We start from the raw sequence: 229,407 nt of genomic DNA, 5'->3' as shown, positions 1-229,407 counted from the left end.
GGCAGCGCGGGCGGCGGCGGTCGGCGCCCTGTCGCACTGGCGGCCCTGCACCCGTCCCCGGCGGCGGCCGGCCCGGCGGAACCGGAGAGCGCGTGCGCGGCGGGCACCGGCCCCTACCAGCGGGAGCTGGAGGGCCACCTGGGCCGGCCGGTCGACGGGGTGCAGTCCGCGGCGGACTGCACCGCGGTCCGGGCCTTCCAGCGCGCGAACGGAGTCGACCCCGCGGACGGTTACGCGGGCCTCGCCACCTACCGCACGATGCTCGTCGTGACCGCCCGCCCGGACCCCAACGCCGCGGGCGACTGCCCCGTCCGCGAACACCGGGTGACCTGCGTGGACATGGACCGCCAGCTGCTGTGGGTGCAGCGGGGCACCCGCGTCGTCTTCCCACCGGTGCCCATCCGCACCGGCCGCGACTCCGAGGAGACCCGGCCGGGCTGGCACGAGGTGTACTGGCGCAGCAAGGACCACGTCTCCACGCTGTACGACGCACCCATGCCCTACGCGCAGTTCTTCGACGGCGGCCAGGCCCTGTACGGTACGCCCGACTCCCTTTACGGCAGCAGCGGTTCGGCCGGCTGCGTCAACCTCACCGAACCGGACGCGGCGCGCCTCTGGGACCTGCTCACCGAGGGCGACGCGGTCTACGTGTGGGGCACCAAGCCGGGCACCGAGGACTGACCTGCCTCCCTCCCGCCCCTCCCGCCGACCGTCCCCGACGGCCGATCCGGCCGCTGATCAGCATGTTGGGACGGAACGGTGACAAGACCGTGGCTCATCGTGATCTGCCCATGTGATTTCCTGTCGACAAGCGCGCGACTGTCCGCGCGCGGGGGACATGGGGAGAACAAGAGTGAACCTGCAGCCGATACGCGGCCGCGCCCGCACCGGCCTGCCGGCCCTTCTGCTGGGGGCGGCCCTGCTGTTCACCACCGCGTGCAGCGGTGGTGGCGGGAGTGACAGCAGCGGCGGCGGCGACAACGCCGGGGGTGGCGCCAAGAACGGGACCGAGGCCTCGAAGGCCGTCGTCAGCGTCAAGCCCGACGACGGGGCCAAGGAGGTCGCCACGAGCGGCGTCCTGAAGATCTCCAGCAGCGGGGGCAAGCTCACCACGGTGACCGTCGCGGACACCAAGGGCAACGCGGTCGAGGGCAAGCTCGCCGACGACGGTTCGAGCTGGGAGCCGGCCCGCCACCTGGCCTCCGCCACCGAGTACAAGGTGCACGCGGTCGCGAAGGACGAGGCCGGCCGGGAGTCCGCCAAGGACACCACCTTCACCACCCTGACGCCGACGAACACCTTCGTCGGCCACTACACGCCGGAGGACGGCGCGGAGGTCGGCGTGGGCATGCCGGTCTCGATCAACTTCTCCCGTGGGATCACCAACCCCGAGGCCGTCGAGAAGGCCATCACCGTGACCGCCGAGCCGGCCGTGCCGGTCGAGGGCCACTGGTTCGGCAACGACCGCCTGGACTTCCGCCCCGAGAAGTACTGGGCCGCGGGCACCAAGGTCACCGTGAAGCTCGCCCTCGACGGCGTCGAGGGCCGCCCGGGCGTCTACGGCAAGCAGACCCGTACGGTCACCTTCAAGATCGGCCGCTCCCAGATCTCCACGGTCGACGCGAGCGAAAAGCACATGGAGGTCGTCCGCGACGGCCAGGTCATCAAGAAACTCCCGATCACCGCGGGCGCCCCGTCGACCACCACCTACAACGGGCAGATGGTCATCAGCGAGAAGTACAAGGTCACCCGGATGAACGGCGCGACCGTGGGCTTCGGCGGCGAGTACGACATCTCCGACGTCCCGCACGCGATGCGCCTGTCGAACTCGGGCACCTTCGTGCACGGCAACTACTGGGCCTCCTCCGGCACGTTCGGCTCGGAGAACGTCAGCCACGGCTGCGTCGGCCTCAAGGACGTCCGCGGCGCCGGCGACGGCAACCAGCCCGCCGCCTGGTTCTTCAACGAGTCCCTGATCGGCGACGTGGTCATCGTGAAGAACTCCAAGGACAAGCAGATCGCCCCGGACAACGGCCTCAACGGCTGGAACATGGACTGGGCGGAGTGGATCAAGTAGGCGGGCCCCCGACCCCCTGAGGCCGGCCCGGTGCTGTGACACACAGCACCGGGCCGGCTCGCGTTAACCGCGGCTAACCTGGCCCGTATGACCATCTCTCTCGAAGTCTCCGAAGGCGTCGGCACCATCCGCCTGGACCGGCCGCCCATGAACGCCCTGGACATCGCCACCCAGGACCGGCTGCGCGAGCTCGCGGTGGAGGCGACCGACCGGGCCGACGTCCGCGCCGTCGTCATCTACGGCGGCGAGAAGGTGTTCGCGGCGGGCGCGGACATCAAGGAGATGCAGACGATGGACCACGCGGCGATGGTCGCCCGGTCCCGTGCGCTCCAGGACGCCTTCACCGCCGTCGCCCGCATCCCCAAGCCGGTCGTCGCGGCCGTCACCGGCTATGCGCTGGGCGGCGGTTGCGAGCTCGCGCTGTGCGCCGACTACCGGATCGCCGCCGACAACGCCAAGCTCGGCCAGCCCGAGATCCTGCTCGGCCTGATCCCCGGCGCGGGCGGCACCCAGCGGCTGTCGCGGCTGGTCGGCCCGTCGAAGGCCAAGGACCTCATCTTCACCGGACGCATGGTCAAGGCCGACGAGGCGCTCACCCTGGGCCTGGTCGACCGGGTCGTGCCCGCCGCCGAGGTGTACGAGCAGGCGCACGCGTGGGCCGCCCGGCTGGCGCAGGGTCCGGCGATGGCGCTGCGCGCCGCCAAGGAGTGCGTGGACGCCGGCCTGGAGGCCGACATCGATACCGGTCTGACCATCGAACGCAACTGGTTCGCGGGCCTGTTCGCCACCGAGGACCGGGAGCGCGGCATGCGCAGCTTCGTCGAAGAGGGCCCGGGCAAGGCCAAGTTCGTCTGATCGCTGCGGCGGTCTCCTCCCTGTGGGTGGATTAGCCAGGCCTTAAGGCAGCCTTAAGCGGAAACGGTGATCCACTCACGGTGATCGATTCCCTGCGGTGTGTCACCGCAGGTCAAACCGGGTATTGAAGCATCTTTGTTGCCTCCCGCATATGACGGGGCACCCCCTTGGTTTCGTTGAATCCGGGGGGTGTTTTCCCCTGGAACCGCCCGGAGGGGCAGCTCGGCCGTCCATGATGGGTGCATGGCGGGCCTGGAGGGTGTGGAACAGCCGCGGCAGCGCGGCAGCGCTTCGGCGGTACGGCTCACGGCGGCTCTTGAGGACGAACAGGGCCTCAAGGCGCTGGAGTTGTACGGGAATCCGGCCGAGGCGGAAGTGACGCTGCCGTCCATGCCGGAGTCGGCGAGCACGGCGCGCCGGCTCACCCAGTGCGTGGTGATCCGCCTCTGGGGACTCTCGCCGCAGATCGCCGAACACGCCGTCCTGCTGGTCTCGGAGCTCGTCGGCAACGCGGTGCGGCACACCGGGGCCCGCTCCTTCGGCTTACGCATGCTGCGGCGGCGCGGCTGGATCCGGGTGGAGGTGCGCGACCCCTCGCGCGGACTGCCCTGCCTGATGCCGGTGCACGAGCTCGACACCACGGGCCGGGGCCTCTTCCTCGTCGACAAGCTGTCCGACCGCTGGGGCGCCGACCTGCTGCCGCGCGGGAAGATCACCTGGTTCGAGATGCGGGTCGCCGACCGCCAGAACGCCTGAGCGCCGGAGAAATGCCTGAAGCCCCCGGCTCGCCGTGGTGGGGCGGTGTGGGGGCTTCATGGGTGCGCCGAGGATCGAAGGGGGTGTGATCCTCGGCGTGGCGACTTCGCTCGGGTCAATGGGGAAGCCGTGGTTCCGACTATGGCAGACGAGGGTCCAAACGCCAAAAGTCCCTACTTGGACATAAGTGTGCAAATCATAAGACTTTCTAGCTAAATCCTAGGTGAGGTGGGCCACTCACCTCGCAATCTATGAATAACTATCGGAACCTCTGAGTGAATCGTTGATCACATAGAGGATCGACCACTCGTTCAGCCCCTTCCGGTGGACGTCCCGAATTGGGTCAATCATTACCTTCCGGGTCATCCAGCCCTTAAATGGGCAGGTGCTCTCACAACCAGGCCGCCGCGCGGCCCTGCGCGGGGCCCTGCGTGCGGCCGGTCTCGGAGCGGCCGCGACCGCGACGGCCGGCCTCACCGCCGCCTGCGGACCGGGCCGCCCCGCCCCCGTCTCCTCCGCGCCGCCCCCCGGACCGGCCAGACCCGACCGCCCCGCCAAGGCGGCCGCCGCCGCCCCGCGCCGGTTCCCCGGGCAGCCCGTGGAGATCGCCCACGGCCCGCGCGACCGCCCCCGCGTCGCCCTCACCTTCCACGGCAACGGGGACCCCGCCCTCGCCCGGGCGGTCCTGACCGAGGCCGAACGCGGGGGCGCGCGCGTCACCGTCCTGGCGATCGGAACCTGGCTCGACGCCCACCCGGACATGGCCCGCCGCATCCTCGACGGCGGTCACGAACTCGGCAACCACACCCAGCGCCACCTCGCGGTCAACGACCTGCCCGAGGCGGAGGCCTACGCCGAGATCACCGGCTGCGCCCAGCGGCTCAAACGACTCACCGGCTCCATCGGCACCTGGTTCCGGCCCTCCCAGACCCAGTACGCGACCCCGCTCGTCCGGAAACTGGCCCAGCGGGCCGGCTACCCGCACGTCCTCTCGTACGACGTGGACTCCCTCGACTTCACCTCGCCCGGCGCCGCGGCCGTCATCCGCACCGTCACCGGGACGATCCAAGGCGGATCGGTGGTGAGCCTGCACTTCGGCTACGCGGACACGGTCGACGCGATGCCTCCCCTCCTCGAAGAACTCGCGCGCCGCAAGCTGCGCGCGGTGACCACCACGGAGCTGCTGACCCAATGACCACCACCCGCCTTCCCCGGAAGGTCACCGTGCTGCTGGCCGGTCTGGTCCTCGCCGCCCTGGCCGGCTGCGGCGCAGCCGAAAAGGGGCCCGCCGAGGCGCTCGGCACCAAGGGCCCCGCCAAGCCCGTCAAGGCCGTGCCGGCCCTCCCGCCCGGCCTGCCCGGCATGCCGCCGCTCCTCGATCCCCACGACGTCTACGCGGCGGACCGGCCGAACAAGCTCTCCCCGGTGGTCAAGGACTTCCCGTCCCGCGTCTACGTGCCGAACACCAACTCCAACACGGTGTCCGTCATCGACCCGGTGACCTACCAGGTCATCGACACCATCCCGGTCGGCGTCCAGCCCCAGCACGTGGTGCCCTCCTGGGACATGAAGACCCTGTGGGTCAACAACAACCGCGGCCACACGCTCACCCCGATCAACCCGGCCACCGGCGAGGCCGGAAAGCCCGTCGAGGTGCACGACCCGTACAACCTGTACTTCACGCCGAACGGCAAGTACGCCATCGTCATGGCCTCGATGGACAAGGAGCTGGTCTTCCGCGATCCGCACACCATGGACCGCGTCAAGACGGTCCCGGTGACCTGCTACGGCGTCAACCACGCGGACTTCTCCGCCGACGGCCGGTACTTCATCGTGAGCTGCGAGTTCTCCGGCGAACTGCTCAAGGTCGACACCGAACGGATGGAGGTCATCGGCCAGCAGAAACTGCCGTTCGAGGGCGCCATGCCGCAGGACGTCAAGGTCTCCCCGGACGGGAAGACCTTCTACGTCGCGGACATGATGGCGCACGGCATGTGGGTGCTCGGCGGGGACAAGTTCGAGACCCCCAAGCTGCTGCCCACGGGCAAGGGCTGCCACGGCCTGTACGTGAGCCGCGACTCCAAGGAGATGTACGTCTCCAACCGCGGCGAGGGCACCATCTCCGTCTACAGCTTCCCCGAGAACAAGCTCACCAAGAAGTGGACCCTGCCGGACGGCGGCAGCCCCGACATGGGCGGGGTCTCGGCCGACGGCAAGGTGCTGTGGCTGTCGGGCCGCTACAACTCCGAGGTGTACGCGATCGACACCGTGACCGGCAAGCAGCTCGCCCGGATCCCGGTCGGCGGCGGACCGCACGGGCTCGCCGTGTACCCGCAGCCCGGCCGCTACTCGCTCGGCCACACCGGGATCTTCCGGTAGCCGAAGGCACGCCGACCGAAGGATGTGACGACGGCGCCCCGGGAGCTCGCACGACTCCCGGGACACCGCCGTCGGCCCGTCGGGCCACGGACTACCAGGCGACCGGAAGCCTCTCCGGAAGCCGCTTGATGAAGCCCGTGCGCCAGACGAGGTTCTCGGCGGGCACCGCGAGGCGCAGCCCGGGCAGCCGCTCGACCAGCACCTCCAGCGCGATCTCGGCGTGTGCCCGGCCCAGCGCGGAGGCCGGGCAGAAGTGCCGCCCGGCGCCGAAGGCGAGATGGGGGTTCGGGCTTTCGCGCTCCAGGTCCAGCTCGTCCGGGTTCTCGAAGGCCGCCGGGTCGAAGTTGGCTCCCTCCAGCAGGACGAGGACGAGCTCGCCCTCCTGCACCAGCACGTCACCGACCCGGACGTCCGCGAGGGCGATGCGCGGCAGGCCGTCGCCGACGGAGAGGTTCCAGCGCAGCAGCTCGTCGACCGCCCCGCCCATGCGCTCGGGGTGCTCGCGCAGGTAGCCGATCAGCTCGGGCCGCTGGAGCAGCGCGAGGACCGCGAGGGTCAGGAACGCCGACGTGGAGACGGCGCCCGCGCCGAAGAGCGAGACGGCGACCGTCGCGAACATGTCGTCGCTCAGGTGCGCCGACTCCGGGTCCGCCTCCTTCAGCCCGGCGAACCTGCCGAGGAGCCCCGTACGCTCCTCGGGGGCCAGCGCCAGCTGGGCGCCCAGCCGCTCGGCGAAGTAGCCGACGTCCTTGTACCAGTTGAGGGCCGAGTCGGCGAAGGGCTCGCGCGCGGTCATGAAGGCGACGTCCAGCCCCGACATCAGCCGGCGCCAGTCCTCGAAGGGCACCCCGAGCACCTGGCAGTGCAGGGCCGCCGAGAAGGGGTCGGCGAACCCGGCCCGGAGGTCGGCCGGGCCGCCCTCGGCGACGATCTGGTCGATGAGCTCGCCGGCCTTGGCGCGCAGCAGGTCCCGGAGCCCCTTCCGGCGCGGGTTGAGCGCCTTCATCACCGCGTCGCGCAGGCCGGCGCTGTTGATGTTGCCCATGTTGTCGACGACCTCGGGCGGGATCGTCAGCGCGTACTGGCGCGGGACGCCGGCGTTCGCCGTGTCCTTGAGGCTGAAGCGCTCGTCCTCCAGCACCTGCCGGGCCAGCGCGTAGCTGCTCACCAGCCAGGCGGGGTCCCCGGTGAGGGTGCGGACCCGGGCGACGGGGGCCTTCTCGCGCAGCCAATCGCACTCCTGCGGGAGCACGTCACCGCGCCGCGACAGCGGGAAGTCGAGGAGCGGCTGCGGCTCCCGGCTCTCCCGGCCCTCAAGCTGCTCGACGCTCATCGGCGGTCCCTTCGGTCGGTGCGTGGTCCGTGGCGCTTTCGGGTGCGGGCGCCGGAGGCGCGGGGGCCTGGGGCGCGCCGGCCCGCGCCGTGGCCTCGGCGGGCTCGGGCCGTACGACGGCGTACGCCTGGTTGCGGGTCGCGCGCAGGCCCCCGCCGCGCGCGAAGAGGACATCGGTCAGCGGCATCCTGACGTGGTACGCCGCCACCGAGGACGGCACGTCGAGAATGCTCGGGGTGTCCACGAAGAACGGCAGCTCGGCTGCCATGTAATCGAAACAGACCTGCAACTGGACGTCTGTGATCGATTCACCTTCCGGCAACTTGGAACCGACAAAGTGCAGGGCCATCTCCTCGCAGCCCTTGCGGAATGCGTCGTCGGTTTCCAGGAAATGCAGGATGCGGCGGTGGAGCAGTTGGTAAACGGGGTTCGACTGAAACTCCGACAGGGCTCGCACGCGAATATCGGCCCGTCCGGGCCCGGACTCCTCCACACCCTTGAGGATCCGCCGCCGGACCGCCTTGATTTCCTTCGTGGCGCGCCTTTCCGCGTGCTCGCGGGTGTAGCCGAAGGCGGCGAACATCCGGTCCACGTGGAGGTCGGCGTAGACGAAGTCGACTTGGGCGAAGCGGGTCGTGGCCCACCGGGCGAGGCCGGCGATGCGCTCGGAACTGAAGTAGCTGTTTCCGGGACTCACCCCGATGAGCACATGGTCGCCGTCTTCCCAGATATGGCGGCAGGTGCGGGTGAAGGGCAGAACTTCGAATGATGCGTCGGCTGTGATCGTCACCTGTGTGATCGCCCTTGTCGCCGCTTGTCCCTGGGAGCCCTGCGCTCCTGGTGTGGCGGCAATGCCGTTACGTTATGCCGTGGCCCCGGAGCGTGACAAGTGGAAGCCGGATCTGTTGTCAGGAATTATCACTTCCGCATGGTGGAAGGTTAATTGAATTCTTTTCTGCCGCCCGAACGGGACCCGCGGCGGGGGCCGGCCGCAGGGACCGCTACCCTGAGCCGGTCAACAGGCATCAAGAAGGAGTGCACCCAGTGGCGGACATCGAGAGCGCACGGACGACGTTCGGCAAGTTCGACGTGAACGGTGACGGCTTCGTCACGGCCGAGGAGTTCAAGGCGGCCATGGCGGCCATGGGCGACCCGTTCGTCACTGCCGCCGTCGCGGACGCCGTGATCGCCGCCAAGGACGAGAACGGCGACGGCCTGCTCAGCTTCGACGAGTTCTGGGCCTCCCTGAACAAGTAGTCCCTCCGCCGCTCCCGCCCCGCACCCCCGGCTCGCCGCCGGGCCGGGGCGGGAGCGCGCGTGCGTCCGCGTCAGGCCTCCGGCCCGGACGACATGTCCTCGACCTCGGCGAGGGCCTCCTCCAGCCACTGCAGCCAGAACGTCTCCAGGGCGATCCCCCCGTGCAGGACGAGCCGGCGCAGCCGGTCCTCCACGGCGTCGCGTCCCGGCGGGAAGTCCTTCTCCTCGATGGCCTCGTACTGCGCCAGCTGGCGCCGGTGGAGGTCCAGATGGCGCCGCAGCTCAGGGCCGAGCCCCTGCGGCCCCACCACGCCCGCCGCGCGGATCCGCAGCAGCAGCGGGTCGCGCATCGGTTTGGGGTCCTGGCTCTCGCCGACCCAGCGCGCCAGCTCCGCGCTGCCGCCGGGCAGTACCTCGTACTCCTTCTTCTGCCCCCGCACGGGCGCCTCGCTGGGCAGCGCCCGGATCAGCCCGGCCTCCTCCAGCCGTCCGAGCTCGCGGTAGATCTGCTGGTGCGTCGCCGACCAGAAGTACCCGATCGACTTGTCGAACCGCCGGGTCAGCTCCAGCCCGGACGAGGGCTTCTCGAGCAGGGCGGTGAGGATGGCGTGCGGGAGGGACATGGCGCCATCCTAGGTTCGCGGCCGCCGCGTCAGTGCGCCCCCGTTCGGCCGCCCCCGGCTGGTGACCGGGCCCGGCGGTGAACAGGCTGGAGGAGTGCCCGCCCACTTCGACTTCCCCGACCCCGAACACCGCTGAACCCTGTCCCGTCCTCGCCGACCAGGCCGGAGGAAGCCGTGGAGCAACTGCTGAGAGTCCAGAACTTCACCGTCTCGCGCGACGGGTTCGGCGCCGGTGAGCGCCAGAGCCTGGAGCGGCCGTTCGGCGACGCCGACCCCGGGGAGATGTTCGCCTGGGCCGGGGCCACCGCGAGCTGGCCCCACCGCACCGACCCCGGAGGCAGCCGGGGCCTCGACGACTACTTCACCCGGGACTTCGCGCACGGCATCGGCGCCGAGATCATGGGCCGCAACAAGTTCGGGCCCCAGCGCGGGCCTTGGCCCGACCACGAATGGCGCGGCTGGTGGGGCGACGAGCCCCCCTTCCACACCCCGGTGTTCGTCATGACCCACCACGAGCGTCCGTCGTTCACGCTCTCCGACACCACCTTCCACTTCGTCGACGCCGACCCGGCCACGGCCCTCGGCATGGCGCGGGAGGCGGCGCGGGGCCAGGACGTCCGGCTCGGCGGCGGGGCCACCACCATCCGGGAGTTCCTCGAGGCCGACCTCGTCGACACCCTGCACGTGGCGGTCTCGCCGGTGGAGATCGGATCCGGGGCACGGCTCTGGGACTCGCCCGAGGAGCTCCTCGACCGGTTCCACCTCGACGTCGTGCCCAGCCCGAGCGGCGTGACGCACCACCTCTTCTGGCGCCGCTGACCGCCGCCGGGCAGGCCTGCGCCCGTCACCGGGTGACGTGCGAGATGTCCACGACGAAGCGCTCCGGGGAGTGCAGGGTGTAGGCGCGGTAGTACGGCACGGTGTCGAAGGCGGCGCCGAGGGTCACGTACCCCTCGTAGTCGCCGGTCAGGGCGATGCCCTTGAGCTTGCTCAGGTAGATCTTCTGGAGCCTGGGTCCCTGGTAGACGTTCCGGCCCGCGTCGTCGTGCGCGGCGGCGGGGTGGAAGCGGATCTCCAGGAAGTGCTTCCCGGCCAGCGGCACGGGCTTGCCGGACCCGTCGTGGACCAGCTGCGGGACGGGGGTGACGGTCACCTCGGGGACGTACCCCTGCAGGTCGACGACGATCCGGTCGTACGTGGCGTGCCCGCCCCAGCGGGCGTTGACGACGAGCGGGGTCTGGCTCTGGGCGGCGGTGGAAGTGGTGGCGGCCGAGGCAGGTGCGGCGAAGGAGAGGCAGGCGGCGAGCAGAGCGCCGGATGTCAGGGCCACGATCTGCCGGAGACGTGCGTGGATCATGACGTCCCCTCGATTCCTGAGAGACGGGGACTGATGGCACGGCTTAGGACGCCGTTCAGGCATCCCGCGGTTCCCCTCCTGGTTCGGTCAATCCACCACTCGACAACTGCCATGGGTGGCAGGGTGGTTGGCAGGCAATCGGCCCGTCCCGACAGGAGAGAACCGGATGCGTCCTCACCGCTTGTCCCGTCACGCAACGGTCGCCGTGGCCCTCGTCCTGGCGGCCACCGCCTGCGGTGGTGACGCGGAGGGCGAGGTCTCGCAGGAGGGGAAGGGCGGCTACCGCTGGGTGGCCACGGACGAGATCTGCAACGCGCTCCCGTACGGCAAGCTCGCCGACCCGCTCGGGGCCCGCGAGGAGGCCGCGGACCGGGACAAGCGGTCCGGCACGGGCGCCCCGGGCGTCAAGTGCGTCCAGCCGCTCGTCGAGTCCGGCCCGGCGGAGTACGGGAACGTCAAGGTGGAGCTGGACCTCGCGTACACGGAGAGCGTCGACTTCTCCAAGGACGTCTTCGCCAGGGCCCGCGCGGACACGGCGAAGGACATGCCGGACAGCGGCTTCACCGACGTGAAGGGCGTCGGCAAGGAGGCCTACCGGTTCGCCTTCAACAAGCCGACCGAGCTGCGGCAGGTCCACGCGCTGCGGCTGCGCGACAGCAACATGCTGATCGACGTGACGGTCACGGCCGAGGCGCGCACACCGCCCACCGCTGACAGCCTGAAGGCGTACGACGCGGCGGTGGACGATTTCGCCCGGGGCGTCCTCAAGGCGCTGCGCCGCGGATAGCGCCCGAAAGCAGACGGGAAGGGGCCCGGTGCGCACGCGCGCGCCGGGCCCCTCGCGTCACCTGCCGTGGATCAGCACTCGATGACGTTGACCGCGAGACCGCCGCGGGCCGTCTCCTTGTACTTGACCTTCATGTCGGCGCCCGTCTCCTTCATGGTCTTGATGACCTTGTCGAGGGAGACCTTGTGGGTGCCGTCGCCGCGCATCGCCATCCTGGCGGCGGTGACGGCCTTGACCGCGGCCATGCCGTTGCGCTCGATGCAGGGGATCTGGACCAGGCCGCCGACCGGGTCGCAGGTCAGGCCCAGGTTGTGCTCCATCCCGATCTCGGCCGCGTTCTCGACCTGCTCCGGGGTGCCGCCGAGGACCTCGGCCAGGGCGCCGGCCGCCATCGAGCAGGCCGAGCCCACCTCGCCCTGGCAGCCGACCTCGGCGCCCGAGATCGACGCGTTCTCCTTGAAGAGCAGGCCGATCGCGCCCGCCGCCAGCAGGAAGCGGACCACGCCCTCCTCGTCGGCGCCGGGCACGAAGTTCACGTAGTAGTGCAGGACCGCCGGGATGATGCCCGCGGCGCCGTTCGTCGGGGCGGTGACCACCCGGCCGCCGGCGGCGTTCTCCTCGTTCACGGCCATCGCGTAGAGGGTGATCCACTCCATCGACAGCGCCAGCGGGTCGCCCTCGGAGCGGAGCTTGCGGGCGGTGTTCGCCGCCCGGCGCCGGACCTTCAGGCCGCCCGGCAGGATGCCCTCGCGGGACATGCCGCGCGAGACGCAGGACTGCATGACGCGCCAGATCTCCAGGAGGCCCTCGCGGATCTCCTCCTCCGTGCGCCAGGCCTTCTCGTTCTCCAGCATCATCGCGGAGATCGACAGGCCGCTCTCCCGGGCCATGCGCAGCATTTCGTCGCCGGAGCGGAAGGGGTACTTCAGCACGGTGTCGTCGAGCTTGATCCGGTCCTCGCCGACCGCGTCCTCGTCCACGACGAAGCCGCCGCCGACCGAGTAGTAGGTCTTCTCCAGCAGCGGGGTGCCGGCGGCGTCGTACGCGAAGAGGGTCATCCCGTTCGCGTGGTACGGCAGGGAGCGCCGGCGGTGGAGGATCAGCTGGTTCGGCTCGTCGAAGTCGATCTCGTGGACGTCGCCTATCTCCGCGCCCATCAGCCGCAGCCGGCCGCTCTTGCGGATGCGCTCGACCTCGTCGTCCGCCGTCTCGACGTTCACCGTGCGGGGGGAGTGCCCCTCCAGGCCCAGCAGCACCGCCTTGGGGGTGCCGTGTCCGTGGCCGGTCGCGCCGAGGGAGCCGAAGAGCTCGGCCCGCACCGCGGCGGTCTGGGCGAGCACGCCGTCCTTCTTCAGCCGCGTCACGAACATGCGGGCGGCCCGCATCGGGCCGACGGTGTGCGAGCTGGACGGACCGATGCCGATCGAGAAGAGATCGAAAACGGAAATGGCCACGTTGGCGGTCTCCCGGGTCATCCCCGCGGTGGCGGGGAACGGACCGTCCAGTCGCACTCGCAGCGTAGCGAGGCGGCCGACGGAGGGGCGGACTTTGCAGGGATTGCGGGCAAAGATCACCTCGTGGGCGCCCTTGCCCGGTTCATCAGCGTACGTCAGTTCGTGCGGGGCCCGGTTACGCCGACCTGTACGGCGGCTTTCGCGGCCCCGACGTCGAGGGCCGCACTCCGGACCACGGGAAAGGCCCGGCCCTGTGCGAGACGAGGCCGGGCCTTCCCAAGCCGTTGCCTAGAGCGACGGGTACAGCGGGAACTTCGCGGCGAGCGCGGAGACGCGCGCCTTGAGGGAGTCGGCGTCGTAGGTCGGCTTCAGGGCCTGCGCGATGATCTCGGCGACCTCGGTGAAGGCCTCGGCGTCGAAACCGCGGGTGGCCAGCGCCGGCGTACCGATCCGCAGACCCGAGGTGACCATCGGCGGCCGCGGGTCGTTCGGGATGGCGTTGCGGTTGACCGTGATGCCGACCTCGTGGAGGCGGTCCTCGGCCTGCTGGCCGTCCAGTTCGGAGTTGCGCAGGTCGACCAGGACCAGGTGCACGTCGGTGCCACCGGTGAGGACGTCCACGCCCACGGCCTTGACGTCGTCCTGGACCAGGCGGGCGGCGAGGATCTTCGCGCCCTCCAGGGTGCGCTCCTGGCGCTCCTTGAACTCCGGCGAGGCCGCGACCTTGAAGGAGACGGCCTTGGCCGCGATCACGTGCTCCAGCGGGCCGCCCTGCTGACCGGGGAAGACCGCGGAGTTGATCTTCTTGGCCAGCTCCTGCGTCGACAGGATGACACCGCCGCGCGGACCGCCGAGGGTCTTGTGCGTGGTGGTGGTGACCACGTGGGCGTGCGGCACCGGGTTCGGGTGCAGACCCGCGGCGACCAGGCCGGCGAAGTGCGCCATGTCGACCATCAGGTACGCGCCGACCTCGTCCGCGATGCGGCGGAAGGCGGCGAAGTCGAGCTGGCGCGGGTACGCGGACCAGCCGGCGACGATCAGCTGCGGCTTGGACTCCTTGGCGAGGCGCTCGACCTCGGCCATGTCCACCTCGCCGGTCTCGTCGACGTGGTACGGGACCACGTTGTAGAGCTTGCCGGAGAAGTTGATCTTCATGCCGTGGGTCAGGTGACCACCGTGGGCCAGGTTCAGGCCCATGATCGTGTCGCCCGGCTTCAGCAGCGCGAACATCGCGGCGGCGTTCGCCTGCGCACCCGAGTGCGGCTGGACGTTCGCGGCCTCGGCGCCGAACAGCGCCTTGATGCGGTCGATCGCGATCTGCTCGACCACGTCGACGTGCTCGCAGCCGCCGTAGTAACGGCGGCCCGGGTAGCCCTCGGCGTACTTGTTGGTCAGGACCGAACCCTGGGCCTCCATGACGGCGACCGGAGCGAAGTTCTCCGAGGCGATCATTTCCAGGGTGGACTGCTGGCGCACGAGCTCGGCGTCGACGGCGGCGGCGACGTCCGGGTCGAGCTCGTGGAGAGGGGTGTTCAGTACAGACATCAGGGTCCCCTGGGGTCAGTTACCGGCGGTGAGCTGGGTGTACTCCTCGAAGGACAGGGTGTCCTTCGGCTCCTCCGAGAGGCGCACCTTGAAGAGCCAGCCACCCTCGAACGGGGCGGTGTTCACGAGCGCCGGGTCGTCCACGACGTCCTGGTTGGCCTCGACGACCTCGCCGGAGACGGGGGAGTACAGGTCGCTGACCGACTTCGTCGACTCCAGCTCGCCGCAGGTGTCGCCTTCGGTCACGCTCTCGCCGACCTCGGGGAGCTGGGCGTAGACGACGTCACCGAGCGCGTTGGCCGCGAACTCCGTGATGCCGACCGTCGCGACGCCGTCCACGGCGTCCGACAGCCACTCGTGCTCCTTGGTGTAACGCAGCTTCTCGGGGTTGCTCATGACCTGATTCTCCTGGATGCGGGGGAGTGGATACGAACGGTGGTCTCGGGTACTGAGACGCTGCCGGACGGGGTTCCCGTACGGCTCGTGCACGGCTGGACCGTGTGCGGAACTACTTCTGCCGCTTGTAGAACGGCAGCGCCACGACCTCGTACGGCTCATGCGTACCGCGAATGTCGACGCCGACGCCGGAGGTGCCGGGCGCGGCGTGCGCCGCGTCCACGTACGCCATCGCGATCGGCTTGCCCAGCGTCGGGGACGGGGCGCCCGAGGTGACCTCGCCGATGACCTGACCGTCGGCGACGACCGGGAATCCGGCGCGCGGGACACGGCGGCCCTCGGCGACCAGGCCGACCAGCTTGCGCGGCGGGTTCGTGGCGGCGCGCTCGGCGGCGGCCTCCAGCGCGGCGCGGCCGACGAAGTCGCCCTCCTTCTCGAACTTCACGACCCGGCCCAGCCCCGCGTCGAACGGGGTGAGGGAGGTGGTCAGCTCGTGCCCGTACAGCGGCATGCCCGCTTCCAGGCGCAGGGTGTCGCGGCAGGACAGGCCGGCCGGGACCAGGCCGACGCCCTCGCCGGCCTTGGTCAGCGCCTGCCACAGCTCCACGGCGTGCTCGGGGGCGACGAACAGCTCGAAGCCGTCCTCGCCGGTGTAGCCCGTACGCGCGATCAGCGCGGGGACGCCCGCGACGGTGCCCGGCAGTCCGGCGTAGTACTTGAGGCCGTCCAGGTCGGCGTCCGTCAGGGAGGCCAGGATGCCGGGGGACTCCGGGCCCTGCACCGCGAGCAGCGCGTACGCGTCGCGGTCGTCGCGGACCTCGGTGTCGAAGCCGGCGGCACGCTCGGTCAGGGCGTCGAGGACGACCTGGGCGTTGGAGGCGTTGGCGACGACCATGAACTCGGTCTCGCCGAGGCGGTAGACGATCAGGTCGTCGACGATCCCGCCGTCCTCCTGGCAGATGTGCGTGTAACGGGCGCGGCCGACGCCGACGGTGGAGATGTTGCCGACGAGCGCGTAGTCCAGCGCCTTGACGGCCTCCGGGCCGGTCAGCGTGATCTCGCCCATGTGGGACAGGTCGAAGAGACCGGCCCTGGTGCGTACGGCGTTGTGCTCGTCGCGCTCGCTGGCGTACCGCAGCGGCATGTCCCAGCCCGCGAAGTCGGTCATGGTCGCACCGAGCGAGCGGTGCAGCGCATCGAGGGCGGTCAGACGGGGGGCAGTGCTCATGGGTGTGGCTCCCGAGTCCCAGGGCATGACATGACGAGGAGGGTCCTCCCCATCTGTCATCGGAACCTGAGAGGTTCGCCGAGAGTTCCTCGGCTTGCACCTTGGGTGGAGCTGTCGAACAGCTCGCTTTTCAGATCTGCCTCATCCACGCGGTACGGGGCCTGAGAGATTCAAGGGAGGATCTTGCTCCTTCGGCGCCCGCGCACGGCCTTGCGGCGTGCCGGGACTCTCCCGCGCGGATTCAAGCGGCCGGTATGCAGTTGGTCCAGATGGCGCACATCATTGCACGCCATGCCCGTGATCGGGCGGAGGGGTCCGAAAGTTCGTACGGTACCCCGAGCGGCCGGACCGGAACCGGGGACGCCGGATTACCGTCTCTTTACACTCAGTGGGCAAGGGTCCCGGTGACCCGATTCGGGGGAGGCGAACACTGTGCGGAGATTCGGAGTGGTGACGACGACGGGGACCGTGGAAGCGGTGCCGGCGCAGCGCGGACCGCGCGGCCGGGACCGCGAGCGCGAGCGGGCGGCGGACGCCGGCATCGGCTCCGTGCGCGACCTGCGCGGCCCCCGGGCCCGCGGCCCGCAGCGGCTCGCCTTCGCGGACGGGGACATCGTCGTGGTGTCCGGCCTGCCCGGCGGCGGCAAGAGCACCCTGATCAAGCGGGCGGCGGCCGACGGCGGCGCCGTCGACTCCCAGGACACCCGTGAGCGCTGGGAACGGCGCATGCCGCCGGCCCTGCCGTACGCCGCGTACCGGCCGCTGGTGCGCGCCGCGCACTACTGGGGGCTCTGGCGGCTCCTGCGCTCCGGAGCCTCCGTCGTCGTCCACGACTGCGGCACGCAGAGCTGGGTGCGCGGGCTGCTCGGGGCGGCCGCGCGGCGCCGGGGGCGGGCGCTGCACCTGCTCCTCCTCGACAGCAGCCCCGCGGAGGCCCTCTCCGGGCAGGCCGCGCGGGGGCGGCGGGTCTCCGCCTACGCCTTCGCCCGCCACCGGGGCGCGGTGGGCCGCCTGCTGCGCGAAGCCGAGGCGGGCCGCCCCCCGCGGGGCTGCGCCTCGGTCACCCTGCTCGACCGCTCCTCCGCCGCGACCGTGACCCGCATCGCGTTCCACGCCTGACCCGCGGGGCCCCGCACCAGCCCCTCGGCGCGGGACGCGCAGCGGGCCGGGCCCCCGCACCGGCGACGCGGCCGTGCCGGTACCCTGCGGGGCGACACGCGGCGGGATCACGGAGGCACGGGACATGCAGGGCAGCGGCTGGCCGGGGAATGAGCTGGAGCACGTGCTCGGGGCGGCGCTCGGGCAGCCGGACGCCGGCGGGCGCATCCTGGAGGTGCTCGGGCGCAGCCAGATATGGGTTCCCCTGCCCGGCGGAGGCGGCCCGGACTCGGCCGACCTCTCCCTGCCCACGATGGACATCGACGGCGCGGCCTACGTCCCCGTCTACAGCTCCGAGGCCCAGTTCCTCGCCTGCGTCGGCCCCGGTACGGACTTCGCCGTCGCCCCGGCCGTGGAGTTCGCCCGCGGCCTGCCCCCGCAGCTCGGCATCGCGGTCAATCCCGAGGGCGCCGTCGGCGTCCCGCTCCCCCCGCCCGCCGTCGCGGAGCTCTGCCGAACCGGTCGGACCCCGCTCGACGGACCCTCCACCGGCGGTCGAGTCCGGCTCTACGAGCCCGACTGGCAGGAGGACCCGGTGGACTTCCTGGCCGCAGCGGCCGAGGAGTTCCGGGCCACCGCGGTGGTCGCGGCCGCGCACCGCTGCCTGGCCAGCATCGAGGGCGGGGCGCCGGAGCTGTTCATCGGTGTCCGCCTGCTGGGATGGGAGCCCGAGATGCGAGAGGCCCCGATGGCGGCCCTCGGACGGGCGCTGACGCGTGTCCCGCCGCCGTGGCCCGTGCAGTTGATCCTGTTGGACGCGGCCCAGGACCCGGTCACGGACTGGATTCGTGAGCGCGTACGCCCCTTCTACCTCCCGTAGGGCCGCTTAAGCTGAGGGGCACGCGTGGACGACGGGCGGACGAAGAGGGGTACCGGGTGAGTGCGTCAGGCACGGCCGCGGCCGGGCAGGTCGAGCACATGATGCGCCAGGTGACCCCCGGGCGCTATGAGAGTTACGAGTCGCTTCTGCACGCCCTGTCCGAGGGGCGGCTCTGGATGCTGCTCTGGCAGGGGCAGCCGGGCTCCCCGGACGCCCAGTACGGCGGCATGGAGGTCGACGGCCTCGGGTACGCGCCCTGCGTCACCTCCCCGCAGGAGCTGGCCGCCAGCGGCTGGAACCGGGGCTACGAGGTGGTCACCGGGCGGGACATCGCCCGCGCGCTCTACCCGGACCGCTGGGGCCTGTGGCTCAACCCGCACGCCCCGGGCGGCGGCCTCGGCGTGCCCTGGGCCGACCTGCGCCGCATCGCGACAGGCCTGGACCGGATGCCGGCCGGCCCGCTGCGGCTCTCCGAGCCCGCGATCGAGCTCCCGCAGTTCTACGGGCTGCTGACCCAGCACGCCCACCGCACGCCCGCCGTCCGGTCGCTGCGCCGCGCCTGGGTGCAGCCCGCGCTCGGTTCCCCGTACCTCGCGGTCGGCCTCGACCTGTACGACGCCTCCGCGCCCGCGCTGGAATCCGTACGGGAGATGATGCGCCAGTCCGTCGGGGTGGTCCCCGAGGGCGTCCCGGTGTGCACGGTCGCGCTGGCGGACGAACACGACCCGGTGGCGATGTGGCTGCGCGCGCAGACCCGCCCCTTCTACGACCGCGAGGGCCAGGCGCCGGCGTACTGATCCGCCCCTCCGCATATCGAGACATCTCCCTCGAAGGCCGCACCGGACCCATCGGTGCGGCCTTCGGCATATCCGCTGAATACACCCAAGATCCATGTCCGAAAGGGCAGTTGAGACGGATGTCCGTTCCGCGCCGAACATGAGGTCTTGAACCGCTGAGGCGGGTGCGCCGTTCGGATAACGGAAGTCGACTCGTCACATCACGGTTGCGCATCACATCCCCGTCGGGTCTGGCGGGTGATCGAGAGACCGTTGAAGACTCCCCCCACTGAGAGGGCCCAACCAGCGGGAGCCCACTCTTCATCCGCATTTCGCGAGCAGTTCCCTAGCGACGAACCGCCGGCAACCAGCGACAACCGCGCCACGATGTGAACCAAGCCGTCACAGCGGCTGGCAGGGGCCGGCCACCAGCCGGCCGAGAGGGGTCCCCACCACGATGACGGCACCTACCGAGACCAGCGGGCCCGCGGGGCTCCAGCCCGGCGCCAGCCCGGACGGGGCGAAGCAAGGGGCGATTGAGGGTCGTTCGCTCGGCCGGATCGCCTGGACCCGCCTCAAGCGGGACAAGGTCGCGATGGCCGGCGGGATCGTCGTCCTCTTCCTGGTCGTGCTGGCCGTTCTCTCGCAGCCGATCCAGGCGATCTTCGGCCTCGACCCCGACGCCCTCCACCAGGACCTGATCGACCCGTCGCTCGCGACCCCCATCGGCTCCTTCGGCGGCATCAGCTGGTCCCACCCGCTGGGCGTCGAGCCGAAGTTCGGCCGTGACATCGCCACCCGCATCCTGGAGGGCTCCTGGGTGTCGCTGCTCGTGGCCTTCGGTTCGACCCTGCTGTCCGTGGTCATCGGCTCGGTGCTGGGCGTCGTCGCCGGCTACTACGGCGGCTGGGCCGACACCGTCATCAGCCGGATGATGGACACCTTCCTGGCCTTCCCGCTGCTGCTGTTCGCGATCTCTATCTCGGCCGCGCTGCAGGGCGGTGCCTTCGGACTGGAGGGGCTGCCGCTCCACATCAGCGTGCTGGTGTTCGTGATCGGCTTCTTCGGCTGGCCGTACATCGGACGCATCGTGCGCGGCCAGACGCTGTCGCTGCGCGAACGGGAGTTCGTCGACGCGGCCCGCTCCCTGGGAGCGCGCGGCCCGTTCATCGTCTTCAGGGAGCTGCTCCCGAACCTGGTGGCGCCGATCCTGGTCTACGCGACCCTGCTGATCCCCACCAACATCCTTTTCGAGGCGTCCCTGAGCTTCCTGGGCGTCGGTATCCAGCCCCCGCAGGCTTCCTGGGGCGGAATGCTGAGCGAGGCCGTCAGGTACTACAAGGTCGACCCGATGTACATGGTCGTGCCGGGCCTGGCGATCTTCATCACCGTGCTCGCCTTCAACCTGCTCGGCGACGGTCTGCGGGACGCCCTGGACCCCAAGAGCCGCCGCTGAACCGTTTCCTCGGGCGCGGCCGGGCCACCGCCCACCCCATCACCACTCCACTCTGAATCAGGGGGCTTAACTCCACCATGAAAAGCAGGTCGAGATCAGCTGCGGTGCTCGTGGCCGCCATCAGCATCGCCATGGGCGCCTCCGCGTGCAGCGGCGGGGACAAGACGGGTGAGGGCGACGGCAAGGGTGCTGCCGCCAACGCCGCCGTCACGGGTGTCGTCAACGCCTCGGACAAGAAGGGCGGGACGCTCGTCTACGAGGCGTCCGACACCCCCGACTCGTTCGACCCGGGCAACACGTACTACGGCTTCGTCTTCAACTTCAGCCGCCTGTACGCGCGTCCGCTGACCACCTTCGCGCCCGCCCCGGGCGCCGAGGGCAACAAGGTCGTGCCGGACCTCGCCGAGTCCCTGGGCGTGGCGAGCGACGGCGGCGCCACCTGGACGTACAAGCTCCGCAAGGGCGTGAAGTACAGCGACGGCACCGAGGTCACCTCGAAGGACGTCAAGTACGGCGTCGAGCGGAGCAACTTCGCCCGTGACGTCCACTCCAACGGCCCGAGCTACCTGGCCCAGTACCTCAAGGACAACGAGCCGAAGTACGAAGGCCCGTACAAGGACAAGAGCGACGAGGGTCTGAAGTCCATCGAGACCCCGGACGACCACACCATCGTCTTCAAGCTCAAGCAGCCCTTCGCGGAGTTCGACTACCTCCTGGCCAACCCGCAGTCGGCCCCGGTGCCGAAGGCCAAGGACGACGGCGCGGACTACGTCAAGCACATCGTCTCCTCCGGCTCGTACATGTTCGAGAGCTACGAGCAGGACAAGCAGGCCGTCCTGGTCCGCAACCCCAACTGGGACGCCGGCAACGACCCGCTCCGCAAGCAGCTGCCGGACAAGATCATCGTCAAGCTGAAGGTCAACCAGGAGACGATCGACTCCAACCTGAAGGCCGGCAACTCCCACATCGACATCGTGGGCAACGGCGTCGCCCAGCAGACCCAGTCGGAGCTGCTGAGCTCGAAGGACCCGAACACCGACAACGCGCAGGGCGGTCGCCTGGTCTACATGGCGATCAACACCAAGGTGGCGCCCTTCGACAAGCCGGAGTGCCGCAAGGCCGTCCAGTACGCGGTCGACAAGGTCTCGGTGCAGACCGCCTTCGGCGGACCGGTCCGCGGCGCCATCGCCAGCACGGTGCTGCCGACCGACATCCCGGGCCACGTGGACTTCGACACCTACAAGACCCCGGACAACAAGGGCGACGAGGCGAAGTCCAAGGAGCTGCTGACCGCCTGCGGCCAGCCGAACGGCTTCGAGACCACCATCACGGCCCGCAACGACCGTGCCGGTGAGGTCGACATGGCCACCGCGATCCAGGCCTCGCTGAAGAAGGTCGGGATCACCGTCAAGATCCAGCAGTACCCGGCCGGCAAGTACTTCAGTGACTACGCGGGTGTCCCGAAGTTCACCGAGGACAACAAGATCGGCCTCATGATGATGCAGTGGGGTGCCGACTGGCCGACCGGCTTCGGTTTCCTCCAGCAGGTGGTCCACGGTGACGCGATCGGCAAGACGGGCAACACCAACCTGTCGCAGCTGAACAACCCCGAGATCAACAAGATGCTCAACGACAACATCGCCAACACCGACCCCGCCGCGCGGGAGAAGGTCTACGGCGACATCGACAAGAAGGTCATGGACGAGGCGGTCATCGTGCCGCTGACCTACTTCAAGGTGCTGCACTACCGCTCGCCGAAGATCACCAACGCGGTGTCGAACCCGGCCTGGAGCGGCCAGTACGACTACCTCAACGTCGGCCTGAAGTAAGTCCGAACCCCGTAAGGCCCGACCTTTCAGCCCGATCTGCCAGAACCGTGGAAGGCAGGTGAAGGCAGCAGTGCACGCCGGCTCGTGCGGCTCCCCCGACTGGGGGGCCGTACGGGCCGGCGGACGCCGAAGCCGACCCTCGTGTTTGTGTACATCGTCCGGCGGATGATCGCCGCGGTGGCCCTGCTGCTCGTCGTCAGCGCGATCACCTTTGCGATTTTCTTCCTGCTGCCCAGGCTGGCCGGCGGAACCGTCGACTCGCTCGCCACCCAGTACATCGGCAAGAACCCCTCGCCCGAGTCGATCGCCGCGGTCAAGCAGAACCTCGGCCTCGACCAGCCCCTGCACCACCAGTTCTGGGAGTTCCTGAAGGGGATATTCGTCGGCCGCGAGTTCAACTTCGGCCCGCAGCCCTCCCAGTGCCACGCGCCCTGCCTCGGCTACTCCTTCAAGGACCACGTCGAGGTCTGGCCCCAGATGCTGGAGCGCCTGCCGGTCACGGCCTCCCTCGCCTTCGGCGCGGCCGTCGTCTGGCTGGTCACCGGCGTGACCACCGGCGTCATCTCCGCCCTGCGCCCCGGGTCGCTCTTCGACCGCGTGGCCATGGGCGTGGCGCTCGCCGGCGTCTCGCTGCCCATGTTCTTCACCGGCGTCCTGTCGCTGGCGCTGTTCGTCTTCAACTGGCCGATCTTCACCAACGTGTACGTCGACTTCTCCGACGACCCGGCCGGCTGGTTCCAGGCGCTCGTCCTGCCCTGGTGCACCCTCGCCTTCCTCTACTCGGCGCTCTACGCCCGCCTCACCCGGGCCGGGATGCTGGAGACGATGAGCGAGGACTACATCCGGACCGCCCGTGCCAAGGGCCTGCGGGAGCGCGTGGTGGTGACCCGGCACGGACTCAGGTCCGCCCTGACGCCGATCATCACCATCTTCGGCATGGACTTCGGGCTCCTCCTCGGCGGCGCCATCGTCACCGAGACCGTCTTCTCGTACCACGGGGTCGGCGAGTACGCCTACCAGGCGATCGCGGTCAACGACCTTCCGAAGATCCTCGGCGTGACCCTGTTCGCCGCGTTCTTCATCGTGTTGTGCAACCTGCTGGTCGACCTCGTCTACGCCATCATCGACCCGAGGGTGAGGCTGTCGTGACCGACCCGACGAAGCCCGTCAGCGGTGCCGGCAAGGGCACCGAAACCAGCACCGAAACCAGCACCGTGGCCGGCACCGACACCGGTACCGCGACCGCGACGGCACCCGGCGCGCCCGGGGCCTTCCTCGACGTCCGCGACCTGCGGGTCCACTTCCCCACGGACGACGGCCTGGTGAAGTCGGTCGACGGACTCTCCTTCCAGCTGGAGAAGGGCAAGACCCTCGGCATCGTGGGCGAGTCGGGCTCCGGCAAGTCCGTCACCTCGCTGGCCCTCATGGGCCTGCACCGCGTCGGCAACGGCGGCCGGTCCAGCGCCTCCCTCTCGGGCGAGGTCTGGCTGGACGGCAAGGAGCTGCTCGCCGCCGACCCGGAGGAGGTGCGCAAGCTGCGCGGCCGGGAGATGGCGATGATCTTCCAGGACCCGCTCAGCGCGATGCACCCCTACTACACGATCGGCTCCCAGATCGTGGAGGCCTACCGGGTCCACCACGACGTGAGCAAGAAGGTCGCGCGCGCCCGGGCCGTCGAGATGCTGGACCGCGTCGGCATCCCCGAGCCCGACAAGCGGGTGGACAACTACCCGCACGAGTTCTCGGGCGGCATGCGCCAGCGCGCCATGATCGCGATGGCGCTGGTGAACAACCCCGAGCTGCTCATCGCGGACGAGCCGACGACCGCCCTCGACGTCACCGTCCAGGCGCAGATCCTCGACCTCATCCGGGACCTCCAGAAGGAGTTCGGCTCCGCGGTCATCATGATCACCCACGACCTCGGCGTGGTCGCGGAGATGGCCGACGACATCCTCGTGATGTACGGCGGGCGGTGCGTGGAGCGCGGTTCCGCCGAGAAGGTCTTCTACGAACCCCGCCACCCGTACACCTGGGGCCTGCTCGGTTCGATGCCCCGCATCGACCGCGACCAGACCGAGCGGCTCATTCCGGTCAAGGGCTCGCCGCCCAGCCTGATCAACATCCCCAGCGGCTGTGCCTTCAATCCGCGCTGCCCCTACGCCGACGTGCCCAAGGACGGGATCACCCGCACCCAGCGGCCCGAGCTGACCGAGGACGGGCACAAGCACTGGTCCGCCTGCCACATGCCGACGGAACAGCGGACCCGGATCTGGACCGAAGAGATTGCGCCGAAGCTGTGACCGAGGACAAGAAGAAGACGGACGCCCCCGGTGTCCCCGCGCAGCGGGCGGAGGAGCCCGGCCCGCTGCTCAAGGTGTCCGGGCTGACCAAGCACTTCCCCATCCACAAGGGGCTGTTGCGCCGGCAGTCCGGCGCGGTCCAGGCCGTCGACGGCCTCGACTTCGAGGTGCGGCGCGGTGAGACCCTCGGGGTGGTGGGCGAGTCCGGTTGCGGCAAGTCCACGATGGGCCGGCTGATCACCCGGCTCCTGGAGCCCACGGGCGGGACCATCGAGTTCGAGGGCAAGGACATCACCCACCTCGGGGCCTCGGCCATGCGGCCGCTGCGCCGCGACATCCAGATGATCTTCCAGGACCCGTACGGCTCGCTGAACCCGCGGCACACGGTCGGCACGATCGTCAGCGCCCCCTTCAAGCTGCAGGGCGTGCAGCCGGAGGGCGGGCTCAAGGCGGAGGTCCAGCGGCTGCTGTCGCTGGTGGGCCTCAACCCGGAGCACTACAACCGCTACCCGCACGAGTTCTCCGGCGGCCAGCGCCAGCGCATCGGCATCGCCCGCGCCCTGGCCCTGAACCCGAAGCTGGTCGTCGCGGACGAGCCGGTCTCGGCGCTGGACGTGTCGATCCAGGCCCAGGTGGTCAACCTGCTGGACGACCTCCAGGAGGAGCTCGGCCTCACCTACGTGATCATCGCGCACGACCTGTCGGTGATCCGGCACGTGTCCGACCGCATCGCCGTGATGTACCTCGGCAAGCTCGTGGAACTGGCCGACCGGACCGCGCTCTACGAGAGCCCGATGCACCCGTACACCAAGGCGCTGCTGTCGGCCGTGCCCGTGCCGGACCCGCGCCGCCGGGGCGCGAAGAGCGGGCGCATCCTGCTCAAGGGCGACGTGCCCTCGCCGATCTCGCCGCCGAGCGGGTGCCGCTTCCACACGCGGTGCTGGAAGGCCACGCAGGTCTGCACGACGCAGGAACCGCCGCTGCTGACGCTGAAGACGGGCCACCAGGTGGCCTGCCACCACCCGGAGAACGCCCCCGACCAGGCCCCGGGCGACAAGCCCCTGCCCGGCGCGGCGGACGCGGTGGTGAAGACGACGGAGTAACCGGGCCGGCGGAGCCGGACGACCCGGCTCCGCCTGGCACTCCCGGCTCCGCCGCGCCATCCGGCCCCGCCGCCGTATGAGGCGTGGGGGTCCCCCCGGACGGAGTCGGGGGGAGGGTCCGGGGCGGAGCCCCAGGTCTTCGAGCCGCAGGGGCCGGCGGCCCGCACCCGGCCCCGTCACCCCGGCGGGAGGCGAGGGGCGACAATGACCCGGTGCTCCACGATCTCTTCCCGCCCGGGGTCCAGCATGCGCTGGACCTCGCCGGCATCTTCGTCTTCGCCACCGCCGGCGCCCTGCTCGCCGTCCGCAAGAACTTCGACGTCTTCGGCATCGCCGTCCTCGCCCTGGTCACGGCCCTCGGCGGCGGCCTCTTCCGCGACCTCGTCATCGGCGCGGTCCCGCCGGCCGCCTTCGGCGAGCTCAGCTTCTTCGTCACGCCGCTGATCGCCGCCGCGCTCGTCTTCTTCCTGCACCCCGAGGTCCAGCGGATCAACCGGGCCATCAACGTGTTCGACGCCGCCGGCCTCGCGCTGTTCTGCGTGACGGGCACGACCAAGGCCTACGAGTACGGCCTCGGCCTCACCGCGTCCGCCGCGCTCGGCCTGGCCACCGCCGTCGGCGGGGGCGTCCTGCGCGACGTACTCGTCAACGAGGTGCCCTCGCTGCTGCGCGACCGCGAGATGTACGCCGTGCCCGCCACCGTCGGCGCCGCGATGGTCGCCGTCTCCATCGCCCTGGACGCGCTCAACGCGGTGACCACCGGCCTGGCGATCGTCACCACGTTCGTCCTGCGGCTCCTCGCCATGCGCTACCACTGGCGGGCACCGCTGGCCTGGAACCGTCGCTCTTCGGTGGCCGAAGAGCCGTAACAAGAGAAAGCTACCGCTTAGTAGCAAGCCGGTGTACCGTCGTTTTCATGTCACACGCAGCTGCCAAGGCATCCATCGGCGACAGTGAGTTCGACCGCGACACCAGCATCACCGCACGCGCGGACGAGCCCGGGGTGTACGACGCGGAACTCTCCCCCGGGTGGACGATCATCGCCGCCGTCAACGGCGGCTACCTGCTGGCCCTGGTCGGCCGGGCCCTCTCCGCGGCCCTCCCGCACCCGGACCCCTTCACCGTCTCCGCGCACTACCTGACCTCCTCCGTGCCCGGCCCCGCCGTCATCCGCACGCAGGTGGTCCGCGTCGGCCGCACCCTCTCCACCGGTCAGGCCTCGCTGTTCCAGTTCGACGAGAACGGCGCCGAGGTCGAGCGCATCCGCGTCCTCGCCTCCTACGGCGACCTCGCGGCCCTCCCGGACGACGTCCGCACGGTCGCCGAGCCGCCCGCCATGCCCGCCTACGAGGACTGCGTCGGCCCCGAGGCCGGCCCGGCCCCGATCCCCGGCAGCTCCGCCATCGTGGACCGGCTCCGGCTCCGGCTGGACCCGGCCACCGCGGGCTGGGCCGTCGGCGCCCCCTCGGGCAAGGGCGAGATGCGGGCCTGGTTCGAGCTGGCCGACGGCCGCGACGCCGACCCGCTGTCCATGCTCCTCGCGGTGGACGCGCTGCCGCCGACCGCCTTCGACCTCGGCCTGGTGGCCTGGACCCCGACCGTGGAACTCACCACGCACGTCCGCCGCCGCCCGGCCCCCGGCCCGCTCCGGGTCGCCATCACCACCCGCAACCTGGCCGGCGGCTTCCTGGAGGAGGACGCCGAGGTCTGGGACTCGACCGACCACCTGGTGGCCCAGTCCCGCCAACTGGCCCGCGCGCTCCGTTCCTGAACGCGCCGACCCGGCCCGGCCGCACCACCGCGGCCCCGCCGGCGTCCGAGGCGATGGGCCCCGGACGGGGTCCGGGGCGCAGCCCCGGGAGGCGGCCGGGGTCCCGCCGGGCGGACCGGCACCGGCGGGCTCGTAGAATCGGGGGATCATGGCCTACCTCGACCACGCCGCCACCACCCCGATGCTGCCGGAGGCCGCCGCGGCGATGACCGCGCAGTTCGCCGCCACGGGGAACGCCTCCTCCCTCCACGCCGCCGGCCGCCGGGCCCGCCGTACCGTCGAGGAGGCCCGCGAGGCCTTCGCCGAGGCGGTCGGCGCCCGCCCCAGCGAGGTGGTCTTCACCGCCGGCGGCACCGAGGCCGACAACCTCGCCGTCAAGGGCCTCTACTGGGCCCGCCGCGACGCCGACCCGGGCCGGACCCGGGTCCTGGCCAGCCCCGTCGAGCACCACGCCGTGCTCGACGCCGTCCACTGGCTCGCCGAGCACGAGGGCGCCCGCGTCGAGTACCTGCCCGTGGACCGCTACGGCCGCGTGCACCCCGACGCCTTCCGGGAGGCCGTCGAGCGCGACCCCGACGACGTGGCCCTGGCCACCGTCATGTGGGCCAACAACGAGATCGGCACCGTCATGCCGGTCCGCGAACTGGCCGCCGTCGCCCGCGAGCACGGGATCCCGCTGCACTCCGACGCCGTCCAGGCCTTCGGGCAGCTCGACGTCCACTTCGCCGACAGCGGCCTCGCCGCGATGACCGTCAGCGGCCACAAGGTCGGCGGCCCCTACGGCATCGGCGCGCTGCTCCTCGGCCGCGACCAGACCCCCGTACCCGTCCTGCACGGCGGCGGCCAGGAACGGCACGTCCGCTCCGGCACCCTCGACGTGCCGGCCATCGCCGCCTTCGCGGTGGCCGCGGTCCTCGCCGCCGAGCGGCGGGAGCGGTTCGCCACCGAGATCGGCGCCCTGCGCGACGAGCTGGTCGCCGCCGTCCGCGCGGCCGTGCCCGACGCCGTCCTCGGCGGAGACCCCGACGGGCGGCTTCCGGCCAACGCCCACTTCAGCTTCCCCGGCTGCGAGGGCGACTCCCTGCTGCTCCTGCTCGACGCCCAGGGCATCGAGTGCTCCACCGGCTCCGCCTGCACCGCCGGCGTGGCCCAGCCGAGCCACGTCCTGCTGGCCACCGGCACCGACCCGCAGCTGGCCCGCGGCACCCTGCGCTTCTCCCTCGGCCACACCTCCACCAAGGAGGACGTGGCCGCCGTGGCCGCGGCGATCGGCCCGGCGGTGGAACGCGCCCGCACGGCGGGCCTCAGCTAGCCCCCGCGGGGCCCGCCGCGAGGGCTTCCCGGACGAGGCGCAGGTAGCGGTCCCAGTCCCAGTGGGGGCCCGGGTCCGTGTGGTCGGCGCCCGGGACCTCGGAGTGCCCGACGAGGTGGGTGCGGTCCACCGGTATGCCGTACCGGCGGCAGACGTCGGCCGCCAGCCGGGCCGAGGCCGCGTACATCGCGTCCGTGAAGTCCTGCGGGCGGTCGACGAAGCCGACGTGCTCGATGCCGATGCTGCGCTCGTTCATCCTGCGGTTCGCCGCGTGGAAGGCCACGTCCATCTCGCGCACCAGCTGCTCCACGTGGCCGTCGCCGCGCACCATGTAGTGCGCCGACGCCCGGTGGAACGGGTTCTTGAAGGCCTGCACCGAGCCCTCGAAGCTGCCCTGGGTGACATGGACGACGATCCGGTCCACCCGGTAGTCGTCGGGCCGGTCCGCCATCCGCCAGTTCGCCGGCGAGGCCGAGGTCCAGCTCGCGCCCGCGTGGTCGATCTCGCCCTCCGTGCGCGGCTTGGCCACGCCCGGTATCAGCCACCAGGCCCGGCCGATCTCGTCGCGGCCGGCGACCGCCGCCGCCGCGAACACCCCGAGCCCGCCGAACAGCACCGCCCGGCGGGTCCGCTTCCGCGGTTTCGGTCTTTTGTTCCCGAGCTCGGTCATGTGATCCACCCCCCGTACCCGATAACGCGCTGTGACCCCGGCCGGTTCCCCCGTACCCTGGAAGGCGCTATGACTGAGAACCTGCCGCGCACCGCCCGCCCCCTCCGCGTCCTGGCCGCCATGTCCGGCGGCGTGGACTCCGCCGTCGCCGCCGCCCGCGCGGTCGAAGCCGGGCACGACGTGACCGGTGTCCACCTCGCGCTCTCCGCGAACCCGCAGTCCTTCCGGACCGGCGCCCGCGGCTGCTGCACCATCGAGGACTCCCGCGACGCCCGCCGCGCCGCCGACGTCATCGGCATCCCGTTCTACGTCTGGGACCTGGCCGAGCGCTTCCGCGAGGACGTCGTCGAGGACTTCGTCTCCGAGTACGAGGCCGGGCGCACCCCCAACCCCTGCCTGCGCTGCAACGAGAAGATCAAGTTCGCGGCGCTGCTCGACAAGGCCCTCGCCCTCGGCTTCGACGCCGTCTGCACCGGCCACTACGCCACCGTTGTGCTGAACGAGGACGGTTCCCGCGAGCTGCACCGCGCCAGCGACATGGCCAAGGACCAGTCGTACGTCCTCGGCGTCCTCGACGAGAAGCAGCTCGCCCACGCGCTCTTCCCGCTCGGCGACACCCTCACCACCAAGGACGAGATCCGCGCCGAGGCCGAGCGCCGGGGCCTGGCCGTCGCGAAGAAGCCCGACAGCCACGACATCTGCTTCATCGCCGACGGCGACACCCAGGGCTTCCTCGCCGACCGCCTCGGCAAGGCCGAGGGCGACATCGTCGACGAGGCGACCGGTGAGAAGGTCGGCACCCACGAAGGTGCCTTCGGCTTCACCATCGGCCAGCGCAAGGGCCTGCGCATCGGCCACCCCGCCCCCGACGGCAAGCCGCGCTACGTCCTCGACATCTCCCCGGTGAACAACACCGTCACCGTCGGCCCGGTCGAGGCCCTCGACGTCACCGCCCTCACCGCGATCCGCCCCCGCTGGTGCGGAGCCGTGGCCGCCGCCCCGGGCACGTACACCGCCCAGCTGCGCGCCCACGGCGGCGAGACCGAGGTCTTCGCCGAGGTCGTCGACGGCGAGCTGCGCGTCTCCTTCACCGAGCCGGTCCGCGGTGTGGCCCCCGGCCAGGCGATCGTGCTCTACGACGGCACCCGGGTGGTCGGCTCCGCCACCATCGCGACCACGACGCGGGCCACCGCCGCCGTCTGACCGCCCCCGTCTGACCGCCGCCGTTCACGGCAGGACGCCGCGGCCCCCCCCGTGCGGGCCGCGGCGTCGTGCCGTCCGGGCGGAATCAGGCCGCCGGGTACCAGACGGTGCCGCGGCCGCCGTGCTGGTTGAGGGTGGTGGCGATGATCTCGCCCTCCCGGAAGTAGCGCGGGTGCTGCTGCAGGAAGCCGGGGAAGGAGTTCAGGGACGTCGCGTCACAGACCCCGTCGGTCTGGATGCAGTGCCGCTGGACGGGGACGCCCGGGAAGTCCTCCGGCCCGGTGCCGGGGGAGTAGGCCACGAAGGGGACGAGGACCCCCTCCGGGACCAGGCGCCAGAAACCGGTTCCCGGCTGCATCGGGTCGGAGTAGAGCATGCCGTCGACCCGCTCGCGCGGCACCTCGGTGCCGTTGTCGGCGATCGTCTGGAGCAGCAGGTCGGCGACCCAGGCGCCCTGGGAGTAGCCGGCGACCGTGAAGGTCGCGGTCGGGTCGGCCCGGTAGGCCTCCTCCAGGGCGGCCTTGGCGTTCCAGTAGCCCTGGTTCACGCTGTCGCCGAAGCTGGGCGCGAAGGGGGCCGGCTGCTCGTTGTGGCTCCCGACGAAGGGTCCGCCGCTGGCCACGTAGCAGACCGGTACCGCGATGCCCCCCTTCAGATCCCTGTTCGCGGCGTCGAAGCTCGTGGTGCATCCGGGCGCCTCCGCGGCCGCGCCGGTGCCGCCGATCTCGATGTAGTAGTGGTTCGCCGGGGCGGCGTGCGCGCTGGTGGGTGCGACGACGGCGCCGGCGAGCAATAAGACCGTCGACGCGACGACGGACTTGAGGCGGCGGCTGAGCCTGTTCGGCTTCGTGGTGGACATACGGGTCAACTCCCCTGGGTCGAGGCGGCGCCGCGTCGGGTGCGGCGACAGGCACTCATCGTGGTGTTCGTGCTGGTCGGCGGACCATGCCCGCAACCGGCCATATGTGGCCGGTCGGTGGTGCCCCGTGGTTTGACCGGGATTCCGCAGGACATCGGACACAGGTGGCAGGAGTGTCGTCGGGGGAAAGGGCCTACAAGTGAGCAGCCGGTTCGGTGCGTTGCTCCGCGGGTTGCGGCACGAGGCGGGGATGACGCAGGAGCAGTTGGCCGAGCGGTCCCGGCTCGGGGTCCGGACCATCCACCGGCTGGAGACCGGCAAACCCACCGACGCCCGGATGGGAACGGTGAAGCAGGTCGCGCACGCACTGGCCGACGAGCTGCGACGCGACCGGGACGAGCTCTGGACGGACCTGCTGGCCGCCCACCGGGGCAACGCGGCCGCCTCTGCCGGGCAGGCCGGGGAGGAGGGCGTGCGCGAGCCGCCGTCGCCCGCCGGCGCTCCGGCTCCGCCCCCCGCGCCCGCCTCCGTACCGGCTCCCGTACCGGCCCTGCCGGGGCGCCCCGGCACGCTGGCGACGCCCCGGGGCGCCCTGGCCGCGGTCGCCGAGGCGCTCGCGCACGACGTCTACGGCCGCTGCATCCGCGAGGAGGAGCAGCGCCGCGTCCACGACCCCTTCCCACTGCCCGTGCGCTGGCGCTCCGCACCCGCCGAACTGCTCGACCACCGGGCCAACATCAGCGGCACTCCCCCCGGGGCCTCCGAGGCGCCCGGAGCGCCCGGAACCGCCGACGGACGGCCCTCCCTCGACGGCGGCCTGACCGACATCGCCGACGTCTACCGGCGCGTCCGGTCCGGCCGGCTGGTGGTGCTCGGCCGGGCCGGCTCCGGCAAGACCGTCCTCGTCCTGCGGTTCGTCCTCGACCACCTGGCGGCCCGCACCCCCGGCGAGCCCGTGCCCGTGGTCTTCAGCATGGGAGCGTGGGACCCGACCGGCACCACCCTGCGCGACTGGCTGATCGCCCGGCTGCTGCGCGACCACCCGAACCTCGACGCGAGCGCACCCGGCGGCTCCACCCTCGCCGCCGCCCTCGTGGACGCCGGATGGATCCTGCCGGTGCTGGACGGGTTCGACGAGATGGCCACCGGGCTGCTCGGCGTCGCCCTGCGCGAACTCAACACCAGCGCGCTGCCGCTGCTCCTGACCAGCCGCACCGAGCAGTTCGCCGAGGCCGTCGGAGTCGAGGTGCTCCGCCGCACCGCGGGCATCGAGCTGCTGGACCTGGACGCCGACGACCTGGTCCACTACCTGCCCCGCACCGCGCGCCCCATCCCACCAGCCGACCGCGACGGCCGGGCCGCCACCGGCTGGGACCCGGTGCTGGAGCGGCTGCGCACCGATCCGGACGGCGCCCCCGGCGCCCGCCTCGCGGCCGTCCTCCGCACCCCGCTGATGGTCCTGCTCGCCCGGACCGTCTACAGCGACACCCCGGCCCAGGACCCGGCCGTCCTGCTGGACTCCGCCCGCTTCCCGACCCCGGAGGCCATCGAGGAGCACCTGCTGGCCGGATTCGTGCCGAGCGTCTACGGATCACCGCCCCCCACGGCCGCCCCGGGCGCACGCCGCGCGCGCGGCACCCGGGCCTGGAACCCGCAGCGCGCCCGGCACTACCTGGGCCACCTCGCCGGGCACCTGGACCGGCCCGGGCGGCGGGGCGGCCAGGACCTGGCCTGGTGGCAGCTGCGCGAGTCACTGCCGCTCGCCCCGCGGATCCTGGCCGTCGTCCTCGCCTGCTCCCTGGTCACCGCGGTCGCCGACTGGCTGGTCTTCCCCGCCAGGAACCTGCTGGCGGGCCGCGGCGCCGCCTTCGCGCTCGGGTCGGGCCTGCTGGACGCGCTGCTGTTCGGCCCCGCCGTCGGTCTCGCCTTCGGGCTGGTCCACGCACTCGTGGCCGTGCTCGGGATCCGGGCGTTCGAGCCGTCCCGGGTGCGGATCCGGCTGCCGGGCCGTCGCCGGACGTCCGCCGGACCGTCCGCCCGCCGCGTCGCCGCCCTCGTACCGGCCGGACTGCTGGGCGGATGCGTCATGGGGCTCGGGTGCGGGCTCGCCTACACCGTCGGCGCGCAGCTGACGTACGGCGGGGTGCTGGCCAATCCGGCGGTGCTGGAGGCGACGGCCGTCAACTGCCTGATGTACGGGCTCACGTTCGCCCTGGCGGGAGGACTCGTCCTCGGGCTCGTCGCCACCCTGGAGACCCCCATCGACCTCGGCCGCGCCGCCACCCCGACCGACCTGCTGGCCGTCAACCGCAGCATCGTGGTGCGCCAGGCCCTCTTCCTCGCGCCCATGCTCACCGTGGTGATCGCCTTCGGCGGCCGGCTCATGACCGAGCTGCTCCAGGGCGTCGTCGGCCCCTTGACCTGGCCGATGGCCGACGGGCTCGCGCTCGGCGCCGTGGGCGGGGTGGCCGGAGCGCTCTCCTACGCCCTGGCGTTCACGGCCTGGGGCCAGTGGGTGCTGCTGGCCCGCGTCTGGCTGCCGCTGACCGGGCGCCTCCCCTGGGCGACCGTGGCCTTCCTGGAGGACGCCTACCGGCGCGGCGTGCTGCGCCAGGTCGGCGCCGTCTACCAGTTCCGCCACGCCCGGCTCCAGCGCCACCTGCGCGGACGGCCCGCCCCCTAGGGGGCGGGCCGTCCCGCCGCAGACCGGGCCGCTCAGGCGACGGTCAGGACGATCTTGCCGGTGGTGCGGCCCTGCTCGCCGATCTCGTGGGCCCGCGCCGCCTGCTCCAGCGGCAGCACCGTGTCGACCAGCGGCTTCAGCAGCCCCTGCTCGACGAGGGCCGCGATCTCCCGCAGGCCGCCCAGGTCCGGCTCGACCAGGACCCAGGAGGCGTGCACGCCCTGCGGGTCGGCCGGGAGGGAGTCGGGGCCGGGCAGCGTCACCAGGTGGCCGCCGGTCTTGAGGACCTTCAGCGAGCGCTGCGTGTACTCCCCGCCGACGGCGTCGATCACGACGTCCACGTCGGAGACGGCGTCCTCGAAGTCGGTGGTGCGGTAGTCGATCACCTCGTCGGCGCCCAGCTCGCGCAGCAGCGCGTGCTTGCCCTCGCTCGCGGTGCCGATCACGTACGCGCCGCGGGCCTTGGCGATCTGCACCGCCAGGTGGCCCACACCGCCGGCCGCCGCGTGCACCAGGACCCGCTGACCGGCGCTCACCCCGGCCGTGTCCACCAGGGCCTGCCAGGCGGTCAGCGCCGCCAGCGGCAGGGCCGCGGCCTGTACGTGGTCCAGGGTGGCCGGCTTCGCGGCGAAGTGCCGGGCCGGAGCGGTCACGTACTGGGCGTAGCCGCCCGCCTGCCGCGGGAAGTGCGGCATGCCGTACACCTCGTCGCCGGGGGCGTGGACGGTCACGCCGGGGCCGACCGCCTCGACGGTGCCGGAGACGTCCCAGCCCACGATCGGGTGCTCGCCCCAGGCGATGAGCGCCCCGCTGTCCCGGGTCTTCCAGTCGACGGGGTTGACGCCGGCCGCGTGGACGCGGACCAGGACCTCGCCCAGACCGGGCTCGGGCCGGTCGATCTCCCGCTCGACCAGGTTCTCCGGGCCGCCCCACTCGTTCACGACGATCGCGCGCATGTCTGTCCGCCTCGTTCCATCCGTTTTTGCGTCGGTTCCGGGCCGTTTCCCGGCGACGTGTCCCAGATTCGGGCACGGCACCCCGCGACGGTGTTGGCCGTTTGGCCACTATGTGACAGGATCTGGCCATGAGCGAGATGCGGGAGCACACCGAGCACACGGCCCGCCCCGGGAGCGGCGCGGACGGGCGGCACCTGGTCGCCGTGCTCGCCCTGCCGGGCTTCCCCCCGTTCGAGCTGGGCATTCCCTCGCGGGTCTTCGGCAGCGCCGTGGGCGAGGACGGTGAAGCCCTCTACGAGGTCGTCGTCTGCACCGCCGACGGCGCCCCCGTGCTCAGCGACTCCGGCTTCACCCTCCAGCCCGCCGCCGGACCCGAAGCCCTCGCCGCCGCCGACACCGTGATCGTCCCGCCCACCCACGCCATGCCGGAGCTGGCCCTCGGCGGACCGCTGCCCCCCGCCGTCGCCGGCGCCATCGCCGCGATCCGCCCCGGCACCCGCCTGGTGTCGATCTGCACCGGCTCCTACGTGCTCGCCGCCGCCGGCCTCCTCGACGACCGGCCCGCGACCACCCACTGGAACCTCGCCCAGGAGTTCCGCCGCGCCTACCCGAGGGTCCGCATCGACGAGGACGTCCTCTTCGTCGACGACGGCGACGTGCTGACCTCGGCCGGCGTCTCCGCGGGAGTCGACCTGTGCCTGCACATGATCCGCAGCGACCACGGCGTCGCCGTCACCAACCGCGCCGCGCGCATGTGCGTCGTCCCGCCGTGGCGCGACGGCGGACAGGCCCAGTTCATCGACCGCCCCGTCCCCGAACCCTCGGTCGCCAGCACCACCGCCACCCGGGCCTGGGCCCTGGAGCGCCTCGCCGAACCGGTCACCCTCGCCGAACTGGCCGCGCACGCCCGGATGAGCCTGCGCACCTTCACCCGCCGGTTCCGCGACGAGGTCGGCATGACCCCGGTGCAGTGGCTCACCGCCCAACGGCTCGAACTGGCCCGCCACCTGCTGGAGTCCAGCGACCTGCCCGTCGACCTGGTCGCCCACCGGGCCGGCTTCGGCTCCGCCAACTCCCTGCGCCAGCACATGCGCTCGACGCTCGGCGTCTCCCCGATCGCCTACCGGCGCACCTTCCAGCCCGCCTCGGCATGACCTGCGGGGTAATCGCCGCCAGTGCCGCGCGCTGACAGGATCGGATCAACGGGCCCGGACCGACGGGCCGGTCCACAGGGGAGCAGACCATGACCGCGTACGCCATCGCCCACATCCGCCCCGAGACCGTGAACGAGGACATCCTCGAGTACATCGAGCGGATCCAGTCGACCATGGACCCCTTCGAGGGCCGCTTCCTCGTGCACGGCAAGGAGGTCGAGGTGGTGGAGGGCCCCTTCCCCGGCACCGTCGTCGTGATCGGCTTCCCCGACATCGAGCGGGCGCGCGCCTGGTACGCCTCCGACGCCTACCGGGCCATCCTCCCGCTGCGCACCCGCCACATGACGGGCGAGGTCGTCCTGGTCGAGGGGGTCCCGGCCGACTACGACGCCTCCAAGACGGCGGCCCGCCTGCGCGCGGAAGCCGGGCTCTGACGATGGGCAACCGGGCCGTCTTCGTCCTCTCGGGCCCCCTGGGTCACACCCGCCACCGTTCCTCCTTCGGAGCCGTGGACCTGGCACTCGACCTCCTCGGCGGACCGGAGGCGGCGCTGCCTTTCCTGCGCGACCACGCCGTCGAGGAGGGCTGGTACCCCGACGGCATCGTCGAGGCGGGCGTCCTCGCCGACCCGGCCCGCAGGCTCCTCCTGCTCTTCGCACAGGAGGGGCCGACCGCCTCCCCGCGCACCCGGGCCGCCGCCCTGGAACTGCTGCGGGGGACCTGGCCCGGGTGGGAGGTGCGCTGGCTGTACGACGGCCAGCGCGGGCTGCGCGCCCACCTCGGCCCCGGTCCGGCAGACGAGGAACCCGCCGCCGTGTACCCCGGCCCGGCGCTGGAGCCGGGCGACGAGGAGATCACCGACCCCGACCCGATGGTGGCCGTGGTGACCACCGGGGACGGGCGCTGCCACGTCCTGGCCGACATCGAGGACCATCCGGTCGAGGAGGGACCCGCCCTGCTGGACCGGCTCCGCGACGCCCCGGACCACGGGAGCCACCGGCTGGGCGCGGAGGCCGGGATCCACGTGGACCCGGAGCGGCGCCACGTCGGCTGGTGGCTGAACACCGCCAGGGTCCGTCCGGTGGTGGCGCGCTGGCCCGGCTGGACCGTGGAGTTCTGGGAGGACCGCTGGCAGGAGCACCGGCGGGCCTCCGGCGGCCGCTTCGACCCGCCCGTACCGGACCGCGCCGCCGCGCTGGCCGCCGTACGGGACGAGGCCCTGGAGCGGTGGGCCGGGCCACGGGGCGACGTGCGGGACCGGCTCGTCACGACGCTCCCGCACGCCGTGATCGGCCAGGGCTTCGCTGCCGCCGTCACGGCGGAGCAGGCGGCCGCCGCGCGCGCCGCCGTGGAACGGGCCTACGCGGCGGCCGTCGGCACCTGACCTCGGCCTTCGGGCACCGAGCACGCCCGGGGGTGCGAGCATGGGCGGTATGGCTACTCACATGATCACCGGTGCCGGATCCGGCATCGGCGCCGCCGTCGCGGCCCGCCTGCACGCCCGTGGCGACGACCTCGTCCTCCTCGCCCGCGACGCCGCCCGCGGCAAGCAGCTCGTCGAGCGCTACCCCGGCGCGCGCGTCCTCGTGGGCGACCTCGCCGACCCCGACCGCCTCTCGTGGGCCTTCTCCAAGCAGCCGATCCCCGAGCGGATCGACTCCCTGCTGCACATCGCCGGGATCGTGGACCTCGGACCGGTCGGCGAGCTGCGCCCCAAGACCTGGCACCAGCAGCTCAACGTCAACCTGATCGCGCCCGCCGAGGTCACCCGGCTGCTCCTGCCCACCCTGCGCGCCTCCAAGGCCACCGTCGTCTTCGTGAACTCCGGCGCCGGCCTGACCGCCCACGCCGACTGGAGCGCGTACGCCGCCTCCAAGCACGGGCTGAAGGCCCTCGCCGACTCGCTGCGCGCGGAGGAGAAGGCCAACGGGATCCGCGTCACCTCCGTCTACCCGGGGCGGACCGCCAGCCCCATGCAGGCCAAGGTGCACTCCCAGGAGGGCAAGGAGTACGACCCCGCCGCCTGGATCGACCCCGAGTCGGTGGCGACCACCGTCGTCATGGCCGTCGACCTGCCGCGCGACGCCGAGGTCAACGACCTGAGCGTCAGGCCGGGCCGGTGACCGCGAGCGCCACCGGCGTCGGTTCGCTGCCCGGCGGCGACGCCCGCGAGGCCGCCAAGACCGTCACCGGGTCCTTCGAGGAGTTCCCGTACCTCCCCGAGCTGCCCGCCCGCGGGCCCGGCGCCGACATGATCGGCCGGTCCCTCGGACTGCTCGTCGACATGTACGCGCACGTCGAGCCCAGCGGCTGGCGGATCAGCGACCGCCCCGGACGGGACTCGAAGCGGGCCCGGTCCTGGCTCGGGGAGGACCTCGACGCCCTGGAGGAGTTCACCCAGGGCTACACCGGGAAGCTCAAGGTCCAGGCGGTCGGCCCGTGGACGCTGGCCGCAGCCCTGGAACTGCACGGCGGCGAGGCGATGCTCCAGGACCCGGGGGCCTGCCGGGACCTGGCCGGATCGCTGGCCGAGGGGCTGCGCGACCACCTGGCCGACGTGCGCAAGCGGGTCCCCGGCGCCGACGTCGTGCTGCAGTTCGACGAGCCGTCCCTGACGGCGGTGCTGCTCGGCCGGGTCCGCTCCGCGAGCGGCTACCGCACCTACCGCGCCGTCGACCGGCAGGTCGTCGAGGGCACGCTGCGGGAGCTCTTCGCCGTGCACGACGGGGACGTGATCGTGCACTCCTGCGCGCCCGAGGTCCCCTTCGGCCTGCTCCGCCGGGCCGGGGCCGCGGGCGTGTCGTTCGATTTCTCGCTGCTCACCGAGCGCGAGGACGACGCCATCGGCGAGGCCGTCGAGGGCGGTGCGAAACTCTTCGCCGGAGTGGTGCCGGGCACGGACGGCCCGTTGTCGGACCCTGCCGGTAGCGTCATGGGTGTCAGGAAGCTTTGGCGCAGGCTGGGGCTGGCCCCGGGGACTCTCGCGGAGTCCGTCGTGGTCACTCCTTCGTGCGGTCTGGCGGGCGCCTCGCCCGCCTACGCCCGCGCGGTGCAGGCGCACTGCGTCAGGGCGGCGAGGTCGCTCGCCGACAACCCTGAGTGACGGTCGAGACGGGGCACGGGAGGACACGGCATGGCAGCCGAACAGCAGGACACGGCAGTACCGGCGGCGGTGCGCGAGCAGCACCAGCTGCTCGCCGAGCAGATCGAGGAGCACCGCTTCCGGTACTACGTGAACGACCAGCCGGTCGTCAGCGACGCCGAGTTCGACAAGCTGCTGCGCTCCCTGGAGGCGCTGGAGGAGCAGTACACGGAGCTGCGCACGCCCGACTCGCCCACCCAGAAGGTGGCCGGGGCGTACGAGACGGACTTCGCCTCCGTCGAGCACCGGGAGCGCATGCTCTCCCTCGACAACGCCTTCGACGACGAGGAACTGTCCGCCTGGGCCGATCGGGTGGCCCGGGACGTGAACACCTCGGACTACCACTACCTGTGCGAGCTCAAGGTGGACGGCCTCGCGGTCAACCTCACCTACGAGAACGGCCGGCTCACCCGTGCCGCCACCCGCGGCGACGGCCGCACCGGTGAGGACATCACGCCCAACGTCCGCACCATCGCCGAGATCCCGGATCGCCTCAAGGGCGACCGGATCCCGGCCCTCGTCGAGATCCGCGGCGAGGTCTACTTCCCGATGGAGAAGTTCGAGGAGCTCAACGCCCGGCTCGTGGAGGCGGAGGGCAAGCCCTTCGCGAACCCTCGCAACGCGGCGGCCGGTTCGCTGCGGCAGAAGGACCCGAAGGTCACCGCGAGCCGCCCGCTGCACATGGTCGTGCACGGCATCGGCGCCCGCGAGGGCTTCGACATCGAGCGCCAGTCGCAGGCGTACGAGCTGTTGCGCGAGTGGGGCCTGCCCACCGCCCGGCACAACAAGGTGGTCGCCTCCCTCGCCGAGGTCCGCGCGTTCATCGCGGACTTCGGCGAGAACCGGCACTCCGTGGAGCACGAGATCGACGGCGTCGTCGTCAAGCTCGACGAGATCGCCCTCCAGGGACGGCTCGGCTCCACGGCGCGCGCCCCGCGCTGGGCCATCGCCTGGAAGTACGCCCCCGAAGAGGTCAACACCAAGCTGATCGACATCAAGGTCGGCGTCGGCCGCACCGGGCGCGTCACCCCGTACGCGCAGGTGGAGCCGGTCACGGTGGCGGGCTCGGAGGTCGAGTTCGCCACCCTGCACAACCAGGAGGTCGTCAAGGCCAAGGGCGTGCTCATCGGGGACACGGTCGTGCTGCGCAAGGCGGGCGACGTCATCCCCGAGATCCTGGGGCCGGTGGTGGACCTGCGGGACGGCAGCGAGCGGGAGTTCGTGATGCCCACCGAGTGCCCCGCGTGCGGGACGGCGCTGCGGCCCATGAAGGAGGGGGACATCGACGTCCGGTGCCCCAACGCCCAGACCTGCCCGGCCCAGTTGCGCGAGCGGCTGTTCTACCTGGCCGGCCGGCAGTCCCTGGACATCGAGAACTTCGGCATGGTGGCCGCGGCCGCGCTGACCGCCCCGCTGGAGCCGGCGCAGCCGCCCCTGCTCGACGAGGGCGACCTCTTCGGACTGACCATCGAGCAGCTGCTGCCCATCAAGGCGTACGTCCTCGACCCGGACAGCGGCCTGCCCAAGCGGGACCCGAAGACCGGCGAGGAGAAGATCGTCACGGTCTTCGCCAACCAGAAGGGCGAGCCGAAGAAGAACGCCCTGGCCATGCTGGAGAACATCGCCGCGGCCAAGGAGCGCCCGCTCGCCCGCATCATCAACGGCCTGTCGATCCGTCACGTCGGCCCGGTCGCGGCGCAGGCCCTCGCCCGCGAGTTCCGTTCGATCGAGCGCATCGAGCAGGCCACCGAGGAGGAGCTGACCGCCACCGAGGGCGTCGGCGCGATCATCGCAGCCTCCCTCAAGGAGTGGTTCGCCGTCGACTGGCACCAGGAGATCCTGCGCAAGTGGCGGGAGGCCGGGGTGCGGATGGAGGAGGAAGGTTCCGCCGAGGAGGAGGGGCCCCGCCCGCTGGAGGGGCTGACCGTCGTCGTCACCGGCACTTTGCAGAGCCACACGCGGGACGGTGCGAAGGAGGCCCTGCAGAGCCGCGGCGCCAAGGTCACCGGCTCCGTGTCGAAGAAGACCTCGTTCGTCGTCGTCGGCGACAACCCGGGCTCCAAGTACGACAAGGCCGTGCAGTTGAAGCTGTCCATCCTCGACGACGCCGGTTTCGCCGTGCTGCTGGAGCAGGGCCCGGACGCGGCGCGGGAGGCCGCGCTCCCGGTGGACGGCGAGGGCGAAGGGGAGTAGTACCGGGCAGTACCGGGAAGTACCCCAGAGGGGGAATCGCCGAGGGGAGTAGCGAAGGCGAACGGATGCGTGGCGTGCGGCCGTACGGGCGGGCGTACGCCAGGCGCGGCGGCCGGTGGTAAACGGCTGGTACAAGGCTGGTCGCAGGGCGGTGACCTGTCGGATCATCGGATGGGTGACGTGGGGGTCCTGGTCCAAACTCACCCGTTCGGCGGATACCGTACTGATGAGGATGGCTGGGCCGCATTCGGGCAACCACTGCCGACCGCTGCCCCTGGGAGCCTCGCGCGTCCTACTGTTGAGGGGTGCGCCCGTCGTGCACGGCTGCAGGATGCGATCCGGCCGTGGTGGCATGACATCGGGGCCATCGCGTGACATCGGCATCGCCGGCTGTGAGAGGTACGGGCATGAAACCCACCGAAAGCGCCGACCCGTCACCTGAATTCGGCGGGGAACTCCCGTCCATGCGGGCGGGCAGGCTCGGTGTCCTGGGAGCCAGGACACCGGAGACCCGACCGCTCGACACCGACGCGGGCGGACAGGAACGGCGCGGCGTGCTGCCCTTCCTGGTCGTGGGCCTCTCGGTCGTGGTCCTCGGCGCCGGCATCGTGTCCGCCCTGAGCGGCCGTCACGCACTGTTCCCCGGCGGCACGGTCGGCTGGGCGCTGGCCCTGCTCACCGGCATCATCGTCGGCCACCTGGTCGCCCTGGGCCGGGACCGCTGGTGGGGCGGCACCGGATCCGGCGCCGCGCTCACCCTCGGCGTGCTCCTCCTCTACGGGTGGGTGCCCGCGGGCCTGGTCTCGCTGGCCGTGGTCTCCCTGGTCGGAGCCGCCCGCCGGCACCGATGGCGGCAGGGGCTGCTGCACGGCTCCGTGGACATCCTCGGCATCGGCGCCGGGGCCCTCGTGCTCGCCGCCTTCGGAGTGAAACCCTCCGTCGAGACCCCCTGGCTGCCCACCACCTGGGAGTTGGAGGCGGTCCCCGAGGTGGTCCTCGTCGCCGTCGCCTACCTGCTCGTCACCCGGGTCCTGCTCTGGATCGCGCTCGCCCCGCGCGGCGGCGGCCTGCCCACCGTCGCCCGCACCGCCCTGCTCCGACAGGCCTTAGTCGCGGTCGCGCTGCTCGGCATCGCCCCCCTGATCTGCGTCGTCGCGGTCACCCAGCCCGTCCTGCTGCCGCTGTTCGCCGTACCGCTGATCGCGCTGGACTCCACCCTGTGGATCGCCCGGGCGCGCGCCGAGGAACAGCTGCGGGACCCGCTGACCGGCCTCCCGAACCGGCAGTGGCTGCTGGAGCGCGCCTGGTCCGCCCTGGACGAGGCTGAACGTTTGGGCACCCGGGCAGCTCTTGTGCTGATCGACCTGGACCGCTTCCGGGCGGTCAACGACACCCTCGGCCACCTCGCGGGCGACCGCCTGCTGCTCCAGATCGCCGACCGGCTGCGCCAGGCCCTGCCCGAGGAAGCCGAGGCGGCCCGGCTCGGCGGTGACGAGTTCGCCGTGCTGCTCCCCGTCACCGACTCCACCACGAGCGCCCAGCGCGTCGCCCGCCACCTGGTCGCCGAGCTCAGCTCCCCGCTCGACCTGGACGGCCTCACCCTCGTCCTGGAGGCCAGCGCCGGCCTCGCCGTCTTCCCCGACCACGCCCTGGACGCGGAGGGGCTGCTGCGGCGCGCGGACGTGGCGATGTACCAGGCCAAGCGCGACAGGACGGGCGTGGAGGTGTACGAGTCCAAGCGGGACAGCAACACCCCCGACCGCCTGGGCCTCCTCGGCGACCTCCGCAGAGCCCTGGACGCCGGCGAAGTGGAACTCCACTACCAGCCGAAGGTCCGCTTCGACGGCCAGGTGGCCGGGCTCGAAGCCCTGGTCCGCTGGGTCCACCCGGAACGCGGACGGGTGTCCCCCGACGAGTTCATCGCGATCGCCGAGACCTCCGGGCTGATGCCCCACCTCACGGAGTACGTCCTGGAGACGGCCCTCGCCCAGGTGGCACGGTGGCGGGCCCAGGGACTGAAGGTCCCGGTGGCCGTCAACGTATCGCCCCGCGACGTCCACACCCCGGGCTTCGCGGGTGCGGTGGCCGCGCGACTGGCCCGCCACGGGGTCCCGGCGAGCGGGCTCCAGCTGGAGATAACGGAACACGTCCTGCTGGAGGACCCCCAGCGGGCAGCCGACACCATGGCCGGGCTCACCGGCCACGGCGTCAAGATGTCCCTGGACGACTTCGGCACCGGCTACTCCTCGCTGGTCCACCTGCGGCGGCTGCCGGTCAGCGAGCTGAAGATCGACCGCTCCTTCGTGGGCCGGCTGGCCGTCGACGCGCAGGACGCGGAGATCGTCCGCTGCACCGTGGACCTCGCGCACTCGCTCGGCCTGCTCGTCGTCGCCGAGGGCGTGGAGGACGACGAGACCTGGGAGCGCCTGCGGGACCTGGGCTGCGACGCGGTGCAGGGGTGGCTGGTCGCCGCCGCGATGCCGCCGCAGGAGGCCACCGCCTGGCTGCTGGCCCGCGGCGAACGCGGCTGGCGCCGCCCGGCCGACATCTCGGCCGAACTGGCCGCGGCCGAGGCCGACGCGGTCTGACCGCCGCCGGCTCGGCCGGGTGCGGCGCCGCTGCCGGGGGCCCTGCCCCCGGACCCCCGCGCCTCAAACGCCGGCGGGGCTGGAACTGGCCGGCGATTGAGGCGCGGGTCCGGGCACGCTCGGAAGGCTCCGCGCGGCGACCCCACGGCGGCCCGGGCCAAACCGTTTCGCAGGCCGGGCGCCCGGCCCCATAGGATTGGGTCCGAAACCAAACATCCACCCACCCCCAGAGGATCGCTGCATGCCTGGCATTACGCGCGAGGAGGTCGTCCACCTCGCTCGGCTGGCGCGCCTTGAGCTGTCCAGCAACGAGCTGGATCACTTCGCCGGACAGCTCGACGACATCATCGGCGCGGTCGCCCGCGTTTCCGAGGTCGCCGACCAAGACGTCCCGCCGACCTCCCACCCGCTGCCGCTGACGAACGTCATGCGCGCGGACGAGGTCCGTCCGTCGCTCACCCCCGAGCAGGCGCTCTCCGGTGCTCCCGCCCAGGAGCAGCAGCGTTTCAAGGTGCCGCAGATCCTGGGGGAGGACTAACAGCCATGGTCGACATCATCAAGCTCACGGCCGCCGAGACCGCCGAGAAGATCGCCTCCGGCGAGCTCACGGCCGTCGAGGTGACCGAGGCCCACCTGGCCCGCATCGACGCCACCGACGAGAAGGTCAACGCCTTCCTGTACGTGGACCGCGAGGGCGCCCTCGCGCAGGCCCGCGCCGTCGACGCCAAGCGCGAGCGCGGCGAGAAGCTCGGCCCGCTGGCCGGCGTCCCGCTCGCCCTCAAGGACATCTTCACCACCGTCGGGGTCCCGACCACCGTCGGTTCGAAGATCCTCGAAGGCTGGATCCCGCCGTACGACGCCACCCTGACGCGCAAGCTGAAGGAAGCCGACGTCGTCATCCTCGGCAAGACCAACATGGACGAGTTCGCCATGGGGTCCTCCACCGAGAACAGCGCCTACGGCCCCACCGGCAACCCCTGGGACCTCACCCGGATCCCCGGCGGCTCCGGCGGCGGTTCCGCGGCCGCCCTCGCCGCCTTCCAGGCCCCGCTCGCGATCGGCACGGACACGGGCGGCTCCATCCGCCAGCCCGCCGCCGTCACCGGCACGGTCGGCGTGAAGCCCACGTACGGCGGCGTCTCGCGCTACGGCATGGTCGCCTTCTCCTCCTCCCTCGACCAGGGCGGGCCCTGCGCCCGTACGGTCCTGGACGCGGCGCTCCTGCACGAGGTCATCGCGGGCCACGACCCGATGGACTCCACCTCCATCGACGCCCCGGTCCCGCCGGTCGTCGAGGCCGCCCGCAACGGCTCGGTCGCCGGCATGCGCGTCGGCGTCGTCAAGCAGTTCGCCGGCGAGGGCTACCAGGCCGGCGTCGTCCAGCGCTTCAACGAGTCGGTGGAGCTCCTCAAGGAGCTCGGCGCCGAGATCGTCGAGCTGGACTGCCCGTCCTTCGACCTCGCGATGGCCGCGTACTACCTGATCGCGCCGTCCGAGTGCTCCTCGAACCTGGCCCGCTTCGACGCCATGCGCTACGGCCTGCGCGTCGGCGACGACGGCACCCGGTCCGCCGAGGACGTCACCGCCCTGACCCGCGAAGCCGGCTTCGGCGACGAGGTCAAGCGCCGCATCATCCTCGGCACGTACGCGCTCAGCTCCGGCTACTACGACGCGTACTACGGCTCCGCCCAGAAGGTCCGCACCCTCATCTCGAAGGACTTCGAAAAGTCCTTCGAGCAGGTCGACGTGATCGTCTCCCCGACCACCCCGACCACCGCCTTCCCCATCGGCGAGCGCACCGACGACCCCCTCGCCATGTACCTCGCGGACCTGTGCACCATCCCGACCAACCTGGCCGGCAACTCCGCCATGTCGCTCCCCTGCGGCCTGGCACCGGAGGACGGTCTCCCGGTCGGGCTCCAGATCATCGCCCCGGCGATGAAGGACGACCGGCTCTACAAGGTCGGTGCCGCCGTCGAGGCGGCCTTCGTCGCACGCTGGGGTCACCCGCTGCTTGAGGAGGCACCGTCCCTGTGAGCACCAGTGCACTGTCCAAGGCCAAGGGCTTCAAGAAGTCCAAGACCGGCACCTACCTGTCGATCGGCACCACCGCCTTCGGCGCGATCAGCGTGATCAAGCAGGTCAAGAAGGCCCGCAGCGAGCACGACGTGCTGAAGCTGGTCGACGCCGCCGTGTCCGCCGCCGCCATCGTCACCGGCCTCGCGATCCTGTACCGCGAGCTGAAGCGCCTGGGCGACGACGACGTCCTGCTGGGCTGAGAGGGAAAGTTTCACCGTGACCACCTTCACCGAACTGCTGTCGTACGAGGACGCTCTCGCCTCGTTCGACCCCGTCATGGGCCTCGAGGTCCATGTCGAGCTCGGCACCAGGACCAAGATGTTCTGCGGCTGCTCCACCGAGCTGGGCGCCGAGCCCAACTCGCAGACCTGCCCGACCTGCCTCGGCCTGCCCGGCTCGCTCCCGGTCGTCAACGCGATCGGCATCGAGTCGGCCATCAAGATCGGTCTCGCGCTGAACTGCGAGATCGCCGAGTGGTGCCGCTTCGCCCGGAAGAACTACTTCTATCCGGACATGCCGAAGAACTTCCAGACCTCCCAGTACGACGAGCCCATCGCCTTCAACGGCTACCTGGACGTCCAGCTGGAGGACGGCGAGATCTTCCGCGTGGAGATCGAGCGCGCCCACATGGAGGAGGACACCGGCAAGTCGCTGCACGTCGGCGGCGCCACCGGCCGTATCCACGGCGCGTCCCACTCCCTGCTGGACTACAACCGCGCCGGCATCCCGCTCATCGAGATCGTCACCAAGCCGATCGAGGGCGCGGGCGCGCGGGCTCCCGAGGTCGCCAAGGCGTACGTCGCCGAGCTGCGCGAGGTCATCAAGGCGCTCGGCGTCTCCGAGGCCCGCATGGACAAGGGCCAGATGCGCTGCGACGTGAACCTGTCGCTGCGCCCGACCCCCGAGTCCGAGTTCGGCACCCGCAGCGAGACGAAGAACGTCAACTCGCTGCGTTCCGTCGAGCGCGCCGCGCGCTTCGAGATCCAGCGCCACGCGGCGGTGCTCTCGTCGGGCGGCTCGATCGTGCAGGAGACCCGGCACTTCCACGAGGAGGACGGCTCCACCACGGCCGGCCGCATCAAGGACAACGCCGAGGACTACCGGTACTTCCCGGAGCCCGACCTGGTGCCCGTCGCCCCGGCCCGCGCGTGGGTCGAGGAGCTGCGCGCGGCGCTGCCCGAGATGCCGCGCGTGCGCCGCAACCGGCTCCGCGAGGAGTGGGGCGTCAGCGAGCACGACATGCAGTCGATCCTCAACGCGGGCGCCGTCGACTCCATTGTCGCCACCATCGAGGCGGGCGCCGACTCGGCCGCCGCGCGCAAGTGGTGGATGGGCGAGCTGGCCCGCAACGCCAACGAGCAGGGCGTCGTGGTCGACGAGCTGCCGATCACCCCGGTCCAGGTGGCCCGGGTCGCGGCCCTGGTCGCCGACGGTTCGCTCAACGACAAGCTGGCCCGCAAGGTCCTCGAAGGCGTCCTCGCCGGCGAGGGCACCCCGGACGAGGTCGTCGAGAAGCGCGGCCTGAAGGTCGTCTCGGACGAGGGCGCGCTCGGCGCGGCCGTTGACGAGGCCATCGCGGGCAACGCCGCCATCGCGGACAAGATCCGCGGCGGCAAGATCGCCGCCGTCGGCGCCCTGGTCGGCGCGGTCATGAAGACCACCCGCGGCCAGGCCGACGCGGCCCGCGTCAAGGAGCTCATCCTGGAGCGCCTGGGCGTCTCCGAGTAACCCTCCCGCACGCACAGACGGCCCCGCACCGAATCCTCCGGCGCGGGGCCGCCCTGCGTGCAGACCGTGTCCGGCCTGATCGCGCGCCCATGACGAGCTGCGGGAGAACCGGGCGCTGCGGCGCACGTGCTACGCGAACCTCAACCGGGACGGTCGGCAGCCGGTCCCAGGAGCCGTCCCGGTGCAGGTTGCAGGCGCTCGTAGGCTCCCCGGGAGGCCACCGCTTCGTCAGCGCGTGAGCTGGGGGGCGGCGATGACCACCTTGCCCATGTCACAGCCGGCGTCCACCTTGATGCGCAGCCGGAGGGCGCCGTTCACCTCCACCCTCTTGGTGATCGGCTTGCCGAGGGCGACGAGTTCGGAGAAGGCGGCCGGCTGGCCGTCGAGCGAGACGCTGACGCGCCCCTTCTCGTTGGTGGAACCGTCGTCGATGCCGGCCGTGAAGTCCAGGAACTTCCACTCGCGGTTGAGGTCGAACTCCGCGATCGCGTCACCGTTGCAGCCCAGGTCGGCGATGAACGCCGCGCCGTACTGCTTGGTGTTGATCTTCGCCGCCCCCACCGCGAACTCGCCCAGGCCGTTCACGGGGTTCATGACGGTCAGATCGGCCGCGTTGACGCCGGGCGCGGTGCCGTTCGCGGGCTTCGACGCGGTGGCGGTGGGCTCCACGAGGGTGTCGGTCGAGGCCGAGGGGCTGCCGGCGTTCGGGGTCGGCGTCGCGTCCGGGGAGGACGGCTGCCGGCTGGAGGCGGCGGCCACCGGTCCGTCCGCGCCCGAGGCCTGCCCCGTGTCCCGGCCCTTGTCCTTGTCGCCCAGCAGCTGTACGCCGGCCACCGCGAGGGCCGCCAGTACCAGCACCGTGGCCACCGAGCCCAGGACCAGGCCGGTCCGCCGCTTCTTCGGGCGCACGGGCTCCCCGGCCGGGGCCGGGGCCGGGGCCGGTACCGGTGCCGGGTTCAGGTTGTACGTCGGCCCGTACCCGGCGGGCACGGCCGACGGCACCGGCTCCGCGGCGGCCGTCGCCGCCGGATCGGGCACCGTCTCCGGGACGGGCTCTTGGGTCGCCGCCGGAACCGCGTGCGCGGTCGGGGTGCGGGCGGGCGGCGGCGCAGCCACCGGCGGCGGGCTCACGGGCTGCGGCGGGGCCACGGGCTGCGGCGGGACGGCCGGGAGCGGCGGGGCCCCCTGGACGGCCCGCTGCGAGGTGGAGGTGGTCGTGGAGACCACCGCGTGGCGGACGTCCTTCATCCAGCCGGCCAGGTTCACCGGCCGCTTCCCCGGGTCGGCCGCGTAGATCGAGGCGATCCGCGCCCGCTGCTCGGCGTCCAGCACGGCGATCTGCGGCAGCGCCGTCAGCGCCTGCGCCAGCTGCTCCGGGGTCGCGGGCGGTGACTGCCCGCTCAGCAGGAAGTAGGCGATCGCCCCGAAGGCGTACCGGTCCGTCCCCGGCGTCCGCTTGCCGTCGAAGACCTCCGGCGCCGCGTAGCCCGGGGTGAACCAGACCTCCGCCGTCTGGTGGTCGGCGGTCAGCTTGCTGAGGCCGAAGTCCACGAGCGTGGCCTGCCCGTGGGCGTCGACCATCACGTTGCCGGGGGAGAGGTCGCCGTGGATGACCTGGCGCCCGGACGGCGTGGCCTTCCCCGAGTGCAGCCAGTCCAGTACGTCGGCCAGCTGCTCCAGGGTCCGCATCACCTCGCGCCGCTCGGCGGCGGTCGCGAGCGTCCGCTCGGCCCGCCAGTCCCGCAGGTCCAGGCCGTCGACGTGGTTCATCACGAGGACGAGCGCCCGACCCGTCAGGGTCGAGGACTCACCGGGCCGGTGGATGGGCGGACCCTCGAAGTGCTCGCGCACGCCCACGACGCCGGGCCGGTGGACGAAGCGCAGCAGTTCCGCCTGCTCGTTCCACTTCTGGCTGATGCGGTCGAAGATGTCGGGCGTGATCGTCGTCTTGGAGTCGAGCACCTTGACGACCACGGGCTCGGATCCGCCGGCGAGCTCGATCTCCGCGAGATAGAGCACGGCCTCCCCACCGCGTCCGATGGACCGGAGCAGACGGTACCGGTCCGCTGCCGAGTCGGGTCCGATGTGCAGGTTCTGACTGGTCAATGTCCCCCACCTCAACGTGCTTTGAGAGGCCATCAGCTTCCCGGGGGATGCGTACGGGGTCAATCGGAATCGGAAATCCTGGTGAGAAGCACCCGACCGGGCGCCCGGCGAGCGCAACCGCCTTCCGGGCAGGTGCCGTTCGCCGGACGCCCGGCCGGGCGGGCGAACCGCTCAGCGGCCCGCCGGCGCGTCGAAGAACGCCAGCCGGGCCGACTTCGCCGGGAGGTAGACCTCGGGCAGGTCGATCTCCGGGAGGACGACCTCCGGTCCGAGCACGAAGCCGGTGCGCTCCAGGCGGGCGATGGCCTTGGTGTTGCGGGCGTCCGGTTCGACGACCAAGCGCCGTACGGCGCCGTCGGAGAACAGGAAGGCGATGAAGACGGCCATCAGGGCCCCGGTGAAGCCGCGCTCGGCCGCGCCCTCGGTCGGGCCGATCAGCAGGTGCGCGCCGACGTCCCCGGGCCGGACCTCGTAGCACTCGCTGACGCGGTCCTCGGCGCAGTCGTACGTCTGGAACAGCGCGACCCGCTCACCGTCGCGGCTGACCATGAAGGCGTGGTGGGTGGTGCGGCGGTCGACGTCCTCGTAGATCTCCTGGACCAGTTCGCGGCCGGCCTCGGTCATGCCCCAGAAGCGGGCCCGCTCCTGCGTGACCCAGCTGTGGATCAGCGCGGAGTCGGCGGCCGGGTCGACGGGCGTGATGGCGACGGTGCCGAAGCCCTCGACGACCTGCGTGTGCACGGGCTGTCGGACGGAGGGGGCGGAGGTCATATCGATTCCTTGGTGAGACGGGTCCAGTCGGTGACGACGGGGACGAGTTCGCAAGCGGCCCACAGGGGGAGCTGGTCGCGGTGGTGGGGTGAGCCGGTGACGCCGTCCGCACCCAGCGGGACCACCCAGAGGCTGTCCTCGCGGCGGGCGAGGTCCCAGACGTAACGGGCCGCCGACGCGCGGGCGGTGAGGTCGGTGAAACCGGGCACGGTGGAGGTGGCGTTCACGCAGTCGTGGTCGCCGCCGAGACCCGGCCACTGCGCGGCCTCCGCGTCGGGCACGGCCTGCCAGGGGGTCAGGCGGTGCACCTGCGACCAGGGGGTGTCGGGGGTGTCGGCCGCGGCCGTCTCCTCCAGGGCGGCCCGGACGTGCGCCGCACGGTCGAGGCCGGGGACGAGGGAGGTGGTGAGCAGGCCTTCGAGGGCGTAGCCGATCTTCGGGACCAGGTACAGCCACGGGTGGAAGACGGCCGGGCCCGCGGGCGCGCCCCACAGCCCCTCGAAGACCGGGTCGGCGGCGAAGCGGCGTACGGTCGCGCTGCGGAAGGCCGAGAAGACGGTGGCGTCGGTGCTGTCGGCCGCCATGTGCCGGTCCCAGGCCAGCAGTCGGGTGCGCAGGGCCGCCGCCGCGGGGGTCAGGTCCTCGAGGGCGGGCAGCAGGGCGAGCAGGGGCTCGGCCGAGGCGAGGTAGGTGTCCCGGTGTACGTCGGCCATCGCCTTCGGGGACCAGTCCGCGGAGCCGCTGAGCAGCTCGCGGATGCGGTTGGCGCGGTGCGGGGGCGCGAACTCCACGCCGAGCGGGGAGGCGATCCCGCGTGCGTTGGCCATCACGGCGAAGCCCTGCACGGGTTCGGCGGGGGTCGGGGCCCAGTCCTGCCAGGCGTGCCGCGGGTCCCAGGCGGGCACGGGGCGCAGCCGGTTGGTGGGGTGGCGCAGCGGCACGGCGCCCGCGACGCGGTGCAGCAGGCCGCCCTCGGTGTCGGCGGCGTGGACGACGTTGACCGGCTCGGCCCAGCCGTCGAAGGCGCGGTCGATGTCGGCGACGGTGCGGGCGCGCAGGAGCGCGGGGAGGGCGGCGAAACCGAGGTCCCGGCGGACCCGGGGCGGGTAGCGCAGGGAGAGGGTCTGCGCGCTGCCGTCGTCGTGGGCCGCGGCGTGCGCGTCGGCCCCGGTGTCCCCGTCCGCGTGGATGATCACGGGGCCGCGGGCGGTCTCCAGGACCTCCACCTCGACGTCCTCGCCGCCGGCCACGGTGATGGTCTCGGTGTGGCGGGCCACGGGCTCCCAGGCGCCGTCCGGTCCCAGGGCCTCGACGACGTCGTCGGCGCCGCGGCGCAACTGCTCGATGTACAGGTCCTGGTAGTCGGACATCGCGTTGGTGATCGCCCAGGCGGCGGTGCCGGTGTGGCCGAAGTGGCCGAGGCCGGGCACGCCGGGGACGGCGAGGCCGAGGACGTCGTAGTCCGGGCAGGAGAGACGTATCTGCTGGTAGACGCCCGGGTCCTCGATGAACCGGTGCGGGTCGCCCGCGATGATCGCCGAGCCGGAGGCGGTGCGGTCGCCCGGCACCAGCCAGCCGTTGCTGCCGGCGGTGCCGGGGCCGTCGGTGGCGAAGAGGGTGACCGCCTCGTCGCCGAGGGCGCGGGCGACGCGCTCGCGCCACAGCTTGGTGGGGAAACCGGCGAACAGGATGTGGGTGGCGGTCCAGACGGCGAGCGGGACCCACGGCTCCCAGGGGGCGGGGGTGAGGCCGGTGCGGGCGAAGCGTTCGTCGCGGGCGGCGCCGGCGGCGAGCCCGTCGTTGACGCCGTCCACGTACGCGCGGACCCAGGCGGCGGTGCCGGGATCGTCGGCTTCCAGGGCCTCGTGGCAGAGGCGGGCGGTGTCGGCGAGGCGGCTCTGGCGGGCGAAGCGGTCCCAGCCGACGGACTCCGCGCCGAGGAAGGAGGCGCTGGTGCCCTGGGCGCGGTGCCGCTCCACCTCCAGCTGCCAGGCGCGGTCGAAGGCGGTGACGCGGCCCTGCGCGTAGGCGAGTCGGAGCTCGTCGGACGCGCGGAGGTGGGGGACGCCCCAGGGGTCGCGGAAGACCTCGTACGACGCGGCGCTCTCCGCGTCGTTCTCGCCGCTCACACTGCTCACGCTGCTCACACTCTTCCCCAAGGTGCATTAGGTTAGGCTCGCCTAACTATAAACGCGCGCGGGGGAGGGGCCGGACATGGCTGTCGACAAGGGCTGGGAGGGCGTGGTCCTGAAGCTCATGCGGGGCAAGGACTTCACGTTCACGGTCACCGGGGCGCAAGACGTCACGGAGCACTACCGCCGCGTGTACTTCACCGACGGCGGGCTGCTGGCGGCCGCCGGCGCGTCGCTGCACCCGACGATGTGGGTGCGGGTCTGGTTCGAGGGCGCGGGCCGTCCGCACCAGCGCGCCTACACGCTCGTCGACCCGGACCCCGAAGCGGGCACCTTCTGCCTCGAGTTCGCCCTGCACGAGGGGGTCGCCAGCGCCTGGGCGCGCGGCGCCGAGCCGGGGGACACGATCGAGGCCACCGTCCAGGGCACCGGATTCACCGGCCCCGTCCCGGCCCCCGAGCGCCTGCTGGTCATCGGCGACCCGGCCTCCCTCCCAGCGGTCAACTCGCTGATGGACGCCTACCCGCAGACCCCGGCGACCCTCTGGTTCGAGACGCAGCACGCCTCGGACGCGCAGCTGCCGGTCCGCGGGGACGCGGCACTGCGCGACGTCCGCCGCGTGCCGCGGGGCGGCACGGCGCTGGCCGACCGGGTCCGGGCCGAACTCCCGGAGCTGCTCGGCGACCCGGAGTCGGCGTACGTCTGGCTGGCCTGCGACACGGTGACGACGCGCGCCCTGACGGCGTACCTGCGCAAGGACCTCGCGCTGCCGAAGCACCGCGTGAACGGCCTCGGGTACTGGCGGCCGGGCACGGGCGGCTGAGCCGGAGCGCCGGTGGCTGCGCCGCCCACCCCCTAGGCGCCGGTGGCACCGTCGAGTGCCTCGCGGAGGAAGTCGGCGTGGCCGTTGTGGCGGGCGTACTCGTGGATGAGGTGGAGCATGACCAGCCGCAGCGAGGCCTCCTCCTCCCAGCTCGGTACGTACGCCGTCACGTCCAGGGAGTCGGCCGCGGACTCGATACGGCGGGCGTGCGCGACCTCCTCCCGCCAGGCGGTGAAGGCCTCGGTGCGGGTGGAGCCGGAGGCGTCGTAGGCGGCTTGGAAGTCGTGGGTGTCCGACCACAGGTGCGCGAGCTCCTCGCCGTTCAGGACGCGGCGGAACCAGTGCCGCTCGACCTCGGCCATGTGCCGGACCAGCCCCAGCAGGGACAGCGTGGACGGGGGCATCGAGCTCCGGCGCAACTGCTCGTCGGTGAGGCCCTCGCACTTCCAGGCGAGGGTGGCCCGGTGGTAGTCGAGAAAGGCCCGGAGGGTCTCGCGCTCGTTGCCGGTCAGGGGCGGGCTGATGCGTTCCATGCGGGCGATCCTGCCCGTTGATCCCCGGCCGGGGAACCCCGTCGGGGAGCCGACTGCCCGGGCGCCGCACACGCGCCGCGCCGTCGTACGCGGCGCCCACCGGCGGAGCTTGCCCGGCAGGCGGCCCCGCCCGCGGCGGACCGGACCTCCCCGCCGCGCGTCAGGCGGCGCCGCCGGCCGTCCACATGTACGGCACCGTCACGCCCAGGACCCCGAAGCCCAGCCGCTCCAGGATCGGACGGCTGTCGTCCGACGCGTCCACCTGTAGATACGGGATGCCGCGCTCCGCCGCGATGCGGGCGCGGTAGGCCACCAGCAGGCGGTAGATGCCGCGGCCGCGCCACTGCGGGACCGTGCCGCCGCCCCACAGGCCGGCGAATGCCGTCCCCGGCCGCATCTCCATCCGGGCTGCGCTCACCGGGGTGTCGCCCGCCATCGCCAGCACCGCGGCGATGTTCTCCGGCTCGTTGCGCACCTGGTCGAGCAGATGCTCCCGGATCCGCGGCCGCTCGGTGCCGAAGGCCCCCGCGTGGACCTCCATCATGAGGTCGACCCCGGCCTCGTCCGTCACCACCCGCAGCGTGATCCCCTCGGGCGGCTCCACCGGCAGCCGGGCGAGCTCGGCCGCCCGGCCCACCATCAGGGTCTCCGGCGGCTCCGGTACGAAGCCGGCCGCACGCAGCCGCTCCCCGAGATCGGCCGGCCCGTCGTAGTCGTACAGCTTCCACTCGAACTCGGCACACCCCCGGCCGGCGAAGAACGCCACCTGCGCCGCGATCTCCGCATCCGCGCTCTCCTCGTCGAGGTCCGACCAGAGCACGCCGTTCCAGCCGAGCCCGGGCACGCTGTGCCGTACGACCCGCCCCACCCGCTCCACCCGGGCCTGAGCGCTGTCCGACTGCGCCCCCTCGCGCACCTCGGCGTCGAAGCGGGCGCGCACCTTCAGGAGTTCTTCAAGATCCATCGTCATCGTCCCAGCTCACCAGTGTCCGGCCGCCCGCCACAACTGCATTAGCCTCACCCCGTGAACGACTCCACCATCTACACCGGCAAGGCCGCCCCCGACGCCGCCGCCGACCGCGGCTGGCTGCTGGGCCACTTCAAGGACCCCGCCGATCCCCGTCACAGCGAGGACGTGGAGATCAAATGGGGTGTCCACCCGAAGGGAGACGAACGGGAGCGGTGGGCGACCGCCGAGCGGCGCACCGCACTGCTGGTCCTGATCAGCGGTCGCTTCCGGCTGGAGTTCCCGGGGCGGACCGTCGTCCTCGCCGAGCAGGGGGACTACGTGCTCTGGGGCCGCGGCGTCGACCACTCCTGGTACGCCGAGGAGGACGCGGTGGTCCTCACCGTCCGCTGGCCCTCGATCCCCGGCTACCGGGTGGACGAGCCTTCCCTGTCCTCCTGTGACGATGCACACGAAACGGGCCAACGATCACGAAACGCTGAGATCGTGTAGGTGTAGACCATCTGGGCCCAATCCCCCGGGGCGATCCCCCGGGCCGTCGGCCCGGTCTTCACGAGTTCATGCGTTCTTTGCGACGGGCCGCCTCCCGGTGAAGACCCGAACCATCAGGGAGCACGTCCGTTGGCAGGAATCGCGCGCTGGTGCATGCGCCACCGTCTCCTCACCGTCCTGATCTGGCTGCTCGCACTCGGTGGGACCGCGGCGGCCGCGGCCACCGCGGGAACGGCGTTCTCCAACGACTACGAGGTCCCCGGGACCGAGTCCGGCAAGGCGAACGACCTCCTCCGCGAGGGCTTCCACGGCCAGGGCGGCGACACCGACACCATCGTGTGGCGGGCCCCGGACCATCAGAGCGCGCGCACCCCGGACATCGAGCGGCGCATGACCCGCGCACTAGACGCCGTCGCCGCGCTCCCGGGTGTCGGCTCCGTCGCCGGACCCTACGGCCCCGGCCCCGAGAGCTCCGCACGGATCAGCCCCGACGGGCGCACCGCCTATGCCGTGGTGACCTTCGACCAGCACGCGGACTCCGTACCCAAGGCCGAGGCCGAGGCCGTCGTCGACGCGGTCAAGAACCCCGCCACCGAGACCGACGGGCTCCAGGTCGAACTGGGCGGCCGCGCCATCCAGCTCACCGAGGCGCCCACCGCACACCTCGCCGAGGTCATCGGCGTGGCCGTCGCGGCCCTGGTCCTCTTCCTCGCCTTCGGCTCGCTCGCCGCGAGCCTGCTGCCCATAGCGACCGCCCTCGTCAGCGTGGGCACCGCCTATTTCGGCATCACCCTCCTCGGGCACGCCATGCCCGTCGCCGACTTCGCCCCGATGCTCGGCACCCTCGTCGGCCTCGGCGTCGGCATCGACTACGCCCTCTTCATCGTCACCCGGCACCGCAGGGGCCTCGCGCGCGGCCTCCCCGTCGACGAGGCCGCCGAGAACGCCGTCGCCACCACCGGCCGGGCCGTCGTCTTCGCCGGCGCCACCGTCTGCATCGCCCTGCTCGGCATGCTCGTGCTGCGGCTGAACTTCCTCAACGGCGTCGCGATAGCGGCCTCCGTGACGGTCGTCCTGACGGTCGCCGCCTCGGTCACCCTGCTGCCCGCCCTCCTCTCGTACATCGGAACGCGCGCCCTTTCGGGCCGCGAGCGCCGCAGGCTCGCCGCCGAGGGCCCGCGGCCCGCGCAGCCCTCCGGCTTCGCCGCCCGCTGGTCCGTCTTCGTGGAACGCCACCCCAAACTGCTCGGCCTCCTCGCCACCGCGGTCATGCTGGTGCTGGCCCTGCCCACCCTCTCGCTCCACCTGGGCACCTCCGACCAGGGCAACAACCCGGCCGGCTCCACCACCCGCAAGGCCTACGACCTGCTGGCGGACGGGTTCGGGCCCGGCACGAACGGCCCGCTCACCGTCGTCGCCCGGCTGGACGGCGCCGGCGACCGGCTCGCCGTCGACCACCTCGCGGACGCGCTCCGCCGGACGGACGGCGTCGCCTCCGCCGGCCCCGCCGTCCTCAACCGCAGCGGGGACACCGCCGTCCTGACCGTCGTACCGGACTCGGCCCCCCAGTCCCGGGCCACGAGCGACCTCGTCGACACCCTCCGCCGGGACGTCATCCCGCGCGCCGGGCACGGCAACTCCATGGAGGTCCACGTCGGCGGTGTGACCGCCGCCTACGACGACTTCGCCGAGGTCATCATCGGCAAGCTGCCGCTCTTCGTCGCCGTGGTCATCGCCCTCGGCTGCGCGCTCCTGCTGCTGGCCTTCCGGTCCATCGGCATCCCGGTGAAGGCGGCGGCCATGAACGTCGCAGCCGTCGCCTCCTCCTTCGGCGTCGTGGTCGCGATCTTCCAGTGGGGCTGGGGGAGCGAACCGCTGGGGCTCGGCAGCGCCGGACCCATCGAACCCTTCCTCCCCGTGATCATGGTGTCCGTCCTCTTCGGACTGTCCATGGACTACCAGGTCTTCCTCGTCAGCCGGATGTACGAGGAGTGGCTGGAGACGGGCGACAACCGGCGGGCCGTGCGCGTGGGCCTCGCCGAGACCAGCCGGGTCATCAATTCGGCCGCCGTGATCATGATCTCCGTCTTCCTCGCCTTCGTCCTCAGCGGCGACCGGATCATCGCGATGTTCGGCATCGCGCTCGCGGCGGCCGTGGCCCTCGACGCCTTCGTGCTGCGCACCCTCCTCGTCCCCGCCCTCATGCACATGCTCGGCGGAGCCAACTGGTGGCTGCCCGCCTGGCTCGACCGGCGGCTGCCCAGGATCAGCATCGAGCCCCCCGAACGCCGCCCGCATGCGAAACTTCCGGCACAGCGGCCCGCCGCGGTCCCCGCCACGAGCGAGGACGGCGCCGAGCCCGCCACCACCTCCCGGTGATCCGGCCACCCGCCGTCCGAGACCCAAGGAAGACCGCGCATGTTCTCGATAGACCTCGCCGACGACGCCCAGCTGTTCCCGCTCGAGGCCCGGCACGCCGAGGAGTTCTTCGCCCACATCGAACGCGGCCGTGAGTTCATCGGCCAGTACGTCGGCTTCCCCGACCGCTCGCCCGACCTCGAATCCGCCAGGGCCTTCCTGGCCAAGTACGCCGTGAAGGCGGGGGAGGACGGCGCCCGGTTCTTCGGCATCCGGCTCGACGGCACCCTCGTGGGCGGGGTCCTCTTCCCGGCCTTCGACGCGGACGGCGGCAACTGCGAGATCGGCTGCTGGCTGGAGCCCGCCGCGGCCGGCCGGGGCCTGGTGACCAAGGCCTGCCAGGTCCTGATCGACTACGCCTTCGGCGAGCGCGGCATGCACCGCGTCGAGTGGCACGCCGCCACCGGCAACAAGAAGAGCCTCGCGGTGGCCGAGCGCCTCGGCATGACCCGGGAAGGCGTCATGCGGCAGAACTACCTGCACCGCGGCGTCCGCCAGGACACCGAGGTCTGGTCCCTCCTCGCCCATGAGTGGTCCGCGGCCCGCTCCGCCTAGCCCGGATCGACCGCCCGCCGGTCCGGGCCCCGCCGGTCCGGGCCCCGCCCACCGCGGAGCCCGTTGTGGCCACCCCAGCGGATTCTCAGAAAACTCTCAGACAGGGCGCCTACGGTGCCCCGCATGGACACCACGAAGACCCCCGCCGCGAACGCCACCGAGGCGGACGCCACCCCGGTCGACCTCGACAAGACCGAGGCCGCCCAGCCCGCCGAGGCCGAGGCCGACTCCGTACGCACCGACGCGGACCCGGAGGACGAGACCTTCACCGAGGACGGGGACGAGGACGAGGCGGAGAGCGCGCAGCCGGGCCACGTCGGCTCCGCTGCCTTCGCGATCGTCGCCGCGGGGCTCGGCGTCGTCGCCCTCAGCGGCAGCTGGGTCGCCGGCATCGTGTCCGAGCGCGCGAGCGTCGCCGCCCGGCTGGAGCTGAGCCAGGCCGCCGACGCCAACGCGCAGATCGCCGCCCAGTTCGTCGACCCGTGGCACACCACCGCGATGGTGAACGGAGTCTTCTCCGCCCTCGCCCTGATCATCGCCACCTTCGTGCTGGCCCTCCCGGCCTTCAGCACCCCCGAGCGCGTCCTCCCCACCTGGGTGCGGTCCGTCTCCTGGGCGGGCATCGGCCTGGGCGCCCTCGGCGTACTCCTCTTCGTCCTCATGTACTTCGACCTCCTCCTCGCCATCCCGAAGGCGGCGGGCTAGGTACTGCCTTAGGCGAACTCGGCCTGGTCCGGGCCCATCCCGGCCCGGACTAAGGCCCCCCGCGCCAGGCAGATGCGGCATGCGACCGATGTGCCGACACCCCCTGGGACGCGAATCTCGGATCACACCGAACGAGGTGCCCGAGAAACGCCACCAGGGAGTACGAGATGTTCGAGTACGAGATCGCCGCCACCGCCCGCACCGCCGACCTCCTCCGCGAGGCCGCCGCGTACCGCACGGTCCGGCAGGCCGGCGCGCGCCGCGCCTCCTTGCCCCATCCGGAACCGCGAGGGTCGGTGAGAGCACTCCGGAGCCGCCCCGCCCGCACCGCGGGCCACGCGCCCCGCTCCGCCTGAACCGACACGTGATGAGAAGCGCACCGATATCGAGTGCCGCCGCACCGGACGGCTGTGCGATGCTCGGCGACGTGGAGACCAGATCTGTCAGCCCGGTGTTCGTCGGCCGAGCCGACGAACTGGCCGTACTCACCGACGCACTGACCCGCGCCGCCGGCCTCGAGCCCCAGGCGATGCTCATCGGCGGAGAGGCCGGAGTCGGAAAGACCCGCCTCACCGAGGAGTTCGTCTGCGAGGCCGAGCGCCGCGGCGCCGTCGTCGCCGTCGGAGGCTGTGTGGAGATCGGGGCTGAGGGACTTCCCTTCGCCCCCTTCTCGACGGCCCTGCGCACCCTGCACCGCCTGCTCCCCGACGAACTGGCCGCCGCCACCGCCGGCCAGGAGGACGAACTCGCCCGGATCCTGCCCGAACTCGGCGACACCCCGCGCGGCCCGCACGACGAGGAGAGCACCGCCCGGCTCTTCGAACTGACGGCCCGGATGCTGGAGCGGCTCGCCGCCGACCGCACCGTCGTCCTCGTCCTGGAGGACCTGCACTGGGCGGACACCTCCACCCGGCACCTGCTCTCCTACCTCTTCCGCACCCTCGGCAGCGGCCGGCTGGTCGTCGTCGCCACCTACCGCGCGGACGACGTCCACCGCCGCCACCCGCTGCGGCCCCTCCTCGCCGAACTCGACCGGCTCCGCACCGTCCAGCGCATCGAACTGGCCCGTTTCAACCGGGCGGAGGTGCGCCGCCAGCTCGCCGGCATCCTCGCCACGCAGCCCGACGAGGACTTCGTCGACTCCGTCTTCGACCGGTCCGACGGCAACGCCTTCTTCGTCGAGGAACTCGTCGCCTCCCGGGAGAGCGGTTGCCGTACCGGCCTCACCGAATCCCTGCGCGACCTGCTCCTCGTCCGCGTCGAGGTGCTGCCCGAGGAGACCCAGCGCCTGGTGCGGATCGTCGCCGAGGGGGGCTCCACCGTGGAGTACCCGCTGCTGCGCGCCGTCGCCGGCCTCACCGAGGACGAGCTGATCGAAGCGCTGAGGGCCGCGGTCGGAGCCAACATCCTGCTCGCCACCCCCGACGGCGACGGCTACCGCTTCCGGCACTCGCTCGTCCGCGAGGCCGTCAGCGACGACCTGCTGCCCGGTGAGCGCGCCCGCGTCAACCGCCGCTACGCCGAAGCCGTGGAGGCCGACGAGTCGCTGATCCGCTCGGGGGAGCGGGTCATCCGGCTGGCCAGCTACTGGTACCAGGCGAACGACCCCGCCAAGGCGCTGCCCGCCGTACTGGCCGCCTCCGTCGCAGCCCGCCGCCGGCACGCCTACTCCGAGCAACTGCGCCTGCTGGAGCGGGCCATGGACCTGTGGGACAGCGCTCCGGAGGACGTCCGCGAGTCGCTGCGCCCGGCGGACTACACCGAGGTGTACCCGCCGTGCGGCTGCGACGACTCCACCGCCACCCCGCTCCGGCGGATCGACCTGCTGGCCGAGGCGACCGTCGCGGCACGCTACGGCGGCGAGCGCGAACGGGCCCTGAAGATCACGAAGATGGCGCTGCGCCTGCTGGAGGAGGAACGCGACTCGCTGCGGGCCGCCTGGTTCTGGACCGAGCGCTCCCGGCTGGTCGCGAGCCTCGGCCGCGGCGACGGCTGGGAGGAGATCGCCAAGGCCCAGGAACTCGTCCGGGGGCTGCCCCCGTCCCAGGTGCACGCCGAGGTCCTGGTCCGGGCCGCGAGCTGGGGCATGCTCCACAAGCCGGGACCCGACAACCTCGCCGCCGCCGAACGCGCCGTCGAGTACGCGCGCATGCTGGGCGCCGAGGACACCGAGCTCAACGCCCGGATCACGGTGGGCTGCCTGCTCACCGACTCCGGTGACGGCGCCGGTGGCCTCGCCGAACTGCACGCGGTCCGGGAACGTGCCGCGAAGCTCGGACTCACCAGGCTGGCGGGTCGTACGCATGTCAATCTCACCTCTCAGTTGGAAAGCATGGGCCGGTCCCGCGAAGCCGTGGAACTGGCCGAACAAGGGGCCGAACTGGTCCGGAAATCCCGGCTGATGGACAGCGAGGCCTGGGTCTGCGGAAACATGGCCGAGAGCCTCTACAGCCTCGGCCGCTGGGACGAGGCCGCCGAGGCGGCCCGCCGCACCCTGCGCGTCGGCCAGAGCGCGGCCCCGCGCGGCTCCGCCACCACGCGGCTGTCCCACCTCGCCCTGGCCCGCGGCGAGCTGGCCGAGGCGGCCCAGCAGCTCGCCGCCGCCCACGCCCACTTCGGCACCCACGACACCCAGCCCCAGCACCGGATACCGCTGTACCGCCTCGCCATCGGGATCGCGGCGGGAGAGGGCCGGATCGCCGACGTGCGCGCCGAGACCGCCGCCGCCGTCGCCTACGGGTTCCCGCTCGGCCAGCACCGCTACGCCTGGCCGCTGCTGCTCGCCTCGGCCTCCGCCGAGGCGGACGCACGCGGTCTGCCCGCAGCCGACGCCGGCCGCGGCGCCGCCCTGGACCTGCTGCGCGGCGCCGCGCACACCCTCGCCACCCCCGTCCCGCTGTGGACCGCCCACGCCGAGTACCTCCGGGCCGAGCTGCTCCGGGCCGAGGCCCGCGACACCCCCGCGGACTGGACCGCCGTCGAGGCGGCCGTCCGCCCGCTGGAGCGCCCGTACCTGCTGGCCCGGGCCCGCCACCGGCTCGCCGAGGCCCTGCTGGCCGCCGGCGACAGGGAACCCGCGGCCGCCCTGCTCCGCGAGGCCCATGCCACGGCCGAGCGGATCGGCGCCCGACCGCTGCGCGAGGACCTGGCCCTGCTCGCCCGGCGGGCCCGGCTCCCGCTGGCCGACGCCGACCCGTCCGCGGCCCCGACCGCCCCGCAGAGCGACCCGGTCGAGGCGCTCGGCCTGACCAGCCGCGAGCGGGACGTCCTGCGCCTGGTGGCGGCGGGCAGCACCAACCGCAAGATCGCCGAGGAACTCTTCATCTCCCCGAAGACGGCGAGCGTGCACGTCTCCAACATCCTGGCCAAGCTGGGCGTCGCCGGCCGCGGCGAGGCGGCCGCCCTCGCCCACCGGCTACGGCTCTTCGCCCCGCCCGTCCACGGCGTCCCCGCAGAGGGCGGCCCCGGCCCGGTCAGCCCTCGTCCGGAGGCTGCTCGGCAGGGCGTATGAGCACTCTGCCGGAGTCGAGGTCTATCGGCCCCCGTCCCGGATCGTTGTCATTGACGTCGGTCCGGGACAGCTCCAGCCGCTTCTTCTCGTCGTTCGTGTGCTTGCGTCCCGGGTTGAACAGCTCCTCGATCATGTTGAACAAAGCACCCACCGTCCCTGTGGTCCTGGTGCGCAGACCTGTCGGTCACCGCACGGTCAGCGTCAGGATCCTGTCGTCGCCCGCCTCCGGCGACCCTCGGCCGTCCGTCTCGCTCGTCACCAGCAGCAACCGGTCACCGCCGAGAGCCACCACCGTCCGCAGCCGGCCGTACCGCCCCTCCAGGAAGGCCTCGGGCTCCGCCACCGGCTCAGTCCCGGCCAGGGGTATCCGCCACAGCCGGTTGCCCTTCAGTGCGGCCATCCACACCGAACCCTCCGCCCAGGCGATCCCGCTCGGCGAGGCCTCGTCGGTCTTCCACACGGCCACCGGATCCCGGAAGCCGGGCCTGCCCGCCTTCCCCTCGGCCTCGGGCCAGCCGTAATTCGCCCCGGGCTCGATCAGGTTCAGCTCGTCCCAGGTGTTCTGGCCGAACTCGGCCGCCCACAGCCTCTTGTCCTTGTCCCAGGCGAGGCCCTGCACATTGCGGTGACCGTAGGAGTAGACGACGGAATCCGCCTCCGGGTTGCCGTGCACCGGATCCCCGTCCGGAGTCATCCGCAGGATCTTGCCGCCCAGCGACTTCCTGTCCTGCGCGAGCGCCTTGTCGCCCGTCTCGCCCGTCCCGGCGTAGAGCATCTTGTCCGGGCCGAAGGCGATCCGGCCGCCGTTGTGCACGAGGCCCTTGGGGATGCCCCGGAACACGGTGTCCGGCGCACCCAGTTGCTGGCCGGGGGATCTGTGCTCGTCGTACCGCAGCCGGGCGATGCGGTTGTCGGACTCCGTCGTGAAGTACACGTACACCAGCCGGTCCGAGGCGAAGGAGGGCGACAGCGCGAGACCCAGCAGCCCGCCCTCACCGCCCGGGGCCACCCCCGGCACCTCGCCGATCCGTGTCACCGTGCCCGAGCCCACCGCGACCCTGCTGATCGTCCCCTTGTCCCGCGAGGCGACCAGCAGATCGCCGCCCGGCAGCTCGGCCACGCCCCACGGCGACTCCAGGCCCCTGGCGACCTCGCCGGTCACCGTCACCGCGCCCTTGGCCGGCGGCCCGGTCGCCTCCGGCGAGGCGGACGCGCTCCCCGACGGACCCGCCGGCCCGGAGCCCGCCGCGACCGTGCCCGGTGGAGAGCTCCCGCCCCCCGCTCCCGGAGCGCCGGCCGGTGCGCATCCCGCCGCCAGCAGAGCGCCGCACCCCGCCAGAGCCACCGCCGCCAGCACGCTCCCATGCCGCGCGCCCTGTGCCTCGTACCCCACGTGCCGGGGAGAACGTCCGTATCGCATCGCCCTGCTCCTTCCGGTCCTCCGATCGTGCCCTTCACCAGACTCAACAGCGGCGGCAGTTCCCGAAGTTCCACCACTCGTACACTCGATCGAGTGGTTGTCGCTCAGTCCCAGGCTCCCACCTCGACCGGCAGGGCCGCGATCTCTGCCAGGTCCCCCGCCGAGAGCCGCACCTGCGCCGCCCGCGCGTTCTCCGCGGCCCAGTGCGCCCGGTCGGCCCCCGGCACCGGCACCACCTGCGGCCCCTGCGCCAGCACCCACGCCAGCGCCACCTGCGCCGCCGTGACCTCCGCCCCGTGCCGCCGCGCCACCCGCCGCAGCCCCGCCACCAGCACCTGGTTCGAGGCCATCGCCTCCGCCGTGAACCGCGGATGGCGGGCCCGCACGTCCTGCGGCTCGAAGCCCTCACCCGGAGTGAGCGTCCCGGTGAGGAACCCGCTGCCCAGCGGCATCGCCGCCAGGAAGCCCACACCCCGCGCCGCGCACCACGGCAGCAGCTGCCACGCCGCCTCCGGCGACCACACCGACAGCTCCGCCTGTACCGCGCTCACCGGGAACACCTGCTGCAGCCGCTCCAGGTGCCGCAGCGTCGTCCGGTACTTGCGGTCCCCGCTGCGCCCCGCCCCCGGCCCGGCCCCGGCGCCCAGCGCGCAGAAGCCGAGGGCGCGCACCTTCCCCGCACCCACCAGCTCCGCCATGGCACCCCACGTCTCCTCCACGGGCACCTCCGGATCCACCCGGTGCAGCTGGTAGAGGTCTATGACATCGGTCCGCAGCCGCCGCAGCGAGGCGTCGCAGGCCCGCCGCAGATAGCCGGGCCGCCCGTCGGCGACCACGTGCTGGTCACCCGCCCGCAGACCCACCTTGGCCGAGACGAAGGCCTCGGAGCGCCGTTCCCGCAGCACCCGCCCCAGCAGCAGCTCGTTGGTGAACGGCCCGTACACGTCGGCCGTGTCCAGCAGGTTCGACCCCAGGTCCAGCGCCGCGTGGACCGCCGCCAGCGACTCCTGTCCCCGCCGCCGCGAAGGCGCGTACGCCCAGCTCATCGGCATACAGCCGAGGCCGACGGCGCCCACGGTCAGCGCCCCCGCCCCGATCGACCTGCGCTCCACCCCTCGGTCCCCCTCACGCTCCGGCCACCAAACTAACGGCTTGATCAAGACGGCTTGGCATAGCCTCGTGATCATGACTGCTACGCCCCAGGACGTCTGGCTCCCCTTCCCCGCCGAGGAGGTCGCCGGCCTCCCCGACTCCTTCCGGTACCGCCTGTGGGACGGCGAGGATGCCTACCCGGCCGATCCCGCCGCCTGCGTCTTCTACGTGGCCCCCTACATGAAGCCCGCCGAGGTCACCGTGCGCCCGCTCGCCGCCATGACCGCGGTCCGCGTCGTCCAGACCCTGACCGCCGGCATCGACGACGTGCTGGGCCGTCTCGGCGACCTGCGCCCCGGCGTCTCGCTGTGCAACGCCGCCGGGGTCCACACGGCCAGCACCGCCGAGCTCGCCCTGACGCTGACCCTCGCCTCCCTGCGCGGCATCCCCGGCATGGTGCGCGGACAGGACCGCGAGGAGTGGCGCTCCGGCTTCTACGACGCACTCGCGGACAAGTCCGTTCTGATCATCGGCTACGGATCGATCGGCTCGGCCATCGAGGACCGGCTCGTGCCGTTCGAATGCGGGCCGATCGCCCGCGTGGCCCGTACGGCGCGGACCACCGGGCGCGGGCCGGTGCACGCCCTCGCCGACCTGCCCGGCCTTCTGCCGCAGGCCGACGTGGTGATCCTCGTGACGCCGCTGACGGACGCCACCCGGGGCCTGGCCGGCGCCGACTTCCTGAGCCGCATGAAGGACGGCGCTCTGCTGGTGAACGTGTCCCGCGGCCCCGTCGTCGACACCAAGTCCCTGCTCGCGGAGGTCGAATCGGGCCGACTGCGCGCGGCGCTCGACGTCACCGACCCGGAACCGCTGCCCGCCGGCCACCCGCTCTGGCATGCTCCGAATGTCCTGATCACGCCCCATGTCGGCGGCAGCAGCACGGCGTTCGAGCCACGCGCCAAGCGCCTGCTGGCCCGCCAGCTCGGCCGGTTCGCCACCGGAGAGCCCATGGAACACACGGTGCTGATCACCGGGTGAACCAAACGATGCACACGCTCCGCATTCACCCGGACGCGCACCGTGGGAAGGACCCTCCGCTCGGTAACTGAGAGTAGAGGGACTATGTCCCTGAGTGACGAAAGTGGTGTATCGTCCGGAACAAGGGGCTGCGCCACGAACGTCTGGCGCTGGGGAGTGATCGGACACTTTGGGGGGCGACGGGCGATGCACGGCCAATGGACGAAGGATCCGACGCGGCACAGCCGCCGCAGGCGACGCTGCCGAGACTGGGCTGCACCGGAACCAGCCGGCGAGGGGGACCGGTGAGTGCGCCGGGGGCGGCGCTCCTGAACCGGCCGTCCGTCACGGGCGGAGGCAGGGGTCTGGCGATGCAGCTGCTCCTCGCGGTGGTCAGCGGCGGGTACGCCGTCGGCGCCGCCCTCAACTGGGGCTCGGAGGAAGTCGCCGAGATCATGGGCGACTTCGGACTGAGCGCGGCCGGCTTACTGGCCGCCGTCTCGTGCTACACGTACGCGCGCGCCATCGACAGCCGTGAACGCCCCGCTTGGCTGCTCTTCGCCTTCTCCTCCCTCATGGGCGCCGGCGGCAACGCGGTCTGGGGCTGGTACGAGGTGATTCTCGGGCAGCCGGTCCCGAAGCCCTCGCTGGCCGACTTCGCCTTCCTCTGCTTCGCCCCGCCCGCCATCGTGGGCCTGCTCGTCCTCGCCAAACGTCCGGTCACCCGCGCCGGCTGGGTCTGCCTCGGGCTCGACTCCTGGCTCATCGGCGGCTCCCTGCTCACCCTGTCCTGGAGCCTGGCGCTGGCCCACGCGGCGCGGACCGCCCAGTCCGGTGCCCCGGGCAGCGTCCCGCGCGCCGCACTCTCCCTCGCCTACCCGCTCCTGGACATCGCGCTCGTCTCCATGGTCCTGGTCCTGCACTTCCGGCGGAGCGAGACCAACCGCTCCGCCGTCAACACGGCCATCGCGGCGCTGGCCCTGACCGTGCTCAGCGACGCGCTGTTCACCTCGCCCCTGCTGAGCGCCGAGTACCAGTCCGGACAGCTCCTCGACGCCGGCTGGTTCGCCGGCTCGCTCCTGCTCGCGTACGCCCCCTGGGGCGCCCGGCGCATCCACCCGGGCCCGGAGCCGGCCGGGCACCCGCGCGGGGAACGGCCGCACAGCCGCCCGATCACCGGCTCGCTCCCCGCCCTCACCCCGTACCTCGCGGCCGCCGTGTGCACCCTCGGCATCCTCTACAACGTCGTGGACGGCCGGAAGGTCGACAGGATGGTCGTCTTCACCGGCTGCACGGTCGTGCTCGCCCTCGTCATCCGCCAGGGCATCATGCTCCTCGACAACATCGCGCTCACCCAGGAACTGGCCCAGAAGGAGAACCACTTCCGCTCCCTGGTCCAGGGCTCCAGTGACGTCATCATGATCGCCGCGCCCACCGGGACCCTGCGCTACGTCAGCCCCGCCGCCGCCGGGGTCTACGGCCGCGAGGCCGAGGAGCTGGTCGGCACCGAGCTCGCCATGCTCATCCACCCGGACGACCTCGGCCGGGTGGTCCACGAGGTACGCCGCTTCCTCGCCGCACCGCCGACCGAGGAGCCCACCACCCGCATCGAGTGCCGTTTCAAGTCGGGCGGCGGCGAATGGCTCAACGTGGAGTCCACCGTCAACCGCCACCAGGGCGGGCTCATCCTCAACAGCCGGGACGTCACCGAGCGGGTCCGCCTGCAGGCCCAGCTCCAGCACAGCGCCGAGCACGATCCGCTGACCGACCTGCCCAACCGCGCCCTCTTCACCCGGCGGGTACGCCAGGCCCTGACCGGCCGGCGCACGGGCGACCACAGCACCGCGGTGCTCTTCATCGACCTCGACGGCTTCAAAGCGGTCAACGACACCATCGGCCACCAGGCCGGCGACGAGCTGCTCATCGAGGCCGCGCGCAGGCTCCAGGACTCCGTCCGGGCCGGGGACACCGCGGCCCGCCTGGGCGGGGACGAGTTCGCCGCGCTGATCCTGGGCGACGGCAACCGCGACCGCAGCGCACGCGAGTACCAGGTGCGCGAGATCGCCGACCGGCTGCGCACCACCCTCTCCCAGCCGTACCGGATCGGCGGCAGCGAGGTGCGGGTGGCCGCCAGCATCGGCGTGGCCTTCGCCGACCCCGGCATCACCCCTTCGGACCTGATGCGCAACGCGGATCTCGCGATGTACCGGGCCAAGGCGGGCGGCAAGGACCGCGTCGAGATGTACGCCCCCCAGATGCAGGCCGAGGTCGTACGGAAGGCCGAGCTCGCCGGCCGGCTGCGGACCGCACTGCACGAGGGGGAGTTCGCGCTGCTGCACCAGCCCGTGGTCTCGCTGACCACCGGCGAGGTGGCGGCCGTCGCCGCGCAGCCCCGCTGGCGCTCCGCCCAGGGGATCCTCTTCACCCCGGCCGAGTTCCTCCGCGTCGCCGAGTACAGCGAGGGCGGTGCGGGCGGACCCGGCGCCTCCGGCGGCTCCGGCACGGCGGGCCCGGACGCCTCGCGCACCGCCGAGCTGGGCCGGTGGCTGCTGGAGGAGGCCGTGGAGCAGGCCGCCGACCGGCACCGGGCCGGGCACGACGTACCGGTGGCCGTGCGGATGACCGCCCAGCGGCTCCTGGACCGCGCCATGCCGCTCGGCTCCGTGGAGGCCCTGCTGACCCGGCACGGCCTGCCCTCCGGAGCCCTGGTGCTGGAGCTCGCCGTATCCGACCCCAGAGTGCCCTTCGACGACCTGGAGCGCCGCCTGACGGCCCTGCACCGGCTCGGGGTGGGCATCTCCCTGGACGGCTTCGGCAGCGGCTACGCGGCCATCAGCGCCCTGCGTCGCCTTCCCGTGGACATGCTCAAGCTGGACCGGGGCCTGGTGGAGGGCGTGGTCGAGTCGGCCCGCCTGCACAAGATCACCGCCGGTCTCTTGCGCATCGCAAACGACCTGGGCATGCGATCGGTGGCCGACGGGGTCGACCTCCCCGAGCAGGTCATCGCGCTGCGCGCGATGGGGTGCACGCACGGTCAGGGAATGGCCTTTTCCGGCCCGCTCGACGAGTACAGGCTGCGCCGCGCGCTGGTGCGCGGTACGTTCCCAGTACCGGGCGGAGCGGCCCAACCAGCACTGGCCGGCGGCTCCCCCGGGGGATCGATGGCCATGCGTAGAGGCTCACATAATGAGACGCCCGTCCCACCTACTTGACATCACCCTCCCGCCAGAGGGAGGGTCAGTGCCATGCGCACCCGAATTCTCGTACTTGGAAAGCGCGTCGGCTGAAGCTGGGACCTGCATGTCCTCGCTCAACACCCCCGACGCGCTCCCCTCGCTTGCCTCCCGGCACGAGGGGTTTTTTGTTGCACTGGCACAGAGTCGAATCCGCGTAAACCCTCAGCTTCGAGAAGAGAATGCCGATGACCGAGCAGGCCACCGGGGCCCACCATCCGCAGCCGCGGCCCCGTTCCGGCGGACAGCAGTCCGCCGCAGTTGAGCACGTCACGGGTGCGCAGTCCCTCATCCGCTCTCTCGAAGAGGTGGGGTGCGACACCGTCTTCGGCATTCCGGGCGGCGCCATCCTCCCCGCGTACGACCCGATGATGGACTCCAAGAAGGTCCGTCACATCCTGGTCCGCCACGAGCAGGGGGCCGGCCACGCCGCCACCGGCTACGCGCAGGCCACCGGCAAGGTCGGCGTCTGTATGGCCACCTCCGGCCCCGGCGCCACCAACCTCGTCACCCCGATCGCCGACGCGCACATGGACTCGGTGCCGCTCGTCGCGATCACCGGGCAGGTCTCCTCCAAGGCGATCGGCACCGACGCCTTCCAGGAGGCGGACATCGTCGGCATCACGATGCCGATCACCAAGCACAACTTCCTGGTCACCAAGGCCGAGGACATTCCGCGGACGATCGCCGAGGCCTTCCACATCGCCTCCACCGGCCGCCCCGGCCCGGTCCTGGTCGACATCGCCAAGGACGCCCTGCAGGCCAGGACCACCTTCTCGTGGCCGCCCGCCCAGGACCTCCCCGGTTACCGGCCGGTCACCAAGCCGCACGCCAAGCAGATCCGCGAGGCCGCCAAGCTCATCTGCCAGGCCAAGCGCCCGGTGCTGTACGTCGGCGGCGGCGTCATGAAGTCCGGCGCGACCGCCGAGCTGAAGGTCCTCGCCGAGCTGACCGGCGTCCCGGTCTGTACCACCCTGATGGCGCTGGGCTCCTTCCCCGACAGCCACCCGCTGCACGTCGGCATGCCGGGCATGCACGGCAGCGTCACCGGCGTCACCGCGCTGCAGAAGTCGGACCTGCTGATCGCCCTCGGCACCCGCTTCGACGACCGCGTCACCGGCAAGCTGGACAGCTTCGCCCCGTTCGCCAAGATCATCCACGCGGACATCGACCCGGCCGAGATCGGCAAGAACCGCGCGGTCGACGTCCCGATCGTCGGTGACGCCCGCGAGGTCATCGCCGACCTGATCCAGGCCGTCCAGGCCGAGCACACCGAGGGCCACGCCGGGGACTACACCGCCTGGTGGAACGACCTCAGCCGCTGGCGCGACACGTACCCCCTGGGCTACGACCTGCCCACCGACGGCAGCCTCTCGCCCCAGCAGGTCATCGAGCGGATCGGCGCGCTCGCGCCGAAGAGCACGATCTTCGCGGCCGGCGTCGGCCAGCACCAGATGTGGGCCTCGCACTTCGTCAAGTACGAGGAGCCCCGCACCTGGCTCAACTCCGGCGGCGCCGGAACCATGGGCTACGCGGTCCCGGCCGCGATGGGCGCCAAGGTCGGCATGCCCGAGCGCACGGTCTGGGCGATCGACGGTGACGGCTGCTTCCAGATGACCAATCAGGAACTGGTCACCTGCGCCCTGAACAACATCCCGATCAAGGTCGCGATCATCAACAACGGTGCGCTGGGCATGGTCCGCCAGTGGCAGACCCTGTTCTACAACCAGCGGTACTCCAACACCGTCCTGCACGCCGACGAGACCGGCCACGACACCGTCGGCTCCCAGCTCGGCGAGTCCATCGCGCCCCGCAAGGGCACGCGCGTCCCGGACTTCGTCAAGCTCTCGGAGGCCATGGGCTGCGTGGCGCTGCGCTGCGAGGACCCGGCCGACCTGGACAAGGTCATCGCCGAGGCCAACGCGATCAACGACCGTACCGTCGTGATCGACTTCATCGTCCACGAGGACGCCATGGTGTGGCCGATGGTCGCCGCCGGCACCTCCAACGACGAGGTCATGGCAGCCCGGGGCGTCCGTCCCGACTTCGGCGACAACGAAGACGACTGAGCCGAGAGAGCCGAGAGAGAGAACGCCCCACATGTCCAAGCACACGCTCTCCGTCCTGGTCGAGAACACGCCCGGCATCCTCGCCCGGATCGCCGCCCTGTTCTCCCGCCGCGGGTTCAACATCGACTCCCTCGCGGTCGGCGTCACCGAGCACCCCGACATCTCCCGCATCACCATCGTCGTGAACGTCGAGGACCTCCCGCTCGAGCAGGTGACCAAGCAGCTGAACAAGCTGGTCAACGTGCTCAAGATCGTCGAGCTGGAGTCCCACAACGCCATCGAGCGTGAACTCGTCCTGGTGAAGGTCCGCGCCGACAACGAGACCCGTTCGCAGATCGTCGAGATCGTCCAGCTGTTCCGCGCCAAGACGGTCGACGTCTCCCCGGAGGCCGTCACCATCGAGGCCACCGGCGGTTCCGACAAGCTCGGCGCGATGCTCAAGATGCTGGAACCCTTCGGCATCAAGGAACTCGTGCAGTCCGGCACGATCGCCATAGGGCGTGGCGGACGGTCCATCACGGACCGCAGTCTGCGCGCGCTCGACCGCAGCGCCTGACCCGCCGGGCGCAGCGGACACGCAAGCCGCTCCAGACACGCTCAGCTCGCATAGCGAGACCGAGAAACTCAGATTCCGTTCCCCGCCGTACGGTGGGAGCAACACCAGCGCACCAAGGAGATATCCCAGTGGCCGAGCTGTTCTACGAGAACGACGCCGACCTGTCCATCATCCAGGGCCGCAAGGTCGCGGTCATCGGTTACGGCAGCCAGGGCCACGCCCACGCGCTGTCGCTCCGTGACTCCGGCGTCGACGTCGTCGTCGGCCTGAAGGAGGGCTCGAAGTCCAAGGCCAAGGCCGAGGAGCAGGGCCTGAAGGTCGTCCCCGTGGCCGAGGCCGCCGAGTGGGCGAACGTCATCATGATCCTGACGCCGGACCCGCTGCAGGCCGAGATCTACGAGGAGTCCATCAAGGACCACCTCAAGGAGGGCGACGCGCTCTTCTTCGGCCACGGCTTCAACGTCCGCTACGGCTTCATCAAGCCCCCGGCCAACGTGGACGTCGCCCTCGTCGCCCCGAAGGGCCCGGGCCACCTGGTGCGCCGCCAGTACGAGGAAGGCCGCGGCGTGCCCTGCATCGCCGCCGTCGAGCAGGACTTCTCCGGCAACGCCTTCGCCCTCGCGCTCTCGTACGCGGCCGGCATCGGCGGCACCCGCGCCGGCGTCATCAAGACCACCTTCACCGAGGAGACCGAGACCGACCTGTTCGGTGAGCAGGCCGTCCTCTGCGGTGGCGCGTCCGCCCTGGTCAAGGCCGGTTTCGAGACGCTGACCGAGGCCGGCTACCAGCCGGAGATCGCGTACTTCGAGTGCCTGCACGAGCTGAAGCTCATCGTCGACCTCATGTACGAGGGCGGCCTGGAGAAGATGCGCTGGTCGGTCTCCGAGACCGCCGAGTGGGGCGACTACATCACGGGCCCCCGCATCATCACGGACGCCACCAAGGCCGAGATGAAGCAGGTCCTCGCGGAGATCCAGAGCGGCGAGTTCGCCAACACCTGGATGGCCGAGTACAAGGCCGGTCTGCCGAAGTACAACGAGTACAAGAAGGCCGACGAGGCGCACCTGCTGGAGACCACCGGCAAGAAGCTGCGCAAGCTGATGAGCTGGGTCGACAGCGACGAGAGCTGATCGTGGACGGCGGGGCCGGGACGCTGTGTCCCGGCCCCGCCGCGCGTCGCTTGTCCAACACGGCCAACCCCGGAAGGGTGATCCTTCCGTACAGGCGGAAATCCGGTCCGCCTGCGCCACTACACTGCTCAACACATACGCGTCAGGCCCACAGTGTCGTGCGTCTTCCACGCGGCTACCCCCTCCACCGCCTGCGGCCGTCGGGACGGCCGTCCGCACTGGACTTGTGAGGATGACCCACGTGAGCTCGAAACCTGTCGTACTCATCGCCGAAGAGCTGTCGCCCGCCACGGTGGACGCGCTCGGTCCGGACTTCGAGATCCGGCACGTCAACGGAGCCGACCGCGCGGAGCTGCTGCCCGCGATCGTCGACGTCGACGCGATCCTCGTCCGCTCCGCCACCAAGGTCGACGCCGAGGCCATCTCCGTCGCCAAGAAGCTGAAGGTCGTCGCCCGCGCGGGTGTCGGTCTGGACAACGTCGACGTCTCCGCCGCCACCAAGGCCGGCGTGATGGTCGTCAACGCCCCGACCTCGAACATCGTGACGGCCGCCGAACTGGCCTGCGGTCTGCTCGTCGCCACCGCCCGCAACATTCCGCAGGCCAACACCGCCCTGAAGAACGGCGAGTGGAAGCGGAACAAGTACACGGGTGTCGAGCTCAGCGAGAAGACCCTCGGTGTCGTCGGCCTCGGCCGCATCGGCGTCCTGGTCGCGCAGCGCATGTCGGCCTTCGGCATGAAGATCGTCGCGTACGACCCCTACGTGCAGCCCGCGCGCGCCGCCCAGATGGGCGTCAAGATGCTGACGCTGGACGAGCTCCTCGAGGTCGCCGACTTCATCACCGTGCACCTGCCCAAGACCCCCGAGACCCTCGGTCTCATCGGGGACGAGGCCCTGCACAAGGTGAAGCCCTCCGTCCGTATCGTCAACGCTGCTCGTGGCGGGATCGTGGACGAGGCCGCGCTGTACTCGGCCATCAAGGAGGGCCGCGTCGCCGGCGCCGGCCTCGACGTGTACGCGAAGGAGCCCTGCACGGACTCCCCGCTCTTCGAGCTCGACCAGGTCGTCTGCACCCCGCACCTCGGCGCGTCCACGGACGAGGCCCAGGAGAAGGCCGGTGTCTCGGTCGCCAAGTCGGTGCGCCTGGCCCTCGCCGGCGAGCTCGTGCCGGACGCGGTCAACGTCCAGGGCGGCGTCATCGCCGAGGACGTCCGTCCGGGCCTGCCGCTCGCCGAGAAGCTCGGCCGCATCTTCACCGCCCTCGCGGGCGAGGTCGCGGTCCGCCTCGACGTCGAGGTCTGCGGCGAGATCACCCAGCACGACGTCAAGGTGCTCGAACTCTCCGCCCTCAAGGGTGTCTTCGAGGACGTCGTCGACGAGACGGTCTCCTACGTCAACGCCCCCCTGTTCGCACAGGAGCGCGGGGTCGAGGTACGCCTGACCACCAGCTCGGAGTCCCCGGACCACCGCAACGTGGTGACCGTCCGCGGCACCCTGTCGGACGGTCAGGAGGTCTCGGTCTCCGGCACGCTCGCGGGCCCGAAGCACCTGCAGAAGATCGTCGGCATCGGCGAGTACGACGTGGACCTGGCGCTCGCCGACTACATGGTCGTGCTGCGCTACACCGACCGTCCCGGCGTGGTCGGCACCGTCGGCCGCGTCCTCGGCGAGGCCGGTCTGAACATCGCGGGCATGCAGGTCGCCCGTGCGGAGGCGCACGGCGAGGCGCTCGCCGTCCTCACCGTCGACGCGGAGGTCCCGGCGAACGTCCTCGCGGACATCTCCGCCGAGATCGGCGCCGTCTCGGCGCGTACGGTCAGCCTCGGCTGACCCGTGTGACACGACGAAGGGCCCGGGGGATTCCCCCGGGCCCTTTCACGTTCTCCGCCGTCCCGATCAGTTGCGCGATCAGTGGTACGTCGGCACCGCCACGTCGGCCTCCGCCACCTCGGGCCGCTCCCCCTCGGCCGGGGTCGGGGTCTCGATGCCCCGCATCAGCGCCGCGGCGAGCACGGCCGCCCCGAGCAGCAGCGCCGCGCCGCCCCAGGCCGCGTACTGCATCCCGTGGACGAAGGCCTCCCGGGCCAGGGCCAGCACCTGCTCGCCCGCCTCCCCGCCGATCCGGTGGGCGGTGGCCACGGCGCCGCCGAGGGTCTCCCGGACGGCGGGCTCGGCGCCCGCCAGGTCGCTGCGGTAGACAGCGGTGCCCAGGCTGCCGAGGACCGCCATGCCGAGGGCGCCGCCGAACTCCGTTCCGGTCTCCAGCAGGGAGGCGGCGGAGCCGGCCTTCTCGGCGGGGGCCGAGGCGAGCGCCATGTCGGAGACCAGCGACATGACGGCGACGACGCCCGAGGAGAGCACCCCGGCGGCGGTGAGGACCAGCCACAGGGAGTCGGTGTCCACGAGGCTGGACAGGGCGAACCCGGCGGCGGCCAGGACGAACCCGCCGGCGATCACGTAGCCCCGGTCCACCTTCTGGGCGAGGGCGGCGGAGACGGGGGCCGCGGCCCCGATGACGACCGAGGGGGCGAGGCTCCACAGGGCCGCTTCCAGGGTGCCCATGGCGAGCACCGACTGGAGGTACTGGGTGGTGAAGTACGACGCGCCCATCACGGCGAAGGCGGAGAGGGAGTTGAGGGCGATGCCCGCCCCGAAGCCGCGCCCCCGGAAGAGGGCCCGGGGGATCATGGCGTCGTCGCGGGTGCGCTGGCGGCAGACGAAGACGTACGCGAAGGCCAGGCCGACGGCGAGGCAGCCCAGGTGGAGCGGCTCGAAGCCCTCGGCGGCGATTTCCTTGAGGCCGTAGACGACCGGCAGCACGGCGGCCATGGACAGCGGGACGCTCAGCAGGTCGAAACGGCCGGGGGCCGGGTCCTTGAACTCCGGGACCAGGACCGGGACGAGGAGCAGCAGGAGCAGCATCGCGGGCACGTTGATCAGGAAGACCGAGCCCCACCAGAAGTGGTTCAGCATCACACCGCTGAGCACCGAGCCGAGGGCGATGCCGCCGGTCATGGCCCCGGACCAGATGGCGATGGCCTTGCCGCGCTGCTTGTCGTCCCGGAAGAGGTTCCGTACGAGGGCCAGCGTGGAGGGCATCAGGGTCGCGCCGCCGATGCCGAGCAGGACGCGGCAGGCGATGAGCATGTCGGCGCTGGTGGCGTAGCCGGCGCCGACGGAGGCGATGCCGAAGGCGGTCGCACCGATCAGCAGCAGCTTGCGGCGGCCGTCCGGTCCCCGAGCGAGCCCATCGTGATCAGGAGGCCGGAGAGGGCGAAGCCGTAGCTGTCGAAGATCCAGAGCTGCTGGGTGGAGCTGGGGGCGAGCTGGTCGGTGATCGCCGGGATGGCGAAGTAGAGGACGGAGACGTCCATCGACACCAGGAGGAGGGGCAGCAGGAGGACGGTGAAGGCGGTCCATTCGCGGCGTCCGGCAACTCGCGCTGTGGCGGCGGTGTTTGTCATGAGCAGGAATGTACAGACGTCATAAACGTTTGTCTATGACGAATGTATAGAACGGTGGTCTAGGACTGTTGTCTGGGACGGCTGTCTTGCTACCGTGTGGCCATGGGACATCGCGAAGATCTGCTCGAAGGCGCCAAGAAGTGCCTGGTCGAGAAGGGGTTCGTGCGCACGACAGCGCGCGACATCGTCAGCGCCTCGGGGACCAACCTGGCGTCCATCGGCTACCACTACGGCTCGAAGGACGCCCTGCTCACCCAGGCCTTCATCGGCCTGATGGAGGACTGGGGCGCCGTCTTCCAGGACGGCCTCGACGGTGAGGGCGGCTCCCTGGAGCGGTTCCGCGCGCTCTGGGAGGGCGTCCTCGCCCAGCACGACACGTCGGGTCCGATCTGGGCGGCCAGCCTGGAGGTGGCGCTCGGCCGGGACAAGCGCCCGGAGTTGCGCTCCATGCTCGCGGCCTCGCAGGCCGAGGGGCGCCGCGGCCTGATCTCCATGCTGACCGGCACCCCGGAGGACCAGCTCGACGACCGTGACGTGCGCACGCTCGGCACCTTCTACCAGGCGCTGCTCAACGGCCTGATGATCCAGTGGCTGTTCGATCCGGAGTCGGCGGCCACCGCCGAGGAGTTCACCGAGGGCATGCGCCGGGCCGCGGAGGCGATGATCCGCCCCCGGAACCCCGAGGGCGGGGAGTAACCGGAGCGGGACCGCCGTCGGGAAGGCCCCGTCCCACCCCCGGATCGGCCCGAGACGAGGGGGAGTCGCACGGCGGCAGCGCGGGCGCGGCAGGGCGCGGCGCCGGGCGCTCCGGCGGCGGTGCCTGACGACCGTTCGCGGTGTGCCGCGCGACGCGGTCGTGTGCACCCCCGTGCACACGCGGCCGGAGCTCCGGACCGACGTCCGGACGGACATCCCACGAAAGGCGCCGACACCGTGGTGCCGGCCGGCCGGATCCTGCCCGGCGTCGAGCCGGCGCCGGGCAAGGACGGCGACGCGATGATGCGCACGCGGTTCGGTGAGGTCAGGCCGGCCCGGCCGATCGGCGCCCTTCGTCCTGGACGCCGCGACGGGGTACCGGCGGTGCCCACGGCCGCCTCCCGGAGTGGTCCACGACGTGGTCGGCGCCGGGTGAGCGGACCAGGTCCGCGTTCCGTGTCCCGCACGCGCCGGTCACCTCCGCGCCGCACGCCTTCGCGTTCCGAACGGCGAACGTGGCCGCGCCGCCTGACGCGCCGTTGGCCGAGGTCGTCCGCCCGGCCGGCCTTCGGTCCGCCGCACGGCCCGGAGACGCCCTACGCCAGGCGGGCCGCTTTCAGGGCCATGTGGAGCAGCAGGCGGTCCTCGCCCTCGTCCAGGTCCAGCCCGGTCAGCTGTTCCACCCGGGCGAGGCGGTAGTAGAGGGTCTGGCGGTGGACGCCGAGGGCCGCCGCTGCCCGGCCCGCCTGGCCGGCGCAGTCCAGGAACACCTCGGCGGTGCGGGCGAGTTCGCGGTGGGCCGGGGTCAGCAGGGCGCGCGCCGCCGGATCGTCCACCGGGTCGGCGGCGAGATGCGCGAGCATCCGGTACGGCCCGATCGCCGACCACTGGGCGACCGGGCCCAGCCGGGGCTGCGCGACGGCCGCCCGGGCCGCCGCCACCGCCTGCTCCCAGGCGGCGGGCAGCTCCGCGAGGCCCCGGACGGGGTCGGCGACGCCCGCGGTCATCCGGCGGGCGGGGGCGGCCGTGGGCGTGGCCTTGGCCTTGGCCGCCGCGGTCGACCCGGCCGCCTTGGCCGTGCCGCCGGCCCTGGCCGCTCCGCCCGTTCCCGCAGGCGAAGCCGCCGCGCCCGCTCCGGCCGCGCCGGCCGCCCGTGCCGGTTCCACCGCGCGCGGCAGCAGCCGGGCCACCGCCGTCAGGGCCGGGGTCAGCGCGTCCGGCGAGCGCAGCCGGAGCAGCACCGCCAGGGCCAGGTCGCCGCTCGCCCCCGCTTCGTCCCCGCTCCCGCTCCCGCCCCGCCGCGGTACGAGGCACACGGCCGCCGCGCCCGGCACCGACGCCGGAGCCTCCCCGGACCAGGGCGCCACGCAGACCGCCGCGTGCAGCCCGTCCCCGCCCGGACCGAGGGCGGCCCGCAGCGCGGCCACCGCCATGTCCTGCTGCCAGCCGCGCCCCGCGGTGAGCACCGCCTGGAACTCCCGCGACAGGTCCGCCCCCGCCTTCGCCTCCTCGGCGAGCAGCACCCCGATCCGCTCGGCCACCTCCATGGCCGCGGCCAGGGCCGCCGGATCGGGGCCGGGCGCGCCGGGCTCCTGGTCGAGGAGCCACACGTAGCCCTGCACGATGCCCCGGAACCGCACCGGCAGACAGATCCGCCCTCGGAAGACCCCCGCGTCGGGCGCCGCCGGGATCCGGACGGGTCCGGTGGCGCGGGCGATGCCGAAGCCCTCGAACCAGGACCGGACGGCGGCGGTCGACTGCCGGGTCAGGATCGAGCGCGTCCGTACCGGGTCCACCGTCAGCTCGCCGGAGTCGCTGTCGCTGTCGTGCGCGCCGAAGGCGATGAGGCGGAAGTCCCGGTTCTCCAGGGTCGCCGGGGCGCCGAGCAGCGCCGAGATCTCGTCCACCAGGTCCTGGTAATCGCCCTTCACCCAGACATTCTCCCACTCCGGGACCGGCTCTTCAGACAGATGTATGAGATCCGGGACACGGATGCGTGACAGCTGTCGATGGCAGAGGATCAAAGCGATCCTTAGGTTTCACGGTGGTTTCACTTGCGCTTTTCTTCTGCCACCCGCTGGAGGTGCCCCGTGCTGGGTCCCGTGATCCTCGCCGCTTCGCGCAGCGACAAGATGCGTCGTATCGTCTCTGCCGCCCCGGTGACCAAGCCCGTGGTGAATCGGTTCATCCCCGGCGAGACGGTCGACCAGGTCATCCCGATCGTCGAGGAGCTCACCCGGGCCGGGCTCGAGGTGACCCTCGACGTCGTCGGCGAGGACATCACCGAGGTGGCTCAGTCCTACGCCGCACGGGACGCCTACCTCCAGCTCATCGAGCGCCTCGCGGAGCTCGGCCTCGGCGAGAAGGCCGAGATGTCCGTCAAGCTGTCGATGTTCGGGCAGGCACTGGAGGGCGGCCACGAGCTCGCGCTCGCCAACGTCCGCCCGGTCGTCGAGGCCGCAGCCGCCATCGGCACCACCGTGACGCTCGACGCCGAGGACCACACCACCCTCGACTCGATGTTCGCCATCCACGAGGAGCTGCGCCGGGACTTCCCGCAGACCGGCTGCGTGATCCAGGCGTACCTCTTCCGCACCGAGGCGGACGCCCGGCGCCTGGCCGCCGCCGGCAGCCGCGTCCGGATCGTCAAGGGCGCCTACAAGGAGCCCGCCGAGGTCGCGTACCAGGACAAGGCGGAGATCGACAAGGCGTACGTCCGGATCATGAAGATCCTGATGGAGGGCGAGGGCTACCCGATGATCGGGTCCCACGACCCGCGGCTGATCGCCATCGGCCAGGAACTGGCCCGGCAGGCCGGGCGCAAGCTGGACGAGTACGAGTTCCAGATGCTGTACGGCATCCGCAGCGAGGAGCACCTGCGGCTCGCCGCCGAGGGCCACCGGATGCGGGTCTACACCGCGTACGGAACGGACTGGTACGGCTACTTCATGCGCCGCCTCGCGGAGAAGCCGGCCAACCTGCTGTTCTTCCTCCGCTCGATGATCACCAAGAACTAGCCAAGAACTAGGTCAAGGAGTTACCAGCCCCATGGATGCTGTGACCCAGGTCCCCGCGCCGGTCAACGAGCCGGTCCACTCGTACGCCCCCGGTACCCCGGAGCGCGCGCGGCTCGAAGCACAGCTCAAGCAGCTGTCCGAGAACCCGATCGACCTTCCGATGACGATCAACGGCGTCAAGCGGATGGGCGGTGGCGAGCGTTTCGACGTGGTCCAGCCGCACGACCACAAGTCGGTGCTCGGCACCTTCGCCAACGCCACCCAGGCCGACGCGCAGGAGGCCATCGACGCCGCCCTCGCCGCCGCCCCGGCCTGGCGCTCGATGTCCTTCGACGACCGCGCCGCGATCATCCTGCGCGCCGCCGAGCTGCTGTCCGGCCCGTGGCGCGAGAAGCTCGCCGCCTCGACCATGCTGGGCCAGTCGAAGACCGCGCAGCAGGCCGAGATCGACACCCCGTGCGAGCTCGTCGACTTCTGGCGCTTCAACGTCCACTTCGCCCGCCAGATCCTGGCCGAGCAGCCGGTCGCGAACTCCGCCGGCGTGTGGAACCGCAGCGACCACCGCCCCCTCGAGGGCTTCGTCTACGCGATCACGCCCTTCAACTTCACGGCCATCGCGGGCAACCTGCCGACCGCCCCCGCCCTCATGGGCAACGTGGTCCTGTGGAAGCCGTCCCCGACGCAGACCCACTCCGCGGTCCTCCTGATGGAGCTCCTGGAGGAGGCCGGCCTGCCCAAGGGCGTCATCAACCTCGTCACCGGTGACGGCATCGCGGTCTCGGAGGTGGCGCTGAACCACCCCGAGCTGGCCGGCATCCACTTCACCGGTTCGACCAAGACCTTCCAGTACCTGTGGAAGACGGTCGGCAACAACATCGAGAAGTACAAGTCCTACCCGCGCCTGGTCGGCGAGACCGGCGGCAAGGACTTCGTCGTCGCGCACCCGTCCGCGGACCGCGCCGTCCTGAAGACCGCCCTGACCCGCGGCTCCTTCGAGTTCCAGGGCCAGAAGTGCTCGGCGTCCTCGCGCGCCTACATCCCGGCCTCGATCTGGAACGACGGCTTCAAGGAGGCCTTCGCGGCCGAGGTCGACGGCATCGCCATGGGTGACGTACGCGACCTGACCAACTTCATCGGCGCCGTCATCGACGAGCGCTCGTTCGCGAAGAACAAGGCCGCGATCGACCGCGCGAAGGCCGACCCGACCTGCGAGATCATCGCCGGCGGCACCTACGACGACTCGGAGGGCTACTTCGTCCGCCCGACCGTCATCGCGTGCACCGACCCGGAGAACGAGGTCTTCACGACCGAGTACTTCGGCCCGATCCTCGCCGTGCACGTCTACGAGGACGCCGACTTCGACGCGATGCTCGCGCAGATGGAGTCCGTCTCGGCGTACGCCCTGACCGGCTCGATCATCGCCGCCGACCGCTACGCGGCCGCGGACGCGATGGAGAAGCTCCGCTTCGCGGCGGGCAACTTCTACATCAACGACAAGTCCACCGGCGCCGTCGTCGGCCAGCAGCCCTTCGGCGGCGGCCGCGCCTCGGGCACCAACGACAAGGCGGGCGCGGCGACCAACCTGCAGCGCTGGACCTCCACCCGCTCCATCAAGGAGACCCTGGTCGCGCCGACCGAGTACGGCTACCCCCACATGGGCTGACCCGGCCCCACCGAACCCCGCCCCCGCTCCGGCACCCCCAAGTCCGGAGCGGGGGCGGTTTCCATTCCTCCCCCCGTTGCCACCCAACCGCTGCTAGCCACCACACGTGCCTCCGCTGGGCCGAAGCCGGCCTGATCACGCGCCACCAACCGGTCCCGGAGCCCGAGGACGAGGCCCAGCGCACCCTCGAATCGCTCCTTCCCCGGCGAGATCGCCATGGGCGGAGCCTTCGTCACCCTGCGGCGGGGGCCGTGCTACGCCCCGGACGCCTCGGCGCGGAGGTACGCGTGATGCTGACCGCGGCGATCGTGACGGCGGCCGTGCTCGGGGTGAGCAAGGTGGTGCGGGACTGGTTGATCCTGCGGCACGTGCGGGCGGCCATGGACGCGGGGACCTCGGAGGACCGGGTGCGGATCGGGATGCGGCTCGCGGAAGCGCTCGGCGGCGGGCAGTCCGGGCCCTCCCCCGAGCCGCCCGCCGGGGAGGGCGTCACACCTCCACGATGACCTGGTCCAGGGATTTGCGGGTCAGGTCCGGGACCTCGCAGTCGTCCGCCGGGTAGCCGACCGGGACGACCGCGAAGGCCTTCTCGTTCTCCGGGCGGTTCAGGACGTGGCTCAGGAAGCGCATCGGGCTCGGGGTGTGGATCAGGGCGGCGAGGCCCGACAGGTGGAGGGCGGACAGGAGCATGCCGACCGCGATGCCGACGGACTCGTCGACGTAGTAGTGCTTGCGCTTGGTGCCGTCCGGGCCGAGCCAGTAGCGCTGCTGGAAGACCACGATCAGCGCCGGGGCGTCGGTGAGGTGCGCCTTGACGGCGTCGGTGCCGAGCGGGCGCAGGGCGGCGAGCCACTCGTCGCCGAGGCGGCCGTCGTAGGACAGCTGCTCCTCCTGCTCGGCGGCCGCGCGGATCTGCTGCCGCACGGCCGGGTCCTTGACCAGGACGAAGGTCCACGGCTGCTGGTGCGCCCCGGAGGGGGCGGTGGCCGCGCACGCGATGGCGTCCCGGACGGCCTGCTCGGGCACGGGGTCGGGGGAGAAGTGGCGTATGGTCCGCCGCTCGTCCATCCGGGCCCGCAACTCGGCGGCGCGCGCGAGCGATTCACCGCTCGCCATCCGCTCGGGCCGGTACGGGGCGGGACGGTACGGCTGGCCGTGGATCGGGGTCCACTGCTGGGTATCGGGCGACATGCGGCGAGTCTGCCGAGGCAATGGTCCAGACCGCCAGAGCGGCGTCGGCCGATTCCGGCCGGAGGACGGCGTCCGGCGTCCGCAATGCGGTCCTTGGTACGGTCGCGGGGGAGGAGGGGCCTGTCCCGGGCGGGCCGCCGGAGAGGGGACGGACGTGCGCGTCGCACACACCGCCGGACTGACCGGCGACGAGCTCCGTGAGGTGCGGGCCCTGCTCGACGAGGCCTTCGAGGGGGACTTCGGCGAGGAGGACTTCGAGCACGCGCTCGGCGGGATGCACGTGCTGGTCCGTGACGCGGACGGCCTGCTCGTCGCGCACGGCAGCGTCGTGCAGCGCCGGGTCGTGCACGGCGGGCGGGCCCTGCGGACCGGGTACGTGGAGGCCGTCGCCGTACGGGCCGACTCGCGGCGGCGGGGCCTCGGCGGGCAGGTCATGGCCGAGCTCGAACGGATCGTCGCGCGGGCCTTCGTACTGGGCGCGCTGTCGGCGTCGGAGGAGGGGGCCGGGCTCTACCTCGGCCGTGGCTGGTCGGTGTGGCCGGGCCGGATCGGGGCGCTCTCGCCCGACGGGCCGGTGCCCCTCCCCGGGGAGGAGGGGTCGACGTACGTGTGGGTGCCGCCCGGCGGGATCCGGTTGGACCCGGCCGGGCGGCTCGACTTCGACTGGCGGGACGGCGACGTGCTCTAGCGGGCAGCCGGCCCTCAGCGGTCAGCGGTCAGCGGTCACGAGCCCGAGATGCTGGGCGCCCCCGTCTCGATGTGACCGGTGTAGCGGCGCGACCAGGTGCCGTCGGAGTCGGCCAGGATCGTGAAGTCGTACCAGCCGTTGCTGTAGGCCACGGCGTTGAAGTAGTCCTCGCGCGAGGAGTTCGCCGGGACGGTGTAGGCCCAGGGGCCGTCCGTGCGGTAGGCGTTCGAGCGGATCGTGAAGGTGACGGGGGAGGCGGAGGAGTTCTTCATCAGGAAGTAGACCGCCGTCCTGCCGGTCCCCGGCTCGACCGCGAAGCGGGCCGCGACCTCGATGTCCTTGCCCGCCTTCGAGGCGTCGCCGATGAAGCGGCGCAGGAAGCGGTTCGGCCCGTACATCGAGATGTCGTACTTCCCCGAGCCGTGGCCGAGGCCGATGTTGAAGTAGTCGCTGCCGGTGGCGCCGGGGTCGACCGTGTACTGCCAGGCCGCCGTGTCCCGGTGCTGGTGCGGGTGGATGGAGAAGTGCGCGGGCCGCTTCGCCTCCGCACCCTGGTTGGTCATCGAGAACCAGGCCAGGATCTTGCCGGCCGCCCCGAACTCGAAGCGGTCCAGGTTCCCGTTCACCTGGTACGGAAGCGACCGCGCCGGGCGGGTGCCGGGCTCCTGCGCGGGGAGGGCGTTGTCCTGCGGCGCCGGGTTGGGCAGCGGGCCGCAGGTCGACTGCCCGATGACCTTGGCGGTGGACGGGAGGCCGGCCGGGACCCCGTAGACCGGGTGCGCGAAGTCGAAGACGCCGGTCAGGTCGCCGACCACCTTCCGGCGCCACGCGCTGATGTTCGGACAGGTGGCCGGGGTGCCCAGGGCGGCCGTCCACTGCTCCATGAACCGCAGGACGGAGGTGTGGTCGAAGACCTCCGAGCTCACCCAGCCGCCGCGGGTCCACGGGGACATCACGATCATCGGGACGCGGAAGCCGAGCCCGATCGGGACGCCGTCCAGGTACTCGCCGGGGGTGCCGGGCGGGGCGACGGGCGGCGGCACGTGGTCGAAGAAGCCGTCGTTCTCGTCGTAGTTGAGGAAGAGGACGGTGGAGTCGAAGACCTCCGGGTTCGCGGCCAGGGCGCGGTAGACCAGGTCGACGAAGTGCGCGCCGTCACCGGGCGGGGCGTACGGGTGCTCCGAGAAGGCCTCGCTCGCGACGACCCAGGACACCTGGGGGAGGGTGCCCGCGACGACGTCGGCGCGGATCGCGGCCGCGATGTCGTCCGGGGTGGAGCCGGTGATCTTGGGGACCGAGCCCATGCCCCGGTCCCACAGCGGGTTGCCGGGGGCCGCGTCCGTGAACTTCTTGAAGTAGGCGAGGCCGTTGTCCCCGTAGTTGTCCTGGGCGTTCTGGTAGACCTTCCAGCTCATGCCGGCCCGTTGCAGGGCCTCCGCGTACGTCTCCCAGGTCAGCCCGGACTCGTCGCCGCCGTCCTTGCTGGAGGCGTCGACCTTGCCGCTCCACAGGAAGGTGCGGTTGGGGCCGGTGGCGCTGAGGGTGGAGCAGAAGTAGGCGTCACAGATCGTGTAGTTGTCGGCGAGGCCGTAGTGGAAGGGGATGTCCCCCCGGTCCAGGTAGCCGAGGGTGCGGGTGTTGCCCACGCCGGTCACCCAGTTGTCCATCCGGCCCTTGTTCCAGGCCGCGTGCTGCGAGGACCAGCTGTGCGGGAGGTCGCCGTTGCACTGGGCCAGGGTCTCGCCGTCGACGCCGCCGGCCGGCGGGGTGGAGCTGAGTTTCCACGGGTACTGGCGGCCGCCCCAGTTGGGCTGGTTGAACATGCCCCAGCCGCCCGGGATGTTGCCGGCGGCGCGGTCGCCGAACCCGCGGACCCCCTTCAACCTGCCGAAGTAGTGGTCGAAGCTGCGGTTCTCCTGCATGAGGATCACCACGTGCTTCACGTCGGTGATGGTGCCGGTCGCGGCGGCCGCGGCCGCCGTCGCCGGCAGGGCCGCGGGCAGGGCGGCCCCCGCCATCAGTCCGGCGCCGATTCCCACGAAACCTCTGCGGCTGATCGGTGTCACTGACCCCTCGCCTCCAACTCAAGTGCCCCGTCGGCACATTGACGGCAAGGGTGACGGGGGTCGGTTCAAAGGTCTACATCCGTGCGGTAAGAGTTCGGTGAACTTCCGGGTGGCTGGAATCGGTCGGTGGTCGGTGCGGGCCTCTTGCCCGGGATGTCCCGGCGGGGCAGGCCTCCGGGGCCTTCGATGCGCTCTCCGGCTCGCCCCGTGGTTTGGTGCGACGGTGAACCAATGCCCCTTCGGGTCAGGGAGCGGTCGCCGGGTGGGCCGTCCCGGCCGGCGCCGTGCCCGTCGGCCCGGCGGATCTCACCGCCGGGACCGGAGAGGCCCGCGGGTCATCCGTTCGGCCTCCCGGGAGCCGGGCGTGGGCTCCGTGTGGAGGGTGGGATGCGTCACTGCGCCGGAATCGGGGGCTGCCCTCGGCATCTAGCCTCTGGCCTGCGAAAACATGCCGGAGGAAAGGCTGAAGCGGACCCGCTCGGTGGGGCCTTCCGCGGGGCTCGGCGTCTCAGATAGTAGGAAGTCCGAGTAATTGCCGAGACATACAGCGGGACCTGGCCTAGCTTTGTAGGAGCCGAACGTCTCGCCGATCCGGCGAATGGCGGTCGAGAGCGCGCGCCCCTGGCAGGCAACCCCTGCGGCGCACTGCTCCCCGCCTCTTCCGGCGCCTTGAAGGAACCCCTCATCCGTGGCCCCGCCACGCCGTGATCTCAAGGAGTCGATCACCATGACCGCAACCACCGCCGCCCGCCGCGTCCGCCACACCTCCGCCTCGGCCGACGACCGCAAGAACGCCGCCGCCGCCCTCCAGCGCGCCCTCGACCGCCGTGACAACGGCGGATCGACCGGCCACTGAGCCATCCGCGCAGACATATTGCGTCCACATGATGGACGCAATATGTCTGAGGGCTGGGACAGGGAGTACGGTTTCGCCATGTCGACCAGCATCAATCTCGCAGTGATCCCCGGTGATGGCATCGGCCAGGAAGTCGTGGCTCAGGGACTCAAGGTCCTTACCGCGGTCCTGCCCCAGGATGTGAAGCTGGAGACCAAGCAATACGACCTCGGCGCCCAGCGCTGGCACCGCACCGGTGAGACCCTCCCGGACGCGGAGCTCGAAGCCCTCAAGCACCACGACGCGATCCTCCTCGGCGCCATCGGCGACCCGTCGGTCCCGTCGGGCGTGCTGGAGCGGGGTCTGCTGCTGAAGCTGCGCTTCGCGTTCGACCACTTCATCAACCTGCGCCCGTCGAAGCTGTTCCCCAATACGGCCACCCCGCTCGCCGGCCGTCCGGACATCGACTTCGTCGTGGTCCGCGAGGGCACCGAGGGCCCGTACACCGGCAACGGCGGCAGCCTGCGCACCGGCACCCCCGCCGAGGTGGCCACCGAGGTCAGCCTCAACACGGCGTACGGCGTGGAGCGCGTGGTCCGCGACGCGTACGAGCGGGCCAACTCCCGCCCCCGCAAGAAGCTGACGCTGGTCCACAAGAACAACGTCCTCGTCTACGCCGGGCACCTGTGGAAGAACATCTTCGACAAGGTCGGCCGGGAGTACCCCGAGGTCACCACCGACTACCTGCACGTCGACGCCGCGACGATCTTCTTCGTCACCCAGCCCGACCGCTTCGACGTCATCGTCACGGACAACCTCTTCGGTGACATCCTCACCGACCTGGCCGCCGCCGTGACCGGCGGAATCGGCCTCGCCGCATCCGGGAACATCAACCCGACGGGCGCCTTCCCCTCGATGTTCGAGCCCGTCCACGGCTCGGCCCCGGACATCGCCGGCACCGGCAAGGCCGACCCGACCGCGACGATCCTCTCCGTCGCCCTCCTGCTGCGCCACCTCGGCTACGAGGCCGAGGCCACCCGCATCGAGGACGCGGTCTCCGCCGACCTGGCGGAGCGCGACGGCACCTTCCGCTCCACCGACGCGATCGGCGACGCGCTCGCCGCTCGAGTAGCCGGCTGACCCGGCAGCCCCACCTCAGGTAGGAAGCCGCCGGGTCACAATGGGACCTGGCGGCTTTTCCTGTGCGGCCCCGGGTGCCACCATCTCCCCTGGGCCGCAGTCCCCGCTTCTCCGCAGCTCCCTCGCGCGCGATAATCGAACGCGAGGCCGCGGAATGCGGGGAAGCTCGGACGTCCTAGTACGCCGTGAGCGCGGTCCGCCATACACAACCGGTGAAGGACAAGCACTCATGACGACGCCCACGATCGAGCTCAAGCCCTCCTCGAACCCGCTGTCCGATGCGGAGCGAGAGGCGATCCTGGCCAGCCCCGGCTTCGGCCGCCACTTCACCGACCACATGGTGACGATCAAGTGGACCGAGGGCCGCGGCTGGCACGATGCCGAGCTGGTCCCGTACGCGCCGCTCTCGATCGACCCCGCGAACATGACCCTGCACTACGCGCAGACGATCTTCGAGGGTCTCAAGGCCTACCGCCAGCCCGACGGCACCGTGGCCACCTTCCGCCCCGAGGCCAACGCCGCCCGCTTCCAGGCCTCCGCCCGCCGCATGGCGATGCCGGAGCTGCCGGTCGAGCTGTTCATCGAGGCCTGCGACGCCCTCATCAAGCAGGACCGCGCCTGGGTGCCGGACTCCGGCGAGGCCTCGCTGTACCTGCGGCCCTTCATGTTCGCCTCCGAGGTCGGCCTCGGCGTCCGCCCGGCCAACGAGTTCCTCTTCATCGTCATCGCCTCGCCCGCCGGCGCGTACTTCCCCGGTGGGGTCAAGCCCGTCTCCGTCTGGCTGTCCGAGGACTACGTCCGCGCGGTCAAGGGCGGCACCGGCGCGGCCAAGACCGGCGGCAACTACGCGGCCTCGCTGGTCGCGCAGGCCCAGGCGGCCTCGCACGGCTGCGACCAGGTGGTCTGGCTCGACGCCGTCGAGCACCGCTGGATCGAGGAGATGGGCGGCATGAACCTGTACTTCGTCTACGGGGACCGCATCGTCACCCCGGAGCTCACCGGCTCGCTCCTTCCCGGCATCACCCGCGACTCCCTCCTCACCATCGCCCGCGACCTCGGCTACACCGCCGAGGAGGGCCGCCTGACGACCGAGGACTGGCAGCGCGACAACGCGAACGGCACCCTCACCGAGGTGTTCGCCTGCGGCACCGCCGCCGTCATCACCCCCGTCGGCTCCGTCAAGTCCGAGCGCGCCAACTGGACCCAGGGCGACGGCGAGCCCGGCGAGGTCACCATGCGGCTGCGCAAGGCGCTCCTGGAACTCCAGACCGGCCACAGCGCCGACACCCACGGCTGGATGCACCCCCTCGGCTAGGCCGTCTCGAAACGGACGAAGGCCCCCGCGCACCGCGCGGGGGCCTTCGGCGTACCGGTGGCACGGGCGAGAGGTGCCTGGTCGGCGCCTCAGTCGACCGCGACCGCCACCTGCCCGGCCGGATCGGCGGCCGGAGCCGCCTGCGGGCGGAGCGTCAGCGCGGTGTACACCGCGCCGCCGACCAGCCCCGACAGGATGAAACTGCAGTCCACCCCGCCGGTGAGGGCCAGCAGCGGTCCCTCGTACACCGGGGTCGACACGGCGGCCAGTCCCACGGCCGCGCCGGCCGCCCAGGAGGCGGTGGCGCGCAGGTTCCAGCCACCGCTGTACCAGTAGACGCCGCCCCGGGCCCGGCGGTTGAACACCTGCAGGGCGTCGGGGTCGTACACCCCGCGGCAGCGCACGTACCCGATGAGGGTGATGACGGCCCACGGGGTGCCGATCGCCGTCAGCAGCAGCACGAAGGAGGTCATCGCGGACTGCACGTCCCACTCGAAGGAGCCGAAGAAGACGAAGGCGGTGGCGACGGCCGCGGCGACCAGGGTGGCGGTGGTGCGGGTGGCCTTGGGGACGATCGCGTCGAGGTCCAGGCCCATGGAGTAGAGCATCAGCCCGGCGTTGCCCACCGAGCCCGCCGCCGCGGCGACCAGCAGCGGGACCAGGTACCAGAACGGCGCGCTCTCCACGAGCGGCCCGGCGTAGTCCAGCCCCGCCCTGGCGGCCAGCGCGGTGTACGTGCCGAACAGCTGCGGTATCAGCAGGCCGATCAGCAGGCCGAAGGCGGTGGCCCAGAGCACCTTGCGGGAGCCGTGCCGGCGCGGGGAGATGTAGCGGGTGTAGTCGCCGAGCAGGGTGATGAAGGCGACGGGCCCGCTGAGCCCGGCGGCGACGGCGGCCAGCAGCCACGTCGGCCAGAAGGAGCCGAGCAGGTACGAGGTCTCCGGCGGGGCGGCGGTGGTGAAGTCCGGGGCGTAGGCGAGGAAGCCGACGGCCAGCAGGACCACCATGCCGATGGAGAGGACCTTGCTCATGCGCAGCAGCAGCCGGTAGCCGAAGACGGCCCCGACGACGGTACACGCGGCGAGCACCCCGTACATCGCCGCGCGCGAGACGCCGGTGTCGGGAAGTCCGGTGAGCCGCGAGAGGGCGCCCACCATCACGTCGCCGCCGATCCACAGGGTGAGGGCGGTGTAGCCGAGCGAGAGCAGCAGGCCCACCACCGAGCCCACGAGCCGGCCGCGGACGCCGAACTGCGCGCCGCTCGACGTGGAGAGGTTGGTCGCGGTGCGCAGGGAGACGAGCGCCAGCGGCGCGGTGAAGGCGATACCGACGAGCGTGCCGGTCACGATGGCGGTGACCGAGGGCCACAGGCCCAGTCCGAAGGACGGGGGCAGCCAGCCGAAGACGATGACACCGAGGCAGAGGTTGGAGCCGAGGAGGATCGAGATCAGGTCACGGGGACCGCTCGTCCGCTCCTCCTCCGGGATGGTGTCGACTCCGCGCTGTTCGATGGGCATGGGGGGACTCCCTTGGCAGGGCGGGGGGTGGTTCGCATTTATTTGAGCGACACTCAATGTGACTCAAGCCCATGTCCCAGGTCAATGATTCCCCGCAACGAAATGAAGAGTTAGAGTGATGCTCTAACCCATCGACTCAAGAGGTGGTGGATCGGCGTGCGGCTGACCCCTACGGAGCGTGACCGGCTGCTGCTCCGCAGCGCAGCGGAACTGGCCAGGGCCCGGCGCGCCCGCGGCTTGAAGCTCAACGTCCCGGAGGCCACCGCGCTGATCGCGGACACGGTCTGCGAGGCCGCGCGCGACGGCAAGCGGCTCGCGGAGGCCATCGAGGAGGCCCGCGGCGTGCTGGGCGCCGGCGACGTCCTGCCGGGCGTCGCCGACGTGGTCACCGAGGTGCACGTGGAGGCCGTCTTCGACGACGGATCCCGCCTCGCGGTGGTCTCGTCGCCGATCCGGGACGCGCAGCCGCTCGGCGACGACGCCCCGGGAGCGGTCGTCCCCGGCCCGGGCGTCCCCCAGCCGGAGCCGGTGGTGCACCTGCGCGTGCGCAACACCGCCCCCGTGCCGGTGAGCGTCACCTCCCACTTCCACTTCTTCGAGGCCAACCCGCGGCTCGACTTCGACCGCGCCGCGGCCTACGGCATGCGGCTGTGCGTGCCGGCGGGCTCGTCCGTACGGTTCGACCCGCACGGCGAGGGCGAGGTGGGCCTGGTCCCCATCGGCGGCGACCGCGTCGCGATCGGCTTCGCGGGCCTGGTCGACGGCCCGCTGGACGCCCCGGGTGCCAAGGACGAGGCCCTGCGGCGCGCGGCGGCCTGCGGATACCTCGGAGTGACCGGAACCGGCAGCGAAGGAGCACAGGCGTGAGCAGGCAGACCCCCCACAACGATCACAGCGCGCACTGCGCGCCCGGCAGCCGGCACATCGACCCGTACGAGTACGCCTCCGTCTTCGGCCCGCGCGCCGGGGACCGGGTCCGGCTCGGCGACTCCGGGCTGACCGTCCGGGTGGAGTCCGACGCGCAGAAGCCCGGTGACGAGTTCCTGGCGGGTTTCGGGAAGACGGCGCGGGACGGTCTGCACCTGAAGGCGGCCGCGGTCCGTGAGACCTGTGACGTGGTGATCAGCAACGTCCTCGTCATCGACGCCGTTCTGGGCATCCGCAAGGTGTCCATCGGCATCCGGGAGGGCCGTATCCACGCGATCGGCCGGGCCGGCAACCCCGACACCCTCGACGGCGTGGACGTCGTGGTCGGCACCGGCACGTCGATCGTCTCGGGCGAGGGGCTGATCGCCACCGCCGGCGCCGTGGACACCCACGTGCACCTGCTGTCCCCGCGGATCATGGAGGCCTCGCTCGCCGCGGGCGTCACCACGGTCATCGGCCAGGAGTTCGGCCCGGTCTGGGGCGTCGGCGTCAACTCCCCGTGGGCGCTGAAGCACGCCTTCAACGCCTTCGACGCCTGGCCCGTCAACATCGGTTTCCTCGCCCGGGGTTCGTCCTCGGACGCGGCTCCGCTGGTGGAGGCCCTCGCCGAGGGCGGGGCGTCCGGTTTCAAGGTGCACGAGGACATGGGCGCGCACACCCGCGCCCTGGACACCGCGCTGCGCGTCGCCGAGGAACACGACGTACAGGTCGCCCTGCACAGTGACGGCCTCAACGAGTGCCTGTCCGTCGAGGACACCCTGCGCGTCCTGGAGGGCCGGACGATCCACGCCTTCCACATCGAGGGCTGCGGCGGCGGACACGTGCCGAACGTGCTGAAGATGGCGGGCGTTCCGAACGTCATCGGCTCGTCCACCAATCCCACCCTGCCCTTCGGCCGGGACGCGGTCGCCGAGCACTACGGCATGATCGTCTCCGTCCACGACCTCAAGCCGGACCTGCCGGGCGACGCCGCCATGGCCCGTGACCGGATCCGTGCCGGCACGATGGGCGCCGAGGACGTGCTCCACGACCTCGGGGCGATCGGCATCACCTCCTCCGACGCCCAGGGCATGGGGCGCGCGGGCGAGACCATCCGCCGGACCTTCGCCATGGCCGCCAAGATGAAGGGCGAGCTCGGCCCGCTCGCCGGAGACGGCGAGGGTGACGACAACGCCCGCGTGCTGCGCTACATGGCCAAGCTGACGATCAACCCGGCCATCGCCCACGGCCTGGCCCACGAGATCGGCTCCATCGAGGTCGGCAAGCTCGCCGACATCGTGCTCTGGCGCCCCCCGTTCTTCGGCGCCAAGCCCCAGCTCGTCCTCAAGTCCGGCTTCCCGGCCTACGGCGTCACCGGCGACCCCAACGCCGCCACCGACACCTGCGAACCACTGGTGCTCGGCCCGCAGTTCGGTTCGTACGGGGCCACCGCGGCCGACATCTCCGTCGCCTTCGTCTCCGCCGCGGCCGCGGCCCTGGGCAGCGACGAGATGCCGACCCGCCGGCGCCGCGTCGCCGTCCGCGGCACCCGGGGCATCGGCCCCAAGGACCTCCTCCTCAACTCCCGGGTGGGCGCGGTCGACGTGGACGCGCGCAGCGGACTCGTCTCCCTCGACGGGGAACCGCTGCGCTCCGAAGCCGCCGAGTCGGTCTCCCTCAACCGCCTGTACTTCTTGTAAGAGCATCCGTAAGCCCGTTAGGACCCCTGCCATGACTGCACAGCCCGCCAAGCCCGTGAACGACGGCTTCCGGATGCCCGCCGAGTGGACGCCCCACGAGCGCACCTGGATGGCCTGGCCCAGCCCCAACCCGACCTTCACCAACGAGCAGGAGCTCGCCGAGGCCCGCGAGGCCTGGGGCGCCGTCGCCCGCGCGGTCCGCGCGTACGAGCCCGTGACCCTGGTCGTCTCGCCCGGCGACGCCGAGAGCGCCCGCGCGATCGTCGGCGACGACGTACAGCTCGTCGAGCAGGAGCTCGACGACGCCTGGATGCGCGACATCGGCCCGACCTTCGTCACCAACGACGCCGGCGAGATCGCGGCCGTCGACTGGACCTTCAACGGCTGGGGCGCCCAGGAGTGGGCCCGCTGGGACCACGACTCGAAGATCGCCCGGCACGTCTCGGACGTGGCCGGCACCCGCACCTACAGCACCGCGCTCGTCAACGAGGGCGGCGCCATCCACGTCGACGGCGAGGGCACCGTGCTCCTCACCGACACCGTGCAGCTGGGGGAGGGCCGCAACCCCGGCTGGACCCGCCAGCAGGTCGAGGCCGAGATCCACGCCCACCTCGGCACCACCAAGGCCATCTGGCTGCCGTACGGCCTGGCCGGCGACTACGGCACCTACGGCACCCAGGGCCACGTCGACATCGTCGCCGCCTTCGCCCGCCCCGGCGTCGTCATGGTCCACACCCAGCCCGACCCGGCCCACCCGGACCACGAGCGCTGCAAGACCATCGCCGCCATCCTGCGCGCCTCCACCGACGCCCGGGGCCGGCAGCTGGAGGTCGTGGAGATCCCCGCGCCGACCGTGCTGGAGGAGGACGGGGAGTGGGTGGACTACTCGTACATCAACCACTACCTGTGCAACGGCGGCGTGGTGCTGTGCTCCTTCGACGACCCGCGCGACGAGGAGGCGGCGGAGATCTTCCGCGGGCTGTTCCCCGAGCGGACCGTGACACTCGTTGACGCACGTACGATTTTCGCCGGGGGTGGCGGTATCCACTGCATCACCCAGCAGCAGCCGAAGGTCTGACCTTCGGGACACGGACGAGGAGTGGGTTCATGGTGGCGGGTGGAGTACCGGTACGGGCGGCGCGCAAGAACGCGCCCCCGCGCGAGGACGTACTCGCCGCCGCCATGGCCACGATCGCCGAGCGCGGCCTGGAAGGCCTGACCATGGCCGGTCTCGGCCGTGAGGTCGGCATGAGCAGCGGCCACCTCCTCTACTACTTCCGCAGCAAGGACGAGCTCCTGCTGCAGACCCTGGAGTGGAGCGAGGCGGCACTGGGCGGCGAGCGGCGGGCCCTGCTCTCCCGGCGCGGCCCGGTCGCCGAGCGCCTGCGCGCGTACGTCGACCTCTACGTCCCCACGCAGGCCCGCGACCCGCACTGGACGCTGTGGCTGGAGGTCTGGAACCGCTCCCAGAACGCCGGCCCCCAGGAGCGCGAGCGGCAGGCGGCCATCGAGGGCGCCTGGCACCGCGACCTGGTGGCACTGCTCGCCGAGGGCATCTCGCGCGGGGAGTTCCGCCCGGTGGACGCCGACCGCGTGGCGACCCGCATCCGCGCCCTGCTCGACGGATTCAGCATCCAGCTGGCGGTGGGTCTGCCGACCCTCGACAGGACCGCCATCCTCGACCACGTCCGCGAGTTCCTGACGGACACCCTGTCGCTCCGGCCGTAGGCGCAGCCTCGCCGGCGATCGAGGCGCGGGGGCCCGGGGCGGAGCCCACCCCCGCAACGGCGCGCACCCGGCCACGGGCGGCGCGCCCGCCGCCCGAGCTGCCCGCATGCTGAGATCCATGTCCATCCGCGGCGAGCGGTATGGCACACTGCCAGCGTGCCTGCTCAGCTCATGATTATCGCCAGCAGCGCGCCGGTCCCCAGTGGCCGCTGAACCGCGGAAGAACTTCGCGGAAGCGGCCACCGTGCCTCGGACCCGCGCGCAGACCTCTCGCTACCCGCGAGAGGTTTTTTCGTTTCCCGGACCATCCCTGCCGGGACCGGACCGCGCGCGATGATGGGGGCAGTGGATGCCGGGCATATCCGGAACCACTCATCCGACAGGAGTCAGATCAGCATGACGACGACACCAGAGGCGGCAACCGTGCCCTCAGGGGGCCTGGACGACGGCTTCCACGTCTTCGACACCACCCTGCGCGACGGCGCGCAGCGCGAGGGCATCAACCTCACGGTCGCCGACAAGCTGACGATCGCCCGGCACCTGGACGACTTCGGAGTGGGCTTCATCGAGGGCGGCTGGCCGGGCGCCAACCCCCGTGACACCGAGTTCTTCGCCCGCGCACGCGCCGAGATCGACTTCAGGAACGCCCAGCTGGTCGCCTTCGGCGCCACCCGCCGGGCGGGCGGCACGGCCGCCACGGACCCGCAGGTGCGCGCCCTGCTGGAGTCCGGCGCCCCCGTGATCACGCTCGTCGCCAAGTCCCACGACCGCCACGTCGAACTCGCCCTGCGCACCACCCTGGACGAGAACCTGGAGATGGTCCGGGACACCGTCTGCCACCTGGTCGGCCAGGGCCGCCGCGTCTTCGTCGACTGCGAGCACTTCTTCGACGGCTACCGGGCCAACGCCGAGTACGCGAAGGCCGTCGTCCGCACCGCCCACGAGGCCGGCGCCGACGTGGTCATCCTCTGCGACACCAACGGCGGCATGCTGCCCGCCCAGGTGACCGCCACCGTCGCCACCGTGCTCGCCGACACCGGCGCCCGCCTGGGCATCCACGCCCAGGACGACACCGGCTGCGCCGTCGCCAACACCCTGGCCGCCGTGGACGCGGGCGCCACGCACGTCCAGTGCACGGCCAACGGCTACGGCGAGCGCGTCGGCAACGCGAACCTCTTCCCCGTCGTCGCCGCCCTGGAGATCAAGTACGGGCGCAAGGTGCTCCCCGAGGGCGCGCTCGCCGAGATGACCCGCATCTCGCACGCCATCGCCGAGGTCGTGAACCTCACCCCCTCCACGCACCAGCCGTACGTCGGCGTCTCCGCCTTCGCGCACAAGGCGGGCCTGCACGCCTCGGCCATCAAGGTCGACCCGGACCTCTACCAGCACATCGACCCCGAGCGGGTCGGCAACACCATGCGGATGCTGGTCTCCGACATGGCCGGCCGCGCCTCCATCGAGCTCAAGGGCAAGGAGCTCGGCGTGGAGCTCGGCGGGGACCGCGCGCTCATCTCCCGCGTCGTGGAGCGGGTCAAGGAGCGGGAGCTCAAGGGCTACACGTACGAGGCCGCCGACGCCTCCTTCGAGCTGCTGCTGCGCGCCGAGGCCGAGGGCCGGGCCCGCAAGTATTTCCGCATCGAGTCCTGGCGGGCCATCGTCGAGGACCGCCCGGACGGTACCCACGCCAACGAGGCCACGGTCAAGCTGTGGGCGAAGGGCGAGCGGATCGTCGCGACGGCCGAGGGCAACGGGCCCGTCAACGCGCTGGACCGGGCGCTGCGGGTGGCGCTGGAGCGGTTCTACCCGCAGCTGGCCAAGTTCGAGCTGGTCGACTACAAGGTCCGCATCCTGGAGGGCACGCACGGCACGGAGTCCACGACCCGCGTGCTGGTCGCCACGACGGACGGCGTCCGTGAGTGGTCCACGGTCGGCGTCGCCCCGAACGTGATCGCCGCCTCCTGGCAGGCCCTGGAGGACGCGTTCACGTACGGCCTCCTGCACGCGGGGGTCGAACCGGCCGAGTAGGCCCGCGGCAGGCTTATGTCCTGCTCACACAGGAAAGTCCGGGTTCGGGTAGCGTCGTCCGTATGAGGACCAGGCTTATATCCGTACGTCTTGGATCAGTGCTGGCCGGTCTGCTGCTGGGCCTGTCGGGGACCGCGCTCGCGCTCGCCCCGCAGGCGTCGGCGGCGACCGGGGTCGCCGCCGTGGGGGAGGCGCTCAAGGAGGGGCCCGTCTACGTCGACCCGGGCGCGCGGGCGCAGCTGTCGCAGGCCGAGGCCGACGCGCTCGCGAAGAAGATCAAGGACGCCGGGAAGCCGGTGTTCGTCGCCGTGCTGCCCGCCACGAGCGAGTTCCCCGCGGACAAGGTGTTCGGCGCCGTCCGGGCCGAGACCGGCATCACCGGGCTCTACGCGATCCGGCTCGGCGACGGCTTCAGCGCCCGCGCCGACCAGTCCGTCATGCCGGCCAACGCCGTGCGCAACCTGTCCGACGCGGTGAAGGTGGGGGCGCCCGACGCGGCGACCCAGCTCGACAACTTCGTCGACCAGGCCCTGAGCCAGGCCAAGGGCAGCGCCCCGGCCTCCTGGGGCACCACGGGCGCCGGGGCCGGCGCTCCCGTCGGCGGGCTGATCACCCTCGGCGCGGTGGCCGTGATCGGCGGCGGCGGGGCGTACGCAATGGTCCGCCGCAACCGGAAGAAGAAGGAAGAGGCCCGGCGCGAGGCCCTGGAACGCCTCGCCGTGGTCGTCGACGAGGACATCACGGCCTTCGGCGAGGAGCTGGAACGGCTCGACTTCCATCCCGCGGAGCCCGGCGCGGACGACGCCATGCGCAGGGACTACGAGCAGGGGCTCGACTCGTACGACAAGGCCAAGCAGATCATGGGCTCGGTGCAGTATCCCGAAGAGGTCAAGGGCGTGACCCAGGCCCTTGAGGACGGCCGGTACGCGCTGGCCTGTCTGGACGCGCGCCGGCAGGGGAAGCCGGTGCCCGAGCGCCGCTCGCCCTGCTTCTTCGACCCGCGCCACGGGCCGAGCACCGAGGACGCCACCTGGGCTCCGGCCGGCGGAGCGGTCCGTACCGTGCCCGTCTGCACGGCGGACGCCGTGCGCCTGCGCGACGGCCTGGACCCGGCGGTGCGCACGGTCGGCACCGAGCACGGGCCGCGGCCGTACTACGACGCCGGCCCGGCGTACGGTCCCTGGGCCGGCGGCTACTTCGGCGGCGGCATCCTGCCCGGCCTGCTGGTCGGCACGGTGCTCGGTTCGATGATGTCCAGCCCGGCCTACGCCTCGGACCTCGGCGGCGGCATGGGCGGCGGCTTCGACGGCGGGGACGTCTCCGGGGCCGACTTCAACCCGTCCGACTTCGGGGGCGGGGACTTCGGCGGCGGTGGCGGATTCGACGGGGGCGGCGGCTTCGACGGCGGGGGCGGCTTCTAGCCGCCCCCCGGCCTTCGCCGGATCAGGCCGGTCAGCCCTGCTTGATGGCCGAGATGTCGAAGGTCAGCTTCACCTTGTCGCTGACCATGACACCGCCGGCCTCCAGCGCGGCGTTCCAGGTCAGGCCCCAGTCGGAGCGCAGGATCTGGGCGGAGCCCTCGAAGCCGACGCGCTCGTTGCCGTAGACGTCCTTGGCGGAACCCGTGAACTCCAGGTCGATGGCGAGCGGCCGGGTGACGTCCTTGATGGTCAGCTCGCCGGTGATGCGGTACGCGTCCCCGCCGAGCGCGCGCGCCTCGGTGGAGCGGAAGGTCATCAGCGGGAAGAGCTCGGCGTCGAAGAAGTCGCTGCCCAGCAGGTGGGCGTCGCGGTCGGCGATGCCGGTGCTCACCGAGGGGATCTTGACGTCGATGGCGGCGGTGGAGCGGGCCGGGTCGGCGCCGTCCAGGTGCAGGGTGCCCTCGTGCTCGGCGAAGGAGCCGCGGACGTTGGTGACCATGGCGTGGCGGACGGTGAAGCCGATGCTGCTGTGGGCGGCGTCGATGACGTAGTCGCCGGTGAGGGCGGCGAGCGCGGGGTCCACGTCCAGCGTGGTCACGGCGGCGCCGGCGTTCTGGTGGTCGGTGGTCTGGCTGCGGCGGGTGAAGAGACCCATGGCCTGCTCCTCGGTAGTGTCCGGGCGTTCTGCTCGGTCGGCAGAATCTGTTGAATCTTCAACGATTTCAACGAGGAAGACGCTAGACCCATTCCGTTCAAATTTCAACATCTAGGCGGGGTGTCAGGTCATTTTGTGAAAAGCCCACAAGGGACGGAGGTCCCGTCTGGCGGAGTCCCTACATCCTCTGGTCGTACTGTGCGGGCCACACAGCGGAAGACTCCCGAGACTGTGCGGAATGAACGGAGGTTTTTCATCGCGATCTTCGTAAGGTCGGTACATGACCGTTGTGGACCAGACCCCGAGCGAGCCGACGGACGCCCGTGGGCGCGTGGCCGAGCTGCACTCCCTGCGCGAGCAGGCGCGGCGCGGCCCCAGTGACCGCGCGACCGAGACCCAGCACGCCAAGGGCAAGCTGACCGCCCGCGAGCGCATCGCGCTGCTCCTCGACGAGGGTTCCTTCAAGGAGGTCGAGCAGCTCCGCCGCCACCGGGCGACCGGGTTCGGCCTGGAGTCCAAGAAGCCCTACACCGACGGCGTCATCACCGGCTGGGGCACGGTCGAGGGCCGCACGGTCTTCGTCTACGCGCACGACTTCCGCATCTTCGGCGGCGCCCTGGGCGAGGCCCACGCCACGAAGATCCACAAGATCATGGACATGGCCATCGCGGCCGGCGCCCCGCTGGTCTCCCTGAACGACGGCGCCGGCGCCCGTATCCAGGAGGGCGTCTCCGCCCTCGCCGGCTACGGCGGCATCTTCCAGCGCAACACCAAGGCCTCGGGCGTCATCCCGCAGATCTCGGTCATGCTCGGCCCGTGCGCCGGCGGCGCCGCGTACTCCCCGGCCCTCACGGACTTCGTCTTCATGGTCCGGGACACCTCGCAGATGTTCATCACCGGCCCGGACGTCGTCCGCGCGGTGACCGGCGAGGAGATCACCCAGAACGGCCTCGGCGGCGCCGACGTGCACGCCGAGACCTCGGGCGTCGCGCACTTCGCGTACGACGACGAGGAGACCTGCATCGCCGAGGTCCGCTACCTCATCTCGATGCTGCCCTCCAACAACCGCGAGAACCCGCCCGTCCACGAGACGAGCGACCCCGCGGACCGCCGCAGCGAGGTCCTGCTCGACCTGGTGCCCGCCGACGGCAACCGCCCGTACGACATGCTCAAGGTCATCGAGGAGATCGTCGACGAGGGCGACGTCCTGGAGATCCACGAGCGCTGGGCCCGCAACATCATCTGCGCCCTGGCCCGGATGAACGGCCAGGTCGTCGGCATCGTCGCCAACCAGCCCGGCCACCTCGCCGGCGTCCTGGACATCGAGGCCTCCGAGAAGGCCGCGCGCTTCGTCCAGATGTGCGACGCCTTCAACATCCCGATCGTCACCCTGCTGGACGTCCCCGGCTTCCTGCCGGGTGTCGACCAGGAGCACGGCGGCATCATCCGCCACGGCGCCAAGCTGCTGTACGCGTACTGCAACGCCACCGTCCCGCGGATCTCGCTGATCCTGCGCAAGGCCTACGGCGGCGCGTACATCGTCATGGACTCCCAGTCCATCGGCGCCGACCTGACCTACGCCTGGCCCACCAACGAGATCGCGGTGATGGGCGCCGAGGGCGCCGCCAACGTCATCTTCCGCAAGCAGATCGCGGACGCCGAGGACCCCGAGGCCATGCGTGTCCGCATGGTCAAGGAGTACAAGGCCGAACTGATGCACCCGTACTACGCGGCCGAGCGCGGCCTCGTCGACGACGTCATCGACCCCGCCGAGACCCGCGAGGTGCTCGTGAGCGCCCTCGCGATGCTCCGCAACAAGCACGCCGATCTGCCGTCGCGCAAGCACGGCAACCCGCCGCAGTAACCGCGAAGGAGACCTGCCACCCCATGACCACCGCCACTGACACCCTGCTGCGCGTCGAGAAGGGCAACGCCGAGCCGGAGGAGCTGGCCGCGATCACCGCGATCCTGCTCGCCCGCGCCGCCGCCACCCCCGAGGAGACCGCGGTCCGCACGCCCCGCCAGGCCGGCTGGCGCCGTCTGGAGCGCACCCCGGGCTTCCGCGCCCCGCACAGCTGGCAGGGCTGAGTCCCGAGCCCGTCGCAAGGCCCCGCACCCCTTCCGGGTGCGGGGCCTCGTGCGTACCCGGTCCGGCGCGCGGGGGCCGTCCCGTACGCCTGTGTCCGCGCCGACGGGCCGTCCCGTACGGGCCGTCCCGTACGGGCCGGGCCCTTGCACGCCGAAGGCCCCCGCGTCGTGGGACACGGGGGCCTTTCGGACGGTGCGGAACGCGACCGCTACCGCAGGCGCGCCATGAGGGCGTGCTCGACGAGCGTGATGAGCGCGCTCTTGGCGTCCGCCCGGTGGCGGGCGTCCGTCGTGATGATGGGGGCGTCCGGGCCGATCTGCAGGGCCTCGCGGACTTCCTCCGGCGTGTAGGGCTGGTGCCCGTCGAAGCCGTTGAGGGCGATGACGAAGGGCAGGCCGCTGTTCTCGAAGTAGTCGACCGCGGGGAAGCAGTCGGCGAGGCGGCGCGTGTCCACGAGCACGACGGCGCCGATGGCGCCGCGGACGAGGTCGTCCCACATGAACCAGAAGCGGTCCTGGCCCGGCGTACCGAAGAGGTACAGGATCAGGTCCTGGTCCAGGGTGATGCGGCCGAAGTCCATGGCGACCGTAGTGGTCGTCTTGTCACCGGTGTGGGTGAGGTCGTCGATGCCGGCGGAGGCGCTCGTCATGACGGCTTCGGTGCGCAGCGGGTTGATCTCGGAGACGGCTCCGACGAACGTGGTCTTGCCCACGCCGAAGCCGCCCGCCACCACGATCTTCGCGGAGGTGGTGGAGCGAGCAGGAGCCGCTCCGCCGTTAGAGCTTGCGAAGTCCACTGAGCACCCTTTCGAGCAGTGTCACATCAGGCTGGCCACCGGCAGACTCGTCGCCGCCGGGCTGGTGAATGGCGACAAGGCCCGCCTCCGCCAGGTCGGCGACGAGGATGCGGGCGACACCAAGAGGAATGGAGAGGAGTGCCGAGATCTCCGCGACGGATTTGATCTCCTGGCACAGACGGCAGATGCGCTGGTGCTCGGGCAACTGCCCTTGCAGACGCGCGGGATCCGCCGTGGTACTGACCAGCGCCTCGATGGCGAGCTGGTAGCGCGGCCGGGTACGGCCGCCGGTCATCGCGTACGGGCGCACCAGCGGGTTGTGGGCCTTCGGCGCCGGCTGCCGAGCGGCGCGCGGGGGCTGCTGCGGAGGCATCTGGTGCTGAGGCTGCTGGGGCTGGCCGTACGGCTGCTGCTGGTACGGGCTCTGCTCCGGCACGGGCCGGCTGGGAGCGGAGGGAAAGTTGAAGCGGTTCTGGTCGTGCCCACCCTGCGGCTGCTGCGCGCCGCCATAAGGATGTCCTCCGGGTGTTGTCACGTTTCCTCCTCCGACTCCAAGTACGCAGTACTCCCTGTGGAACCGCGCCACCGCACCCTATGGTGCGATGGCGCGAAACGCACTGCCTGTCTGCTAGTTGAGAAGACTTCCCTGCAGCTCGGCGCGCAGGTCCGGGGTGAGGACACTGCCCGCGCGATCCACCAGAAGGGCCATCTCGTAGCCCACGAGGCCGATGTCGCACTCGGGGTGCGCGAGCACCGCGAGGGACGATCCGTCCGAGACGGACATGAGGAAGAGGAATCCCCGGTCCATCTCGACCACGGTCTGGTTGACGGCGCCACCCTCGAAGATGCGGGAGGCTCCGGCGGTCAGCGACGTCAGACCGGAGGCCACGGCCGCCAGCTGATCGGCGCGGTCGCGCGGAAACCCGTCGGACATCGCCAGAAGAAGGCCGTCGGCGGAGACCACCACGGTGTGGGACACCCCTGGGGTGTTGTCCACGAAGTTGGTGATCAACCAGTTCAGGTTCTGTGCCGCCTGGCTCATCGGGCTCACACTAACGCTCCTGGTCATAGCTGTTACTTGACTGCTCAGAACCCGCGCTGCGTCCCTGCTGGACACCGCGCCGCAGGTTGCTCAACCTGCCGCGGACGTCCTCCGGAGCGCGGGAGACCTGGGGGCCGCCCTGCGGGGTCGTCTCCGCCGCGCCCTCGACCAGGTTGGCCTTGGGCACCCGCCGAGGGAGACCGGACGGGGTGACCCCGCCCGCCTTCGGCTCACGGAGTTTGGCGGCCTGCTGCCAGCGCTCGTCGTTACCCGAGCGCCAGTCGGCGCCGCCTTCCTTCTCCTGCTCCGGAGCGGCGGGCTGCTGACGCGGCGACCGCTGTTCGAAGAGGGATCCGGTGGACTCCGCTTCCTGCTGTGCCGGCTGCCACTGCTGCTGGCTGCCGCGGCGCGGCAGGCCCGCTCCGGTCATCACGTGACCGGTGTCGGCAGCGGCGCCCGGACGGTCGAAGCCTACGCGTTCCGGAGCCGGTTCGGGGACGGCCCGGGATTCCGATTCGGTCCCGTAATCCTGCTGGTAGGCAGCCGGATACGTGTTCTGATCAGGCCACTCGGCCTGCCCCGCCGGGGCTTCGTAGCCGTTGTCGTAGCCCTGAGCAGACGGCTGCTGGTCCGGGTATCCGTCTTCCGTATAACCGTAGTCCTGCTGCGGGTACGCCTCGTAGCCCTGCTGACCCTGCTGCGCCTCGTAGGAGGTGTCGTAGGCCTGCCCGGACTGCTGCTCGAAGCCCTGGTACTCCTGGTACCCGTGCTCCGGCTGCGGTTCCGGATACTCCCGGGCCCCCTGGTCGGCGTACGGCTGCTGCTCCTGCGGGAAGCTCACCTGGGCCGCCAGCGCGGCCCGGCGCTCCTGCTGTCCCAGGGACCGGCCGACCGGGTCGGCGGGGAGGCCGTCGGCGCCCTGCTGGTCGTACCGCGAGTCGTCGAAGCCGAGCTCGGCGGCGGTGCGCAGCGGGGCGGCCTGCTGGGCCTTCTGCTCCGGGATGATCTGGGAGACCGTGAAGTCGTCGTCCGGTATGCCCTCGCCACCGCCACCGTGGGTGATGGCGTCGGGGAGCATGACCAGCGAGGTGGTGCCGGCCGCCTCGCCCGAGGGGCGCAGCTGGACGCGGATGCTGTGGCGGTCCGCCAGCCGGCCGACCACGAACAGACCCATGCGCTGCGAGATCGCGGCGTCCACGGTCGGCGGGTTGGCCAGCTTGTGGTTGATGTCCGCGAAGTCCTCGGCGGTGAGGCCGATGCCCTTGTCGTGGATCTCGATCATCACGCGGCCGTCGGGCAGACGGGTCGCGTTCACGCGGACCTTGGTCTGCGGGGAGGAGAACGTGGTGGCGTTCTCCAGGAGCTCGGCGAGCAGGTGCACGAGGTCGGTCACGGCCTGGCCGTGGATCTCGGCCTCGGAGACGCCGGAGAGCTCGATGCGCTCGTACTGCTCCACCTCGGAGGAGGCGGCGCGCAGGACGTCGACGAGGGGCACCGGCTGGTCCCAGCGGCGGCCCGGCTCCTCACCCGCGAGGATGAGGAGGTTCTCGCCGTTGCGGCGCATACGGGTGGCCAGGTGGTCCAGGCGGAAGAGGTTCTCCAGCTGGTCCGGGTCGGCCTCGTTGTTCTCCAGGTCGGTGATGAGGGTCAGCTGGCCCTCGATCAGTGACTGGTTGCGCATGGAGAGGTTCGTGAAGATCGCGTTGACGTTGCCCCGCAGGAGGGCCTGCTCGGCGGCGAGCCGTACGGCTTCCCGGTGGACCTGGTCGAAGGCGCGGGCGACCTCGCCGATCTCGTCCTGGGAGTCGATCGGGATCGGGTGGACCCGGGTGTCGACCTTGCCCGGATCGGTGCGCGAGAGCTGGTCGACGAGCATCGGCAGGCGCTGCTCGGCGATGTCGAAGGCGGAGCTGCGCAGGCGGCGCATCGCGCGGCCCATCTGGCGGGCCATGAGGCCGGCCATGATGAAGGCGGCGAGCAGGGCCACGACCACGATGGCGCCGTTGACGATGGCGTCCGTGCGGGCCTCGTCGGAGACCGCGACGGCGTCCTTGACGGCCTTGTCGAGGAGTTCCCTCTCGATCTGGTCGTAGCCGTCGAACTTGGCGGTGGCGGCGGCCTGCCAGAACACGGGGTTCGTGCCGTTCTCGGCGAGCTTCTTCTTGCTCTCGCCGCTGGCGATCGCCTCGGTCATGCCGAGCAGCGGGTTGCCGTTCGGGGCGGGCGGCGGAACGAAGCGGGTACCGGCCTGCTCGGCCTGGTGCTTGGCCTCGGCGAGCTTGGCCTTGCCCTCGTCCGACTTCTTGCCCATGACCTCCTTGAGGCGGTTCACGTCCGCCTCGGTGCCGGCCGCGACGTACTCGCCGATGGCGATTTCCTCGAGGTAGGCGTAGGAGGAGAAGGCGACGAGCTGGGCCTTGCGCACGTTCTCGTCCGTGCTGGGACGCACGAGGAGGTGGGTGCCGACGGAGCGCTGCAGCGAGTTCGCCGCCTTGGCCAGCTGGACCGCGTAGACCATGCGGCCGTACGAGGTCACGTTGCCGGTGCCGAGACCGAGCTCGTTGGCGAACTGCATGAGGTAGTGCTCGACGCCGACGTAGCCCTCTTCGGTCGGGATGGGGCCGGCCGCGGAGGGGAGGTTCTTCTTGGGCGTCTCGAAGGCGGCCTGGTAGGCCTTCTCCCGGACTTCCTTGAGCTTGGGCTCCTCCGCGCGGAAGAGGTCCAGGCGCCGCTCCAGGCCCTGGTTCTTCGGCATGTCCTGGACGGCCCTGTCGAACTTCTCCTTGGCCCCCGTGGTGACCGCGTAGGCCTTGGTGACCTGCTCGGAGTTGGTCTGGCCGTTCAGGAGGGGCTCGGCCGTCAGGTCACGCTCGTTGAGCAGTGCCTGGCTGTACTCCGAGGCCGCCTGGACGACCCGGGCTATCCGCTCGGCGTCCTTGGCCTCGTTCCACTGGTCGACGGAGCCCTTCACCTGGAAGCCGCCCATGACCAGGCCCACGAGGGCCGGCACGAGGAGGATGGCGTTCAGGCGGGTGGGCACGCGCCAGTTGCGGGGCGAGAACTTGCTGGTGCTCCCGGGGCGCGCGGGTGCCTCCACGGGCACGTCGACGGGCGACGCGGCCGCTCGCGGCGGCGGGGTGAAGTTGCCGCGCGCGGGTTCAACCGCGGGGCTTGCGTTGCTTCGCCTCACTCGACCAACAACCTTCCGGCGGTGCTACTAGCTAGTTCGTTGAATTCCAGCACGGTTAACGGCCGTGTTCCAAACAGTTGGAATCAGCCATTCGAAGATCTTTATGCCCCACATAAATCGGACATAAAGAGCGTCCTGCTGCAAAAATGAGGGGAGTTGTGCGCGTAGCGGCACCAACCGAACGCGGCCCGTGGCCAACTGGCCGCAATTGTCTGTCGAAACGTTATGAACCGAGAGGGCGGGCCGTGTCCTATGACACAGCCCGCCCTCTCACGTTGTGAAGAACCCGTGGGACTTGGGTGATGCCGCTTGAGCCGGGCTGCCTGCGTGGTGTTACTTGAGACGCGCCATGAGGGCGTGCTCGACGAGCGTGATGAGCGCGCTCTTGGCGTCCGCCCGGTGGCGGGCGTCCGTCGTGATGATGGGGGCGCCCGGGCCGATCTGCAGCGCTTCGCGGACTTCCTCCGGGGTGTACGGCTGGTGTCCCTCGAAGCCGTTGAGGGCCACGACGAACGGCAGGCCGCTGTTCTCGAAGTAGTCGACGGCCGGGAAGCAGTCGGCGAGGCGGCGCGTGTCCACGAGCACGATCGCACCGATCGCGCCGCGGACGAGGTCGTCCCACATGAACCAGAAGCGGTCCTGGCCCGGCGTACCGAAGAGGTACAGGATCAGGTCCTGGTCCAGGGTGATGCGGCCGAAGTCCATGGCGACCGTGGTGGTCGTCTTGTCACCGGTGTGCGTGAGGTCGTCGATCCCGGCGCTCGCGGAGGTCATGACGGCTTCGGTGCGCAGCGGGTTGATCTCGGACACGGCTCCGACGAACGTGGTCTTGCCCACGCCGAAGCCGCCCGCCACCACGATCTTCGCGGAGGTGGTGGAGCGAGCAGGAGCCGCTCCGCTAGATGTTCCGAAGGCCACTGAGCACCCTTTCGAGCAGCGTTACATCCGGCGTGCCGCCGGCCTCTCCATTGCCCGGCTGGTGGATGGCCACCATTCCGGCCTCCGCCAGGTCGGCGACGAGGATCCGGGCGACACCGAGCGGCATCGACAGCAGTGCGGAGACCTCGGCGACCGACTTGACCTCGCGGCACAGGGTGCAGATGCGCTGGTGCTCCGGAAGCAGGCCGGACAGGTGCATCGGATCGGCGGTGGTGCTGACCAGCGCCTCGATGGCGAGCTGGTAGCGGGGCCGGGTCCGGCCGCCGGTCATCGCGTACGGACGCACCAGCGGCTGATCGCCTTCCGAGTACGAATCTCCGTACGCATCGGGGTAGGCGGGGGGCGGGGTCATGGATCCTCCGGGCTGGACAGCAGTGGTCAGCGTGCCGTCTGACGGGGCGGCCGGTGGGGGGGACTGTATGACGGCCTGGCGGGGGTACTGGATTCCGGGGGCGGGGCCCCGGTCTCCCGGCCGGAAGTACCGTCCGGCCGGGAGGGGGGAAGTCAGCCGAGCAGGCTTCCCTGAAGTTCGGCGCGCAGGTCCGGGGTGAGGACAGTGCCCGCGCGATCCACCAGAAGAGCCATCTCGTAACCCACGAGGCCGATGTCGCACTCGGGGTGCGCCAGTACGGCCAGCGAGGATCCGTCGGAGACGGACATGAGGAAGAGGAATCCCCGGTCCATCTCGACCACGGTCTGGTTGACGGCGCCGCCCTCGAAGATGCGGGAGGCACCGGCGGTCAGCGACGTCAGTCCGGAGGCCACGGCCGCCAGCTGGTCGGCGCGGTCGCGGGGGAATCCTTCGGACATGGCCAGAAGGAGTCCGTCGGCGGAGACCACCACCGTGTGGGACACCCCTGGGGTGTTGTCCACGAAGTTGGTGATCAACCAGTTCAGGTTCTGTGCCGCCTGGCTCATCGAACTCAACTATCGCTCCTGCTGGTAAGTGGGGTCGATGTGGTAACTGCCGGTCGCCGGTCCGTTGTTGCCGGCCTGACGGCCCTGCTGGATACCGCGTCGGAGGTTGGTCAGACGGCCGCGGACGTCGTCCGGTGCCCGCGAGACCTGCGGACCCGCCTGCGCCTCGGCCTGCTGCTGCGCGGTGCCGGCCACGAGGTTCGCCCGCGGGACCCGGCGGGGCAGCCCCGAGGTCGTGATACCGCCGGCCGCGGGCTGGCGCACGCGCTCGGCCTGGCGCATCAGCTCGTCGTTCGGCGAGGACTTCCAGCTGACGGTCGGCATGCTGCCGGTCGCCGCCGCGGCGGGCTCGGCCGCGGACTCCTGGCCGCGCTGCTGCAGCGGCTGCTGCGGCGCGGAAGCCGCCGGAGCGGACTGCTGCGGCTGCCGGCCCTGCTGGGGCATCGCCGTACCCGGTCCCTGCGCGGGGGGCTGCTGCCCCTCCTCGCGGAACCAGTTCGACTCGAGCGTGTCGAAGATCGGGCTGCGGCCGTCACCGGAGCCCTGGGCCGGCGGCAGCGCCTCCGGCCGGTGAGCCTGCGGCAGCCGCGGGGTCTCCGGGCGCGCGGGCGGTACGGGTGCGTACCCGCCGCCGGGCTGCGGAGACTGCTGCTGCGTGTGCTGCGGCTGGGGCTGCTGCGGGGCCTGGGGCTGACGGGCGAATCCGCCGACACCGGGGCCGCCGGGCCGCTGGGGCTGGTAGCCCGGGCGCTCGAACTGTCCGGTGGCGGACGGGTCCACGGCGCCCCGCACGTCGGGACGCTCGAACTGTCCGGTCGTGCTCGCCGGGCCGTCGCCCTGCGGCATCGGGGCGTTGAAGTCGGGGCGGGCGAACTCCGCCGTCGAGCCGGGGCCCGACAGCTCGTCGTGGCCGCGCGCCTGGTCGGCGCCCCAGCTGGTGGTCTGCGGGCCGGGAAGCTCCGCACGCGCGGCGCCGCCGCGCGGCGGCAGCTGCGGGCGGGGGCCGCCCGGACCCGGGGCCGGCTGCTGCTGCTGAGGCTGGGCCTGCTGCTGGGGCTGCGGCTGCTGCGGACGCTCGAAGCCGTTGCCCTGCGGGAAGCCGGACGGGCCGGCCGCGGAGGGCGACTGGTTCGGACGGGCCTGGGGGCCGCCGCCGAATCCGGCACTGGCGACCGGACCGCGGGCCGGCAGCGGGCCACCGGCGCCGAAGCCGCCCTGGCCCTGGCCCGCGGTGGTCGGACCCTGCTGCGGACGGGCACCGGGGCCGCCCTGCTGCGGGGGCCGCCCGCCCTGCGGGCCCTGACCGGAGCCGTCGCGGCCCGCGAGGGCGGCGCGCTGGCCGCCGGCGCCGACCTGACCGCGCTGCGGGCCCGCGCCCACGGACGGCCGTGCGGCCGCGCCGGGCACGGAAGCCTGACCACCGGGGGCACCCTGGGCGCCACCGGGGCCGCCCTGACCGCCCTGGCCCGGCATCGGACCCGGCTTCTTGCCGCCCTGGGCGACGTCCACCGGCAGCATGACGAGGGCCGTCGTACCGCCCGAGTCGGAGGGGCGCAGCTGGATGCGGATGCCGTGTCGCAGGGACAGGCGGCCGACCACGAACAGGCCCATGCGGCGGGAGACGGAGACGTCCACGGTCGGCGGCGACGCGAGCCGCTCGTTGATCGCGGCGAGGTCCTCGGGGGAGAGGCCGATACCGGTGTCGTGGATCTCGACGAGCACGCGGCCGTCCGGCAGGGCGTGACCGGTGACCTTGACCTTGGTCTGCGGGGAGGAGAACGACGTGGCGTTCTCCAGCAGCTCGGCGAGCACGTGCACGAGGTCGTTGACGACGCGGCCGGCGACGTCGGTGCCGGGCACCGAGGCCAGCTCGACGCGCTCGTACTGCTCCACCTCGGAGGCGGCCGCACGGAGCACGTCGACGAGCGGGACGGGGCGCGTCCACCGGCGGCCCGGCTCCTCGCCCGCGAGGACGAGGAGGTTTTCGCCGTTACGGCGCATGCGGGTCGCGAGGTGGTCGAGCTTGAAGAGCGAGGAGAGCTGGTCCGGGTCGGCCTCGCGCGACTCCAGTTCGGAGATGAGCGACAGCTGACGCTGGATGAGGCCCTGGGAGCGGCGCGAGAGGTTGGTGAACATCGCGTTGACGTTGCCTCGCAGGAGGGCCTGCTCGGCGGCGAGGCGGACGGCCTCGCGGTGCACGTCGTCGAATGCCGCGGCCACCTGGCCGATCTCGTCGCGGGTGTGCACACCGACCGACTCCACGGACGTGTCCACGTCCTGCGGGTCGGACTCGGACAGCTGCTTGACGAGCTCGGGCAGCCGGTCCTGCGCGACCCGCGTCGCGGTGTCCTGCAGGCGGCGCAGCGAGCGGATCATCGAGCGGGCCATGACGAAGGCGCCGACGAGGGAGACACCGAGGACGAGGAGGATCAGGGCACCGTTGATGATGGCGTCCTGCTGGGCCTCGTTCTTCAGCTCGCGGGCCTTCTGCTCCATCTCCTCGAGCAGGGTCAGCTCGATGACCTTCATGGCCTGGAGCTTGGTGCCGTCGGCGTCGTACCAGTCCAGCCAGGACCGGTTCTTCTCGCGGAGGAAGGCGTCCTGACTGGTCAGCACGCGGCGCGCGTAGTGGTCGGCGGTGGAGATCTCCGAGTTGCTGTCGCCGAGGCCGGCGAGGAGCTCCTCGGTGCGGCCCTGGTAGACGAGCTCGAAGGTGGTCTTCGCCTGCGTCTCGCCCTTCTGGGCGGAGAGGGCGTAGAGGCGGTCGTTCTCCTTCAGCTCGCCCTGCTTCTCCGAGGTGTCGGGGAGCGAGGCGGCGATGATCGCGCGCTGGATGGAGGCGTACTCCTTGGCGGCGGAGAAGGCCGCCAGAGCACGCGTACGCTTGATCATCTCCGGGTTGGAGGTGGCCTGCGCCATGTCCTGGGAGAGCGAGAGCAGCGAGACGATCATCGCGTTGTACTCGCTGACGGTCTGCTGGGCGCCGTTGACGTACGCCTTGTCGCGGACGGTCTGGATGTTCGCGATCTGGCGGCCGATCTGCAGCACGTTGTTGCGGATCGACTTGAGGGTGTCGTCCTTCGCGCCCGTGCTGTCGACCTTGTCGGTCGCGGCGGCGAAGGCCTTGGCGGCGGTGTCGGTCTGCTGGCGGACACCGTCGACGGAGCTGGTGCTCTTGCCCTTGGAGATCGTGAGCGGACCCGCGGAGAGGTCGCGCTCCTCCTGGAGCATGGCGGCCAGGTTGGTGGCCTGCCGGGTCATCGTCGTCAGCAGCTGCATGTGTTCCAGCTGCGCGATGTCGTTGAGCGAGTCGTTGATGCGGAAGCCACCGAGCGTGGTGGCGGCGACGACCGGCAGGGTCAGCAGCGACACGAGTCGCGTGCTGATGCGCCAGTTCTGCATGGCGAGGCGAGAGCCGGGCCCACTCGGGGCCTTCGGTATCGCCACGTCCTGCTCGGCCGGCCCGGCCTTGGCTTTGCCGGCCTTCGCGGACTTCCCACGGCCCTTCGCCTTCACCGCGGCGGAGGAGTCGGGGCTTGCGCCTTCGACAGCCGGCCCGCGGTTCTGGGCGTGCTGGGGCGAGGAGCCACGGTCGGTCCCGCCGCGCGGCTCCTGCTCCGCCGCAGCGCTGCCATCCCTCTTGAATCGTCCCTGCACTAGCGTCGCAACCTCTGGACCAGGCGTCCCGCCGGGCGACCGGTGGGACGGTGTCGAGTCGTGGGGCACGTGCGGCCCCATGGTGGTCGTCGGTGACCGGCGCGTCTCCCTCTCCGTGCCGCCGCGCTCGGCGCTGAGTCGCGCCACCCTGCGCGCCGGCTGATTCCCGCGGCGGTCCCGCGAATTCCAGCACAGTGGAGGATCTCCAACAAGGTGCGCGGGTCGGCCCGGAGAGTCGGTTACCTGCCGTGACGGACGGGCTACTCGATGTGCGACCGCATTCGGTAGAAACCGGACTTACGCCATCCAAACAACAAGGCTGGCAAGGTGTCCCAGTCGCGATGATCAGGAGCGGAATGGCGCATTCAGTGGCGCAATGTCCGTTTCGACAGGTGAAGTTGACTGTCCGTTATGCCTGAAATGACTGGTCACGGGTGAGCAAACTCACACAGCCGTGGCCATTACTTCCCGGTTCGGCGGGGGATTCGGATGTTTAGCCTTGCCCCTTAAAGGGTTGGCGCCAGGGTTGGTGCATCGACAGCCGACACTCACAGATCGAACCGAGGACCCCGAACTCCCATGAAGACGACGATGATGTTCCGCAACATAGCCAACCCCCGCCGCACCACCCTCGCGCACCTCAAGGACGCCGAGGAGCTGCAGGCGGCGCCGGCCACCCCGGAACACTCCGTCGAGCTGCCCACGCAGACCGCCAACCCGCGGCGCACGGTCCTCATGGACGCGCCGGTCGCCGCCGCGCAGTAGCCGCACGGCTGCGGAACGCGAAGCGTCCCTGCCCGCCGCGTTAGCCTGGGGACCACAGACTCCAGCCGGCGGACAGACAGAGGGGCAGACGCAACACGTGCGCATCGCCAGGTTCTCGATCGACGGAAATGTCGCGTTCGGCGCGGTCGAGGGCAGCACCGCCCCCGGCGACGAAGCGACGCTCGTGCTCGACATCATCAAGGGCATCCCGTTCGCGGACTTCGAGCTCTCGGGCACGAAGGTGCCGCTGAGCAAGGTCCGGCTGCTGCCGCCCGTGCTCCCGAACAAGGTCGTGGCCATCGGCCGCAACTACGCGGAGCACGCGGCAGAGCTCGGCAACGAGGTCCCGGACGCGCCGATCACCTTCTTCAAGCCCTCCACCTCGGTGGTCGGCCCCGGTGACCCGATCACGTACCCCTCCTTCTCCCAGGACGTCCACCACGAGGCGGAGCTCGCCGTGGTCATCGGCCGCATGTGCCGGGAGGTCCCCAGGGAACGCGTCAGGGACGTCATCCTCGGCTACACCTGCGCCAACGACGTCACCGCGCGCGACGTCCAGCAGCGGGAGAAGCAGTGGGCCCGGGCCAAGGGCTTCGACAGCGCCTGCCCCCTCGGCCCCTGGATCGAGACCGACCTGGACCCGGGCGACCTGACCATCCAGTGCACCGTGAACGGCGAACAGCGCCAGCTCGGCCGCACCAGCGACATGGTCCGCTCCATCGAAGACCTCGTCGTCCACATCACCGAGGCCATGACGCTGCTCCCGGGCGACGTCATCCTCACGGGGACCCCGGCCGGAGTCGGCCCCCTGAACGTCGGCGACGAGGTCGCCGTCACCATCGAAGGCATCGGCACTCTCACCAACAAGGTGATCAAGCGTGGTTAACGGACCTGTCCGCGTACGTTTCTGTCCCTCCCCGACCGGCAACCCCCACGTGGGCCTGGTCCGCACCGCCCTGTTCAACTGGGCGTTCGCCCGCCACCACGGCGGCACGTTCGTCTTCCGCATCGAGGACACCGACGCGGCCCGCGACTCCGAGGAGTCGTACGACCAGCTGCTCGCCTCGCTGCGCTGGCTCGGCTTCACCTGGGACGAGGGCCCCGAGGTCGGCGGCCCGCACGCCCCGTACCGCCAGTCCGAGCGCATGGACATCTACAAGGACGTCGCGAAGAAGCTGCTCGACGGCGGGTACGCGTACCACTGCTACTGCACCACCGAGGAGCTCGACGCCCGCCGCGCGGCCGCCCGCGCGGCCGGCAAGCCCTCCGGCTACGACGGCCACTGCCGCGACCTCACCACCGTGCAGCTCGAGGCGTACCAGGGCGAGCACCGCCCGGCGATCGTCCGCTTCCGGATGCCCGACGAGCCCATCACCTTCACCGACCTCGTCCGCGGCGAGCTGACCTTCACCCCGGAGAACGTGCCGGACTTCGGCATCGTCCGGGCCAACGGCGCCCCGCTCTACACGCTGGTCAACCCGGTCGACGACGCGCTCATGGAGATCACGCACGTCCTGCGCGGCGAGGACCTCCTCTCCTCGACCCCCCGCCAGATCGCGCTCTACAGGGCACTGATCGAGCTGGGCGTGGCCAAGTCCACCCCCGAGTTCGGCCACCTGCCGTACGTGATGGGCGAGGGCAACAAGAAGCTCTCCAAGCGCGACCCCGAGGCCTCGCTCAACCTGTACCGCGAGCGCGGCTTCCTCCCCGAGGGCCTGCTGAACTACCTCTCGCTCCTCGGCTGGTCCTTCTCCAAGGACCAGGACGTCTTCTCGATCGAGGAGATGGTCCAGAAGTTCGACATCGACGGCGTGAACGCCAACCCGGCGCGCTTCGACCTGAAGAAGGCCGAGTCGATCAACGGCGACCACATCCGCCTGCTCGACCCGAAGGCCTTCGCGGACGCCTGCGCCCCGTGGCTGCGGGCCCCGCACGCCAACTGGGCGCCCGAGGACTTCGACGCCGCGGCCTGGGAGCGCATCGCGCCGTACGCCCAGACCCGCGTCACCGTCCTGTCGGACATCACGGCCAACGTCGACTTCCTGTTCCTGAAGGAGCCGGTCGAGGACCAGGCGTCGTGGGACAAGGCGATGAAGGGCGACCCGGCGGCCCTCCTGACGACGGCGCGCGAGAACCTGGCGAACGCCGACTGGTCGGACCCCGAGTCCCTCAAGCAGGCCGTCCTGACCGCGGGCGAGGCCCACGGCCTCAAGCTCGGCAAGGCCCAGGCCCCGGTCCGCGTGGCCGTCACCGGCCGCACGGTCGGCCTGCCGCTCTTCGAGTCCCTGGAGATCCTGGGCAAGGAGCGCTCCCTGGCCCGCATCGACGCCGCGCTGGCCAAGCTGGCCGCGTAGCACTCCCGTACGTCCCGCAGGGGGGGGGGGGGGGGGGGGGGGGGGGGGGGGGGCCGACCACCCCCCCCCCCCCCGCCCCCCTCGGCGTTCCCCTCCCCGAGCAGCTTCCCCGTCGTGCCCACGGAGCGCGGGGCCGCGGCGTAGGCTCGGCCCCATGCCGATCCGCGCCGTGCTGTGGGACATCGACGACACCCTCTTCGACTACACGGGGGCCGATGCCGCCGGGCTCGCGCGGCAGCTGGAGACCGAGGAGCTCGCGGACCGGTACGGCACCCCCGCGCAGGCGCTCGCGCTGTGGCGGGAGATCACCGACCGGCACTGGGCGCGCTTCGCCGCCGGCGAGGGCACCTTCCAGGGACAGCGGCGGGACCGGGTGCGGGAGTTCCTGGACCGGCCCGGGATGACCGCGGACGAGGCCGACGCCTGGTTCGACCGCTACGTCGAGCACTACAAGGCGGCCTGGACCGTCTTCCCCGACGTGATGCCCGCACTGGACGTCCTCGCGGCCGGCTACCGGCACGGGGTGCTCTCCAACTCCTCCAGCGCCAACCAGGACCCCAAGCTGCGCCACCTCGGGCTGCGCGACCGCTTCGAGGTACTGGTCTGCGCGGTCGAACTCGGGGTCAGCAAGCCCGAGGCGGCGGCCTTCCTCGCCGCGTGCGACGCGCTCGGGCTGCCGCCGGGGGAGGTGGCGTACGTGGGGGACCAGCCCGAGATCGACGCGCGCGGGGCCCGTGACGCCGGGCTGCTGGCGGTCTGGATCGACCGTGACGGCGGCCGCGGCCCCGGCCCGGACGGCGCGCACCGCATCCAGGGGCTTGACCGGCTCCCGGAGCTGCTGGCAGGGGATACCCGTTTTGGAGCACGGTCAGGCATCCGGTAATGTTCTTTCTGCGCCGCCGGAGCGGGCCGAAAGGCCGGACGGAGGCGCCACCCGAAGGAAAACCCCACCAAGGGGTTGACTTTTGGTGGGGTATAGTGTAATTGGCAACACGAGGGTTTCTGGTTCCCTTATTCTAGGTTCGAGTCCTGGTACCCCAGCGCAGTGCAGCAGTAACGCAGTGCTTTGCCCCCGTTGTGTAGCGGCCTAGCACGCCGCCCTCTCAAGGCGGTAGCGCCGGTTCGAATCCGGTCGGGGGTACAGATCCTTCCCGCGAGATCTCCAGGGTCGCACCCGGACGTCTTGATGCAGGATCGCTAGGGCCCCCGTTGTGTAGCGGCCTAGCACGCCGCCCTCTCAAGGCGGTAGCGCCGGTTCGAATCCGGTCGGGGGTACTGTTGGTCTGGTCTAGACCACTTTGGGCTATAGTGTAATTGGCAACACGAGGGTTTCTGGTTCCCTTATTCTAGGTTCGAGTCCTGGTAGCCCAGCGCAGTAACGGCAACACCAGCTAGCCCCCGTTGTGTAGCGGCCTAGCACGCCGCCCTCTCAAGGCGGTAGCGCCGGTTCGAATCCGGTCGGGGGTACGCATCGAAGAGGCCCTCCGCGATCATCGCGGAGGGCCTCTTCGCCGTTTCCGGCCCGGGCGCCGGCACCCGGTACAAGTACGGGCCCGGCGGCGCGTGTTCGGACGTGTGCGGCGTCGTACGCGCCCCCGGGCCCGGGGGTGGGACAGGGGACTGGTATCGGTCAGCCGGAGCGGCGCAGGGCCTCCGTGAGGCGAGCGGCCGCGTCGATGACGGCCTGGGCGTGCATCCGGCCCGGGTGGCGGGTCAGCCGCTCGATCGGCCCGGAGACCGACACGGAGGCCACCACGCGGTTCGACGGCCCGCGCACCGGCGCCGAGACGGAGGCCACACCGGGCTCGCGCTCGCCGATCGACTGCGCCCAGCCGCGACGCCGTACGCCCGAGAGCGCCGTCGCCGTGAAGCGCGCCCCCTGCAGCCCGCGGTGGAGCCGCTCGGGCTCCTCCCAGGCCATCAGGATCTGCGCGGCCGAGCCGGCCTTCATCGGGAGCGTGGAGCCCACCGGGACGGTGTCCCGAAGGCCCGACAGCCGCTCCGCGGCCGCCACGCAGATGCGCATGTCTCCCTGACGGCGGTAGAGCTGCGCGCTCTCGCCCGTCACGTCACGGAGGTGGGTGAGTACCGGTCCCGCCGTGGCCAGCAGGCGGTCCTCGCCGGCCGCGGCGGCGAGCTCCGCCAGCCGCGGGCCCAGGATGAACCGGCCCTGCATGTCCCTCGCCACCATCCGGTGGTGTTCCAGTGCCACGGCAAGGCGATGTGCCGTGGGTCGTGCGAGCCCTGTCGCCGCGACCAGCCCGGCGAGGGTGGCCGGACCGGACTCCAGTGCGCTCAGTACCAGAGCTGCCTTGTCGAGAACGCCGACGCCGCTAGAGTTGTCCATGAAACGATATTCGCGTCTCACACTGTGAAACGCAAGTTCAATTTTTCCAAGAACCAGCGAGTCTGTATGTGCGGGTCCACGAACCACTGGGTCCGAGCCGTCGTCCGGGACGTGGGGTACGGGCGACAGCGCACAAGATCTCTATGAAGCGCCGGCACAACCGGCCGGCCGGAGGGAAAGCGATGGGTAGGACACTCGCGGAGAAGGTCTGGGACGACCATGTCGTCCGGCGCGCCGAGGGCGAGCCCGACCTCCTCTTCATTGATCTGCACCTGCTGCACGAGGTGACCAGCCCGCAGGCCTTCGAGGGCCTGCGTCAGGCCGGCCGCAAGGTCCGACGCCTCGACCTCACCATCGCGACCGAGGACCACAACACCCCCACCCTCGACATCGACAAGCCGATCGCGGACCCGGTCTCCCGGGCCCAGCTGGAGACGCTGCGCAAGAACTGCTCCGAGTTCGGCGTCCGCCTCCACTCGCTGGGCGACGTCGAGCAGGGAGTCGTCCACGTGGTGGGACCGCAGCTGGGACTGACCCAGCCCGGCACCACCGTGGTGTGCGGTGACTCGCACACCTCCACGCACGGCGCCTTCGGCGCGCTGGCCTTCGGCATCGGCACCAGCCAGGTCGAGCACGTGCTGGCGACGCAGACGCTGCCGCTGGCCCGCCCGAAGACGATGGCGATCACCGTCACCGGCGCGCTGGCCGAGGGTGTCACCGCCAAGGACCTGATCCTGGCGATCATCGCCAAGATCGGCACCGGCGGCGGCCAGGGCTACGTCCTGGAGTACCGCGGCGAGGCCATCGAGCAGCTCTCGATGGAAGCCCGCATGACCATCTGCAACATGTCGATCGAGGCCGGCGCCCGGGCGGGCATGATCGCCCCCGACCAGACCACCTTCGACTACCTGCGGGGCCGCGACCACGCCCCCGAGGGCGAGGACTGGGACGCGGCGGTCGCGTACTGGAAGACGCTGCGCACCGACGACGACGCGGTCTTCGACGCGGAGGTCGTCATCGACGGCACCGCGCTGTCCCCGTTCGTCACCTGGGGCACCAACCCGGGCCAGGGCGCGCCGCTGTCGGCCAACGTCCCCGACCCCGCTTCGTACGAGGACGCCTCGGAGCGCCTGGCCGCCGAAAAGGCCCTGGAGTACATGGGGTTGACCGCCGGGCAGCCGCTGCGCGACATCAGGGTCGACACCGTCTTCGTAGGTTCCTGCACCAACGGCCGCATCGAGGACCTGCGCGCCGTCGCCGGGATCGTCGAGGGCCGCAAAGTCGCCGACGGCGTACGGATGCTGGTCGTCCCGGGCTCGGTCCGCGTCGCCCTGCAGGCGGTGGAGGAGGGCCTGGACAAGGTCTTCAAGGAGGCCGGCGCCGAATGGCGGCACGCGGGCTGCTCGATGTGTCTGGGCATGAACCCCGACCAACTGGCTCCCGGTGAGCGCTCCGCGTCCACCTCCAACCGCAACTTCGAGGGCCGGCAGGGCAAGGGCGGGCGCACCCACCTGGTCTCCCCGCAGGTGGCCGCCGCCACCGCGGTGCTGGGCCATCTGGCCTCGCCCGCCGACCTGTCCGCCGCCGACGCGACCGCCGGAGTCTGAACCATGGAAGCCTTCACCACCCACACCGGCCGGGCCGTCCCGCTGCGCCGCAGCAACGTCGACACCGACCAGATCATCCCGGCCCACTGGCTGAAGAAGATCACCCGCGACGGGTTCGAGGACGGGCTCTTCGAGGCCTGGCGCAAGGACCCGGAGTTCGTCACCAACCGTCCGGAGCGCGCCGGCGCGACCGTGCTGGTCGCCGGGCCCGACTTCGGTACCGGTTCCTCGCGCGAGCACGCCGTCTGGGCCCTGCAGAACTTCGGCTTCAAGACGGTCATCTCCTCCCGCTTCGCCGACATCTTCCGCGGGAACTCGCTGAAGAACGGCCTGCTGACGGTCGTGCTCCCGCAGGAGACCGTCGAGCGGCTGTGGCAGCTGACCGAGGCGGACCCCACCGCGGAGATCACGGTCGACCTGGTCGACCGCCAGGTGCGAGCGGAGGGCGTCGTCGCGGAGTTCGAGCTCGACGACAACGCCCGCTGGCGTCTGCTGGAGGGCCTGGACGACATCTCGCTCACCCTTCAGAACGAAGCGGACATCGCCGAGTACGAAAGCAGCCGCCCGGCCTTCAAGCCGCGCACGATTCGGGCCTGATTCCTGGCTGATCAGCGCTTATTCACCTACGGGTGATCACATCGGCAACACTGTGCCCCCCGCCTTCCGGCGGGGGGCACAGCCGTTTGTTGAGGCCCCGTGAGGCGACAACTCGCCCCAGATGGCACAATCTGTGCATGGAACGCGACAGTCAACTCGAGCTCTACGAACTCGTCGCGGACCGGTTGAAAGAAGCACACACACGGGTGCGCTCACTGCAAGTCCCGGAGGGCGTAAGGATGGCGCTGTCCCGGAAGCTGTTGGTCGTCACGGCCGCGGCGAAGCACGATCTCGCCGATGCGGCAAGGCGCCTGGACAGGTTGATGAAGGACCTCGACGAGGGTCGATTCCCTGAAGGCGACTGATGCGAAGGAACTCCGTAACGGCCTCCAGCGTTGCGGCACTAGGGTGATTAGCCCGTTTCGTGTTTGATTTGCGGTATATATCCGCCTAACGTGCGAAATAAGCTTGAACACATTCGTTCTGGCGAAGTCTCCGAAGGGGAAGACGTGAACAAGGCGCAGCTCGTAGAAGCGATTGCCGACAAGCTGGGCGGCCGCCAGCAGGCCGCGGATGCTGTCGACGCGGTACTGGACGCGATCGTCCGCGCTACCGTCGCGGGCGACCGGGTCTCGGTCACGGGCTTCGGCTCGTTCGAGAAGGTCGACCGTCCGGCCCGTTACGCCCGCAACCCGCAGACGGGAGAGCGCGTCCGGGTCAAGAAGACCTCCGTGCCCCGATTCCGCGCCGGCCAGGGCTTCAAGGACCTGGTCAGCGGCACCAAGAAGCTGCCCAAGGGCGGCGAGGTCTCGGTGAAGAAGGCGCCCAAGGGCAGCCTCACCGGTGGCGCCTCCGTGACGGTCAAGAAGGCCGCCGCGAAGAAGACCGCCACCGCCAAGAAGGCCGCGGCGAAGTCCACGGCGGCGAAGAAGACCACGGCCAAGAAGACCACCGCCACCGCGAAGAAGGCCGCGGTGAAGTCCACGGCCACCACGAAGAAGACGACGGCCGCGGCGAAGAAGACCGCCACAGCCAAGAAGGCCGCGCCGGCGGCGGCCAAGAAGACCACCGCCACGAAGACCGCCCCGGCCGCCAAGAAGGCGACCGCGAAGACGACGGCGCCCGCCAAGAAGACGACGACGCGCAAGGCCACCGCGAAGAAGACCACCGCCCGCAAGAAGTAGGGGCACGAGTCACACACGCCGGGCCGGCTTCCCCCTGCTGGGGAGGCCGGCCCGCGGTGCGTTCCGTCGCAGGTCAGACGGCCGAACGGCCGGGCGGTCAGAAGGTCTGCAGCGTCACCAGGGTGATCCGCAGGCCCGCGCCCTCGCCGTCCGTCTCGATCCGCACGCGCTGCCCGGGCCGCAGCAGACGCAGGCCGCCCGCGTCGAAGGCCGGGGCCTCGAAGGGCACCGGGGTGCCGTCGTCCAGCAGCACACTGCCGCTGCGGGTCTGGGAGTCGTACGTGTACGCGGTCGCCTGCATACCGGCACTGTATCGGGCCGTGTGACGCCCCACACCGAGGGCGAGCGCCGTCCGCAGGTCCGCCGCCGTGTCCACGTCCCGGCGCACGCTGTCGACGTCCGCCAGAGCGATTTCCACCGCCCCCGAGGCCGAATGCCTGGCCCGTGACGGCCCGCCGAAGGAGGGGGCCAATTCCACGTCCGGCGCAGCGGAAAGCAAGGTCGTCCCGATTCCGGCCGCATCCGCCAGAAATGCCCGAGGAAATACCGAGGCGTTTTCGAGCACGCGTAGCAATTCGGGGGGCCGCAGCGCCGGCAGATCGGCGTTCATCGCGGCCACCGAGGCGCCGGGCCGCCCCGACCGCACCGCCCGCGCCCCGTGGGCCAGCGCCGCGTTGAGCCCGGCCGCCGGGGCGTCCGGCACGATCCGCGCGCCCAGCCGGGACAGTTCCGCGCCGGCCGCCGCGTCGTCCGTGACGACCACCACATCCGCGACCGCCGCGCAGGCCAGGGCCCCCGCGACGGTGTCCTGCGCGAAGGCCAGCGCGAGCCCCGGGCGGGAGGCGCCCACGGCCGCCGCGAGACGGCTCTTGGCCACCGCCAGAGGCTTCAGCGGGACCACCAGACTCCAGACGGCGTTCGTGACGGACCCCTTCCCCCGCGGTGCGCTCCGGCCCAACCCCGGACCATGGTCAGGTCATGGCGGGGTCATGTGTCGGCCCATTGTCGCCTCCGCCCGGGCGACCCGGGAGCCCGGTGGCGTGAGCGGGGCGTACGGTGTTCTCGACAGAGACCGGCCCCAGGGCGACACTTGTCCCGGCCGACGAGGTGCCCAGACTCCCCAGTCGACGCTGGGAGGTACCCGCCCACCGGTCCAGAGGAAAGGTGTCCGAGTGTCCCGCCGCAGAATCGGCTTCTGGTACCGCCTGGCGGCGGTCATCGCAAAACCGCCGCTGGTAGTGCTCTTCAAGCGGGACTGGCGGGGAATGGAGCACATTCCGGCCGAGGGCGGCTTTATCACCGCCGTCAATCACAACTCGTATCTGGACCCGCTCTCCTACGCGCACTTCCAGTACAACACCGGCCGAGTGCCCCGATTGCTCGCGAAGGCCGCCCTCTTCAAGGTCCCTATTGTCGGGTCGATCCTGCGCGGCTCCGGCCAGATCCCCGTCTACCGGGAGAGCACCAACGCCCTGGACGCATTCCGGGCCGCGGTGGACGCCATCGAGCGCGGCGAATGCGTGGCCTTTTACCCGGAAGGCACCCTCACCCGCGACCCCGACATGTGGCCGATGGCCGGCAAGACCGGCGCCGCCCGCGTCGCGCTCATCACCAAGGCGCCCGTCATTCCGGTGGCCCAGTGGGGCGCGAACCTCGCGATGCCGCCGTACGCCAAGGAGAACAAGGTCCGGCTCTTCCCGCGCAAGACCCTCCAGGTGCTCGCCGGACCCCCGGTGGACCTCTCCGCCTTCTACGACCGCGACCCCACCCCGGACGTGCTCAAGGAGGTCACCGAGGTCATCATGGCCGCCATCACCGCGCTGCTGGAGGAGGTGCGGGGAGAGACCGCGCCCGAGCAGCCGTACGACCATCGCAACGCCAGGGCGGAACAGCGGCGCAAGGCCGCAGGGGAGGGCAAGAAGTGACACGTCCCGTGAAGGCGACCGTCTTCGGAACAGGCTCCTGGGGCACGGCCTTCGCCATCGTGCTCGCCGACGCCGGATGCGAGGTGACCCTCTGGGGCCGCCGGCAGGAGGTGGTCGACGCCATCAACACCGGCCGGACCAACCCGGACTACTTCCCCGACGTCGAACTCCCCTCGAACCTCCGGGCCACCACCGACCCGGCCGAGGCCGCCGCCGGCGCCGACTTCACCGTCCTCGCCGTCCCCTCCCAGACCCTGCGCGACAACCTCGCCGTCTGGACGCCCCTGCTGGCCCCCGACACGGTGCTCGTCTCCCTCATGAAGGGCATCGAACTCGGCACCGCCAAGCGGATGAGCGAGGTCATCGAGGAGGTGGCCAAGGTCCCCGCCGAGCGCATCGCCGTCGTCACCGGCCCCAACCTGGCCGCCGAGATCGCCGCCCGCCAGCCCGCCGCCTCGGTCGTCGCCTGCGTGGACGAGACCGTGGCGCAGCGCCTCCAGGCCGCCTGCCACACCCCGTACTTCCGCCCGTACACGAGCACCGACGTCACCGGCTGCGAGCTCGGCGGCGCCGTCAAGAACGTCATCGGCCTCGCCGTCGGCATCGCGGACGGCATGGGCCTGGGCGACAACACCAAGGGCTCGCTCATCACCCGCGGACTCGCCGAAGCCACCCGGCTGGGCATCGCGATGGGCGCCGACCCGCTCACCTTCTCCGGCCTCGCGGGCCTCGGCGACCTGGTCGCCACCTGCTCGTCGCCGCTCTCCCGGAACCACACCTTCGGCACCAACCTCGGCCGCGGGATGACCCTGGAGGAGACCATCGCGGTCACCAAGCAGACCGCCGAGGGCGTCAAGTCCTGCCAGTCGGTGGCCGATCTGGCCCGCCGCCACGGGGTCGACATGCCCATCACCGACACCGTGGTGGACATCGTCCACCACGGCAAGCCGACCCTGGTCGCGCTGAAGGAACTCATGAGCCGCAGCGCCAAACCGGAACGTCGCTGACTCCATTCCGGACGCATGAGCGGGTACTCTCGTGGCGATATGAGCAGCGAGAACCTCCCCCAGACCCCTGAGCAGCAGGGCCGCAAGCCCCGCGTGGCCGTCGTGTTCGGCGGCCGCAGCTCGGAACACGCCATCTCGGTCGTCACGGCGGGCGCCGTGCTGCGCTCCATCGACCGGTCCAAGTACGAGGTGCTGCCCATCGGCATCACCACGGACGGCCGATGGGCGCTGACCGCCGACGAGCCCGAGCGGATGGCCATCGCCGACCGCCGGCTCCCGAGCGTCGAGGAGCTCGCCGACTCCGAGGACGGCGCCGTCGTGCTCTCGGTCGACCCCGCGAGCCGCCAGGTCGTCTACACCGAGCCGGGCGCCGTCCCGAAGGCCCTCGGCGAGGTCGACGTCGTCTTCCCCGTCCTGCACGGCCCCTACGGCGAGGACGGCACCCTCCAGGGCCTCCTGGAGCTGTCCGGGATCCCGTACGTCGGCTCGGGCGTCCTCGCCTCGGCCGTCGGCCAGGACAAGGACTACATGAAGCGGGTGTTCACCTCCTTCGGGCTGCGCGTCGGTCCGTACGTGACCATCCGCCCGCGCGAGTGGGAAGCGGACCGGGACGCCGCCAGGGCGAAGATCCTGGACTTCGCCACCGAGCACGGCTGGCCCCTGTTCATCAAGCCCGCCCGGGCCGGCTCCTCCATCGGCATCACCAAGGTCGACGACGAATCCGGCCTGGACGCCGCCGTCAAGGAGGCCCGGCGCCACGACCCGAAGATCATCGTGGAGGCGCTGCTGCGCGGCCGCGAGATCGAGTGCGGGGTCCTGGAGTTCGAGGACGGTCCGCGCGCCAGCGTGCCCGCCGAGATCCCCCCGGTCTCCAGCCACGACTTCTACGACTTCGAGGCGAAGTACATCGACTCCGCCTCCGGGATCGTGCCCGCCCCGCTCACCCCGGAGCAGACCGCCGAGGTGCGCCGGCTCGCGATCGAGGCCTTCGAGGCCGCGTCCTGCGAGGGCCTGGTGCGCGCCGACTTCTTCCTCACCGAGGACGGCACCTTCGTCATCAACGAGATCAACACGATGCCCGGCTTCACGCCGATCTCGATGTACCCGCTGATGTGGCAGAAGACGGGCGTCGCCTACCCGGAGCTGGTGGACCGCCTGATCCAGGCCGCCCTGACCCGCTCCACCGGGCTGCGCTAGGCAAGCACGCGAAGACTCGACGACCGCCCGCCGGGATGCCCGGCGGGCGGTCGCTGTGAGTCGGAGCGGTCCTCCGGCCGGGGCCGGCGGGGAGCAGCGGGATCAGTACGAGGAGAAGCCCAGGGGAACCGTCCTGGAGATCGCCGCGGACAGCCCGACCAGCATCCCCGCGTCCGTGGCATGCTCCTTGTCGACCAGGACCTCCGTGTACGCCTTCCGCATCCCGGAGACGAAACGGAACCCCCCGTCGGACTGCTTGTCCAGCAGCCAGGCGACGTCGTTGACGTGGACGCCCTCCTGCTTCTCGTCCAGCATCTCGGGGGGCTTGGGGACGCCGCACCGCAGTACGATCGCCGAGCCGCCCCACGCGGCCGTCAGAGCGGACTCCGGATCGGTCCGGGTCCGCTCCAGACCGGCCACCGTCTCCGGAAGCTCCTCGTGCAGCGCCGCACAGAGCTCCCCGATGGCGGCGGGCGGCGTGGGCGGCGGATCCACCCGGGCCTCGGAATCGCCCGGTGAGCACGCCGCGAGGCCCAGCAGGGCCAGCGCGGCGGGCAGGGCCAGGACACGGAGGGGCCGGCGGTGAGTGGTCATCACCGGCCAAGAGTAGACGGGGGCTACAGATGGACCACCGGGCAGGTCAAGGTGCGGGTGATCCCCTCCACCTGCTGGACCCTGGCCACGACCATGCGGCCGAGCTCGTCCACGGTGTCGGCCTGGGCGCGCACGATCACGTCGTACGGGCCGGTCACGTCCTCGGCCTGGATCACCCCCGGGATCTGGCCGATGGACTCGGCGACGAACGACGCCTTGCCCACCTCGGTCTGGATAAGGATGTACGCCTGTACCACGGAACCTCCAGGGCGGCCACGAGGATCATTTCCCCTAACCTTCGGGTGGGCCCCACACGCTCGACAGGGCCGGGGGAAGAAGGGACGCCACGGTACCGCGTCGCCGTGCGCCGCGGGGAGACCTGCGGGCCCGGCGCCACGCACGGCGGGGCGTACGGAGACCAGAAGTTGACGTATCTGTTGACGGTACCCAGAGCTGTGACGGCTCGCGACCGCAAGCGGACTGGCCAAGAAGGGGCACAGCGATGAAGGGCACTGTGGGCGAGCTGGGGGAGTTCGGGCTGATCAGGGAGCTCACCTCACGGCTCACCACCACCCCGGCGGTCCGGCTCGGACCGGGCGACGACGCCGCGGTGGTGTCGGCCCCCGACCGGAGGGTCGTCGCGAGCACCGACATCCTCCTCGAGGGCCGGCACTTCCGGCGTGACTGGTCCACCGCCTACGACGTCGGCCGCAAGGCCGCCGCGCAGAACCTCGCCGACATCGCCGCCATGGGCGCGGTGCCGACCGCGCTCCTGCTCGGCCTCGTCGTCCCCGCCGAACTCCCGGTCACCTGGCCCACCGAGCTGATGGACGGCATCCGCGACGAGTGCCAGGTCGCCGGCGCGGCCGTGGTCGGCGGGGACGTGGTCCGCGGCGACGTCATCACCGTCGCCATCACCGCCCTCGGCGACCTGCGCAACCACGAGCCCGTGCTGCGCTCCGGCGCCCAGCCCGGCGACGTCGTCGCCGTCACCGGCTGGCTGGGCTGGTCCGCCGCCGGCTTCGCCGTGCTCTCGCGCGGCTTCCGCTCCCCGCGGGCGTTCGTGGAGGCCCACCGGCGCCCCGAACCGCCCTACCACGCCGGTCCCGCGGCCGCCGGGCTCGGCGCCACCGCCATGACCGACGTCAGCGACGGCCTGATCGCCGACCTCGGGCACATCGCCGAGGCCAGCAAGGTACGGATCGACCTGCACTCGGGGGCCGTCGACATCCCGACCCAGATGCACGACATCGGGCAGGCCGTCGGCGTGGACCCGCTGCAGTGGGTGCTCACCGGGGGAGAGGACCACGCGATCGTGGCGACCTTCCCGCCCGACGTGAAGCTCCCCGCCCGCTGGAAGGTCATCGGCGAGGTCCTGAACCGCTCCGCGCTGCCCCAGGTGACCGTGGACGGGGCGCCCTGGACCAGCACCGGCGGCTGGGACCACTTCGGGGCCGACCCGGCCGCCCAGGACGGCGCGCCGTGAGCACGGCCCCGCCACTGTGCCTGACCGTCGCCGGATCCGACTCCGGCGGTGGCGCGGGCATCCAGGCCGACCTCAAGACGATGCTCGCCCTCGGCGTGCACGGCATGAGCGTCGTGACGGCCGTGACGGCACAGAACTCACGCGGGGTACAGGGAGCCTGGGAGCTGCCCGCCGAGGCCGTCACGGCCCAGTACCGGGCCGTCGTGGACGACATCGGCGTCCAGGCCGTGAAGACCGGGATGCTGTCCTCGGCCCTGCTGGTGGAGACGGTGGCGGCGCTGCTCGCCGACACCCCCGCCCCGGCCGTCGTGGACCCCGTGGGCGTCTCCAAGCACGGGGACGCGCTGCTCGCCGTCTCCGCGCTGGACGCCGTACGCACGGAGCTGCTGCCGCGGGCCACCGTGGCCACGCCCAACCTGGACGAGGTGGCGCAGCTCACGGGCGTGCGGGTGGAGACCGAGGAGGACATGCGGCGGGCCGCCGACGCGATCCTCGGCTTCGGGCCCCGGTGGGCGCTGATCAAGGGCGGACACCTCGCGGCGCACGGCGACGAGGCGGTGGACCTGCTCACCGACGGCACCGAGGAGCGGTGGCTGCGCGCCCCCCGCCACGACAACCGGCACACCCACGGCACGGGCTGCACCCTCGCCAGCGCGATCGCGGCGGGCCTGGCCAAGGGCCTGGCCGTCCCGGAGGCGGTCACCGCCGCCAAGGAGTACGTCACGGGCGCCATCGCCGCCGGCTTCGCGCTCGGCGGGGGCATCGGCCCGGTGGATCACGCCTGGCGGTGCCGCTGAGCCCCGCCGGACAAGGCAAAAGGCCGGTTCACCAGAGGTGAACCGGCCTTTTTGGCAACCGGAAAGGGCTGCGCTACGACGGGAGGCGTCAGCGCGAGACCTTGCCGGCCTTGATGCACGAGGTGCAGGCGTTGAGGCGCTTCGGCGTCCCATTGACCACGGCACGGACGCGCTGGATGTTCGGGTTCCAGCGACGCGAGGTGCGGCGGTGCGAGTGGGAGATGTTGTTGCCGAAGCTCGGCCCCTTGGCGCAAACGTCGCAGTTGGCAGCCACAGGTCACTCCAAGACTTCAGATGCAATTACAGTGAAACCGGCGCACCGGAATCAGAGATCTGAAGTGGTTTGCCGGGGAATGGCCCGACTCTCGTCGGGCAACCGGAGCAGCATACAACGACTGCGTCCGTCCAAGAAAACTACCATGACCGCCGATGCCCCCGCCCCGCGCTCCGGACGTCCGGGCCGACCTTGGCTACCCTGCGGTGAACCCTGGCCCGCACGAGGAGGAACGCCCGGTGCCGCACCAGCCGCAGCCGCAGGCCCCTGACGAGCTCGACGCCGAAGCGGTGCGCACCTGGAGCTCGCTGGCCCTGGCCGCACTGGGCCGGGCCCGCGAGGACATCGACGCGATCAACGTCTACCCGGTCGCCGACGCGGACACCGGGACCAACCTCTACCTCACCGCCGAATCCGCCGACCGCGCGCTGGACGACGCCTTCACCAAGGTGACCGAGGGCACACCGCCCGCCTCGCTGGCCCACGCCGTACGGGCCTGGGCGCACGGCGCGCTCGTCGGGGCCCGGGGGAACTCCGGGACGATCCTGGCCCAGCTGCTGCGCGGAGTGGCCGACGTACTCGGCGCCGAGCCCGGGCCGGCCGGGGCCGCGGAGACCGGCTCCGGCGCGCTGCTGGCGCAGGCCCTGACCCGGGCCGCCGAGGAGGCGTACGCCGCCGTCTCGCACCCGGTGGAGGGCACCATGCTCACCGTCGCCGGCGCCGCCGCCCGGGCCGGCGAGGCCGCCGGAGCCGCCGCCGGGACCGCGGCCGACGTGGCCCGCGCCGCCTACGACGGGGCCCGCGCCGCCCTGGCCGAGACGCCCGGGCAGCTCGCCGCACTCGGCCGGGCCGGGGTGGTCGACGCCGGGGGCTGCGGGCTGGTCGCCGTACTCGGGGCGCTGTGGCAGGCGCTGTCCGGGCAGGAACCGGCCGCCGAACCCGTACGCGGCCGGGCGGTTCCCGTGCCGCAGCCCGCCGACCCCTGCGCCCAGGACGAGGAGGGGCCCGCGTACGAGGTCATCTACCTCCTGGAGGCCTCCGAGGCGGCGGTCGGCGAACTGCGCGAACGCCTCGACGGACTCGGCGACTCCCTGGTCGTGGTCGGCGGCGACGGGCTGTGGAACGTCCACGTGCACGTCGACGACCCCGGCGCTGCCGTCGAGGCCGGAGTCGTCGCCGGAAGGCCGTACCGGATACGGATCACGCACTTCGGGGACGAGCGGCGCCGGGGGCGCGGCGAGCGCGCCCAGCGGGCCGTGGTCGCCGTGGTCCCCGGCGAGGGACTGGCCGGGCTGTGCGGGGAGGCGGGAGCCACCGCCGTGCTCGTGCGCTCCGGAGAGGTCCCCGCCGTCCCCGAACTGCTCGACGCCGTCCGCCGGGCCCACGCCCGCGAGGTGGTCCTGCTGCCGGGCGGCGCCGAGCTGCGCGCCGCCGCGGCCGCCGCGGCCGAACAGGCCCGCGCCGAGGGGGTGCGGGTGGCCGTGATCCCCACCCGCTCCGCGGTCCAGGTGCTGGCCGCCCTCGCCGTGCACGACCCGGACGGCAGCTTCGACGAGGACGTGGTCGCGATGACGGCGGCGGCCGGCGCCACCCGGTACGGGGAACTGGCCGTCGCCGAACGGCAGTCCTTCACCTCCGCCGGCATCTGCCAGGCCGGCGACGTGCTCGGCCTCATCGACGGGGACGTCGCCGTGATCGGCGCGGACCTGGCCGAGACCGCCGAGGCGGTTCTGGAACGCATGCTCGGCTCCGGCGGCGAACTCGTCACCCTGGTCCTCGGACCCGAGGTGGCGGACGCGCTCGCCGAGCGCCTGGAGGCGTACGTCCAGCACGGCCACCTGGCCGTGGACACCGTGACCTACCGGGGCGGCCGGTACTCGGCGCCGCTCCTCATCGGGGTGGAATAGCGGGCTTGTCAGCGCCATGGTGTGCAATGGAACACGTGCCCGCGCTCGACGAAGACCTCAAGAAGACGCTCGGACCCGCCACCGCCAAGGTGCTGGCCGAGCAGCTCGGCCTGCACACGGCCCTGGACCTGCTCCACCACTACCCGCGGCGGTACGCCGAGCGCGGTGAGCTGACCTCGCTGGCCGAGCTCGCCGACCAGATCGACGAGCACGTGACCGTCGTCGCGCAGGTCGCCGACGCCCGGATCCTCACCTTCAACGGGGGCCGCGGCAAGCGCCTGGAGGTGACCATCACCGACGGCAGCGGCCGCCTCCAGCTGGTCTTCTTCGGCGCCGGCGTCCACAAGCCGCACAAGGACCTGCTGCCCGGCAGCCGCGCGATGTTCGCCGGCAAGGTCTCCAAGTTCAACCACAAGCTCCAGCTCGCCCACCCCGCGTACGAGCCGCTCGGCGCGGACGCCTCCGACCGGGACGCCGCCACCGCCTTCGCGAGCCAGCTCATCCCGATCTACCCGGCCTGCGCGAAGCTGGAGTCCTGGAAGATCGCCAAATGCGTGGACGCGGTGCTGCCCAGCGCCCGGGAGGTGGTGGACCCGCTGCCGCCCGCCCTGCGCGAGGGCCGCGGGCTGGTCCCGCTCACCGAGGCCCTGCTGAAGATCCACCGGCCCGCCACCAAGGCCGACATCGAGGACGCCCGCATGCGCCTGAAGTGGGACGAGGCCTTCGTCCTCCAGGTCGCCCTCGCCCGCCGCCGTCACGCCGACGCCCAGCTCCCGGCGGTCCCCCGCCGTCCCGCGCCCGGCGGCCTCCTCGACTCCTTCGACGCGAAGCTCCCCTTCACCCTCACCGACGGTCAGCGCACCGTCTCGAAGGAGATCTTCGACGACCTCGCCACCAGCCACCCCATGCACCGCCTCCTCCAGGGCGAGGTCGGAAGCGGAAAGACGATGGTGGCCCTGCGGGCCATGCTGGCCGTCGTGGACTGCGGCGGGCAGGCGGCGATGCTCGCGCCCACCGAGGTCCTCGCGCAGCAGCACCACCGGTCCATCGTCGAGATGATGGGCGAGCTCGCCGAGGGCGGCATGCTCGGCGGCTCCGACCAGGGCACCAAGGTCGTGCTCCTCACCGGGTCGATGGGGATGCCCGCGCGCCGCCAGGCCCTGCTGGACCTGGTCACCGGCGAGGCCGGGATCGTGATCGGCACGCACGCGCTGATCGAGGACAAGGTGCAGTTCCACGACCTCGGGCTGGTGGTGGTGGACGAACAGCACCGCTTCGGCGTGGAGCAGCGCGACGCCCTCCGGTCCAAGGGGAAGCAGCCCCCGCACCTGCTGGTGATGACCGCGACCCCGATCCCGCGCACGGTCGCCATGACCGTCTTCGGCGACCTGGAGACCTCCGTCCTCGACCAGCTGCCCGCCGGGCGCTCGCCGATCGCCACCCACGTGGTGCCCGCCAAGGACAAGCCGCACTTCCTCGCCCGCGCCTGGGAACGGGTCCGCGAGGAAGTCGACAAGGGCCACCAGGCGTACGTGGTGTGCCCGCGCATCGGCGACGGCGAGGACGAGCCCAAGAAGAAGGCGGCCGAGGAGGACGGGGACAAGCGGCCCCCGCTGGCCGTGCTGGAGATCGCCGAGCAGCTCGCCCGCGGCCCGCTCGCCGGGCTGTCCGTGGAGGTGCTGCACGGCCGGATGGACCCGGCCGACAAGGACGACGTCATGCGGCGCTTCGCCGCGGGCGAGGTCAAGGTGCTCGTCGCGACCACCGTCATCGAGGTCGGTGTGAACGTCCCGAACTCCACCGTCATGGTGATCATGGACGCGGACCGGTTCGGCGTCTCCCAGCTCCACCAGCTGCGCGGCCGCGTCGGCCGCGGCTCCGCGCCCGGACTGTGCCTGCTGGTCAGCGAGATGCACGAGGCCAGCCCCGCCCGGGCCCGGCTGGCCGCCGTCGCCGCCACCCTCGACGGCTTCGAGCTCTCCCGCATCGACCTGGAGCAGCGCCGGGAGGGCGACGTGCTCGGCCAGGCCCAGTCGGGCGTGCGCTCCTCGCTGCGCATGCTCGCCGTCATCGAGGACGAGGAGGTCATCGCCCAGGCCCGCGAGGAGGCCACCCGCGTCGTCGCCGAAGACCCCGCGCTGGAGCGGCTGCCGGGCCTGCGGACCGCGCTGGACGCCCTGCTCGACACCGAGCGCGAGCAGTACCTGGAGAAGGGCTGAGCGGCACGACCTATCGTTGGAGTGCCGCGGCAGCCCCGCGGCGCCCCCTACCGCCGGACCGAAGGACCCCAGATGACCCGCGTGATCGCCGGCAGCGCCGGCGGGCGACGGCTGGCCGTGCCCCCCGGCACCGGCACCCGCCCGACCTCGGACCGGATGCGCGAAGGCCTCTTCTCCACCTGGGAGTCGCTGCACGGCGTGGAGGGGGCGCGGGTGCTCGACCTGTACGGCGGCTCCGGCGCCGTCGGCCTGGAATCGCTCTCCCGGGGCGCGGCCCACACCCTGCTCGTCGAGTCCGACGCCAAGGCCGCCAAGGCGATCCGGGACAACATCAGGACGCTGGGCCTGCCCGGCGCGGAGTTCCGCGCGGGCAAGGCGGAGCAGATCGTGGCGGCCAGGGCCGCCGGGGACCCGTACGACATCGTCTTCCTGGACCCGCCGTACGCCGTGGACAGCGCCGACCTGCGGGAGATCCTCCTCACACTCCGGTCCAATGGCTGGATCACCGGCGATGCGCTCGTCACCGTGGAGCGCAGCACCAGGAGTGGTGCCTTCCCGTGGCCCGAGGGCTTCGAGCCGCTCCGGTCGCGCAAGTACGGCGAGGGCACTCTGTGGTACGGCCGCGCCGCCTTCACCAGCGAAGACTCATGAACGAGGGAGTTCAGTTGCGCCGCGCCGTCTGTCCGGGGTCCTTCGATCCCATCCACAACGGACACCTCGACATCATCGGACGCGCCTCCCGGCTCTACGACGTCGTGCACGTTGCCGTGATGATCAACAAGTCGAAGCAGAGCCTGTTCACCGTCGAGGAGCGGATCGAGCTGATCCGCGAGGCGACCGCCGGCTACGGCAACATCCAGGTCGAGTCCTTCCACGGCCTCCTCGTCGACTTCTGCAAGCAGCGCGACATCCCGGCCATCGTCAAGGGCCTGCGCGCGGTCAGCGACTTCGACTACGAGCTCCAGATGGCGCAGATGAACATGGGCCTGTCGGGCGTCGAGACGCTGTTCGTCCCGACCATCCCCACCTACAGCTTCCTGTCCTCCTCGCTGGTCAAGGAGGTCGCGGCCTGGGGAGGCGACGTCGCCCACCTGCTGCCGGCGCACGTGCACGCGGCCCTTCTGGAGCGGCTGCGCAACCGCTGACCGACTGACGGGCCGTCAGGCAGTGTCGGGCGCCCGCCCGGTGGCCTTACAGTCGTCCCGTCCGTCTCAGGAACCGCCCGAGGCCGAGAGAGTGCGAGCCCCCATGGACGTGCAGAAGAAGCTCGACGAGATCGTCGCGGCCGTCGGCGGCGCCCGGTCCATGCCCATGTCGGCCTCCTGCGTGATCAACCGCGCAGAGCTGCTCGCCCAGCTCGAAGAGGTGCGCCAGGCGCTCCCCGGCTCGCTCGCGCAGGCTCAGGAGCTCATCGGCGGGCGTGAGCAGATGGTCGAGGAGGCCCGCCGGGAGGCGGAGCGGATCATCGACGCCGCCCACAACCAGCGCGGTTCGCTGATCTCCGACACCGAGATCGCGCGGCGCTCCCAGGCCGAGGCGGACCGGATCCTCGAGGAGGCCCGCCGCGAGGCCGAGGAGATCCGGGCGGAGGCCGACGACTACGTCGACAGCAAGCTGGCCAACTTCGAGGTCGTGCTGACCAAGACCATCGGTTCGGTGGACCGCGGCCGGGAGAAGCTGCTGGGCCGCGGCCCTGGCCTGGACGATCAGGGCTACCGGGACCCCGACTACGACGAGGCGCCCGAGCGCAGCCACGACCCCGAGACGCAGCGGCAGCAGGCGGACGCGTACGTGGACACGAAGCTGGCGACCTTCGAGGCGGTGCTGACCAAGACCCTGGAGGCCGTGGGCCGCGGCCGCCAGAAGCTGCTGGGCCGGGTCCCGTCGGACGACCTGGGCGTGCACATGGCCGCCCAGGACGCGTCCGGCGGCCAGGCCTCGCGCTCCGCGAGCGACTCGGACTTCCTGGCGGGCCTGGCCGAGCCGGAGCCGCCGCACGCGCCGGCGCCGATCCCGGCCCAGGCCGAGCCCGTGTACGACTCGTACGCCTACCAGCAGCCCGCCGCCCAGCAGCAGGACGCGTACTCCTACCAGGACCCGTACGGCGGCTACCAGCAGCAGCCCGACCCCTACGCGGCCTACCAGCAGCAGCCGGACCCCTATGCCGCGTACCAGCAGCAGCCGCAGGCGCAGCAGCCCTCGCTCGACGAGACCAGCCTCTTCGACACGAGCATGATCAACCTGGACCAGCTGCGCCAGTACGAACAGGGCCGCTAGCACCGGATTGGGCGCTGGGCGTCGCGCCGGGTATCCTGGCTCTTCGGTCGCGCGTATGCACCGCGATCCGTGCTGCCCTTACGTGCGGCTAACTAGCAGCATTCTTTGATCTTCAGCGATCTGTGAAAGCAGGAACGGCCCTGAATACCCGCCTCGACCACCGCAACCCGCTCGTGTTCGACACGCACGAGCTGGGTCGGCGTCCTGGTGCCATGCAGCGGCTGTCCCGTGAGATCGCGGCACCGGCGGACCTCGGTCTCGCCGGCGTCATCTGGGTGCCGGAAGGCAGCCCGCTGAAGCTCAAGCTCCGCCTGGAGTCGGTCATGGAAGGGGTGCTTGTCACAGGCACCGCCCGTGCATCGGCCGTGGGGGAGTGCGTAAGGTGTCTGGAGTCCGTCGAGCGCGAGCTCAAGGCGGACTTCCAGGAGATGTTCTCGTACCCTGACGCCGACGACCGGAGCCGCTCCAAGGCGGAACCGGCCGACGACGCCGAGGACGACGAGGACACGCTCTTCCTCGAGGACGGTTTGTTCGACCTCGAACCCGTGCTGCGCGACGTGGTGGTGCTCGCACTGCCGCTGCAGCCGGTGTGCCGGGAGGACTGTCTCGGACTGTGCCCCGACTGCGGGCTCAGCCTGAACGACGACCCGGACCACCACCATGACGCCGTCGACATCCGTTGGGCGGCATTGCAAGGACTCGTCGTGACCGATCAGGACGACGAGAAGGACAACATGAGCGGCACTGCCTCTGACGGAGTTCAGGGCGCCGCCGAGAAGCAGGAGAAGTAGCCGTGGCTGTTCCGAAGCGGAAGATGTCGCGCAGCAACACGCGCCACCGCCGGTCGCAGTGGAAGGCTGCGGTCCCCACCCTGGTTTCGTGCGAGCGTTGCCAGGAGCCGAAGCTCCAGCACATTGCGTGCCCGAGCTGCGGCACCTACAACAAGCGCCAGGTCCTCGAGGTCTGAGCGGCTGGTGAGAGGCGCAATGTCTGAGCTGTCCAACGCTGAGAAGCAGGCAGACAGTAACAACGCGGCCTCGTCCCACACGCTTCTGGAAGGGCGGCTCGGGTATCAACTCGAGTCCGCCCTTCTGGTGCGTGCACTGACCCACCGCTCGTACGCGTACGAGAACGGCGGTCTGCCCACCAACGAACGCCTGGAGTTCCTCGGGGACTCCGTGTTGGGCCTGGTGGTCACGGACACGCTGTACACGACCCACCCCGATCTTCCCGAAGGCCAGCTGGCCAAGCTTCGGGCCGCGGTGGTCAACTCGCGCGCACTGGCGGAGGTCGGGCGCGGCCTCGACCTCGGCTCCTTCATCCGGCTCGGCCGGGGTGAAGAGGGCACGGGCGGCCGGGACAAGGCCTCCATCCTCGCGGACACCCTTGAAGCGGTGATCGGCGCGGTCTACCTCGACCAGGGCCTCGACGCGGCCTCGGAGCTGGTTCACCGGCTCTTCGACCCGCTCATCGAGAAGTCCTCGAACCTCGGGGCCGGCCTGGACTGGAAGACCAGTCTCCAGGAGCTCACGGCGGCCGAAGGTCTTGGCGTACCGGAATATCTGGTCACCGAGACCGGTCCGGACCACGAGAAGACCTTCACTGCTGCCGCTCGCGTCGGTGGTGTCTCGTACGGCACCGGCACCGGCCGCAGCAAGAAGGAAGCGGAGCAGCAAGCCGCGGAGTCCGCCTGGCGCGGCATCCGCACCGCGGCGGACGAGCGGATCGCGGCGGCTGCCGCGGCCGCCGCCGCTCCGGCCGAGGTCCCGGCTCCGGCCGTGGCCGAGGACGGCGGGGTGCCGACGCCCGCCGATCCGGCGCCGGACGCCTGACCCTTCCTTCCGGAAGTGCCCGCCCGCCCCTGCCGCGCAGGGGCGGGCGATTCCGTTGACAGGGGGCCGGTACGCTCGCCGGGAGCGTCCAGATCCGCGTCCCCGGAGGTGCACCGTGCCCGAGCTGCCCGAAGTCGAAGTCGTGCGGCGGGGGCTGGAGCGCTGGGTGGCCGGGCGGACGATCGAGGCCGTCGAGGTCCTGCACCCGCGGGCCGTGCGCCGCCACCCGGGCGGCGCGGCCGACTTCGCGGACCGGCTGCGCGGGGAGACCCTCGGAGTGCCGCAGCGGCGCGGGAAGTACCTGTGGCTGCCGCTGGAGGGGCGGGACCTGTCCGTGCTCGGGCACCTCGGGATGAGCGGGCAGCTGCTGGTGCAGCCGCAGGACGCCCCCGACGAGAAGCACCTGCGGATCCGCGTGCGGTTCACCGATTCCGACGGCGGCTCGGCCGCGGGTGCGGCCGGGACGGAGCTGCGCTTCGTGGACCAGCGGACCTTCGGCGGGCTCTCGCTGCACGACAACACGGCCGACGGGCTGCCGGACGTCATCGCGCACATCGCCCGGGACCCGCTCGACCCGCTCTTCGACGAGGGGGCGTACCACCTCGCGCTGCGCGCCAAGCGGACCACCGTCAAGCGGGCGCTGCTGGACCAGTCCCTGATCAGCGGGGTCGGCAACATCTACGCCGACGAGGCGCTGTGGCGCGCCAGACTGCACTACGAGCGACCCACCGCCAACCTCACGCGCCCCCGGAGTACCGAACTCCTCGGCCACGTCCGGGACGTCATGAACGCCGCTCTCGCGGTAGGCGGCACCAGCTTCGACAGCCTGTACGTCAACGTCAACGGCGAGTCGGGCTACTTCGACCGCTCGCTCGACGCCTACGGGCGCGAGGACGAGCCGTGCCGGCGCTGCGGCACCCCGATGCGCCGCCGCCCGTGGATGAACCGGTCGAGCTACTTCTGCCCGCGCTGTCAGAGGCCGCCGCGCGTGGTGTCGTAGGCCTCGCGGGCGCTGAGCACCGCGGGCATGTTGCCCTCGAGGCAGTGGATGAGCGCGAGCAGCCGCTCCGCGACCTCCCTGCCGAGCGGGGTCAGCTCGTAGTCGACGCGCGGCGGGTTCGTGGGCTGGGCCTCGCGGTTGACTATGCCGTCGCGCTCCAGTGCGTGGAGGGTCTGCGAGAGCATCTTCTCGCTGACGCCCTCCACCCGGCGGCGCAGTTCGTTGAAGCGGCAGGGGCCTTCGCGCAGGGCGCCCACGGTGAGGCTGCCCCAGCGGCCGGTGACGTGTTCCAGCGTCTCGCGGGACGGGCAGGCACGCGCGAAGACGTCGAACGGTTGCTCGGTCCCGGCGGCTTCGGTTCGGACAGGGGTCTCCATAGGAAGAGCGTACTCCTCCGCAGCGCTAACTAGAGGGTTGCGCTTTCCAAAAGTTAGTGCTTCTCTGGGTGTCGTCACAGTCCTGCTCCCACCGCACCGCGCTCGGCGCGACGGGGGAGTTTCCTGAGGGAGAGCACCTTGTCCGGTATCGCGCACACCCCCGTCGTCTCGATCGCCTACCACTCCGGCTACGGCCACACCGCCGTGATCGCCGAGGCGGTGCGCAGTGGCGCCGCCGACGCGGGCGCGACCGTCCACCTGATCAAGGTCGACGAGATCGACGACGCGCAGTGGGAGCTGCTCGACGCGTCCGACGCGATCGTCTTCGGCTCCCCGACCTACATGGGCACCGCCTCCGGCGCCTTCCACGTCTTCGCGGAGGCCACCTCGAAGCGCTGGTTCGGCGACGTGTGGCAGGACAAGGTCGCCGCCGGCTTCACGAACTCCGCGTCCAAGAGCGGCGACAAGCTGCACACCCTGCAGTTCTTCCAGATCCTCGCCGCCCAGCACGGCATGAGCTGGGTCAACCTGGGTCTGAAGCCGGGCTGGAACAGCAGCACCGCCTCGGAGAACGACCTCAACCGCCTCGGCGTCTTCGCCGGCGCCGCCGCCCAGAGCAACTCGGACGAGGGTGCGGACGCCGTCCACAAGGCCGACATCGCGACCGCCGAGCACCTGGGCCGCCGCGTCGCCGAGCAGACCCGCATCGTGATCGCGGGCCGCGCGGCCCTGGCCGCCGTCGGGGCCTGAGCCTTCTAGAAGCCGAAGTCCTGGGTCCACCACGGGCCGCCGTCCGCGAAGTGGGCGCCGACGCCCAGCGTGCGGAACTCGCAGTTGAGGATGTTCGCCTTGTGGCCCGGGCTGTTCATCCAGGCCCTCATCACGGCCTCGGCGTCACCCTGGCCGCGGGCGATGTTCTCGCCGCCGAGGCCGGCGATGCCGGCCTTCGCGGCGCGGTCCCACGGGCTGTTGCCGTCGGGGTCGTCATGGCTGAAGAAGCCCCGGGTCGCCATGTCCTTGCTGAAGGCTCCGGCCAGCGTCGCGAGCGGCGGGTTGGCCCGGACCGGACCGCACCCGGCCATCGCGCGCTCCTGGTTCACCAGGGCGACCACGGCGGCCTCCTCGGCCGAGTGACCGTCCAGGTCCGGCCGGGGCGCGGGGGTGGCCGGCTTCGAGGGCTCCGGGGCCGGCTTGGAAGGCGCCGGAACCGGCTTCTTCTCCGGGGCCTTGGTGGCGGGAGCGGGCTTGGCCGCGGGCGGGGTGCTCGGCGCGGCGGACGCGGCGGCGCTCGGCGAGGCGGCGGCGCTCGGCGAGGCGGAGGGGGAGGGTGAGGACGAAGGGGTCGGCGAGGCCGACGGGGAAGGTGAGGCCGAGGGGGTCTTGGACGGGGAACCGGAGGCGGTGCCCGTGCCGGCGCGGCCGGACAGGCTGGCGAGTCCGCCCGGCTGCTCGGCCGCGGAGTCCGCAGGGGGCGAGGCCTTGGCCTTGGCCGCGGGGGTGGCGTCCGTACCCGTACCGCTGACGCCCACATAGGGGAACGAGGCGCCGACCGGCACCACGCCGGTGGTCACGGCCGCCGTACCGAGGGCCACGGCCACCGATACGGCCAGCAGGCTGGTGCGCAGGACGGTGCCGCGCTTGCCGCCGCCGCGCGGCGCGGCGTTGAGTCGGTGGCGTCCCATCGCTTCGTTCCTTCCTTGCCGGATCAAGATCGTCCCTTACTCACCCAAATGGGTGAGTTCATTGCTGCGCGACTGTACGCCATGGGGCCAAGGGGCGATGTGTCCGGAAAGTGATCGCCCGGTTAGCGTTCACGCATGAACGAAGATGTCCGTCTGACCGCCTGGGTGCGCGGCCGTGTGCAGGGAGTGGGCTTCCGCTGGTTCACCAGGGAGAACGCCTTGGAGATCGGGGGCGTCGTCGGCTTCGCGCTCAACCTCGACGACGGGCGGGTACAGGTGGTCGCCGAAGGTCAACGTGAGAATTGCCACCGGCTGCTCGACTGGCTGCGCTCCGCCGACACGCCCGGCAGGGTGGACGGAGTGACAGAGATCTGGGGCACACCGCGCGGTGGCTACGACGGATTCGGGATGCGGTGATCGATCGACTGATCATGAACTCATCACACCTCTGATCGTCCGCACACGGTCGGAACTGCGCGTTCGTCGCCCACGCGTTGCCGAGGGGGGAGAACCGTGGAAGGCTCGGAGATGAGGATGATCTCCACGTGCCCAGCCGGGGCCGGAACGCCCACCGATACGGGGTGTGATCGTGTTGACCGTCAAACATTTTGGTGAGACGCTGGAAGCCCCCCGCACCTGAGCTGTTTGGCAGTGTTGGCAGTAGTAAGCGCAGTGACTGTCAGTCGCTGCCGGACATCCGCGGGTGCGATTCCCTCACGACCCACACCGCTTCGGTCGGTCACTCAGTGTGGAGGACCATCCATCATGGCAAAGGCGCTTCTCGGTTACGTCGGCGGTTCCGATCCGCGACTCCTCGCCGAGATGCGACGGCTTCAGCAGCGCGTCCAGGACCTCGAGTCCGAGCTCGTACGGATTCAGTCCGAAAATGACGCGCTGAACGCGGCCGCCGCTCAGCACGACGGAGACTCGCTGCTGGACCGCATCGACATCGACGTACCCCAGGCGGAGCCTGCGCTCACCTGATCCGCGCTACTCGTCGCTCGACTCCAGCCCCGTCAGATCTGCAAGGGACGCTTCGGCGTCCCTTCTTTCTTTCTTCGGCCCTTCCCCCGCCCCCCTCTGAGCCCCTCCCGCCATGACCTCCGCACCGCGGACCAGAGGGCCAGGTGGGGGGCGTGATGCCTTTAGCGTCAGTGGTGCCCTGCACCTTCATGGGTGAAACCGAACGTGAAAGGTAGAGTCCGGCGGCGTGCACCTCAAGTCCCTGACCCTGCGTGGCTTCAAGTCCTTCGCCTCCGCCACCACCCTGCGCTTCGAACCCGGCATCACGTGCGTCGTGGGTCCGAACGGCTCGGGCAAGTCCAATGTGGTGGACGCGCTGTCCTGGGTCATGGGGGAGCAGGGGGCCAAGTCCCTGCGCGGCGGGAAGATGGAGGACGTCATCTTCGCCGGGACCACCGGCCGGCCGCCGCTCGGGCGCGCCGAGGTGTCCCTGACGATCGACAACTCCGACGGCGCGCTGCCCATCGACTACGCCGAAGTCACCATCACCCGGATCATGTTCCGCGGCGGCAGCAGCGAGTACCAGATCAACGGTGACACCTGCCGCCTGCTGGACATCCAGGAGCTGCTCTCCGACTCCGGCATCGGCCGAGAGATGCACGTCATCGTCGGCCAGGGCCAGCTGGACTCCGTCCTGCACGCCGACCCCATGGGCCGCCGCGCCTTCATCGAGGAGGCGGCGGGCGTACTGAAGCACCGCAAGCGCAAGGAGAAGGCGCTGCGCAAGCTCGACGCGATGCAGGCCAATCTCGCGCGCGTGCAGGACCTCAACGACGAGCTGCGCCGGCAGCTCAAACCCCTGGGCCGGCAGGCCGCGGTCGCCCGGCGGGCCGCCGTGATCCAGGCGGACCTGCGCGACGCGCGGCTGCGGCTGCTCGCCGACGACCTGGTCACGCTGCGGCGGGCGCTGGACGCGGAGATCGCCGACGAGGCGGCCCTCAAGGAGCGCAAGGAGGCCGCCGAGGCCCAGCTGGCGCTCGCGCTGCGGCGCGAGGCCGAGCTGGAGGAGGCGGTACGGGAGCTCGCGCCGCGGCTGCAGCGGGCCCAGCAGACCTGGTACGAGCTGTCACAGCTCGCCGAACGGGTCAGGGGCACCGCGTCCCTGGCGGACGCGCGGGTCAAGAGCGCGACGGCCCCGGTGGAGGACGAGCGCAGGGGCCGCGACCCGGAGGACCTGGAACGGGAGGCCGCACGGATCCGCGAGCAGGAGGCGGAACTGGCGGCGGCGCTGGAGGCGGCCTCGCGGGCACTGGAGGACACCGCCGAGCACCGGGCCGAGCTGGAGCGGGCGCTGGCCGAGGAGGAGCGGCGGCTGCGGGACGCCGCGAGAGCCATCGCCGACCGGCGCGAGGGGCTGGCCCGGCTGACGGGGCGGCTCGGCGCGGCCCGCTCCCGCGCGGGGGCGGCGCAGGCGGAGATCGACCGCCTCGTCGCGGCGCGGGACGGGGCGCAGTCCCGGGCCGCCGCGGCGCAGGCGGAGTACGAGGCACTGGCGGAGGAGGTCGGCGGGCTCGACGAGCCGTCGGCGGACACGGACCACGAGGCGGCGCGGGCGGAGCTGGCGGAGGCCGAGGCGGGCCTGTCCGCCGCGCGCGACGCGCTGTCGGCGGCGGAACGCTCACGGGCGGCGGTGTCGGCGCGCCGGGACGCGCTGGCGATGGGACTGCGCCGCAAGGACGGTACGGGGGCGCTGCTCGCGGCCCGGGAGAAGCTGGCCGGGCTGCTCGGGCCGGCGGCGGAGCGGCTGACGGTGACGCCGGGCTGTGAAGCCGCCGTGGCCGCTGCGCTGGGCTCGGCGGCGGATGCGCTGGCGGTGTCCTCCCCGGGTGCGGCGGCCGAGGCGATCCGTCACCTCCGCGCCACGGACGCGGGCCGCGCCACCCTCCTGATCACCCCGCCCGCCCCGACCGCACCCCCGTCCGTCCCGCCCCAGACGGCCGACCTCGCGGGTCTGTCGGCCGTATCGGACCAGACGGCCGACCTCGCGGGTCTGGCAGCCGTCCGGGGCCGGGCCGCCGACCCGGCGGGGCTGTCGGGGGCGCCGGGGCCGGGATCGGCTTCCGCCGCGGAGCCGGGCGCCCAGCTGCCCGGGCAGGCTCCGGCCGGGGGAGGCGTCCCCCACCCCGCCCCTTCCCGAGACCGGGCCCTGCCCGGACCCGCTCCTCATACGCCGGACGGGCTGCAGAACCCAGCCCCGCCGGCGATTGACGCGCCGGGTGCGGTGCGGAGCCCCGGGGGCTGGGCCGCGGGCGAGGGGGTGCCCGCGGCGCGGCTGGTCGACGGGGACGACGAGGCGCGGCGGGCGGCCGCCTGGGTACTGCGCGACCACGTCGTCGTCGGCACGCTCGACGCCGCCGAGGCCCTCGTCGCGGCGCGACCCGACGCGGTGGCCGTGACCCTCGACGGAGACGTGCTCGGGGCGCACCTCGCGCACGGCGGCTCCGCCGGGGCGCCCAGCCTGATCGAGGTCCAGGCCGCCGTCGACGAGGCCGCGGCGGAGCTGACCGAGCTGGAGGAGCGCTGCGCGGAACTGGCCGCGGCCCAGACGGCCGCCCAGTCCCGCCGCCGGGACGCGGCCGCCCTGGTCGACGAGCTCGCCGAGCGCCGCCGCGCCGCGGAGCAGGCCCGCGCCGGGGTCGCGCAGCAGCTCGGGCGCCTCGCCGGGCAGGCGAAGGGGGCCGCCGGCGAGGCCGAGCGCAGCGCCGCCGCGGCGGCCAAGGCCCAGGACGCGCTGGAGCAGGCGCTGGCCGACGTCGAGGAGTGCGCGGAAAGGCTCGCGACGGCCGAGGAACTGCCGGTGGAGGAGGAGCCGGACAGCTCCCGCCGGGACCGGCTCGCGGCCGACGGGGCCAACGCCCGGCAGACCGAGATGGAGGCCAGGCTGCAGCTGCGGACCCACGAGGAGCGGGTCAGGGGACTGGCCGGCCGGGCCGACTCCCTCGACCGCGCGGCCCGGGCGGAACGCGAGGCCCGGACCCGCGCCGAGCGGCGCCGGGCGCGGCTTCGGCACGAGGCGGAAGTGGCCCGGGCGGTGGCCGACGGCTCCCGGCAGCTCCTCGCGCACGTGGAGGTCTCGCTGCGGCGGGCCGACGAGGAGCGCGGCGCGGCCGAACGGGCGAAGGGCCTGCGCGAGCGGGAGCTCGGCGAGGCGCGCAACCGCGGCCGGGAACTGAAGGGGGAGCTCGACAAGCTCACCGACTCCGTCCACCGGGGCGAGGTGCTCGGCGCCGAGCAGCGGCTGCGCATCGAGGCGGTGGAGGCGAGGGCGCTGGAGGAGTTCGGCATGGAGTCCGCCGGGCTCGTCGCCGAGTACGGCCCCGACCAGCCGGTGCCGCCGTCCCCGCCCGCCGAGGGCGAGGAGCTGCCCGAGGACCCGGAGCACCCGCGCAACCGGCCCGGCCCGTTCGTCCGCGCCCAGCAGGAGAAGCGGCTCAGGGCGGCCGAACGCGCCTACCAGCAGCTCGGCAAGGTCAATCCGCTCGCGCTGGAGGAGTTCGCCGCGCTGGAGGAGCGCCACCAGTTCCTCAGCGAGCAGCTGGAGGACCTCCGCAAGACGCGAGCCGATCTCCTTCAAGTGGTGAAGGAGGTCGACGAGCGTGTCGAGCAGGTGTTCACCGAGGCCTACCGGGACACGGCCCGGGAGTTCGAGGGGGTGTTCTCGCGGCTGTTCCCCGGCGGCGAGGGCCGGCTGATCCTGACCGACCCCGACAACATGCTGGCCACCGGCGTCGACGTCGAGGCCCGCCCGCCGGGCAAGAAGGTCAAGCGGCTGTCGCTGCTCTCCGGCGGCGAGCGCTCGCTGACCGCCGTTGCCCTGCTGGTGTCCATCTTCAAGGCGCGCCCCAGCCCGTTCTACGTGATGGACGAGGTCGAGGCCGCGCTCGACGACACCAACCTGCAGAGGCTGATCCGGATCATGGAGGAGCTCCAGGAGAGCTCGCAGCTGATCGTGATCACGCACCAGAAGCGGACGATGGAGGTCGCGGACGCCCTGTACGGCGTCTCGATGCAGGGAGACGGGGTCTCCAAGGTCATCAGTCAGCGTCTGCGCTGACCCGTTCACTTCAGGAAGTGAACGCTGTGGCTCTCTTCACTCAGGCTTGGCGGTTTTTCGTCGGCTATTGACTTCAGAAAGTGAAGCCATAAGCTCTGCTTGCCGTGTCCGACGTTCAGGTGGTGGTGAGCAGTTTGCTGTGCGCCACTGGAGGAACACGCGTACCGACGTACACCCCCACACCGCCCGCCGTCGGCGTCGGGCCCAGGAGCACACCTTGACCAGCACAGCGAACGCACCCGCGTCCGGCAGTGGCCGGGAGGCACGCCCCGACCACCTCGGGCGCGTCGTCTTCATCGCCGCGGCCGCGGCGATGGGCGGTTTCCTCTTCGGCTACGACAGCTCCGTCATCAACGGCGCGGTCGTCGCCATCCGCGAACGGTTCGACGTCGGGTCCGCGGCGCTCGCCCAGGTGATCGCCGCCGCCCTGATCGGCTGCGCGCTCGGCGCCGCCACCGCCGGCCGCATCGCTGACCGGATCGGCCGAATCCGCTGCATGCAGATCGCCGCCCTCCTCTTCACCGCGAGCGCCATCGGTTCGGCCCTCCCCTTCGCCCTGTGGGACCTGGCCATGTGGCGCGTCATCGGCGGCTTCGGCATCGGCATGGCCTCCGTCATCGGCCCCGCCTACATCGCCGAGGTCTCCCCGGCCGCCTACCGCGGCCGTCTCGCCTCCTTCCAGCAGGCCGCCATCGTCACCGGCATCGCCGTCTCCCAGCTCGTCAACTGGGGCATCCTCAACATCGCCGACGGCGACCAGCGCGGCGAGGTCGCCGGCCTGGAGGCCTGGCAGTGGATGCTCGGCATCATGGTCATCCCGGCCGTGATCTACGGGCTGATGTCCTTCGTCATCCCGGAGTCCCCCCGCTACCTGATCTCCGTCGGGCGCACCGAGCAGGCCAAGAAGGTGCTGCGCGAGGTCGAGGGCTCGAAGATCGACATCGACGCCCGCGCCGCCGAGATCGACCGGGCCATGCGCTCCGAGCAGAAGTCCACCTTCAAGGACCTGCTCGGCGGCCGCTTCGGCTTCCTGCCGATCGTCTGGATCGGCATCGGGCTCTCCGTCTTCCAGCAGCTCGTCGGCATCAACGTGATCTTCTACTACAGCTCCTCGCTGTGGCAGTCCGTCGGCATCGACCCGTCCAGCTCGTTCTTCTACTCCTTCACCACGTCGATCATCAACATCATCGGCACGGTGATCGCGATGGTCCTCGTCGACCGGCTGGGTCGCAAGCCGCTCGCCCTCATCGGTTCCGCGGGCATGGCGATCTCCCTCGGCGTCTGCGCGTGGGCGTTCTCGTACAAGGAGGGCAGCGGCGACAACATCACCATCCCCGACACCCAGGGCACGATCGCGCTGATCGCCGCGCACTCCTTCGTGCTCTTCTTCGCCCTCTCCTGGGGCGTGGTGGTCTGGGTGCTGCTCGGCGAGATGTTCCCGAACCGGATCCGGGCCGCGGCGCTCGGTGTCGCCGCGGCGGCCCAGTGGATCGCCAACTGGGTCATCACCGTCACGTTCCCGTCGCTCTCGGACTGGAACCTGTCCGGCGCGTACGTGATCTACACGTTCTTCGCCCTGCTCTCGATCCCGTTCATCCTCAAGTGGGTGCCGGAGACCAAGGGCAAGGCGCTGGAGGAGATGGGGTAACCATCCCCCGCCACCACCCCTCTCCTCGATACTGCCCCGGCTCAGTCCTTGAGCCGGGGCAGTACCCGTTCGCACAGCAGGTGCAGGCTGCGCCAGCCCTCGTCGAGCGGCATCCCGCCGCACAGCGGGTGCAGGACCAGGTTCCCCGCCTCGCCCGCGCCCCGGGCGTACGCGACGGCCTCGTCCGGGGTGAGGATCCGGTACACGCCCTCCGCGCGCAGCTCCGCCACCGAGCGCGCGGCCGACCGTACGGCGCTGCGGATGTCCTTGTTCTGCCAGGAGGCGTACATCCCGGCCTCGTGCAGGAAGCGCTCGCCGTGCTCCGCCCAGACCCGGTCCGGGTCCTCCGCGATGTGCAGCAGCGGGGTCTCGGCCGCCGGCATCATGCAGAAGCCCTCCGTGCCGTAGTCGGCGAGCTTCGCGTGGTAGTACGCCTCCAGCTCCGGCAGGTGCGCGCTGGGGAAGAACGGCAGCCCCAGCCGGGCCGCGCGGCGGGCCGCCGCCTCGGAGCTGCCGCCGACCAGCAGCAGCGGGTGCGGCCGCGTGAACGGCGCCGGGGTGACCCGTACCGTGCGGCCGCGGAACTCGAAGGGCTCGCCGGTCCACGCCTTCAGCAGGGTCTCCAGCAGCTCGTCCTGGAGCCTGCCGCGCCGGCCCCACTCCACGCCGTGCTGCTCGTACTCCGCGGGCCGGTAGCCGATGCCCGCGACCGTCACCAGGCGGCCACCGCTCAGCAGGTCCAGGACGGCGATGTCCTCGGCCACCTTCAGCGGGTCGTACAGCGGCCCGATGATCGCCGAGACGGTGACGGCGATCCGGCGGGTGGCGCCGAAGACGGCGCCCGCGAAGGCGAAGGGGGAGGGCAGCCAGTTGTTGTCGGTGCCGTGGTGCTCCTCGGTCTGGATGGTGTCGACCCCGCGGTCGTCCGCGTACCGGGCCATCTCCAGGGCCGCCTTGTAGCGGGCGGAAAGGGACTCGGGGGTGCCGTTCGGGTCGACGAGATTGAACCGGGCCACGGTGATGGGCATGGAGGGGTCCCCCTTCGCCGGATGTGGGTGGGCGGGCGAAGGGGGACGTTAGCTGACGCAGCGTCAGTTGGACAGGGATCCGGCGAGCACGGGCTCCTCCGCCACGGACGTCCCGGGCTCCGGCTCCTCGGGAACCGCGCGCGGCAGGACGGCGTACAGCACGCCCGAGGTCACGATGCCGGCCACCCAGCCGAGGCCGTTGCGTCCGATCCAGGTGGTCGCGAGCGGCCCGCTGAACCAGTCCACCGAGGTGAACAGCAGCCCGACCACCAGGGCCAGGGCCCACGCGGTCATGGCCTGCCAGGCGAAACCGCCCTTGTACCAGTAGGCGCTGGTCCGCGTGGTGTCCAGCAGCGCGGCCCCGTCGTAGGTCCGCCGCCGCAGCATGTCCACGCCGAAGACGCCGATCCACGCCGAGAAGGCCACGGCCAGCAGCGTCAGGAAGGAGATGAAGGAGCCGAAGAAGCTCGTCGCGACCACCATCAGCAGGAAGCCGAAGACCAGGCTGATGACCGCGTTGACGCTGACCGCCCACGCGCGCGGGACCCTGATGCCGAGGGTCTGCGCGGTGAAGCCGGCCGAGTACATGGACATCGAGTTGATCAGCAGCATCCCGACGAGCGCGACGAGCAGGTACGGGACCGCGATCCAGGTCGGGAGCAGCTCGCCGATGAAGGACACCGGGTCCTGGGCGGTGGCCAGGTCCGGGGTGCCGACGGCCATGACCGCGCCCATCAGGACCATCGGGAGGACGACGACGCCGGCGCCGCCGATCGTCGCGCCCACCAGCCCCTTGGAGGAGGCGGTGCGGGGCAGGTAGCGGGTGAAGTCGGGGCCCGAGGGCACCCAGCTGATGCCGCCCGCCGCGAGGGTGCCGATGCCCGCGATCATCATCGCGGTGGAGCCGGCCGGCTTGCCGAGGACGGCGGACCAGTCGGTCGTGAACAGCAGGTACCCGAGGACGAGCACGCTGAAGGCGCCGAAGAGGTACGTCGACCAGGTGGAGCAGACGCGCAGCGCCTTGATGCCGAGACCCGAGACCACGAAGGTGCAGCCCACGAAGAACAGCAGGGTGACGACGACGAGCGGGGTGCTGCTCCTGATCCCGAAGAGCAGGTCGAGCACGGTCAATACGGCGTAGGCGCCGCTCACCGCGTTGATCGTCTCCCAGCCCCACCGGGCCACCCAGATCAGGGCGCCGGGGAAGAGGTTGCCGCGCTGCCCGAACACGGCCCGCGAGAGGGCCATGCCGGGGGCGCCGCCGCGCTTTCCGGCGATCGATATCAGGCCGACCATCCCGTACGAGACGACCGGCGCGGCGACCGCTACGACGAGCACCTGCCAGATGTTGAGCTTGTTGAGGATCACCAGACCCGCGCCCATGGTCAGCAGCAGCACGCTGATGTTGGCGGCGACCCAGGTGGGGACGAGATCGCGGACCCGGCCGCCGCGCTCGCCGTCCGGGACGGGCTCCAGCCCGCGGGTCTCCATCGCGGTTTCGGTTCCGCCGTCGGCGGGCTCGGCGGGCTCGGCAGGCATGCGGCTGCTCCGTGGGGGAGGGACGAGGGGAAGTCGCCCATCATCGTAGATGTGCCGCTAAAACAACAAACAGGGGCTTACGTCCCGGTTGACTGCCCGGGGTCCGGGCTCCGGGCCGCCCGTGGCCGATACTGGTGAGGTTATGGACATCCTCATCCTTGCTGTAGTCATCGCCCTGGTCGCGGTCGGCGCGATCAGCGGGCTCGTGGTCAGCAGCCGCAAGAAGAAGCAGCTGCCCCCGGCACCGCCCAGCTCGCCGACCATCACTGCCCCGCCTGCCGAACCGCAGGTGGGGGAGGACGCCGTAGAGACGGCGGAAGAGCCGCGCCGCACGATCGAGGAGGTCGGACTCCCGCAGGCGGAGGTCGAGGCCCCGGTCGAGGCGCCGGCCGCCGAGCCCGAGGCCCCGGCCGCGCCCGCGATCGAGGTGCCCGAGCCCACCGCCGGCCGCCTGGTCCGGCTGCGCGCCCGCCTCGCCCGGTCGCAGAACTCCCTCGGCAAGGGGCTGCTCACGCTGCTCTCGCGGGAGCACCTCGACGAGGACACCTGGGAGGAGATCGAGGAGACCCTCCTCGTCGCCGACGTCGGCGTCGTGCCCACCCAGGAGCTCGTCGACCGGCTCCGCGAGCGGGTCAAGGTGCTCGGCACCCGGACCCCGGCGGACCTGCGCGCCCTGCTCAAGGAGGAGCTGCTGACCCTGGTCGGCACCGACTTGGACCGCGTCGTGAAGACGGAGAGCGGCCTGGACACGCCCGGCGTGATCATGGTCGTCGGCGTCAACGGCACCGGCAAGACCACCACCACCGGCAAGCTCGCCCGGGTGCTCGTCGCCGACGGCCGCAGCGTGGTGCTCGGCGCGGCCGACACCTTCCGCGCCGCCGCCGCCGACCAGCTGCAGACCTGGGGCGAGCGCGTCGGCGCCCGTACCGTACGCGGCCCCGAGGGCGGCGACCCGGCCTCGATCGCCTACGACGCGGTCAAGGAGGGCATCGCCGAGGGCGCCGACGTGGTGCTCATCGACACCGCCGGCCGCCTGCACACCAAGACCGGCCTCATGGACGAGCTCGGCAAGGTCAAGCGCGTCGTCGAGAAGCACGGCCCGCTGGACGAGATCCTGCTGGTCCTCGACGCCACCACGGGGCAGAACGGCCTGACCCAGGCCCGCGTCTTCGCCGAGGTCGTGGACATCACCGGCATCGTGCTGACCAAGCTCGACGGCACCGCCAAGGGCGGCATCGTCGTCGCCGTCCAGCGGGAACTGGGCGTCCCGGTCAAGCTCATCGGACTCGGCGAGGGCGCCGACGACCTGGCCCCCTTCGAGCCGGAGGCGTTCGTCGACGCCCTCATCGGAGACTGAGCGCGCTCTCCCCACACCACGGCTGCCCCCGCGTTCCGGCCGGAACGCGGGGGCACCGTCGCGTACGGGGCGCGGGCGCGGGCGTGGCTACGGGCGCGAGCGGTGGCTGATGTAGGCGAGGGTGCCCAGCAGCAGCCGGGCCTGCGGCGGGCCCCCGGCGCAGTCCAGCGCGGGCGGCCGCAGCCAGCCGACCTGGCCGAGCCCGGCCCGGTCCGAGGGCGGGGCCGTCACGTAGGCCCCGAGACCGAGGGCCCGCAGGTCGAGGTCGGCGTCGTCCCAGCCCATCCGGTACAGCAGCTGGGGCAGCTCGGCCGCCGCCCCCGGGGCCACGAAGAACTGCGCCCGGCCGTCCGCGGTCACGATCACCGGGCCCAGCGGCAGCCCCATCCGCTCCAGCCGCACCAGTGCCCGCCGCCCGGCCTCCTCACAGACCTCGATGACGTCGAAGGCGCGGCCCACGGGGAGCAGCACCGCGGCGCCCGGGTAGTCGCCCCAGGCCTCGGTGACCTCGTCGAGGGTGGCCCCGGCCTTGACCGTGGGTGCGAAGGGGAGCGGATGCGCCCCGGGGGAGACGCACTGCGCGTCCCCGCAGGAACAGTCGCGGGCGGGCGCCGCGGCGCGGGCGCCGGGGACCACGTCCCAGCCCCACAGCCCGGTGTACTCCGCCACCGCCGTGCACTCCGAGGTCCGGCCCCGGCGCCGGGTGCCGGAACGGAACTCCCTGGTGCCGCGGCTGCCGCCGATCGTGAAGCCCATGCCCATGCCCCCTCCAACGGGTCGGACGCGCCGGTGGTTACGACGCCGGTGACGACGACGCCGGCCACGCGGACCGCCGTCCGCCACGGGGTGCCCTCCAGGGCTGCCCGGCGCACTCCTCGCCGCGCGCGCCCCTGGCGCACTCCAGTCCAACCGAGCCGTTTCACCTCGGTGTCAAGTGAATCGCGCCTGGCCGGTGGCGAGTTCATTCGAAGGGGTGGCGAATGGTGGCGTTTCTGGAATCGACCTCGCGGCAGGGGTGATCGTAGGATTACTTTCGGTACACGAACCCCAAAGGCAGGCCCGTCCGTGGGTATGCCGGAGGCAATGTGTGAAGGACCTGTGAAGGTCCGTGGCGGCGCCCTGCGCCCCGGCCAGGGTTTCGTGTGGAAGAGGTTGAGCGGATGGGGGCGTTCCAGTGAGCGGCAACGGCGCAAGCGGAACGATCGAGGACGCTGCTGCGCGCAACGACCAGCTGACCTCGTGGTTCGTCCGCAGCGGCTGGTCCAAGGGCGAACTCGCCCGGCAGGTCAACCGCCGGGCCCGTCAGATGGGCGCCCACCACATCAGCACGGACACCTCCCGGGTGCGCCGCTGGCTGGACGGCGAACAGCCCCGCGAGCCCGTCCCGCGGATCCTGTCCGAGCTGTTCTCCGAGCGCTTCGGCTCCGTCGTCGCCATCGAGCAGCTCGGCCTGCGCACCGCCCACCAGACCCCCTCCGTCTCCGGGGTCGACCTGCCCTGGGCCGGCCCGCAGACCGTCGAGCTGCTCGGCGAGTTCTCCCGCAGCGACCTCATGCTGGCCCGCCGCGGCTTCCTCGGGACCTCGCTCGCCCTCTCCGCCGGCCCCGCCCTCATCGAGCCCATGCAGCGCTGGCTCGTACCGGTCCCGGCCGCCGACCCGGGACCGCGCACGGCGGCGCCGACGGGGGCCCTCGGCGGCCACCGCCCGCCCCGGCTCTCCGAACCGGAACTCGACCTCCTCGACGCCACCACCGTCATGTTCCGCCAGTGGGACGCCCAGTGCGGGGGCGGGCTGCGCCGCAAGGCCGTCGTCGGCCAGCTCCACGAGGTCACCGACCTGCTCCAGGAGAACCACCCCGCCCCGGTCATGAAGCGGCTCTTCAAGGTCGCCGCCGAGCTGGCCGAACTGGCCGGCTGGATGAGCTACGACATCGGCCTGCACCCCACCGCGCAGAAGTACTTCGTCCTCGCCCTGCACGCCGCCAAGGAGGCCGGCGACAAGCCGCTCGGCTCGTACATCCTCTCCGGCATGAGCCGCCAGATGATCCACCTGGGCCGCCCCGAGGACGCCCTCGAACTCGTCCACCTCGCGCAGTACGGCAGCCGCGACTGCGCCGGCCCGCGCACCCAGGCCATGCTGTATGCGATGGAGGCCCGCGCGTACGCCAACATGGGCCAGCCCAGCCGCTGCAAGCGGGCCGTGCGGATGGCCGAGGACACCTTCTCCGACGTCGCCTTCGGCGGCGAGCCCGAGCCCGACTGGATCCGCTTCTTCTCCGAGGCCGAGCTGAACGGCGAGAACTCCCACTCGTACCGGGACCTGGCTTACGTGGCCGGCCGCAGCCCCATGTACGCCTCCCTCGCGGAGCCCGTCATGGAGCGGGCCGTCGAGCTCTTCGAGAAGGACGAGGAGCACCAGCGCTCCTACGCCCTCAACCTCATCGGCATGGCCACCGTCCACCTGCTCCAGCGCGAGCCGGAGCAGGCCGCGGCCCTCGTGGACCGGGCCCTCGACGTGGCGGGAAAGGTGCGGTCCGAACGGGTGAACACGCGCCTGCGCAAGACCGTCGACAGCGCCGCCCGTGAGTACGGTGACGTGGCCGAGATCGTCCGGCTCACCGACCACCTCGCCTCCCGGCTCCCCGAAGCCGCGGAGGCCGTCTGACGGCCCCGGCGGCCGCCCCTCAGGCCCCGGCCGCGGCAGTCACCCCGTGAAGCCCGATCAGGCTCCCCCAGCCAGGACGTCCGGGTCACCGCCGCGGCCGGCCGCACCACCCGCACAGTTCATGGACGCGTAACACGCCCGACCTCTTCGTCATCGGCGCGAAACACCCAGCGGCGCCGCCGGAAACCGGCCTGCGCGAATCTCATGGCCAATAACCGGCCAGTTCCCAATGCCGCCGCTCAGGTTTTCACGATCGCCCGCACGCGAACGTACCGACGACGAGGAGACGCCGATGGCATCAGCCATCACGACCCTCGCGGCAGACGCCCCGACGCTGTCTGCCGCGAACACCGGGTTCATGCTCATCTGCTCCGCCCTGGTCATGCTGATGACCCCGGGACTCGCCTTCTTCTACGGAGGCATGGTCCGCGTCAAGAGCAGCCTCAACATGCTGATGATGAGCTTCATCAGCCTGGGGATCGTCACGATCCTCTGGGTGCTCTACGGCTTCAGCCTCGCCTTCGGCACCGACTCCGGCTCCCTCATCGGCTGGACCTCCGACTACGTGGGCCTCAGCGGCATCGGGATCACCGAGCTGTGGGACGGCTACACCATCCCGGTCTACGTCTTCGCCGTCTTCCAGCTGATGTTCGCCGTCATCACCCCGGCCCTGATCAGCGGCGCCCTCGCGGACCGCGTGAAGTTCAGCGCCTGGGCCCTGTTCACCGTCCTGTGGGTCACCGTCGTCTACTTCCCCGTCGCCCACTGGGTATGGGGCGCGGGCGGCTGGCTCTTCGAGCTCGGCGTCATCGACTTCGCGGGCGGCACGGCCGTCCACATCAACGCCGGCGCCGCCGCCCTCGGCGTGATCCTGGTCATCGGCAAGCGCGTCGGCTTCAAGAAGGACCCGATGCGCCCGCACAGCCTGCCCCTCGTGATGCTCGGCGCCGGTCTGCTCTGGTTCGGCTGGTTCGGCTTCAACGCGGGCTCCTGGCTCGGCAACGACGACGGCGTCGGCGCGGTCATGTTCGTGAACACCCAGGTCGCCACCGCCGCCGCCATGCTCGCCTGGCTCGGCTACGAGAAGCTGCGCCACGGCTCCTTCACCACCCTCGGCGCCGCCTCCGGCGCGGTCGCCGGCCTCGTCGCCATCACCCCCTCCGGCGGTGCGGTCAGCCCGCTCGGCGCCATCGCGGTCGGCGCCATCGCCGGTGTGCTCTGCGCCATGGCGGTCGGCCTCAAGTACAGGTTCGGCTACGACGACTCCCTCGACGTGGTCGGCGTCCACCTCGTCGGCGGTGTCGTCGGCTCCCTCCTCGTCGGCCTCTTCGCCACCGGCGGGGTCCAGTCCGACGTGGCGGGCCTCTTCTACGGCGGCGGCTTCGAACAGCTCGGCAAGCAGGCCATCGGGGTCTTCTCCGTCCTCGCCTACTCTCTGGTGGCGTCCGCGCTGCTCGCCTTCCTCCTCGACAAGACGATCGGGATGCGGGTCAGCGAGGACGTCGAGGTCGCCGGCATCGACCAGGCCGAGCACGCCGAGACCGCCTACGACTTCAGCGGAGCCGGTGGCGGCGCGGCCTCGCGCAGCACCGCCGCACCCACCCCCTCCGCCGCGAGCAAGAAGGTTGACGCATGAAGCTGATCACCGCGATCGTCAAGCCGCACAAGCTGGACGAGATCAAGGAAGCCCTCCAGACCTTCGGAGTGCAGGGCCTCACGGTCACCGAGGCCAGCGGCTACGGCCGCCAGCGCGGCCACACCGAGGTCTACCGCGGTGCCGAGTACCAGGTCGACCTCGTCCCCAAGATCCGCATCGAGGTGCTGGTCGACGACTCCGACGCCGAGGAACTGATCCGCGTCATCGTGAGCGCGGCGGCCACCGGCAAGATCGGTGACGGCAAGGTGTGGAGCGTCCCCGTGGACTCCGTCGTACGGGTCCGCACCGGCGAGCGCGGCGCTGACGCGCTCTAGGTGACGGGAGCTCCCGGGTGACGAGCGTCGAAGAGACCACGGACAACACGGCCGACTCGGGACCCAGCGGATACGCCGCGGCCCGGCTGCGACTCCTCCAGGAGGAGTCGCGGTCCGGGCCCTCGCGGCGTTCCGCCCTCGCCGGGCTGACCGACGACTGGCTGAACGCCCTGTTCACGACCGCCGTACGGGAGACCGGCGTCCGCGGCGCCACCCTGGTCGCCGTCGGCGGCTACGGGCGGGCCGAACTCTCCCCGCGCAGCGACCTCGACCTGGTGCTGCTGCACGACGGCAAGGCGGAACCGCGGGCGCTGAGCGCGCTGGCCGACCGCGTCTGGTATCCGGTGTGGGACCTCGGCCTCGCCCTCGACCACTCGGTGCGGACCCCCGGCGAGGCACGCAAAACCGCCGCCGAGGACCTCAAGGTCCAGCTCGGCCTGCTCGACGCCCGGACCGTCGCCGGCGACGCCGGACTCCTCGCCGGACTGCGGACCTCCGTCCTGGCCGACTGGCGCAACCAGGCCGCCAAACGGCTCCCGCAACTGCACGCCCTGTGCCGTGAGCGGGCCGAGCGCGCCGGAGAGCTCCGCTTCCTGCTCGAACCCGACCTCAAGGAGGCCCGCGGCGGGCTCCGCGACGTCACCGCGCTGCGGGCCGTCGCGGCCTCCTGGCTCGCCGACGCCCCGCGCGACGGCCTCGCCGAGGCCCGGCGGCGGCTCCTCAACGCGCGGGACGCCCTCCACCTGGTGACCGGCCGGGCCACCGACCGGCTCTCGCTCCAGGAACAGGACCAGGTCGCGGCGCAGCTCGGGCTGCTCGACGCGGACGCGCTGCTCCGCGAGGTGTACGAGGCCGCGCGGATCGTCGCGTACGCCGGTGACGTGACCTGGCGGGAGGTCGGGCGGGTGCTGCGGGCCCGCGCCGCCCGTCCTCGGCTGCGCGGTCTGCTGGGCGCCCGGGCCGCCGCGGCCGCCGCGCGGGCACCGCTGGCCGAGGGCGTGGTGGAGTCCGACGGGGAGGCCGTACTGGCCCTCGCGGCCCGCCCCGACCGCGATCCCGTCCTGCCGCTGCGGTTCGCGGCGGCCGCCGCGCAGGCGGGTCTTCCCGTATCGCTGCACGCCGTACGCAGGCTCGCGGCGCAGGCCAAACCGCTCCCGGTGCCCTGGCCGGCCGAGGCGCGCGAGCAGCTGGTGACCCTGCTCGGAGCGGGGGAACCCACGGTCGCCGTGTGGGAGGCGCTGGAGGCGGAAGGACTGATCACACGGCTGCTCCCGGACTGGGAGCGGGTGCGGTGCCGCCCGCAGCGCAACCCCGTCCACACCTGGACGGTCGACCGCCACCTCATCGAGACGGCGGTGCGGGCCGCGGCCCTCACCCGCCGGGTCGGCCGCCCCGACCTGCTGCTGATGGCGGCCCTCCTGCACGACATCGGCAAGGGCTGGCCGGGCGACCACTCGGTGGCCGGCGAGACGATCGCCCGTGACGTCGCCGCCCGCGTGGGCTTCGACGCGCAGGACACCGCCGTGCTGGGGGTGCTCGTACGGCACCACCTGCTGCTGATCGACACCGCGACCCGGCGCGACCTGGACGACCCGGCCACCGTCCGCTCGGTCGCCGAGGCCGTCGGGTCGGTGGGCACGCTGGAGATACTGCACGCCCTGACGGAGGCGGACGCCCTGGCCACCGGGCCCGCGGCGTGGAGCGCGTGGCGGGGCTCGCTGGTGGCCGACCTCGTCGCGCGGGTCGCTTCCGTGCTGCGCGGCACGGCCCCGGCGGTGCGGGAGGCGGAGATCCCGACCACGGAACAGGAACGCCTGGCGGTCGAGGCCCTGCGCACCCGGGAGCCGGTGCTCGCGCTCCACGTGCGGCAGGAGGAGGTGGACGCGGTCGGCGGGGAACTGGTCGTGGCCGTGCCCGACCAGCCCGGGGTCCTCCCGGCGGTCGCCGGGGTGCTGGCCCTGCACCGGCTCACCGTACGGGCGGCGGACCTGCGCTCCATGGAGCTCCCGGACCGGCTGGGCGAGGTCCTGGTGCTGCGGTGGCGGGTCGCGGCGGAGTACGGCGCGCTGCCCGAGGCCGCGCGGCTGCGCAGCGACCTCGTCCGGGCCCTGGACGGCTCGCTGGACGTCCCGGCGAAGCTGGCGGACCGCGAGGCGGCGTACCCGCGCCGGCGCGGGGTGGTCCCGCCGCCGCCGCGGGTCACGGTCATCCCGGAGGTCTCCTCGCTGGCCACGGTCCTGGAAGTGCGGGCCCCCGACGCGGTCGGCTTGCTCCACCGGATCGGGCGGGCACTGGAGTCCCAGGGCGTCCGGGTCCGCAGCGCGCACGTCTCCACACTGGGCGCCAACGCCGTGGACACCCTGTACGTCACCACGCCCGAGGGAAAACCCCTGGACCCCGCGGCCGCGACCGCCCTGGCGGGGCTGGTGGAGTCGGCGCTGACGTAAGCCCGGTGGGGGCCGCTGCGCGGTGCCGTTCCCCCTCGGCGGGGCCGGAGTTCCGGCCCCGCAGAGGGGGAATTTCAGCCCCTGCGGCGTCCGAGGAGCGGGGTACGGGGCGGAGCCGCCGTTCCCGAGCCGCGCGGGACGGGCGGCATCAGCCACATCCGGCCCCGCCGACGGCCCCGGCACGGCCCCGGCGGAGACCGGACAGGACCGCCGGGCCCACCACGTGGTACGGCCGGATACCCTGGGGGACGACCACAACGCCCCCGACCCGAGGAATCGCGACCACCGTGTTCGATACGCTCTCCGACCGCTTGGCGAATACCTTCAAGGGCCTGCGCGGCAAAGGCCGGCTGTCCGAGGCTGACATCGACTCCGCGGCCCGGGAAATCCGTATCGCCCTCCTCGAGGCCGACGTCGCCCTCCCGGTCGTCCGCTCCTTCATCGCGAACGTCAAGGAAAGGGCCCGCGGCGAGGAGGTCAGCAAGGCGCTGAACCCCGGCCAGCAGGTCCTGAAGATCGTCAACGACGAGCTCGTCACGATTCTCGGCGGCGAGACCCGGCGGCTGCGCTTCGCCAAGACCGCGCCCACCGTGATCATGTTGGCCGGTCTCCAGGGTGCCGGTAAGACCACCCTCGCCGGAAAGCTCGGCCTCTGGCTCAAGGGGCAGGGCCACACCCCGCTCCTCGTCGCCTGCGACCTCCAGCGTCCCAACGCCGTCAACCAGCTCTCCGTCGTCGCCGACCGCGCCGGCGTGGCCTTCTACGGCCCGCAGCCGGGCAACGGCGTCGGCGACCCGGTCCAGGTCGCCAAGGACTCCGTCGAGTACGCGCGGACCAAGCAGTACGACATCGTCATCGTCGACACCGCCGGCCGCCTCGGCATCGACCAGGAGCTGATGCAGCAGGCCGCGGACATCCGCGACGCCGTCAGCCCCGACGAGATCCTCTTCGTCGTCGACGCCATGATCGGTCAGGACGCGGTCAACACCGCCGAGGCCTTCCGCGACGGCGTCGGCTTCGACGGCGTCGTGCTCTCGAAGCTCGACGGCGACGCCCGCGGTGGTGCCGCGCTCTCCATCGCGCACGTCACCGGCAAGCAGATCATGTTCGCCTCGAACGGCGAGAAGCTCGACGAGTTCGACGCCTTCCACCCGGACCGCATGGCGGGCCGGATCCTCGACATGGGTGACATGCTCACCCTCATCGAGCAGGCCGAGAAGACCTTCTCGCAGGCCGAGGCCGAGAAGATGGCGGCCAAGCTCGCCAAGGGTCCCAAGGAGTTCACGCTCGACGACTTCCTGGCCCAGATGGAGCAGGTCCGCAAGATGGGCTCCATCTCCAAGCTGCTCGGCATGCTGCCCGGCATGGGTCAGATCAAGGACCAGATCAACAACATCGACGAGCGCGACGTGGACCGCACCGCCGCGATCATCAAGTCGATGACCCCGGCCGAGCGCCAGGACCCGACGATCATCAACGGCTCGCGCCGAGCCCGTATCGCCAAGGGTTCCGGCACCGAGGTCAGCGCCGTCAAGTCGCTCGTCGAGCGGTTCTTCGACGCCCGCAAGATGATGTCCCGCATGGCCCAGGGCGGCGGGATGCCGGGCATGCCCGGCATCCCCGGGATGGGCGGCGGCCCCGGCCGGCAGAAGAAGCAGGTCAAGCAGGCCAAGGGCAAGCGCAAGAGCGGCAACCCGATGAAGCGCAAGGAAGAGGAGGCCGCGGCAGCGGCCCGCCGCGAGCAGGGCCCGCAGGCGATCGAGCCCGCGGCCGGCGGCAGCCCCTTCGGCCTTCCCGCCGGCGGCGGCCAGCCGGGTCAGGACTTCGACCTTCCGGACGAGTTCAAGAAGTTCATGAAGTAGGACGCGCGCAGGCGCACAGCGGAGGGCCCCGGTCGTGATCCCACGGCCGGGGCCCTCCGCGCTCTGCGGGGCAACGGGTCGATTTGTCGCTTATGGTCAGCCGGGAGGATGGCAGAAGGAGGCGCCCCGTGCCCAGCCCCACCCCCGTACCTCCCCGCGACCGGGCCGACACGCCCTGGCGCTCGGAAGGCGCCCCGCCCACGCCTCCGCCGAGGAAACGGATGCCGGGTGGCTGGAGGGGGCTGATCCTCGCCGCACTGATCGTCTACCTGGTGACCAACCTCGTGCTGTCCTTCTTCAACGAGGGGGACGAGCCGACGATCTCGTACACCGAGTTCAGCAAACAGGTGACCAGCAGCAACGTCTCGAAGATCTACTCCAAGGGCGACGCGATCCAGGGCGAGCTGAAGGCCGGGCAGCCGCTGCCCGACGGGGACAAGGGCGACTACACCAGATTCGTCACCCAGCGCCCGGCCTTCGCCGACGACGACCTCTGGGCCAACCTCACCAAGCAGAACGTGACCGTGACGGCCTCCCCGGTCGTCGTACAGCGCAGCTTCCTCGCCAACCTGCTGCTCTCCCTCGCCCCGATGCTCCTGCTGGTCCTGCTGTGGGTGGTCATCGCCCGCCGGATGGGATCGGGGATGGGCGGCATGGGCGCCCTCGGGCGCAAGGCCCCGCCCAAACCGGTGGAGCTGGAGACGGGCGACAAGCGCACCACCTTCGAGGACGTCGCCGGCATCGACGAGGTCGAGGGCGAACTCAACGACGTCGTCGACTTCCTCAAGAACCCGCAGGCCTACCGGAAGCTGGGCGCCCGGATGCCCGGCGGCGTCCTCCTGGCCGGGCCGCCCGGCACCGGCAAGACCCTGCTGGCGCGCGCGGTCGCGGGCGAGGCCGGGGTGCCGTTCTTCTCCGCCTCCGCCTCCGAGTTCATCGAGATGATCGTCGGCGTCGGCGCCTCCCGCGTCCGCGAGCTCTTCACCGAGGCGCGCAAGGTGGCCCCCGCGATCATCTTCATCGACGAGATCGACACCATCGGCCGGGTGCGCGGCGGCGGCGCGGCCATGGGCGGCCACGACGAACGCGAACAGACCCTCAACCAGATCCTCACCGAGATGGACGGCTTCTCCGGCTCGGAGGGAGTGGTCGTCCTCGCCGCCACCAACCGGGCCGACGTCCTCGACCCCGCCCTGACCCGGCCCGGCCGCTTCGACCGCACGGTGGCCGTCTCCCCGCCCGACCGGGGCGGCCGCGAGGCCATCCTGCGCATCCACACCCGGGACATCCCGCTCGCCCCGAGCGTCGACCTCGCCCAGGTCGCCCGTACCACCCCCGGAATGACCGGCGCCGAACTGGCCAACCTCGCCAACGAGGCCGCGCTGCTCGCCGTGAAGCGCCGGCAGGACCAGGTCACCCAGTCCGACCTCTCCGACGCCCTGGAGAAGGTCCAGCTCGGCGCGGAGCGGTCCCTGGTGATGCCGCTGGAGGAGCGCCGCCGCACCGCGTACCACGAGAGCGGCCACGCCCTGCTGGGCATGCTCCAGCCGGGCGCCGACCCGGTCCGCAAGATCACGATCGTGCCCCGCGGCCGCGCCCTCGGCGTCACCCTCTCCACCCCGGACGCCGACCGGTACGCGTACACCGAGGAGTACCTGCGCGGCCGCATCATCGGGGCGCTCGGCGGCATGGCCGCCGAACACGTCGTCTACGACGTCATCACCACCGGCGCCGAGAACGACCTCGAACAGGTCACCAACATCGTCCGCGGCATGGTCGGCCGCTGGGGCATGAGCGACCGCGTCGGCAAGCTCACCGCCATCCCCTCCGACGGAGGCGGCCCGTACGGCCTGTCCGCCGCCCCCGCCACCCTCGACGCGGTCGACCACGAGATGCGGCGGATCGTCGACGAGTGCTACATGGACGCCTGCCGCCTGCTGCGCGAACACCGGCCGCAGCTCGACGCGCTGGCCGAGGCCCTGCTCGCCAACGAGACGCTGGACGAGGCGGCCGCCTACGCCGCCGCCGGGATCACGCGCCTGACGAAGGCCCACGACGCCGACTGACGGACGGCCGCCCAAGCCGCAGGAATCAGCCCGTCCGGGCGATCACGTACCGGAAGATGTTCGGCAGCCACACGGCGCCGTCGGACCGCTCGAACGGGTGAAGCGCCTCGGCCAGCTCCTTCTCCGCCAGCGCGGGGTCGGCCGCGCCGTCGTAGAGCCCCGTGGACACCAGCCCGCGCACCGCGCTGTCCACGTCCGCGTACCCGAACGGGCAGAACACCCGCCCCGAGCCGTCCGGTGTGAGCCCGGCCCGTTCCACCAGCGCGTCCAGGTCGCGGGGCGAGGGCCCGCCCCCCAGGACCGCGGGCACCGTGCAGCGTTCCGCCGGGCCCCAGTCGGCCAGCACCACCGCCCCGCCGCGGCGCACCGCGGGCAGGGCCGCGGCCAGCTCCCCCGGGGACGGCGAGAAGGCCAGCAGGGCGTCGTACGGGCGCGGCGCCGGCGGCGGGGCCGCCAGTACCTCCAGCAGCCGCTCACGGGCCAGGGCCCGCCGGGCCGGATCCGCCTCCACGCCCGTGGCCACGGCCCCCCGCCCGGCGGCGAGCAGCAGGGGCAGGCCGGCCCCGCAGCCGAGGCCCAGCAGCCGGTCACCCGGCCCTACCTCCAGTCGGTCGTAGACCGCTTCGTACAGCGGTACCAGCATCCGTTCCTGGATCTCCGCCCAGTCCCGGGCGACGAGCGTCGCCGTCGGCGTCGGTGTCATCGAAAGAGCGCTCCTGATTCCGTGTCGCCCCCTTGCCCCCGTTGCCAGAGAACTCCCCATTCGCGCCCGCGTCCAGAGGAGCGCGCCACCCGATTCACGCATCGCGTGCCCGGCGCCGTACGATTCGCGGCATGGCAAAGGCACCCGTTCTCACCCCGCAGGCGGAGGATTTCCCCCGCTGGTACCAGGATCTGATCAACAAGGCCGAGCTGGCCGACAACGGTCCGGTCCGCGGCACCATGGTCATCCGACCGTACGGCTACGGCCTGTGGGAGCGGATGCAGCAGGAGATGGACGCGCGCATCAAGGACGCGGGCGCCCAGAACGCGTACTTCCCGCTCTTCATCCCGCAGTCCTACCTGACGAGGGAAGCCGAGCACGTCGAGGGCTTCGCCCCCGAGCTCGCGGTCGTCACGCACGGCGGCGGCAAGGAGCTCGAAGAGCCGGTCGTCGTCCGGCCCACGTCCGAGACGATCATCAACGACTACTTCTCCAAGTGGGTCCAGAGCTACCGCGACCTGCCCCTGCTGATCAACCAGTGGGCCAACGTGGTCCGCTGGGAGATGCGCCCGCGCGTGTTCCTCCGTACGAGCGAGTTCCTCTGGCAGGAGGGCCACACCGCCCACGCCACCTACGAGGACGCCCGCGACTACGCCGCCCGCATCCACACGGACGTCTACGGCGACTTCATGACGAACGTGCTCGGCATCGACGTCGTGCTGGGCCGCAAGACCGCCAAGGAGCGCTTCGCCGGCGCCATCAACACCCTCACCCTCGAGGGCATGATGGGCGACGGCAAGGCCCTGCAGCTGGGTACGAGCCACGAGCTCGGCACGAACTTCGCCAAGGCCTTCAACACCCAGTACCTGTCGAAGGAAGGCAAGCAGGAGCTCGTCTGGCAGACCTCGTGGGGCGTCTCGACCCGCATGGTCGGCGGCCTGATCATGTCCCACGGCGACGACAACGGCCTGCGCGTCCCGCCGCGCCTCGCGCACGTCCAGGTCGTCGTCATGGCGATCAAGGGCGACGAGGCCGTCGCCAAGGTCCGCGAGCTCGGCGCCCAGTTGAAGGCGGCCGGTCTGCGCGTCCAGGTCGACGACCGGGTGGACACCCCCTTCGGCCGTCGCGCCGTTGACTGGGAGCTCAAGGGCGTACCGGTGCGCATCGAGATCGGCCCCCGCGACCTGGAGGCCGGCACCGCGATGCTGGCCCGCCGGATCCCGGGCGGGAAGACCCCGGTGCAGATCGACGCGCTCGCCGACCTGCTGCCCAAGGTGCTCGACGAGGACCAGGCGCAGCTGCTGCGCGAGTCCCGCGAGCGCCGCGAGTCCCGCACCTCCGACGTCGCGACCATCGAGGAGGCCGCCGAGGCCGCCGTCGCCGGTGGCTGGGCCCGGATCCCGTGGGCGGACCTCGGTCCGGAGGGCGAGGCGAAGCTGGCCGAGCAGGCCGTCTCCGTGCGCTGCCTGATCGCCGAGGACGGGTCGGTTCCCGAGGCGGACGACGCTCCCGGTACCCTCGCGATCGTCGCCCGCTCGTACTAGTCGGGTCGTACTGGTCGGGTCCCGAAGGTTCCTGCGCCCCGGCGTGCGGCTCGTGCCGCGCGCCGGGGCGGCTTCGTCGGTGGTCCTCGTTAAGTACCGACTCCTCCTGGGATCGGCGCACCCGTCCTCGTCGGGACGCATGAGACTGAACTGACTGGTACGTGCAAAAAATTTGGAATGGCCCGGAATCGGAACACCCGGGCACCCCGGCTCGTTGTCACGACGTGAGCACGACACCACCTGTTCTCGCCGCAGAGCTGGCGCAGGCGTGGGCCGATATTCAGCGGCACCACCCCGAGCTGCCTGACCTTGCCGCGCCCGAGTCCCTGATCGGAGAGTCCTCGTCCGCCTGCGGCGCCGAGCTCTCCTTCGAGCGACTGCTGCACGAGGCAGTCCACGGCATCGCCGCCGCCCGCGGAGTCCGAGACACCTCGCGCGCCGGCCGCTACCACAACCGCAGATTCCTCGCGATCGCCGAGGAGCTGGGGCTGGACCACTCCGAGGAACCGCACGCCAGCAGCGGCTTCTCGCTCGTCACGCTCAACCCGGAGGCGAAGCGCCGCTACCGCCCCACCATCGAACGGCTGCAGCGCGCCCTCAAGGCGCACACCGCGGCCACGGCCGCCGACACCAAGCGCAGCTTCCGCGGACCGGCCGCCCGGCACGGGTCCTCCGGCGGCGGCGTCCGCGTCAAGGCGGTCTGCGACTGCGGGCGCAACGTACGGGTGGTCCCCTCCGTGCTGGCCCAGGCGCCGATCGTGTGCGGCGGGTGCATGAAGCCCTTCCGCATCCCCGAAGTCGCCATCGCGGCGGCCTCCTGACCGCCGTCACCGTCGCCACCGGGGCCACCGCCCCACGGCGAACCGGCCGCCGGGCTCCCGCCCCCACCGGGGCGACCGCCGACGGCGTGCACGCGGGCAGCCCGCACCGCCGCACCACCGGCGGGCCGCGCTCCGCGCCCCGCACCGCCGTCCCCGTGGCACGCCATGTCCGCACGGGGGCGGGAGCGGGCCGCCTCCGTGAGCCGGACCACCCCGCCCGGCTGAGCGCCGCGCGGGCGTATGGCACAATGGCTAGCTGTACTCGACAGTCGCATAGGACCCCTCTCTCCTCCGGCTGACGCGTCCATCGGGCACCCGAGTACCGCAACCCCACGTGGCATCTCATGTGCCCAACCACGTCAAGTTCAGGAGACACCACTCCAGTGGCAGTCAAGATCAAGCTCAAGCGCCTCGGCAAGATTCGCCAGCCGCACTACCGCATCGTCGTCGCCGACGCCCGTACCCGTCGGGACGGTCGCGCGATCGAGGAGATCGGTATCTACCACCCGACCTACAACCCGTCGCGCATCGAGGTCAACGCCGAGCGTGCGCAGTACTGGCTGTCCGTCGGCGCCCAGCCCACCGAGGCTGTGCTCGCCATCCTGAAGCTGACCGGTGACTGGCAGGCCCACAAGGGTCTCCCCGCCCCCGCGCCGCTCCTGCAGCCGGAGACGAAGGAGAGCAAGCGTCGCTCCTTCGACGAGTTCGCCAAGGCCCTCGAGGGCATCGGCGAGGGCAAGGGCGAGGCCATCACGCAGAAGGCGAAGAAGGCCGACAAGAAGGCGGACGAGGCTGAGGCCGCCGCCGAGTCGACCGAGGCCTGATCATGCTCGAGGAGGCTCTTGAGCACCTCGTAAAGGGCATTGTGGACAACCCCGACGAAGTGCAGGTCGCCTCGCGCAACCTGCGCCGCGGGCAGGTGCTCGAGGTCCGGGTCCACCCCGACGACCTCGGCAAGGTGATCGGCCGCAACGGCCGCACCGCGCGTGCTCTGCGTACCGTCGTGGGCGCCATCGGCGGCCGTGGGATCCGCGTCGACCTCGTCGACGTGGACCAGGTCCGCTGAGCAGTTGAATCACCGGCACGGGCCGGGGAGGGCATTCGTGCCCACCCCGGCCCGTCGTCGTCTGAACAGGAGAGAGACCAAGTGGAGCTGGTAGTCGCGCGGATCGGCCGCGCCCACGGCATCAAGGGTGAGGTCACCGTCGAGGTGCGCACGGACGAGCCGGAGCTGCGCCTCAGCCCCGGCGCGGTGCTCAAGACGGAGCCCGCCACCGCGGGACCGCTGACCATCGAGACGGGCCGGGTGCACAGCGGCCGCCTGCTGCTCCGCTTCGCCGGCGTCAAGGACCGCACCGGGGCCGAGGCGCTGCGCAACATCCTGCTGATCGCCGAGGTGGACCCGGCGGAGCTGCCGGAAGAGGAGGACGAGTACTACGACCACCAGCTGATGGACCTGGACGTGGTACTGGAGGACGGCACCGAGATCGGCCGGATCACCGAGATCTCCCACCTGCCCTCGCAGGACCTCTTCATCGTCGAGCGGCCGGACGGCTCCGAGGTGATGATCCCCTTCGTCGAGGAGATCGTCGCCGAGATCGACCTGGAGGAGCAGCGCTGCGTCATCACCCCGCCGCCCGGGCTGATCGACGAGCGCGAAGCGGTCGTCGCCTCGTCCCGTGACGAGGAAGCGGTCCCGGACGAGGACGCGGCTCCTGACGCGGGCCCGGCCCGTGACGCGGACTCCGGGGACAACGCCTGATGCGACTCGACGTCGTCACGATCTTCCCCGAGTACCTGGAGCCGCTGAACGTCTCCCTCGTCGGCAAGGCCCGTGCCCGCGGGCAGCTCGACGTGCACGTCCACGACCTGCGGGACTGGACGTACGACCGGCACAACACGGTCGACGACACCCCGTACGGCGGCGGTCCCGGCATGGTCATGAAGACCGAGCCCTGGGGCGAGGCCCTGGACGCGGCGCTGGCCGACGGCTACGAGGCGGGCGCGCACGGCCCCGTCATGGTCGTCCCCACGCCCAGCGGCCGGCCCTTCACCCAGGAACTGGCCGTCGAGCTCTCCGAGCGGCCCTGGCTGATCTTCACACCGGCCCGGTACGAGGGCATCGACCGCCGGGTCATGGACGAGTACGCCACGCGCATGCCGGTGTACGAGGTCTCCATCGGCGACTACGTCCTGGCGGGCGGCGAGGCCGCCGTCCTGGTCGTCACCGAGGCCGTGGCCCGGCTGCTGCCCGGAGTCCTCGGCAACGCCGAATCCCACCGCGACGACTCCTTCGCGCCGGGCGAGATGGCCAACCTCCTGGAGGGGCCCGTCTTCACCAAGCCGCCGGTGTGGCGCGGCCGCGACATCCCCGAGGTGCTGCTCAGCGGCCACCACGGGAAGATCGCCCGCTGGCGCCGGGACGAGGCCTTTCGCCGGACCGCCCGGAACCGGCCCGATCTGATCGAGCGCTGCGAGGCCTCCGCGTTCGACAAGAAGGACCGGGAGATCCTCTCCATCCTGGGCTGGACGCCGTCCCCGGACGGCCGATTTTGGCGCAGGCCCCCGGCCGTGGAAGAATAGGCGGCTGCTGTACGCCCGCGAGCGCCCCTGCCACAGGGGGACCGTCGCCCGCAGGGTGGGACAGCTCCCGAATTCTCTACGGAAACCCGCTCGGCGGCCTGTGGCGTCGTGCGAAGAAAGCAGACGAAGAACATGTCTCACCTGCTCGATGGCGTCAACGCCGCCGCGCTCCGCTCGGACGTCCCGGCCTTCCGCCCGGGTGACACGATCAACGTGCACGTCCGCGTGATCGAGGGCAACCGCTCCCGTATCCAGCAGTTCAAGGGCGTCGTCATCCGTCGCCAGGGCGCCGGGGTCTCCGAGACCTTCACCGTCCGCAAGGTCTCCTTCAGCGTCGGCGTGGAGCGTACCTTCCCGGTCCACTCCCCGATCTTCGAGAAGATCGAGCTCGTCACCCGCGGTGACGTTCGCCGTGCGAAGCTGTACTACCTCCGTGAGCTCCGCGGCAAGGCCGCGAAGATCAAGGAGAAGCGCGACAAGTAAGGTCGCCTCCGGTGTTCCGGGGCGGCCGGATAGGCTCGCCCCCGATGGACACCGAAGCACCTCACACGCAGCGCGGCCACTCTTCCCCCGGCGAGGGGGAGGAGCGGCCGCGTTTTGCGTTCTCCCCGCCCGGCAGGACCGGCGCGCGGAAGCGGGCTTCCGGGGAGCCCGCGAACGGGCGGGCCTCGTCCCGGGGGCCGCTGACCTGGCGGCGGGCCGGAGTGCTCGGCGTGGTCTGCACCGTCTTCCTGCTGCTCTTCAGCAACTTCGTGGTCCAGCCCTTCCTGATCCCGAGCCGCTCCATGGAGCCGACGCTCCAGGTCGGGGACCGGGTCCTGGTCAACAAGCTGGCGTACCGTTTCGGCGGCCAACCGACCCGCGGGGACCTGGTGGTCTTCGACGGCACGGGCTCCTTCGTACGGGAACGCCCGGAGGGCAATCCGGTCGGCGTGCTGCTGCACGGCGCAGCCTCGGCGCTCGGGCTCGCGGAGCCGTCCGACACCGACTTCGTGAAGCGGGTCGTGGGCGTCGGCGGTGACGACGTGGTGTGCTGCGACGCCGCCGGGCGGGTCGAGGTCAACGGCGTGCCGCTGGACGAGCCGTACCTGTATCCCGGTGACGCGCCCTCGAAGGTGCCGTTCCGGATCGTCGTACCCCTGGGGAGCCTGTGGGTGATGGGTGATCATCGGTCCCAGTCCCGGGACTCGCGGGACCACCTCGGGGAACCGGGCGGGGGGATGGTGCCGGTGGACATGGTGATCGGGCGGGCCGACTGGATCGGCTGGCCGGTTTCGCGCTGGGGCGCGGTCGGCGGCGGTCATGGGTAACCGGGGACGGCCGCGGGGCGGCCGGGAGCGGGAGCCCGAACCGGAGCCGGAACCGACACCCGTGCCGGTGGTCGAGGGCGGCCGGGCCGAACGGCGCCGGACGGCCCGCAAGGTGCGCCGGCGCCGCCGCACGCGCCGCGCGGGCGAACTGCCGCTGCTGGTCGTGGTGGCGCTGTGCATAGCCCTGCTCCTCAAGACCTTCCTGGTGCAGGCCTTCTTCATCCCCTCGGGCTCGATGGAGCAGACGATCCTGATCGGCGACCGGGTCCTCGTCGACAAGCTGACCCCGTGGTTCGGCTCCAAGGTCGAGCGCGGCGACGTCGTCGTGTTCAAGGACCCGGGCGGCTGGCTCAAGGGCGAGGCGGCCCGACCCGCCCCCGATCCGGTCGGCGTCAAACAGATCAAGCAGACCCTGACCTTCATCGGCCTGCTGCCCTCGGCCGACGAGCAGGACCTCATCAAGCGCGTCATCGGCGTGGGCGGTGACACCGTCAAGTGCTGCGACAGCCGGGGCCGGGTCACCGTCAACGGCTCCCCGCTCGACGAGCCGTACGTCAACCCGGGCAACGCCCCCTCGGAGATCACCTTCGAGGTCGAGGTACCGCCCGGCCGGCTCTTCGTCATGGGTGACCACCGGGCGAACTCGGCGGACTCGCGCTTCCACCTCGACGAGGCCTTCGAAGGCACGATCGACGAGAAGGGGGTCGTCGGCGAAGCCGTGGTGATCGCCTGGCCGTTCGGGCACTGGAAGCGACTGGAACAGCCCGCGACGTTCCGCATGGTGCCCGATCAGGCACGGAGCGAACGACGCGGACGGCGTAAGCGCCGTCGGGGCGTGCCGTTCGCATAGTGTGTCTTCGGTCTCCCGCGCCTTAGGGAACTCCCGCTCGTTAAGGGAGGGGAGGGCCTGTGCCTGTTTCGGTGCGGGCGGCGATCGCGAGTGAGGAGTGGATGTGGGGGATGTGGCGGTAGGCGCACGATCCGGACGCGACGAGGGCGAGGAGCGGCCGGACGATGCAGTCGAGCGCGACGCCGATGAGGACGGTACCGCGGCGCGCGCGCACCGCTCGTTCTGGAAGGAACTTCCGCTCCTCATCGGCATCGCCCTGCTGCTGGCCCTGCTGATCAAGACCTTCCTGGTCCAGGCGTTCTCGATCCCCTCCGACTCGATGCAGGACACGCTGCAGCGCGGTGACCGGGTGCTCGTGGACAAGCTGACCCCGTGGTTCGGTTCCGAGCCGGAGCGCGGGGAGGTCGTGGTCTTCCACGACCCCGCGAACTGGCTCTCCGGGGAGCCGACCCCGGAGCCGAACATCGTGCAGAAGGCCCTCAGCTGGATCGGCCTGATGCCGTCCGCCGAGGAGAAGGACCTGATCAAGCGGACCATCGCCATCGGCGGGGACACGGTCGAGTGCAAGAAGGGGGGACCGGTCGTCGTCAACGGCAAGGAGCTCGACGAGCCGTACATCTTCCCCGGCAACACCCCGTGTGACGACGCCCCCTTCGGTCCGATCACCGTGCCCAAGGGCAAGATCTGGGTGATGGGCGACCACCGGCAGAACTCCCAGGACTCCCGCTACCACATGCAGGACTCCACCCAGGGCTTCGTCCCCGTGGACAAGGTCGTCGGGCGCGCCGTCGTGATCGCGTGGCCGCTCACCCGCTGGTCCACCCTGCCCGTCCCGGCCACCTTCGACCAGCCGGGCATCGGCAACCAGGCCGCCGCGACCGCGCTGGGTCTCGGGGCCTCCGGACTGGCGCCGGTCGGGCTCGGCCCGGCCGCTCTGGGGCTCGTCGGGGCGGTTCCGCTGGTCATGTGGCGCAGGCAGAAGCTGACCGGCGGTCGTACCGCCCGGTAGGGTGCCGCCCAGGTCGACGATCCCGGAGTGTGGGGGCGCTGCAATGGGCGGAACACAAGCGATACGCAGGGGCAAGAAGGGCCGCGGCGGTCTCGGCAACGTGCTGTCGGGACTGGCCGTGGCCCTCGGCTTCGCGCTCTTCCTCGGCGGCTTCGTGTGGGGGGCGTTCCTCTACCAGCCCTACACGGTGCCGACCGACTCGATGATGCCGACCGTGCGGCCCGGGGACCGGGTCCTCGCCCAGCGCATCGACGGCGAGGAGGTGCGCCGTGGGGACGTGGTCGTCTTCACTGATTCCATGTGGAGCGATTCGCCCATGGTCAAGCGGGTCGTCGGCATCGGCGGCGACACCGTGAAGTGCTGCGGCGCGGGCGGCGAACTCACCGTGAACGGCACGCCGCTGGACGAGCCGTACGCCGACACCACCCGGCCGGACACGGGTCTCGCCATGCCGCCGGGGCAGGCCCCGCCGTCCGGGACCCCCTTCGAGGTGACGGTCCCCGAGGGGAACCTCTTCCTGCTGGGCGACCGGCGGGCCGCGTCCCTGGACTCCCGGGCCCACCTGCAGGAGGCCGGGCAGGGCACCGTCCCGCGGTCGGCCGTCAGCGCCCGCGTCGACGCCCTGGCCTGGCCCTCCGCGAAGATGCTGGAGCGGCCGGCGACGTACGCCGCCCTGCCCGGCGGCACCTCGCGGCCGGGGCCGCTGCGGCTCCAGCTCGTGGCGGTGGCGGCCGGCGCCGCCCTGGTCCTGGTGGGGGCCGCGTACGGGCCCCTGGCGCGGGTCCTGGGGCGCACCCGGCGGCAGGAGCGGGCCGGTGTCCGCTGACCGGCCGGTCTCCGCTGACCAGGCCGGTACGGCACACCGGAAGGTGTCGCGGGTGATCCTGCTGGATCCGGAGGACCGGATCCTGCTGCTGCACGGCTTCGAGCCGGCGGACCCCTCGGACGACTGGTGGTTCACACCGGGCGGCGGGCTGGAGGGCGCGGAGAGCCGGGAGCAGGCCGCACTGCGCGAGCTGGCGGAGGAGACGGGGATCACAGAGGTGGAGCTGGGGCCGGTGCTGTGGCACCGCTACTGCTCCTTCCCCTTCGACGGGCGCCGCTGGGAGCAGGACGAGTGGTACTTCCTGGCGCGTACCAGCCAGACCGCGACCGAGATGGGCGGGCTCACCGAGCTGGAGCGGCGCAGCGTCACCGGAGCCAGGTGGTGGACCTCCGAGGAACTTCTCTCGGCCCATGAGACGGTGTACCCGACCAGACTCGCCGAGCTGCTCCGTACGCTGCTCGTCGACGGTCCTCCGGGTGAGCCGGTGGTCCTGGCCCCGGAAATCGTCTAGGGGCGCACGGGCCTGGCGCACAATAGGGGGACGCACGGCTGAAGGGGAACATGCCATGAGTGCCGAGGACCTCGAAAAGTACGAGACCGAGATGGAGCTGAAGCTCTATCGGGAGTACCGCGACGTCGTCGGGCTGTTCAAGTATGTGATCGAGACCGAACGCCGTTTCTACCTCACCAACGACTACGAGATGCAGGTGCACTCGGTCCAGGGTGAGGTCTTCTTCGAGGTCTCGATGGCCGACGCGTGGGTCTGGGACATGTACCGGCCGGCCCGCTTCGTGAAGCAGGTCCGGGTGCTGACCTTCAAGGACGTGAACATCGAGGAGCTCAACAAGAGCGATCTCGAACTGCCCGGGAGCTGAGCTTCCTCACCCGGAAGGGTGAGGAGGTTGTCCACAGCGGCCGGCTTGTCCACCAAGATCCACAAGGTGGGCGGGGACGCGGGACCGTCGGTGCCGGAGGTGGTGCCGGATGAACGCGAAGGGCGTGGCACAGCAGGCATTGGGGCGGTACGGCGAGGAACTCGCCGCGCGGCGGTTGACCGAGGCCGGGATGACCGTGATCGCACGGAACTGGCGGTGCCGCGGCGGGGAGATCGACATCGTCGCGCGGGACGGGGAGGCCCTCGTCGTGTGCGAGGTCAAGACCCGCCGGGCGGGTGACTTCGAGCATCCCATGGCCGCCGTGCGGCCCGCCAAGGCCGAGCGCTTACGGGGACTCGCCGGGCGATGGCTCGCCGACCACGGCGGACCGCCCCCGGGCGGCGTGCGCATCGACCTCGTCGGAGTCCTGCTGCCACGGCGCGGCGCCCCCCTGGTGGAACACGTCAGGGGGGTGGCCTGATGGGCTTCGCGCGCGCCTGCTCGGTGGCCCTGGTCGGCGTCGACGGGGTGGCGGTCGAGGTCCAGGCCGATCTGGAGCCCGGGGTCGCGGCCTTCACCCTCGTGGGGCTGCCGGACAAGACCCTCGTCGAGAGCCGGGACCGGGTGCGGGCGGCCGTGGTCAATTCCGGGCCGGCCTGGCCGCAGAAGAAGCTCACGGTCGGGCTCAGCCCCGCCTCCGTGCCGAAGTCCGGTGCCGGATTCGACCTGGCCGTCGCCGCGGCCGTCCTCGGGGCCGCCGAGGTGGTCGACCCGGCCGCCATCGCCGACCTCGTCCTCATCGGCGAGTTGGGCCTGGACGGCCGGGTGCGCCCCGTGCGCGGGATCCTGCCCGCGGTCCTCGCCGCGGCGGAGGCCGGATACCGGCAGGTGGTCGTGCCGCAGCAGTGCGCGGCCGAGGCCGCCCTCGTGCCGGACGTCTCGGTGCTCGGCGTGCGCAGCCTGCGCCAGCTGATCGCGGTCCTGACCGATGGAGTGGTCCCCGAGGAGGAGCCGCCCGGACCGCCGGGGCGCCCCGACCCGATACTGGCCGGCCTGCTCGTCCCCGGGGCGGGGCTGGGCACGGGTCTCGCACCCGGCCGCACCGGCCGCGGGGACGCTCCGGACTTCCCCGACCTCGCGGACGTGGCCGGGCAGCACACGGCGCGCCGCGCACTGGAGGTGGCCGCCGCCGGAGGCCACCACCTGTTCCTCAGCGGACCCCCGGGCGCGGGGAAGACGATGCTGGCCGAGCGACTGCCGTGGATCCTGCCGCCGCTCACCCGCCAGGACTCGGTCGAGGTCACGGCCGTCCACTCGGTCGCGGGGATCCTCCCGCCCGGCGAACCGCTGGTCGCCCGGCCGCCGTACTGCGCACCGCACCATTCGGCGACCATGCAGTCCCTGGTGGGCGGCGGGAGCGGCGTCCCCAGGCCCGGGGCGGTCTCCCTGGCCCACCGCGGCGTGCTCTTTTTGGACGAGGCCGCCGAGTTCCACAGCCGGGCCCTGGACGCGCTGCGCCAGCCCCTCGAATCGGGGCACGTGGTCATCGCCCGCGCGGCCGGGGTGGTGAGGCTGCCGGCCCGGTTCCTGATGGTGCTCGCCGCGAACCCCTGCCCGTGCGGGCGCCACACCCTGCTCGGAGCCGGGTGCGAATGCCCGCCCTCGGTGATCCGGCGCTACCAGGCGCGGCTGTCCGGGCCGCTGCTCGACCGGGTGGACCTCAGGGTGGAGGTCGAGCCCGTGACCCGCTCCGATCTGCTGGGGCAGGGCGGGCGGGGAGAGGCCACCGCCGTGGTCGCCGGGCGGGTGCGGGAGGCCCGGGAGCGCGCCGCGGCCCGGCTCGCCGACACCCCGTGGCGGCTCAACTCCGAGGTGCCCGGACAGGAACTGCGGACCCGGTGGCAGGCGGGCCCGGGGGCACTGGCGCAGGCCGAGCGCGATCTGGAGCGGGGGCTGCTCACCGCGCGCGGGCTGGACCGGGTCCTGCGGGTCGCCTGGACCGTCGCCGACCTGCGGGGGCGGGACCGGCCCGACGCGCTGGACGTGGCGGTGGCACTGGAGCTGCGGACGGGGATCACCCGCGGGGCGATCCCGGTGACGGGAGGCGCGACATGACCGGCGCCGGGGAAGGGGAAATGCTGGCGCGGGCGGCGCTCACCCGGGTGCTGGAGCCAGGCGACGAGCACGGCGGGCGCTGGCTGCGCGAGCACGGCGCGGTCGGGCTGATGGGACTGCTCACCGGCCCCGAGGCGGGACCGGAGGCCCCGGCCGGAGTGGGGCCGGAGCGGCTCGCCGGATACCGCAGACGGGCGGCGCTGGCCGATCCGCGGCGCGACCTCGAAAGGGTCGACGCGGCGGGAGGCCGGTTCGTGTTCCCGGGATCGGCGGAGTGGCCGACCCAGCTCGACGACCTCGGCGACGCCCGCCCCGTCGGGCTGTGGCTGCGGGGCCGGCCGAACCTGCGGACGTGGGCGCTGCGTTCGGTCGCCGTGGTCGGGGCCCGGGCCTGCACCCCGTACGGCGCGCACATGGCCCAGACGCTGGCCGCCGGACTCGCCGAGCGGGGCTGGGTCGTGGTCTCCGGGGCCGCGTTCGGCATCGACGGCGCCGCCCACCGCGGGGCCCTCGCCCCGGGCGGCGCGACCGCGGCGGTACTGGCCTGCGGGGTGGACGTCGCCTACCCCCGCGGACACTCCGGGCTGCTCGACCGGATCGCCGGCCAGGGGCTGATCCTCGGGGAGCTGCCGCCCGGCAGCCACCCGACCCCGAGCCGGTTCGTCCTGCGCAACCGGGTCATCGCCGCCCTCACCCGGGGCACCGTCGTCGTTGAGGCCGCCCACCGCAGCGGCTCCCTGGTCACGGCCCGGCGGGCCCAGCAGCTCGGGCGGCTCACGATGGGCATCCCGGGGCCCGCCACCAGCGCGCTCTCGGCCGGGGTGCACGAGCTGCTGCGGGGCGAGGCCGCGCTCGTCACCGACGCGGCGGAAGTCGTCGAACTGGTGGGCGCCATGGGCGAGCTGGCTCCCGAGCGGCGCGGCCCGGTGCTCGCCCGGGACCTCCTGGACCGGGACACCGCCCGGGTGCTCGAAGCGCTCCCGGCCGGACGCCCGGCCGACGCGGCCGAGCTGGCACTTGCCTCGGGCACCGGCACCGATGAAGTCATCGGCAGACTGTACGAACTTCACTCTCTGGGGTTCGTCGAACGGCAGGGCGACGGCTGGCAGTTGAGCAGACGAACGGCTGGAGGGGACACACAAACCCGGTCCACCCGGCGAGGCGGTCGTTGACCTGGGGAGTTCCGGTGAAAGAGTGAAACCGATGAGAGACGCGGTCTTCCCGATGGCAGCCGCCGGGACCGTGCGCGCGGCGCCGGTCCCGGGCGGCGCGTGCGAGCCGGGGCGCGTCTGCGCACCCGCGCCATCCCGTACTCTTCGCGCACCGCGACACTTCCGTCACGCTACGCTCCCAAGGAATCCGGCTCCGGCAAAGGCGAAGCATGCCCCAGCACACCTCAGGGTCTGACCGCGCAGCGGTGCCCCCCGCTGCCCGCGGCAGCGCGCGGTCCACCGCGCCCTCGTCCCTGGAGGCGCTGTGGCGCTCGTACAAGGAATCGGGTGACGAGCGGCTGCGGGAGCAATTGATCCTGCACTACTCGCCCCTGGTGAAGTACGTCGCCGGCCGCGTCAGCGTGGGGCTGCCGCCCAATGTGGAGCAGGCCGACTTCGTCTCCTCCGGGGTCTTCGGACTGATCGACGCCATCGAGAAGTTCGACATCGACCGCTCGATCAAGTTCGAGACGTACGCGATCACCCGGATCCGCGGCGCGATGATCGACGAACTGCGAGCCCTGGACTGGATCCCCCGCTCGGTCCGGCAGAAGGCGCGGGCCGTGGAGCGGGCCTACGCCACGCTGGAGGCCCAGCTGCGGCGCACCCCGACGGAGAGCGAGGTCGCCGGGGAGATGGGCATCGGGGTGGAGGACCTCCACACCGTCTTCAGCCAGTTGTCCCTCGCGAACGTCGTCGCGCTGGAGGAGCTGCTGCACGTCGGCGGCGAGGGCGGCGACCGCCTCTCGCTGATGGACACCCTGGAGGACACCGCCGCCGACAACCCGGTCGAGGTGGCGGAGGACCGCGAACTGCGGCGCCTGCTCGCGCGGGCCATCAACACCCTGCCCGAGCGGGAGAAGACCGTGGTGACCCTCTACTACTACGAGGGACTCACGCTCGCCGAGATCGGGAACGTGCTGGGCGTCACCGAGAGCCGGGTCAGTCAGATCCACACCAAGTCCGTCCTGCAGTTGCGCGCGAAGTTGGCGGATGTGGGGCGGTGAGCTTGCGCCGCGTCCGTAGAGTGGATGCGTGCCCAGGATTCGAGCGGCCTCCGTGGCCGAGCACCGGTCGATGCAGCGCGGCGCCCTCTTGGACGCCGCGCGTTCTCTGCTGTCCGAAGGCGGGACGGAGGCGCTGACCTTCCCCGCCCTGGCGGAGCGGACCGGCCTCGCCCGGTCCTCCGTGTACGAGTACTTCCGCTCCCGCGCGGCCGTCGTCGAAGAGCTGTGCGCGGTGGACTTCCCCGTGTGGGCCGCCGAGATCGAGGCGGCGATGGAGCAGGCCCCGTCGCCGGAGGCGAAGATCGAGGCCTACGTGCGGAGCCAGTTGGGGCTGGTGGGGGACCGGCGGCACCGGGCGGTGGTGGCCATCTCGGCGAGCGAGCTGGACGCCGGGGCGCGGGAGAAGATCCGTGCGGCGCACGGGGGGCTGGTGGCGATGATCGTCGAGGCGCTGGCCGCCCTCGGGCAGCAGGAGCCGCGGCTCGCGGCGATGCTGTTGCAGGGCGTGGTCGACGCCGCTGTCCGGCGGATCGAGCTCGGTGCGGCCGAGGATCCCGCCGTCGTGACGGAGGCGGCCGTGGCCATGGCCCTGCGGGGCGTGCGCGGCTGAGGCCCCGGGGCTCCGCCGCCGGACCCCGCGCCTCAAGCGCCGGCGGGGCTGGATCTCGCTCCCGCCGGGTGTGCCGGTGCGGCTCAAGGATCGGGGCTCCGCCCCAGGCCCCGCGCCTCAAACGCCGGCGGGGCTGGACTTCGCTCCGGCGGGTGTGCTGGTGCGGCTCAAGGATCGGGGCTCCGCCCCGGACCCCGCGCCTCAAACGCCGGCGGGGCTGGAGATGGCCGCCAGCGCCGGCGGGGGTGCGTTCGGCAGGAGGCGGGGGGTCGGGTGAGGGGCGAGGGTGAGCGGGTTGAGGTACGTCTCGCCTGACAGGAGGCCCCAGTGGAGGCAGGGCTGCGGGCAGTGGGAGCCCTCCGTCAGGACCGCCACCACCTGGCCCGCCGTGACCTCCTCGCCCTCCGTGACCAGCGGGCGGACCGGTTCGTAGGTCGTGCGCAGACCGTTCGGGAGGGTCAGGGAGAGCACTCCGCGGCCCGCGACCAGCCCGGCGTAGTGGACCCGGCCGGGCCCGACCGCGCGGAGCTCCGCGCCCACCGGGGCGGACAGGTCCACGCCGCGGTGCCCGGCCGCGTACGGGGTCGGCGGCGGATCCCACCAGCGGGCCACCCTCAGCGGCGCGGGCAGCGGGCGGACGCCGGGAACGGGCGCGAGAACGGGCCCGGGGGCGGGTCCCGGAAGGACCGCCTGGGCCAGGGCCAGGAGCAGGCTGAGCAGCAAGGTCGTCATGGGCCTAGCGTCCCGCGCCCGCACGCGGCCGGGCACGGGCCTGTGGACGGTCGGGGCGCTGTGGACAACGGCGTCACCCGGCATACCGCCGGGTCCCGTACACTTCTTGTGGCGATCCGGGTCACCGGGTCGACTTCGCACGCCCCAGCACCAGGCCGAAACGGCCAGGTGGCAGCGTCTCTCGGTCCCTCATGGGGGCAGGGCGCGGTGGGGCGTCAGGAACCAAACCGAGAAACCAAGGAGATGGCCATGGCCGTCGTCACGATGCGGGAGCTGCTGGAAAGCGGCGTCCACTTCGGTCACCAGACCCGTCGTTGGAACCCGAAGATGAAGCGCTTCATCTTCACGGAGCGCAACGGCATCTACATCATCGACCTGCTGCAGTCGCTGTCGTACATCGACCGCGCCTACGAGTTCGTGAAGGAGACCGTCGCGCACGGTGGCTCCATCATGTTCGTCGGTACCAAGAAGCAGGCCCAGGAGGCCATCGCCGAGCAGGCGACGCGCGTTGGTATGCCGTACGTCAACCAGCGGTGGCTGGGTGGCATGCTCACCAACTTCTCCACCGTCTACAAGCGCCTTCAGCGTCTGAAGGAGCTTGAGGCGATCGACTTCGAGGACGTCGCCGCCTCGGGTCTCACCAAGAAGGAGCTCCTGGTCCTCTCCCGCGAGAAGACCAAGCTGGAGAAGACCCTCGGTGGTATCCGCGAGATGTCGAAGGTCCCCAGCGCCGTCTGGATCGTCGACACCAAGAAGGAGCACATCGCCGTCGGTGAGGCGCGCAAGCTCCACATCCCGGTCGTCGCGATCCTCGACACCAACTGCGACCCCGACGAGGTCGACTACAAGATCCCGGGTAACGACGACGCGATCCGTTCCGTCACCCTGCTCACCCGCGTGATCGCCGACGCCGTCGCCGAGGGCCTCATCGCCCGCTCCGGCGCTGCGACCGGCGACTCGAAGCCGGGCGAGAAGGCCGCCGCCGAGCCGCTCGCCGAGTGGGAGCGCGACCTGCTCGAGGGTGACAAGAAGGTCGACGAGACCGAGGCCGCCCCGGCTGCCGAGGCTGTCGCCGAGGCCCCGGCCGCCGAGGCTGTCGAGGCCCCGGCCGCCGACGCCGAGCAGGCCTGACCCACTGAGAGCGCCCGGTGTTCACACGCCGGGCACTCACAGCACGGACGATGACGGCGGGGGAGCCGCGCCACGAGCGCGGCACCTCCGCCGTTCACCCGTAGATCTACGACTTCGAGAGAGAATCACAGACTCATGGCGAACTACACCGCCGCTGACGTCAAGAAGCTCCGCGAGCTCACCGGCGCCGGCATGCTGGACTGCAAGAACGCGCTCGTGGACGCCGACGGTGACGTCGACAAGGCCCAGGAAGCGCTCCGCATCAAGGGTCAGAAGGGCGTCGCCAAGCGCGAGGGCCGTTCTGCCGAGAACGGTGCGGTCGTCTCCCTCATCGCCGACGACAACACCTCCGGTGTCATCGTCGAGCTGAAGTGCGAGACCGACTTCGTCGCCAAGGGCGAGAAGTTCCTGGCCGTCGCCAACCAGCTGGCCGCCCACGTGGCCGCCACCTCCCCGGCCGACATCGAGGCGCTCCTCGCGTCCGAGATCGAGCCCGGCAAGACCGTCACCGCTTTCGTCGACGAGGCCAACGCCAACCTCGGCGAGAAGATCGTCCTGGACCGCTTCGCGCAGTTCAACGGCGGCTACGTGACCGCGTACATGCACCGCACGATGCCCGACCTGCCGTTCCAGATCGGCGTCCTGGTCGAGCTCGACAAGGAGAACGCCGAGGTCGCCCGCGGCGTCGCGCAGCACATCGCCGCGTTCGCCCCGCAGTGGCTGTCCGCCGAGGACGTCCCGGCCGAGAAGGTCGAGTCCGAGCGTCGCATCGCCGAAGAGGTCACCCGCGCGGAGGGCAAGCCCGAGGCTGCCATCGCGAAGATCGTCGAGGGTCGCGTCAACGGCTTCTTCAAGGACGCCACGCTGCTCGGCCAGGCGTACGCCCTGGACAACAAGAAGTCCGTCCAGAAGGTTCTGGACGAGGCCGGTGTCACCCTGAAGCGCTTCACCCGCATCAAGGTCGGCATCTGAGTCCGTCCGTACGCGACGGACACCGGACCCCGGTAGGGTCTGAAGCAGTCGTCCGCGCTTGCGCGAGGCGACCGCAGATCTGACGAGGAGGCCATTGCCGTAGAGGGAACCGCAAGGACCCACCGGCAATGGCCTTCTTCGTATGTGCACGAGGAGATCTCCATGAATCAGGGCGTGGACCCCCACACCGCATCCGACGACAAGAGCGACCAGGACAAGAAGGGCCGCCGCTTCATGCTGAAGCTGTCGGGCGAGGCCTTCTCCGGTGGCGGAGGACTGGGCGTCGATCCCGACGTCGTCCACGCCATCGCGCGTGAGATCGCCGCGGTGGTCCGCGACGGCGCGGAGATCGCCGTCGTGATCGGCGGCGGCAACTTCTTCCGCGGCGCCGAACTCCAGCAGCGCGGCATGGACCGGGCACGGTCCGACTACATGGGCATGCTGGGCACCGTCATGAACTGCCTCGCGCTCCAGGACTTCCTGGAGAAGGAGGGCATCGACTCCCGCGTGCAGACCGCCATCACCATGGGCCAGGTCGCGGAGCCGTACATCCCGCTGCGTGCCGTGCGCCACCTGGAGAAGGGCCGCGTCGTCATCTTCGGCGCGGGCATGGGCATGCCGTACTTCTCGACCGACACCACGGCCGCCCAGCGAGCCCTGGAGATCGACGCCGAGGCCCTGCTCATGGGCAAGAACGGCGTCGACGGGGTCTACGACTCCGACCCGAAGAAGAACCCGGACGCGGTCAAGTTCGACGCGCTGGAGTACAGCGAGGTCCTCTCCCGCGACCTCAAGGTCGCCGACGCCACCGCGATCACGCTGTGCCGCGACAACAAGCTTCCGATCCTCGTGTTCGAGCTGCTCGCCGAGGGCAATATCGCCCGCGCCGTCAAGGGTGAGAAGATCGGCACGCTCGTCAGCGACCAGGAAACCCGGGTCTGATCGGTCCGCTGCCGGACCGAGCCCGGACCGGCCCCGCCGGCCCCGCCCGCCTGAACCATCCATTCAAGACATGCAGGAGCACGTGGTGACCGAAGAGATCCTCCTCGAGGCCGAGGAGAAGATGGAAAAGGCCGTCGTCGTCGCCAAGGAAGACTTCGCCGCGATTCGCACCGGCCGTGCGCACCCGGCGATGTTCAACAAGATCGTGGCGGACTACTACGGCGCCATCACGCCCATCAACCAGCTCGCCTCCTTCTCGGTGCCCGAGCCGCGCATGGCGATCGTGACCCCGTTCGACAAGAGCGCCCTGCGCAACATCGAGCAGGCCATCCGCGACTCCGACCTCGGTGTCAACCCGAGCAACGACGGCAGCATCATCCGGGTGACCTTCCCCGAGCTGACGCAGGACCGCCGCAAGGAGTACATCAAGGTCGCCCGCACCAAGGCCGAGGACTCCAAGGTCTCCATCCGCGCCGTGCGCCGCAAGGCGAAGGACGCCCTCGACAAGCTCGTCAAGGACAAGGAAGCCGGCGAGGACGAGGTCCGTCGCGCGGAGAAGGAGCTCGACGACACCACCGCGAAGTACGTCGCGCAGGTGGACGAGCTCCTCAAGCACAAGGAAGCCGAGCTCCTCGAAGTCTGATGAACGACACTTCCTGGCAGCCGGAGCCGGTTCCGGCGGGTCCCGCATACGATGCGCAGGTGGGCCCGCACACTCGGCCCATGCCCATCGTGCCCGATGCCGCCGGCCGTGACTTCGACGACCGGGAAGCACGCGATCGGGGGGCCGCCCTGGACGGCGGCCCCCTCTTCCGCGCCGATACGCCGCCGCAGGAGCCCATGCCCAGCCCCCCGCCTCCGCATGCCCCGCAGCCGCAGGACGCCTCGCCCCCGCCGCCGAAGAAGCGCGCGGGCCGGGATCTGCGCGCCGCCATAGGGGTCGGCGTCGGTCTCGGCGCGGTGATCTTCGCCTCGCTGCTGATCGTCAAGGCGGTCTTCGTCGGCGTCATCGTCGTCGCGGTCGTCGTGGGGCTGTGGGAGCTCACCTCCCGGCTGCAGGAGAAGAAGGGCATCAAGGCCCCGCTGGTCCCGCTCGCGGTCGGCGGCGCGGCCATGGTCATCGCCGGGTACGTCCGGGGCGCCGAGGGCGCGTTGGTCGCCATGGCCCTGACCGTGCTGGCGGTCCTGGTGTGGCGGATGACCGAACCGCCCGAGGACTACCTCAAGGACGTCACGGCGGGCGCCTTCGCGGCGTTCTACGTGCCCTTCCTGGCCACCTTCGTCGCGATGCTGCTCACCGCCGACGACGGCCCCGAGCGCGTGATCACCTTCCTGCTCCTGACCGTGGTCAGCGACACCGGGGCCTACGCGGTCGGCTGGCGCTTCGGGAAGACCAAGCTCGCGCCGCGCATCAGCCCCGGCAAGACCCGCGAGGGACTCTTCGGCGCGGTGGCCTTCGCGATGGCGGCCGGCGCGCTGTGCATGGAGTTCCTGATCGAGGGCGGCGCCTGGTGGCAGGGCCTCCTGCTCGGCCTCGCGGTCGCGGTCAGCGCCACCCTGGGCGACCTGGGCGAATCCATGATCAAGCGGGACCTGGGCATCAAGGACATGGGCACCCTCCTCCCGGGCCACGGCGGGATCATGGACCGGCTCGATTCGCTGCTGCCGACCGCGCCGGTGGTCTGGCTGCTCCTGGCGGCCTTCGTGGGCACCGGCTGACCTGCGAAAAGGCGGTGTGGGACGCCGGGCGGTTACCCTTGAAAGGCGCGCTGCTTCTGCGGCGCGCCTTTCGTCTTACAAGGAGTACCTGCCATGGCCCGCCCCGTTCCGGGAGAGCTCACCTTCGTCGCCCCTCGCGGGGCCAAGAAGCCGCCCCGGCACCTCGCCGACATGACCCCGGCCGAGCGCCGTGAGGCGGTCGCCGCGATCGGCGAGAAGCCGTTCCGGGCCAAGCAGCTCTCCCAGCACTACTTCGCGCGCTACGCCCACGACCCGGCCGAGTGGACCGACATCCCGGCGGCCTCGCGGGAAAAGCTCCGGCAGGAGCTGCTGCCGGACCTGATGAACGTCATCCGGCACATCTCGTGCGACGACGACACCACCCGCAAGACCCTGTGGAAGCTGCACGACGGCACGCTCGTCGAGTCCGTGCTGATGCGCTACCCCGACCGGGTCACCATGTGCATCTCCTCGCAGGCGGGCTGCGGCATGAACTGCCCGTTCTGCGCCACCGGCCAGGCGGGCCTCGACCGCAACCTCTCGACCGCCGAGATCGTGCACCAGATCGTCGACGGCATGCGCGCGCTGCGCGACGGTGAGGTCCCCGGCGGCCCGGCCCGGCTGTCGAACATCGTCTTCATGGGCATGGGCGAGCCGCTCGCCAACTACAACCGCGTGGTCGGCGCCATCCGCCGGCTCACCGACCCGGAGCCCGACGGCCTGGGCCTGTCGCAGCGGGGCATCACCGTCTCCACCGTCGGTCTGGTCCCGGCCATGCTGCGGTTCGCCGACGAGGGCTTCAAGTGCCGTCTCGCCGTCTCCCTGCACGCGCCCGACGACGAGCTGCGCGACACGCTGGTCCCGGTGAACACCCGCTGGAACGTCCGCGAGGTGCTCGACGCGGCATGGGAGTACGCGGAGAAGTCCGGCCGCCGGATCTCCATCGAGTACGCCCTGATCCGCGACATCAACGACCAGGCCTGGCGCGGGGACCTGCTGGGCAAGCTGCTCAAGGGCAAGCGTGTCCACGTCAACCTGATCCCGCTGAACCCCACGCCCGGCTCGAAGTGGACCGCCTCGCGGCCCGAGGACGAGAAGGCCTTCGTCGAGGCCATCGCCCGCCATGGCGTGCCCGTGACCGTACGGGACACCCGCGGCCAGGAGATCGACGGCGCGTGCGGCCAGCTCGCGGCCTCGGAGCGCTAGGTTCCGGTCAGCGGAGGCCCCATTCGGCCACGGGGTACCCTGTGGCCGAACCAATTTCATATTCCGACAGGGGAGCGCCACAGCGCTGAGAGTGCGGTATCCGTCATCCGCAGACCCTCTGAACCTCGCCCCGGTCATTCGGGGTAGGAAGTTCGGTCACCACTCAAGCTGTTGCGCCCTGCCCGGCGTCCGCTCCCGGAGAGCGCCGGGCAGGGCCGCGTCTTCTCCTGGACATCCCAGGAGGAATTCACCAGTGAGCACCACCAAGAAGATCGCGGGCGCCGCGCTCGCGGCCGCGCTGGGCGTCACCACGCTCAGCGCGTGCGGCGACTCCGGCGACAAGTCCGCGGGCACGACCGACAAGACCGTCACGCTCGTCTCCCACGACTCCTTCAACGTGACCGACACGGTCCTCAAGGAGTTCGAGCAGCAGAGCGGCTACACCGTCAAGGTGCTGAAGTCCGGCGACGCCGGCGCCGCCCTGAACCAGGAGATCCTCACCAAGGGCTCCCCGCGCGGCGACGTGTTCTTCGGCGTGGACAACACCCTGCTCTCGCGCGCCCTCGACAACGGCATCTTCACGGCGTACGAGGCCAAGGGCCTGGACACGGTCAAGCCCGAGTACGTGCTCGACAAGGAGCACCGGGTCACCCCGATCGACTCCGGCGACATCTGCGTCAACTACGACAAGGCCTACTTCGCCGACAAGAAGATCGCCCCGCCGCAGACGCTGGACGACCTGGCCAAGCCCGAGTACAAGGACTTGCTGGTCACCGAGAACGCCGCGACCTCCTCGCCCGGCCTCGGCTTCCTGCTCGCCTCCGTCGGCAAGTACGGCGAGGAGGGCTGGAAGGACTACTGGAGCAAGCTCAAGGCCAACGGCGTCGAGGTCGTCGACGGCTGGGAGCAGGCCTACAACGAGCGGTTCTCCGGCTCCGCGGGCGGCAAGAAGGCCAAGGGCGACCGCCCGCTGGTCGTCTCCTACGCCTCCAGCCCGCCGGTCGAGGTGCTGTACGGCGAGCCGCAGCCGGCCGAGGCCCCGACGGGCGTCGCCACCGGCACGTGCTTCCGCCAGGTCGAGTTCGCGGGCCTGCTCAAGGGGGCGAAGAACGAGGCGGGCGGCAAGGCCCTGCTGGACTTCCTGGTCGGCAAGAAGTTCCAGGAGGACATGCCGCTCCAGATGTTCGTGAACCCGGTGACGAAGGACGCCTCCCTGCCGGAGCTGTTCACGAAGCACGGAGTGGTCGTCGAGAAGCCCGAGAACGTGGCCCCCGAGACCATCGCCAAGAACCGTGAGCAGTGGGTCAAGGCATGGACCTCGCTCGTCGTGAAGTAGGCGGTACCACGGGGTCGGGCGCGGCGTCGGGGGGCGCCGCGCCGGGCCCCGGCCCCCGCGAGGGCCGCCGGGCGACCGCCGTACGGCTCGTCCTGATGGCCCTGCCCCTGGCCTTCTTCGGGCTGTTCTTCGCCTATCCGGTCGCCGCGATCGTCGGCCGCGGCCTCAAGACCGACGAGGGCTGGCAGTTCGGCCGGGTCGGCGAGGTGCTGACCCGCCCCGACATCGCCGACGTGCTGTGGTTCACCACCTGGCAGGCGTTCGCCTCCACCGCGCTCACGCTGCTGATCGCCCTCCCCGGCGCTTACGTCTTCGCACGCTTCGAGTTCCCCGGCAAGCAGGTGCTGCGGGCCGTGGTGACCGTTCCCTTCGTGCTGCCGACCGTGGTCGTCGGCACCGCCTTCCTCGCGCTGCTGGGGCGCGGCGGGCTGATGGACGAGACGATGGGGGTCCGGCTCGACACCACCGTCTGGGCGATCCTCCTCGCACACGTCTTCTTCAACTACGCGGTCGTCGTCCGCACCGTCGGCGGGCTCTGGGCCCAGCTCGATCCGCGCCAGGAGGAGGCCGCCCGGGTGCTGGGCGCCGGCCGGTTCGCAGCCTGGCGGCGCGTGACCCTGCCCGCGCTGGCCCCCTCGGTGGCCGCGGCCTCGCTGATGGTCTTCCTGTTCACCTTCAGCTCCTTCGGCGTCGTCCTGATCCTGGGCGGGCCCGCGTACTCCACCCTGGAGGTGGAGGTCTACCGGCAGACCGCGCAGCTCCTCGACCTGCCGACGGCCGCCGTGCTGACGATGGTGCAGTTCGCGGCGATCGGCGGGATCCTCGCCGTGCACGCCCGGACCGTGCGCCGGCGCGAGACCGCGCTGCGGCTCGTGGACCCGGGCCGCACCACGCACCGGCCGCGCGGCTGGGCGCAGCGCACGCTGCTGGGCGCGGTCCTGCTGACGGTGGCGCTGCTGATCGTGCTCCCGCTGGGCGTGCTGGTCGAGCGGTCCTTCGACACCCCCGGCGGGTACGGCCTCGGCTTCTACCGCGCGCTCCAGGACGCGGGCGCCGGCGGCGGAACCTTTCTGGTGCCGCCGTTGGAGGCGATCTGGAACTCCCTGCAGTACGCGCTCGCCGCCACCGCGATCGCCCTGTTCGTCGGGGGACTCGCGGCCGCCGCGCTGACCCGGCGCGCGGGCCGCTTCGTACGCGGCTTCGACGCCCTGCTGATGCTGCCGCTCGGGGTGTCCGCCGTGACGGTGGGCTTCGGCTTCCTGATCACCCTGGACGAGCCGCCGCTGGACCTGCGGACCTCGTGGATCCTGGTGCCGCTGGCGCAGGCGCTGGTGGGCGTGCCCTTCGTCGTACGGACCATGCTGCCGGTGCTGCGCGCGGTCGACGGGCGGCTTCGGGAGGCGGCCGCCGTGCTCGGCGCGTCACCGCTGCGGGCCTGGCGGGAGGTGGACCTGCCGCTGGTGCGGCGGGCGCTGCTGATCGCGGCCGGCTTCGCCTTCGCCGTCTCGCTGGGCGAGTTCGGCGCGACCGTGTTCATCGCGCGGGCGGACCGGCCGACGCTGCCGGTGGCCGTGGCGCGGCTGCTGGGGCGGGCCGGCGAGATGAACTACGGGCAGGCGATGGCCCTGAGCACGATCCTGATGCTGGTGTGCGCGGTGTCCCTGCTGTTGCTGGAGCGACTGCGACCCGACAAGACCTCCGGGGAGTTCTGATGACGCTGCTTCAGCTGGAAGGGGTGTCGGTCCGCTTCGGAGAGCGCGCGGTCGTCGACTCCGTGGACCTGGAGGTCGCCGAGCACGAGATCGTGTGTGTGCTGGGACCGAGCGGAAGCGGCAAGTCCACACTGCTGCGGGTCGTCGCCGGGCTCCAGCGGGTGTCCGAGGGCCGGGTGGTGCTGGGCGGGGACGACCAGTGCGGGGTGCCCGTGCACCGGCGGGGGGTGGGCCTGATGTTCCAGGACCACCAGCTCTTCCCGCACCGCGACGTCGGCGCGAACGTCTCCTTCGGCCTGCGGATGCGCGGTGGCGCACGCGCCTCGTACGCGTACCGGGTCGCGGAACTGCTGGAACTGGTCGGGCTCCCCGGGGCCCAGGGCCGGGCGGTGGCCTCCCTGTCGGGCGGCGAGCAGCAACGGGTGGCGCTGGCCCGGGCGCTGGCGCCGTCGCCGCGGCTGCTGATGCTCGACGAACCGCTGGGACAGCTGGACCGAGGGCTGCGCGAGCGGCTCGTGGTGGAACTCCAGGAGCTGTTCTCCCGGCTGGGCACGACGGTGCTCGCCGTCACCCACGACCAGGGGGAGGCCTTCGCGCTGGCCGACCGGGTGGTCGTCATGAGGGACGGCCGCATCGCCCAGGCCGGGACCCCGCTGGAGGTGTGGCAGCGGCCCGCGTCGGAGTTCGTGGCGCGGTTCCTCGGCTTCGAGAACGTCGTCCCGGCCGTGGTCTCGGGCACGGCGGCCGGGACCGCGTGGGGCAAGGTCCCGGTTCCGGAGGGAACCCCCGAGGGGGAGCAGCGGCTGCTGATCCGCCCGGCGGGGGTGGTGCTCTGCGCGGCGGGCCTGCGGTGCGAGGTCGTGTCCCGCACCTTCCGCGGCACGCACGTCGCGCTGCGGCTGCGGCCCGAGGCCGGGCCGGAGCTGGAGGCGGAGTGCGGACTGGACGGGGCGCCGGCCGTGGGGGACCGGGTCGCGGTGACGTTCACCCCGTCCGAGGTCGTCGTACTGCCGTCACAGCACTAGCGGCGGATGCCGTCGCAGGCGATCGGCAGGTGGCGCGGGCCGCGCAGGACCGCGTTCTGGCGGTAGGGCGGCGGGTCCTCCAGCAGTCGCGGGTTCTCCAGCCGGCGGGCCAGCTCGCTCAGCGCCAGCTGCGCCTCCTGCCGGGCCAGCGGGGCGCCGAAGCAGCTGTGGATGCCGCTGCCGAGGCCGAGGTGCTGGATGTCCTTGCGGTCGGGGTCGAAGCGGTCCGGGTTCTCGAACCGCTTCGGGTCCCGGTTCCCGGAGGCCAGGATCAGCCACAGCGAGGCGCCCTTGGGAATCGTGACGCCGGAGACCTCGATGTCGGAGAGGGTGGTGCGCTGGGGGAGCAGCTGCACGGGCGGCTCGTACCGCAGCAGCTCCTCGACGATGGGGACGGACAGACCGGGGTCCTCGCGCAGCCTCTCGAGGACGTCCGGGTGGCGCAGCAGGGTCAGCATCCCGTTCGTGATCAGGTTGACCGTCGTCTCGTGGCCCGCGATCAGCAGCAGCGCCGCGGTGCTGAGCGCCTCCATGGTGGTCATCGAGCCGTCCGGACCGTCGTCGGTCGCCAGCTGGGACAGCATGTCGGTGCCCGGGTTCTTGCGGCGCTCCTCGATCAACCCGGCCAGGTACATGCCCAGTTCCATGCGGGCGTCCGTGGCGCCCTTGCCGTGCTGGGTGGGATCGGCGTCCGGGTCGGGGTCCAGGCTCGCGGCGAGGGTCTCCGCCCAGACGTGGAACTTCGGCTCGTCCTCGCGGGGGACGCCGAGCAACCGGCAGATGACCGTGACCGGGAAGGGGTACGCGAACTGGTCGACCAGGTCGACCCGGTCCGGATTGCCCGTCTCGGAGATCGAGTCGATGAGCCCGGTGACGAGGCCGCCGAGTTCGTCGCGCATGTCGTGCACCCGGTGGGGGGCGTGGGGCGGCCCGAACGGCCGGTTCGTCATCCGCCGCAGGCGGTCGTGGTCCGGCGGGTCGAGCTTGAGGAAGGACGGCGGCAGGGCCGTCCCCGTCCCCTCGTCCTCGGCCTGGCCCAGCGGGTCGTCCCCGGTGGACTTCAGGTTCTTGGCGTCGGAGCTGATCCGCGGGTCGTGCAGGAGGCTCTGGATCTCGTAGTACGTGCTGACCACGTACGGGCCGTCCCCGTCGTGGGACACCGGGGTCTTGCGGAGCTCCTCGTACAGCGGATACGGGTTCGCGCGGTTCGCGTAGTCGATGATCTCCCGCAGGAGGGCTTGTGTCATGACGGGTCCTCGTGATCCTCGTGATCCTCGGGGGAGGGCGCGGTGCGGTCCCGGACGCGGTCAGGGGCGCCCGGGGACGAAGGTCATCTTCCGGTCGGCCGGCGAGTAGCCGCTGAGGGTGATGGTCGGCCCGTGCGTCGGCACCGACGGGTCCGGGAAGTCCGCCGGTACCGGCTTGCGCCCCTCCGGCCTGCGGTCCACCGTCGAGAACTCCGGGGGGAACGGGGCGTTGGTCTCGATCTGGTGCTCGTAGAACGGGAGCCACCGGCAGTTGTCGAAGGTCACGGCGGCGATCACGCGCCCCTGGTACCCGTACACGGCCGCGAACCGGCGCTCCGCGAGCGAGCCCTGCGTGACGAGGAGTTCGGTGCCCATCGGCGGTACCCCGACCGACTTGATGTTCACCCCGAACTGCGAGGACCAGAACGCCGGGACCCACAGGTGGGGGCGGCGGTCCGCGCTCTCGCTGAGCATGTTGTGCGCGGCGGTGTCGGCCTGCGCGACGGCGTTGCCCCAGTGCTCCAGGGAGAGGAACTGGTAACCGAACAGGGCGTGCGGGGAACGCGCCACGTCACCCGCCACGTAGATGTCATCGGTCACTATGCCGCGGATGTCGAAGGCCCGGCAGCCGGCGTCACAGGCGATGCCGCGGGGGCCGGCGCCCAGCCCGGACCCGGCGAGCCACTCGGTGTTGCGCTGCGCGCCGAGCCCGACGACCACCACATCGGCCTCGACGGTGGACCCGTCGGAGAAGTGGGCGGCGCGGACCCGTCCGGAGGGGTCGCCCTCCAGCCCGGTCACCATGACCCCGGTGCGCAGGTCCACCCCGTGCTCGCGGTGCATCCCGGCCGCGATCTCGCCGATCACCCCGCCGAGCGCGCCGACCAGCGGAGCCGCGCCCCGTTCGGCGACGGTGACGTCCAGGCCGCGTTCCCGGCAGGCGGAGGCGATCTCGGATCCGGTGAAGCCGGCTCCGATGACGAGCACCCGGCGCGGGCCGGCGGCGAGGGCCTGTTGCAGTCCTTCGCCGTCGTCGCGGGTGCGCAGGACGAAGACTCCCTTGAGGGCGCCCTCCTCCGGGTTGGGCCAGGGCCGGGCCCGCACTCCGGTGGCGATCAGCAGCCGGTCGTACTCGACCTCGTCGCCGTTGCCGAGCCGGACCCGGCGGGCGGCCATGTCCAGTCCCGTGGCGGGGACCCCGAGGCGCCAGTCGGCGTCGATCGCGCGGCGGCGGGGGAGCGCCGTGTGATCGGCGACCGCCTTGCCCAGCAGGACCTGCTTGGACAGCGGGGGCCGGTCGTAGGGCTCGTACGGTTCGTCGCCGATCATCGTGAGCGAACCGGCGAAGCCCTTCTCGCGCATGGTCTCGGCGGCCCGCAGGCCGGCCAGCGAAGCGCCGACGACGACGATGCGGCCCTCGCGCTTGAGCCGCTCCAGGGATCCGTCGCGTGTTCCGTCACCGGTCACCGCACGCCTCCCGTACGGGAGCCGGCTCCGGCCACGGCATCGGGGGCCGGCACGTTCGCCATGTCCTCGTCGGTCAGTTCCAGGAGGATCGCACCGACGGGACAGGCGGCCACGGCGCGTTCGACGTTCTCGCGCTGCTCGGCGGCCGCCTCCGGGTCGTAGAGCAGCGACTCGTCGCCGTGCATGGCGAACACGTCGGGAGCGAGGAACGCGCACTGGGCGTACCCCTGGCATCGGTTGAGGTCGACGACAAGCCTCATGACGGTTCTGCCTTTCCCTCGGCTGGGTACCCCGTCACCCCCGAAATCCCCGGATCCTCCCCTTCACCCCAGCATGCACGGGGGGCCCTCGGGCCGCCTGCCGGAGTGCACATGCCCAGGTCAGCGGGGGTCAGGGCGGTCCGGACCGGCCCGTCCGGGCGGTGCCGCGCCGGGCGCGCAGGATGTGCACGCTGATGACCAGGGCCCAGGCCGGGAACAGCATCTCGGACCAGGGCACGCCGGAACCCACCACGATCAGGACCAGGCCGACGACGGTGCCCAGCAGGGCCAGCGACCGGGGGAAGACCCCGAGCAGCCGCCCGATCGTCGAGGTCGCCAGGACGAAGACGGCGGCCATCCGCATGGCGTAGGTCGCGAGGAGCGCATAGGCGAAGTGGCGGCCGAAGTCGGAGGGCGTGTCCTCGTTCAGCACCGTGCCCGCGGCCGCGGCGGAGGCGAACAGCGTGGCCACGAAGACGAAGCCGCTCCCGAGGAACACGGTGGCGACGAACCGGTCCTCGGCATCACCCGTGTGCGCGCGCAGGGCGCCCATGAACCAGAGGAAGAAGATGCCCGCGAAGGGCACGATCTCCAGGGCCACCCGGACCGCCCAGCGTTTGTCCGGGTCGACGGCCGCGTCGGCGACGTCGCCGGGGACGGCGATCCGCATCAGGACGATCGCCACCCCGAGCAGCAGGGCGAAGCAGACTCCGGCCATCCCGGCGGCTCGCGGTGTCTTCAGCCGATCGGTCGTGGGCTCCATCAGCCCCTCGCTCTCTCCCCCGGTCCAGCAAGCGGCAGCCGCCCCCGGGCCACCACCGGGGGGCGGCCGACCGGGTGACGCCCGCCGGCGGGCCCGGGGTCAGCCGACGGCCTCCGGCACCGGGGTCGGGGCCTCCTCGTCGGCGCCCTCGTGCTTGCCGTACCAGGCGACGGCCACCGCGCCGGTGACGGCCAGGACGAAGCCGAGGACCGCCAGCCAGGCCAGACCGGGACGGGAGGCGTCACCGAGCCAGAGCACGCCGATCGCGCCCGGGAGCACCGTCTCGCCGACGACCAGCGCCGCCGTGGCGCCGTTCACCGAGCCGATCTGCAGGGCGACCGTGTGCAGGTACATGCCGCCGACGCCCGCCACCACGATGGCGTAGAGGGCCGGGTCGGACAGGAAGGTGCCGAGGTCGAACGGGTCGACGCCGTCCAGGATCCGGACGCCGACGCCGAGCGCGCCGAAGCCCAGGCCCGACAGCAGGCCCGCCAGGATCGCCGCCCCGCCGCCGAGGAGGCGTACCGCGACCGTGCCGCCGACCATCAGCACCAGGGTGATCCCCAGCAGCCACCAGTGCGTGGACATCGGTGCGTGGTGGCCGCCCTCGTGACCCGCGGCCGTCGCGAGCAGCACCAGCGCCGTGCAGACGACGCCGATCGAGGTCCACTCCTTCCGGCTCAGCCGGATGCCCAGCATCTTCACGCTCAGCACGGCCGTGATCACCAGGTTGGCGCTGATCACCGTCTGCGAGAGGAACAGGGGAAGGAGGCGGGCGGCCAGGGCGCCCAGTCCGAAGCCCACGAAGTCCAGGATCGTGCCGACGATGAACTCCCAGGTCATCGCCGCTTTCGCGGTGGACGACAGATTGGGTCCGCCATGGGCGGTCACCCCGGCGGCGGTGGGGGACATCCGGGCGGCGCGGCGCGATCCGACGGCTTGCAGCACGGATCCCGTGCCGTAGCAGATGGACGCCGCGACAGCGGTCAGCAGGCCTATGAGCACCAAGGGCTCCGTTCACGTCTGGCAGGTTTTGCGGTACCTCTGCCAGACGTGGGAACGGGCCGCGAAGTTGCTTCCGGAGTTCAGATCATTGACGCGAGGACGTCGGGGACCTCGTCCACCGAGTCGACCAGCGCGATCCGGGACTCCATGGCGCGGCCGCGGGCGAGCGCCCGGAGCAGCGGCCAGACCGGGAGGTGCGCGGTCCAGTGGTCGTGGCCGACCAGGACCATCGGCGCCGGCTCGCCCCGGGACTCGTAGTAGTTCGGCGTGGCGTTGTCGAAGACCTCCTGGACCGTGCCCGCCGCGCCGGGCAGGAAGACCACGCCCGCGGTGGAGCGGGCCAGCAGGCCGTCCTCCCGGGTGGCGTTCGCGAAGTACTTCGCGATGTGCCCCGCGAAGGCGTTCGGCGGCTCGTGCCCGTAGAACCAGGTCGGGATGCCCACCGAGTCACCGCCGGCCGGCCAGCGCTCCCGTACGGCGAAGGCCGCGCGCGCCCAGTCGGACACCGACGGCGCGAAGGACGGGGCCTTGGCCAGCAGCTCGAGGGCCTCCGCGAGGGCGTCGTCGGGGGCCGGGGCCAGGTAGGCGCCGAGGTTGGCGGCCTCCATCGCGCCGGGGCCGCCGCCGGTGGCCACGGTCAGCCCGGACCGGGTCAGGGCCCGGCCCAGCTGCGCCGCGCCGCGGTAGTCCCTACCGCCGCGGGACATGGCGTGGCCGCCCATCACGCCGACGACCCGGGCGCCGGCGAGGTGCTCGTCGAGGGCGTCGGAGACGGCGTCGTCGTGGAGGGAGCGGAGCATGGAGGAGAAGACGTCGCCGTCGGCCTTGGTCTCCTGGAACCAGGCGTAGGCCAGGGCGTCCGGGGTGGCCTCGTACCCGTCGGGCAGTCCGGCGAACAGCTCCTCGGGCGTGTAGAGCAGCCCCCGGTACGGGTTGAACGGCAGGTCCGGGACGGGCGGGAAGACCAGGGCGCCGTCGGCGCGGACCTTCACGGAGGCATCGGGCTCCATCGCGCAGCCCAGGAACACGGCTGCCGAGGTGTCGGCGGAGAGCAGCGCGAAGGTCCGCTCCAGCAGGTTGACCGACTGGATCCGGTAGCCGCTGAGCGAGCCGCGTGCCACGACCTGGTCGAATTCGGCGAGCGTCTCGATCTCGATGTCTGCGTTGACCATTCGGCCCACCCTAAGGGCTGGTCGCGTCAGCGGGTCAGTGCCAGTGACGTCAGCTGCGCCACACCCCAGCTGAGCGGAACGCACACCGCCACGAGCGCGCCGGCCCGCAGACTCGCCGCCGTACGCAGGACCTTGGCGGGAGCGCCGAGGTCGAGCAGGGCCTCCCGCGCGGCGCCCCGGCCGCTGCGCGCCTCCACCGCGGATGTGAGAAGGGTCGCGGCCGCGCACAGGGCCACCAGCGCGGCGGCCGGCCCGGTCAGCGGGCCCAGCGGGACGAGCGGCCCGCCCTGATCGCGCAGGGCCACGGCGGTGAGGGCGCCGGCGCCGACGGAACACAGCACGCCGAGCGGCGGGCCGATCCGGGGCGCCTCCTCCTGGAGGACCCGCCCGGCCAGCAGCCGCAGCGCGCCGGGGCGCACGGCCTGGATCAGGCTCCCGGAGGCGTAGGCGAATCCCGGCCCGGCGAGGGCGAGGCCGATCGCGGTCAGTGACCAGCCGGCGAGCATCCCGGGGCCGCTGCGGCCCGCGTAGGCCTCGGCGGCGAACCCGCAGGCGGTCAGCGCGATCCCCCAGGGCAGGCCGGTCTGCGGGGCGAGCGGCCGGTGCGGGCGCAGGGCGATGGCGGTGGCGGCCGCGGCGGTCAGCGGGACCAGGGCCAGCAGGGTGAGGGCGGCGGCCACGGGCAGCGGCTGGTCGGCGTGGAGCAGCCCGGCCCCGGCTCCGTCGAACGGCAGTCCGGCCAGCTCCCCGCGCAGGTGGAGGAAGGCGGCCAGGGCCAGGGAGCTGCCCAGGGTGCAGGCGACGGCGGTGGAGACCGCGGCGACGAGGACGAGCCGCAGGGGTCCGAGCCCGACGGCGTCCATGCCCGCGCGGGGGCGGTTCGCCGGGTCGGCGCGGGCCACGGCCACGGCGAAGTGGACGGTGACGGCCACCGGGATCAGGGCCCACAGCAGACGAGGGAACGATCCGGCGGGCCGGGCCACGGCCCCGGCGAGTACGGAGAGCAGCAGGAACCCGGTCCCGGCCGAGGCGGCCGCGACGAGGAGCCGCCGCAGCTGGACGAGTGGCCGGGAACCACGGGCTAGGCGGAGAGCGAGCACGCGGCCTGGCCCTCCGGGGTGTCGTGGGCGGGGGAGGAGGCGGCCGCGGCTCCCGCGAGGCGGCCGTCGAGCAGGGCCAGCCGGCGGTCCGCGACCGCCACGGTGGCCTCGTCGTGGGTGGCCAGCAGCACGGTGACCTCGTGGGAGCGGGCCGCGGTGGTGAGGGCCCGGAGCAGCAGGGCCCGCTCGGCGCGGTGCAGCGGGGCCGTGGGTTCGTCCGCGAAGATCACCGCGGGCTCGTTGACCAGGGCGCGGGCCAGGGCGACCCGCTGGCACTCGGCCCGGGTGAGGGAAGCGGGGCGCTTGCGGGCGAAGCCGCCGATGTCGAGGCGGTCCAGCCATTCACAGGCGACGTTCCTGGCGGCGCGGTGGGGGGCCCCGGCGAGGAGCAGCGGCAGGGCGGCGTTCTCCCAGACCTTCAGCTCGGGCAGCAGCTGCGGCTCCGGGCCGATCCAGCCGAAGCGGTCGCGGCGCAGGCGTTCGCGGGCCGTCGCGCCCATGGTGTGCACGGGGACGCTGTTGAACCAGACCTCGCCCTCGGGCCGCAGCTGCCCGGACAGGCAGCGGAGCAGGGTGGTCTTGCCGCTGCCGCGGGGGCCGGTGAGGGCCAGGATCTCGCCCTGGCGGACCCCCACGGAGACCCCGACGAGGGCGGGGGCTCCCGCCCCGGACGTCGTCCTGGAGGGCTCTCCGTGGGAGTAGTGAAGGGACCGAGCCCACAGGACGTCATTGTCAGGCGGGGCAGTGTCCGGTGGAGCCACCATGGCGTACACCTCCGTCCGGGGGAACGAAGCGGAGCCGGTTCGGTCACTGGCCCCGCACTGAGATGTAAAGAGATGAACGTCTTGGATGGTGACAGCACGCGGCCCGAACCCCCGCGTTCTCACTCGAACGGGGGATCCGGGCCATGTGATCGGACTATTGCAGCCTCGGACGATTTACATCCTGGCCGGCCGGGCGGGCCTGTTTACAGCTTCGTCCACGCCTCGGTGAGCACCGAGCGCAGGATGCCCTCGATCTCGTCGAAGGTGCCCTGGTCCGCGATCAGCGGCGGCGCCAGCTGGATGACCGGGTCACCACGGTCGTCGGCCCGGCAGTACAGACCGTTCTCGAAGAGCGCCTTGGAGAGGAAGCCGTAGAGCACGCGCTCCGTCTCCTCGTCCGTGAAGGACTCCTTGGTCTCCTTGTCCTTGACGAGCTCGATGCCGTAGAAGTAGCCGTTGCCGCGGACGTCGCCGACGATCGGCAGGTCGTGCAGCTTCTTCAGCGTCGAGAAGAAGGCGCCCTCGTTGTCCAGCACGTGCTGGTTGAGGCCTTCCTTGTCGAAGATGTCGAGGTTGGCGAGCGCGACCGCCGAGGAGACCGGGTGGCCGCCGAAGGTGTAGCCGTGCAGGAAGGTGTTGTCGCCCTTGTAGAAGGGCTCCGCGAGGCGGTCGGAGATGATGCAGGCGCCGATCGGGGAGTAGCCCGAGGTCATGCCCTTGGCGCAGGTGATCATGTCCGGCACGTAGTCGAACTTGTCACAGGCGAACATCGTGCCCAGACGGCCGAACGCGCAGATCGTCTCGTCGGAGACGAGCAGCACGTCGTACTCGTCGCAGATCTCGCGGACCCGCTGGAAGTACCCGGGCGGCGGCGGGAAGCAGCCGCCGGCGTTCTGCACCGGCTCCAGGAAGACGGCGGCGACGGTGTCCGCGCCCTCGAAAAGGATCTCCTGCTCGATCTGGTCGGCGCACCAGCGGCCGTAGGCCTCGGGGTCGTCGCCGTAGATCGGGGCGCGGTAGATGTTGGTGTTCGGCACCTTGTGCGCGCCGGGGACCAGCGGCTCGAAGGGGGCCTTCAGGGCCGGCAGGCCGGTGATGGACAGGGCGCCCTGCGGGGTGCCGTGGTAGGCGACCGCACGCGAGATGACCTTGTACTTGGTGTGCTTGCCCTGCAGCTTGAAGTACTGCTTGGCGAGCTTCCAGGCGGTCTCGACGGCCTCGCCGCCACCGGTGGTGAAGAAGACCTTGTTCAGGTCGCCCGGGGCGTAGTGGGCGAGGCGCTCGGCGAGCTCGACGGCCTGGGGGTGCGCGTACGACCAGATGGGGAAGAACGCGAGTTCCTGGGCCTGCTTGTACGCGACCTCGGCCAGTTCCTTGCGGCCGTGACCGGCGTTGACCACGAACAGGCCGGCGAGGCCGTCGAGGTAGCGCTTGCCCTTGTCGTCCCAGATGTAGGTGCCCTCGCCCCGGACGATGGTGGGGACGGGGGAGTTCTCGTAGGACGACATGCGGGTGAAGTGCATCCACAAGTGGTCGTACGCGGTCTTGGAGAGGTCCTGGCTCACGGTTATCGGGTTCCCCACATGTAGGTCTGCTTCTTCAGCTTCAGGTAAACGAAGCTTTCGGTTGATCGCACGCCGGGGAGCGTGCGGATCTTCTTGTTGATCGTTTCGAGCAGGTGGTCGTCGTCCTCGCAGACGATCTCCACCATCAGGTCGAAGGACCCCGCGGTCATCACCACGTACTCGCACTCGGCCATGGCGGTCAGCGCGTCGGCCACCGGGTCGAGGTCGCCCTCGACGTTGATGCCGACCATCGCCTGGCGTCGCAGACCCACGGTGAGCGGGTCGGTGACGGCGACGATCTGCATGACGCCCTGGTCGAGCAGCTTCTGCACGCGCTGGCGCACGGCAGCTTCGGAGAGGCCGACGGCCTTGCCGATCGATGCGTAGGGACGGCGGCCGTCCTCCTGCAGTTGCTCGATGATCGCCAGGGACACAGCATCGACCGAAGGGGACGGTTGTCTGTTCCTGGAATCTGCGCTTCGACTGACCACGACCTCACTGTGCACGAGGGTCGTCTGTTCCGCAAGACGGAATCGATGAAATTCGTTGTTTGCGGTCTTCGATCTCACTGATTTCGTAGTTGGTGGCGTCTGGGTCTGTCGAAAGCCTCCGCCTAGGAGCTAGGCTTGGCTTTTGTCTCAATCGTTGGACATGTGATCAGGAGTGTGGCTGTAGTGACCACCGAACTGCGTCGTCTGCGCAACTACATCGGCGGGGAGTTCAAGGACGCCGCCGACGGGCGGACCACCGAGGTGGTCAACCCGGCCACCGGCGAGGTGTACGCCACGGCCCCGCTGTCGGGCCAGGCCGACGTCGACGCCGCCATGGCCGCCGCCGCGGCGGCCTTCCCGGGCTGGCGCGACACCACCCCCGCCGAGCGCCAGAAGGCGCTGCTGAAGATCGCGGACGCCTTCGAGGCGCGCGCGGACGAGCTCGTCGCCGCGGAGTCGGAGAACACCGGCAAGCCGCTGGGCCTCACGGCCAGCGAGGAGCTGCCGCCGATGGTGGACCAGATCCGCTTCTTCGCGGGCGCCGCCCGTCTGCTGGAGGGCCGCTCGGCCGGCGAGTACATGGAGGGGATGACCTCGATCATCCGCCGTGAGCCGGTCGGCGTCTGTGCCCAGGTCGCGCCGTGGAACTACCCGATGATGATGGCCGTGTGGAAGTTCGCCCCGGCCATCGCGGCGGGCAACACCGTCGTGCTCAAGCCGTCGGACACCACCCCGGCCTCCACCGTCCTGATGGCGGAGATCATCGACTCGGTCCTGCCCAAGGGCGTCTTCAACGTCGTCTGCGGCGACCGCGAGACCGGCAAGGCCATGGTCGAGCACTCCACCCCGGCGATGGCCTCCATCACCGGCTCGGTGCGTGCCGGCATGCAGGTCGCCGAGAGCGCCTCCAAGGACGTCAAGCGCGTCCACCTGGAGCTCGGCGGCAAGGCCCCGGTCGTGGTCTTCGAGGACGCCGACATCCCGAAGGCCGTCGAGGACATCGCGGTCGCCGGCTACTTCAACGCCGGCCAGGACTGCACCGCCGCCACCCGCGTGCTCGTGCACGAGTCGGTCCACGACGAGTTCGTGGCCGCGCTCGCCAAGGCCGCCACGGACACGAAGACCGGCCAGCCGGACGACGAGGACGTGCTGTACGGCCCGCTGAACAACCCGAACCAGCTCAAGCAGGTCGCGGGCTTCATCGAGCGGCTCCCCGCCCACGCCAAGGTCGAGGCGGGTGGCCACCAGGTCGGTGAGAAGGGCTTCTTCTACGCCCCGACCGTGGTCTCCGGCCTCAAGCAGGACGACGAGATCATCCAGAACGAGGTCTTCGGCCCCGTCATCACCGTCCAGTCCTTCACGGACGAGGCCCAGGCCCTGGAGTACGCGAACGGCGTCGAGTTCGCCCTCGCCTCCTCCGTGTGGACCAAGGACCACGGCCGCGCGATGCGGATGTCCAAGAACCTCGACTTCGGCTGCGTGTGGATCAACACCCACATCCCGCTCGTCGCCGAGATGCCGCACGGCGGCTTCAAGAAGTCCGGTTACGGCAAGGACCTCTCCGCCTACGGCTTCGAGGACTACACGCGCATCAAGCACGTGATGACCTCGCTCGACGGCTGATCGGCCGCATCGATCACAGCACAGCGTTGACGGGGCGGGCAGTAGACAACATGTCTATTGCCCGCCCTTCCGCGTTCCCCGAGGCTGTGCCCATGCCTGAACTCGCCTTCTCCCGCCGTGCGGCGCTGTGCGGTCTCGGTGCCGCGGGCCTGTCGGCCGCCCTCGCCGGCTGTGGTGTGCCGGCCGCCTACGTTCCCGAGGAACGGCGTACGGGACCGGACCGGTCCGAGCGGGACCGGAGCGTCGCCTTCTCCAACTGGCCGCTCTACATCGACACCGACGACGCGGACGAGGAGCGCCGGCCGACGCTGGAGGCCTTCTCGGAGCAGACCGGCATAGAGGTCCGGTACACCGAGGAGATCAACGACAACGACGAGTTCTTCGGCAAGGTCAGCCCGGCCCTGATGAACCGCCAGGAGACCGGCCACGACGTGGTCGTGGTCAGCGACTGGATGGCCGCCCGCTTCGTCCACCTGGGCTGGGCCCAGAAGCTGGACCGCTCGGCTCAGCCCAACGTGTCCAGGCACCTCGACCCGCAGCTGCGGTCCCCCGCCTTCGACGAGGGCCGGCTGCACACCGTCCCCTGGCAGTCGGGGATCACCGGCATCGCCTACAACCGCAGGGCCCTGGGCCGGGAGATCAAGTCGGTCCAGGACCTGTGGCACCCGGACCTGGCGGGCCGCGTCACCCTCTTCTCCGGCCTCGACGAGTCCTTCTCCCTGTTGATGCAGGGCAACGGCGTGGACGTCACCCGCTGGACCGAGTCCGACTTCCACCGGATGTGCGACCAGGTCGAGAGCATGGTGAAGAAGAAGCACATCCGCCGCTTCACCGGCAACGACTACACCTCCGATCTGAGCAAGGGCGACGTCCTCGCCTGCCAGGCCTACTCCGGTGACGCCATCCAGCTCCAGGCCGACAACCCGGACATCGAGTTCGTGGTCCCCGAGGAGGGTGCCGAACTCTGGGCGGAGAGCCTGCTCGTCCCCAACCTGGCCCGCCACAAGGCCAATGCCGAGGCACTGATCGACTACTACTACGACCCGGCGGTGGCCGCGTCGCTGGCCGCCTCCGTCAACTACGTCTGCCCGGTCCCGGCCGCCCGCGAGGTCCTGGCCGGCTCCGACGACAAGGAGACGGCCGAACTGGCCGAGAACCCGCTGATCTTCCCGGACGACGAGATGCGCAAGCGGCTGGTGGTGTCCCGCGACATCTCCTCCGCCGAGCGCCGCTCTCTCGCCCGGCGCTGGAACGCGATCGTCGGACTCTGATCACGGTCCGGCCACGAAACTGAACGCGTTCAGCAATTTGGCTGAACGTGTTCAGAAACGCCCGTAGGCTTCCTCCCATGAGCGAGAGAAGCGCCCTTCAGCGGCGTATCCGTGCCTGGTTGGTCCTGTTCCTCGTCTGCCTGGTCCTCAGCGGCCTCACCGCCTTCCCCCTGGTCACCGAACTCCACTGGCTCGACTCCCTCGTGGACAACGACTGGGTGCGGCGGGTGGGCGACGGGCTGGACCGGGCCGATGCCGAATACCCCTTCCTCCTCTACGGAACCGACTGGCTCGCCTTTGCCCACCTCGTCATCGCCGTCTTCTTCTACGGCGTCCACCGCGACCCCGTCCGCAACATCTGGATCGTCGAAGCCGGCATGATCGCCTGTGCCGGAGTGATACCCCTGGCCCTGATCTGCGGCCCGATCCGCGGCATACCCATCTGGTGGAGCGTCATCGACATGTCGTTCGGCGTCTTCGGGGTCATCCCCCTACTGGTGCTCCGCCGCATGATCAAGCGCCTCGAGGCGATGACCACCCAGTAGGGCGCCTACCGTGCGAAGGCCACCATCACGAGTCGAAGGCCACGGGATCGTCGCCACCTGCACCAGCAGCATCACCCCCGCGTCCTGCCGGCGCGGATCCGCTCCCCGGACCCGCTCCGCCGGCTCGCGTATCACCGCCCGGACTCGGCCCGTACGGCCGCGAGCGCGCCCATCCGGTTCGTGGTGATCGAGTCGACCCCCGCCTTGACGAGCCGCTTCATCGCCCACGTGGTGTCCGCGGTCCAGGCCGAGACCAGCAGGCCGTCCCGGTGGAGCGCGTCCGTCAACTCCCGGCTCACCAGCCCGAAGCGGTAGTTGAGCCAGCGCGGCGCGACCGCGTCGATCAGCACCCGCCGCGGCGGCGACAGGGTGGTCCAGGTCAGCGCGATCTCGGCGCCCGGATCGGCGGCGCGGACCGCCAGCATGCTGTTCGGGCCCGCGCAGTAGTACGTCCGCTCGTGCGCCCCGCACTCGCGGACCAGGCCCACCACCGTGCGCACCGCCTCGGGCGTGGCGCCCGGGAGGTCGAGCATCAGCCGGCCCGCCCCCGCGGCCGTCAGGGCGTCGCGCAGCGTGGGAACGCCGCCCTCCGTCAGCTCCTTGAGCTGTGGGGCCGTGACGTCGTCGAGGCGTACGTCGTGGCCCCACAGCCGCTGGAGCGTGTCGTCGTGGAGCAGGACCGGCACGCCGTCGCGGGTCAGCCGTACGTCGATCTCCACCGCGTCCGCCCCGCGGGCGAAGGCGGAGCGGATCGAGGGCAGGGTGTTCTCACGGACACGGTAGGGATCGCCGCGGTGGCCGACGGCAGTCAGGGTGCGCATGGCCCCATTCTCCGTGCCGCGGACGTCAATTGGACGTCAGCGCGCCAGCCATTCGGCGGTGTACGCGTCGATCTCCGCGACGATCCGCGCTTTGCCGGCCGGATCCAGGAAGGAGGCCTCGACGGCGTTCTTGGCGAGCTGCGCGAGACCGCGCTCGTCGAGGTCCAGGAGACGCGCGGCCACCGCGTACTCGTTGTTGAGGTCGGAACCGAACATCGGCGGGTCGTCGCTGTTGATGGTGACGAGCACACCTGCCGCGACCATCTCCTTGACGGGGTGCTGGTCGAGGTCGGTGACCGCACGGGTGGCGATGTTCGAGGTCGGGCAGACCTCCAGCGCGATGCGGTGCTCGGCGAGGTACGCGAGGAGCTCCGGGTCCCGCGTGGAGCTGGTGCCGTGGCCGATGCGCTCGGCGCCGAGCTCGCGGATGGCGTCCCAGACGGTCTCGGGGCCGGTGGTCTCGCCGGCGTGCGGCACGCTGTGCAGGCCGGCGGCGCGGGCCGCGTCGAAGTACGGCTTGAACTGCGGGCGCGGGACGCCGATCTCGGGCCCGCCCAGGCCGAAGGAGACCAGGCCCTCGGGGCGCAGGTCGACGGCGAGCCGGGCGGTCTCCGCGGCGGCTTCGAGGCCGGCCTCGCCGGGGATGTCGAAGCACCAGCGCAGGATGACGCCGAGTTCGGCCTCGGCGGCCTTGCGGGCGTCCTCGATGGCCTCCATGAAGGCCCGCTCGTCGATGCCGCGGCGGGTGGAGGAGTACGGGGTGATGGTCAGCTCGGCGTAGCGGATGTTCTGCCGGGCCATGTCACGGGCGACTTCGAAGGTGAGGGTGCGTACGTCGTCCGGGGTGCGGACCAGGTCGACGACCGACAGGTAGACCTCGATGAAGTGGGCGAAGTCGGTGAAGGTGAAGTAGTCGGCCAGGGCCTCGGGGTCGGTGGGGACCTTCGAGTCGGGGTGCCGGGAGGCGAGCTCGGCCACGATGCGCGGGGATGCCGAGCCGACGTGGTGGACGTGGAGTTCGGCCTTGGGCAGCCCCGCGATGAAGGGGTGCAGGTCGGTCATGGGGTTGCCTCCGGGAGGACGCGGTTGCGGGCAGGTCGGGATTCATCGTAGGCAGGCCGGTGACTGTCGGTGGCAGCGCTTAGCATGGCTGTACGAGAGGGGGGCGCCGTATGAACGACAGCAGTCCCGAGCCGGGCGACCCGTGGGCGCCGCCGGAGCGGCCCGCGGTGGAGCTGGGCAAGCCGCAGGGCGCGCAGGGCCCGCAGGACACCAACGGCACGCCGGGCGTGTCGGTCCCGCCGTCCGTGCACGACCAGCCGACGATGGCCGGAATGCCGGGAGACCAGCTGCCGCCGGCCGCTCCGGCGAGCGCTCCGGCGACCGGGCCGGCGTCCGCACCGGCCGCGCCGCAGGCCGGCCCCGCGTCCGCGGCGTACGGATATCCCGTCCAGCCCGGCTACGGATACCCCGGCGACGCGGGCCACCCCGGCCCCGCCGGGTACCAGGGCCCCGCCGGGTACCAGGGCTACCCGGGCCCGCAGGGGTACCCGGGACACAGCCCCTACGCGCCGTACGCGCCGCAGCCCAGCAACGGCTTCGGCATAGCCGCGCTCGTCCTCGGCATCATCTCGGTCCTCGGCTGCTTCCTGAGCTTCGCGGGCGTGGCCATCGGGATCTCCGCGATCGTCTTCGGCGCCCTCGGCAAGGGCAAGGCGAACCGCGGCGAGGCCGACAACGGCGGGATGGCGCTCGCGGGCATCATCCTCGGCGCGGTGGGCATCCTGCTGGGCGTCCTGGTGCTCCTGGCCGTGTTCGCCAGTGTCATGGACCTGGGGCCGATCGACGACTCCCCGTACGACAGCCCGTACGACAACTCCCAGGTCCACGAGAAGGTCTGACCAGGGGACCCCGGGGCGCGGACGGCCTCAGGAGGCCCAGGGCCAGTCCGCGTTCCGGCCGTCCTCGATCAGGGGGACCATCCGGAAGGCCGCGTCGGTGAGCCCGCCGAAGGTGTGCCGGTTCCCGCCGCCTGAGGGGCCGTGCCCGACCCGGTGGCCGGCCAGGTTCCAGGTGTAGACCGGAACCGCGGCGGGCACCTCCGCCGTCGGATCGCCGCCGTGGCCGTACGAGGCGGCCTGCTCGTCCGTGACGATCAGTACCCGGTCGTGGTCCCGGTAGTGCTCCCGCACGGCCCGGGCCGTGTAGGTGCCGCCGAGGTCCCCGAAGCGCTCCAGCACCTTCAGCACGGACTCGCCGCGGCCGTACCGGACCGCCTTGCTCGTCGTGCCGAACTGCACCAGGTCGGCGTGTTCCGCCCGCAGCGCCAGCGCGGTTCCGAACACGGCTGCCGCGTCCGCCCGGTTGAGCTTCGAGCGGTCCGACAGCGGGGACCACATCGACCCGGACCGGTCGACGAGGACCAGCGTCCGGCCCGGCAGCGCCGGTACGTTGGCCAACGAGTGGCCGAGCGCACGCTCCAGCGGGTACGCCCAGCGCAGCGAGGGGGCGTGCTGATGGGCGGCCAGGTAGCGGAAGGGGAACTGCCGGGACCGGGCGACGACCTCCGGGTCGGAGATCCTCGCCGCGACCTGCGCGGCCACCGCGTCCGAGACCCCCGCCTGGTCGAAGTTGCGCAGGTTCCGCAGCAGCGCCATCGCACCCATCGACGGGATGACCGCCTCCCACGCGGCCGCGTCCATGGGCCCCTGCAGCCAGCCGGCCAGCGCCTCCCAGGTCATGCCCGCCTCCGCCAGCCGCTCCGCGCCGTCCGGGGCGAGGACCACACCGCGCCGCTCGGAGACCGGCAGCTCCATCAGCGCCCGGTGGGCGGTGAGGGTGCGGTTGCCGGCCGGGACCTGCGCGTCGTCCGGGTGGTGCCGGCGGTCGAGGGCGTGCCGGAACAGCTCGCCCTGCCAGGGCTTGTCCGGGTCGGGGGAGGCGTGCACGAGGTTGAGGACGTCGCCGAAGCGGTAGGCCTTGGAGTCCGTGTCGTACTTCAGCAGCGAGGTGCCGGAGTAGAGCCGGCGCACCGCGTCGGCGATGCCGCGCTTGACGGGCTTGGGCACGTTCCGGCCGTACGTCGCCGTCCAGTAGGCCAGCAGCTCACCGGGCTCGTCCGCGCGCCGCAGCACGGAGGCCACGACCTGACGGTTCGAAGGCCCGTCGGTGGTGCCCGCGTCGAGCCGGGCCCGGACGTACTCGGCGGCGCCGACGAGGGAGGCGGTACGCATGTTCGCGTCCCCGCGGAGCCAGCCCAGCAGGCCGGCCGTCCACGCGGGATCCTCGACGGCGAGGGTGCGCACGAGCGCGGCGAAGCGGTCGTCGCGGGCCTCGCCGCTCTCGTACGCGGTGCGCTGCGTCACGAAGTTGGCGACGGCGAGCAGGAACAGCTCGGAACGGGGATCGCGCAGGTGGCCGGGGCCGCCCTGGCCGGTGCGGGCACGGCCGGCCGAGCGTACGGGCGACGTGGGCGACGTGGGCGGCGTGGCCGAAGCGGGCGTCGCGGGCGCGGACTTGGACGCGCGCAGGTTGAAACGAGCCATGGTGAATCCCCCCGAATTCAAAGGAAGCGGGGGAGGCGTGACGTGCGGGACGCCCGAGGTCAGAGGTCGGCGACGGACAAGTCAGGTGCTCTGTCCAGCTGAGCTACCGGCCTCGGCCGGGCGGGATTCGAACCCGCCACCTCCTGATCCGGAAGTAGCCGTCGCCTGCGCACCGGGCATCCCGCACGCGGCCTCCCGAGATCAAGGTGGCGGCGGCCTGGAGATCTTTGCAAAAGAAGGAGCCGCTGCCCGCGCACCGGGAGGTGCGTGACGTAGGTGTCCAGAGAACAAGGTCGGCGAAACCGCGTGGTGCTCTGCCAACTGAGCTACACCGGCATGGCACCGGTGGCGGGACTCGAACCCGCGACCGCCCGATGTGGAGTCGAAGGAGGTCTCGCCTTCGCACCTGGACACGGATCACGTTAGGCGGCGGGGCCGGGATCCACCACGCAATTACCGAGCAGCGTCGGCACCATGACCGACACGCCGTCCGTACCCCGCGAGAGCGGGACCCAGATCAGCCCGACCATCCGCGGGCAGTCGCACTCCAGGTCCGCGTCGACGCCCAGGACCGGCTCGCCGGGCGCCACGTCCACACGGAAGCAGGAGGTCCAGCCCGAGGGGTACGGCGCCTCGTACGCGTACCGCACGGCCAGGGCGTGCAGGCCGGTCTCCTCGGCCACCTCCCGCCGGACCGCCTCCTCCGGCTCCTCGCCGGCCTCCAGACCGCCGCCGGGCAGCGTCCAGTACTCCGGCCCGTCGTGCCGCCCCGCGGCCCCCTGCCGCGCTCGCGCACCATCAGCACGCAGCCGTCGCGGACGATGACCGCGGCGACCCGGCGCCGCTCCGTCACGCACCGTCCCCGCGCAGTCGCTCCCGGGCCTCCATCAGGGCGAAGCCCAGCAGGTTCAGCCCGCGCCAGCGCGCCGGGTCCAGGGCCCGCTCGTCGTCGGCGGGCAGTCCGATGCCCCAGATCCGGTCCATCGGGCTCGCCTCCACCAGCACTCGGCTCCCGGTGCCCAGGAGGTACGAGCGCAGCGCCGGGTCGGAACCGAACTTGTGGACGCTGCCCTCCACGACCAGGGCGAAGCGCTCCCGTTCCCATATCGCGTTGTCGAAGCCGCGCACGAGCCGCCCGGCCTTCTTCGCCTCCGCCGGGCTCTGCGCCGCCAGCGCGGCGCGCTCCCCCTCGGCGTCCCCGAACAGCCGGGCCTTGCCGGCCATCATCCAGTGCTCGGCCGTCGCATACCGGACATCACCGACGGTGAAGGCGGACGGCCACCACTGGCTCAGGCAGCTCGGACCGAGCCTGCCGTCGGGCAGCGGCCGGTGCCCCCAGAAGGGCAGGTACTTCACCCGTTCACCGCGGCTGACCTGCTTGATCAGGTCCTCGATCATCTCCATGCACGCGAGTCTGGCAGTCGCCACTGACACTTCGTACGGGATTTTCGGTGTGCCTCGACACATGGTCGACCGATTCCGTCGCGTAATCAAAAGGCAACAACGGAATCACTTGGCCGAGGGCACCTCCTCTGTCAGGATCGGCACTCAATTCGAGCTGTAGCTCGAACTGTAGCTACGGAGAGCGTGAGAGCGTGATGGGCAACCGCTTCCAGGTCAAGGACCGCTTCGCAGACGGCGCGCAGTACATCGACGGCCGGCTCCGGCCCGGCACCTCCGGACAGTCACACACGGTGGTCGATCCGGCGACCGGCGACGAGGTCCTCACCTACGAACTGGCGAGTACCGCGGACGTCGACGAGGCGGTCGCCGCTGCCAAGCGTGCCTTCCCGGCATGGTCCGGCGCCACCCCCGGCGAGCGCTCGGACGCCCTGCACCGGCTGGCCGCGGTGCTGGCCGAGCAGGCGGAGGACTTCGCGTACGCCGAGTCCCTCCAGTGCGGCAAGCCGATCAAGCTGTCCACGGAGTTCGACGTGCCGGGGACCATCGACAACACCGCCTTCTTCGCGGGAGCCGCCCGCCACCTCCAGGGGCAGGCCGCCGGCGAGTACTCCGGCGACCACACCTCCTACGTACGCCGTGAGGCCATCGGGGTCGTCGGCTCCATCGCACCCTGGAACTATCCGCTCCAGATGGCCGCCTGGAAGATCCTCCCGGCCATCGCCGCGGGCAACACGATCGTCCTCAAGCCCGCCGAGCTCACCCCGCTGACCTCCCTGATGTTCGCGCAGGCGGCCAAGGAGGCGGGCCTGCCCGACGGGGTGATCAACATCGTCACCGGCGCCGGCCGCGTGGCCGGAGAGCACCTGGTCGGCCACCCCGACGTGGTGATGACCTCCTTCACCGGCTCCACCGCCGTCGGCAAGCGGGTCGCGGAGATCGCCACCGCCACCGTCAAGCGGCTCCACCTGGAGCTCGGCGGAAAGGCCCCCTTCCTCGTCTTCGACGACGCGGACCTGGAGGCCGCCGCGCACGGCGCCGTCGCCGCCTCCCTCATCAACACCGGCCAGGACTGCACCGCCGCCACCCGCGCCTACGTGCAGCGCCCCCTCCACGACGCCTTCGTCGCCCGGGTGGCCGAGCTGATGGAGACGGTCCGTCTCGGCGACCCCTTCGCGCCCACCACCGACCTCGGCCCACTGGTCTCGCACGCCCAGCGCGACCGGGTCGCCGGGTTCGTCGAGCGGGCCCGGGCCTACGCCACCGTCGTCACCGGCGGCGAGATCCCGGCGGGCGCGCTGGCCGACGGCGCCTACTACCGGCCGACCCTGATCTCCGGCGCCGCCCAGGACAGCGAGGTGGTCCAGTCCGAGATCTTCGGCCCGGTCCTCGTGGTCCTGCCCTTCGACACCGACGACGAGGGCATCGCGCTGGCCAACGACACCCCGTACGGACTCGCGGCCTCGGCCTGGAGCCGCGACCTCTACCGGGCGAACCGCGCCACCCGTGAGATCCAGGCGGGCTGCGTCTGGGTCAACGACCACATCCCGATCATCAGCGAGATGCCCCACGGGGGCTACAAGGCCAGCGGCTTCGGAAAGGACATGTCCGCCTACTCCTTCGAGGAGTACACGCAGGTCAAGCACGTGATGTACGACAACACCGCGGTCGCCGCCAAGGACTGGCACCGCACGATCTTCGGGGACCGATAAGACACCACCGCCCGACCAGCGGTACACCTCCCGAAAGGGCACAGCGCATGGAGCAGTTCGAGCCCGACCGCCTCTCGGCGGCGCAACTCGCCGCGATGCGGCGCAGCCTCACCAGTGGGCGCGGCGCCCTCACCCGCCGCTCATTGCTGCGCGCCTCCGGAGTCGGAGCGCTCACCCTCGGCGGCCTGGCCGGCCTCGCCGGGTGCGGCATCCCGCCCGCCAAGCGCGCGGGCGACGCGGCGGCGGCCTCCGATGACCACTCGGCCCAGGAGAAGGAAATCATCTTCTCCAACTGGACCGAGTACATGGACACCAGCGAGGACGAGAAGTCCCGTCCCACGCTGGAGGAGTTCACCAAACGGACCGGGATCAACGTCAAGTACACCGAGGACATCAACGACAACGTCGAGTTCTTCGGCAAGATCAGACCGCAGCTCGCGGCCGGCCAGGACACCGGCCGCGACCTGATCGTCGTCACCGACTGGCTCGCCGCCCGCATCATCCGGCTCGGCTGGGCCCAGCGGCTGGACCCCGCCCACCTCCCGCACGCCTACGCCAACCTGATCCCGCAGTTCCGCACCCCGGACTGGGACCCGGGACGGGCGTACAGCTATCCCTGGACCGGCATCGACACGGTCATCGCCTACAACGAGAAGGCGACGGGCGGCAAGAAGGTCGACTCCGTCACGCAGCTGCTCGACGACCCCACCCTCAAGGGCCGCGTCGGCTTCCTCACCGAGATGCGCGACAGCGTCGGCATGACCCTGCTCGACCAGGGCAAGGACCCCGCCAACTTCACCACCGCGGACTTCGACGGGGCGATCGGCCGCCTCCAGAAGGGCGTGGACACCAAGCAGATCCGCCGCTTCACCGGCAACGACTACACGGCGGACCTCGACAAGGGCGACCTCGCCGCCTGCCTCGCCTGGGCCGGCGACGTCATCCAGCTGCAGGCCGGCAACCCGGACATCAAGTACGCCATCCCGGCCCCCGGGTACATCACCTCCAGCGACAACCTCCTGGTCCCCGCCCAGGCCCGGCACAAGGCCAACGCCGAGAAGCTCATCGACTACTACTACGAGCCCGCGGTCGCCGCCCAGCTGGCCGCCTTCATCAGCTACGTCTGCCCGGTCGAGGGCGTCAAGGACGAGCTGGCCAAGATCGATCCCGAACTCGCGGACAACCCCCTGATCGTCCCGGACAAGGCGATGGCCGCCAAGGCCCACGCCTTCCGCTCCCTCACCAGCGAGGAAGAGACCGCGTACGAAGAGAAGTTCGCCAAGCTCATCGGCGCGTAGCCGTACGCGCCCGCCGCGAACCCTCCCTTGCCCGCTCCGCCCACCCACCCCCGGGACCCATCCATGACTGACAAGACCGCGGGCGGCGACGTCCGCCTCTCCGGGATCAGCAAGCACTACGGCACCTTCACCGCCGTGCACCCGCTGGATCTCACCATCCCCCAGGGCTCCTTCTTCGCCCTGCTCGGCGCATCCGGCTGCGGGAAGACCACCACCCTGCGCATGATCGCCGGCCTGGAGGAGCCCTCCACCGGCACGGTCCACCTCGGTGACCGGGAGGTCACCGACCTGCCGCCGTACAAGCGCCCGGTCAACACGGTCTTCCAGAGCTACGCGCTGTTCCCGCACCTGAACATCTACGAGAACATCGCCTTCGGACTGCGCCGCCGCGGCATCAAGTCGGTCAAGAAGCAGGTCGACGAGATGCTGGAGCTCGTCCAGCTCGGTCAGTTCGCCCAGCGCAAGCCGCACCAGCTCTCCGGCGGCCAGCAGCAGCGCGTCGCCGTCGCCCGCGCCCTGATCAACCACCCTCAGGTGCTGCTCCTCGACGAGCCGCTCGGCGCCCTCGACCTCAAGCTGCGCCGCCAGATGCAGCTGGAGCTCAAGCGGATCCAGACCGAGGTCGGCATCACCTTCGTCCACGTCACGCACGACCAGGAGGAGGCCATGACCATGGCCGACACGGTCGCCGTGATGAACGGCGGACGCGTCGAGCAGCTGGGCGCCCCCGCCGAGCTGTACGAGAACCCGGGCACCACCTTCGTCGCCAACTTCCTCGGCACCTCGAACCTCATCGAGGCGAACGTGGAGTCCGCCGGGTCCGACGTGGTCGTCTCGGCCTCCGGCGCCACCCTCCGGCTGCCCGCCGCGCGATGTTCGACCACGCCCCGCGCCGGCGGAAAGCTGCTGGTCGGCGTGCGCCCGGAGAAGATGTCCCTGGTCCCGGCCGCGGACGAGGACACCATCGCGGGCGGCCGGAACAAGATCACGGGCCGCATAGCCGCCTCCTCCTTCATCGGAGTCTCCACCCAGTTCGTGATCGACAGCCCCGCCTGTCCCGAGCTGGAGGTCTACGTCCAGAACATCGAGCGGGACACCCGCCTGGTGCCCGGCGCCGAGGTCGTCCTGCACTGGAACCCGGAGCACACCTTCGGCCTCGACGCCGCCCAGGACATCGACGCGGGCATCGAGACGGTCGAGGAGAGCGCGTGACCGCCACTGCCGCGCCGCCCCAGGCGCCCGCCGCCGCCGAACCCCCGGTGCACAAGCCGTCCGTGCGCAAGCGGCTGATCCCGTACTGGCTGCTGCTCCCGGGCATCCTGTGGCTGCTGGTGTTCTTCGTGCTGCCGATGGTCTACCAGGCCTCCACCTCGGTGCAGACCGGCTCCCTCGAAGAGGGCTTCCAGGTCACCTGGCACTTCGCGACCTACTGGGACGCCTTCACCGAGTACTACCCGCAGTTCCTGCGCTCCCTGCTGTACGCCGGCACCGCGACCGCGCTGTGCCTGCTGCTCGGGTACCCGCTGGCCTACCTGATCGCCTTCAAGGCGGGCCGCTGGCGCAACCTGCTGCTGGTCCTGGTCATCGCCCCCTTCTTCACCAGCTTCCTGATCCGCACGCTGGCCTGGAAGACGATCCTGGCCGACGGCGGCCCGGTGGTCGCCGTCCTCAACGACATCGGCTTCCTCGACGTCACCAGCTGGCTGGGCATGACCGACGGGGACCGGGTGCTGGCCACGCCGCTCGCGGTCGTCTGCGGTCTGACGTACAACTTCCTCCCCTTCATGATCCTGCCGCTGTACTCCTCGCTGGAGCGCATCGACACCCGCCTCCACGAGGCGGCCGGGGACCTGTACGCCCACCCCGCCACGGTCTTCCGGAAGGTGACCTTCCCGCTCTCCATGCCGGGCGTGGTCTCCGGGACCCTGCTCACCTTCATCCCGGCGAGCGGCGACTACGTCAACGCCGAACTGCTCGGCTCCACGGACACCCGGATGATCGGCAACGTCATCCAGTCGCAGTACCTGCGGATCCTCGACTACCCGACGGCGGCCGCGCTGTCCTTCATCCTCATGGCCATCGTGCTGATCATGGTCACCATCTACATCCGCCGAGCGGGGACGGAGGACCTGGTCTGATGCGCAATCCCCTCACGTGGCTCCGCCGCAATCTGGTCGTCATCGCGGGCCTCGGCACGCTCGCGTACATGATCCTGCCGAACGTCGTCGTCACCGTCTTCTCCTTCAACAACCCCACCGGGCGGTTCAACTACGCCTGGCAGGAGTTCTCGCTCGACGCGTGGAAGGACCCCTGCGGCGTCGCCGACCTGTGCGGCTCGCTCTCGCTGTCGCTCCAGATCGCGCTGTGGTCCACCCTCGCCGCGACCGCCCTGGGCACCGCCATAGCCTTCGCGATGGTCCGCTACCGGTTCCGGGGGCGCGCCGCGGTCAACTCGCTGATCTTCCTGCCCATGGCCATGCCCGAGATCGTGATGGCGGCCTCGCTGCTCGCGCTCTTCCTCAACATGGGCATCCAGCTGGGCTTCTGGACGATCCTGATCGCCCACATCATGTTCTGCCTCAGCTTCGTCGTCGCCGCCGTGAAGGCACGCGTCCTGTCCATGGACCCGCGGCTGGAGGAGGCCGCCCGGGACCTCTACGCGGGCCCGGTGCAGACGTTCGTACGGGTCACCCTGCCGATCGCGGCCCCCGGCATCGCGGCCGGCGCGCTGCTCTCCTTCGCGCTGTCGTTCGACGACTTCATCATCACCAACTTCAACTCGGGCAACACCGTCACCTTCCCCATGTTCGTGTGGGGATCGGCCCAGCGCGGTACGCCCGTGCAGATCAACGTCATCGGCACGGCGATGTTCGTCATCGCGGTGCTGGTGGTCCTCGTCGGCCAGATGGTCGGCAACCGCCGCAAGAAGGCACAACCGAAGTAGACCCCTGTAGGGAGTTGGAAGCCATGGCCCCAGTCGCCATGCGGAGTGTTGCGAAATCCCTTTCCGAAGCGAAGCCGGTCTCGTACTGGCTGGACGACCCCGGCAAGCCCGCGCCGCAGCCGGCGTTGACCGCGGACGAACGCTGTGACCTGCTGGTCATCGGCGGCGGTTACAGCGGGCTGTGGACCGCGCTGATCGCCAAGGAGCGCGACCCCGAGCGGGACGTCGTGCTCATCGAGAGCAAGGAGGCGGGCTGGGCCGCCTCCGGGCGCAACGGCGGTTTCTGCGCCGCCTCCCTCACCCACGGGCTCGGCAACGGGATCGCCCGCTGGCCGGGCGAACTGGCCAAGCTGGAGGAGCTGGGCGCGCGCAACCTCGACGCCATCGAGGAGGCCGTCGCCCGCTACGGGATCGACTGCGACTTCGAGCGGACCGGCGAGATCGACGTCGCCACCGAACCCCACCAGGTGGAGGAGCTGCGCGAACTCCACGAGGAGGCGCGGCGCCTCGGCCTTGCCGGCAACTCCGAATGGCTGGACGCCGACGCCCTGCGCGCCGAGGTCGACTCGCCGACCTTCCTCGCGGGCCTGTGGGACCGCGACGGCGTCGCCATGCTCAATCCGGCGAGGCTGGCCTGGGGCCTCAAGCAGGCCTGCCTCGGCCTCGGGGTGCGGATCTACGAGAACACCCGCGGGCTGAAGATGTCCGCGGTCGGCACCGGCATGGCCGTCCAGACCCCCTACGGCACGATCCTCGCCCGCCGGGTCGCCCTGGGCACCAACATCTTCCCCTCGCTGGTCCGGCGGATCCGCCCGTTCACGGTTCCGGTCTACGACTACGCGCTGATGAGCGAGCCGCTGGACGAGGCCCAGCTCGCCGCGATCGGCTGGAAGAACCGGCAGGGGCTCGGCGACAGCGCCAACCAGTTCCACTACTTCCGGATCACCAAGGACCACCGGATCCTGTGGGGCGGCTACGACGCGATCTACCCCTACCGGGGGAAGCTCGACTCCGAGTACGACCACCGCCCCGAGACGTACCTCAAGCTCGCGGAGCACTTCTTCACCGCCTTCCCGCAGCTGGAGGGGCTGAAATTCAGCCACGCCTGGGGCGGCGCCATCGACACCTGCTCGCGCTTCTCGGCCTTCTTCGGCACGGCGCACTCCGGGAAGGTGGCCTACGCGGCCGGCTACACCGGGCTCGGCGTGGGTGCCACCCGCTTCGGCGCGGAGGTGATGCTCGACCTGCTGGACGGGCTCTCCACCGAGCGCACGCGGCTGGAGATGGTGAAGTCCAAGCCGATGCCGTTCCCGCCCGAGCCCTTCGCCTGGACCGGCATCACCCTCACGAAGTGGTCGCTGGCCCGCGCCGACCGCCGCGGCGGGCACCGCAACCTGTGGCTCCGGACGCTCGACCGCCTCGGCCTCGGCTTCGACAGCTGAACTTCGGCGGCCGAGCGCACGCGCCCCGGCGCACACCGCCGGTCACCGTGTGACCCGGTTCACTACCATGGAGTAACGAAACCCGCGTCATAGTCCCGCCCGGCCCCGCTCTCTCCCGGTGAGAACCCTTCACCGCGCACGAGACGAACGGAGGCCGGGCGATGACGTTCCCGGGGGCCAAGACGGCAGTGGACTGGCTGGTATCGGTGGCGCCGGACCCCGATGCCTGCCGGTGGGAGTGGGAGCGCAGCCCCCTCGGGGTCGTCCTGCTGCCCGCCGGCCGGCTGTGGGACGTGCTCATCCTGCCCGGCGACCTGGGGCAGGTGACCCTCGACGTACTGCGGCTCATCGTCGACCGGCCCGGCCCGGTGCTCGCCGACTTCGGCGACTCCCGGACGGGCTTCTTCGTGCCCGCGGGCACCGCGTCCCGCTGGATCGGCACGGGCGTACGCGGGGCAGGCCGAGGCACCTGGATCGTCGTCCCGTATCCCGGCCGGGCCACCGGCGGGGTGCGCTGGGCGGTGCTCCCGGACGGGGAGGGGACCCTCACCGACCCGGCCGTGCTGGAGCTGGCGATGCACGAGGCGGCGGCGACGGTCGTGGCGTCCGCCCTGGCGCCGGCCGGAGAGGGGGAGGGCCGGACGTCTTGACAAGGGCATTGGTCTGGACCATCTTGGGCGCCGCTGTTCCCCGTTCCGCAGCCTGGCTCCATCCCCCCATGCCCCGGAGGCAGTTGTGCGCAGAACCTGGTCCCTCCTCGCGGCCGCCGCCCTGGCGACGGCCGCATTCCTCGCCGCGGGGCCGCCCGCCGCGGCGGCCGACGCCGATCTCGTACGCAACGGCGGCTTCGAGGCCGGCCTCGACGGCTGGAGCTGCTCGGCGGGCAGCGGAGCCGTCGTCACCACACCCGTCCACAGCGGAGGTTCCGCCCTCAGGGCCACCCCGGCCGGACAGGACAACGCCCGCTGCTCCCAGAGCGTCACCGTCAAGCCCGACTCCTCCTACACGCTGGCCGCCTGGGTGCAGGGCGCGTACGTCTACCTCGGCGCGAGCGGCACCGGCACCACCGACGTGTCGGCCTGGACACAGACCCCGGGCGCGTGGAAGCAGCTCACCACCACCTTCCGCACGGGCCCGTCGACGACCTCGGTGACGGTCTACACCCACGGCTGGTACGGCCAGCCCGCCCACCTCACCGACGACCTCACCCTGATCGGACCCGACCCGGGCGGCCCCGGCCAGCCCCGGCCCCCGGCCGCCCCCACCGGCCTGACCGCCACCGCCACCTCGTCGAGCTCGGTCTCCCTGACCTGGTCGGCGGTGCCCGGAGCCACCTCGTACACCGTCCACCGGGACGGCGCCGCGCCCCTCTCCGTCACCTCGACCTCGACGGCCGTGACCGGCCTCGCCGCGTCCACGACGTACACCTTCCGGGTCGGCGCGGTGAACGCGGCGGGCGAATCCCCGCAGAGCGGCCCAGCCTCCGCGACCACGCCGGCCGGCGGTGGTGGCGGGGGAGGCCTGCCCGCGCACGCGCTGGTCGGCTACCTGCACGCGAGCTTCGCCAACGGCTCCGGCTACGTCCGGATGGCCGACGTCCCCGACTCCTGGGACGTCGTCAACCTCGCCTTCGGCGAACCGACTTCGGTGTCCTCCGGCGACATCCGCTTCCGGCTCTGCCCGGTCGCCGAGTGCCCGAACGTCGAATCCCCCGCCGAATTCAAGGCCGCGATCAAGGCCAAGCAGGCGGCGGGCAAGAAGGTGCTCATCTCCATCGGCGGCCAGAACGGCCAGGTGCAGCTGTCGACCACCGCCGCCCGCGACACCTTCGTCGCCTCCGTCGGCAAGATCATCGACGAGTACGGGCTCGACGGCCTCGACATCGACTTCGAGGGCCACTCCCTCTCCCTCGCCACCGGGGACACCGACTTCCGGGCCCCCACCACACCGGTGGTCGTGAACCTGATCTCGGCCGTGAAGACCCTGAAGGCCAAGTACGGCGCCGGCTTCGTCCTGACCATGGCCCCGGAGACCTTCTTCGTCCAGCTGGGCTACCAGTACTACGGCTCCGGCCCCTGGGGCGGCCAGGACCCGCGCGCCGGCGCCTACCTCCCGGTCATCCACGCCCTGCGCGACGACCTCACCCTGCTCCACGTACAGGACTACAACTCGGGCCCGATCATGGGCCTCGACAACCAGTACCACTCCATGGGCGGAGCGGACTTCCACATCGCCATGACCGACATGCTGCTCACCGGCTTCCCGGTCGCCGGCAACACCGCCCGCGTCTTCCCGGCCCTGCGCCCCGACCAGGTCGCGATCGGCCTCCCGGCCACGACGAACGCGGGCAACGGCCACACCCCGCCCGCCGAGGTGAACAAGGCCCTGAACTGCCTGACGAGGAAGACGGACTGCGGGAGCTACCAGACCCACGGCACCTGGCCCGCCCTGCGCGGCCTGATGACCTGGTCGATCAACTGGGACAGCTTCGGCGGCCGGGAGTTCAGCCGCAACTTCGACGCCTACTTCGGCGGCTGACCCGGCACCTCCCGCCACCACCGGGCCGGAGCCGCCGACGGCTCCGGCCCGCCGGGGTCGGAGTCACCTCGTGGGGGCGGCCTCCGCGCGTGAGCGCGTACTTCCGCGGCTTCGCCTGCCCTTCCCCCACCGGATCCCGCTCGGGGGACGACCAGCACGACCGTACGTGACCACTGCGGCCACGCCGAGCAGCAAGGGTGTGCACATCAGGAGGCTGGCCACCACGTCGAGGGGCCAGTGCCAGCCGCGCAGGATCAGGCCGGTGGCCGTGGCGCCGGTGAGGGCGAGGGCGACGGCCGTCGGCCAGGGGCGGCGGGTGTACGGGCGGACGAGCAGGGCGGCGCCGATGTAGGCGACGGCCGCGGTGGCCGTGTGGCCCGAGGGGAAGTAGCCGGCCGCCCAGGGTTCCAGGGGGCCGGGCCGGGCGGTCCACTCCTTGAACGGGATGACCAGGGCCGGCACCAGGGCCATGGCCAGGCCCGCGGCCCCGGCGGCGAGGCGCCGGCCGCGGCGGGCGGCGTAGGCCATGGCGAGTGCGAGGACGGGCACGGCGACCGGGATGTTGCCGAGGTCCGAGAGGCGTTCGGTGACGGAGTCCGGGACCGTGCGCACCAGGGCGCGGCTCAGCTCGTGGTCCGGCGTCAGCAGCGGGCCGGAAGCCAGCACCTGCCAGGTGATCAGGGAGAACAGGAGGCCGCAGACGGCGGCCGTCAGGAGGGGAATGGCCGGCCGTCCCGGAACAGGGGGGGTGGTTCCGGGACGGCCGCCCGGACCGGGTTGCCGCACGCCCCGGGGGGTTTGGGGCGAACGGCTGTCCGATCGGTGAGGAGTGTGCGCGAACGCATGCCCAATACGGTGCTGGGGAAGCCCGGTACTGGTGTCGCCCTCGGTTTCCCGTGAGCGGGGTGTCTCACTCATCTGCAGAAACCGTACGGCAGCGAAAGGGGGACCGACAGCGGGATCGCGTTCCCGCCATCGGCCCCCCACAGCTTCTTCACAGCGTCCGCCCGTTACCGGCGGTAGGGAGGGGCCGCTGCGTGCGGACGTTCTAGCCGTCCGCTCAGACGTCCGCTCAGACCTCCGCTCAGACCTCCGTGCCGATGGCGGCGAACGCGGCCTCGATGAGGTCCAGGCCCTCGTTCAGCAGGTCCTCGCCGATGACGATCGGCGGGAGGAAGCGGAGCACGTTGCCGTAGGTGCCGCAGGTGAGGACGAGCAGGCCCTCCGCGTGGCAGGCCTTGGCGAGCGCGCCGGCCGCCTCCGGGAACGGGGTCTTGGAGACCGGGTCCTTGACCAGCTCGATCGCGATCATGGCGCCGCGGCCGCGGATGTCGCCGATGATGTCGTACTTCTCCTGCATGGCCGTCAGGCGGGTCTTCATGAGGGACTCGATCTTCTTCGCCTTGGCGTTGAGGTCGAGCTTCTTCATGGTCTCGATGGAGCCGAGCGCACCCGCGCACGCCACCGGGTTGCCGCCGTAGGTGCCGCCCAGACCGCCCGCGTGGGCGGAGTCCATGATCTCGGCGCGGCCCGTCACGGCGGCGAGCGGCAGACCGCCCGCGATGCCCTTGGCGGTGGTGATCAGGTCCGGGACGATGCCCTCGTCCTCGCACGCGAACCACTGGCCGGTGCGGCAGAAGCCGGACTGGATCTCGTCGGCGACGAAGACGATGCCGTTCTCGTTGGCGAACTTCACGATCGCCGGGAGGAAGCCCTTGGCCGGCTCGATGAAGCCGCCCTCGCCGAGGACCGGCTCGATGATGATCGCGGCGACGTTCTCGGCGCCGATCTGCTTGGTGATCTGGTCGATCGCCTGGGCGGCGGCCTCGGGGCCGCAGTTCTCGGCACCGGTGGGCCAGCGGTAGCCGTAGGCGACCGGGACGCGGTAGACCTCGGGGGCGAACGGACCGAAGCCCTGCTTGTACGGCATGTTCTTCGCCGTCAGCGCCATCGTCAGGTTGGTGCGGCCGTGGTAGCCGTGGTCGAAGACGACGACAGCCTGGCGCTTGGTGTACGAGCGGGCGATCTTGACGGCGTTCTCGACGGCCTCGGCGCCGGAGTTGAACAGGGCCGACTTCTTCGCGTGGTCGCCGGGGGTCAGCTCGGCGAGGGCCTCGCAGACCTCGACGTAGCCCTCGTACGGGGTGACCATGAAACAGGTGTGGGTGAAGTCGGCGAGCTGCGCGGACGCGCGGCGCACGACGGCCTCGGCGGAGGCGCCGACCGAGGTCACGGCGATGCCGGAGCCGAAGTCGATCAGGCGGTTGCCGTCGACGTCCTCGATGATGCCGCCGCCCGCGCGGGCCGTGAAGACGGGCAGGACGGAGCCCACGCCGCCGGCCACCGTCTGGAGGCGGCGGGCCTGCAGCTCCTGCGACTTGGGGCCGGGGATCGCGGTGACGATCTTGCGCTCCTGCGGGACAGCGGTCATAGAGGGCTCCTGGGGGATGTTTTCGGACGCACTTGTGTCTTTGTCCGCAGGCTAGGCCCGGGGGAGGGGGTCCTGCATGCTCCGTTCGGTAGTGCTCTCCGCGTGTCCTTGTCCGCGACGGCCATAGAAGCGTGCCGCGGGGGGTCTTGTGAACGGCACGGCGAACCGGAGACCCGGTACGGGCCCATGGCCGACGCCGGGCAACTACATTGAGCGACGCAGCAGCGCAGGCACGGTCAGGGGGCAGGGGTTCATGGACACCGACGGCACGCACGAGACGCGCCCGGCCCACGCGGGGCACATCCCGAGACCGGCCGCCCCGCCGACCCAGGGCCTCCCGCCGAAGCCGTCCCACGCGCCGACGGCCGGGCCGACGCTCGGGGACTGGCTGCGTGTCCCGCGCTCCTCCGACGGGCCGGGCGTGTGGACGTACGGACACGTACCGCGGGCCGCGGAGGAGCCGGAGGAGACCCCCACCCGCCAGCTGATCAGCGGAGCCCTGATCTCCCTGCTGGCCGGGCTGCTGCTGTGGTCGCTGCTGGTGAACAACTACCTCGGCGGCTTCTGGCTGTGGCCGCTCTACATGTTCACGCCCGACTCCTGGGCACGCACCAACGCCGCCGTCGTCGCCGCGTACGTCTGGTACGCCATCGTCATCGGTGCCCTGGTCTTCGGCTTCGGCCGCCTCGGGCGCTGGCCCGAACTGGGCCGCCGCGTGGTGCGGGGCCGCGCCACGCGGCCCCGGCACTCCGCCGGACCGGTCGGCCCCGTGGCCGGCGGCCCGGACGATCCCGCGCGGTGGCCGCAGTTGCGGGGGGTTGGGCTGGGGGAGGCGGCCGATCGGTTGGAGGGGGAGGCCGGGGCCGGGCGGATGAACGACGTGGACTACGCGCGCATCCGGCGGGCCTGGGATTCCGTGCGCGTCGACCCCTCCCGGATGCGGGCCTTCGCCGAGGCCGTGCGCGATCGGGGCGCCGGGGCATGCGTGCACCCGTCCGGCGCGCGGGACCTGCCCGTGCGGGCGGCCCGGCACGATCTGCTGGCCCGGCAGGTGCTGCTCGGCACCGTCGCGGACGGCGCGCGCAACCCGTACGCCCGCCGCGGCACCGGACTCGCCCTCGACCCCGATGTGCTCGGTACCTCCCTCCTCGCCGTCGGCCCCTCCGGCAGCGGCAAGACCCGGAGCCTGGTGCGGCCCGTCGTCGAGTCCCTCCTGCTGCAGGCGCTCGCCGGCCAGGCCGCCGTCGTCGCCGTCGGCGCGGCCGGGGCCCCGCTCGGGCCGGACACCGGCTACGACGTCGTGGTCCGCATCGGCGACCCCGCCTCCGTCTACGACCTCGACCTCTACGGCGGCGCCGCCGACCCCGACGAGGCCGCCACGCTGCTCGCCGACGCCTTCGTCGGGGACGTCCCCGGCGTCGACGTGCGCCGGGCCGCGACCGCCCTCGCCCAGCTCCTCGGCCCGTTCCGGGCGGCGTACGGCCGCTTCCCGACCGTGCCCGAGCTGCGCGAACTGCTCGACCAGGTGCCCGCCGCCTTCGACGCGCTGCGCCGCGAACTCGCCGGCCGGCACGCGATGCTGCGCGAGCTCGACGCCCGGACCCGCCAGCACGGGGCACACGGCGACCCGGGACCGGCCCTCGCCGACCGGGTGGCCCTGCTGGACCGGCCCGCCTTCGCCGGGTTCTTCGACACCACCGGGCAGGGGCAGCCGTTCTCGCTGCGCGCCCTGGAGCACCCGCTGCGCGTCCGCGTCGACCTGCCCGAACGCGGGCACGCCGACGCCTCCCGGATCCTGGCCCGGCTGCTGCTCGCCCAGTTCAACGCCGCGGCCGCCGCCCGCACCGACCGCTCCCTCTTCGCCTTCCTCGCCCTCGACGACGCCTCGCAGACCCTGACCGCGGAGACCGTGCGCGGCGTCCAGCGGCTGCGCTCGGCGCACGCCGGCGTACTGCTCACGCTGCGCACGCTCGACGACGTACCCGAGGCGCTGCGGACGCCGCTGCTCGGGGCGGTCGGCTGCCGGATGGCCTTCTCCGGCGTCACCACCTGGGACGGCAAGCGGTTCGCCGAGGCCTGGGGCACCGAGTGGGTGGAGACCCGCGACGTCACCCACCGCACCGTCTTCGCCGACCAGCCGCTGACCCGGGCCATGCACGCCTTCCGCAAGCTCGTCACCGGCAAGGCGGTCACCACCGACGCGGTGACCGTGCGGCAGGTGGAGCGGGAGCGGTGGTCCGCCTCGGACCTGGCGCACGCGGTGCCGCCCGGGCACGCGGTGCTGTCGCTGACCTCGGTCCGCGGGGAACGGGCGGCTCCGCTGCTGGTCCGACTGGCGGAGGGCGGGTCCGGCCCGGCGGCCTGACCCGCGCCCCGACCCGTACGGGGTGGCAGAATCGAGAGGGGCCGTTCATACGTCAAGGCGAAAAGCGCCTGCGGCCGCTCTGGTCCTCTGCTGCCCGCCCCCAGCGCCCCGCGCCCGCCGTCCCCTCCCGCTAAGGCCCCTGGTAACCGATGCCGCTCACCCTCGCCTCACTCGTCCAGCACTCGGCGCTCAAGCTCGGCGTCCGGGCGGGCGAGGGCCGTCTGGACACCCCCGTGCGCTGGGCACATGTCAGCGAGCTCGCCGACCCCGTCCCGTACATGGAGGGCGGCGAGCTGCTCCTGATCACCGCGATGAAGCTGGACGCGGAGGATCCGGAGGAGATGCGCCGCTACGTACGCCGCCTCGCCGCGGCCGGGGTCGTCGGCATCGGCTTCGCGATCGGCGTGAACTACGAGGAGATCCCCGAGGCGCTGCTCGAGGCGGCCCGCACCGAGGACATGCCGCTGCTGGAGGTGCCGCGCCGGACCCCCTTCCTCGCGATCAGCAAGGCCGTCTCCGCGGCTCTCGCGGCGGACCAGTACCGGGCCGTGACCGCCGGTTTCGAGGCGCAGCGGGAGCTGACCCGCGCCGCCCTCTCCGCCGACGGGCCCGCCGAACTGCTGGCGAGGCTCGCGGCGCACGTGCACGGCTGGGCGGCGCTGTACGACACCTCGGGCGCCGTTGTCGCGGCGGCCCCCGACTGGGCCGCGCGGCGCGCCGCCCGGCTGACCCCCGACGTGGAGCGGCTTCGGGAGCGGCCGGCGCCCGCCAGCGCCGTGGTCGGCGGCTCGGAGGACCGCGTCGAACTCCAGTCCCTGGGCACGGGCCGGCGGGCGCGCGGTGCGCTCGCCGTCGGCACCGGCGCCCCGCTGGGCACGGCCGAGCGGTACGCCGTCCATTCCGCGGTCGCCCTGCTGACCCTCACCACCGAGCGGTCGCGCTCGCTGCACGACGCCGAGTCCCGGCTGGGGGCGGCGGTGCTGCGGATGCTGCTGGCGGGCGAGGCGGAGCACGCGCGGTCGGTGGCCGGGGACCTGTACGGGAACCTGCTGGAGGCGCCGTTCCGGCTGATCGTGGCCGAGCCGGCGCTGCCCGGGACCGCGCAGCCGCAGGGCCTGGCGCTGCTCGCCGACGCCGTGGAGTCGGCGGCCGCCCGCAACGGCGAGGCGCTGCTGGTGGTGCCGGAACCGGGCCGGTTGCTGGTGCTGGCCTCCGACGCGGGCCCGGCCGTACAGGCGTGCGTGGACCACGCGGAGGCACTGGAGTCCCGGCGCGGCCTGGACGCGGCCGGACCCGAACCGGACGAACTGGTCGTCGGCCTGTCGGCCCCGGCCGGCCCGGAAGGCGTTGCGGCGGCCCTGAAGCAGGCAGACCAGGCGCTCGCCGTGGCCCGCCGGCGCGGACGGCCGATGGTGGAGCACGAGGACATGGCGGCGGGCTCGGTCCTGCCGCTGCTGGCCGACGACGCCGTACGGGCCTTCGCGGACGGCACCCTGCGCGCGCTGCGGGAGCACGACGCGACCGGCCGCGGCGACCTGGTGGCCTCGCTGCAGGCGTGGCTCTCGCGCCACGGCCAGTGGGACGCGGCCGCCGCCGACCTCGGCGTGCACCGGCACACCCTGCGCTACCGGATGAAGCGGGTCGAGGAGATCCTGGGGCGCTCCCTGGAGGACCCGGACGTCCGCATGGAGCTCTGGCTCGCCCTCAAGGCCACCTCGGCCCCGTCGTAGTCGACCGGCCCCGCCCCCCGAGCGCCCCTTCCCGCCGGCCGGGGTGGCCGGTCCCGGCCGGGCGACAGTGACAAAGCGGCGAAGCCCGGCGACCCGCCGCTCCATCTGGGACAAACGCCGAAACGCCCGGCGAGTCCTACGGTGGAGGGGACAAGCCCACCGCACCCATCCGAAGGGCCGGGATTCGCATGACTTCCACCCACGCCTTCTGGCTCGCCGGCCGCCAGGCCACCGGCGAGGACAGCTTCGACGTCCACTCCCCGTGGGACGGCCGGCTGGTCGGCACCGTCAGCGTGCCCACCGACGAGCAGGTCGAAGAGGCCGTGGCCGCGGCGTACGCCGTGACGGCGGAATTCTCCGCGACCCCCGCCCACGTACGGGCCGCCGCCCTGGACCACGTGTCCAAGCGGCTCGCCGAGCGCACCGAGGAGATCGCCCAGCTGATCTCCGCCGAGAACGGCAAGCCCATCAAGTGGGCCCGCGGTGAGGTCGGCCGTGCGGTGTCCGTGTTCCGCTTCGCCGCCGAAGAGGCCCGCCGCTTCAACGGCGGAGAGGCCCAGCGCCTCGACACCGACGCCGGCGGCGTCGGCCGGCTCGCGCTGACCCGCCGCTTCGTCAAGGGTCCGGTCCTCGGCATCGCGCCGTTCAACTTCCCGCTGAACCTGTGCGCCCACAAGGTGGCCCCGGCCATCGCCGTCGGCGCGCCGATCATCCTGAAGCCGGCCCCGGCCACCCCGCTCTCCGGGCTGATCCTGGGCGAGCTGCTCGCCGAGACCGACCTCCCGGCCGGCTCCTGGTCGGTCCTGCCGGTCGGGAACGACAAGATGCCCGGCCTGGTCAAGGACGAGCGTCTGCCCGTCATCTCCTTCACCGGCTCCGACACCGTCGGCTACGCCATCCAGCAGTCGGTGCCCCACAAGCACTGCACGCTGGAGCTCGGCGGCAACGCGGCGGCCGTGGTCCTGGACGACTGGTCCTCCGAGACCGACCTCGACTGGGCCGCGACCCGCATCGCGACCTTCTCGAACTACCAGGCCGGCCAGTCCTGCATCTCCGTGCAGCGCGTGATCGCCGACGCCTCCGTCTACGACCGCCTCGTCGAGAAGGTCGTCGCGAAGGTCCAGGCCCAGGTCACCGGCGACCCGAACGACGACGCCACCGACGTCGGACCCCTCGTCTCCGAGGCCGCCGCCCAGCGTGTCGAGTCCTGGGTCGACGAGGCCGTGTCCGCCGGGGCCAAGCTGCTCACCGGTGGCAAGCGCGAGGGTGCCTCGTACGAGCCCACCGTGATCGCGAACGTGCCCGACGGCGTCAAGCTGGCCACCGAAGAGGTCTTCGGCCCGGTCCTGACCCTCCAGCGGGTCGAGAACACCGACGAGGCCTTCGCCGCGGTGAACGACTCGAAGTTCGGTCTGCAGACCGGCGTCTTCACCCGGAACATCCAGACCGCGTTCCGCGCCCACCGCGAGCTCGAGGTCGGCGGTGTGGTCGTCGGCGACGCGCCGTCCTACCGCGCCGACCAGATGCCGTACGGCGGCGTCAAGCAGTCCGGTGTGGGCCGCGAGGGCGTCCGCTACGCGATGGACGACTACACGTACGAGCGGGTCCTGGTCCTCACCGGCCTCGACATCTGATCTCGTACGACCCAAAGGCCGACGGCCGGAGCCCACTGTGCGGGGGCTCCGGCCGTCTTCGTCGTACCCACTGCGACCTGCTGATACGTCGATCCTGACTGCTGGAACGGGGGGCATTGGCCTGGTCTCGCCGCTTGCGGCCGTCCGCGGAGGTCAAGCGGCCAGCACTCCCCCGAAGAGGGGAAGGTTGCGCAGGACCGTCCACGCAACGATCACGATCAGCGCCAGGCGCGGCCCCCACCACGGGAGGAGGCCTCTTCGGCTGCTCCTGCCGGTGACGGCGCGCAGCCACACGACAGCGGCGCACGGCAAGAACGCGACCAGCAGCAGGTTGTAATCGGCGGCGGCTGCCACGTGGGCGTGAACGAGCTGATGGAGTGCGCGCAGGCTGCCGCACCCCGGACAGTCGAGGCCGGTGAGGGAGTGGAACGGACAGCTCGGGAACCGTCCCGGCCGGGTGGGGTCCACGAGGCCCACGACGACGGCGACCGCTGCGAAGATCGCCGCGCCCACTCCGGCATCACGGACGGTCTTCGGCGTCGAAGCCACGGGAGTCCGTCTGAGGGCCCGCGGGCGTGGCGGTGTCACGGCGTCGGCGTGGTGGTCGTGCCCGGGTCGCTGGCGAAGCCGATGGCCAGGAGGATCACCCACACCAGGCAGCCGAACACGATGCTCAAGATGACGTAGAGCCTCGCTTTCCGCGACGCTTCGGCGGCTCCTGCGAAGTCACCCGCGGTCCACTTGCTCTGGACCTGTGAGGCGAAGACGATGGCGGCGATCCCTGTCGGCAGGAAGCAGAAGAGCGTGACGAGGATGGCAGGGGTCAAGTAGGCGTCCGGCGCTGCCACGTGGCCTGCGTACGCTGCCGCTCCCCACCGCTGCTGGTGACCTTCCGCTTCAGGAGGAGGTGACGCAGGACGCGAAGGTTGAGACGGCGGGGGCGGTGATTGCGGGGACTGCTGCGGGGCGATGAACGGCTCCTGCCAAGGGGTCTCCGGACCCCAGTTGTCGTCGTCGTGAGGCGGAGGTTGGTGTCGGTCTGCCATGGCTGCGCACCTTTCTGGGTCCGGCCCCCTCAGGCAGGGGTCCACATCGAGCGTCGGGAGTCCCAGATCCACCGGTCGCCGTGTGCGTCCAGACGGACCGCCTGCTCGTAGGCCCGTTCCGGCAGATCTGCGGTGAAGGTGACCCGGCCGCCGGTCGCCGACTCGAACACCACGCCCACAGGCGCCTCTGCTTCTTCCGAGCGGTCTCCCAGCAGTCGGTCCACGAAGGTCTTCAACCCCGTGTGCGCCTCTTTGGCGAGGAGCTGGAACAGGGTGCTGAGGAACGGCTGTAGGACAGCGGTCGTTACCAGGACCAGAACGACGTCGGCCGCCCCCCTCCGGGTGGGCCGCAGCATGCACGTGGTGGGGACCCCGGCCTCGCACAGTGCATCGCGCCCTTCCAGGGCCGGGGCGGCGGGGAGCGACGAAGGCCAGAAGATCTCGACCTCGGGACGTGCCATGACTTCCTCCCTCTATCCCCGGTGGGGTAGCGTCCAACGCTCGACGGCACCCGCGCTGGTGCCCGTCACCAGGCCCTTTCCGCCGTCGAGGAAGGCCAGCCCCGCGAGCCGATACGACAGCTTCCCCGCTACGGTCAACTCCCCCGTCTTCAGGTCCCACAGAGTGACCGTTCCCTCGTCGTCGGAGATGGCGAGCGCCAGGGAGCCGGGGGAGAAAGCCAGGTGGGAGGGTGCGCTCCCGTACTCCGTGCGCCGCAGGAGACGGCCGTCCCAGGACCAGAGGCGGACCCTGCCGTCCGTGCAGCCGGTGGCGAGGACCTGATCGGTGAGCGCGAGGCAGAGTATGGGATGGGACTGCGGCCACGCCATCACCGGCTGCCCGCCCACGTCCAACTGGCGCATCACGCCGTCCCCGGTTGCCACGACCACGTGCCGGTCACCCGGCGCGAAACGAAGGGCACCGATCCTGCCGCGGCCGCCCTTGCGCTGCCAGGCTTTGGGCTCCTTCCCCGGCCACGCCGCCAGGTCCCGCACCCGGGCACCCCACGAGTTGTAGATGTAGATGCGGTCCCGGACGGTCGCCGCGAGCCAGTGGCCGTCCGTACTGAAAGCCAGGGCATCGCCCGCTCCTCCCACGTTCATCACGCGCACCGGCGTTGCGGTCTGGAGGTCCCACACGACCACGGTGCCGTCGTTGTGCCGGCTGGCCACGTGCCGTCGCCAAGGGCCCCAGACCACCCGGACCGGGTTCTCCCGCTGCACGGGCATGCACTGCGCAACCAGCCCGCCGTGGGCTCCGTCCACGATGCGCACCACGCCGTCACCGCACGCGGCGGCAAGGAGGTCGGACGGTCCGAGCGCCAGGTCGCTGCACGGACCGAGCTCCGCGAGCAGAGTCCGGTGGGAGAGGCGGGGTGCGTGCGTGGGGGCCGGCGGCGGGGGCGCGGGCGGCGGCACGTTCACCGTAGTCCGCGGTTGCGGGCCCTGTGCGTTCGGCGGTGCGTTCGGCAGCGAGAAGATCCGGGTTTCGTCGGATGCGAGGAACAGCACGGGAGTGGCCCACTCCAGGCTTTCCAGGTCCATCTTCACGTCTTCACGCGCGAGGGTCACCGCCCGGTCGACCGGCAGGCCTGCGGCGATCCGCTCGTAGAACGAGGAGGCGAAGACAAGGGCGGCCCGGTCGGTGATCTCGTACTGCATGGCGACCACGGCCGGCACGCCCGCACGCACGAGAGTGGCGGCGGTACCCGCGAAGACGTCCTCGGACCCGCTTACCGCGGATTCACAGGAATTCAGCACGATGAGACGCAGGTTCGGGCTGTCCGCGATCAGCCTTTCGAAATCACTGGCATATATCTTCTTGGCGGCCCCGTCGGCACCGGACAACTGGATGTATCCGGCATTCCTTTCCTCGTCGAATCCGCCGTGGCTGACGCAGTGCAGGACGTGCCAGGAACCAAATCGCAGCTCTTTCGCCAGGTCCTGCCACTGGTCCCCGGGTAGCCAATGGACGTCCACGTTGTCGGAGCTGTACCGCTCGAGCGCCTGCGATATCTGCCCCTCCTCCCGTTTTCCGTCCAGCGCGGGAAGGTCGCGCGGATTCGCCGAAATGCCCAGTACGCGCAAGGGCAGGATCAGGGGCAGCGGCGGTACCGGGTTCATCAGCCGGAGGTACCGGACGATGGGGACGCGCAGCGCGAGGTAGTCATCGCGGGTCGGATCAACGAGGTATTCCCACGGGATGGATGCCACATGCGGGCCGTTCGTCCGCAGCAGGATCCGCACCGGAACGCCCTGCCGTCGCGCCTCGCGGCGGCACAGGTCGAACTGAAGAAAAATTTCATCCCGGAAGACGGTCTGCGTGAGACGTTCGCCGAATTCCCGGACCGGTCTTTCCGTGACGGGGGCGCCGCGCACCAGCAGGGAACTGTACGACTTGGCCAGCGACAGCTCCACCCGGGAAAGGGTGGATTGAAGTTCGGCCTCGGAATAGGGTGACGGCACGCGAATCAGCGCTTCGCCGCACTCGGAAGCACACGAGATGATCCAGTTGGTGTCGGCTTCAATGATTTCGAGCTGGAACGGGAGACCTTTCAACCAACCCACCTCCGCCCCTGGATATAGTTCACACCCGATATTTCACGGCGTCCACTCAGGGGCCGACCCTCGGCAGGGCCGAAGGCTACAGAGGCGGGGCAGGTCCTGGGGCCGGGTCAGTTCTCCTCGAAGCCGCTGTCCTCGAACTTCAGCTGGACGGCGTTCTCGCGGACGGTGCGCACCTGCCGCTCCGTGAACCCGTCGGCGGTGGTCGCGGTGATCTCGATGCGGACCTCCAGCCGTACGCCGTCGGCGGCTTCGAGGTGCGCGAGCACCTCCTGCTGGATGGTGGCGAAGTCGGCGGCCGGCCGGTTCGGGTTGAGGGCCTTGACGCCCCAGAACCTCCGCGCGACCTTCCTGGCCGCCGGCAGCGGGGCCTGGGGGCCGGTGCCCGCCGGGCGAGGAGGGACGGTGCCCGGCTGCGGGGTGCCCGCCGCGTCGTGGCCGGTGTCCGCCGCCGTGGCGGCCGGTTCGGCCGGCGGGGTCGCGACGACCCGTGCGCGCTGGGCCACGGCTCGTCCCGGCTGGACGAGGAGCGTGTCGTCCGTGACGAAGCCGGGCTCGGGCTTGTCGCCGTGGATCCACAGGTTCCGGTACTCGCCGGTGGTCTCGTCGTAGCCGTCGGCCAGGGCGAAGGCGTCCTGCTGCCACAGGAGGACGTCGGCGGCGCCGAGCACGGCCTGTTCGAGCACCTGCCGGTGGGGCAGCCGCTTCAGGTACGGGTACTGCGTGTACCAGGACCACAGGTCGCCGAAGCGTACGTGCCCCTTGCCCCAGGCGTTGGCCAGGGCGCCGTCGAGGGCCATCCGCACCAGCGTGGCCCCGAGCACGGGGGTGATCCACCCCTTGGCCCGGAGCGCCGCGGTGACGCGCTCGGCCAGCGGTCCGCCGTCCTTGGCGACCCGGGTGAAGGAGATGGTCGGCTTCCGGCCGGGCTGCTCGGTCGGGATCAGCGCCGCGGTGAAGGCCGCGCGGACACGGTCGTCGACGGCCGCGTCCAGCTGGCGGGCGCGGGTGACGGACTGCTTGCGCTGCTGGGCGCTGAGTTCGAGCTCCTCCGCCTCGTCGGCGATGGACTGCCAGGCCCGGTACTCGCGCACGACGCCTTCGAGCTCGGGGTAGGTCTCGCGGTCGGCGGCGACCATGACCAGCATGTTGCGCCGCTGCCGCTGCCCGCTGCCGGCCTCCCGGAGGAGGCGCTCGGCGAAGTCCGCGGCGGTGGAGGCGTCCTTGCCCCAGGTGAACCGCGGGTGCAGCACCACCAGCTTGAGGATCTCGGAGTCGGGGACGTCCCCGGTGTCGAGGGGCGCGGCGTGCACGGCG

General features: G+C 71.7%; 202 protein-coding genes, 5 tRNA genes, 4 pseudogenes and 1 riboswitch (1 of these 212 cut by a window edge). Of the genes and pseudogenes, 143 read left to right on the top strand and 68 right to left on the bottom strand.

All coding sequences use genetic code 11. From position 1 onward, the window contains the following. Positions 1–36: 36 nt before the first annotated feature. From ACZ6JT_RS15145 to ACZ6JT_RS15120, 6 genes are all read left to right on the top strand, one after another. Entirely contained in the window at positions 37–681 is a 645-nt protein-coding gene (locus ACZ6JT_RS15145; RefSeq protein WP_469210702.1) for a L,D-transpeptidase family protein, read from the top strand. 157 nt (positions 682–838) lie between these two features. Next, a complete protein-coding gene (locus tag ACZ6JT_RS15140; protein WP_469210018.1) occupies positions 839–2,077 on the top strand; it encodes a L,D-transpeptidase in 1,239 nt (412 codons plus the stop codon). Positions 2,078–2,164: 87 nt separating this feature from the next. Further along, the gene (locus ACZ6JT_RS15135; RefSeq protein WP_351294952.1) at positions 2,165–2,932 is read left to right on the top strand and encodes an enoyl-CoA hydratase/isomerase family protein; all 768 of its coding nucleotides are present in this window, start codon (positions 2,165–2,167) and stop codon (positions 2,930–2,932) included. A 243-nt stretch (positions 2,933–3,175) separates the two neighbouring features. Further along, positions 3,176–3,688, top strand: a complete 513-nt coding sequence (locus ACZ6JT_RS15130; RefSeq protein WP_319723615.1) for an ATP-binding protein — start codon at positions 3,176–3,178, stop codon at positions 3,686–3,688. 385 nt (positions 3,689–4,073) lie between these two features. Further along, the gene (locus ACZ6JT_RS15125; protein ID WP_469210016.1) at positions 4,074–4,883 is read left to right on the top strand and encodes a polysaccharide deacetylase family protein; all 810 of its coding nucleotides are present in this window, start codon (positions 4,074–4,076) and stop codon (positions 4,881–4,883) included. After that, entirely contained in the window at positions 4,880–6,067 is a 1,188-nt protein-coding gene (locus tag ACZ6JT_RS15120; protein WP_469210014.1) for a YncE family protein, read from the top strand. The genes ACZ6JT_RS15125 and ACZ6JT_RS15120 overlap by 4 nt, the downstream gene beginning before the upstream one ends. A gap of 91 nt (positions 6,068–6,158) precedes the next feature. Here ACZ6JT_RS15120 and ACZ6JT_RS15115 read toward each other — a convergent pair whose 3' ends face one another. Together ACZ6JT_RS15115 and ACZ6JT_RS15110 are read right to left on the bottom strand one after the other, a co-directional pair. Then, positions 6,159–7,400, bottom strand: a complete 1,242-nt coding sequence (locus ACZ6JT_RS15115) for a cytochrome P450 (protein WP_469210013.1) — start codon at positions 7,398–7,400, stop codon at positions 6,159–6,161. Next, positions 7,381–8,190, bottom strand: coding sequence for a tRNA-dependent cyclodipeptide synthase (locus ACZ6JT_RS15110; protein ID WP_469210010.1), 810 nt, complete (start codon positions 8,188–8,190; stop codon positions 7,381–7,383). Before ACZ6JT_RS15110 ends, ACZ6JT_RS15115 begins: the two co-directional genes overlap by 20 nt. Positions 8,191–8,444: 254 nt before the next feature. On the opposite strand from ACZ6JT_RS15110, the gene ACZ6JT_RS15105 reads away from it, so the two are divergent. Continuing rightward, positions 8,445–8,657, top strand: a complete 213-nt coding sequence (locus tag ACZ6JT_RS15105) for an EF-hand domain-containing protein (RefSeq protein WP_365470001.1) — start codon at positions 8,445–8,447, stop codon at positions 8,655–8,657. Positions 8,658–8,728: 71 nt separating this feature from the next. On the opposite strand, the gene ACZ6JT_RS15100 is transcribed toward ACZ6JT_RS15105, so the two are convergent. After that, positions 8,729–9,280, bottom strand: coding sequence for a PadR family transcriptional regulator (locus tag ACZ6JT_RS15100; protein ID WP_469210009.1), 552 nt, complete (start codon positions 9,278–9,280; stop codon positions 8,729–8,731). Positions 9,281–9,454: 174 nt separating this feature from the next. Between ACZ6JT_RS15100 and ACZ6JT_RS15095 the strand changes: the two genes are divergently transcribed. After that, positions 9,455–10,099: a dihydrofolate reductase family protein gene (locus tag ACZ6JT_RS15095; RefSeq protein WP_469210007.1), complete on the top strand. Its 645-nt coding sequence runs from the start codon at positions 9,455–9,457 to the stop codon at positions 10,097–10,099. A 25-nt stretch (positions 10,100–10,124) separates the two neighbouring features. Here ACZ6JT_RS15095 and ACZ6JT_RS15090 read toward each other — a convergent pair whose 3' ends face one another. Further along, on the bottom strand, positions 10,125–10,637 hold the full coding sequence (locus tag ACZ6JT_RS15090) for an AMIN-like domain-containing (lipo)protein (RefSeq protein ID WP_469210005.1): 513 nt from the start codon (positions 10,635–10,637) through the stop codon (positions 10,125–10,127). A gap of 181 nt (positions 10,638–10,818) precedes the next feature. Between ACZ6JT_RS15090 and ACZ6JT_RS15085 the strand changes: the two genes are divergently transcribed. Then, entirely contained in the window at positions 10,819–11,424 is a 606-nt protein-coding gene (locus tag ACZ6JT_RS15085) for a hypothetical protein (RefSeq protein ID WP_469210003.1), read from the top strand. 71 nt (positions 11,425–11,495) lie between these two features. On the opposite strand, the gene ACZ6JT_RS15080 is transcribed toward ACZ6JT_RS15085, so the two are convergent. The 4 genes from ACZ6JT_RS15080 to gcvT all read right to left on the bottom strand — a co-directional run bounded on the left by ACZ6JT_RS15080 (position 11,496) and on the right by gcvT (position 16,047). Beyond that, a complete protein-coding gene (locus ACZ6JT_RS15080) occupies positions 11,496–12,878 on the bottom strand; it encodes an L-serine ammonia-lyase (RefSeq protein ID WP_469210001.1) in 1,383 nt (460 codons plus the stop codon). Positions 12,879–13,166: 288 nt separating this feature from the next. Next, positions 13,167–14,423 carry a serine hydroxymethyltransferase gene (gene glyA / locus ACZ6JT_RS15075; protein ID WP_469209999.1) on the bottom strand — a complete coding sequence of 419 codons (1,257 nt, stop codon included), beginning with the start codon at positions 14,421–14,423 and terminating at the stop codon, positions 13,167–13,169. A 15-nt stretch (positions 14,424–14,438) separates the two neighbouring features. After that, positions 14,439–14,819 carry a glycine cleavage system protein GcvH gene (gene gcvH, locus ACZ6JT_RS15070; protein WP_469209998.1) on the bottom strand — a complete coding sequence of 127 codons (381 nt, stop codon included), beginning with the start codon at positions 14,817–14,819 and terminating at the stop codon, positions 14,439–14,441. A gap of 112 nt (positions 14,820–14,931) precedes the next feature. After that, on the bottom strand, positions 14,932–16,047 hold the full coding sequence (gene gcvT, locus ACZ6JT_RS15065; RefSeq protein WP_469209996.1) for a glycine cleavage system aminomethyltransferase GcvT: 1,116 nt from the start codon (positions 16,045–16,047) through the stop codon (positions 14,932–14,934). Between the two features lie 140 nt (positions 16,048–16,187). Further along, a riboswitch (glycine riboswitch) is annotated at positions 16,188–16,291 on the bottom strand. A 206-nt stretch (positions 16,292–16,497) separates the two neighbouring features. On the opposite strand from gcvT, the gene ACZ6JT_RS15060 reads away from it, so the two are divergent. The 11 genes from ACZ6JT_RS15060 to ACZ6JT_RS15010 all read left to right on the top strand — a co-directional run bounded on the left by ACZ6JT_RS15060 (position 16,498) and on the right by ACZ6JT_RS15010 (position 28,572). Then, positions 16,498–17,166, top strand: coding sequence for an AAA family ATPase (locus ACZ6JT_RS15060; protein ID WP_469209994.1), 669 nt, complete (start codon positions 16,498–16,500; stop codon positions 17,164–17,166). 124 nt (positions 17,167–17,290) lie between these two features. Continuing rightward, positions 17,291–18,025 (top strand): enhanced serine sensitivity protein SseB, encoded by a 735-nt coding sequence (locus ACZ6JT_RS15055; RefSeq protein WP_469209992.1) that lies wholly within the window; start codon positions 17,291–17,293, stop codon positions 18,023–18,025. A 56-nt stretch (positions 18,026–18,081) separates the two neighbouring features. After that, positions 18,082–18,822, top strand: coding sequence for an enhanced serine sensitivity protein SseB C-terminal domain-containing protein (locus ACZ6JT_RS15050; RefSeq protein WP_362854493.1), 741 nt, complete (start codon positions 18,082–18,084; stop codon positions 18,820–18,822). Positions 18,823–19,258: 436 nt separating this feature from the next. Further along, positions 19,259–20,257 carry an ABC transporter permease gene (locus tag ACZ6JT_RS15045; protein ID WP_376619048.1) on the top strand — a complete coding sequence of 333 codons (999 nt, stop codon included), beginning with the start codon at positions 19,259–19,261 and terminating at the stop codon, positions 20,255–20,257. Between the two features lie 77 nt (positions 20,258–20,334). Continuing rightward, entirely contained in the window at positions 20,335–22,086 is a 1,752-nt protein-coding gene (locus tag ACZ6JT_RS15040; protein WP_469209989.1) for an ABC transporter substrate-binding protein, read from the top strand. Between the two features lie 141 nt (positions 22,087–22,227). Beyond that, a complete protein-coding gene (locus ACZ6JT_RS15035; protein ID WP_365469963.1) occupies positions 22,228–23,235 on the top strand; it encodes an ABC transporter permease in 1,008 nt (335 codons plus the stop codon). Positions 23,236–23,300: 65 nt separating this feature from the next. Then, a complete protein-coding gene (locus ACZ6JT_RS15030) occupies positions 23,301–24,386 on the top strand; it encodes an ABC transporter ATP-binding protein (protein ID WP_469210700.1) in 1,086 nt (361 codons plus the stop codon). Further along, positions 24,383–25,489 carry an ABC transporter ATP-binding protein gene (locus ACZ6JT_RS15025; protein WP_469209987.1) on the top strand — a complete coding sequence of 369 codons (1,107 nt, stop codon included), beginning with the start codon at positions 24,383–24,385 and terminating at the stop codon, positions 25,487–25,489. Before ACZ6JT_RS15030 ends, ACZ6JT_RS15025 begins: the two co-directional genes overlap by 4 nt. 212 nt (positions 25,490–25,701) lie before the next feature. Then, positions 25,702–26,358, top strand: coding sequence for a trimeric intracellular cation channel family protein (locus ACZ6JT_RS15020; protein ID WP_469209985.1), 657 nt, complete (start codon positions 25,702–25,704; stop codon positions 26,356–26,358). A 47-nt stretch (positions 26,359–26,405) separates the two neighbouring features. Continuing rightward, a complete protein-coding gene (locus ACZ6JT_RS15015) occupies positions 26,406–27,260 on the top strand; it encodes a thioesterase family protein (protein ID WP_469209983.1) in 855 nt (284 codons plus the stop codon). 148 nt (positions 27,261–27,408) lie between these two features. Then, a complete protein-coding gene (locus ACZ6JT_RS15010) occupies positions 27,409–28,572 on the top strand; it encodes a cysteine desulfurase family protein (protein ID WP_376619046.1) in 1,164 nt (387 codons plus the stop codon). On the opposite strand, the gene ACZ6JT_RS15005 is transcribed toward ACZ6JT_RS15010, so the two are convergent. Beyond that, positions 28,565–29,242 carry an N-acetylmuramoyl-L-alanine amidase gene (locus ACZ6JT_RS15005; protein ID WP_469209981.1) on the bottom strand — a complete coding sequence of 226 codons (678 nt, stop codon included), beginning with the start codon at positions 29,240–29,242 and terminating at the stop codon, positions 28,565–28,567. The two genes, ACZ6JT_RS15010 and ACZ6JT_RS15005, sit on opposite strands and share 8 nt — an antisense overlap. A 69-nt stretch (positions 29,243–29,311) precedes the next feature. On the opposite strand from ACZ6JT_RS15005, the gene mnmA reads away from it, so the two are divergent. After that, complete coding sequence (gene mnmA, locus ACZ6JT_RS15000; RefSeq protein WP_469209979.1) at positions 29,312–30,445, top strand: tRNA 2-thiouridine(34) synthase MnmA; 1,134 nt, start codon at positions 29,312–29,314, stop codon at positions 30,443–30,445. An 85-nt stretch (positions 30,446–30,530) separates the two neighbouring features. On the opposite strand, the gene ACZ6JT_RS14995 is transcribed toward mnmA, so the two are convergent. Next, the gene (locus tag ACZ6JT_RS14995) at positions 30,531–31,304 is read right to left on the bottom strand and encodes a PE-PPE domain-containing protein (protein ID WP_469209978.1); all 774 of its coding nucleotides are present in this window, start codon (positions 31,302–31,304) and stop codon (positions 30,531–30,533) included. Positions 31,305–31,503: 199 nt separating this feature from the next. Between ACZ6JT_RS14995 and ACZ6JT_RS14990 the strand changes: the two genes are divergently transcribed. Further along, on the top strand, positions 31,504–33,987 hold the full coding sequence (locus ACZ6JT_RS14990) for a helix-turn-helix transcriptional regulator (protein ID WP_469209977.1): 2,484 nt from the start codon (positions 31,504–31,506) through the stop codon (positions 33,985–33,987). A gap of 32 nt (positions 33,988–34,019) precedes the next feature. Here the strand turns inward: ACZ6JT_RS14990 and ACZ6JT_RS14985 are convergent, their stop codons facing one another. Continuing rightward, complete coding sequence (locus tag ACZ6JT_RS14985; RefSeq protein WP_469209975.1) at positions 34,020–34,943, bottom strand: NADP-dependent oxidoreductase; 924 nt, start codon at positions 34,941–34,943, stop codon at positions 34,020–34,022. A 137-nt stretch (positions 34,944–35,080) separates the two neighbouring features. Here ACZ6JT_RS14985 and ACZ6JT_RS14980 point away from each other — a divergent pair, with 137 nt between their 5' ends. The 11 genes from ACZ6JT_RS14980 to gatB all read left to right on the top strand — a co-directional run bounded on the left by ACZ6JT_RS14980 (position 35,081) and on the right by gatB (position 47,827). Further along, the gene (locus ACZ6JT_RS14980) at positions 35,081–36,097 is read left to right on the top strand and encodes a GlxA family transcriptional regulator (RefSeq protein WP_469210699.1); all 1,017 of its coding nucleotides are present in this window, start codon (positions 35,081–35,083) and stop codon (positions 36,095–36,097) included. Positions 36,098–36,186: 89 nt separating this feature from the next. After that, entirely contained in the window at positions 36,187–36,531 is a 345-nt protein-coding gene (locus tag ACZ6JT_RS14975) for a DUF1330 domain-containing protein (protein ID WP_469209974.1), read from the top strand. A gap of 2 nt (positions 36,532–36,533) precedes the next feature. Next, the gene (locus tag ACZ6JT_RS14970) at positions 36,534–37,481 is read left to right on the top strand and encodes a hypothetical protein (protein WP_469209972.1); all 948 of its coding nucleotides are present in this window, start codon (positions 36,534–36,536) and stop codon (positions 37,479–37,481) included. Between the two features lie 49 nt (positions 37,482–37,530). Next, positions 37,531–38,220, top strand: coding sequence for an SDR family oxidoreductase (locus ACZ6JT_RS14965; RefSeq protein WP_469209970.1), 690 nt, complete (start codon positions 37,531–37,533; stop codon positions 38,218–38,220). Next, on the top strand, positions 38,217–39,200 hold the full coding sequence (locus ACZ6JT_RS14960) for a methionine synthase (protein WP_469209968.1): 984 nt from the start codon (positions 38,217–38,219) through the stop codon (positions 39,198–39,200). Before ACZ6JT_RS14965 ends, ACZ6JT_RS14960 begins: the two co-directional genes overlap by 4 nt. A 30-nt stretch (positions 39,201–39,230) precedes the next feature. Next, the gene (gene ligA / locus ACZ6JT_RS14955; RefSeq protein ID WP_469209967.1) at positions 39,231–41,432 is read left to right on the top strand and encodes an NAD-dependent DNA ligase LigA; all 2,202 of its coding nucleotides are present in this window, start codon (positions 39,231–39,233) and stop codon (positions 41,430–41,432) included. 407 nt (positions 41,433–41,839) lie between these two features. Beyond that, complete coding sequence (locus ACZ6JT_RS14950; RefSeq protein WP_469209965.1) at positions 41,840–44,020, top strand: putative bifunctional diguanylate cyclase/phosphodiesterase; 2,181 nt, start codon at positions 41,840–41,842, stop codon at positions 44,018–44,020. A gap of 241 nt (positions 44,021–44,261) precedes the next feature. Next, positions 44,262–44,558: an Asp-tRNA(Asn)/Glu-tRNA(Gln) amidotransferase subunit GatC gene (gene gatC, locus ACZ6JT_RS14945; RefSeq protein ID WP_030030671.1), complete on the top strand. Its 297-nt coding sequence runs from the start codon at positions 44,262–44,264 to the stop codon at positions 44,556–44,558. A gap of 5 nt (positions 44,559–44,563) precedes the next feature. Further along, positions 44,564–46,057 carry an Asp-tRNA(Asn)/Glu-tRNA(Gln) amidotransferase subunit GatA gene (gatA, locus tag ACZ6JT_RS14940; protein ID WP_469209962.1) on the top strand — a complete coding sequence of 498 codons (1,494 nt, stop codon included), beginning with the start codon at positions 44,564–44,566 and terminating at the stop codon, positions 46,055–46,057. Further along, complete coding sequence (locus ACZ6JT_RS14935; protein ID WP_360903907.1) at positions 46,054–46,299, top strand: hypothetical protein; 246 nt, start codon at positions 46,054–46,056, stop codon at positions 46,297–46,299. Before gatA ends, ACZ6JT_RS14935 begins: the two co-directional genes overlap by 4 nt. A gap of 16 nt (positions 46,300–46,315) precedes the next feature. Next, positions 46,316–47,827, top strand: coding sequence for an Asp-tRNA(Asn)/Glu-tRNA(Gln) amidotransferase subunit GatB (gene gatB / locus ACZ6JT_RS14930; RefSeq protein ID WP_469209960.1), 1,512 nt, complete (start codon positions 46,316–46,318; stop codon positions 47,825–47,827). A 228-nt stretch (positions 47,828–48,055) separates the two neighbouring features. On the opposite strand, the gene ACZ6JT_RS14925 is transcribed toward gatB, so the two are convergent. The 3 genes from ACZ6JT_RS14925 to ACZ6JT_RS14915 form a co-directional block, all read right to left on the bottom strand. Then, positions 48,056–49,933: a protein kinase domain-containing protein gene (locus ACZ6JT_RS14925; RefSeq protein WP_469209958.1), complete on the bottom strand. Its 1,878-nt coding sequence runs from the start codon at positions 49,931–49,933 to the stop codon at positions 48,056–48,058. Positions 49,934–50,104: 171 nt separating this feature from the next. Beyond that, on the bottom strand, positions 50,105–50,704 hold the full coding sequence (locus ACZ6JT_RS14920; RefSeq protein WP_469209956.1) for a GNAT family N-acetyltransferase: 600 nt from the start codon (positions 50,702–50,704) through the stop codon (positions 50,105–50,107). Beyond that, positions 50,701–52,842, bottom strand: coding sequence for a penicillin acylase family protein (locus tag ACZ6JT_RS14915; protein ID WP_469209954.1), 2,142 nt, complete (start codon positions 52,840–52,842; stop codon positions 50,701–50,703). Before ACZ6JT_RS14915 ends, ACZ6JT_RS14920 begins: the two co-directional genes overlap by 4 nt. A gap of 76 nt (positions 52,843–52,918) precedes the next feature. On the opposite strand from ACZ6JT_RS14915, the gene ACZ6JT_RS14910 reads away from it, so the two are divergent. Next, a complete protein-coding gene (locus tag ACZ6JT_RS14910; RefSeq protein ID WP_469209952.1) occupies positions 52,919–53,659 on the top strand; it encodes a siderophore-interacting protein in 741 nt (246 codons plus the stop codon). Positions 53,660–53,691: 32 nt separating this feature from the next. On the opposite strand, the gene ACZ6JT_RS14905 is transcribed toward ACZ6JT_RS14910, so the two are convergent. Then, positions 53,692–54,192, bottom strand: coding sequence for a DinB family protein (locus ACZ6JT_RS14905; protein WP_469209951.1), 501 nt, complete (start codon positions 54,190–54,192; stop codon positions 53,692–53,694). Positions 54,193–54,352: 160 nt separating this feature from the next. Then, positions 54,353–55,156 (bottom strand): GNAT family N-acetyltransferase, encoded by an 804-nt coding sequence (locus ACZ6JT_RS14900; RefSeq protein WP_469210697.1) that lies wholly within the window; start codon positions 55,154–55,156, stop codon positions 54,353–54,355. Between the two features lie 60 nt (positions 55,157–55,216). Here ACZ6JT_RS14900 and ACZ6JT_RS14895 point away from each other — a divergent pair, with 60 nt between their 5' ends. From ACZ6JT_RS14895 to ACZ6JT_RS14870, 6 genes are all read left to right on the top strand, one after another. Further along, positions 55,217–55,651 (top strand): cupin domain-containing protein, encoded by a 435-nt coding sequence (locus ACZ6JT_RS14895; RefSeq protein ID WP_469209949.1) that lies wholly within the window; start codon positions 55,217–55,219, stop codon positions 55,649–55,651. A gap of 129 nt (positions 55,652–55,780) precedes the next feature. Next, positions 55,781–58,030, top strand: coding sequence for an MMPL family transporter (locus ACZ6JT_RS14890; RefSeq protein WP_469209947.1), 2,250 nt, complete (start codon positions 55,781–55,783; stop codon positions 58,028–58,030). A 39-nt stretch (positions 58,031–58,069) separates the two neighbouring features. Then, positions 58,070–58,624, top strand: coding sequence for a GNAT family N-acetyltransferase (locus ACZ6JT_RS14885; protein WP_469209945.1), 555 nt, complete (start codon positions 58,070–58,072; stop codon positions 58,622–58,624). A gap of 123 nt (positions 58,625–58,747) precedes the next feature. Then, positions 58,748–59,329 (top strand): hypothetical protein, encoded by a 582-nt coding sequence (locus ACZ6JT_RS14880; RefSeq protein WP_469209943.1) that lies wholly within the window; start codon positions 58,748–58,750, stop codon positions 59,327–59,329. A 167-nt stretch (positions 59,330–59,496) separates the two neighbouring features. Continuing rightward, positions 59,497–59,685, top strand: a complete 189-nt coding sequence (locus ACZ6JT_RS14875; RefSeq protein ID WP_469209941.1) for a hypothetical protein — start codon at positions 59,497–59,499, stop codon at positions 59,683–59,685. A 59-nt stretch (positions 59,686–59,744) separates the two neighbouring features. Further along, positions 59,745–62,840, top strand: a complete 3,096-nt coding sequence (locus ACZ6JT_RS14870) for a helix-turn-helix transcriptional regulator (RefSeq protein ID WP_469210695.1) — start codon at positions 59,745–59,747, stop codon at positions 62,838–62,840. Here ACZ6JT_RS14870 and ACZ6JT_RS14865 read toward each other — a convergent pair. From ACZ6JT_RS14865 to ACZ6JT_RS14855, 3 genes are all read right to left on the bottom strand, one after another. Then, entirely contained in the window at positions 62,803–62,982 is a 180-nt protein-coding gene (locus tag ACZ6JT_RS14865) for a DUF6191 domain-containing protein (RefSeq protein ID WP_365470153.1), read from the bottom strand. The two genes, ACZ6JT_RS14870 and ACZ6JT_RS14865, sit on opposite strands and share 38 nt — an antisense overlap. Before the next feature lie 42 nt (positions 62,983–63,024). Beyond that, entirely contained in the window at positions 63,025–64,260 is a 1,236-nt protein-coding gene (locus ACZ6JT_RS14860; RefSeq protein ID WP_469209939.1) for a PQQ-dependent sugar dehydrogenase, read from the bottom strand. Positions 64,261–64,364: 104 nt separating this feature from the next. Next, on the bottom strand, positions 64,365–65,372 hold the full coding sequence (locus tag ACZ6JT_RS14855; protein WP_469209937.1) for an aldo/keto reductase: 1,008 nt from the start codon (positions 65,370–65,372) through the stop codon (positions 64,365–64,367). Positions 65,373–65,445: 73 nt separating this feature from the next. Between ACZ6JT_RS14855 and ACZ6JT_RS14850 the strand changes: the two genes are divergently transcribed. From ACZ6JT_RS14850 to serA, 6 genes are all read left to right on the top strand, one after another. Then, positions 65,446–66,393: a 2-hydroxyacid dehydrogenase gene (locus tag ACZ6JT_RS14850; RefSeq protein ID WP_469209936.1), complete on the top strand. Its 948-nt coding sequence runs from the start codon at positions 65,446–65,448 to the stop codon at positions 66,391–66,393. A gap of 284 nt (positions 66,394–66,677) precedes the next feature. After that, on the top strand, positions 66,678–69,584 hold the full coding sequence (locus tag ACZ6JT_RS14845) for a putative bifunctional diguanylate cyclase/phosphodiesterase (protein ID WP_469209934.1): 2,907 nt from the start codon (positions 66,678–66,680) through the stop codon (positions 69,582–69,584). 203 nt (positions 69,585–69,787) lie between these two features. After that, on the top strand, positions 69,788–71,674 hold the full coding sequence (locus ACZ6JT_RS14840) for an acetolactate synthase large subunit (protein ID WP_469209933.1): 1,887 nt from the start codon (positions 69,788–69,790) through the stop codon (positions 71,672–71,674). A 31-nt stretch (positions 71,675–71,705) separates the two neighbouring features. Beyond that, positions 71,706–72,230, top strand: a complete 525-nt coding sequence (ilvN, locus tag ACZ6JT_RS14835; protein ID WP_030010002.1) for an acetolactate synthase small subunit — start codon at positions 71,706–71,708, stop codon at positions 72,228–72,230. A 128-nt stretch (positions 72,231–72,358) separates the two neighbouring features. Beyond that, positions 72,359–73,360: a ketol-acid reductoisomerase gene (ilvC, locus tag ACZ6JT_RS14830; protein WP_469209931.1), complete on the top strand. Its 1,002-nt coding sequence runs from the start codon at positions 72,359–72,361 to the stop codon at positions 73,358–73,360. A 241-nt stretch (positions 73,361–73,601) separates the two neighbouring features. After that, positions 73,602–75,191, top strand: a complete 1,590-nt coding sequence (gene serA / locus ACZ6JT_RS14825) for a phosphoglycerate dehydrogenase (RefSeq protein WP_469209928.1) — start codon at positions 73,602–73,604, stop codon at positions 75,189–75,191. A 78-nt stretch (positions 75,192–75,269) separates the two neighbouring features. On the opposite strand, the pseudogene ACZ6JT_RS14820 reads toward serA, so the two are convergent. Beyond that, a pseudogene (locus ACZ6JT_RS14820) lies at positions 75,270–76,825 on the bottom strand (MFS transporter). Between the two features lie 102 nt (positions 76,826–76,927). Between ACZ6JT_RS14820 and ACZ6JT_RS14815 the strand changes: the two are divergent. Further along, entirely contained in the window at positions 76,928–77,521 is a 594-nt protein-coding gene (locus ACZ6JT_RS14815) for a TetR/AcrR family transcriptional regulator (protein ID WP_469209927.1), read from the top strand. A gap of 403 nt (positions 77,522–77,924) precedes the next feature. Here the strand turns inward: ACZ6JT_RS14815 and ACZ6JT_RS14810 are convergent. Beyond that, positions 77,925–78,065: pseudogene (locus tag ACZ6JT_RS14810) on the bottom strand (NAD(P)-dependent alcohol dehydrogenase); the annotation flags it as partial. Positions 78,066–78,117: 52 nt separating this feature from the next. Then, positions 78,118–79,452, bottom strand: a complete 1,335-nt coding sequence (locus ACZ6JT_RS14805; RefSeq protein ID WP_469209926.1) for a PucR family transcriptional regulator — start codon at positions 79,450–79,452, stop codon at positions 78,118–78,120. A 159-nt stretch (positions 79,453–79,611) separates the two neighbouring features. Here ACZ6JT_RS14805 and ACZ6JT_RS14800 point away from each other — a divergent pair, with 159 nt between their 5' ends. From ACZ6JT_RS14800 to ACZ6JT_RS14790, 3 genes are all read left to right on the top strand, one after another. After that, positions 79,612–80,538 (top strand): proline dehydrogenase family protein, encoded by a 927-nt coding sequence (locus tag ACZ6JT_RS14800; protein ID WP_469209924.1) that lies wholly within the window; start codon positions 79,612–79,614, stop codon positions 80,536–80,538. Between the two features lie 31 nt (positions 80,539–80,569). After that, entirely contained in the window at positions 80,570–82,201 is a 1,632-nt protein-coding gene (gene pruA, locus ACZ6JT_RS14795) for an L-glutamate gamma-semialdehyde dehydrogenase (RefSeq protein WP_469209922.1), read from the top strand. Between the two features lie 287 nt (positions 82,202–82,488). Beyond that, entirely contained in the window at positions 82,489–82,707 is a 219-nt protein-coding gene (locus tag ACZ6JT_RS14790) for a hypothetical protein (RefSeq protein ID WP_469209920.1), read from the top strand. Here ACZ6JT_RS14790 and ACZ6JT_RS14785 read toward each other — a convergent pair. Continuing rightward, positions 82,691–83,392, bottom strand: a complete 702-nt coding sequence (locus ACZ6JT_RS14785) for a nitroreductase family protein (protein ID WP_469209918.1) — start codon at positions 83,390–83,392, stop codon at positions 82,691–82,693. The two genes, ACZ6JT_RS14790 and ACZ6JT_RS14785, sit on opposite strands and share 17 nt — an antisense overlap. 154 nt (positions 83,393–83,546) lie before the next feature. On the opposite strand from ACZ6JT_RS14785, the gene ACZ6JT_RS14780 reads away from it, so the two are divergent. Further along, positions 83,547–84,080: a GNAT family N-acetyltransferase gene (locus ACZ6JT_RS14780; protein ID WP_469209916.1), complete on the top strand. Its 534-nt coding sequence runs from the start codon at positions 83,547–83,549 to the stop codon at positions 84,078–84,080. A gap of 35 nt (positions 84,081–84,115) precedes the next feature. On the opposite strand, the gene ACZ6JT_RS14775 is transcribed toward ACZ6JT_RS14780, so the two are convergent. Then, a complete protein-coding gene (locus ACZ6JT_RS14775) occupies positions 84,116–86,146 on the bottom strand; it encodes a phosphocholine-specific phospholipase C (RefSeq protein ID WP_469209915.1) in 2,031 nt (676 codons plus the stop codon). A 727-nt stretch (positions 86,147–86,873) separates the two neighbouring features. On the opposite strand from ACZ6JT_RS14775, the gene ACZ6JT_RS14770 reads away from it, so the two are divergent. The 3 genes from ACZ6JT_RS14770 (at position 86,874) to ACZ6JT_RS14760 (ending at position 89,436) form a co-directional block, all read left to right on the top strand. Then, positions 86,874–87,002 carry a hypothetical protein gene (locus tag ACZ6JT_RS14770; protein ID WP_107050491.1) on the top strand — a complete coding sequence of 43 codons (129 nt, stop codon included), beginning with the start codon at positions 86,874–86,876 and terminating at the stop codon, positions 87,000–87,002. 78 nt (positions 87,003–87,080) lie between these two features. After that, positions 87,081–88,121, top strand: coding sequence for a 3-isopropylmalate dehydrogenase (locus tag ACZ6JT_RS14765; protein ID WP_469209914.1), 1,041 nt, complete (start codon positions 87,081–87,083; stop codon positions 88,119–88,121). A gap of 229 nt (positions 88,122–88,350) precedes the next feature. Then, positions 88,351–89,436 carry a branched-chain amino acid aminotransferase gene (locus ACZ6JT_RS14760; RefSeq protein WP_376616567.1) on the top strand — a complete coding sequence of 362 codons (1,086 nt, stop codon included), beginning with the start codon at positions 88,351–88,353 and terminating at the stop codon, positions 89,434–89,436. Between the two features lie 89 nt (positions 89,437–89,525). On the opposite strand, the gene ACZ6JT_RS14755 is transcribed toward ACZ6JT_RS14760, so the two are convergent. Continuing rightward, on the bottom strand, positions 89,526–90,953 hold the full coding sequence (locus tag ACZ6JT_RS14755; protein WP_469209912.1) for a cytosine permease: 1,428 nt from the start codon (positions 90,951–90,953) through the stop codon (positions 89,526–89,528). Positions 90,954–91,109: 156 nt separating this feature from the next. Between ACZ6JT_RS14755 and ureA the strand changes: the two genes are divergently transcribed. The 6 genes from ureA to ACZ6JT_RS14725 all read left to right on the top strand — a co-directional run bounded on the left by ureA (position 91,110) and on the right by ACZ6JT_RS14725 (position 98,733). Continuing rightward, positions 91,110–91,820, top strand: a complete 711-nt coding sequence (gene ureA / locus ACZ6JT_RS14750) for an urease subunit gamma (RefSeq protein WP_469209910.1) — start codon at positions 91,110–91,112, stop codon at positions 91,818–91,820. Continuing rightward, entirely contained in the window at positions 91,817–93,559 is a 1,743-nt protein-coding gene (locus ACZ6JT_RS14745) for an urease subunit alpha (protein WP_469209909.1), read from the top strand. The genes ureA and ACZ6JT_RS14745 overlap by 4 nt, the downstream gene beginning before the upstream one ends. Before the next feature lie 31 nt (positions 93,560–93,590). After that, positions 93,591–94,637, top strand: coding sequence for an agmatine deiminase family protein (locus ACZ6JT_RS14740; protein WP_376616560.1), 1,047 nt, complete (start codon positions 93,591–93,593; stop codon positions 94,635–94,637). Between the two features lie 29 nt (positions 94,638–94,666). Then, on the top strand, positions 94,667–95,287 hold the full coding sequence (locus ACZ6JT_RS14735; protein ID WP_469209907.1) for a TetR/AcrR family transcriptional regulator: 621 nt from the start codon (positions 94,667–94,669) through the stop codon (positions 95,285–95,287). Positions 95,288–95,683: 396 nt separating this feature from the next. Further along, positions 95,684–97,312: a citramalate synthase gene (gene cimA / locus ACZ6JT_RS14730; RefSeq protein ID WP_469209906.1), complete on the top strand. Its 1,629-nt coding sequence runs from the start codon at positions 95,684–95,686 to the stop codon at positions 97,310–97,312. Positions 97,313–97,374: 62 nt separating this feature from the next. Then, positions 97,375–98,733, top strand: a complete 1,359-nt coding sequence (locus ACZ6JT_RS14725) for a hypothetical protein (RefSeq protein ID WP_469209904.1) — start codon at positions 97,375–97,377, stop codon at positions 98,731–98,733. Positions 98,734–98,764: 31 nt separating this feature from the next. On the opposite strand, the gene ACZ6JT_RS14720 is transcribed toward ACZ6JT_RS14725, so the two are convergent. Beyond that, entirely contained in the window at positions 98,765–99,388 is a 624-nt protein-coding gene (locus ACZ6JT_RS14720; protein WP_469209903.1) for a YceI family protein, read from the bottom strand. Positions 99,389–99,668: 280 nt separating this feature from the next. On the opposite strand from ACZ6JT_RS14720, the gene ACZ6JT_RS14715 reads away from it, so the two are divergent. Beyond that, positions 99,669–101,252 carry an acyl-CoA carboxylase subunit beta gene (locus tag ACZ6JT_RS14715; RefSeq protein WP_469209901.1) on the top strand — a complete coding sequence of 528 codons (1,584 nt, stop codon included), beginning with the start codon at positions 99,669–99,671 and terminating at the stop codon, positions 101,250–101,252. 23 nt (positions 101,253–101,275) lie between these two features. After that, the gene (locus ACZ6JT_RS14710) at positions 101,276–101,476 is read left to right on the top strand and encodes an acyl-CoA carboxylase subunit epsilon (protein WP_030708431.1); all 201 of its coding nucleotides are present in this window, start codon (positions 101,276–101,278) and stop codon (positions 101,474–101,476) included. A gap of 209 nt (positions 101,477–101,685) precedes the next feature. Here the strand turns inward: ACZ6JT_RS14710 and ACZ6JT_RS14705 are convergent, their stop codons facing one another. The 8 genes from ACZ6JT_RS14705 to ACZ6JT_RS14670 form a co-directional block, all read right to left on the bottom strand. Beyond that, positions 101,686–102,273, bottom strand: a complete 588-nt coding sequence (locus ACZ6JT_RS14705) for a GTP-binding protein (RefSeq protein WP_073911148.1) — start codon at positions 102,271–102,273, stop codon at positions 101,686–101,688. After that, positions 102,254–102,808, bottom strand: a complete 555-nt coding sequence (locus ACZ6JT_RS14700; RefSeq protein WP_469209900.1) for a DUF742 domain-containing protein — start codon at positions 102,806–102,808, stop codon at positions 102,254–102,256. Before ACZ6JT_RS14700 ends, ACZ6JT_RS14705 begins: the two co-directional genes overlap by 20 nt. 93 nt (positions 102,809–102,901) lie before the next feature. Beyond that, positions 102,902–103,315, bottom strand: a complete 414-nt coding sequence (locus ACZ6JT_RS14695; protein ID WP_030037347.1) for a roadblock/LC7 domain-containing protein — start codon at positions 103,313–103,315, stop codon at positions 102,902–102,904. A gap of 10 nt (positions 103,316–103,325) precedes the next feature. Further along, entirely contained in the window at positions 103,326–106,505 is a 3,180-nt protein-coding gene (locus ACZ6JT_RS14690; protein ID WP_469209899.1) for a sensor histidine kinase, read from the bottom strand. A gap of 333 nt (positions 106,506–106,838) precedes the next feature. After that, positions 106,839–107,423: a GTP-binding protein gene (locus ACZ6JT_RS14685; RefSeq protein ID WP_266605322.1), complete on the bottom strand. Its 585-nt coding sequence runs from the start codon at positions 107,421–107,423 to the stop codon at positions 106,839–106,841. After that, positions 107,404–107,796 (bottom strand): DUF742 domain-containing protein, encoded by a 393-nt coding sequence (locus ACZ6JT_RS14680; RefSeq protein WP_030037344.1) that lies wholly within the window; start codon positions 107,794–107,796, stop codon positions 107,404–107,406. The genes ACZ6JT_RS14685 and ACZ6JT_RS14680 overlap by 20 nt, the downstream gene beginning before the upstream one ends. Positions 107,797–107,948: 152 nt before the next feature. Further along, the gene (locus ACZ6JT_RS14675) at positions 107,949–108,371 is read right to left on the bottom strand and encodes a roadblock/LC7 domain-containing protein (RefSeq protein ID WP_469209896.1); all 423 of its coding nucleotides are present in this window, start codon (positions 108,369–108,371) and stop codon (positions 107,949–107,951) included. Then, positions 108,372–112,019, bottom strand: a complete 3,648-nt coding sequence (locus tag ACZ6JT_RS14670) for a sensor histidine kinase (protein ID WP_469209895.1) — start codon at positions 112,017–112,019, stop codon at positions 108,372–108,374. Positions 112,020–112,598: 579 nt separating this feature from the next. On the opposite strand from ACZ6JT_RS14670, the gene ACZ6JT_RS14665 reads away from it, so the two are divergent. From ACZ6JT_RS14665 to ACZ6JT_RS14625, 9 genes are all read left to right on the top strand, one after another. Then, complete coding sequence (locus tag ACZ6JT_RS14665; RefSeq protein ID WP_373918621.1) at positions 112,599–112,784, top strand: hypothetical protein; 186 nt, start codon at positions 112,599–112,601, stop codon at positions 112,782–112,784. 97 nt (positions 112,785–112,881) lie between these two features. Continuing rightward, positions 112,882–113,670 (top strand): fumarylacetoacetate hydrolase family protein, encoded by a 789-nt coding sequence (locus ACZ6JT_RS14660; protein WP_469209893.1) that lies wholly within the window; start codon positions 112,882–112,884, stop codon positions 113,668–113,670. After that, positions 113,663–115,138 carry a glutamate--tRNA ligase gene (gltX, locus tag ACZ6JT_RS14655; RefSeq protein WP_469209890.1) on the top strand — a complete coding sequence of 492 codons (1,476 nt, stop codon included), beginning with the start codon at positions 113,663–113,665 and terminating at the stop codon, positions 115,136–115,138. Before ACZ6JT_RS14660 ends, gltX begins: the two co-directional genes overlap by 8 nt. A 154-nt stretch (positions 115,139–115,292) precedes the next feature. Next, entirely contained in the window at positions 115,293–116,021 is a 729-nt protein-coding gene (locus ACZ6JT_RS14650) for an HAD family hydrolase (RefSeq protein ID WP_469209889.1), read from the top strand. A gap of 86 nt (positions 116,022–116,107) precedes the next feature. Next, a tRNA-Gln gene (locus ACZ6JT_RS14645) sits at positions 116,108–116,179 on the top strand. Between the two features lie 27 nt (positions 116,180–116,206). Next, positions 116,207–116,279: transfer RNA gene (locus ACZ6JT_RS14640), tRNA-Glu, on the top strand. Positions 116,280–116,340: 61 nt separating this feature from the next. Beyond that, positions 116,341–116,413 (top strand) — tRNA-Glu (locus ACZ6JT_RS14635). 24 nt (positions 116,414–116,437) lie between these two features. Continuing rightward, a tRNA-Gln gene (locus ACZ6JT_RS14630) sits at positions 116,438–116,509 on the top strand. A 23-nt stretch (positions 116,510–116,532) separates the two neighbouring features. Next, positions 116,533–116,605: transfer RNA gene (locus ACZ6JT_RS14625), tRNA-Glu, on the top strand. A gap of 163 nt (positions 116,606–116,768) precedes the next feature. Here the strand turns inward: ACZ6JT_RS14625 and ndgR are convergent. After that, entirely contained in the window at positions 116,769–117,485 is a 717-nt protein-coding gene (ndgR, locus tag ACZ6JT_RS14620) for an IclR family transcriptional regulator NdgR (RefSeq protein ID WP_007266782.1), read from the bottom strand. A gap of 182 nt (positions 117,486–117,667) precedes the next feature. Here ndgR and leuC point away from each other — a divergent pair, with 182 nt between their 5' ends. The 4 genes from leuC (at position 117,668) to ACZ6JT_RS14600 (ending at position 120,873) form a co-directional block, all read left to right on the top strand. Further along, positions 117,668–119,092, top strand: coding sequence for a 3-isopropylmalate dehydratase large subunit (gene leuC, locus ACZ6JT_RS14615; protein WP_469209888.1), 1,425 nt, complete (start codon positions 117,668–117,670; stop codon positions 119,090–119,092). A gap of 3 nt (positions 119,093–119,095) precedes the next feature. Beyond that, positions 119,096–119,689 (top strand): 3-isopropylmalate dehydratase small subunit, encoded by a 594-nt coding sequence (gene leuD / locus ACZ6JT_RS14610; protein WP_469209886.1) that lies wholly within the window; start codon positions 119,096–119,098, stop codon positions 119,687–119,689. Between the two features lie 137 nt (positions 119,690–119,826). Next, on the top strand, positions 119,827–120,054 hold the full coding sequence (locus ACZ6JT_RS14605) for an SCO5555 family protein (protein WP_030009267.1): 228 nt from the start codon (positions 119,827–119,829) through the stop codon (positions 120,052–120,054). A 144-nt stretch (positions 120,055–120,198) separates the two neighbouring features. Next, a complete protein-coding gene (locus tag ACZ6JT_RS14600) occupies positions 120,199–120,873 on the top strand; it encodes an HU family DNA-binding protein (RefSeq protein WP_469209884.1) in 675 nt (224 codons plus the stop codon). Positions 120,874–121,174: 301 nt separating this feature from the next. On the opposite strand, the pseudogene cofC reads toward ACZ6JT_RS14600, so the two are convergent. Next, positions 121,175–121,831: pseudogene (cofC, locus tag ACZ6JT_RS14595) on the bottom strand (2-phospho-L-lactate guanylyltransferase); the annotation flags it as partial. A gap of 214 nt (positions 121,832–122,045) precedes the next feature. On the opposite strand from cofC, the gene ACZ6JT_RS14590 reads away from it, so the two are divergent. From ACZ6JT_RS14590 to ACZ6JT_RS14580, 3 genes are read left to right on the top strand one after another with little or no spacing between them, the layout of a single operon-like run. Then, positions 122,046–122,798, top strand: a complete 753-nt coding sequence (locus tag ACZ6JT_RS14590; protein ID WP_469209882.1) for a lysophospholipid acyltransferase family protein — start codon at positions 122,046–122,048, stop codon at positions 122,796–122,798. Continuing rightward, positions 122,795–123,805 carry an NAD(P)H-dependent glycerol-3-phosphate dehydrogenase gene (locus ACZ6JT_RS14585; RefSeq protein WP_469209880.1) on the top strand — a complete coding sequence of 337 codons (1,011 nt, stop codon included), beginning with the start codon at positions 122,795–122,797 and terminating at the stop codon, positions 123,803–123,805. Before ACZ6JT_RS14590 ends, ACZ6JT_RS14585 begins: the two co-directional genes overlap by 4 nt. Positions 123,806–123,844: 39 nt before the next feature. After that, positions 123,845–125,002 (top strand): D-alanine--D-alanine ligase family protein, encoded by a 1,158-nt coding sequence (locus tag ACZ6JT_RS14580; protein ID WP_469209878.1) that lies wholly within the window; start codon positions 123,845–123,847, stop codon positions 125,000–125,002. Positions 125,003–125,104: 102 nt separating this feature from the next. On the opposite strand, the gene ACZ6JT_RS14575 is transcribed toward ACZ6JT_RS14580, so the two are convergent. Then, positions 125,105–125,596 carry a DUF3515 domain-containing protein gene (locus ACZ6JT_RS14575; protein ID WP_469210693.1) on the bottom strand — a complete coding sequence of 164 codons (492 nt, stop codon included), beginning with the start codon at positions 125,594–125,596 and terminating at the stop codon, positions 125,105–125,107. Between the two features lie 23 nt (positions 125,597–125,619). After that, positions 125,620–125,853 (bottom strand): Lrp/AsnC family transcriptional regulator, encoded by a 234-nt coding sequence (locus ACZ6JT_RS14570; RefSeq protein ID WP_469209876.1) that lies wholly within the window; start codon positions 125,851–125,853, stop codon positions 125,620–125,622. A 245-nt stretch (positions 125,854–126,098) separates the two neighbouring features. On the opposite strand from ACZ6JT_RS14570, the gene ACZ6JT_RS14565 reads away from it, so the two are divergent. Both ACZ6JT_RS14565 and thiD read left to right on the top strand, forming a co-directional pair. Next, positions 126,099–127,082, top strand: coding sequence for a thiamine-phosphate kinase (locus tag ACZ6JT_RS14565; protein WP_030708470.1), 984 nt, complete (start codon positions 126,099–126,101; stop codon positions 127,080–127,082). After that, a complete protein-coding gene (gene thiD, locus ACZ6JT_RS14560) occupies positions 127,079–127,879 on the top strand; it encodes a bifunctional hydroxymethylpyrimidine kinase/phosphomethylpyrimidine kinase (protein ID WP_469209874.1) in 801 nt (266 codons plus the stop codon). The genes ACZ6JT_RS14565 and thiD overlap by 4 nt, the downstream gene beginning before the upstream one ends. An 88-nt stretch (positions 127,880–127,967) precedes the next feature. On the opposite strand, the gene rpmB is transcribed toward thiD, so the two are convergent. Further along, a complete protein-coding gene (gene rpmB / locus ACZ6JT_RS14555; RefSeq protein ID WP_007266795.1) occupies positions 127,968–128,153 on the bottom strand; it encodes a 50S ribosomal protein L28 in 186 nt (61 codons plus the stop codon). Between the two features lie 155 nt (positions 128,154–128,308). Between rpmB and ACZ6JT_RS14550 the strand changes: the two genes are divergently transcribed. The 9 genes from ACZ6JT_RS14550 to mutM all read left to right on the top strand — a co-directional run bounded on the left by ACZ6JT_RS14550 (position 128,309) and on the right by mutM (position 137,388). Next, entirely contained in the window at positions 128,309–130,060 is a 1,752-nt protein-coding gene (locus tag ACZ6JT_RS14550; protein WP_469209873.1) for a DAK2 domain-containing protein, read from the top strand. A 26-nt stretch (positions 130,061–130,086) separates the two neighbouring features. Continuing rightward, positions 130,087–132,279, top strand: a complete 2,193-nt coding sequence (recG, locus tag ACZ6JT_RS14545; protein WP_469209871.1) for an ATP-dependent DNA helicase RecG — start codon at positions 130,087–130,089, stop codon at positions 132,277–132,279. 72 nt (positions 132,280–132,351) lie between these two features. After that, positions 132,352–132,930, top strand: a complete 579-nt coding sequence (gene rsmD, locus ACZ6JT_RS14540) for a 16S rRNA (guanine(966)-N(2))-methyltransferase RsmD (RefSeq protein WP_365469753.1) — start codon at positions 132,352–132,354, stop codon at positions 132,928–132,930. Between the two features lie 14 nt (positions 132,931–132,944). Next, positions 132,945–133,424 (top strand): pantetheine-phosphate adenylyltransferase, encoded by a 480-nt coding sequence (coaD, locus tag ACZ6JT_RS14535; RefSeq protein WP_365470141.1) that lies wholly within the window; start codon positions 132,945–132,947, stop codon positions 133,422–133,424. A gap of 103 nt (positions 133,425–133,527) precedes the next feature. Next, positions 133,528–134,556, top strand: a complete 1,029-nt coding sequence (locus ACZ6JT_RS14530) for an ATP synthase subunit B family protein (RefSeq protein WP_469209869.1) — start codon at positions 133,528–133,530, stop codon at positions 134,554–134,556. Positions 134,557–134,678: 122 nt separating this feature from the next. Next, on the top strand, positions 134,679–135,347 hold the full coding sequence (locus tag ACZ6JT_RS14525; protein ID WP_351287722.1) for a YceD family protein: 669 nt from the start codon (positions 134,679–134,681) through the stop codon (positions 135,345–135,347). Positions 135,348–135,349: 2 nt separating this feature from the next. Beyond that, a complete protein-coding gene (gene rpmF, locus ACZ6JT_RS14520) occupies positions 135,350–135,523 on the top strand; it encodes a 50S ribosomal protein L32 (protein WP_003965982.1) in 174 nt (57 codons plus the stop codon). Between the two features lie 19 nt (positions 135,524–135,542). Then, the gene (rnc, locus tag ACZ6JT_RS14515; protein ID WP_469209868.1) at positions 135,543–136,388 is read left to right on the top strand and encodes a ribonuclease III; all 846 of its coding nucleotides are present in this window, start codon (positions 135,543–135,545) and stop codon (positions 136,386–136,388) included. Between the two features lie 115 nt (positions 136,389–136,503). Beyond that, positions 136,504–137,388: a bifunctional DNA-formamidopyrimidine glycosylase/DNA-(apurinic or apyrimidinic site) lyase gene (mutM, locus tag ACZ6JT_RS14510; protein WP_469209867.1), complete on the top strand. Its 885-nt coding sequence runs from the start codon at positions 136,504–136,506 to the stop codon at positions 137,386–137,388. Here the strand turns inward: mutM and ACZ6JT_RS14505 are convergent. Beyond that, positions 137,361–137,765, bottom strand: a complete 405-nt coding sequence (locus ACZ6JT_RS14505) for a winged helix-turn-helix transcriptional regulator (RefSeq protein WP_469209866.1) — start codon at positions 137,763–137,765, stop codon at positions 137,361–137,363. The two genes, mutM and ACZ6JT_RS14505, sit on opposite strands and share 28 nt — an antisense overlap. 147 nt (positions 137,766–137,912) lie before the next feature. Between ACZ6JT_RS14505 and ACZ6JT_RS14500 the strand changes: the two genes are divergently transcribed. Beyond that, positions 137,913–138,515, top strand: a complete 603-nt coding sequence (locus ACZ6JT_RS14500) for a flavodoxin family protein (RefSeq protein WP_467947842.1) — start codon at positions 137,913–137,915, stop codon at positions 138,513–138,515. 5 nt (positions 138,516–138,520) lie between these two features. Here ACZ6JT_RS14500 and ACZ6JT_RS14495 read toward each other — a convergent pair whose 3' ends face one another. Then, the gene (locus ACZ6JT_RS14495) at positions 138,521–139,447 is read right to left on the bottom strand and encodes a CAP domain-containing protein (RefSeq protein WP_469209864.1); all 927 of its coding nucleotides are present in this window, start codon (positions 139,445–139,447) and stop codon (positions 138,521–138,523) included. A gap of 135 nt (positions 139,448–139,582) precedes the next feature. On the opposite strand from ACZ6JT_RS14495, the gene ACZ6JT_RS14490 reads away from it, so the two are divergent. The 4 genes from ACZ6JT_RS14490 to ACZ6JT_RS14475 all read left to right on the top strand — a co-directional run bounded on the left by ACZ6JT_RS14490 (position 139,583) and on the right by ACZ6JT_RS14475 (position 146,172). Further along, on the top strand, positions 139,583–139,864 hold the full coding sequence (locus ACZ6JT_RS14490) for an acylphosphatase (RefSeq protein WP_030708499.1): 282 nt from the start codon (positions 139,583–139,585) through the stop codon (positions 139,862–139,864). Between the two features lie 348 nt (positions 139,865–140,212). Continuing rightward, positions 140,213–140,431, top strand: a complete 219-nt coding sequence (locus ACZ6JT_RS14485; protein WP_030708500.1) for a hypothetical protein — start codon at positions 140,213–140,215, stop codon at positions 140,429–140,431. A gap of 226 nt (positions 140,432–140,657) precedes the next feature. Next, positions 140,658–144,524: an AAA family ATPase gene (locus ACZ6JT_RS14480; protein WP_469209862.1), complete on the top strand. Its 3,867-nt coding sequence runs from the start codon at positions 140,658–140,660 to the stop codon at positions 144,522–144,524. Between the two features lie 217 nt (positions 144,525–144,741). Then, on the top strand, positions 144,742–146,172 hold the full coding sequence (locus ACZ6JT_RS14475) for a sugar porter family MFS transporter (RefSeq protein ID WP_469209860.1): 1,431 nt from the start codon (positions 144,742–144,744) through the stop codon (positions 146,170–146,172). A 41-nt stretch (positions 146,173–146,213) separates the two neighbouring features. Here the strand turns inward: ACZ6JT_RS14475 and ACZ6JT_RS14470 are convergent, their stop codons facing one another. After that, entirely contained in the window at positions 146,214–147,200 is a 987-nt protein-coding gene (locus ACZ6JT_RS14470; RefSeq protein ID WP_469209858.1) for an LLM class flavin-dependent oxidoreductase, read from the bottom strand. Between the two features lie 63 nt (positions 147,201–147,263). Next, positions 147,264–148,739 carry a cytosine permease gene (locus ACZ6JT_RS14465; RefSeq protein ID WP_469209856.1) on the bottom strand — a complete coding sequence of 492 codons (1,476 nt, stop codon included), beginning with the start codon at positions 148,737–148,739 and terminating at the stop codon, positions 147,264–147,266. A 142-nt stretch (positions 148,740–148,881) separates the two neighbouring features. Here ACZ6JT_RS14465 and ftsY point away from each other — a divergent pair, with 142 nt between their 5' ends. Beyond that, the gene (gene ftsY, locus ACZ6JT_RS14460; protein WP_469209854.1) at positions 148,882–150,096 is read left to right on the top strand and encodes a signal recognition particle-docking protein FtsY; all 1,215 of its coding nucleotides are present in this window, start codon (positions 148,882–148,884) and stop codon (positions 150,094–150,096) included. 87 nt (positions 150,097–150,183) lie between these two features. Here ftsY and ACZ6JT_RS14455 read toward each other — a convergent pair whose 3' ends face one another. Further along, on the bottom strand, positions 150,184–150,852 hold the full coding sequence (locus ACZ6JT_RS14455; RefSeq protein WP_469209852.1) for a bifunctional DNA primase/polymerase: 669 nt from the start codon (positions 150,850–150,852) through the stop codon (positions 150,184–150,186). 418 nt (positions 150,853–151,270) lie between these two features. Between ACZ6JT_RS14455 and nsdA the strand changes: the two genes are divergently transcribed. The 6 genes from nsdA to ftsH all read left to right on the top strand — a co-directional run bounded on the left by nsdA (position 151,271) and on the right by ftsH (position 161,107). Continuing rightward, the gene (nsdA, locus tag ACZ6JT_RS14450) at positions 151,271–152,761 is read left to right on the top strand and encodes a transcriptional repressor NsdA (protein ID WP_469209850.1); all 1,491 of its coding nucleotides are present in this window, start codon (positions 151,271–151,273) and stop codon (positions 152,759–152,761) included. Between the two features lie 292 nt (positions 152,762–153,053). Continuing rightward, a complete protein-coding gene (locus ACZ6JT_RS14445) occupies positions 153,054–154,397 on the top strand; it encodes an ammonium transporter (protein ID WP_469209848.1) in 1,344 nt (447 codons plus the stop codon). Beyond that, entirely contained in the window at positions 154,394–154,732 is a 339-nt protein-coding gene (locus ACZ6JT_RS14440; protein WP_030708521.1) for a P-II family nitrogen regulator, read from the top strand. Before ACZ6JT_RS14445 ends, ACZ6JT_RS14440 begins: the two co-directional genes overlap by 4 nt. Before the next feature lie 17 nt (positions 154,733–154,749). After that, entirely contained in the window at positions 154,750–157,179 is a 2,430-nt protein-coding gene (locus ACZ6JT_RS14435) for a [protein-PII] uridylyltransferase (RefSeq protein ID WP_469209846.1), read from the top strand. Positions 157,180–157,466: 287 nt separating this feature from the next. Beyond that, positions 157,467–159,041, top strand: a complete 1,575-nt coding sequence (gene ffh / locus ACZ6JT_RS14430) for a signal recognition particle protein (RefSeq protein ID WP_469209844.1) — start codon at positions 157,467–157,469, stop codon at positions 159,039–159,041. A gap of 92 nt (positions 159,042–159,133) precedes the next feature. Beyond that, positions 159,134–161,107 carry an ATP-dependent zinc metalloprotease FtsH gene (gene ftsH, locus ACZ6JT_RS14425; protein ID WP_469209842.1) on the top strand — a complete coding sequence of 658 codons (1,974 nt, stop codon included), beginning with the start codon at positions 159,134–159,136 and terminating at the stop codon, positions 161,105–161,107. Positions 161,108–161,132: 25 nt separating this feature from the next. Here ftsH and ACZ6JT_RS14420 read toward each other — a convergent pair whose 3' ends face one another. Next, the gene (locus tag ACZ6JT_RS14420) at positions 161,133–161,810 is read right to left on the bottom strand and encodes a methyltransferase type 11 (RefSeq protein WP_469209841.1); all 678 of its coding nucleotides are present in this window, start codon (positions 161,808–161,810) and stop codon (positions 161,133–161,135) included. 131 nt (positions 161,811–161,941) lie between these two features. Between ACZ6JT_RS14420 and proS the strand changes: the two genes are divergently transcribed. The 18 genes and pseudogenes from proS (at position 161,942) to ACZ6JT_RS14330 (ending at position 176,571) form a co-directional block, all read left to right on the top strand. Further along, positions 161,942–163,354, top strand: coding sequence for a proline--tRNA ligase (gene proS, locus ACZ6JT_RS14415; protein WP_469209839.1), 1,413 nt, complete (start codon positions 161,942–161,944; stop codon positions 163,352–163,354). Positions 163,355–163,578: 224 nt separating this feature from the next. Further along, on the top strand, positions 163,579–164,175 hold the full coding sequence (locus tag ACZ6JT_RS14410) for a hypothetical protein (protein WP_030708534.1): 597 nt from the start codon (positions 163,579–163,581) through the stop codon (positions 164,173–164,175). Positions 164,176–164,558: 383 nt separating this feature from the next. Then, the gene (gene rpsP / locus ACZ6JT_RS14405) at positions 164,559–164,999 is read left to right on the top strand and encodes a 30S ribosomal protein S16 (protein ID WP_030386406.1); all 441 of its coding nucleotides are present in this window, start codon (positions 164,559–164,561) and stop codon (positions 164,997–164,999) included. Positions 165,000–165,001: 2 nt separating this feature from the next. Next, positions 165,002–165,241 carry an RNA-binding protein gene (locus tag ACZ6JT_RS14400; RefSeq protein ID WP_030011889.1) on the top strand — a complete coding sequence of 80 codons (240 nt, stop codon included), beginning with the start codon at positions 165,002–165,004 and terminating at the stop codon, positions 165,239–165,241. An 81-nt stretch (positions 165,242–165,322) separates the two neighbouring features. Then, positions 165,323–165,937, top strand: a complete 615-nt coding sequence (gene rimM / locus ACZ6JT_RS14395; RefSeq protein WP_469209835.1) for a ribosome maturation factor RimM — start codon at positions 165,323–165,325, stop codon at positions 165,935–165,937. Beyond that, positions 165,937–166,758: a tRNA (guanosine(37)-N1)-methyltransferase TrmD gene (gene trmD / locus ACZ6JT_RS14390; RefSeq protein WP_469209833.1), complete on the top strand. Its 822-nt coding sequence runs from the start codon at positions 165,937–165,939 to the stop codon at positions 166,756–166,758. The genes rimM and trmD overlap by 1 nt, the downstream gene beginning before the upstream one ends. Positions 166,759–166,890: 132 nt before the next feature. Further along, a complete protein-coding gene (rplS, locus tag ACZ6JT_RS14385) occupies positions 166,891–167,241 on the top strand; it encodes a 50S ribosomal protein L19 (RefSeq protein ID WP_030823745.1) in 351 nt (116 codons plus the stop codon). 44 nt (positions 167,242–167,285) lie between these two features. Further along, entirely contained in the window at positions 167,286–168,068 is a 783-nt protein-coding gene (gene lepB / locus ACZ6JT_RS14380; protein ID WP_469209831.1) for a signal peptidase I, read from the top strand. Further along, a pseudogene (gene lepB / locus ACZ6JT_RS14375) lies at positions 168,061–169,107 on the top strand (signal peptidase I). Before lepB (ACZ6JT_RS14380) ends, lepB (ACZ6JT_RS14375) begins: the two are co-directional and overlap by 8 nt. Then, positions 169,031–169,927 carry a signal peptidase I gene (gene lepB / locus ACZ6JT_RS14370; RefSeq protein WP_030708547.1) on the top strand — a complete coding sequence of 299 codons (897 nt, stop codon included), beginning with the start codon at positions 169,031–169,033 and terminating at the stop codon, positions 169,925–169,927. The pseudogene lepB (ACZ6JT_RS14375) and the gene lepB (ACZ6JT_RS14370) overlap by 77 nt, the downstream one beginning before the upstream one ends. Before the next feature lie 43 nt (positions 169,928–169,970). Then, the gene (gene lepB / locus ACZ6JT_RS14365; RefSeq protein ID WP_469209829.1) at positions 169,971–170,753 is read left to right on the top strand and encodes a signal peptidase I; all 783 of its coding nucleotides are present in this window, start codon (positions 169,971–169,973) and stop codon (positions 170,751–170,753) included. Next, positions 170,743–171,264, top strand: coding sequence for an NUDIX hydrolase (locus tag ACZ6JT_RS14360; protein WP_469209827.1), 522 nt, complete (start codon positions 170,743–170,745; stop codon positions 171,262–171,264). The genes lepB (ACZ6JT_RS14365) and ACZ6JT_RS14360 overlap by 11 nt, the downstream gene beginning before the upstream one ends. A 55-nt stretch (positions 171,265–171,319) precedes the next feature. After that, a complete protein-coding gene (locus ACZ6JT_RS14355) occupies positions 171,320–171,628 on the top strand; it encodes a DUF2469 domain-containing protein (RefSeq protein WP_005311352.1) in 309 nt (102 codons plus the stop codon). A 109-nt stretch (positions 171,629–171,737) separates the two neighbouring features. After that, positions 171,738–172,109, top strand: coding sequence for a YraN family protein (locus ACZ6JT_RS14350; protein WP_469209825.1), 372 nt, complete (start codon positions 171,738–171,740; stop codon positions 172,107–172,109). Continuing rightward, entirely contained in the window at positions 172,109–173,743 is a 1,635-nt protein-coding gene (locus tag ACZ6JT_RS14345) for a YifB family Mg chelatase-like AAA ATPase (protein WP_469209823.1), read from the top strand. The genes ACZ6JT_RS14350 and ACZ6JT_RS14345 overlap by 1 nt, the downstream gene beginning before the upstream one ends. Then, on the top strand, positions 173,740–174,915 hold the full coding sequence (gene dprA / locus ACZ6JT_RS14340) for a DNA-processing protein DprA (protein ID WP_469209822.1): 1,176 nt from the start codon (positions 173,740–173,742) through the stop codon (positions 174,913–174,915). The genes ACZ6JT_RS14345 and dprA overlap by 4 nt, the downstream gene beginning before the upstream one ends. Positions 174,916–175,124: 209 nt before the next feature. Continuing rightward, positions 175,125–175,961: an RNA polymerase sigma factor WhiG gene (gene whiG, locus ACZ6JT_RS14335; protein WP_469209820.1), complete on the top strand. Its 837-nt coding sequence runs from the start codon at positions 175,125–175,127 to the stop codon at positions 175,959–175,961. 52 nt (positions 175,962–176,013) lie between these two features. Next, entirely contained in the window at positions 176,014–176,571 is a 558-nt protein-coding gene (locus ACZ6JT_RS14330; protein WP_385811933.1) for a TetR/AcrR family transcriptional regulator, read from the top strand. Positions 176,572–176,772: 201 nt separating this feature from the next. Here the strand turns inward: ACZ6JT_RS14330 and ACZ6JT_RS14325 are convergent, their stop codons facing one another. Beyond that, positions 176,773–177,303, bottom strand: a complete 531-nt coding sequence (locus ACZ6JT_RS14325) for a M23 family metallopeptidase (RefSeq protein WP_469209819.1) — start codon at positions 177,301–177,303, stop codon at positions 176,773–176,775. 249 nt (positions 177,304–177,552) lie between these two features. Here ACZ6JT_RS14325 and rpsB point away from each other — a divergent pair, with 249 nt between their 5' ends. The 9 genes from rpsB to ACZ6JT_RS14280 all read left to right on the top strand — a co-directional run bounded on the left by rpsB (position 177,553) and on the right by ACZ6JT_RS14280 (position 187,346). Continuing rightward, complete coding sequence (gene rpsB, locus ACZ6JT_RS14320; protein ID WP_469209817.1) at positions 177,553–178,434, top strand: 30S ribosomal protein S2; 882 nt, start codon at positions 177,553–177,555, stop codon at positions 178,432–178,434. Positions 178,435–178,569: 135 nt separating this feature from the next. After that, the gene (gene tsf, locus ACZ6JT_RS14315) at positions 178,570–179,406 is read left to right on the top strand and encodes a translation elongation factor Ts (RefSeq protein WP_030708563.1); all 837 of its coding nucleotides are present in this window, start codon (positions 178,570–178,572) and stop codon (positions 179,404–179,406) included. A 162-nt stretch (positions 179,407–179,568) separates the two neighbouring features. Continuing rightward, positions 179,569–180,348 carry a UMP kinase gene (gene pyrH / locus ACZ6JT_RS14310; protein WP_052872354.1) on the top strand — a complete coding sequence of 260 codons (780 nt, stop codon included), beginning with the start codon at positions 179,569–179,571 and terminating at the stop codon, positions 180,346–180,348. An 85-nt stretch (positions 180,349–180,433) separates the two neighbouring features. Beyond that, the gene (gene frr, locus ACZ6JT_RS14305) at positions 180,434–180,991 is read left to right on the top strand and encodes a ribosome recycling factor (protein ID WP_031144133.1); all 558 of its coding nucleotides are present in this window, start codon (positions 180,434–180,436) and stop codon (positions 180,989–180,991) included. Then, entirely contained in the window at positions 180,991–182,067 is a 1,077-nt protein-coding gene (locus ACZ6JT_RS14300; RefSeq protein WP_469209815.1) for a phosphatidate cytidylyltransferase, read from the top strand. Before frr ends, ACZ6JT_RS14300 begins: the two co-directional genes overlap by 1 nt. Positions 182,068–182,160: 93 nt before the next feature. Further along, the gene (gene rlmN, locus ACZ6JT_RS14295) at positions 182,161–183,273 is read left to right on the top strand and encodes a dual-specificity RNA methyltransferase RlmN (protein WP_469209813.1); all 1,113 of its coding nucleotides are present in this window, start codon (positions 182,161–182,163) and stop codon (positions 183,271–183,273) included. Between the two features lie 253 nt (positions 183,274–183,526). Then, entirely contained in the window at positions 183,527–184,609 is a 1,083-nt protein-coding gene (locus ACZ6JT_RS14290) for a thiamine ABC transporter substrate-binding protein (protein ID WP_469209811.1), read from the top strand. A 95-nt stretch (positions 184,610–184,704) separates the two neighbouring features. Next, on the top strand, positions 184,705–186,321 hold the full coding sequence (locus ACZ6JT_RS14285; protein ID WP_469210691.1) for an ABC transporter permease: 1,617 nt from the start codon (positions 184,705–184,707) through the stop codon (positions 186,319–186,321). Beyond that, complete coding sequence (locus ACZ6JT_RS14280; RefSeq protein ID WP_469209809.1) at positions 186,321–187,346, top strand: ABC transporter ATP-binding protein; 1,026 nt, start codon at positions 186,321–186,323, stop codon at positions 187,344–187,346. The genes ACZ6JT_RS14285 and ACZ6JT_RS14280 overlap by 1 nt, the downstream gene beginning before the upstream one ends. Here ACZ6JT_RS14280 and ACZ6JT_RS14275 read toward each other — a convergent pair. The 10 genes from ACZ6JT_RS14275 to ACZ6JT_RS14230 form a co-directional block, all read right to left on the bottom strand. Beyond that, positions 187,343–188,593 (bottom strand): cytochrome P450, encoded by a 1,251-nt coding sequence (locus tag ACZ6JT_RS14275; protein WP_469209808.1) that lies wholly within the window; start codon positions 188,591–188,593, stop codon positions 187,343–187,345. The genes ACZ6JT_RS14280 and ACZ6JT_RS14275 overlap by 4 nt on opposite strands. A gap of 60 nt (positions 188,594–188,653) precedes the next feature. Continuing rightward, positions 188,654–190,060, bottom strand: coding sequence for an NAD(P)/FAD-dependent oxidoreductase (locus ACZ6JT_RS14270; RefSeq protein ID WP_469209807.1), 1,407 nt, complete (start codon positions 190,058–190,060; stop codon positions 188,654–188,656). After that, positions 190,057–190,320: a ferredoxin gene (locus tag ACZ6JT_RS14265; RefSeq protein ID WP_469209806.1), complete on the bottom strand. Its 264-nt coding sequence runs from the start codon at positions 190,318–190,320 to the stop codon at positions 190,057–190,059. The genes ACZ6JT_RS14270 and ACZ6JT_RS14265 overlap by 4 nt, the downstream gene beginning before the upstream one ends. A gap of 130 nt (positions 190,321–190,450) precedes the next feature. Then, positions 190,451–191,083 carry a hypothetical protein gene (locus tag ACZ6JT_RS14260; protein WP_469209804.1) on the bottom strand — a complete coding sequence of 211 codons (633 nt, stop codon included), beginning with the start codon at positions 191,081–191,083 and terminating at the stop codon, positions 190,451–190,453. Positions 191,084–191,182: 99 nt separating this feature from the next. After that, complete coding sequence (locus tag ACZ6JT_RS14255; protein ID WP_469209802.1) at positions 191,183–192,088, bottom strand: DMT family protein; 906 nt, start codon at positions 192,086–192,088, stop codon at positions 191,183–191,185. Positions 192,089–192,168: 80 nt separating this feature from the next. Continuing rightward, positions 192,169–193,260 carry an LOG family protein gene (locus ACZ6JT_RS14250; protein ID WP_469209800.1) on the bottom strand — a complete coding sequence of 364 codons (1,092 nt, stop codon included), beginning with the start codon at positions 193,258–193,260 and terminating at the stop codon, positions 192,169–192,171. A 26-nt stretch (positions 193,261–193,286) separates the two neighbouring features. Beyond that, positions 193,287–194,360: a hypothetical protein gene (locus ACZ6JT_RS14245; RefSeq protein WP_469209798.1), complete on the bottom strand. Its 1,074-nt coding sequence runs from the start codon at positions 194,358–194,360 to the stop codon at positions 193,287–193,289. Next, positions 194,342–195,124 (bottom strand): ABC transporter ATP-binding protein, encoded by a 783-nt coding sequence (locus ACZ6JT_RS14240; protein WP_469209796.1) that lies wholly within the window; start codon positions 195,122–195,124, stop codon positions 194,342–194,344. The genes ACZ6JT_RS14245 and ACZ6JT_RS14240 overlap by 19 nt, the downstream gene beginning before the upstream one ends. A gap of 203 nt (positions 195,125–195,327) precedes the next feature. Further along, positions 195,328–196,707, bottom strand: coding sequence for an aspartate aminotransferase family protein (locus ACZ6JT_RS14235; RefSeq protein ID WP_469209794.1), 1,380 nt, complete (start codon positions 196,705–196,707; stop codon positions 195,328–195,330). Next, positions 196,692–197,195, bottom strand: a complete 504-nt coding sequence (locus tag ACZ6JT_RS14230) for an Lrp/AsnC family transcriptional regulator (protein ID WP_007266859.1) — start codon at positions 197,193–197,195, stop codon at positions 196,692–196,694. The genes ACZ6JT_RS14235 and ACZ6JT_RS14230 overlap by 16 nt, the downstream gene beginning before the upstream one ends. A 168-nt stretch (positions 197,196–197,363) precedes the next feature. On the opposite strand from ACZ6JT_RS14230, the gene ACZ6JT_RS14225 reads away from it, so the two are divergent. The 3 genes from ACZ6JT_RS14225 to ACZ6JT_RS14215 all read left to right on the top strand — a co-directional run bounded on the left by ACZ6JT_RS14225 (position 197,364) and on the right by ACZ6JT_RS14215 (position 200,619). Further along, entirely contained in the window at positions 197,364–198,803 is a 1,440-nt protein-coding gene (locus ACZ6JT_RS14225) for a gamma-aminobutyraldehyde dehydrogenase (RefSeq protein ID WP_469209792.1), read from the top strand. Between the two features lie 92 nt (positions 198,804–198,895). Continuing rightward, complete coding sequence (locus ACZ6JT_RS14220; protein ID WP_469209790.1) at positions 198,896–200,074, top strand: polyamine ABC transporter substrate-binding protein; 1,179 nt, start codon at positions 198,896–198,898, stop codon at positions 200,072–200,074. A gap of 77 nt (positions 200,075–200,151) precedes the next feature. Beyond that, positions 200,152–200,619 carry a hypothetical protein gene (locus tag ACZ6JT_RS14215; protein ID WP_469209788.1) on the top strand — a complete coding sequence of 156 codons (468 nt, stop codon included), beginning with the start codon at positions 200,152–200,154 and terminating at the stop codon, positions 200,617–200,619. A gap of 131 nt (positions 200,620–200,750) precedes the next feature. On the opposite strand, the gene ACZ6JT_RS14210 is transcribed toward ACZ6JT_RS14215, so the two are convergent. Both ACZ6JT_RS14210 and ACZ6JT_RS14205 read right to left on the bottom strand, forming a co-directional pair. Next, positions 200,751–201,440, bottom strand: a complete 690-nt coding sequence (locus ACZ6JT_RS14210; protein WP_469209786.1) for a glycerophosphodiester phosphodiesterase — start codon at positions 201,438–201,440, stop codon at positions 200,751–200,753. Between the two features lie 36 nt (positions 201,441–201,476). Beyond that, positions 201,477–202,502, bottom strand: coding sequence for an adenosine deaminase (locus ACZ6JT_RS14205; RefSeq protein ID WP_469209784.1), 1,026 nt, complete (start codon positions 202,500–202,502; stop codon positions 201,477–201,479). A 110-nt stretch (positions 202,503–202,612) separates the two neighbouring features. On the opposite strand from ACZ6JT_RS14205, the gene ACZ6JT_RS14200 reads away from it, so the two are divergent. After that, positions 202,613–203,341 carry a DUF4190 domain-containing protein gene (locus ACZ6JT_RS14200; RefSeq protein WP_469209782.1) on the top strand — a complete coding sequence of 243 codons (729 nt, stop codon included), beginning with the start codon at positions 202,613–202,615 and terminating at the stop codon, positions 203,339–203,341. A 27-nt stretch (positions 203,342–203,368) separates the two neighbouring features. On the opposite strand, the gene ACZ6JT_RS14195 is transcribed toward ACZ6JT_RS14200, so the two are convergent. The 3 genes from ACZ6JT_RS14195 to ACZ6JT_RS14185 form a co-directional block, all read right to left on the bottom strand. Further along, on the bottom strand, positions 203,369–204,985 hold the full coding sequence (locus tag ACZ6JT_RS14195) for a TROVE domain-containing protein (RefSeq protein ID WP_469209781.1): 1,617 nt from the start codon (positions 204,983–204,985) through the stop codon (positions 203,369–203,371). 422 nt (positions 204,986–205,407) lie between these two features. Continuing rightward, on the bottom strand, positions 205,408–205,842 hold the full coding sequence (locus ACZ6JT_RS14190) for an NUDIX hydrolase (RefSeq protein ID WP_469209779.1): 435 nt from the start codon (positions 205,840–205,842) through the stop codon (positions 205,408–205,410). Then, complete coding sequence (locus tag ACZ6JT_RS14185) at positions 205,835–206,389, bottom strand: NADAR family protein (protein WP_469209777.1); 555 nt, start codon at positions 206,387–206,389, stop codon at positions 205,835–205,837. Before ACZ6JT_RS14185 ends, ACZ6JT_RS14190 begins: the two co-directional genes overlap by 8 nt. A 194-nt stretch (positions 206,390–206,583) precedes the next feature. Here ACZ6JT_RS14185 and ACZ6JT_RS14180 point away from each other — a divergent pair, with 194 nt between their 5' ends. The 8 genes from ACZ6JT_RS14180 to ACZ6JT_RS14145 all read left to right on the top strand — a co-directional run bounded on the left by ACZ6JT_RS14180 (position 206,584) and on the right by ACZ6JT_RS14145 (position 216,320). Beyond that, entirely contained in the window at positions 206,584–208,098 is a 1,515-nt protein-coding gene (locus ACZ6JT_RS14180; RefSeq protein WP_469210689.1) for a gamma-aminobutyraldehyde dehydrogenase, read from the top strand. A 47-nt stretch (positions 208,099–208,145) separates the two neighbouring features. Continuing rightward, a complete protein-coding gene (locus ACZ6JT_RS14175; RefSeq protein ID WP_469209776.1) occupies positions 208,146–209,396 on the top strand; it encodes a polyamine ABC transporter substrate-binding protein in 1,251 nt (416 codons plus the stop codon). Between the two features lie 63 nt (positions 209,397–209,459). Further along, the gene (locus ACZ6JT_RS14170) at positions 209,460–210,608 is read left to right on the top strand and encodes an ABC transporter ATP-binding protein (RefSeq protein WP_469209773.1); all 1,149 of its coding nucleotides are present in this window, start codon (positions 209,460–209,462) and stop codon (positions 210,606–210,608) included. Next, positions 210,605–211,534, top strand: coding sequence for an ABC transporter permease (locus ACZ6JT_RS14165; protein WP_469209772.1), 930 nt, complete (start codon positions 210,605–210,607; stop codon positions 211,532–211,534). Before ACZ6JT_RS14170 ends, ACZ6JT_RS14165 begins: the two co-directional genes overlap by 4 nt. After that, a complete protein-coding gene (locus ACZ6JT_RS14160; protein ID WP_469209770.1) occupies positions 211,534–212,340 on the top strand; it encodes an ABC transporter permease in 807 nt (268 codons plus the stop codon). The genes ACZ6JT_RS14165 and ACZ6JT_RS14160 overlap by 1 nt, the downstream gene beginning before the upstream one ends. Before the next feature lie 23 nt (positions 212,341–212,363). Continuing rightward, entirely contained in the window at positions 212,364–213,782 is a 1,419-nt protein-coding gene (locus ACZ6JT_RS14155; RefSeq protein WP_469209768.1) for an NAD(P)/FAD-dependent oxidoreductase, read from the top strand. 161 nt (positions 213,783–213,943) lie between these two features. After that, a complete protein-coding gene (locus tag ACZ6JT_RS14150) occupies positions 213,944–214,432 on the top strand; it encodes a hypothetical protein (protein WP_469209766.1) in 489 nt (162 codons plus the stop codon). An 85-nt stretch (positions 214,433–214,517) separates the two neighbouring features. Beyond that, positions 214,518–216,320, top strand: coding sequence for a chitinase (locus ACZ6JT_RS14145; protein ID WP_469209765.1), 1,803 nt, complete (start codon positions 214,518–214,520; stop codon positions 216,318–216,320). Positions 216,321–216,383: 63 nt separating this feature from the next. Here ACZ6JT_RS14145 and ACZ6JT_RS14140 read toward each other — a convergent pair whose 3' ends face one another. Together ACZ6JT_RS14140 and gabT are read right to left on the bottom strand one after the other, a co-directional pair. Next, positions 216,384–217,238, bottom strand: coding sequence for a phosphatase PAP2 family protein (locus tag ACZ6JT_RS14140; protein ID WP_469209763.1), 855 nt, complete (start codon positions 217,236–217,238; stop codon positions 216,384–216,386). A gap of 166 nt (positions 217,239–217,404) precedes the next feature. Further along, complete coding sequence (gene gabT, locus ACZ6JT_RS14135; RefSeq protein WP_469209761.1) at positions 217,405–218,751, bottom strand: 4-aminobutyrate--2-oxoglutarate transaminase; 1,347 nt, start codon at positions 218,749–218,751, stop codon at positions 217,405–217,407. 253 nt (positions 218,752–219,004) lie between these two features. On the opposite strand from gabT, the gene ACZ6JT_RS14130 reads away from it, so the two are divergent. From ACZ6JT_RS14130 to ACZ6JT_RS14120, 3 genes are all read left to right on the top strand, one after another. Then, positions 219,005–221,116, top strand: coding sequence for a type IV secretory system conjugative DNA transfer family protein (locus ACZ6JT_RS14130; RefSeq protein ID WP_469209760.1), 2,112 nt, complete (start codon positions 219,005–219,007; stop codon positions 221,114–221,116). A gap of 149 nt (positions 221,117–221,265) precedes the next feature. Then, positions 221,266–222,846 (top strand): PucR family transcriptional regulator, encoded by a 1,581-nt coding sequence (locus tag ACZ6JT_RS14125; RefSeq protein ID WP_469209758.1) that lies wholly within the window; start codon positions 221,266–221,268, stop codon positions 222,844–222,846. A gap of 188 nt (positions 222,847–223,034) precedes the next feature. Further along, positions 223,035–224,480: an aldehyde dehydrogenase family protein gene (locus ACZ6JT_RS14120; protein ID WP_469209756.1), complete on the top strand. Its 1,446-nt coding sequence runs from the start codon at positions 223,035–223,037 to the stop codon at positions 224,478–224,480. A gap of 153 nt (positions 224,481–224,633) precedes the next feature. Here the strand turns inward: ACZ6JT_RS14120 and ACZ6JT_RS14115 are convergent, their stop codons facing one another. The 5 genes from ACZ6JT_RS14115 to ACZ6JT_RS14095 form a co-directional block, all read right to left on the bottom strand. Next, complete coding sequence (locus tag ACZ6JT_RS14115) at positions 224,634–225,029, bottom strand: DUF2752 domain-containing protein (RefSeq protein ID WP_469209754.1); 396 nt, start codon at positions 225,027–225,029, stop codon at positions 224,634–224,636. A gap of 35 nt (positions 225,030–225,064) precedes the next feature. Further along, positions 225,065–225,328 carry a CD225/dispanin family protein gene (locus ACZ6JT_RS14110; protein WP_469209752.1) on the bottom strand — a complete coding sequence of 88 codons (264 nt, stop codon included), beginning with the start codon at positions 225,326–225,328 and terminating at the stop codon, positions 225,065–225,067. Between the two features lie 227 nt (positions 225,329–225,555). Next, entirely contained in the window at positions 225,556–225,987 is a 432-nt protein-coding gene (locus ACZ6JT_RS14105) for a hypothetical protein (RefSeq protein ID WP_469209751.1), read from the bottom strand. A 12-nt stretch (positions 225,988–225,999) separates the two neighbouring features. Next, positions 226,000–228,084 (bottom strand): CHAT domain-containing protein, encoded by a 2,085-nt coding sequence (locus tag ACZ6JT_RS14100; RefSeq protein ID WP_469209749.1) that lies wholly within the window; start codon positions 228,082–228,084, stop codon positions 226,000–226,002. Positions 228,085–228,200: 116 nt separating this feature from the next. After that, positions 228,201–229,407, bottom strand: the final stretch of a protein-coding gene (locus tag ACZ6JT_RS14095) for a Swt1 family HEPN domain-containing protein (RefSeq protein WP_469209747.1). Its footprint extends 2,204 nt past the window's final position; the window shows 1,207 of its 3,411 coding nt (coding positions 2,205–3,411); its start codon lies off the right edge, out of view; its stop codon occupies positions 228,201–228,203.

The sequence above is a fragment of the Streptomyces sp. NPDC046308 genome (assembly GCF_055588065.1).
The sequence above is the reverse complement of the archived record's forward strand: the minus strand, read 5'-3'. Positions and strand labels throughout refer to the sequence as shown.

Excerpts from the sequence above, each read along its gene's own strand:
- ACZ6JT_RS15140 (WP_469210018.1), top strand. The coding sequence starts at position 839 with ATGGGGAGAACAAGAGTGAACCTGCAGCCGATACGCGGCCGCGCCCGC.
- ACZ6JT_RS15135 (WP_351294952.1), top strand. The coding sequence starts at position 2,165 with ATGACCATCTCTCTCGAAGTCTCCGAAGGCGTCGGCACCATCCGCCTG.
- ACZ6JT_RS15130 (WP_319723615.1), top strand. The coding sequence starts at position 3,176 with ATGGCGGGCCTGGAGGGTGTGGAACAGCCGCGGCAGCGCGGCAGCGCT.
- ACZ6JT_RS15120 (WP_469210014.1), top strand. The coding sequence starts at position 4,880 with ATGACCACCACCCGCCTTCCCCGGAAGGTCACCGTGCTGCTGGCCGGT.
- ACZ6JT_RS15115 (WP_469210013.1), bottom strand. The coding sequence starts at position 7,400 with ATGAGCGTCGAGCAGCTTGAGGGCCGGGAGAGCCGGGAGCCGCAGCCG.
- ACZ6JT_RS15100 (WP_469210009.1), bottom strand. The coding sequence starts at position 9,280 with ATGTCCCTCCCGCACGCCATCCTCACCGCCCTGCTCGAGAAGCCCTCG.
- ACZ6JT_RS15090 (WP_469210005.1), bottom strand. The coding sequence starts at position 10,637 with ATGATCCACGCACGTCTCCGGCAGATCGTGGCCCTGACATCCGGCGCT.
- glyA (WP_469209999.1), bottom strand. The coding sequence starts at position 14,423 with ATGTCTGTACTGAACACCCCTCTCCACGAGCTCGACCCGGACGTCGCC.
- gcvH (WP_469209998.1), bottom strand. The coding sequence starts at position 14,819 with ATGAGCAACCCCGAGAAGCTGCGTTACACCAAGGAGCACGAGTGGCTG.
- gcvT (WP_469209996.1), bottom strand. The coding sequence starts at position 16,047 with ATGAGCACTGCCCCCCGTCTGACCGCCCTCGATGCGCTGCACCGCTCG.
- ACZ6JT_RS15055 (WP_469209992.1), top strand. The coding sequence starts at position 17,291 with ATGCAGGGCAGCGGCTGGCCGGGGAATGAGCTGGAGCACGTGCTCGGG.
- ACZ6JT_RS15045 (WP_376619048.1), top strand. The coding sequence starts at position 19,259 with ATGACGGCACCTACCGAGACCAGCGGGCCCGCGGGGCTCCAGCCCGGC.
- ACZ6JT_RS15040 (WP_469209989.1), top strand. The coding sequence starts at position 20,335 with ATGAAAAGCAGGTCGAGATCAGCTGCGGTGCTCGTGGCCGCCATCAGC.
- ACZ6JT_RS15015 (WP_469209983.1), top strand. The coding sequence starts at position 26,406 with ATGTCACACGCAGCTGCCAAGGCATCCATCGGCGACAGTGAGTTCGAC.
- ACZ6JT_RS15010 (WP_376619046.1), top strand. The coding sequence starts at position 27,409 with ATGGCCTACCTCGACCACGCCGCCACCACCCCGATGCTGCCGGAGGCC.
- ACZ6JT_RS15005 (WP_469209981.1), bottom strand. The coding sequence starts at position 29,242 with ATGACCGAGCTCGGGAACAAAAGACCGAAACCGCGGAAGCGGACCCGC.
- mnmA (WP_469209979.1), top strand. The coding sequence starts at position 29,312 with ATGACTGAGAACCTGCCGCGCACCGCCCGCCCCCTCCGCGTCCTGGCC.
- ACZ6JT_RS14995 (WP_469209978.1), bottom strand. The coding sequence starts at position 31,304 with ATGTCCACCACGAAGCCGAACAGGCTCAGCCGCCGCCTCAAGTCCGTC.
- ACZ6JT_RS14985 (WP_469209975.1), bottom strand. The coding sequence starts at position 34,943 with ATGCGCGCGATCGTCGTGAACGAGTGGGGCGGCCCGGAGAACCTGGTC.
- ACZ6JT_RS14980 (WP_469210699.1), top strand. The coding sequence starts at position 35,081 with ATGCGGGAGCACACCGAGCACACGGCCCGCCCCGGGAGCGGCGCGGAC.
- ACZ6JT_RS14975 (WP_469209974.1), top strand. The coding sequence starts at position 36,187 with ATGACCGCGTACGCCATCGCCCACATCCGCCCCGAGACCGTGAACGAG.
- ACZ6JT_RS14970 (WP_469209972.1), top strand. The coding sequence starts at position 36,534 with ATGGGCAACCGGGCCGTCTTCGTCCTCTCGGGCCCCCTGGGTCACACC.
- ACZ6JT_RS14965 (WP_469209970.1), top strand. The coding sequence starts at position 37,531 with ATGGCTACTCACATGATCACCGGTGCCGGATCCGGCATCGGCGCCGCC.
- ligA (WP_469209967.1), top strand. The coding sequence starts at position 39,231 with ATGGCAGCCGAACAGCAGGACACGGCAGTACCGGCGGCGGTGCGCGAG.
- ACZ6JT_RS14950 (WP_469209965.1), top strand. The coding sequence starts at position 41,840 with ATGAAACCCACCGAAAGCGCCGACCCGTCACCTGAATTCGGCGGGGAA.
- gatC (WP_030030671.1), top strand. The coding sequence starts at position 44,262 with ATGCCTGGCATTACGCGCGAGGAGGTCGTCCACCTCGCTCGGCTGGCG.
- gatA (WP_469209962.1), top strand. The coding sequence starts at position 44,564 with ATGGTCGACATCATCAAGCTCACGGCCGCCGAGACCGCCGAGAAGATC.
- ACZ6JT_RS14920 (WP_469209956.1), bottom strand. The coding sequence starts at position 50,704 with ATGACCTCCGCCCCCTCCGTCCGACAGCCCGTGCACACGCAGGTCGTC.
- ACZ6JT_RS14910 (WP_469209952.1), top strand. The coding sequence starts at position 52,919 with ATGGCTGTCGACAAGGGCTGGGAGGGCGTGGTCCTGAAGCTCATGCGG.
- ACZ6JT_RS14905 (WP_469209951.1), bottom strand. The coding sequence starts at position 54,192 with ATGGAACGCATCAGCCCGCCCCTGACCGGCAACGAGCGCGAGACCCTC.
- ACZ6JT_RS14900 (WP_469210697.1), bottom strand. The coding sequence starts at position 55,156 with ATGGATCTTGAAGAACTCCTGAAGGTGCGCGCCCGCTTCGACGCCGAG.
- ACZ6JT_RS14885 (WP_469209945.1), top strand. The coding sequence starts at position 58,070 with ATGTTCTCGATAGACCTCGCCGACGACGCCCAGCTGTTCCCGCTCGAG.
- ACZ6JT_RS14880 (WP_469209943.1), top strand. The coding sequence starts at position 58,748 with ATGGACACCACGAAGACCCCCGCCGCGAACGCCACCGAGGCGGACGCC.
- ACZ6JT_RS14875 (WP_469209941.1), top strand. The coding sequence starts at position 59,497 with ATGTTCGAGTACGAGATCGCCGCCACCGCCCGCACCGCCGACCTCCTC.
- ACZ6JT_RS14870 (WP_469210695.1), top strand. The coding sequence starts at position 59,745 with ATGCTCGGCGACGTGGAGACCAGATCTGTCAGCCCGGTGTTCGTCGGC.
- ACZ6JT_RS14860 (WP_469209939.1), bottom strand. The coding sequence starts at position 64,260 with ATGCGATACGGACGTTCTCCCCGGCACGTGGGGTACGAGGCACAGGGC.
- ACZ6JT_RS14850 (WP_469209936.1), top strand. The coding sequence starts at position 65,446 with ATGACTGCTACGCCCCAGGACGTCTGGCTCCCCTTCCCCGCCGAGGAG.
- ACZ6JT_RS14840 (WP_469209933.1), top strand. The coding sequence starts at position 69,788 with ATGCCGATGACCGAGCAGGCCACCGGGGCCCACCATCCGCAGCCGCGG.
- ilvN (WP_030010002.1), top strand. The coding sequence starts at position 71,706 with ATGTCCAAGCACACGCTCTCCGTCCTGGTCGAGAACACGCCCGGCATC.
- ACZ6JT_RS14815 (WP_469209927.1), top strand. The coding sequence starts at position 76,928 with ATGGGACATCGCGAAGATCTGCTCGAAGGCGCCAAGAAGTGCCTGGTC.
- pruA (WP_469209922.1), top strand. The coding sequence starts at position 80,570 with ATGGATGCTGTGACCCAGGTCCCCGCGCCGGTCAACGAGCCGGTCCAC.
- ACZ6JT_RS14785 (WP_469209918.1), bottom strand. The coding sequence starts at position 83,392 with ATGTCGCCCGATACCCAGCAGTGGACCCCGATCCACGGCCAGCCGTAC.
- ACZ6JT_RS14770 (WP_107050491.1), top strand. The coding sequence starts at position 86,874 with ATGACCGCAACCACCGCCGCCCGCCGCGTCCGCCACACCTCCGCCTCG.
- ACZ6JT_RS14765 (WP_469209914.1), top strand. The coding sequence starts at position 87,081 with ATGTCGACCAGCATCAATCTCGCAGTGATCCCCGGTGATGGCATCGGC.
- ACZ6JT_RS14760 (WP_376616567.1), top strand. The coding sequence starts at position 88,351 with ATGACGACGCCCACGATCGAGCTCAAGCCCTCCTCGAACCCGCTGTCC.
- ACZ6JT_RS14755 (WP_469209912.1), bottom strand. The coding sequence starts at position 90,953 with ATGCCCATCGAACAGCGCGGAGTCGACACCATCCCGGAGGAGGAGCGG.
- ACZ6JT_RS14740 (WP_376616560.1), top strand. The coding sequence starts at position 93,591 with ATGACTGCACAGCCCGCCAAGCCCGTGAACGACGGCTTCCGGATGCCC.
- ACZ6JT_RS14735 (WP_469209907.1), top strand. The coding sequence starts at position 94,667 with ATGGTGGCGGGTGGAGTACCGGTACGGGCGGCGCGCAAGAACGCGCCC.
- cimA (WP_469209906.1), top strand. The coding sequence starts at position 95,684 with ATGACGACGACACCAGAGGCGGCAACCGTGCCCTCAGGGGGCCTGGAC.
- ACZ6JT_RS14725 (WP_469209904.1), top strand. The coding sequence starts at position 97,375 with ATGAGGACCAGGCTTATATCCGTACGTCTTGGATCAGTGCTGGCCGGT.
- ACZ6JT_RS14720 (WP_469209903.1), bottom strand. The coding sequence starts at position 99,388 with ATGGGTCTCTTCACCCGCCGCAGCCAGACCACCGACCACCAGAACGCC.
- ACZ6JT_RS14715 (WP_469209901.1), top strand. The coding sequence starts at position 99,669 with ATGACCGTTGTGGACCAGACCCCGAGCGAGCCGACGGACGCCCGTGGG.
- ACZ6JT_RS14710 (WP_030708431.1), top strand. The coding sequence starts at position 101,276 with ATGACCACCGCCACTGACACCCTGCTGCGCGTCGAGAAGGGCAACGCC.
- ACZ6JT_RS14695 (WP_030037347.1), bottom strand. The coding sequence starts at position 103,315 with ATGAGCCAGGCGGCACAGAACCTGAACTGGTTGATCACCAACTTCGTG.
- ACZ6JT_RS14680 (WP_030037344.1), bottom strand. The coding sequence starts at position 107,796 with ATGACCCCGCCCCCCGCCTACCCCGATGCGTACGGAGATTCGTACTCG.
- ACZ6JT_RS14665 (WP_373918621.1), top strand. The coding sequence starts at position 112,599 with ATGAAGACGACGATGATGTTCCGCAACATAGCCAACCCCCGCCGCACC.
- ACZ6JT_RS14650 (WP_469209889.1), top strand. The coding sequence starts at position 115,293 with ATGCCGATCCGCGCCGTGCTGTGGGACATCGACGACACCCTCTTCGAC.
- ndgR (WP_007266782.1), bottom strand. The coding sequence starts at position 117,485 with ATGGACAACTCTAGCGGCGTCGGCGTTCTCGACAAGGCAGCTCTGGTA.
- leuC (WP_469209888.1), top strand. The coding sequence starts at position 117,668 with ATGGGTAGGACACTCGCGGAGAAGGTCTGGGACGACCATGTCGTCCGG.
- leuD (WP_469209886.1), top strand. The coding sequence starts at position 119,096 with ATGGAAGCCTTCACCACCCACACCGGCCGGGCCGTCCCGCTGCGCCGC.
- ACZ6JT_RS14605 (WP_030009267.1), top strand. The coding sequence starts at position 119,827 with ATGGAACGCGACAGTCAACTCGAGCTCTACGAACTCGTCGCGGACCGG.
- ACZ6JT_RS14580 (WP_469209878.1), top strand. The coding sequence starts at position 123,845 with ATGAGCAGCGAGAACCTCCCCCAGACCCCTGAGCAGCAGGGCCGCAAG.
- ACZ6JT_RS14575 (WP_469210693.1), bottom strand. The coding sequence starts at position 125,596 with ATGACCACTCACCGCCGGCCCCTCCGTGTCCTGGCCCTGCCCGCCGCG.
- ACZ6JT_RS14565 (WP_030708470.1), top strand. The coding sequence starts at position 126,099 with ATGAAGGGCACTGTGGGCGAGCTGGGGGAGTTCGGGCTGATCAGGGAG.
- ACZ6JT_RS14550 (WP_469209873.1), top strand. The coding sequence starts at position 128,309 with ATGCCCCCGCCCCGCGCTCCGGACGTCCGGGCCGACCTTGGCTACCCT.
- recG (WP_469209871.1), top strand. The coding sequence starts at position 130,087 with ATGGAACACGTGCCCGCGCTCGACGAAGACCTCAAGAAGACGCTCGGA.
- rsmD (WP_365469753.1), top strand. The coding sequence starts at position 132,352 with ATGACCCGCGTGATCGCCGGCAGCGCCGGCGGGCGACGGCTGGCCGTG.
- ACZ6JT_RS14530 (WP_469209869.1), top strand. The coding sequence starts at position 133,528 with ATGGACGTGCAGAAGAAGCTCGACGAGATCGTCGCGGCCGTCGGCGGC.
- rnc (WP_469209868.1), top strand. The coding sequence starts at position 135,543 with ATGTCTGAGCTGTCCAACGCTGAGAAGCAGGCAGACAGTAACAACGCG.
- ACZ6JT_RS14505 (WP_469209866.1), bottom strand. The coding sequence starts at position 137,765 with ATGGAGACCCCTGTCCGAACCGAAGCCGCCGGGACCGAGCAACCGTTC.
- ACZ6JT_RS14495 (WP_469209864.1), bottom strand. The coding sequence starts at position 139,447 with ATGGGACGCCACCGACTCAACGCCGCGCCGCGCGGCGGCGGCAAGCGC.
- ACZ6JT_RS14490 (WP_030708499.1), top strand. The coding sequence starts at position 139,583 with ATGAACGAAGATGTCCGTCTGACCGCCTGGGTGCGCGGCCGTGTGCAG.
- ACZ6JT_RS14485 (WP_030708500.1), top strand. The coding sequence starts at position 140,213 with ATGGCAAAGGCGCTTCTCGGTTACGTCGGCGGTTCCGATCCGCGACTC.
- ACZ6JT_RS14470 (WP_469209858.1), bottom strand. The coding sequence starts at position 147,200 with ATGCCCATCACCGTGGCCCGGTTCAATCTCGTCGACCCGAACGGCACC.
- ACZ6JT_RS14465 (WP_469209856.1), bottom strand. The coding sequence starts at position 148,739 with ATGCCTGCCGAGCCCGCCGAGCCCGCCGACGGCGGAACCGAAACCGCG.
- ftsY (WP_469209854.1), top strand. The coding sequence starts at position 148,882 with ATGGACATCCTCATCCTTGCTGTAGTCATCGCCCTGGTCGCGGTCGGC.
- ACZ6JT_RS14455 (WP_469209852.1), bottom strand. The coding sequence starts at position 150,852 with ATGGGCTTCACGATCGGCGGCAGCCGCGGCACCAGGGAGTTCCGTTCC.
- ACZ6JT_RS14445 (WP_469209848.1), top strand. The coding sequence starts at position 153,054 with ATGGCATCAGCCATCACGACCCTCGCGGCAGACGCCCCGACGCTGTCT.
- ACZ6JT_RS14440 (WP_030708521.1), top strand. The coding sequence starts at position 154,394 with ATGAAGCTGATCACCGCGATCGTCAAGCCGCACAAGCTGGACGAGATC.
- ftsH (WP_469209842.1), top strand. The coding sequence starts at position 159,134 with ATGGTCAGCCGGGAGGATGGCAGAAGGAGGCGCCCCGTGCCCAGCCCC.
- ACZ6JT_RS14420 (WP_469209841.1), bottom strand. The coding sequence starts at position 161,810 with ATGACACCGACGCCGACGGCGACGCTCGTCGCCCGGGACTGGGCGGAG.
- proS (WP_469209839.1), top strand. The coding sequence starts at position 161,942 with ATGGCAAAGGCACCCGTTCTCACCCCGCAGGCGGAGGATTTCCCCCGC.
- ACZ6JT_RS14400 (WP_030011889.1), top strand. The coding sequence starts at position 165,002 with ATGCTCGAGGAGGCTCTTGAGCACCTCGTAAAGGGCATTGTGGACAAC.
- trmD (WP_469209833.1), top strand. The coding sequence starts at position 165,937 with ATGCGACTCGACGTCGTCACGATCTTCCCCGAGTACCTGGAGCCGCTG.
- rplS (WP_030823745.1), top strand. The coding sequence starts at position 166,891 with ATGTCTCACCTGCTCGATGGCGTCAACGCCGCCGCGCTCCGCTCGGAC.
- lepB (WP_469209831.1), top strand. The coding sequence starts at position 167,286 with ATGGACACCGAAGCACCTCACACGCAGCGCGGCCACTCTTCCCCCGGC.
- lepB (WP_469209829.1), top strand. The coding sequence starts at position 169,971 with ATGGGCGGAACACAAGCGATACGCAGGGGCAAGAAGGGCCGCGGCGGT.
- ACZ6JT_RS14355 (WP_005311352.1), top strand. The coding sequence starts at position 171,320 with ATGAGTGCCGAGGACCTCGAAAAGTACGAGACCGAGATGGAGCTGAAG.
- ACZ6JT_RS14350 (WP_469209825.1), top strand. The coding sequence starts at position 171,738 with ATGAACGCGAAGGGCGTGGCACAGCAGGCATTGGGGCGGTACGGCGAG.
- ACZ6JT_RS14345 (WP_469209823.1), top strand. The coding sequence starts at position 172,109 with ATGGGCTTCGCGCGCGCCTGCTCGGTGGCCCTGGTCGGCGTCGACGGG.
- dprA (WP_469209822.1), top strand. The coding sequence starts at position 173,740 with ATGACCGGCGCCGGGGAAGGGGAAATGCTGGCGCGGGCGGCGCTCACC.
- whiG (WP_469209820.1), top strand. The coding sequence starts at position 175,125 with ATGCCCCAGCACACCTCAGGGTCTGACCGCGCAGCGGTGCCCCCCGCT.
- ACZ6JT_RS14325 (WP_469209819.1), bottom strand. The coding sequence starts at position 177,303 with ATGACGACCTTGCTGCTCAGCCTGCTCCTGGCCCTGGCCCAGGCGGTC.
- rpsB (WP_469209817.1), top strand. The coding sequence starts at position 177,553 with ATGGCCGTCGTCACGATGCGGGAGCTGCTGGAAAGCGGCGTCCACTTC.
- tsf (WP_030708563.1), top strand. The coding sequence starts at position 178,570 with ATGGCGAACTACACCGCCGCTGACGTCAAGAAGCTCCGCGAGCTCACC.
- pyrH (WP_052872354.1), top strand. The coding sequence starts at position 179,569 with ATGAATCAGGGCGTGGACCCCCACACCGCATCCGACGACAAGAGCGAC.
- ACZ6JT_RS14300 (WP_469209815.1), top strand. The coding sequence starts at position 180,991 with ATGAACGACACTTCCTGGCAGCCGGAGCCGGTTCCGGCGGGTCCCGCA.
- rlmN (WP_469209813.1), top strand. The coding sequence starts at position 182,161 with ATGGCCCGCCCCGTTCCGGGAGAGCTCACCTTCGTCGCCCCTCGCGGG.
- ACZ6JT_RS14285 (WP_469210691.1), top strand. The coding sequence starts at position 184,705 with ATGGCCCTGCCCCTGGCCTTCTTCGGGCTGTTCTTCGCCTATCCGGTC.
- ACZ6JT_RS14280 (WP_469209809.1), top strand. The coding sequence starts at position 186,321 with ATGACGCTGCTTCAGCTGGAAGGGGTGTCGGTCCGCTTCGGAGAGCGC.
- ACZ6JT_RS14275 (WP_469209808.1), bottom strand. The coding sequence starts at position 188,593 with ATGACACAAGCCCTCCTGCGGGAGATCATCGACTACGCGAACCGCGCG.
- ACZ6JT_RS14265 (WP_469209806.1), bottom strand. The coding sequence starts at position 190,320 with ATGAGGCTTGTCGTCGACCTCAACCGATGCCAGGGGTACGCCCAGTGC.
- ACZ6JT_RS14260 (WP_469209804.1), bottom strand. The coding sequence starts at position 191,083 with ATGGAGCCCACGACCGATCGGCTGAAGACACCGCGAGCCGCCGGGATG.
- ACZ6JT_RS14250 (WP_469209800.1), bottom strand. The coding sequence starts at position 193,260 with ATGGTCAACGCAGACATCGAGATCGAGACGCTCGCCGAATTCGACCAG.
- ACZ6JT_RS14240 (WP_469209796.1), bottom strand. The coding sequence starts at position 195,124 with ATGGTGGCTCCACCGGACACTGCCCCGCCTGACAATGACGTCCTGTGG.
- ACZ6JT_RS14220 (WP_469209790.1), top strand. The coding sequence starts at position 198,896 with ATGCCTGAACTCGCCTTCTCCCGCCGTGCGGCGCTGTGCGGTCTCGGT.
- ACZ6JT_RS14215 (WP_469209788.1), top strand. The coding sequence starts at position 200,152 with ATGAGCGAGAGAAGCGCCCTTCAGCGGCGTATCCGTGCCTGGTTGGTC.
- ACZ6JT_RS14210 (WP_469209786.1), bottom strand. The coding sequence starts at position 201,440 with ATGCGCACCCTGACTGCCGTCGGCCACCGCGGCGATCCCTACCGTGTC.
- ACZ6JT_RS14205 (WP_469209784.1), bottom strand. The coding sequence starts at position 202,502 with ATGACCGACCTGCACCCCTTCATCGCGGGGCTGCCCAAGGCCGAACTC.
- ACZ6JT_RS14200 (WP_469209782.1), top strand. The coding sequence starts at position 202,613 with ATGAACGACAGCAGTCCCGAGCCGGGCGACCCGTGGGCGCCGCCGGAG.
- ACZ6JT_RS14195 (WP_469209781.1), bottom strand. The coding sequence starts at position 204,985 with ATGGCTCGTTTCAACCTGCGCGCGTCCAAGTCCGCGCCCGCGACGCCC.
- ACZ6JT_RS14185 (WP_469209777.1), bottom strand. The coding sequence starts at position 206,389 with ATGGAGATGATCGAGGACCTGATCAAGCAGGTCAGCCGCGGTGAACGG.
- ACZ6JT_RS14180 (WP_469210689.1), top strand. The coding sequence starts at position 206,584 with ATGGGCAACCGCTTCCAGGTCAAGGACCGCTTCGCAGACGGCGCGCAG.
- ACZ6JT_RS14175 (WP_469209776.1), top strand. The coding sequence starts at position 208,146 with ATGGAGCAGTTCGAGCCCGACCGCCTCTCGGCGGCGCAACTCGCCGCG.
- ACZ6JT_RS14170 (WP_469209773.1), top strand. The coding sequence starts at position 209,460 with ATGACTGACAAGACCGCGGGCGGCGACGTCCGCCTCTCCGGGATCAGC.
- ACZ6JT_RS14160 (WP_469209770.1), top strand. The coding sequence starts at position 211,534 with ATGCGCAATCCCCTCACGTGGCTCCGCCGCAATCTGGTCGTCATCGCG.
- ACZ6JT_RS14155 (WP_469209768.1), top strand. The coding sequence starts at position 212,364 with ATGGCCCCAGTCGCCATGCGGAGTGTTGCGAAATCCCTTTCCGAAGCG.
- ACZ6JT_RS14150 (WP_469209766.1), top strand. The coding sequence starts at position 213,944 with ATGACGTTCCCGGGGGCCAAGACGGCAGTGGACTGGCTGGTATCGGTG.
- ACZ6JT_RS14140 (WP_469209763.1), bottom strand. The coding sequence starts at position 217,238 with ATGAGTGAGACACCCCGCTCACGGGAAACCGAGGGCGACACCAGTACC.
- gabT (WP_469209761.1), bottom strand. The coding sequence starts at position 218,751 with ATGACCGCTGTCCCGCAGGAGCGCAAGATCGTCACCGCGATCCCCGGC.
- ACZ6JT_RS14130 (WP_469209760.1), top strand. The coding sequence starts at position 219,005 with ATGGACACCGACGGCACGCACGAGACGCGCCCGGCCCACGCGGGGCAC.
- ACZ6JT_RS14125 (WP_469209758.1), top strand. The coding sequence starts at position 221,266 with ATGCCGCTCACCCTCGCCTCACTCGTCCAGCACTCGGCGCTCAAGCTC.
- ACZ6JT_RS14120 (WP_469209756.1), top strand. The coding sequence starts at position 223,035 with ATGACTTCCACCCACGCCTTCTGGCTCGCCGGCCGCCAGGCCACCGGC.
- ACZ6JT_RS14105 (WP_469209751.1), bottom strand. The coding sequence starts at position 225,987 with ATGGCACGTCCCGAGGTCGAGATCTTCTGGCCTTCGTCGCTCCCCGCC.